The following is a 230,686-nucleotide window of genomic DNA, read 5'->3' on the forward strand; positions in this document are numbered from 1 at the left end:
AACTAAATACCTATACGCAACCTATGATTGAGCTGGATTAAGCTGTTTACTCAACACAATATTATGATCATTATCATTTTGTCTATGTATATGTGGTTGTCACTACATAAATTAAGCACCTGCATCCTTTTGATACAAGTGCTTAAACACGTGTGATTGATTATTAGAGATAAGGTCAGTATCTAAATTTATAAAAATGACCAAAGATACTTCAAAGACTTGATTAATAATCAATCACATTTTCTATTTTTTTATTTTTTCTCTTATACGATTCATCAATTGAAAAATAAAGTATTTCGGCTTGTTAATCGGTTTATAGAAGTCTCCAATCAGTTCTTCTATTTGAACATTAAAACCTCGTTTGAAGCGATAAACACCATAGTCTTCGCTTTCTTCTGTAAAGTTACCTGACAAACCATAAAAATTATAACGTTCATAACCGTGCTCAAAACAGTAATTGATCATATGCCAATGCATAGCATAAGGACCCATAAAGTGATTGTACTTTTCGCTAGATCCACCTGAAAAATAATTGATTTCATACGCATTGGCAAAGAAAATACCTGATGCAAGATTTAAAACTGAACCATCTGTCTTTCTCAATTCACTCACTTTAAGCATTTCTTGTTGATCATGATCAATTTGCTTATCTAACTCCGCAATTTTCTTCAATTGTTTGTCTGATTTATTTTCTTTTGCCATCATTTGGTCACGTCTCGTTTCTTTATCATTCAAACTTTCTTGAAGAGACGTCAAATAGTGATCTAAATCGATATAAGCTAAAGGCATAAGCGCTTTATCACCATAATGTTGGAAAAAGTTTCTAAAATACGCATCGGTTTTAGAAGCAAATCCTGTGCGTGCTTCAGTTTCTCGATATAACTCCAAAAACAAGTCCATTTCGTCTTTACCAAGAAAACGCACTTGCACACCAAAATTGTTTGCCTTATTAATGTTACGTTTACGTTGGCTATCAAAGGTTTTCTTTAGACTTTGGGGTGTATGTTCTTTTAAGTCTAATACCCCCATCCATCTGACTTGGCTGGTTGAATCGTATTTTGTCGTAAAGCCATGATGAATATATCCATGTGATTTCAACAGCTGTACAAGTTTATCTCCAATTTCATTTTTCTTAATGATATGAATATCTTTGTCGTAAATATTATACAACCAATATGGATCTAACTTGACATATAAACATTTATTTTTCACCAAATACGCATCTAGCGCTTTTAAGTAAAAATCAACTAATCCTAAATCATTGTAATCCATAACAGGACCACGATTTGAATAATAGACATAACTTCCCATTGTTGGTATTTTAGAAAATAAACTTGCTGCAATGACATGATTATTATCATCTTTTACACCTAATAAAACAACTTGAAAACCATCTTCTTCACGGGTTGTAATGTTTTCTTTAACTTGGAAATAATGACTCTCTAATGTGGGGTCTTGAACAAATTGATCATATTCTTCAACTGTTAACTCTGTAAATCTCATAACTCGTAATTCCCCTTCTCTCTTTACTATAACTTCTGCTTTAATGCCTTGATTTTTGTATATAGTTTATACGCGGGTTTGTTCACAGGCAAGATAAAATCACCAATATACTCAATGACATCTGCATTATAACCTTTTTTAAATTTAACAACACCTGCATCTTCTGCATTTTCTGTAAAATCTCCACTAATACCATAAAAATTGTAGCGCGAGATATTTTGATCTATTGCATAATTAATCATTTCCCACTGTACAGCATAGCTCCCTGCAAAATGTCTATATTGGTTTGCTGTGCCACCTGCGTAATAAACAACTTCAAAAGGATTAATAATAAAGAAACCAGCAGATATCGGCAATGTCTCTCCATGCTGTTTATGAAGTGTTTGCGCCTCGTCTAACTTCGATTGATTTGCCTCTAATTGCTGTTCTAAATTCTGCTTTTTATTCAATGCTTTTTTATTATCAGGACGTTTTTCTATTTCTTTTTCAGCTTTATGAATTTCTTTCTTATAACTTTCTTCTTCTCGTTTTAACTCTTCAATATATGTTTGAAAATCGATATATGCCAGTGGTACAAGAACGCGATCTTTATAATGTCGCATACGGTTATAATAGAAGTTGTCTTCTCGATCAACAAAATCTTTCGTTTCTGAAGTATCTTCCATAAAACTTCTAAAGATAGGCAGTTCTTCTTCTTCCAAAAATCTTACTTTAACACCATTTTTATGTACTTTCTTTGTATTACGTTTACGCAAATTATCCATATTTTTCAATACGTCTTGTGCTGTTTTATCTTTCAAATCTAATACAGAGTGAAAACGGATTTGGCGAACCGTATCAAATCCTGTTGTGAACCCTTCATGTGTATAACCGAGTGCTGCAAATTTATCAAATAACCAATCGGTAGGATACGCTTCTAATATATCTCCATCATGGTTTCGTTTAGCAATTGGTAAATAAGGATCTACTCGTAAATAAAGGGCTTTATGTTGCTTAACATAGTCTCCTAAGGCTTTAAAGAAAAAATGTACGAGTTCTTTATGGTCATAATCCATAACAGGTCCACGATTCGTATAAAAATACTTAAATACTTTCATCACTGGAACCGCTGTTAAAAGACATGCCGCTAATACATTATTGTTATTGTCTTTAACGCCGACAAGATGTGTTTCCACACCTTCCGCAATTTTCAGCTCATAATTGCCCACCATTTGTGTAAAATGGCTATACGGCATTGTATCTGTAAATGCATCAAACTCTGCCGTTGTTAAGTTCGTAAATTTCATATAACTACTCCTACTTCTTTATTCAATATTCATTCCCTATGATTGATTGTAAATTAAACATACGCGTTATGCCATATCAATCAAGTAAAGTTAAAACAAAAGATACATCTTTGCTCGTTTAGATATTTATCTTATTCCTTATTCGTTTTAACAAAACATTTTGTCATACTTGGCCTTACTTTTAACAGTTTCTATTCATGCTTATTGATTCTACACATTTATTATAAATCCATACCTAATCGTATTAGGCAATGTATGCCTTGTTGGTCAAACTATATTTTAACGCATTGGGACTATTTTAGCCAACAACACGATACATTTCCTACTAGAAATATGATAAAAAGAATTGTGCTTGCTTTTAAAACATAACTATTGCAATAAGTCGCTTTAAAATGTTAAAATGTCTGAAAATTAATACAACGAGGTGAGAAGATGAGGCATGTTTTCTTCGTAGGTTTAGGTCTCATTGGAGGAAGTTTAGCGAGTAATCTAAAATATTTTCACTCTGATGTAACAGTCAGCGCCTATGATTCAGACGATCAACAACTTGAACGTGCAAAATCTATTGGTATTATTGATATACCGATTCAACACTTTGAGGAAGGTGTATCGCAAGCCGATATTATTATTTTTGCTACCCCTGTTCAAACAACTGTAAATTACTTAAAAATGTTACCTAACCTCAACACGAAATCGGGACTCATTGTTACAGATACTGGTAGTACAAAATCTACAATTCAAGCATATGAATCTACTTTATTAAAACATGGTATTCACTTGATTGGTGGACATCCAATGGCAGGAAGTCATAAGTCAGGTGTTTTAAATTCTAAAAAACATCTATTTGAAAATGCCTACTATATTCTCGTACATGACCTTCCTGAAAATAGCCAAGCTTATCATCAAATTGTCCAACTACTTAGATCAACACAAGCTCAGTTGATTAAGATGACTGCCAAAGAACACGATTATGTAACGGGTATTGTAAGTCACACACCTCATATTGTAGCTTCTAGTTTAGTTTCATTAAATGCACATTATGCTCCTGAAAATCCACTTGTACAAGAACTTGCTGCTGGTGGTTTTAGAGATATTACACGTATCGCGAGCAGTAACCCAGAAATGTGGCGGGATATTACCATAGAGAATAAAACACATATTCTAACAATTATGAAACAGTTTCAAGCACAGCTCACTGATGTCATTACACTATTAGAGTCAGATGATGCGTCATCTCTTTTTAACTTTTTTGAGTACGCCAAATCGTATCGTGATGCTTTACCTATACGCAGTCAAGGTGCAATGAATAGCACATATGACCTGTACGTCGACATTCCAGATAAAGCGGGAACCATTTCACAAATTACTGATATTTTAAGTACACACCATATTTCAATACGCAATTTAAGAATTTTAGAGTTACGCGAAGATATTTACGGTGCACTGCGTATTAGCTTTAAAAATGCTAAAGATAGAGATTTAGGACAGCAAGCACTTACTGATTTTGATACATATATCGAGTAACTTTTTCCGTCTCACTCAACCATAGCTAAAGCGGTACACTCAAGTCAGAATATCTGATGTGTACCGCTTCCACATATTGCTTAATGTATATAAGGAATAACTGCTTCAACCTCTTCATCAATGCCTAAATCAATATAGACATGTGTATTCAAAATGATCTGACTGGCTTCTGACTTAAAATCCCATTGTTTAGGTTTAAATTTAAACAAGATTTTCTTTTGTTCACCGACATCAATAGTAAATGTATCATCAATAACAAAATGATCAATTTCACGTGTTAATCTTGTAAACTCACTCGTTTCGTCATTATTCTCATATTTTTCAAGTAACTTCAACTCAATATGTGTTACTTTTTGATCACTTTGCCCTGCTTTCAACTTAATATAGCCAGTAATTGCATCATCTACCGTATATTTTTGTTGATCAAGATGAATCAGTACCTTCATACCGTTAATTCCTAATGATGTTAAGACATTATCAAACCCCATACGATAACCTCCATCTTGTATATTCTCTAATCACCTCTATCATACGTGTTTTTAATCATTCTACGCAACCATTAATTAAAAATGATATAATGAAAAAAACGTATCATTTTAGAAAGGGGCAATAACTATGCCAATCGTAACAGTCAAATTATTAGAAGGTCGTACGGATGATCAGCTTAAAAACTTAGTTCAAGAAATAACAAATGCCGTTGAAAAAACGACCGACGCTAAGCGTGATGCAATCTCTGTTGTCATTGAAGAGATGAAACCTAATCATTTTGGTGTAGGCGGTACACGTAAGTCAGATCAATAAACATTGCATTAAAAAAGCCATCCCACAATAAAAATATTGTGAGATGGCCTTTTTCAGGTACACATCTATTCTTCATTCAAAAAATGTTCAATACGTTTTTTGTTTTCTTCTTTATCAATACCAAGTGCCGAACCACCATCATTTGTAACAATGTTTTCATAGCTTCCTTTTACAGGAACACTTAATGTCTTGATATCTTTATCGCCTCGAATAATAAAGCTCATACCTGTTTGAAAAATGGTTGAATCTGACATATTCGTACTTACATAACCACGCATAATACCTGCAAGTTTAGGTGTTTTAATTATTGATGATGGCTGCGTGAGTTGTTGTTTCAATGCTGATATCACCTGTTGCTGACGACGAACACGTCCAAAATCCCCTTCTTCATCATTTCGAAATCTTGCGTAGCCGAGTAACTCTTTACCATTTAAACGATGATGCCCCTTTTTTAAAGATACACCAATTTTTTCTGACATATCTTTCTCAACATCAATCGGAATACCTTCTGGTTCTAACTCATCTATCATTGCCTCAAAGCCTTTAAAATCTAATGTCGCATAATACTCAACATCAATATTGAGATTCTCCTTTAATGTCTTACGCAACAACTCCGCACCACCTAATGAATAAGCGGCATTAATTTTATAACTATTATACCCCGGAATATCTGCATAAATATCACGCATCACAGAAATGATTTTCATATCTTTTTTTATGTAGTCATACTGTGCCACCATAATAGAATCTGTTCTCGATACACCGCCATCTTCTAAATCTGCACCTAAGATTAAAACAGTAGCTTTACCATCATTTTTAGATGCACCTTCAAACTTATGTATTTTAGGCGTTTGCGCATGTTTTTTAGCGAGTTCTAAACCAGAATGATAACTCCTGATGCTATAAATGATCGGGACAATAAATACAAGTATCAACGCTAAAATAACAAAGGGCACCTTGCGTATACGCCTCTTCTTAGTGCGCTGCAACTTTTGACCTGATTGACTGGAGCTATTCGTATCAAAATTATTTTCCGTCATGTTACCAACCTTATACTTTCAAAATTAGATTGCTATGTACTATAATAAACACATATTAACGGTATAGAAATTTGATTTAAAAAGCAAGTGAAAACCATTAAAATAACAAAAGAAATATATATGAAATGGGTGATAAAATGAATATTAATACAGCTTATTTTGCCGGTGGGTGCTTTTGGTGTATGACAAAACCTTTCGATGAGCAAGAAGGTATCGAAAAAGTAACTTCAGGTTATATGGGAGGACATACACACAATCCAAGCTATGAAGAAGTAAAAACCGGTGAAACAGGGCATTACGAAATTGTAAAAATAGAATATGATGTCGCACTCTTTTCGTATCATAAACTTTTAGAAATTTTCTTTTCAGTTATTGATCCTACTGATTTTGAAGGTCAGTTTCAAGATCGTGGCACACAATATCGCACAGCTATTTTTTATACGAATGATGATCAAAAACAAGTGGCTGAATCCTATATTGAGTCCCTGAAGCACACGTTAAACCATGACAAAGCAATCGCAACTCAAGTCTTACCTGCTTCAACCTTTTACGAAGCAGAAACGTATCATCAAGATTTTTATAAAAAACAACCTGAACGTTTTCAACAGCAGGAAGACGAGCGTACAGCTTACGCACAATCACATCATATTAATATCTCTCATCATTAGACATATAATAAAGAGACGACTGAGTTTTCTATCCATCTCAGTCGTCTCTTTTATAAAATACCTGCTCTATATACGTTATCCTCATTATCTTAATTCTAACTTTTTTTGCGTATTGTACGCGTCACTTTTAATAAGCATTCCCAAACTGTTTGTGAACGATGATAAATCAAATAACGCGATTCCCATTGAGGATTAAATTTATTTTTATATTGACGTAATCCTTGAAAGCTATATAAACCATTAAAATGTTCATAAAAACGACCTGCAAACTTCTCTTTCATATGACTATACGGTACACGCCCTACATTAGAAAGTGTCGCCATTCCCATATTAAAGTATTGATATCCTTCTGATTGTGACCATAAAATCATATGTAAATACAGTGCATCCATAAATGGCAATTCTAATGTTTTATCCCAACGAATTAAATCAATAGACATCGCTTTTTCAAAGTCGACAGGCATTAATGTACAAAATGCATCGATACGACCTTCTTTGTTTTTCATAACACCTACTGCTGCCGAGTTTACATAAGAACGATTAAATCTTCCAACAGAGAAATAAAATTCTGTCTGCTTGTCTAACCATATATCACTAATCTTTCTTAGCCTTGCATAGTCTGCTTCAGGTAGTGGTGTCTCTAGTATTTCAAATGTATAGCCCAATGATTCAAACTTGTTCAACGTCGCTCGAAAACCACGTCTTTTTTTGCCAGCAGTTGTAAAGTTTTGTACATCAATCAGTGCTTCCTCTCCTAACTTGAAAAACTGATTACCGAACTCATGATAAAGTGAAAGATGTGATTCTGACACTTGATAAAACATCACATCACCACCAAGATATGTCGCATGTGTATAAAACTCCGTTAACAATTCACGGTACGCACTGCTTTTACCAATAGGATCACCTAATACAATAAATGAACCTTTTGTATGACGATACATTAAGAATGCTGTTTGATCCTGATTGACATAAACATTTTTATCACCACTGTATAGCAAATGACTTAAAAAGTGCCCACCATATTTATGTAGTATTTCTTGTGCTACACGTATATCATTAGAGGCATTAGGTCTCCGATAACGCCATTCAAAAAAGTTAATCATCAATACAGCTAATAATGTCATACCTATAAATGATATCCAAAAAGCGGAGCGTAACAAGAAAATATCCACTTTAGGTGTTTCAACATCTAAAAACCTTAAAAAACCTTTAACTAAAAATTGATTACAATATAAAGTAATTACAATAACAATTGCCATATATACCAGTGACTTCAATCTTACAGGCCTTTTCAGCACCATCGCTTTATTGTATGCAAAAACCAAAGCACCTATCAGTAATAAAGCTAATACTAATGTCATTGAGATACCATAAACATAAGCATTAGATGTAATCAAAATCGCTAGCGCTACAATCGCAAATAATATTGCACGTTTGCTGCGTAACATAATTCCCTTCAAATTCAAAAATAAAATCAGTCCTGCGCTCACATTTAAGAGATAAAGTATAATAAATAACACATGATGTGATGTTTCTGTGGCATCAAAAATAATGCCAAAGTTGTTAACTAAAGAAACAAGGCTCACAATTAACACTAATACGCTTAATACAAAGGATGGCGCAAATGGAATGGCATCTTTTTGAAATGACATCAAAAAAGACGAAAGCTCTTTTGCAGGTTGAAAATATCTAGATTCAGATACATATTTTTTAGTCACAGCACCAAATTCAAAAACTGTTAAAACCAATGCAATAAATAATGGGAAGAAATAATAAGCAAAGCGATAAAGTAATAACGCTAGTACGATTTTTTCTTCTGACACACCCATATATTTAAAACCAAGTAGCACAAGTAAATCAAATGCGCCAAAGCCTCCCGGTATAAATGACACTAAACCTGAAATTGCAGCAACAATAAAAATACTTAATACAACTGGAAAAGAGACCGATGCACCGACTAACTGCATCGCAAAATAGAGTACCACAGTTGCCAATACCCACTCTACACTAGAAATCAACGTAAAGCTTGTCCCTAACCAACGCGCTTTTTTATCAACAGGCCATATCCATGAAACAATGAGAAAAATAGGCAATAATAATGCAACGCCATACAGAAAAATAGTAAACCATATCGACGTTCGATTTAAAAAACTCACATCTAAAATGTGTGTGACAATGAGTATTGATAAAAAACTCAACCCTGTAAGCATAGACGTGAGCATGTAAGAAATAAAGTGTACCAGTTTCTTGCTGCGTTCTGTATATTGGCGATAAAACCATAAACGTACACTTGCACCAATAAACCCACCAAAACCAATAATATTATTAAAAGCATTGATGATATATCCCATTCTTAACGCTTTAAATTTTGATATTTCTAAGCGAAAGCGTGTCGCTAAAATCACATCATACAGTGACAACAGAATCATTGCACTGCCACCCAATAAAAATAAACCGATCAATTCAAAACTATTAATACGATTAAACAATAAAAATGCCTTTTTAAAATCAACATGTGATAATTCTTTGACAAGAACAACACTAACAACACTGACCAATACAACGGCAAATATTATTTTTAAATACCTTACCACAAGACGTCTATTCAATGTCATGAGATTACTCCTTTTTATCAATATATGATGCAGTTATGTATACTTTCTTTTTGCATAATTAAAGAGTGAGACAGAAATCTTGATATACCTACGAGATTTCATCCTCCCACTCTGTTCGTTTTTAAATACTCCCTCTACTCTAATGCATCTTTATCCTCATTAATTTCATAGGGGCCGGATTCATTAGCATAGTATTTATTGTAGCGTCTTTTAAACAATAAAAATATATGGGATACTAAAACTTTAATAATAGCGTATGTTGGTATCCCTAAAATAACACCAACAATGCCTAATAAATTACCTGCACATAACAATACAAAAATAATAGTCAAAGGATGAATACGCATCGTTTTCCCCATAATATTTGGTGAAATAAAATGACCTTCAATAAACTGTACAGCTGTCCATACGATAATTAATTTAATCAACATAAATGGAGATGTAATCAATGAAATAATAATGGCTGGAGAAATCGCTATCGTAGGTCCAAGATAAGGAACTACGCTTGTAACAGCAGCAATACTAGCTAAAACTAAGGCATAATCTAGTCCAATAATGGAATAACCTATAAAGAGTAAAACACCAATACAAAACGATACGATAATTTGTCCTTGAATATAAGAACCAACTTGTTCACTCATTTTATCCAATAAATCATGAACATCTTTACGAAACTTAGGAGGTACGATTTTATTGGAATAATCTTTAAAACGATGACCATCTTTTAACATAAAAAATAATACAAATGGAACTGTTACAATCACTACCGTCACATTCACAACAGCTTCAGCAAAGACGCGTAATTTATCACTCAATCCATCAGTAAAAGATGGGATTTTTTCTTGCAAATTGTATAATGCTTTTTCAATATCACTATAATAATCAGATAAAAATGGGATGTGCATCATATTATTAGAGAACTCTGTTAGTTTATTAATATATGATGGAAAGTTATGCATTAATCGGTCTAATTGATATGACACAATCGGAATCAGTAAATTAACTGCCAGCGTGATTAAACCTATAATCCCTAAAAAAAGTAGCGTAATCCCCCATACACGTTTAATATTATGACGTTCTAATACATTAATAATCGGGTTGAATAAATAATACAATATAAGTGCAACAATAATAGGCGCTGCAATTGTATTAAAAATAATAATAAATGGTTGGAAGATATAGGACACCCGATCAAATATAAAAATCACAATTCCGATAAGAATAAAGACACTCAATGCAAACAATAAGTCTCTACCACCGAAAAACTTCATAAAACGACTCTCATGAATACGAATGCTTTTATCTCCCTTTTGATTGTTCGTCTTTTGTTCTGACATGACTTTCACCAAACCTTTTAAAGATACTTATAGTTAGTTTATACTTTTTCAGTTAAAAATCAAACTGGTAACCTATTTTATAATTTCAAAATATAGAAACATCCTTTTGATATATCATAGGCGTCGTTAAGAATAAAAAGCGAGGTAAGTGGTTCCCCACATTACCTCGCTAGCTCACGCTTATTTTGTTTCAAAAAGTTGTTCACCTGCTGAAATATTAGATTGTGTTGTAAAATCTAAGTTCGTCACATCAGATTGTGTCACAATGATAGGTGTTATCTCACTTTTAGCATGTGTTTTAATATATTCCAAATCAAAAGTCATCAGTAAGTCGCCTTTTTGTATATTTTGACCTTCTTCTACATGAACATCAAAGCATTGACCTTCTAATTTTACAGTATCTAAGCCCACATGGATTAATAATTCTAAACCATTTTCAGATGTAAGGCCTATCGCATGTTTCGTTGGGAAAACCATTTGTACACGACCATTAAATGGTGCATAAACTTTGCCTTCCGTAGGGCGAATGGCAATACCATCACCCATCATTTTTTCACTAAACACTTGGTCTGGTACATGGCTCAATTGAATAACTTCACCTTGAATTGGTGCTGAAACAACTTGTTGGCGACTTGTTTTTTCTTCTTCTGTTGTCGCAACAGTTGCAGTGTCTTCATCATCTAATTTAACTTGAGATTCAACAACTTGCCCATTCATAATCTGTTGCATTTCATGTTTGATTTGATCAGACTTCGGACCGAAGATAGCTTGCATATTATTGCCTACTTCTAAAACACCTGACGCTCCAAGGTTTTTCAAACGTGCTACGTCTACTTGTGCTTTATCATTCACTTCAACACGCAAACGTGTAATACATGCATCTAAATGCTTAATATTCTCTTTTCCACCCATTGCTTCTAGCACTGCATATGGTAATTCTCCAGCTGCTGTTGTTTGGACTGATGCTTGCTCATCCTCACGTCCCGGTGTTTTATAATTCATTTTTTTAATTAAGAAGCGGAATAAGAAATAGTAGATGACTGCATAAACAAGTCCAACTGGAATAACGAGCCACCACTGCGTTTGATTCGGTAAAATACCTAATAATACAAAGTCAATAAAACCACCTGAGAATGTATAACCAAGATGCACATCTAACAAGTATAATGTTAAGAATGCTAAACCATCAAGCACCGCATGAATAAAGAACAATAATGGTGCTACGAATAAAAATGCAAATTCTAATGGCTCAGTAATACCTGTTAAAAATGATGTTAATGCTGCTGAACCCATTAAACCGGCAACTACTTTTTTATTTTCTGGCTTAGCAGAATGATAAATCGCTAGTGCTGCAGCCGGTAAACCAAACATCATAACAGGGAACTCACCTTGCATAAATTTCCCAGCTGTTAACTGACTTCCTTCACGAATTTGTTCAATAAAGATACGTTGGTCACCACGAATAATTTCACCCGCTGCATTCGTAAATGAACCAAACTCAAACCAGAATGGCGCATGGAAAATATGGTGTAAACCAAATGGAATTAATAAACGCTTAATAAAACCAAATAAAAACACTGCTAACCCTGTATTTGTATCAAGTAATCCTTCACTGAATGCATTCAAACCACTTTGAATCGTAGGCCAAATCCATGCCATTGGAAATGCCAAAAGAAATGATGTTGTTGCCATCATAATCGGTACAAAACGCTTACCTGCAAAAAACCCTAAATACGATGGTAAGTTAATATTGTAAAACTTATTATAACACCAAGCGGCAAGTACCCCTATAATAATACCACCAAACACACCTGTCTGAAGTGTTGGAATCCCCATAACACTTGCATAGCCATTTGCTGGGTCTCCAAGTTGTTCTGGCGTCACATGTAAAAAGGCACCCATCGTTTTGTTAATAACAAGATAACCTACAAGTGCAGCAATTGCAGCTACACCGTCGCCTCCTGCTAGGCCGATAGCAACCCCCATCGCGAAGATGATAGGTAAGTTATCGAATATCACACCGCCGGCACTTTCCATCATTTCTGCGATGTTTTGTACACCACCATTTTGTAAGAATGGTAAATACTCTTGTAATGTTTCTCCTTGCATAGCTGTACCGATTGCTAACAACAAACCGGCAGCTGGCAAGATTGCAACAGGTAACATTAATGCTTTACCAATTCGTTGCAATTGACCAAAAAGTTTTTTCCTCACTACTTAAACCTCCAATTCAATTAGACTCAAACACAAAAAGCATGAGTAAGAGAATTGTGAAAATATATTTCACAACTCTATTTACTCATGCCTAATCTCACTTAGTAACACGTTAGTATGATTTATGACTGCTGAGATGCTATAACAAGTTGTTGAATATGCATTGTTAAATATGCAACCTCTGCTTCGTATACCTCAACATCCATATGCGATTGAATCATTTTTATTATTTTAACAGCTATATTGTAACATAGTGGATATTGCGCTTTCAATAACTTTTCGAAATTTAATTCGATCGTTGTGCGTTCCCCTTTTTTTAATCTTTCTAATAAAAAATGCATATGTCTTATGAATCTCTGATATTGAAGCGATGTAACAGAAACAGAGATTTCTCGGTCGTGTTCTATTAATCGAACCGCATTATTAATCAACTGTGCCGCTTGTTTTGTATTTTCTACTGTAACATTTTCAAGTTGTGAAGCAATGTGTAGCGCAATAAAACCTACTTCATCTTCAGGAAAGTCAACATTAAGTTGTAAGTTTAATCTTGTAACAACACGTTTAGCAATTTGATATGCTTCGGGATAACTATATTTTGTTTCACTTAAAAATGGATTTGTGATGAGCTGTTTGTTTTTTACACGCTTTAATGCAAAAATAAGATGATCTGTTAGTGATACAATAAAAGATTCATTTTTACTCATATTAAAATGCTCTAAAATGAAGTGAACAGACTCTATAACAACACGCAATACTTCCTCATCTATCTGATCAAGCAACATAATATAATGATTTTGCTCTGATTTATTTTGAAGTTTAAATACTTTTTCAATTGTATCTGGATCTTTGATGAACATACCCGGTTTTTTGTTGAAGCCCAATCCTTTACCAATTATGACAACTTCACTTTGACGATGTATACAGATTAACACATTGTTATTGAGGACCTTTGTTATCTTATATGTCTCCATGCTATCTTCCTCTCTTACTATTCATGTCAAATTATATATATTCCGATACATATTGAAAAGGCTTTACCACATAATACTCATTTTATAACAGGAGTCCAAAAAAAAGAAACCCCTCCAAAATAGTAAATCTTTATCTTGCTTAACCTAAAAAACTGGATATTGAGTTTTTAATGACTCAACATCCAGCTTATATTTACTCATTAGAACTTATCGTATGGTTTTGTTTTTTTCAAATCTTGTCCCCAACATTCAATACCGAACAAATTGATTTCCAATTCTTCCGGTCTAAAAATTGGACGTTTGCCTGCTTTACGTTGACGCTGATAATCTCTCATAACTGCAAAAGCAACATTAGATAACGCAATAATTGCTATAATGTTTACAATTGCCATAAGACCCATGAAGACATCTGCTGTACTCCATACTGTCTCTGTTTTGACAACTGCACCAAAGAAAACAAGAATAACAACTAAACAACGAAAAATAAATAATACGACCTTATTTCTCGATAAAAACTCCATATTCGACTGACCATAATAATAGTTACCTACTAATGATGAAAACGCGAACAACGTAATCGCAATTGTTAAGAAAATACCACCCGCACTACCTAAATGCTCGTTTAGTGCAGATTGTGTTACTGCAACACCTTGCTTTGCATCTTCACCGAACTCTAAGCCTGTATACAGTAAAATCATAATTGCTGTTGCTGTACATACTAAAATCGTATCAAAAAATACGCCTAATGCTTGGATAAGTCCTTGCTTTACAGGATGTGATACAGCTGCTGTTGCTGCAGCATTAGGTGCAGAACCCATACCTGCCTCATTCGAGAAGAGACCTCGCTTGATTCCTTGTAATACTGCGAATCCAACAGCGCCACCTGCTGCTTGATCAATACCAAATGCACTCTTAATAATTGTTGAAATCATTGGGATAATTTGATCATAGTTAATTAATAAAATAACGAATACCATAGCAACATAAATAATTGCCATAAACGGTACAATAACTGATGATAACTTTGCAATACTGCGCACACCACCAAAAATAACAATCGCTGTAATCACCGCTAATACTATTCCTGTTACTACTGGGCTGATACTATACTGTGTCTGTAAAGATTCAGCAATTGTATTAGACTGCACAGTATTAAACACAAAAGCAAAAGTAATCGTAATTAATACTGCAAATACAACACCTAACCAACGTTGATTAAGTCCCTTCGTAATATAATATGCTGGTCCACCACGGAACCCACCTGCTTCGTCTGGCACTTTATATACTTGTGCAAGTGTTGACTCGATAAAAGCACTGGCTGCACCCACAATTGCGATAACCCACATCCAAAACACGGCACCCGGACCACCAAGAACAATCGCCGTAGCCACACCTGCGATATTTCCTGTTCCTACGCGAGAGCCTGCACTAATCGCAAAAGCTTGAAATGGGGAAATCCCTTTCTTACCCGAGTCTAATGTTTCTGGCTTTTCTGTTAAAGCTCTGAACATTTCCGGTAACCATCTAATTTGGACAAACTTTGAACTAATCGTGAAGAAAACACCTGCTGTTAAAAGTAAACCAATCAAGTATTGTGACCATATTAAATCATTACCTACTTGAATAAATGTCTTAAACCAATCAGGAATTAAACTATCAAAATCTCTCAAATTAATCACTCTTTACTATTAGATTTTCAAATGTCAAAATAAACACAACTAGTAACAGTTTATCATCAATAGTTAGAAGTGACTATCAATTTTTTTATTGTCGATATAAAAATAAACCTTGAATATTACCAAATGTAGCCGTATCAACGACAAAAGTACCATTTGTATATTGCTCAGACAAATGAATTTTGTTAATTTGCCCATGATATGTGTCTTGATCCGATATCAATTGATAATTTGTATCTTCTGGACGGCATATACGTGCTGCAATAATACGATGCGGTTGTCTTTTTAATTCTTTTAATAATGTAATACCTCGTTGCGCTCTTTTGGCAACTTGTAAAACATCAAAATGGATACGTTTTAAAGCCCCTCGCTGTGTTGCTATCAAGATGCTATCATCTTTGCCTATTAAATCAAGCATCACAACATAATCTTCATCTTTAAGGTTAATCGCCTTAACACCACTCGTTCTCAAACCTGTTATTGGCAATTCAGTTAATGGATAGGTCAATGACATACCTTTATGCGTTAACAGCGTAATATATTTCTCTATATCTGCTGTATTCATTTGAATTGCTGCAATGACCTCATCTTGTTCTTTTACTTTCATCGCAACAAGCGGTTTCATATGTCGTGCTGTTTTATAGCTTGATAACGTACTCATCTTAACCATGCCATAACGTGTTGCTGTAATGACCACTTCTTGTTCATCATTAAATTGAGATACTGCATAAAAGTCTATAACTATTTCATCTTCATCAATCGGCACAATTTGAGACATATGCTGTCCTAATTCTTTCCATTTAATGTCTGGCAATTTATGCACTGGAACAGATAGATAGCGTCCTTTATTCGTAAATAATAATGCCGTATCTTGTGTATTCACTTCTAATAGTTTCAAAACATTATCTTTTTCTTTTAAACCCATTTCGTCTTTTCCAGAAGCATTAAAACTACGAAGTGACGTACGTTTAATATAGCCTTCTCGCGTCAGACTCATCATCACAACCTCACTCGGTACAATCACTTCTTTATCGATTTTGATTTCTTCGATTTGTGCTTCAATGATGGACAAACGTGGCGCCTTAAACTGCTTTTTAATCTCTGTCAATTCATCTTTAATGACTTCTAATAATGCATCATGATCTTCTAAAATATGTTGAAGTGTTTGGATTTTTTGAGCTAATGCATCATGTTCTTCTTGTAAAGCGACAATATCTGTATTAGTTAAACGATAGAGTTGCAACATTACAATCGCTTCTGCCTGTTCTTCTGTAAATCCAAATGTATCGACTAAATTTTCTTTAGCATCTCGTTTATTTTTAGATTCACGTATCAATGCAATAACCTCATCCAAAACAGATAAAGCCTTCATCAAACCTTCCACAATATGCATACGTGATTCAGCATGCTTTAAATCATAGCGTGTTCGACGTGATACAACGTCAATTTGATGATTTAAGTAGCTATCAATAATCGCTTTAAGTCCCATTAACTTAGGTCTACCTTCACTAATAGCAACCATATTAAAGTTATACGCTACTTGTAAATCCGTGTTTTTGTACAGATAGTTAAGAATTGATGTCGCATTTATATCTTTTTTTAATTCGATTGTGATACGTAAACCACTGCGATCTGTTTCATCACGAACTTCAACAATACCTTCTACTTTTTTATCAGCACGTAACTCATCAATTTTTTTGACAAGTGCGCCTTTATTCACTTCATATGGGATTTCTGTCACAACAATTTGCTGACGACCGTTGCGCAATGTTTCTACATCACTCTTAGCACGAACCATCACTTTACCTTTACCTGTCTCATATGCCTTTTGGATACCATCGATTCCTTGAACAATACCACCTGTCGGAAAATCAGGACCTTTGACATACTTCATCAATTGCTTAACTGTCATATCTGGACGATCAATCAGTTTTAAAGTTGCAGTAATGACCTCTGCTAGGTTATGGGGAGGAATATCTGTTGCATAACCCGCTGAGATACCAGTAGAACCATTGACCAATAGATTAGGAAAACGTGCCGGCAACACCATAGGTTCCATTTGTGTATCATCATAGTTAGGTACAAAGTCAACCGTTTCTTTATTTAAATCTCGTAATAACTGTTCTGACAATTGACTTAACTTCGCCTCAGTATAACGCATTGCAGCAGGTGGATCATTGTCAATGCTTCCGTTGTTCCCATGCATTTCTACTAATACATGACGTAATTTCCAATCTTGACTTAGACGCACCATAGCATCATAGACAGACGTATCACCATGTGGATGAAGATGACCGATCACATCCCCAACCGTTTTAGCACTTTTACGGAAGTTTTTATCATATGTGTTACCACTTGAAAACATTGAATACAGAATGCGTCTTTGAACTGGTTTTAATCCGTCTCGAACATCTGGCAATGCACGTTCTTGAATAATATATTTACTATAACGTCCAAATCGATCTCCAATAACGTCTTCTAGAGGTAAACTTTGAATTACTTCAGCCATTACGCATCCTCCCTATCTATTTCATCTTGAGCTAGTATTTGAACTTCATCATTTTCTAAAATACTTTGATCTTCTTGCATGCCAAATTGTACATGGCGTTCAATCCAGTCACGTCGAGGTGCAACTTTATCACCCATTAACGTCGATACACGTTTAGATGAGCGTACCTCATCATCAATTTGAACTTGAATAAGCGTTCGTGTTTCCGGGTTCATTGTTGTTTCCCATAATTGCTCGGGATTCATTTCACCGAGACCTTTATAACGTTGTAACATAAAGCCTTTTCCAAGCTCTTTTTGTAATTTTTCTAACTCTTCATCAGTCCACGCATAAGCTACTTTTTTGCTTTTGCCTTTCCCTTTTTCTAACTTATAAAGTGGTGGCAAAGCAATATAAACATGACCCTCACGAACGAGTGGTCTCATATATTTGAAAAAGAAGGTTAATAGTAATACTTGGATGTGTGCACCATCTGTATCTGCATCTGTCATAATGATAATACGATTATAATTGCTATCTTCTAAGTTAAAATCACTGCCTACACCTGCACCAATTGTATGAATAATTGTATTGATTTCTTCATTTTTAAAAATATCTTCTAATTTAGCTTTTTCTGTGTTGATAACCTTACCACGTAAAGGTAAAATGGCTTGAAATTTACGATCTCGACCTAGCTTAGCTGAACCACCTGCAGAGTCCCCCTCTACTAAATACAGCTCATTTTTCTTTGTATTTTTACTTTGTGCTGGTGTTAACTTACCAGATAACAAAGTTTCTTTTCGACGATTTTTTTTACCTGAGCGTGCATCTTCACGTGCCTTACGTGCCGCTTCACGTGCTTGCTGTGCTTTAATCGCCTTTTTCACTAATGTTTTTGAAAGCTGTCCTTTTTCTTCTAAGTAAAAAGGAAGTTTTTCAGCAACAATTGCATCAACTGCACTTCTCGCCTCAGGTGTTCCTAATTTTGATTTGGTTTGCCCTTCAAACTGTAAAAGGTGTTCTGGAATGCGTACAGAGATAATCGCAGTTAAACCTTCACGAATATCATTACCTTCAATGTTTTTGTCTTTAGGTTTTAATTCACCAATACGTCTGGAATATTCATTGAAAATACGTGTCATTGCTGTTTTAAAACCAACTTCATGCGTACCTCCATCTTTTGTACGAACATTGTTAACAAAGCTTAAAATACCTTCTGAGTATTGATCATTATATTGAAAAGCAACGTCTACTTCGATGTCGTTAGCAATTCCTTGAAAAAGTGCAACATCGTGTAACACTTCTTTTCCTTCATTAACATAGCTTACAAAAGCTTTTATCCCCTCTTCATAATGATACGTTTCTTGACGCGCTTTGCCTGAACGCTTATCTTCCATTGTAATTTTTAAGCCTTGTAATAGAAAAGCAGACTCTTGTAAACGTTCACTTAATGTATCAAAATTAAAAGATGTTGTGTTTTTGAAGATTTCCGGATCTGGCTTAAATGTAACCGTCGTTCCAGTTTTCTTTGTCTTCCCTTTTTTCACAAGCTGTGTTTGTGGTATGCCACCATGAGCGAACTGCTGTTCAAAAATTACACCGTCACGATGAATTTCCACTGTTAACCATTCACTAAGTGCATTCACAACAGATGCACCTACACCATGTAAACCGCCTGATGTTTTATAGCCACCCTGTCCAAATTTACCACCCGCATGTAGCACTGTAAAAATCACTTCAACTGTGGGCTTTCCTAATTTATGCATTCCAGTTGGCATACCTCGTCCATTATCTGCAATCGTAATACTTTCATCAGTATTAATAGTAACTTTAATTTCATCACCATAGCCATTTAAAATTTCATCAACTGAATTATCGACAACTTCATATACCAGATGATGCAACCCACGTTTATCAGTAGATCCAATATACATACCTGGTCTTTTTCGTACTGCTTCTAATCCTTCTAATACTTGAATCGCATCATCCGAATAATTGTTTATTTTCTTCGCTGACACACAATTCCCCTCCTACAAACATACGTTCGTTCTTTCGACTATACAATAGCTATTCTTATATAAATTCATTAAAAATGCAAGCAACAATTAAAAGTATACCGTATTACACGCCTTTTATGTGTTCTGTTATAATACTGTTGTAAGCGTTAACTTATTTGAGTTGATACATTTTTATTCAAATAAGAAAAACACGCACTTCTCTCTCTATTTTTGACATCTCATATAGAAAACACATGACGCACAGTAAATTTATGTTAAAATAGGAGCAGGTACTAAAAGGATGTGAAAACCTATGGCACTATGCCTATTATTTATTGCTAGCTATTTAATCGGTGCGATTCCGAGTGGTTATTTAATTGGTAAATTATTTTTTAAAAAAGACATTAGAAATTACGGAAGTGGTAATACGGGCGCAACGAATAGTTTTCGTGTACTTGGTAAGCCTGCTGGTTTTGCAGTAACGTTTTTTGATATTTTCAAGGGATTCATTGTTGTGTTCTTTCCAATATGGTTCAATGTTGACATTCATGGATTAATTATCGGTATTTTTGCGATCATCGGTCATGTCTATCCTGTTTATTTGAAGTTTCGTGGTGGTAAAGCCGTTGCGACCAGTGCAGGTGTTCTACTTGGCGTTAATCCCATTCTGTTCCTCATCTTAATCATTATTTTCTTTGTTATACTTTACTTAACAAAATATGTTTCATTGTCTAGTATTATTGCAGCGATATGCTGTTTTATAGGCGCATTCATATTACATGATTTTATTCTAGTACTTGTTAGCTTTGTTGTAGCAGCCTTACTGATTTACAGACACTTAAGCAATATTAAACGCATTATCAAAGGTACAGAACCTAAAATCAAATGGATGTAAACAAGTCAGTTGATTTTGAGCAAAAACACTCTACAATGTAAAGTACACACTTTAAAATTAAGGAGGTTCACTGAATATGAGCTTAGAGTTAACACCTGAAGCAGTACAGTGGTTTAAACAAGAACTCTCACTACCTGAAACCGGAAAAATCCTTCGCTTCTTTGTACGCTATGGTGGTGAATTCCAATTAAAACAGGGATTCAGCCCTGCTTTTAACGTTGATTTCCTTGAAGATATTAATGATATTGGTTTTGAAACAACAGTTGATGATTTACATATTGTTATTGCAGAAAAAGATATTTGGTATTTTGAAGACCATCAATTAACGATCGATATCGATGGAGATGATATTCTTTATCGTGCAGAAATCAAAACATCATAAAATTTTTAGAACCCAATCAAAAAGCAATATGCTTAATGATTGGGTTCTTTGACTTCGCGTGTTTCTCCAGATTTATTGCATTCATCAATATGGCGATATACATCATACCAATTTGGAAATGCTTTATCTAAGCGCACTGGTTTGCCGCTATCTTTTGTAATCAATACATTATCAGTATAACCAGTTGTAACCAACGTACCTTGTGTATTATAAATTTCATATTCATAACGTGAACGTAAGCGCGAAAATCGAGATACCCACGTTTTAATGGTTACCTTTTCAGGATAACCTACACTTTTTTTATATTGGATATTCAACTCTGTTACTGGCGACACTACACCCTGTTGCTCCATTTCCATATAATCCAAACCTAGTTTACGAATGTAGTCAGTGCGTGCTACTTCAAACCATGTTGCATAATTACCATGATACACAACACCCATCTGATCTGTTTCTTGATAACGCACTTCTATTTCTGTTAATGCATATAACATACATGTTGACCTCTTTCCCGAATCTTAATGTACAATATATTTTAACATAAAGTGACTTTGACACATAAATAAAGACTTTAGCTTAAACCTTTGTTATCTAAGTAGTGCTTAAGAATATATTTTGTCCTATATCATACAAAATGAGCGTAATAAAGATAACCTTATCACACTCATTTCATTATGAATCAACTATGCTAATTTTTTACGTAAAACAAGCTGTAAGATACCACCGTGACGATAGTAATCAATCTCTACATTTGAATCAAAACGCGCAATCGCTTCAAATGTCACTTCTGTACCATCTTCTTTTGTTGCTGTAACTTTGACCAATTGTCCCGGTTGCACACTTTCATCAATATCTACTGCAATTGTTTCCTTACCATCTAATCCAAGTGTATCAGCAGACTCACCATCTTTAAATTGTAATGGTAACACACCCATCATCACTAAGTTAGAGCGATGAATACGTTCATAACTTTGTGCGATAACTGTTTTAACACCTAATAAGTTTGTACCTTTTGCTGCCCAGTCACGAGAAGATCCCATACCATAATCATTACCCGCTAAGACGACAAGACCTGTACCGTCTTCTTTATATTTCATAGCAGCATCAAAGATTGGCATCACTTCATTTGTTGGCCAATACGTTGTAAAGCCTCCCTCTGTACCCGGTGCTAATTGGTTTTTAATACGAATATTGGCAAATGTACCTCTTACCATCACTTCATGATTACCACGACGTGAACCGTATGAGTTAAAATCACGCGGAGAGACGCCATTATCTAACAAATATTTACCTGCTGGTGTATCTTTACCGATTGCACCTGCTGGGGAAATATGATCTGTTGTTACAGAATCTCCGAATTTACCCATAACACGTAAAGATGTTAACGGTTGAATTGTACCCGGTTCTTTAGATAAACCTTGGAAGAATGTTGGGTTTTGAATGTATGTTGAACTTGAATCAAAATCATACAAAGGTTGATTTGTTGTATCAATTTGATTCCATAGTTCATTGTTTTCATATACATTTTTATATTCTTCTTTAAAGAGTTCCGGTGTTACAACACTATCTACTGTATCTGACACTTCTTGAATAGATGGCCAAATATCTTTAAGAAATACGTCATTGCCCTCTTTATCTTGACCTAGTGCCTCGTTTTGTAAATCAATATTCACAGTTCCCGCTAAAGCATATGCTACAACAAGTGGTGGTGATGCGAGATAATTCGCTTTTACTAATGGATGAATACGCCCTTCAAAATTACGGTTACCTGACAATACAGATGTCACAAGTAAATCTTCTTTTGCAACAGCTGTTTCTATTTCTTCTAACAATGGACCAGAGTTACCGATACATGTTGTACAACCATAACCTACTAAGTTGAAACCAAGTTGATCTAAATATTCTTGTAATCCTGCATCACGTAAATAACCTGTTACAACTTTTGACCCCGGTGCCAACGATGTTTTAACGTATTCTGGAACTTTTAGACCTTTTTCAACCGCTTTTTTGGCTAACAATCCTGCCCCTAGCATAACATAAGGGTTTGATGTATTTGTACAAGACGTAATTGCTGCAATCGCAATATCACCTGTTGTCATTTCTGTTGTGCGACCATCTTTAAATGTAATTGTCGCTTTTTTATCAAACTCAGTTGAATCAAAACCATGACCTTGGTTGCCGGCTGGTGCTGTTACTGATTTTTGGAAAGCATCTTTCATATCACTCAAGAAAATAAGATCTTGTGGACGTTTTGGACCTGACAACGACGCTTCAACAGTCGATAAATCTAAGTCTACAATATCCGTGTAATTCGGTTCTTCACTTACATCGTAGAATAAGTGATTCACTTTTAAATATTGTTCAACTGTATCAATATGCTCATCTGAGCGACCTGTTAAACGTAAATACTTCAATGTTTCATCGTCAACCGGGAAGAAACCACAAGTTGCACCGTATTCTGGTGCCATATTTGCAATTGTTGCACGATCCGCTAATGGTAATTTATCAACACCCGGTCCAAAGAATTCAACAAATTTACCAACAACACCTTTTTGACGCAATAGTTCTGTAACACGTAGTGCTAAATCAGTAGCCGTTGCACCTTGTGGTAATTCATTTGTTAAACGCACACCAATAACCTCTGGGATTGGGAAGTATGATGGTTGACCAAGCATACCAGCCTCTGCTTCGATACCGCCGACACCCCATCCTAATACGCCTAGACCGTTAATCATTGTCGTATGTGAATCCGTACCCACTAATGTATCAGGAAATGCAACTTGTTCTCCATTGTCTTCACGTACATGTACAACATTAGCAAGATATTCTAAGTTAACTTGGTGTACGATACCTGTTGCTGGTGGTACTGCATTATAGTTTTGGAACGCTTTTGTTGCCCAGTTTAAAAACTGATAACGCTCATAGTTACGTTCGAACTCCAACTTCATATTGCGTTCTACCGCTTCAGGATTTGCATAGCTATCTACTTGTACTGAATGGTCAATAACTAAGTCTACAGGTACTTCTGGATTAATTTTTGATAAATCTCCACCCACATCATTCATTGCCTTACGTAAGGATGCTAAATCCACAACTGCTGGTACACCTGTAAAGTCTTGTAAGATAACACGTGAAGGCTTGAAAGGGACTTCACCTTTAGTATTTTCTTTACCGAATGTCGCTAAGGATTTAATATGATCTTCTGTAATAACAAAGCCGTCTTCTTGACGCAATACAGACTCTAATAATACACGTATAGAATATGGTAAGCGACTAATTTCAGTTAAACCATTATTTTCTAATGATTTTAAATCATAGTATGTGACATCTTTTCCATTCACTTGAAATGACTTTTTTGCTTGTTCTTTTAAATTTGCAGTCATCTAAATATCCCCCTTGAATTTTTATATGCCGTTTATTTAATTGTATTATTAACTTCTAATGAAAACAACTAGATAGACACTGATTTCGCTCGTTTAGAGTTTTGTCTTTTTAATTAGATATTATAACTTTTAATTATCTATATATCTTTTAGTTATAAGTATACGTTATTAATTGAGAATGATTTTCAATAAATGTCTATTAAAAAGCGATTAAGACTTTTCTATGTGTCTTAATCGCTTTTAACAAGAGCTATACTCATATTATATTATTATTTCTCTTTATCTCTTAAATCTTTGCGTTTTGAAATTAATTCATCTTCATAATCTTGCTGAGATTGTGCGACATATTCTTTCAAACGATGTTTATTAGGTGTAAGTGTTAAGCCAAGGAACTTACGCTCTTTATTCGCATCTTTATAGAAACTGATCATCATCAAGATGACAACAATAGAGAAAGGTAGCGCACTGATAATCGCCGCACTTTGTAGCGCATTCAGTCCTGCATCACCATCGCCGCCACCTGATAACAATAAGACAAACGCAATCAATGATTGTGCTACACCCCATGTTACTTTAACAAATGAACTTGGGTTTAATGAACCATTGGTTGTTTGCATACCTAATACAAACGTCGCAGAGTCTGCTGATGTAATAAAGAATGATGCAATAAGTAATAACGCAATAATAGATAAAACCATGCCCATTGGTAAGTGGTTAAACACACCGAATAGTTGTGTTTCTACCGACATATCAAAAATTTCTTTATGTTTTTTAGCTGTTTCAATACCTAATACACCGAATACACTAAACCATAAGAAACTTACAATAACTGGTACAAGTAATACACCAGAAATAAATTCGCGAATTGAACGTCCTTTAGATACACGTGCAATAAATACACCTACGAACGGACTCCAACTCAACCACCAACCCCAATAGTATAATGTCCAATCTGACATCCATTGGCTCTTCTGTGGATTGGTTGCGGCAGTATCAAAACTACTAAATAAGAACGAATCCAACAAACTACCTGTTGAACTTGTAAACATATTTAAAATAAGAATGGTAGGACCTGCAATTAAGGCTGCAAGCATTAACAATGTTCCTAAACCAATATTTAAGTTACTTAAATATTGAATACCTTTATTGAGTCCTGACCATGCACTCATAATGAATAATACTGTTACAACAACGATAATAATAGCTTGAGTTACAATATTATTAGGTATACCGAAAAGGTAATTTAGCCCACCTGCGATTTGTAATGCACCCATACCAAGTGATACTGCTACACCAATAACCGTAGCAAATACAGCTAATACATCAATTAATGTACCAATAATACCGTCTACATAATCTCCCAAAATAGGTCTTAATGTTTTAGACAATAAGCCGGGTTCACCTTTTCTAAATTGTGCATACGCTAATGCCAATGCAACGACACCATATACCGCCCATGCATGGAAACCCCAATGGAAAAATGTTGAACGTAAAGATTCAGTGAAAGCTTTTGTAGTCATCGGATCAGCATTAGGCGGTGCTGCAAAATGAGATAATGGCTCAGCTGCACCATAGAATACCAATCCAATACCCATTCCTGCACTAAATAACATCGCAAACCATGAAACTGTATTGAATTCCGGTTTATCATTAGGACGTCCCAACTTTAACTTTCCAATTGGGCTAAAAATCAAGAAAATACAGAAAAACACGATAATTGTAGTTAAGATTAAATAGTACCATCCTAATGTATCTGTAATCCATAGTTTTATATCATTCGCAACTTCACCAAATTGCGTTGGAATAAATACACCTATTAGCACAATCGCAAATACAATGATCGAGCTAATTAAAAAAACAGGTGAAAACTTCTTACCATTTGGTTCTGGATTTGAAGCATTCATAAATTAACATACTCCCTTTCATTATTAAATTTTAACAATCAAGTCCTTTTAATTTATATACCCTCTTTTCATGAGGTTTAAAATTAAAAACTATAACCATAACATATACCATAACAAAACAATCGATTATAATCAACGTAGTGTAAAATGGAAATAATATATTTTCAAAAAGTGTATTGTTTTAATTGTAATTTGATGTATAATATTTTTTGTTAATTTTAGTAATAAATAGAGAGGAGTTAACAAAAAATGTTTAAAGAATTTAAAGAGTTTGCACTAAAAGGAAATGTACTCGACTTAGCTGTTGCCGTAGTTATGGGGGCAGCATTCAATAAAATTGTAACATCTTTAGTTGAAAACATTATCATGCCTTTAATCGGTCTATTATTTGGTGAAATCGACTTTGCTAAAAACTGGTCACTATACGGCATTAAGTATGGTATCTTTATTCAGTCTATTATTGATTTTATCATTATTGCATTTGCATTATTTATCTTTGTTAAAATTGCAAACACTGTTGTGAAACCGAAAGAAGAAGAGGAAGAAATTGAAGAAAACACTGTTCTTTTAACTGAAATTCGCGACTTATTACGCAACAAATAAACATAAATATGATAGAAGCGTACATACTTTCCTTATAAACAGAAGAAAGTATGTACGCTTTTTATATTACTCTTTAAACTGCATTCGTGTTGTACTTTGATCATTATTCGATATAACTTCTAAAATAACAGGAATTCTATCTTTCAATTCTGTCACATGGGATATCATCCCCACCAATCTTCCACTCGATTGCAACTGAATAAGTGTTTCCAATGCTGTTTCTAAAGTTTCTTGATCTAATGTACCAAAACCTTCATCAATAAACATAGCATCTAAAGAAATACCCCCTTGCTCATTTTGAACAATTTCACACAATCCAAGTGCTAGGGCTAAAGAAGCTTGGAATGTTTCTCCCCCTGACAAAGAGTTAATGGGTCGTGTTTGATTGGCATAGTAATCAAACACATCTATATCTAAGCCACTAAATCCTTTACCAGTTATGTCTTCTTTTCTTACAAGTTGATAACGATGACCTGTCATTGCTTGTAAACGTCGATTAGCACACTCTAATATTTGATCCAGATAATAGGTTAGTACATAGTTTTCTAAAGTGAGTTTTTTATGATTATGACCACTAACAACTTCTGATAAAGTCACTAATTCACTTTGCGTCTCTAATGTATTTTGTAAATATTGAATTTGTAACTGAACCTCTTCAATATATTGTTTATTTTCTCTTACCTTCAATTCCACTTGGTTATATACTTTTACACTTTCATTGTACATTTCTTCACATTCATCATACTTGTCATTTAATTGTTTTATATCTTTGACTTCTATTAACTTTAGATGTTCTTGTACCTCTTTGATTTTCTCTCTATTTAATTTTACATGATCAAAGTAAGCATCAACCTTCTGTTTAATTTGTTCTGTTTGATGTGCCATTTCTTTTAATCGAATCAGTTCTTTTTCATCTTCCAATTGCAACTTTTGAAGCTCATAATCTAAATCTTGTGCTGCTTGTATTATGCTATCTTTTGATTGTTCAATATGTGTACGAAGCATTTCCAATTGCTGTTGAATACGTGTTCTCATCAAAATATTGCGCTGCATGTCTTCATTATTTTGGCTCACTTTAAAATCAAACTGTTCTTGAGCTTTCAATTGTATTTCATAATTTTCTACAAATAATGCAATGTCTGTATAGCCCGTCTTCGTATATAATTCTTCAATAGCTGTTCGATTTGCTAATTGCTGTTGTGTTTTTATCTCCTGCTCTTGCTCAAACTTCATCACTTCTTTTTGAATTTCAATCAAGCGTTGATTTTCTGTGTCTAACCACTTATTGCACTCACGTATTTGATTCAGTGCTGCTTCTTTAGAATGTAACAGTTTTAATTTTTCACTCAGTTCCTCTGCATCAAATGTTACTGAAGATACATTTTGATAAACTTCTTTATAATGTTTCAATGATGTTTCCTTACGAACTTTCAAAAGACGATATTCATTGATTTGTTGTTCTAATTTTTTATTTTCCGTTTGATAGATTTTTAATTCATCAATAGAACGTGCTTCTACATCCTCTTTATGAACGACTTGATTACACACTGGGCATGGACTCCCAACTGTCAGATGATCGCGCAAACTCTGAACGGCTTGTTCATGATTTAAGATTGCATGATCATGTGCGGTCATCTTATATTGCTGTTGAATATTTTTAGCTATATGCTCATCAATCGCTATAATTTCCTGATGTAACTGACTTATTTTCTCCTGAAGATCTTCTGCATTTTGAACTTGCTCTCTATTATGCTCAAGTTGTTCCACTTCACGCTTTAAGCTTTGACATATATCTATAAGTGTCCTTTCTTGAGTCATATCTACTACCTTACCTGAAATACGTTGTTTCAATTGCTCATACTCTATATTTTTTTCTTTTAATTGTTGATTAATTCTCACAAGTTGTTCATCAATATGTTGAATATTTTTTTGTTTTTCTTTATATAAATCAGCGTTTTGATAGTAGTAATAAGTATTTTGAATAAATATTTTTTGTTTTTCTATCTTTTCATTTTCTTGTACTAGCACTTTTTTATTTTGTTCTAATACTTTATGTTCAGCTAAAAGTTGATTCATATCTTGCTTTGTACGCTCTATTTGCTGTTGTTTATCCTCTAATTGTTCACGCTCTAAAGTTAAATCTTCATATAATTTGATTGCGAGTTTACTCTCTGTAATCCGTTTCAACTGCTGCTCGAGTATTTCCATCTCTTCATTTTTCATGTTTAACTCTGCTTTAACTTGAACAAGGTGACGCTGTTTTTCTTCCAACTCTATTCTCTGTTGTTGCTTTTCTTTTTCAAATTTAATTTCTTGTAAACTTTGATATATTTTTTGTTTTTCATCGTTGAGTTGCTTAACTTTTGTATTACCTATTTCAATATATTGAGATGCTACTTCCAACAATTGCTTATACTGTTGTGGTTCTAATGCTTGATAAGTCATCAGCTCTCGCACATCAAACGTCGCTAGCTTTTGCCATGTACTTTTTATTTTAATATGCTGTTTTTCTATTTCTGTTTTAATATTTTTCGTTTTATCATAGAGCTGTAAACGCAATTTCTCATATATTCCTGTACTAAATAATGTTCTTAAAATAGGTTGTTTGTCCGAAGTTTTAGACATAAGAAATTTTTTAAATTCACCTTGAGGCAAAATAAAAAGTTGTCTAAACTGATCATGCTTTAACTTTATAATATCCAACAAGAATTTATCACCATCTCTTGTTGTCCCTTCTTTTAAAATATAGCGTCCTTCTTCATAATGATACACCTCTAAAGTTGACTGGGTTTCTCCTTTATTTCCTAGCTTTTGGTAAGGGGCTGTTCGGATCACTTTATAACGTTGAGTGCCTATCTCAAATTCAAAAGTAACTTTCAGTGGTGACTGTGCATCTGCAAAATGGCTACGCAAATATTTCACTTCTCTTTTTTCGGTAGAAGCCCTACCGTACAATGCATATACAATACCATCAAAAATCATTGTCTTCCCTGATCCTGTCTTGCCACTAATTAAAAAAAGCTGATTTGACTGAATTTGAGCAAAGTCAATTTCTTCATTTAAAAAGGGACCAAAATTTTCCAACTGTAAACGAATGGGTTTCATTATTCTTCCTCCCCTTGCTCATTAAGTAGTGTTTCAATATATGCTTTTTGAATATGAGTAAGTGGCATATCAGTGTGCGCTTGGTAAAAACTTTGAATAATTTCTATTGGCTGAGATGTTTTAATATGCATATTCTGCTTGGGTATATCTTGAATCATAAATTTTTCAGGCGTTAATGCTAATGTATTGGGATAAAGTTGTTTAAGTTTTTGCATGGGTTCAGTCACATGTCCAATATTACTTAATTTAAAATGAAAATAACTTGTATTACTTTTATGTTCAAAATCTCCATTAATAATATCTTCATAATCCCCTTCAACAACTTCTAATTCGTGTTTAGGTCTTAGAGGTTTGAAGTATTGGTTAAAACCTCCATCCTTTGTAATCTCAACAACACGATAACCTTTGGCTTGTTTAGTTTCCGAAAAAGAATATTGTAGTAACGAACCACTATAAATAATACGTTCGTAATTTAGCGCAAATGGCTGATGGATATGTCCTAATAATACACAATCAAACATCTCTAAAAATTGAGGAGATACGCCTTCTATTGTACCTACTGTAATATCACGCTCTGAATCACTTTTAGGTGTACCGTTCAAAGTGAAATGCCCTACTAACACATTCTGTTTATGATGGTCCATCTTATCGGCTATACGATTCACAAAAATTTTCACAGCATCTTCATAAGTTTCAAAATCATCTTCTAAAAAATTACGAGCTTCTGATACAGTGAAAAACGGTAAAGTATAAAATGCAATATTTTCAAATTCTAAAGGTGTAAAAAAAGCATCTAATGTTGTACGAACAAATAATTGCGTACTATGAAACCATGATGCACCATAACCTAAACGTTCTCGACTATCATGATTACCATTAATAATAATGATTGGAATTCTCATATTCAAATTAAGTTGTTGTATAATGTTCTCCATCAATCCCACTGCTTGTTTACTAGGATAAGCTGTATCATAAATATCTCCTGCAATCACAATGATGTCCGGATTTTCTTGCTTCATTTCTTCTACAAATTGATTTAATATCCAACTCTGATCTTCTAAAAAACTATGACCATTCAGACGTTTTCCTAAATGCCAATCTGCTGTATGTATAATTTTCATTTCATCACCTCAGCCTGTTTATTCGCTAATGTTATATATTTTCATCCTCGAAAATACAAGTAAAAAGAGTAGTCCACATGCTTCTTCTCATGTGCAAACTACTCTTTGATACTATTCAAACTTATCTTGCATGCCTTTATAATCGTTGTACGATTTGTCTTTTTAAGTAGTTATATCTCAATAACATTGCTACTCTCCATGGTAATAGCATACTAAAAGCTAACAAGAAAAACATTCCCGCTAACTCACCAGCATCAATCGAACTCCCTAAAAATACTTTTAATATCGTTCTTACAATTAATAATGAGACTAATACAATAGGAAAGACTTTAGACTTTTTTAAATAGATATGTACGCCCTTAACTTCAAAATGTGAGGTTAACATTAAAACGGTCGAAAAAATAACACCTAACACGATCGACTCTATGATTTCAGTATGCGTAAGCCTAAAATATGGGACAACGTACATCAGTGCGCCTGTCGACATAAAAACAGGTGGTAAAATGATTTTTTTTGCATTAACTGGATATTGTTGTGCCTTCATACGCACTACAATAACAATTGCCCCCATCACAAAGGCAACAATAATAGAAAATATTAAATAAATCACTCTATTTCCTCCTCAAATCTTTCAAAGGCACATAAAATTGTATATTTACTGTGGAAGTGAGAGAGAAAGCCCATTTTTGCCAAAAGCTTTCGTAGTTTTTCCTAGACAAGAGTGACTCAAAGTAAAAAGTTTACTAAAACATATTGTCACTTCAAGCACATACTGTCATTTACAGATGTTATCTCCCTTATTTAGGACACTTTTCACGATGTCCTAGCACCTTATTCAATATCAAAACATAACTCTATTAAAATACAAATAATAACAAAAATCAAGAAAGTAGTGCATAGTAATAGTATAGAATGCTTATTGCAACCTCATAGACTTATATCACTTATTCATTCTTTTATGATTGAAATATGTATAAAGGCTGATGACTACCGGTTACCCTAGTAGTCATCAGCCTTTATACAATCTTATTTTGTTTTTTTCATTTGTTCTTGTTGATTCTTATTCATCATCGTCATCATTTGGTTAATTTTTTTCTGTGACGGTTTTTGACCCATTTGCATCATCATCATGCGTAACATTTCTTCATTAATAGGTGGGTTCTTTTTTAAATAATCCATCATATATTTACGTGCCAAGAAGAATCCACCGACAAGACCGATGATAAGTGCAACTACGATTAATAATATCGCTAACCATGTAGCCATCGTTTCACCCACTTTCCTTATCCTCTAGCATTTTACTAAAAATAAGCACGCTTTTCAAGACAATTCAGCTTAGAGCAAGATAGAAACCTTAATTTATAGTATGACGTTAAAATAGAGTGAGACAGAATTCTCAATCTCACTCCATTTTATAATATCTACATTCTAAGTTTCATATATTACATCTGTTCAATCTTAGCTAACACATTTTCTTTAGTAAAGCCGTATTTCTCAACAACTAAGTCTCCAGGTGCACTTGCACCGAAACGATCGATACCAATTACAAGACCATTCATACCTACATATTTATGCCAACCTAATGTAGCGCCCATCTCAGCAGCCACACGTTTTGTGACTTGTGGTAATAAAATTTCATCTTTATACGCTTGAGATTGTTGTTCAAAAGCATTCCAGTTTGGCATTGATACAACACGCACACCTTTACCACGTTGTGCCAAATCTTTTGCAACTTCAACTAATAAACTAACTTCTGAGCCTGTAGCTAATAGGATATATTCCGGTGCTGTTTCTGTTTCATACACAACATAAGCACCTTTGCGTACCCCTTCTTCGACCTCATCTTCAGTAACGTCTAGCACTGGCAGTCCTTGTCTTGTTAAAACTAGAGCCGTTGGTGTGTTTTGGGATTCAACTGCTACTTTCCAAGCAACACGCGTTTCATTGCCATCAGCTGGTCGAATAACATTTAAGTTTGGAATTGCACGTAAGCCCGCTAATTGTTCAATCGGCTCGTGTGTCGGACCGTCTTCACCTACTGCAATTGAATCATGTGTAAAGATAAATGTTGAGCCAAGTCCCATTAGCGATGACAAACGCATTGCTGGTTTAACATAATCACTGAATACAAAGAATGTTGCCGCATACGGATGCAAACCACCATGTGCTGCCATACCATTTACCGCTGCTGCCATTGCAAACTCACGCACACCAAACCATACATTTCTACCACTACCATCTTCAGCAGAAAAATCATTCTCCGCTTTAACATTTGATTTGTTAGATGATGCTAAGTCTGCAGAACCTCCAAACAACGAAGGAACAGCTGCACTCAATGATTGAATAACTTCGCCCGAATCCGCACGTGTCGCCGCATTATGACCGACTTCAAACTTAGGTAATGCTTCAGCGTAGCGACTCGGTAGCTTCCCATCTAAAATTGTTTTAAATTCTCTAGCTAATTCTGGATATTTAGCGGCATAAGTAGCAAAGTTTGTTTCCCATTCTTTTTCATGTGCATCGGCACGTGTAATCATCGTTTCTTTAAAACGTTCATAAACTACCTCATCAACATGGAATCGTTGAGTTGCATCTAGTCCATAATTTTCAAACGTTAACGTGCGTTCATCACTGCCTAAAGGTGCACCATGTGATGTATGGCTATCTGACTTGTTAGGTGATCCATAACCAATAATTGTCTTAACTTCAATAATTGTTGGCCCATTTTGTTCTTTTGCAGTTTGAATCGCTTTATCGATAGCTTCCAAATCATTACCATCTTTCACTAAAATATGGTTCCATCCATAAGATTCAAAACGTTGCTTAATATTTTCAGAAAATGATTTATTTGTTCTACCATCTAATGAAATGTCATTTGAGTCATAAAGTGTAATCAACTTATCTAGTTTTAAATGACCTGCTAATGAAGCTGCCTCATGAGAGATACCTTCCATTAAATCACCGTCAGAAGCTAGTACATATGTGTGATGATCTACAATTGAAATATCTTTATTATATTTAGCGGCTAAATGTTTTTCTGCCATAGCCATACCTACTGCCATAGCAAAACCTTGACCTAGCGGACCTGTTGTAATCTCTACACCTTTCGTATGTTTATATTCTGGATGTCCCGGTGTTTTAGAATCCCATTGTCTAAATTGTTTTAGTTCTTCTAACTCCAGTCCTCCCGAAACATGGAGTAAACTGTATAATAAAGCTGACCCATGACCTGCTGATAAAACAAATCGATCTCTATTGAAATACGCATTTGCATTTGGGTTAAAATTCAAGTGACGTGTCCATAAAGTATATGCCATTGGAGCAGCTCCCATAGGTAGACCGGGGTGTCCAGAGTTCGCTTGCTCAATCGCATCAATACTTAAAGCACGCAATGTATTAACTGCTAAACTGTCTTTTTTATCAAACATAAAACGACTTCCTTTCTTTTCTGTTCATAATAACATTATACCTGAAAGACACGTTGAAAGCCTAGAAAATCAACATATCTTCATCTTTAATCAATGAATAATCTGTGACACTTACTTGCGCAAATGATTTTGCTTTTGTATAGACTTTAGTTTTTCAGGCGTCACATCATTACCTTCTGGATCAATCACTTTTGTATGTTCGATTTGAGATTTAAAGCTCTTACGAAATGTTTCCAAATACTCACTTCTCAATCGTGATTGTTCTTTCGCTTCATGTTCATCTAATCCTTGCTCCTTTTTCTTTCTTGCAAGGGCGTTAATACGATCCAATTTATCTTGGCTTAACATATCAGTTACCTCCGTCAATTTCTTTACAAAAATATATCAGAAATATCATGAAAAACCAAACACTTCTACTTAGGTATATGCCACTTGTAACCCTATATATGTCATTATGCAACATCATTTTGTACTATTTTCTTAATGTAATTGCAAACACACTTTGTTCCCTGTTCATATCTTTTTCTTTAATTATTTGATTATTATCTTGTAGTGAATGGTCAGTCATCTCGTACGTTTGTTCTGATTGTTCATTTTGACTTGCCAGTATAAAAAAAGTCAAGAACACCAACACTGAAGCTATAAATACAATTAAAAATAAATGTAAATCTGATAGTTTATGCTGTAACATCATTTCGACACTCCTAGAACATTTGTTTGTATAAGCAATTTAACAGAACTAATGTTCTCTGTCAACAAAAAGCGAACAAATGTTTGTTGGCGTTCGTGTAATATGATATAATGAGTTTAAATAATTTGAAGGAGTGCCTAGATAATGAGAGAGTTAACTAAAAGACAAACAGAAATATTTGAATATATTAAACATATTGTACAAACAAAAGGTTATCCACCAAGTGTACGTGAAATTGGAGAAGCAGTAGGACTTGCCTCAAGCTCAACAGTTCACGGACACCTTTCGCGCTTAGAAGAAAAAGGGTATATTCGCCGAGATCCTACAAAGCCACGAGCAATTGAAATTGTTAGTGAATTGATGGGAGACGCTATCAATATGGAATCTACCATTTTTGTACCCGTTATTGGGAAAGTAACTGCTGGCGTACCAATCACAGCAATCGAAAATGTCGAAGAATATTATCCGCTCCCCGAACACTTCACATCTACACATAATGGACAAATTTTTATACTAAATGTTGTTGGAGATAGTATGATTGAAGCAGGAATATTAGATGGAGACAAAGTGATTGTTAGAAGCCAATCCATTGCAGAAAATGGAGATATTATTGTGGCCATGACTGATGAAGACGAAGCAACTGTAAAACGTTTTTATAAAGAAAAAAATCATTATCGCTTACAACCTGAGAATAGTGCTTTAAGCCCTATTTATTTAGATCAAGTAACTGTATTGGGAAAAGTGATTGGTCTTTTTAGAGAAATGTAGCCTACAAATTTTCTTTACTCATCTATTATAATAGGTATTCTACAACAGTAAGTAACTTGTTATATATAGCAAGTTGATTATTCATTTTTAGATATAATAAACTTCTTCAATATAAAAGAAGCAGGACAGAAAGTTTTCTGTCCTGCTTCAGTCACTTATTAATATACAATACTAATATATTGATTAATCTCTATCTCCATTAAAGATTGAATTTCTAACGATAACATAATCCACTTTTCTAAGGGCATCTACATCTTTACCACCCGCATATGAAATCGCACTTTGTAAATCTTCTTCCATTTCTGTAAGTGTATCTTGTAATTTACCTTTATGTGCAACAAACATCTTTTTGCCTTCCACGTTTTTACGTTCACCTTTTTGATATTCAGATGCACTGCCAAAGTATTCTTTATACTTTTTGCCATCCATCTCAACTGTTTCACCCGGTGATTCTTCATGTGCTGCAAAAAGTGAACCAATCATTACCATTGATGCACCAAAGCGTACAGATTTTGCAATATCTCCATGTGTTCTAATTCCACCATCTGCAATAATAGGCTTACGTGCTGCTTTACTACACAGGTTTACCGCCGCTAATTGCCAACCACCTGTACCAAATCCAGTTTTAATTTTTGTAATACACACACGTCCAGGTCCAATACCTACTTTTGTTGCATCTGCACCTGCATTTTCAAGTTCACGTACGCCTTCTGGTGTGCCCACATTTCCAGCAATAACAAAAGTTTCTGGCAGATGCTTTTTAATATGTTGAATCATATCAATAACCTGATCTGAATGACCATGCGCAATATCAATTGTGATATATTCTGGTTTTAAACCCAATGCCTCAATCTCTTTAACAAATTCAAATTCTGGTGCTTTAACACCCACAGAAATAGATGCAAACAAGCCTTTTTCGTTCATTCGCTGTATAAATGGAATACGTGCTGCTTCGTCAAAACGATGCATAATATAAAAATAATCATTTTTAGCAAACCATTCTGCTAATGTTTCATTCATGACTGTTTGCATATTTGCAGGAACTACTGGTAATTTAAAACGTCGTGGCCCAAATTGAATTGATGTATCAATCTCAGAGCGACTTTTCACAATACTTTTATTTGGTATTAATTGGATATCTTCATAATCAAAAATTTTCATGTATTAAAACCCCTCATCTATTTTATCCATAAGCTAATATACTATCATTAAGTAATAAAGTAAACAAAGGGAGAGCAAATTCAATTACCAACTTGATTTTTTTACACCTGGAATTTGACCTTTATGTGCATGTTCACGAAATGCGATACGAGACATCTCAAACTTTCTTAACACGCCTCTTGGTCTACCTGTTACTTTACATCTTCTTGTTAAACGTGTTGGCGATGAATCGCGCGGGAGTTTACGCAATGCTTCGTAATCCCCTTTTGCTTTTAATTCTCTACGCAAATCAGCATATTGTGCAACAAGTTTGGCACGTTTTTCTTCTTTTACTATTTTAGATTTTTTTGCCATTTTTTCAATCCACCTCTATAAATCGTAATTATTACGTTTTAAATCTTAGCATATTTTATTTTACCAATGCAAGATAAAAATTTCTGGTAATATATAAAAAGTCATGATAGAATATTAAATCGTAAAGGTTCCAATTTGATAATTAAGGAGGTTTAGTTATGCGTATTAATGTAACTTTAGCTTGTACTGAATGTGGCGATCGTAATTATATTACAACCAAAAACAAACGTACGAACCCTGAACGTATTGAAATGATGAAATATTGCCCAAGATTAAATAAGCATACATTGCATAGAGAAACAAAATAATCAGTACACAATATACTAATTTAAAAATACGACAAAAGAGAAAGACGTTGAACAGCTTATAATATGTTCAACGTCTTTCTCTTTTGCTTTTTAATTCATCTACTTGATACCTTCTAAGATATCCTCTAAGTCATTTAACATACCTAGTGCTTTTGCTACACCTGTTCCATAAGCTGGATCAGCTTGGTAACAATGACGAATATGACGATGTTTCACTTCATCAGTCGTTCCATCCATTTCATTGGCTGTATTTTCAAAAATACGTTGTTGTTGTTCAGGAGATTGTAAACGAAATAGTTTGCCCGGTTGTTCGAAATAGTTATCATCATCTTCTCTAAAGTTATACTCATATGCCGCACCTTCTAAAGCCAAAGGTTGACGTTTGTATTCTGGTTGATCTTGATGTGCACCATAACTATTAGGATAATAATGTGTTTGTGCGCCCTGATTGCCATCTAAAAATCTCATTTGACCATCACGACTAAACGGACAAATATTTTCTACGCCTACGCCTTTTGGTTGGTTAACAGGAATTTGCCAATGATTAACTCCTAAGCGATAACGCTGTGCATCACCATATGAGAAAAGTCGCCCTTGCAACATTTTATCTGGTGAAAAATCAATGCCCGGTATAATATTTGTTGGTGCAAACGCTGCTTGTTCAACATCCATAAAGTAGTTCTCTGGGTTTTTATTTAATTCAAACTCACCTACTTCAATAAGAGGATATTCATCTTTAAACCATACTTTTGTTAAATCAAACGGATTGTCTTTATGATTTTTTGCTTGTTCTTCTGTCATAACTTGGATGTACATTTTCCATTTAGGGAAGTTGCCTTCTTCAATAGCTTCAAATAAATCTTTTTGTGATGATTCACGGTCTTTTGCTATAACTTGTTCTGCTTCTTCAGGCGTAAAGTTTTCAATACCTTGTTGTGTTCTGAAATGGAATTTCACCCAAACACGTTCATTGTTGTCATTAATCATTGCATACGTGTGTGAACCGAAACCATGCATATGGCGATAACCTTTAGGGATACCGCGATCTGACATTAAAATTGTAACTTGATGTAGTGCCTCTGGTAAAGAAGTCCAGAAGTCCCAATTGTTTTGAGCACTACGCATATTTGTTTTAGGGTCTCTCTTTACTGCGTGATTTAAGCTTGCAAACAATTTAGGGTCTCTAAAGAAAAATACGGGTGTATTGTTACCAACAAGATCCCAATTTCCTTCTTCTGTATAAAATTTTAACGCAAATCCACGAATATCACGTTCAGCATCTGCAGCACCTCTTTCACCTGCAACTGTTGAAAAACGCGCAAACATTTCTGTCTTTTTACCAACTTCTGAGAAGATTTTTGCACGCGTATAACGTGTAATATCATTAGTTACTGTGAATGTTCCAAATGCGCCTGAGCCTTTAGCATGCATACGTCTTTCTGGAATTACCTCACGGTCAAAGTGCGCCATTTGCTCCAAGAAATACCAATCCTGCATTAATAGTGGACCACGTGGACCAGCTGTCATAGAGTTTTCTCTATCACCAACCGGATGACCAAATAGACCTGTAAGTTTAGAAGCATCTTTTTGACTCATTTTATAAACCCTCTTTCTTAATTAAAATAATTCTAAATTACTTTACTATTTCATTATAACCTATCTCTCATGCAAAGTATATCTTTTATGATCTAAATTTGAATTTTCGAAAAATTAACATTTTAAGGCTTTAAAGTTATAAATTCTTATTGAATATCAGAGAGATAGCAAGTACAATAGATAGAAATCTTTATTTATATTGAGGAGCAGATGTTTATGGAAGAAAAAACTTTAAATCGCGGGCTTCAAGCTCGGCATATTACTATGATTGCTATTGGAGGCGCTATTGGTACGGGGTTATTTGTCGCAACAGGTGGTGTTATTGCACAAGCTGGTCCTGGGGGGGCAATTGTAGCGTATTTACTTATTGGCATTATGCTTTATTTTTTAATGGCATCCATTGGTGAAATGGCAACATTTTATCCTGTATCCGGTTCGTTTAGCAGTTATTCTACACGTTTTGTTGACCCATCTTTAGGTTTTACAATGGGCTGGTTATACTGGATGATTTGGTCTCTTGTAACAAGTGTTGATGTCATCGTTGCATCTAATGTTTTAGGCTATTGGGATATCTTCCATTTCTTCTCGCCTCTCATTTGGAGCATTATTTTCTTAACAATTATTTTCTTACTTAATGTATTTACAGTAAAAGCATTTGGTGAAGCTGAATTTTGGCTATCGCTTGTCAAAGTTATTACCATTATTGTTTTTATTATTTTAGGTATCTTAATGATTTTTGGTATTTTAGGTGGTAAATACTATGGATTTGAAAATTATACTGTTGGTGACGCGCCATTTGTTGGCGGACTTTCTGGCTTTTTAAGTGTGCTATTAATTGCAGGCTTCTCTGTCGGAGGGACTGAAGTCATTGCTGTTGCAGCTGGTGAATCAGATAATCCAAGAAAATCAATGCCACGTGCCATTAAACAAGTATTTTGGCGTATATTATTATTCTATGTATTATCTATTGCTGTTATTTCTGGGATTCTTGCATACACAGACCCAACATTATTAAATGAAGGCGGCTCTATTACACAAAGTCCATTTACTATTGTTTTTGACAAAGTGGGTATCGCATTTGCAGCTTCAGTTATTAATGCTGTTATTTTAACGGCACTACTCTCAGCCGCAAACTCAGGTATTTTTACAACAAGTCGTATGCTATTTTCACTGAGCAGACAAGGTCAAGCACCTCAGTTTTTAAGTGTTATCAATCGTCAAACAAAGTTACCACTTAATGCATTACTTACAACATTTGTCTTTATTGCATCAGTCACAACTTATGCAAACTTCAATCCTGATAGTGTTATTGGTTTATTAAATATTATCGGTGCATTAATTACATTTGTTTGGGCATCCAGTGTTCTTGCACAAGTACGCTTAAGACGTGCCATTAAAGTACAACAAAAAGATGTTAATCAGCTATTACCTTATAAAGCTCCATTTTTTCCATTAGGTCCAATATTAGTATTTGCAACATTATTATTTTTAATTTTTGGTAGTTCAGCTGAAGCTTTAATTCATTTAGATTTTACAAAGCTCGCACAAAATTTTCTACCTATTATTACATTATTTGTAATTTACTTCGTTCATAAGTTGATTCATAAAACAAAGATCATCCCTCTCAACGAAATTGATTTAAGTGAACATGAATCTTATAAATCATAATGAACGCAATCATAATAAAGAACAAGAAACCTATTGAGATAGGCGATCTTGTTCTTTAATTTTTATTAGGCATTATTTTAATCAATTTGAAAAATAAGGTATAATTAACTTAAAGAAAATAAAGTTATATTATGTATTGGGGGTTTTTAACATGGTTGGACAGACAAACCTTTTTGATGATGTCATCAAAACAGATGAACGTTTTGTCATTGTTGTACAATCGTTAGAAAATAAACAAGGTCAGCTACTCAAACGTACATTAAGAGAATATAGCAGCTTGACGCATGAACAAATGGAAAATCTTTATCAGCATTTAAAAGAGCTTTACTCCGAAGCCCCATTTGAACAAAATCAATCCTCTTTTTCTATTACGATATATACCAATTTAGATTATGCAGCTGATCATATATATGCACACATCAAACGCCATCGTGGTCATAAAGAATGGACACATACAGCGAAATAGACACACATAAGTATGTACCTCTATCTACGCTAGACAATTATAGAGTGAGAGGATACACTTTTAGCCATCTATCCTCTCCTATTTGTTGTGACATATCTTTAATTATTTTTCAATCAATTGTTCTAGTGCATATGGAATTCCTTCTTCATCATTGCTTTTGGTCACAATATCAGCTATTTCCTTAACACTTTCTCTCGCATTCCCCATTGCAACACCGATACCCACTGTCTCTAACATATCAATATCATTCGTACTATCTCCAAATGCAATCATATTGTCAGTAGATAAATCTAATTGCTCTGCTAATTTTTGAATTGCTTTGCCTTTTGATACACCTTTACTTATAAATTCAAGAAAAAATGGTTTACTGATCGTCATATCAATATCGTTATCAAATTGGCCTTTCTGTATTTCAAAAATATGGCTAACCTTTTCAGGATGATCCACTCCCATTACTTTAGGAACATCAGATTTTACATGTCTTTTAATATCCTCTACTTGAATCATGGGCATTCCTGTCAACTCGGATTCTACCCCCATATACTCATTTGTACCCTCACATACAATTTGGTTTTCGTAATACGTTAAAATAAGCATATCATGTTGTCTACAAAAATCGACGATACGTTCGAATGCCGCTTTAGATATACTTTGACGTGCTACAACTTGTTCTGTGGCTAAATTAATGGTTTGACCACCATTGTAACTCATAATAAAACTGCCATACTTATCCAATTGTAACTGTTTTGCGATTTTCAACATACCGAATGTTGGTCTCCCCGAAGCCAGTGCAAGTTTGTATCCAGCTTCTTGTACCTTTAATAAATAATCTCTCGTCATATCCGAGACCTTATTTTGAGAAGTTAGCAACGTATCATCCATATCAAACAAAATTAAATCTGGTTTCATTTTTCTACTCCTTTCCTTTCCATCTTACAATAAGTTATCGTTTAATACACAACGTTTTGTCAAAATAAACTGATATTACTTTGTAACTATACAAAAAAGCAGGAGCGAAACTTTAATATTTAGAAAAGTCTCGTCGTCCTACTTTTGTTGATTCTATTAGTATTTATAAAAAACTTCAGTTTCTACACCGACCGTATTTACCGTTGCTAGTTCCGAATGACAGTTTGGAAATTGTTGACGTAATGCGCGTACAAGTGAACCACTTTTTTCTTTTTTAACCATAGTCATAATCGTTGGACCTGCACCAGACATAACAGTAGCATAGGCTTCATATTCGTGTGCAGTTTGTTTAATTTCTGTAAAATGTTCAATCAAATGCTGGCGATAAGGCTCATGCAATCCATCTTGTTCCATCATTTTTCCAGCTAATTCATAATTATGTTGAATCAAGGCGCTAATCATTGTATTACTAATCGCACTATATTTTACAGCATCTTTGTGATTCAAATACTCGGGTAAAGCTTGGCGTGCCTTTTTCGTTTCTAACTCATATTGTGGAATCGTTAAAATAAAGTCAACATCAGGAATATCAATATGTGCAACATCTGTAATATTTGTTTCTGAATTATGATATCCCACAACAAGTCCACCATAAATTGTAGGTGCAACATTATCTGGATGCCCTTCAATTTCCGTTGCTAACTGTAATAATTCATATTTAGAGAGCTCAATATCACCAAAGTAGTTCGCAATGTAGAGTGCAGCAACTAAAGCAGAAGCAGATGAACCCAATCCACGTGCCAACGGAATTTCACTATACATTTTCACTTCTAGCATAGGAAGTGTAACATCATATTTATTCGCAACATACTGTGCAATTTTATAAATGTAGTTCGTTTCATCCTCTGGTAATCCTTGCAAGTGTGGCCCTTCGTGACGAAACTTCCATTGTTTTGCACGTATAGGTTGTGCATCGATATATAAGAATTTGTTAAGTGCCATGCCAATGGAGTCGAAACCACAACCTAAGTTTGCTGTTGATGCTGGTACTTTAAGACTGAATTTGTTTTTGATCATTTTAACGCATCCTTAATATATTGAATAATATGTTCCTTATCATTAGGTAGTGCTTGAATTGGATTTTCAAGCAGACCAATCGCAGTATCTGGGTCTTTTAAACCGTTTCCTGTTAATACAGCTACCACTTTTTGTCCTTGTTTAAGTTTGCCCTGTCTATGCAATTTAATCAAACCTGCAATTGAAGCATTACTTGCCGGTTCACTAAAAATCCCTTCTTTAGAAGTCATCAGTTGATATGCTTCCAAAATTTCTTCATCTGTTACTGAATCGATCAGTCCATGTGATGATTCAATTGCATCAACAGCTTTATCCCAACTTGCTGGATTACCGATACGAATCGCTGTTGCAATTGTTTCAGGATTTTTAACCACCTTATTTTGAACAATTGGTGACGCCCCCTCAGCCTGAAAACCAAACATTTTCGGCAGACCTGCCCCTTGTTTATCATGATATTCTTTGAAGCCTTTCCAATACGCTGTAATATTCCCCGCATTACCTACTGGAATTGCTAACACATCTGGTGCATGTCCATCAAGTTGCTCTACAACTTCAAAAGATGCTGTTTTTTGTCCTTCAATACGGTAAGGGTTCACAGAGTTCACTAATTCAATCTCACCATCTTGTGCAATTTCTTTTACGATTTCTAATGCTTCATCAAAATTACCTTCAATAGATACGATTTGTGCACCATACATCACTGCTTGTGATAGTTTTCCCAATGCAATCTTACCTTCTGGAATAACAACGATTGCTTTTAGTCCTGCTCTAGCTGCATATGCTGCTGCAGATGCCGATGTATTTCCAGTTGATGCACAAATGACCATCTTACGGCCTAATTCTTTTGCCTTCGTTACAGCCATAACCATACCACGATCTTTAAAAGAACCCGTAGGATTTGCACCTTCATATTTGACGTACAACTCAATACCTAGCATTTTAGAAATCGTATCACAATAGATTAAAGGTGTCTGTCCTTCATTTAATGATACATCTGGTGTTTGATCATCTACTGGTAAAAACGATTGATACTCTTTTACAAGACCTTTCCATAACTTCATATTTCATCAAACTCCTTCAACCGGATATATTTTTTCAACTCGATAACCTTCTAATGCATCAATTGAAGCTGTTGGCTTATCATCTAAACCAATAACAATAACTGCATATTGCTGGTTATTTATTTTTACAAATTGTAATGTTTTGTGAAATGGTAAACAACCTTTAATGTCAGATTCAAATTGTTTTTCTGATACAACTGGAGCTGTTACAACAAAGTAATAACTTTCTTTTTCTTTAATGAGTTCTGGCTCATTTGTATCCATCATTTCTTTTGTTGCTTCTGTTGTCAATTCAAAATGTGGTGGCAACGTGTGTAAATTAGACTCAAATTGTAAAGACACATTCAATAAATCACTCACCACAGCTGAACCTGTTGCCAAACTTCCTGCACCTTTACCATAGAACATCGTTTCACCGACAGCATCACCAATAACATAAATCGCATTATACTCATTTTCAACAGCTGCTAGTTGATGTGACTGTGCAATCAATGTTGGTTTAACAGATGCTTGCACTTCTCCATTAGTATATGTTCCTTTACCAATCAACTTGATTTTATATCCTAATTGTCGTGCTGCATGGATATCATCTGTTGTCACTCTACTAATACCTTCTGTTACAACGTCATCAAGTTTAATCACCTGATTAAATGACAAATAAGATGTAATCACAACTTTGCGTGCTGCATCTATACCTTCAACATCATCAGTAGGATCCGCCTCAGCAAATCCCAAATCTTGAGCTTCTTGGAGTGCTGATTCATATGATGCACCTTCTTCAGACATTTTTGTCAAAATAAAATTAGATGTTCCATTAAAAATACCCATAAATTTACTGATATTATTGGCATTTAAACCATTATTAATTGCATTGACAATAGGTATCCCACCAGCAACACTTGCTTCATATTTTAGGGCAACACCATTTTCTTGTGCCAAATCCTCTAAAACGCGTAGATGTACTGCTAACAAATCTTTATTAGCTGTAATCACATGTTTTTTTTGAGTCAATGCTGCTTTCAACCAGTCCACAGTTGGCTCAATGCCACCCATTACTTCTACTACTATATCTACATCTTCATCATTTAAAATATCATTTACATCTTCAGTTAAATGATATTGTGAAATATTAAGTGGACGTTTTTTGGTTTTATCTCTAACAAGAATATGTTTAATTTGAATATCTTTTTGGATAGTATCTTTAATCTGTTTATGGTTTTCTTCGATAATTTTAACCACACCAGAACCAACAGTACCGAGTCCTAGTAATGCAACATTGAGCTGTTTCATGAAATAATCCCTCCGCTTAATTTTCTGAAATTTACAAATTATATATTGAAATATACTTAAATATGGTTTAGTATAAGTTCATTCACAAAGTTTGTAAAGTTCTAAAAATTTAAAAAACACATATCTATCATACCATTGTTACGTTCAAAACTAAATAGATAATCCAATACGAATGAAAGGTTGTATCCATTTATGAAAGTATCAAAATTTGGCGGTAGTTCTGTTGCTACTGCAGAACAAATCAAAAAAGTTTTAAATATTATTAATAGTGATGACGATAGACGTATTATCATTGTATCAGCACCCGGTAAACGTCACTCTAAAGACACTAAAACAACAGACCTTTTAATCAGACTCTATGAGAAAGTCACAAATAACTTGGATTATCAATCAAAAAAACAAGAGGTACTTGATCGATACCAAGATATTATTGATGATCTTGAACTGAAAACAAATCTTTTAGAGGAGATTAATCAAACATTAGAACACTACATCACTTCTCTTAAAAACGAACCAGAGCGCTTACTCGATGCATTGAAGTCCTCTGGAGAAAACTTTAATGCTCAACTTATTGCAGCATACAATAATGAACAAGGTATTCCTACACGTTATTTGTCACCTAAAGCAGCTGGTATTATTGTTACAGATGAACCGGAAAATGCTCAAATTCTCCAATCTAGCTATGATAAGATTAAACAATTAAGACAATATAATGAAAAAATTATTATTCCAGGCTTCTTTGGCTACTCTGAATCTGATTACATCGTCACTTTTCCTCGTGGTGGCTCAGATATTACAGGGGCTATTGTGGCACGTGGCGTAAAAGCAGATTTGTACGAAAACTTTACTGATGTGTCTGGTATTTACCGCGCTAATCCTACTGTTATCTCATCACCTGAGATTATTAGTGAAATTACATACCGTGAAATGCGTGAATTATCTTACGCAGGGTTTGGTGTTTTTCATGACGAGGCTTTACAACCGCTTTATCGCTATCGCATTCCGGTAGTCATTAAAAATACAAATCGCCCTGAAGATCCGGGAACTTACATCGTTCATGATCGTGAAATTAATCGTCAAAGAGTTGTTACAGGAATTAGCTGTGATAAAGGGTTTACAAGTATCAACATCAAAAAATATTTAATGAATAGACAGGTAGGCTTTACTGTTAAAATACTTAAAATACTTTCTGACAATAATATTTCTTTCGATCATATGCCTTCTGGCATTGACAACATCAGTATTATCATGCGTACCTCTCAAATCACAGGCAAAGAACAACAGGTATTAAACGCAATTCGTTCAGAGTGCCAGGTAGATGAGTTGAGTGTTGAACATGACCTTGCAATTTTAATGATTGTCGGAGAAGGTATGAGTGCACTTGTAGGAACAGCCAATAAAATAACAGATGCACTTGCCCAAGCCCATATTAATTTAAAAATGATCAATCAAGGTTCATCCGAAATTTCAATGATGTTTGGTATTTCGAATAAAGATGCTGAAGCTGCTGTCAAAGCATGCTACACAAATTGTTATCTTCAATAATAATGTTCAAAACCATCATATCGTATAAGATCTATTCTTATAATGATATGATGGTTTTTTATTTCCTTAATCACATATTTCAATATTTAACATCTCATATCCCCAAATTCTGATCTCCCTTTTCAAACACTTCAAAATTTCTCGATTTAATATATTTATATAGCTTTGTTTTTATATTTTTTTACATATCATATTTATTTTTAAAAACTTTTAGGTGTTAGTGAGTAACATTTTAAAAGTTTGTGTATTTTTTAATCATATATGTCTTTCTTTTAGTAATATTGAAAGTTTTGCTTTTAAAAGTATAAAAAATTTAATATAATATGTTGTATAGTACATCATATGCGTATAGGGAGTGAAAAAATGACTAAGGATTACTCAATGGATTCTGAACAGATTTTTTATTACGAATCCTATCGAAAAAAAATTATTAGTGAAGTCAAAAAACAATATGGACTCAAACTAAATGACATTTTATTTTTATACCATTTAAAATCAGCAAATAGCCATCGTATTTCACTTCATAAAGTTAAACAAACAATAGATTTTAGTTTGATGGAAGTACATAAATCATTAACTGCACTGACTGAAATGGGTATTATTGGTAAAGAACGTTCAACTGAAGATGAACGTAAAGTTTATATTACATTTACTGATGAACAATACGATAAAATGATAGATTTACTAAACAATTTTGATCAAATTCAAAAAAACATACTATCATAATATATTGTAATTAAATTATGTAGGCGATTTCAATGATGCATAATAAGTTATATAGATGATCCCTCAAATTAAAAAGTGTTTGTACATCACGAAATATTCGTTCAGTACAAACACTTTTTAGCGTTCCCAGATATTTAATTGTTTCTTTTGCGCCTCTTTTTGTGCTTGTTCAATCAAAATTCGATATTTATCGTTTGGTGGATAAAATTTTGCTCGTGCCAAGCCTTCTTTCGCTAACATCACATTGAACATATCGTCTCCAAGCCAAACATACGCTAAAGTTCGTCCATATCGATCTGTTTTTTCACGATCATATTCTAACGTCACTTGTTGATGAGTCAAATGTTTCTTAGTGTAGTTGGATGCAGCTTTTCCATAGGGTTGTACTGGCGTGTTGGGCTTCACTGTTTCTGGTGTATCTACTCCAATCAATCGAACACGTTCATCTTCTTGTCCAGGTTTACTCACAATAATTGTATCACCATCAATAACACGTTTCACCGTATAAGTATCTTCTTTGTCTGGATGATTGGAGTTTGCAAATGGACCCGATTGATTTAAATATTGAACACCTAGTACGATAATAGCTACAATCGCCACTATAACTACTGACAATATCTTTTTCATAACTTCACCTTCAGTCTCATATTCGGACTAATCATAGTAAATTTTTAATCATTGGTCAAGTTACAATTTGTTACATATAGCTAGAACAATACACTCATTTATCAACAAATAATGCTATAATGTCATATGGGAGTGACATACATGAAAACTTTAAAAAATAACTATCTATCGTTAATTATTATTATATTTGCCATTATTCTTAGTTTTGTACTACAATATGCTTTCAACCTACCACTTATTGCAGGTGCCTTTATTGGCGTTCTTTTAGGAATACTTTGTGGCTTTATTTTACAATGGATACGTGGTAAAAACGAAAAAAATAATAAAACAGATGCCTCTTAATCTTAAATAAAAAGGACGATGTCGCTAATCAGAAGTGAATTAGAAAATCTTAATGATTACAAGATTTTACTTCCTCATCCTGATATGTGACTCGTCCTTTTTATTATCTTTTTTTGCGGTTCAATACTCTCACAATCATTGCAGCTGTTGGAAAAAGCATTGCAATAAGCAGAACATAATATGTTGTTACAATAAAGTTCTCCATTGATACTGGCACAACTAAACCTACTAAGTTAATAATAATCAAAATAATGATATTTATAAACAAGTTAGCGATTAAATGAGAAAGTTTTGATATACCTTTATAATCAAAGGTACGCAACCAATATTGGGCATACATGATTTGCTCTCCTCTACATTTTTATTTCAATATATCTATTTTGTTGTCTTCATAAAAGATATTATTGTAATAAAAGTTTATGTTGGAGGCTCCTGCAAGTCAAGTGTTTTTAGAATGAAGTCATAAAAGTAATATCATAGTACATCAATCTCCATAATATCAAAACAAGTGTGTCATGATTCGAATCACAACACACTTGTTTTATACCATCATCACACTATTTTTTATAATTCACCAAATTTTACAACGTCACGAGCAATCATAACTTCTTCGTTTGTTGGAATAACCAATACTTTAACTGGTGAATGTGGATAGTTCAATTCTGCTTCTTTACCACGTAATCCTTCATTTTTGCGTGGATCCCAATATACACCCATAAATTCTAGACCTTCTAAAACGCGTGCACGCACAACATCAGAGTTCTCACCAACACCTGCTGTAAAGATGATAACATCTACACCGTGCATACGTGATGCGTAAGTTCCCATATATTTATGAATACGTGAAGCAAATACTTCTAATGCAAGTTTTGCACGTTCATCGCCTTCACTTGCAGCTTGTTCAATATCACGTAAATCAGAAGACTCACCTGTAATACCTAATAAACCAGATTCCTTATTAAATACATTGATAACTTCTTCAGCAGTTTTACCTGTTTTTTCCATAATGAATGGAATAAGTGCAGGATCTACATTACCTGAACGTGTTCCCATTGTGACACCTGCTAATGGTGTGAAGCCCATTGATGTATCAACAGATTCTCCACCATCAATTGCAGTAATAGATGCACCGTTTCCAATGTGACAAGAAATCATGCGTAATTCTTCAATAGGTTTTCCTAATAGCTCTGCTGCACGTTGTGATACATATTTATGACTTGTACCATGGAAACCATATTTACGAACACCATAATCTTTGTAGTAGTTATATGGCAAGCTATATAAATATGCTGATTCTGGCATTGTTTGATGGAATGAAGTATCAAATACTACTACGTGTGGAATATTAGGAAGTAGTTTTCTAAACGCATTGATTCCCATTAAGTTTGCTGGGTTATGCAATGGTGCTAGATCTGCTAACGCTTCAATATCTTTAACCACTTGATCTGTCACTAGTGCTGATTCTGGGAATGTTTCTCCGCCATGAACTACACGGTGACCTGTACCATCGATATCATTAATATCATTGATGACACCATGTTTTTGTAAACTTTCTAACATAATATTAACTGCTTCTTCATGGTCTTTAATATCTCTAACATCTTTAATTTTTTCACCATTAACTTCAATTGTAAAAATCGAATCTTTTAATCCAATACGCTCAATTAAACCTTTTGTAATGAGATTTTCTTCTGGCATTTCAATCAATTGAAACTTTAGTGATGAACTACCAGCATTAATCGCCAAAATTAACTTTGACATAAGAATGTCCTCCAGTATATTTAAATTTATCCACATCTATTTAACCATTAATACAGTTCTAATTCAAGAGTATTACAGGTTATTTTTAATGATTTTTAGAACGCCACTCTTGTAATTCGCCAAGGAAATTTTGAAACATTTGCGGGTTTTTAAAATCTGGGATATTTGCTAATAAAACTTCAACAGGTTTAGTCATACCCTGCTGTTTACGTTGTAATATTAAAATAGATTTTTGTGCCTTTTCATTTTTAAATAAATTTTTTGGTAAATTTAAAAAAGCTTGCATCTCGGCTTCTGTTGCAATGAAATTTTCTAACTGTTTCACATGTTCTCCCTCAAACAAATGGGTTGGAACAACAAGAAATGCATAGCCGGAAGGTTTTAATGCTGCAATAGCTTGCTCGATAAATAAATAATGCGCATAACTATGCCCCTCTTCAAATCCCAAACGCATCATCTGACTTCTTTCATCAATGGGATAATAACCAATTGGCAGATCACCAACAACAACATCTGCATCTTCAAATGGTAGTGGCATAATTACATCTTGTGGATATACATCAAACGGTATTTCTAAAAAGTTGGCAAGATGTACACTTAACCTTGATAAAACAGGATCTACCTCTACTAAATGATGCATTACGGATGTCTCTTTTAATGTGTCATGAATTGTTGCACTAAGGTGACCTGATCCACTTCCCAAATCTGCAATATGCATTTCCTTAGCGTTTTCTTCAAATTTAGAAATTAAAAAACCAACAACAAGTCCAATTGTATCCGGCGTAATTTGGTGATTGGCTTGCACTTCTTCTTTTTGTAATTGACTTAAATAAGCAAACTGAAAGGCTTTTCGTCTATCCTGAAATGTTGCTTGCTCCAGTAATTCACGGTTTGATGTATATAATTGTTCCATAGCAAGCCCTAAGTTTTCAATAAAACTTTGTCCATTTTGTGCGTTTAATATTTTTGTTTGGTCATCAAGTTGTTGGAATATCTTTTCCATAATGGAAGATGTTTGTGTCATAGGTTTCGTCCTTTCAAAATTCTCACTTATTTCTAATATTAGCATATTAAAAAATAGAAGTTGAAACAAGACTCATGATTATCTTGTTTCAACTTCTTGATTGATTTATGCATTTTGATATGCTTCTAATGCAGCAGTAAAGTCTGGAAAATCTGTACCTTCTGAAACAATCTCTTTGTAAACAACTTTATTGTTTTTATCTAGTACAAAGACTGCGCGAGCTAATAACATTAAACCATCCATTAACACACCATAATTTTTGGCAAATGAACGGCTTTGGTAGTCACTCAGCGTTATCACATTATCAAGACCATTGCTTGCACACCATCTTTTTTGTGCAAATGGCAAGTCTGCTGATATCGTCAATACATAACCTTCTTCATTGCTTGCTTCTTCATTAAACTTACGCGTTTGTTGATCGCATACGCCCGTATCAATTGAAGGAACTACACTGATTAATTTCTTCTTACCTTCATAGTTTGATAAAGAAACAGTTTGCAATGCATTATCGACAACTGTAAAATCTGGTGCTTGATCCCCTACACTAACGTCTTGTCCTAACAGTTGAACTGGCTCTTGTTTAAATGTAATTTGTGCCAATTGAATTCCTCCTTATTTATCTCTCGCTTCACTATTATATCGATTTGATGATGTTTTCGCACGCATTTGGTTTCTGCTCGCTTTAATTTGTTGAATATATTTTTGCTTAACAACAACCGTATCTGCGAAATAGTCATGTACCCCTATATGTTTGGGCGTGAAAATAATTGCTAAATAAGGGATTCCTATCATGATATTAGAAATGATACGACCTATCCATTCTCTCATCAAAATATCTGGCCATTGCAGTTGATCTATGTCTTTAGTATAAACTTTAATGCCTAAAATCATTTTGCCGAGGGTTTGCTGAAAGTAGCGTGTCATCATTATAAAATATAAAAAATAAATTACTGCACTCAACATATGATTGACACTAAAATAATCAATCCATAGTTGCCATTCATCTATACCTGTCAATGCATAAATCGGTTTTAAAATAATCTGTGTGGCAGCCCATAATACGATTAAATCAATAATATAACTAAAAAATCGGCGCCCAAAGCCAGCATAAAAGAAAGCATCTAACTCGTACTGATTAATCATAGTTCCTTGTTGTTCGTTCGGTGTATGATGTTTGATTCTTGTAGGATTAAAGTTGTTTGAATCATTCCATTCTGTCATATGAACACCTACCCTTCATATTTATACATTGGTCTTGTTTGTGATTCATTGTTTAAAATAGATTTTACTTGTTCGATATCCGCACGTAAGCCTTTAAAAAAACTATTAAAACCATAAAGCGCACTCAACCCACCAGCTGATTCATCAAATGTAATAACCTGTGGATTTTTTGTCTTAATTGCTTTTTTCAAGTCACGCATTGCGGCATCTTTATAACCGATCTTATCAACTAAACCATTGCTTTTGGCTTGTTGTGCACTATAAATACGTCCATCTGCTAATCTTCTCACTTTAGATTCTGACATATCACGTCCATCTACAATCACTTTGATAAATTGATCATAACTATCTTTGTTAATAGATTGTAGAATATCACGTTCTTCTTGTGTCATTTCTTTTGACGGGCTCATAATATCTTTATGTTCTCCTGATTTAATCGTATTTGTTTTTACACCTAGACGATTTAAAAGCTCTGAATAGTCTATGGATTCGGAAATCACACCAATTGAGCCAGTTAGTGTTTGAGGTCCTGCATAAATTTTGTCCGCAGGCGCTGAAATATAGTAGCCCCCTGAAGCAGCTAAAGTTTCCATTTGAACGTATATTGTCTTACCTGACTTTTTAACTTCTTTTAACTTTTGATAAAATTCATCACTTTCATATGTACTTCCACCGGGACTGTTAACCGTCAATAATACGCCTTTAATGCTTTTATCCCGTTTAATCGTATCTAATTGTTTCAATGCTGCTTGATGGTCATAACCACTACTTCCAAATAAACCTCCACTACCCATATCAATAATTTCACCATTCACTGCAATTTGTGCAATTTGTTTAGATGTATCACCTTCTTCAATGACTGTACTCGGTGCGTCCTTCATTATCGAAAAACTTGGACTGAATAACGATGAAGCAAGTGTTGTTACTGTACTTACCAAAATACCACTCAAAACGATAACAATCGCTAATATAATTGCTACAATTCTTTTGGACATTATTTATTCTCCCCTTTCTCTATGTCATTATCATAACAAAATCATTGCTCAATTAAATAATCAAATTATAAATCCCACGAAAAAAAATCGCTATATGCCTCAATGATTCAGCATATAACGACTTATTATTTATTCTATTTTACAGTAGCATACTTTGCAAATAGTCAAATACATTTTTAATTATAAGAATAAACGTCACAATAATAAATAATACTTTAACATAACCTACACCATATTTGAGTGCAAACCATGCCCCTGTATATGAACCCGCAACCATACTCAAAGCCATAGTTAAGCCATAAACATAATCAACATGCCCAAGGTATATAAATAAAGTTAAAGCACCAATATTTGATGCAAAATTTAGAACTTTGGCATTTCCGGCAGCGCTTAAAAAGTCAAAGCCCACAAAGAGAAAAGCAAACATGAGAAAAGACCCTGTACCTCCACCGAGAAACCCATCATAAAAAGCAATCAGTAGTAATACAGCGATAAATGCAATAAACTTAACGATAGAAAGCTTTTGATATGTACGAATGTGACCCCAATCTTTTTTTACTAGAGTATATATAAGGACACCGCTTAATATAATAATCACTAAAGGTTTAAGTAGTTCAGCAGGTAAATAAACAGCAAGTATCGCTCCACATACAGCTACTAAAAAAGAAAAAGGGAAAACTTTTGCTACAAAACCTAAATCTACTTTACCCGATCTCAAAAAACGTACTGCACTTGTAAAAGATCCAAATGCACTTGCGAGTTTATTGGTACCAAGTGCTGTTGCGGGTGGCATACCTATCGCAAGTAGTGCAGGTATAGATATTAATCCCCCACCTCCAACAACAGCATCAATAAAGGCAGCTAAAAAGCCTAATGAAATAACCACAAATATTAATGACCCATCCCATTCCATCAACATGTGAACATCCCCTTTTTAATGATATTGTTTATAACAAATCATCATGCCATATCTCTTTTTCTTCTTGATGTGCATTATAATTTTTATCAATAACTAAAGTTTCAATATTAGCCACTGCATCATTTAACATTTCCTCAAAATCAAAACCTGATTCATACTTTAAAACTTTATCATATTGTGGCTCTGTTACCGGATGTTTAGGTGTAAAAATCGTACAGCAATCTTCAAATGGCTGAATAGATGTTTCAAATGTACCAATGGCTTTAGCTTTTATCACAATTTCTTCTTTATCCAATGACAATAACGGACGTAAAATCGGTGTTGATGTCACGGCGTTTATTGCATACATGCTTTTTAAAGTTTGACTTGCAACTTGACCTAAGTTTTCTCCATTTACAATAGCATCTGCGCCTACTTGATGTGCGACTTTGTCAGCGATACGCAACATCATACGACGTGTTGATGTCATTGTATAACGCTCATGAACGACTTTATGAATCTGTTTTTGCACTTCTGTAAACGGTACAATATGAAGTTTAATTGCACCAACACGTTCTGCCATAATACGTGTCAATTCAATCACTTTTTGTTTTGCTTTTTCACTTGTAAAGGGTGGACTATGAAAATGAATGGCTTCTATAGTCACGCCTCGACGCATTACTTCCATACCTGCAACTGGAGAATCAATACCTCCTGATAACATCAGTAATGTCTTGCCACCTGTACCTACCGGTAATCCTCCGATAGCTTGTATAACACGATCATACATATAAACTGCATCTAAACGTACTTCAACCATAATTTGATGCATAGGTTTTCGAACATCTACATGCAAACCTGTCGTATTTTTTAAAATCTCTCCACCTACCATGCGTTGAATGGCAAATGTTTCATATTCAAATTGTTTATCGCTTCGTTTCACTTCGATTTTAAAGCTATCTCCTGATGTATAACTTTTTGCGAATTGAACAGCATATTGATAAATGGCATCCATTGTTTTATCAATTTTTAACACTGGACTGATCGAATGAACACCGTATACCTTTGAAATACGTGTCATCATCTCTTCTACATCCGCATGTGGCTCAAGCTGAATATACATACGATCACGATTGGCTTTTACTTCATAACCTTGCAAAGGCATTAATGCACGTTTTACATTAGAACGCAATTGATTAACAAATGTTTTTCTGTTTCCTCCTTTTAGTGTAAGCTCTCCATAACGTACAAGAATATGATCATATATCATTTATTGTAACAACTCCTTCACTTGTTCATACACTTTTTCGAACGCTTCACCAAACCCTGCTATATCTTCTTTCGTTGTATAGCGATCAAATGATAAGCGGATACTTCCTAAAATTCGAGATACCTCTATACCCATGGCTTCCAGTACTTCATTCACTTTAGCTTGTTTTGAAGAACACGCGCTTGTCGTTGAAACCATCACACCTTGCTTTGAGAATGCATTGACAAGCACTTCGCCACGAACGCCTGGAAATGCAATGTTTAGAATATGCGGTGAGGATGAATCTGGCGAGTTGATATATACGCCCTCATACGAATTCACAATATCACGTATCTGTTTATTAATGTCTGTTAACTGTTTCATCAACTCAAAACGATAATCCTCTGCTAAGCGTATCGCCTTAGCACATGATACATCCATAGGTACATTGACTGTCCCACTACGCAAATTATACTCTTGACCGCCCCCATGTATCGTCGGTTGAACATTGTGCATATTTTTCAAAATAAGCAACCCTTGCCCTTTTAATCCATTAAACTTATGGCCGCTTAAAGCCATACTATCTACAGATTGAGTCATCAATGGATATTTCCCTAATGCTTGAACAGCATCAACATGAAAGTGAATTTTAGGATAATCTTTCAATAATTTAGCAATATCTTCGATGGGTTGAACTTGTCCCATAATATTATTGACATGCATACACGTTACCAATATGACATCGGAAGATAGTAATGTTTTTAAGTGGTTTAAATCGATTTTACCCTCTGCTGTAATATTGACATATTTAATGATAAATCCCTCTGTTTCAAGAGAACGTAAAACTTCTAAAACAGATGGGTGTTCTAATACGGAGGTAATTAAAGTACGACCAAAATGCTTCTTTTGATACGCTACGCCCTTTAAAGCGATATTATTTGATTCAGTGGCGCCACTCGTAAATATAATTGTCTCTTCATCAAGATGTAGTACTCTTTTAATTTGGTCACGTGCTTGCTGTAATAAACGTGCTGCTTCCTGTCCTTTGTCATGGGGGCTATTAGGATTAAAATAAAACTGTTGGTTGACTTTCATATAACTTTCTAATACTGAAGCATCCGGTTTTGTCGTTGCTGCATTGTCAAAGTAAAGCATATTGCTAAGACTCCTTCACAAAATAATCATTATCTCATTGTACTATATCTCATATCAAAATGAATAGGTAAATGATTAAAACAACATTTAAAAAACGCTCCTAATACATGTTTGCATTAAGAGCGTTTTAAATTAAGATTGTTGTGCCATAACTTCTCGTTCAATATGTTGACTGATGCCCGGTTCCACACGCTCAAGTGCTTGTTCTGAAATCTCACTTGAACGTTTATAGCGATTGTTTTTAAAGAGACGTTCTGCTTCGTTTAAACTCTTATCAAGTTCGTGGTTATCTTTACGATATCTATTGCCATACTGGATTAACTTTTCAGCATATACCGCATTAATCAAAACATCATTAGCCTCGTCTTCGAATTTATTCATTTGTAAAACAACTTTATTCACTTTATCTTTCAGTTGCTGAACATTAATAGGTCTTTCACTAAATCGTTTGTTGACTTCTCTCACTTCGTAGTCAATTTCATTTTTTAAAATAATAAAGCGTTCTGGTACGCTAGTTAAGTTAGATGCAAGTAAACGTCGATAGATTTCTTCTTTTTTACTTTGAACACGTAAAATATGTTCTTCCGCTTCTGCTTCATCTTCTCTTAGTGAAATGAGATGATTCTGCAGTTTTTCTTGCTTATCATTAATGACTTCAACATGATCTTCAATATATTTCAAGTTATCTTGTACTTCACTATAACGCACTGCAGATTTTGACATTTCTAATAAAATTTCATCATACACTGCAATAAGATTTTGAATTTCATTTTCAAACTGGCGTACATTTTGAATATCACTTTCGTTAATATAATAATTTTCTCTCACATATTCAATCTCAGTTTGTAGTGTATAGTTCATATCTTTGGCATGAAATAGATCAGTTGTAATACGCTCTTTGGATTCTTCTACCGCATTTTTAGAGGTCACTTCATGTTCAATCAAGTCATACATTTCATCTAACTGGCGATTAATCTCCTCTAACTTATCATTTGCTGCGTCAAGTTCTAAACGACTAATCATCGGTTCTACAAAACTTAATTCTGTTTTCAAAGTTTGTAATGTACTGTCTACCTTAACATGATCTAAGTCATAGCCTTCAACTTTTAAATCACGCACACCATATTTTAAATCTTGGAATTGACCCGGTAACTCTTTTTGAGATTCACGAATCAATTCTGGTATTTCTGCCATATCTTGTTGTAAATAATGAATATCATCATTTAAGTTTTTCACTTGTGTATGTGCTTCTTGATAATTCCCTGCATCTTTCAGCTCCTGATAACGCTCAATTTCAGGTTCAAATGTTTCGATTTCTTGCTCAAGCGGTGCCGCAGCTTCACCGAATTGATGACGATTTGCAAGGACATCTCTTTTTAATTTACGATGTGCCTCTTTAACTTTTTCAAACAAGCCATCACTCTCTTCGTGTACTTTACACACCTCATCTGCTTGGTGAATTAATGTTTTATGTTTCGCTTCATATTCATCCATTAAACCATGTGCATCATCAATCTCTGTCTGTGCTTGAGAAAACTTAAACTTATCCAGTGTCACTTCAGCCTCGTGTATTTTTTCATCTACCGGTGCAAGGTAATCGTTCGTTGCTTCTGTCCATGCTTGACGAAGGGCTTCATATTGTGTTTTTGTTTCTCCTGATAAGTTTAATTGTTTTAACTTTTCTAAGCTCTCATCATACGACAACTTATTAAGTTCTGTTCGGCGCGTTTCAGCAGTTTGAATTATTGTTCTCTTATTGGAACGCATATAAAATAGAATACTGATACCAATTAAAATAATGACGATAATTGCTAGTATGATATACAATAACATGTCCACTCTTCTCCTCCTAAATCCATAAAACCATTATAACGTAATTTATCATGGCATTAAATCGAAATTGTAAAAAAATCAATAGTTCCTCTATTTTTATTGTAGAAATATCAGAAGATTGCACGAAAGTAATGGACACGCTATAATATTTTAAAAATTTAAGTTAAAGTGAGTGAATAATATGACAGTCAAATCAACTGACTACGCTTTATTAGCACGACAACTCGATGCATTGTTGACAGATGAAACAGATTTAATTGCAAATTTGAGTAATACATCTGCATTATTAAATGAAAACCTTTCAAATATTAATTGGGTAGGATTCTACCTCATTAAAAATGAAGCTTTAATTCTTGGTCCATTCCAAGGTAAACCTGCCTGCGTCCATATTGAAATAGGTCGAGGTGTCTGTGGAACAGCGGTTCAAAAAAATGAAATCCAACGTGTAGCGGATGTCCATGCTTTTCCCGGACATATTGCATGTGATGCAGCGAGTCAGTCTGAAATTGTAATTCCATTCCATAAAAATGGACAAATTATAGGTGTATTAGATATTGACGCACCTACTACAAATCGTTTTTCAGAATCTGATGAAAAAGGGTTAAAATCTATTGTTGATGTTTTAGAGCAACACTTGTAAAACTTTTATGTGTTGACATTTCTCACTAAACTGTTACAATGTTCTTTGTGTGAATAAACGAAAATAGCAGTTAAATATTGATAGGCGCTATGGTGTTCCCAAAGTGGGCGTGCCGTGTAACCAGAGCTATGAGGCGAGGACACATAAAACACTATATCCTATTCGAGCATTTAACACTCTTTTTTGTTTTTTCATAACAACAAAAAAGAAAAAGGAGGAGTCTTCTATGGCTCGATTCAGAGGTTCTAGCTGGAAAAAATCTCGTCGTTTAGGTATTTCATTATCAGGTACTGGTAAAGAATTAGACAAACGACCTTATGCACCAGGACAACACGGTCCTACACAACGTAAAAAATTATCAGAGTATGGTTTACAACTACGCGAAAAACAAAAACTTCGCTATTTATATGGTATGACTGAACGTCAATTCCATAACACATTTAAAATTGCTGGTAAGCAAGGTGGGGTTCATGGTGAGAACTTCATGATCTTACTTGCAAGCCGTTTAGACGCTGTTGTATATGCTTTAGGTTTAGCACGTACACGTCGTCAAGCACGTCAATTAGTAAACCATGGTCATATCTTAGTTGATGGTAAACGTGTTGACATTCCATCTTATACTTTAAAACCAGGTCAAGAGATTGCTGTGCGTGAAAAATCACAAAAATTAGCAATCATTGCTGAATCAGTTGAAATCAACAACTTTGTACCTGATTACTTAGAATTTGATGCAGACAACTTAAAAGGTTCATTCGTTCGTTTACCTGAACGCAGCGAATTACCTGCTGAAATCAATGAACAATTAATCGTTGAGTATTACTCACGTTAAGACTTTTTCATTGCGATCAAAACCCGAGTTTGGATTATGCCTACTCGGGTTTTTTGCTATTATTTTAACCAAACATTCATTCCACTACTCTCTCCCCTTTAAATTCATCATAAACTTTCCTATACTAGAAACAACTTAAACGTAAAGGGGAATCCGTAATAATGAATATTTTTACCGAACAACAAGTCACTTCTGCATATACTATGACAGATGCCATTCAAGATATTGAAAAACTTTTTAACAATATGGATGAGGTTCATCACGCCCCCCGTACTGTAATTCCAACTGGAAAAGGTGCAAAATCCATGCTTTATATGCCATGTATTCATCTTGGAAAACAACTTGGTATTATCAAAATTACAAGTATTACACCCGATAATCCACAATATAATCGTCCAACAACACAAGCCAACATTATTGTTACAGATTTACAAACTGGCGAGCATGTCGCAAGTATTGATGGTAGTTATTTGACACGTTTACGCACGGGAGCATTGAGTGGTATCGCATCTAAATATTTAAGCCGAACAAATGCACAAACACTCGGTATGATTGGTACTGGTGGTATGGCTTATGAACAACTTTTAGGCAATATTGAAGTGCGTCCTATTCATACTGTACTCCTTTATAACCGTACATTAGATAAAGCAAAAGCTTTTCGTAAGCGCATTTTATCAGTACTTCCAAATTTGAATGTTGAAGTCATGACTGACGTTAAAGCATTAGTCAAACGTTCTGATATTATTAATTGCCAAACTCAGTCACTTACGCCTGTATTTGAATCAAGTGATGTAAAACTTGGCACACACATTAATGGTATTGGATCCTATCGTCCAGAAATGAAGGAGTTGGATTATCACCTTTTTCCAAAAGCATCACAAATTATTTTTGATGATATTCATGGTGTTAAAGAAGAGGCTGGAGAGTTTATTGAAGCACATAAAAAAGGGATCTTTTCGTTTGATGATATTGATGGCGACTTACAAAAAGTTTCTTTAGCGGGGAACGTGATACGTCAAGAAGATGATATTACTATTTTCAAATGCGTAGGTGCTGCTCACTTTGATTTAGCTGTGGCCTTAGGCGCTTACGAAAAGTTAATATAATACTACCATCTCTAAACAAAATAAGAGTTGGACAGAAAACGCATTTTTGTCCAAACTTTCGTAGCCCCACTCCAACAAAGGTGTCTAAAGTCAAAAAGGGTAATTCCTCTTTGACTTTAGACACTTATTGTCATTATGATGTCAAAATGATAAAGCCGAATTACTTTAATATTTTTATTATAATTTAAAAATTTCATTAGGTATATCTGTAATCACACCATCTACACCGAGCTGAATGAGTTTTTTAGCAGTCTGTATATCATTTACAGTATAAGGCATCACTTTTAAATGATGTTCATGTGCACGTTGAATAAACTTACGATTAACTAATTGATAATTGGGATTGACGTAGTCCGCATACTGTGCAATTTCGTGAAATAAAGGCTGTTTTAGCCAATATTTCCGTTTGCTGATTAACACGCCGAGATGTATATATGGTATTTCTTGATGTAATGCTTTAATAAATGATTGGTCAAAAGACTGAACAATTATTCGATTGTTTGGGAATGGATGGTATTTTATCTTTTGTATCAATGTTTCTTTTATACCTGCATAAATTTTAGGTTTTTTCACTTCTATTAACAAGGTTTTAGAGTAATTTTTACATAATGTTAATATTTCATCAAAAGTCATAATAGAAATACCCAATGTATAATCTAATTGATTAGCAAATTGAAATGATCGAAGCTGATCTAATGTAAGATCTTTAATAGCCCCTTTTCCATTAGATGTACGGTCAATCGTATCATCATGAATGCCTACAAGTACACCATCTTTTGTCATATGTAAGTCAATCTCTAACATATCAATATGCTGACTTAATGCAGCTTGATACGCTAATTTTGTATTTTCTGGATAACGACGTGAGAGACCTCGATGTGCAATAATCTGAAATCCTTTATGTGGTCTTGCCAGTTTCATAATGTTTCTTCCTTTCATTTTTCTTGCTCATTCACTACACTTAAGTTAAACATATCATAGATTGGAGTGAATTGCTTTGATACAACATCATTTTCCTGTCACAGTCAAATGGCAAGGTGGACGAGATAGTGTTGGACACTTAGATGGTGACACTATTCACCATGATGTTTCTATCCCTGACACTCTTGGTGGCACAGGAGTCGGTACAAATCCTGATGAGCTTCTTGTCAGTGCTGCTGCAAGCTGTATGACTATCTCCCTCGCTGCAACACTTGAACGTGCAAAATTTAATCCCCTTCAAATTAATATGCAATCTTCCGGCGAAGCAGAACTACATAATGGAAAATTTAGAATGTGCAATATTAACCATATCGCTGTTATTACGTTAGCAGATGAAATAGAACGTCAAAAATTACAACAACGTATGGATCGCCTTCTCATGGTTGCTGACAAAAATTGTATGGTCTCTAATAGCTTAAGAGGTAATGTTTCAATTAATATCAATGCTATACTACAAGTTGAAACAATAGATTAAACTTACATCTATAATAGAAATGTGCAAATCTTAATATTTTGTGCATTTCCATCTGTTTATTTATCTGAAAATTTGATAAAATGAGAAAATAGTTAAAGGAGGTTGCTTATGTATACACATCATTCATTATTACTTACACCCGGACCTACACCGATACCGCTACAAATTCAAACAGCAATGAACTTGCCCATGGTCGGACATCGTTCAGCTGAGTTTGAACGTATTGCAGCAAAAGCCTTTTCTACTCTTAAAACTGTATTTGGTACATCGAATGACGTCATTATTCTAACTTCTAGTGGTACAAGTGCTTTGGAAGCAAGTATGCGTAATCTTTTAAACTTTGACGATCATTTTGTTGTAATTGTCTCAGGTGCTTTTGGTAACCGCTACAAGCAAATTGCTGAAACGTATTATAAAAATATTCATGTTTTTAATGTGGAATGGGGACAAAGCTTTAATACTGCTGATGTCTTACAGTTTATTCAATCTATCAATCATCCTATTACCGCTGTTTTCACACAGTACTGTGAAACATCTACGGCTGTCCTACATCCTGTCGCCGAACTGGGCCGTGCTTTAAAAACATTTGATGATAATATCTTTTTCGTTGTTGATGGCGTGAGTTGTATTGGTGCCGTAGACGTCGATATGTCGCGCGATAATATAGATGTTTTAGTATCTGGAAGCCAAAAAGCTCTGATGTTGCCACCCGGCTTAGCATTCGTTGCATACAATGATCGTGCCTATACCCGTTTCAATGAGATTAATAGTCCATCTTTTTATTTGAATCTTTCTAAGCATCGAATGTCGCTCGAAAAACATACCACACCTTTCACGCCCAATGTACCAGCTTTTCGTGGCATTGTCGCTTATGGTGATATGATTGATGAAGAAGGCTTTCAAAACGTTATTCACCGTCATTACATCATTAGAGATGCTGTACGTCATGCCCTTCGCTCATTAGAGTTAGAACTATTAGTATCTGACGCATCAGCCTCTCCTACCGTTACTGCTTTTGTACCAAGAAACACCGATGAAGTACAACATATTAAAAATACATTATCAAAAGTCTTTAACATTACTATCGCAGGGGGACAAGGTCAACTCAAAGGACATATCTTACGTGTAGGACATATGGGTTTTATTTCACCTTTCGACTTATTGCCTTTTATTGCAAGTCTTGAAATTATTTTAACGAACTATCGCAATCAATCATATATTGGCAAAGGGACTACCACATTTATGGAGGTTATACACAATGAATTATAAAATACTCGTTGCAGATCCTATTTCTAAAGATGGGCTTCATCAACTCTATCAAGACGAAGCGTTTGAAGTCATCCATAATACGGGACTTTCTGAACAAGAATTAATTCGTATTATCGATGACTTTGATGCTCTAATCGTACGTAGTCAAACAACAGTTACAGCTGATATCTTACGTGCTGCGACAAAACTTAAAGTTGTTGCACGTGCAGGTGTGGGTGTAGATAATATTGATATTGATACAGCAACAAAAGAAGGGATTGTTGTCATTAATGCCCCTGATGGTAATACAATATCAGCAACAGAACATTCTGTCGCAATGATTCTCAGTATGGCACGAAATATTCCACAAGCTCATGCTTCTTTATCTCACGGTACATGGGATCGACAATCTTTTCGTGGAACAGAATTGTATCATAAAACGCTCGGTGTCATTGGAACCGGACGTATTGGTATCGGTGTAGCCAAACGTCTACAAAGCTTTGGTATGGACGTACTGGCATATGATCCATATCTAACAGAGGCACAAGCGAAAGAATTAGACTTTACACGTGCAACAGTTGAAGAGATTGCAGAAGCGGCTGACTTTGTAACAGTCCATACACCATTAACTGAAAAGACGAAAGGAATGATTGATAGCGATTTCTTTGACCGTGCAAAACCTAATCTTCGTATCATTAATGTAGCTAGAGGTGGCATTATTGATGAACAAGCTTTGATCACTGCTCTCAACGAAGAGAAAATTGCGGGTGCTGCACTTGATGTTTTTGTTAATGAACCCGCAAATCATACACCGATTACACAGCATCCTAAAATCATTGTGACACCACATCTTGGTGCTTCTACAATCGAAGCACAAGAAAAAGTAGCGATCTCTGTTGCGGAAGAAATTATAGACATTCTTAAACATCAAAATGTCAAACACGCTGTCAATGCACCAAGTGTCATCTTTAGTGAAGATGACGAACTCCAACCCTTTGTTAACTTAGCACAAATTACTGGTGAGGTAGGGATTCAACTCTTACCTAAAGCACCTCGTGAACTCAAAATCACATACGCCGGAGATCTTGCGCTGGATGATACAAGTTTGATTACACGTACACTGGTAAAAGGCGTATTACAACAAGATATGGGAGATCATGTCAATTTGATTAATGCGCTCGTCTTATTGAATGAACAAAATGTAACTTATACTATTGAAAAATCAAAAAAGAAAAAAGGGTTTAGCAACTATATTGAGATAGAACTAATCAATAAAGGAGATCGTGTTAAGATTGGTGCAACTGTCCTAAACGGCTTTGGTCCACGTATCGTACGCATTAATGACTATCCTGTTGACTTTAAGCCTGAACAATATCAACTTGTTATTAATCATACTGATCAACCGGGTATCGTAGGTCGTACCGGACAACTTCTCGGTCAACACGGTGTCAATATTGCTTCTATGCATTTAGGTCGTAAACAAATCGGAGGTAAAGCAATGATGATTTTATCTATTGATCATCCTATCGATGAAAATGTACGACAAGCCCTCTTAAATATTGATGGCTTTAGACGTGCTATACAAGTAACCTTAAATCCTGAACATCTGATCCAGAACTATTAGATATCAATCATTAAAAAGGAGTGAAATAGAAAACTGATACGAATACAGTTTCCATTTCACTCCTCTCTTTTTATTTTATAATAGATGTGTACGTACACCTAATACATCATCCACTAAAATATCTGCGCCATGTGTTTGTAATTCTTCTGCTGCTTCTTTCCCTTTTAATCCGGTCAAAGTACCGATAAAATGTGCATCAATTTTTTGGGCACTCAGTAAATCTGCTAATGAGTCTCCTACAACCGTCACTTCATTTCGATTGACTCTTTTAATTTGGTTAATTGCGTAGTCTTGATAGTTTTCTTTTACATTACCATTGTATGCAGCAATATAGCTAAATGGATTGGGTTTGCCTAAAGGTTTAAGATCGGGATAGCGTCGTTCTACCTCAATGACTTCACTTGCTGAAACAATATGACTTTCATCAAAATATGAAAGTAATCCAAGGGCTTCAAACGGAATTAATGTTTCAACACGTGTACGTCCTGTCGCAATAGCTAACATATACCCTGCCTCTTTCAAATCCTTCAATAATGTCTTTATATGCTCAACAGGTGCTAAAGCGACTTCATTATAAATATATCCTTGCTTATATGTCGTTTTTGCAATCTTTTGTTCAACTTGTTCATATAATTCTGTACCTAAATACCATTCTTGAAATAATTCTTGTGCAAGTTGCCATAGCGGACTATTAATATCAAATAATGCAGTTTGTTGTGTATTAAGTTTTACAGATGCATAATCTTTAAGACTTTGATAAATTTGTTCTTTCCCTTTTTCAATATGATTTAAAAAATCTAAAGGCTGCGCATAATCAATTTGCTTATACACTAATTTGTTACGTACATCTTTCAATGATGAATGAGAAAATAAATCAGGATTTAAAAAAGCAGCTTTATCTTCGTCTGACAATGATTGAAGCAAATCAATTAAATGTACTGAAAAAACAATAAAAAGCATATCCCAATTTGAATTAATCCCCAAAGATTTAAGGCGATTTAAAATCATGTCATTTTCAAATAAAGTTCTGCGTATCTCCATAATTTGTGAATCTTTTAACTGGGCTAAATCTATACTTGGTTTCAAATTTAAATAGTGTTCATCATATAATAATTCATATACCGTCAATGCAGATACATCGAAACATCTGGCTTCATCTAAAAAAACACCATCTACATCAAATAATACTGCTTTTGTCATGATCATCCCTCTTCCTGAATATTCAGATAAATTAATTATAACATGCTTTTTCTATGACTAAAATAAAAAGAGAGAGGGCAGAAACCTCTATTGCTCCACTGCCCTACTTTCTCATTATTTCTCATTTACATATGTATTTAATTCTTGTTGCAGTTGTTTCGTACGTTCACTGATTTGTTTCGTAATATACTCCACTTTTTCTTGGCGTTTTAGCCCCTCTGGAAAAACAGTTGTATCAATCGGTTCTCCAAATTTAATATAAGCTTTTCCTGTTAACATGCCTAAAAGTTTTGTAGGTCCTACATATGCTGCTGGTAGAATAGGTTTCTTTGCCAACATTGCAATTGTTGCAGCACCTCGTTTTAGTGGTACTTCTTCAGTTGTACGACGTCCAGACGGAAAAATTCCTACTGTTTTATTTGAATTGAGTAATTTAACAGGAACTTTTAATGTACTCGGTCCGGGATTTTCACGATTTACTGGAAAAGCATTTAAAGACGATAAAAATTGACCGAATAACTTATTTTGAAAAAGTTCTTGCTTAGCCATAAAGTGAATTTGATTAGGTAGTAATGCCACGCCTAGTAACACAATCTCATTATAACTTTCGTGATTACACGTTACGAGATAGTCTTGTGTTTTGGGCTTGTTTTCTTGTCCTAATACTTCTAAATTTTTAAGTCGTTTCGCTATAATAAAGTCAAGAATTGACCCTATTAATTTGTATAACATGATGACACCTACTTTTTCTATAAAATTAACTCTTTAAATTCTATCACTTCCCTTTCATTTCAACAAGCATATCCATTCTACTACTCAAGACGGATAGTGTGTTACTAGCAAATTTGTATTAAAAGACGCATAATATATTTAAAGGAGGAATAAAATGAATAAAAATGATTTTGAACATGCATCTGATTTTGATTCGGATGTACATACAACAAACAGACACAAAAATGTTCATAACAAATCACCTTGGCTACGCATTATTATCATTGCTATCATTGCTGGTCTTATTGGTGGAATGCTTGCGCTTGCTATCTTTGGTGGTTATTCCAAACTAACAAACTCTAATGGATCATCCGGTGCAGATGTTAATGTCTCTAAACAAAGCAAAGGTGGGAATCTATTAGATAATCAATCCACATCTTATAAAAGTGTTAATGCAATGATACAAGATAAAGCCCCTTCCATTGTAGGTGTCATTAACGAACAAAAAGCTGAAAGTTTAGCAGATTTATTACAGGGCAAATCAACAGAGTCAGAAACTTCTGGTATTGGTTCGGGCGTCATTTATCAACGCACCCAAAACGAAGCTTTTATCGTAACTAATAATCATGTTATTGAAGGTGCTTCTTCCATTAAAGTACAACTTCACAACTCTAAGCAAGTCAATGCTCAACTCGTCGGTACAGATGCATTGACAGATATCGCTGTTTTAAAAATAAAAAATAGAGATGATATTAAAGCGATTAACTTTGCCGATTCATCAAAAGTAAAAACCGGTGATAGTGTTTTTGCAATGGGTAACCCATTAGGTCTTGAATTTTCTAATACAGTAACCTCAGGTATTATTTCAGCAAGTGAACGTACTATCGACGCAGAAACACCCGCAGGTACAAATAAAGTTACTGTACTTCAAACAGACGCTGCAATTAATCCCGGTAATTCAGGTGGTGCACTCGTTGATATTAATGGGAACTTAGTCGGTATTAACTCAATGAAAATATCTGCACCACAAGTCGAAGGTATCGGCTTTGCAATCCCAAGTAACGAAGTCAAACTCGTCATTGAACAACTTGTGAAAAACGGAGAAGTCAAACGCCCCTCTATTGGCATTGGAATGATTAATGTTGCTGATATTCCCGCTTCGTACCAACGCAAATTAAAAGTAGACCAAGGCGTCTATGTTGCCGAAGTACAGCGTAGACAAATAAACTTAAAAAAAGGCGATATCATTACAAAAATAGAAGGTCAAAAAGTTGAAAACGATTCTGATTTACGTTCATATCTCTATAAAAATAAAAAACCTGGTGATCAAGTCACATTTACCATTTTACGTGATGGTCAATCTCAAAAAGTGAATGTTTCTCTCATTGAATCCAGCTCATAATATAAGTAAAAGCCCACTAGACATTATCAGCTAGTGGGCTTTTACTTCATGTTTCGATTGTTTTATTGATAATTCACCATAAAGTATTTTTTCTTACCTCTACGGATAATCGTAAATGTATTGTCATACTTATCTTCATCTGACAACATATATTGTAAATCTTTTTGGCGTTTACCATTAATATAAATTGCACCATTTTGTATATCTTCACGAGCTTGTCGCTTTGACGATGAGATCTTTGTTTCGACCAATGCCTCAACAATGTTCGTTGTAGAAGCAGATAACGTAACTTGTGGCACGTCTTTAAAACCCGCTTTGATCTCTTGTGTAGATAAAGCTGTTAAATCACCACTAAATAATGCTTGTGAAATACGCTGTGCTTCTGCTAGAGCTTCCTCCCCATGAATAAAAGCTGTGACATTTTCTGCTAATGCTTTTTGTGCTTTGCGTAAGTGGGGCTCTGATTGCACAGATGCTTCTAATGCTGCAATATCTTCTTTTGACAAAAATGTAAAATACTTCAAAAACTTGATAACATCTTCATCACTTGTATTAATCCAAAATTGATAAAATTCATATGGACTTGTCTTATCACGATCTAACCATACTGCACCTGATTCAGATTTACCAAACTTTTTACCGTCTGCCTTAGTAACAAGTGGGATCGTTAATCCATATACATCATCTGTTCCATACATACGACGCATTAACTCAATACCACTCGTAATGTTTCCCCATTGGTCTGAGCCACCTATTTGTATTTTACAACCCAACTCACGATTCAAATGCCCAAAGTCAATTGCCTGTAAAATAGTATATGTAAACTCTGTATACGAAATACCATGCTCAAGACGTGATTGAATTGAGTCTTTACCTAACATATAGTTTACACCGACGTGTTTACCAAAGTCGCGTAAAAATTCAATCAAACTAATCTGACCTAACCAATCCCTGTTGTTGACTAAAATGGGGCCATTCTCCATATTAAAGTCGAATAACATCTCCATTTGTTTTTGAATACCACGGACATTTTGTTCAACTTGTGCTTCAGTTTGTAATACACGCTCTTCAGATTTTCCAGATGGATCACCAATCATCCCTGTTCCGCCACCTACAAGCACGATTGGACGGTGACCTGCCTCTTGAAAACGGCGTAGTGTTAAATAAGGTAATAAATGACCAATATGTAAACTATCTGCTGTTGGATCTGCACCGCAATAAATTTTAACAGATTCTTTATTTAATAATTCTTCAATTGCGACTTCATCTGTTTGTTGATAAATAAGACCTCTCCATTTTAACTCTTCAATTAATGCATTCGTCATATTTCTAACCTCCTTTGAAATTTGTGCATAAAAAAACACCTCTTACATAATTGTAAGGGCGCAATGATTGACTGCACGGTACCACCATACTCTGTTTCTCTTGTAATGATACGTTCACTACCTAACGTTGGAATATACGTACGAGGTGTATTCACACATCTTGATACGTTAGTTTGCACCACCCACTAACTCTCTATCGGCTGTATCTACAAAAGCTACTTGTCCTCTATTCCAATTAAAATATGCATTTGCTACTATTATAGTAGTTCTATGTGGGATGTCAACCTAAAAACAATGACAATTAACGTAAAAATAAGTGCTGTGCTATACTGTTGTTATTGGAGGTGAACACTGTGGATGAGTCACAACAAACACAACATCGTCTTACATCTTTTTTATACCAATATGATTTATATATTTCTCGGATTAAACATATTTTGCTATCACTTGTTGCTTTTGCTATTTTGAGCTTTTTATTTCTTTTAGGTATCGCGTTAGGCTATTTTTTTAGTATTGTATCCGAATCACAAACGGTCGATGATACAAAGCTAATTGAACAAGCAACAAACCTCCCAGAAATGGAAACCGTTTCATCTACAAATATAGATTTATTAGCACTGTATAACGCACCTGAACCCACACTTATCGCTGGACCTTCAGAAGTGTCACCATATGTTACCTCTGCACTTATGGCTGCTGAAGATGCACAATTTTATGAGCATAATGGTATCTTACCTAAAGCATTACTACGCGCAATGTATCAGGATATTTTTGACCGTCAATTTGCTACTGGTGGAAGTACCATTACACAGCAACTTATTAAAAACCAAATATTAACAAATGAACGCACATATCAACGTAAAGCAAAAGAAGTTATGTATGCCATGCGTATTGAAAAATTACTAACTAAAGATGAAATCTTATTTACATATCTTAATCGTGTACCTTTTGGCTTAGATACAAATGGACAACATATTACAGGAATCACATCTGCTTCTTACGGTATCTTCGGCAAAGCACCACACGCACTTAATCTTGCAGAATCAGCTTATTTGACAGGCTTACTTCAGAGTCCTTACTTTTATACCCCCTTTCATAAAGAGGGTCAATTAAAATCTGCTCAAGATATCGAGCCATCCATTCATCGCCAGCGCTATGTATTGAAGCGAATGCGTGTTGAACAGATGATCTCAGAGACAGAATACCGAGAAGCTTTGGCCTATGATGTTAAAAATCACTTTTCACCTTAAAAAGGCTGTCCATCTTCTGTGGTGGATAGATCATTAAAAGTACCTCGTTTTATTTTTATGATCATTTCATATGCGTAGAAAGAGCTAGGCATGTTGAAGCGTACAATCTTGTTAGGATGTGCGCTTTTTGTATACCAAAAAGGTGAGACAGCATATGCCGTCCCACCACAAAAGATTTTATAGCCTTATCCCAATAAGGTTGTCAAAAGTGAAAAAGCTTGTTAAAACACTTTTCACTTCTGGCATCTACTGCCCTTATAATTATCAACGCGTTAATCTAGAGTATTTTTTCTATATCCTAGCACCTATTCACTAAAAATAGCGAGGATTAAAAATGCTTAATTTACACATTAGAATAAACCAATAGCATGACCATCTTCTGTAACGTCCATATTTAAAGCGGCTGGTTTTTTCGGTAAACCTGGCATTGTCATAATTGCACCTGTCAAAGCAACAATAAATCCTGCCCCTGTTTTCGCTTCTAATTCACGAATTGTAATTTCAAAATCCGTTGGTGCACCCAGTTGTGTTTGATCGTCAGAGAAAGAGTATTGTGTTTTTGCCATACAAATTGGATAATTATCCCAGCCATTGTCTTTAAACTGTTTTAATTGTTTTTGTGCTTTTGAAGAAAATGTTACTTTTGAACCGCCATAAATTTCTTTGACAATTGTTTCAATTTTTTCTTCTAATGGTAACTCTAAGTCATATAAACGTTTAAATGTTTGTGGCTGCTCGATTACTTCTAATACTTTTTCAGCTAAATCTACACCACCAGCGCCACCTTTTTCCCAAACTTCTGTTAATGACAAGCGTACGTCATTATCTTCAGCCCACTGTTGAACTGCTTTGAATTCAGCATCTGTATCATGAATAAATGCATTTAATGCAATGATAGGTTCAACACCGAACTTACGGATATTGTTAACGTGACGTTCTAAGTTTGCAATACCCGCTTTCACTGCTTCTACATTTTCTTCTTTCAAATTATCTTTTTTTACACCACCATGCATTTTAAGCGCACGGATTGTTGCCACTAATACGACTGCATCTGGTTCAAAATCAGCTTTACGCGCTTTAATGTCAATAAACTTCTCAGCACCTAAGTCAGATCCAAAGCCAGCTTCTGTAACAACGATATCTGCTAAATCACGTGCTGTTTCTGTTGCAATAATTGAATTACAGCCATGCGCAATATTCGCAAAAGGTCCTCCATGAATAAGTGCTGGTGTACCTTCTATCGTCTGTACAAGGTTCGGTTTAATCGCATCTTTTAAAATCATGGCTAATGCGCCTTCTACACCCAAGTCTTTTACCGTAACTGGTTGACGGTCACGTGTGTAACCAATCGTAATTTTAGCGATGCTTGCTTTTAGATCCGTAATATCTGTACTCAAACATAAAATAGCCATAATCTCAGATGCTACTGTAATGTTAAAACCATCTTCACGAGGTACACCTTGTGTCGGTCCACCTAAACCTACAACAACATGACGTAATGCTCGATCATTCATGTCTAATACACGTTTCCACTCAATACGTCTCTGATCAATCCCAAGTTCATTACCTTGATGAATGTGATTATCGATAAATGCGGATAATGCATTATTTGCTGTTGTAATTGCATGGAAATCGCCATTAAAATGCAAATTGATATCTTCCATAGGTAATACTTGTGCATATCCACCACCAGTTGCACCGCCTTTAATACCAAATGTTGGTCCTAGTGCAGGCTCACGCAATGCAACCATAACATTCTGTTTAATATGTTGAAATGCATCTGCTAAACCGACTGTTACTGTTGATTTACCCTCACCCGCTGGTGTAGGACTCATCGCAGTAACGAGGACGACCTTACCTTTTTCGCCCTTTGTCTGGATTTTAGAAATATCAATTTTAGCTTTGTAATGACCATATTGCTCTAAAGCATCTTCTGAAATTCCTGCTTTATCAGCAATTTCCTTAATTGGTTTTAATGTTGCTTGATTTGCAATTTCTAAATCTGATAAATGACTCACACTATTCAACCCCTTAATTTATTTTATGTAATCGCATACATCTTGATGTAAAAGCATATCTACCCATTATAATAGCGAACTCATCTCTGAATGTCGAACAAAACCAGCTTATTTCTACATTAAATCGTCACTCTCTACAACTATTCAACATTAATGACATTTTCATATATTTTTACACATTATAAAGAGCAACCTAGGTCATATTTACAAGTTTGACAACTGTGCATATCCAACTTTTCAGCTGTTTCATGATCTATGCAATACGCTTATTTTTCCTAGATTACTCTCTATTCAATCACAATATTGTTTATTGTTTTGTTGTACCTCTATAACGAATGGTATGTGGTAAAATGACATTCGGTTCTGCGATTTCTTCTTTATTCATATATTTTGTCAATAAACGCATCCCTACTGCACCAATATCATACAGTGGTTGAATAACACTTGACAACTGCGGACGCACCATTTCAACAAGACGTGTATTATTGAAACTTACAACTTGAATATCATCAGGCACACGTAAACCATGATCTAATGCACCGTGTACAACACCGATAGCTTGTTCATCACTAATAGAAAGCACGGCATCGGGTTGATATTCATGGATTGCTTCAAATGCACGTAAACCATCTTGATATGTTTCATTCCCAACATATACTAAATGCTCATCAACAGATAAACCATGTTTTTGTAATGTATTTTCAAGTCCTTGAGCTACTTCTTCTTGGGCTACTTTAGAATATCCGCCACCGATATATGCAAACTTTTTAGCTCCAGACGCAATCAGTTTTTCTGTGACTTGTTCACTTGCTTGTACAAAATCAATATTAACAGACGCAACATCATCTTCTTTGCCATTTGTACCTGAAACAACAACCGGAACAGAAGATCTACTAATCTGCTCTTTTATTTCGTCAGTAATTGTACCCCCTAAAAAGATAATGCCATCTACTTGCTTGCTTAAAAGATTATTAAAAATTTCTTTTTCTTTATTTGGATCATCATCAGAGTTTGAAATAATTGTATGATATTTATACATTGTTGCAATATCTTCAATACCACGGGCAAGCTCTGAATAATAAATATTAGATATATCTGGAATAATGACACCTACCGTCGTTGTACGCTTGCTTGCTAAACCTCGAGCAACGGCATTCGGTCGATAATTTAATCGCTTAATTACCTCATTTACTTTATCTCTCGTTGCGGGTTTCACATTAGGATTACCATTCACAACACGTGAGACCGTCGCCATTGAAACACGCGCTTCACGTGCAACATCATAAATCGTAACAGTCATTTTATTTTTACCTCCTTGGAAACGCTTCCTATATTCTTATTATCAGTTTTCATACCATTTTCAAAGTGTACCACAATTCACTTACTGATAAAATCTAAAACGCTTTCTTGTCATTTTTTTGTCATTTTTAATGATTAAAATGAATAAACCATTCATATAAAAATAATGATAACTTTTATAAATTAACTTACACTTAAAATAGACTGAGACATGAATGCCTCAGTCTATTCATAGCGTGATTATATTATATAGTATATCACTCAAGCAGAGTAGCTCAGTACAAAAAATTACGTGCACTTGAAAGCTAAAAACTACTGTTGATCTTTATAAGATTATTTTAATTTGTGTTGATTATATAATTCTGATAGTGGTTTGATTTCATTGTAAAAAGCATCAAACTCTGTTAAATCCATTTGTTGACCACTGTCACTCAATGCCACAGATGGTTCCGGATGCACTTCAGCCATAACGCCATCAGCACCAATTGCTAATGCAGCTTTTGCAGAAGGTAACATAATATCTTTACGTCCTGTACTATGTGTGACATCAACAAGAACTGGTAAATGTGTCCCTTGTTTTAAAATTGGAACAGCAGAAATATCTAATGTATTACGCGTTGCTTTTTCATATGTTCGAATGCCTCGTTCACATAAAATGATATTTTGATTACCTTGTGATGCAATATATTCTGCTGCATAGATAAATTCCTCAATAGTTGCGGAAAGTCCTCGTTTTAACAAAATCGGTTTATTAGTGCGCCCTGCTTCTTTTAATAACTCAAAGTTTTGCATATTTCTTGCACCAATTTGGAAAACATCTAAATACTGATCAGCAACTTCAAAATGATTAGGATGTACAATCTCACTTACTACATTTAAATCATATTTATCTTTTATGCATTTTAATATTTTAAGTCCTTCTTCTCCTAAACCTTGGAAATCATATGGTGATGTTCTTGGCTTAAATGCACCGCCACGAATAAACTTTTCACCTTTATTATGTAAATCTTTTGCCACCGCTTCAACTTGCTCATAAGACTCTACTGAGCATGGTCCAAAAACAAATGATTTTTGCCCTTGTCCGATAATACCACCATTATCAAAATGAACAATGGTATCTTCTGGTTTTAATTTACGTGAAACATATAAATGTTTCTCATTATCTGATTTTTGTAAATCTGTTGAGGCTTTAAAAATCTCTTTGAACAACTGCTTAATAACATTATCATTAAATGGTCCTTGATTTTTATCAATTAATGTATTCAACATTTCTTTTTCACGTTGTGGATCATAAATCACCGTGCTTTGTTTACGCTTTTCTTCACCGATTTTTTGAGCTAAATGCCCACGCTTAGATAATAAATCCAATATTTGATCATTAATATCTTCAATTTCTTTTCTGTATTGTTCTAATTTATTTGTCATATTTTCACCCCAACACTTTCTTATATGCTTTAAAGCGATAAAATAGCTTGTTTGATAATATGTATCTTAACAGTTATAAAATACATTTGCAACCTTTGAAACTCAATATTACTAAATTTTTAGAAAATTAAAGCGTTTTACGTTTCGATAGCCATACGAGACGCGTTTAATTAACTTGATTTTATTGTTGATTGAATGATAAGTAGGTATTTTTTATGAAATTGAATGACACACTAAAATTCATCTATTGATATGTATTGGGGTAAGCGAAATGACAGGTTAAAAATCAATGATTACGCTGTTTGTATACCAAAAACATGACTTCAATCTATTAAAAATAGAGCAACTCAACATCTTTAGATCATTGAAGATGTCAAGCTACTCTATAAGTAAAACAAAAAGTGCATTTTTGCAAAGTTTTTTATAAAAATGCCAAACAAATGTGACTGGAAGTGAAAAAAGTTTATTCAAGCACTTTTCCACTTCAGAAATAGGACTTTTGTATCTTTTTATTTGTTAAATGTATGCTTATCGACTTTATTATCTGTTTTTTGAGCCTTTTCTAATGATGGATTGGGTTTCTCATGTGTAATAACACCTTGATCAAACCATGAATTATGATGTGATTGTGTTTTTTGTTGAGCTGCCAATTCCTGCTTTTCTTCTTTTGGTGTTGCTGTTCCACCTACTGCCATGGCTTGGCGCATTGCTGCTAATGATGACGCTGCTGCTTCTTTTTTCTCTTCTTTTTTTGGTGCTACCACCTTTTCATCTACTGCCATAGCTTGGCGCATTGCTGCTAATGATGACACTGCTGCTTCTTTTTTCTCTTCTTTTTTTGGTGCTACCACCTTTTCATCTACTGCCATAGCTGGGCGCATTGCCGCTAGTGATGACGCTGCTACTTCTTTTTTCTCTTCTCTATTTGTTCTGACAGGTGCAGCTAATCTATCAGATTCTACTTCTTTTTGAATAGATCGACGTTGTGCCTCTAATTCCAAAGCGGTTGGCTGTTTGTTTTTCTGTTCTTGTTGGTTATCTCGTTTTTCTTCTTTAATTTTTTTAGCCTTTTGTTTAACTTCTTCAGCTTTACGTATTGCTTCTTCACGTAATTGTTGTGATTGTGCATGAATATGTGGTATTTTTTCATTTTGAATAATATTCACTTTCTGTTCCACAAAAGGTTTTAGTACTAAACCTATTGCACTGCCGATCATTGCACCTGTAAAGAAACCTACTGCAAAATCCATACCACGTTCATTTGCTAAATCTGTATCTTTATACGCTTCCAAACCTTTTTCATATAAGTCACGATTATAACTTTTCATAGACGTTCCTCCTAAAATAAAAGCACTTAAATAAAGTAAAAACCTCATTTAAGTGCGTTGTTTTATGTTTCACTCGGAGTGGGATATTATCAATAATCCAAATTTTTGTTATCCCAGCTCTCATATAATAGTAAAATAACTGACTATTATACAGCCGATGTCTACTATTTATTTGTAAAGTGTTGTAGCATCTACAATTATACGATTAGTTCTTGTTTGCTACATGACTTCTACGATCTTTTCTATTTTGCCATTTATCAGCGATTTCCATCGCTACGTTAGACCATTGCACAACTTGAGAGATTTTGTCTTCATTTTGTGAAATATTGTGAGTAATAGAATGCGTAACACGTTCTACTGAACCATTAAGTGTTTGTACTGAATCCCCGATACCTTTAACCGCATCTACTACTGAATTTAAGCGATTTGTTTTATCTTGAATATCTTCAGTTAAACGATTAGCTTTGTGTAATAAATCCGTGGACTCACGTGTAATACCTTGAATCTGCCCTTCAACACCATCAAGTGTTTTAGCAACATGATCCAAATTCTTTTTAACAGATACTAAAACTGCAACAATTCCGATAGCTAAAATTAAAAATGCGATAGCAGCAATAATCCCTGCGATTGGTAAAATCCATTCCATTCGTAAACGCCTCCTAATGACATTTAATTATGTTATTTATTTTATATAATTACCCAACCTTGTCAAGGTCAAACATTAAAACTTAGGGTCCACCCCTATATGTTTCATATATGCTTTTAATACCTTTTGAATATCTCCTGCCCCCATAAACAATAATACCGAATTATGGTGCTGTGCAAGCTGAGAAACATCAGATTCCGAGATAAGCTTTCCTTGATTTACTAAATTTAATAAATCTTGAATACTTAACTCGCCTTGATCTTCTCTAATAGATCCAAAGATGTCACATAAATATGTGTGATCTGCAAGGTTAAGCACTTCCGCAAACTCTTGTAAAAATGCTTTTGTTCTTGAGAATGTGTGCGGTTGGAATATCGCAATCACTTCTTTATTTGGATATTTTTTTCGTGCTGTTTCAATTGTAGCACTAATTTCCCTCGGATGGTGTGCATAATCATCAACTAATACTTGATTATGTACAAAAGTTTCATTGAATCTTCTTTTAACGCCACCAAATGTCACAAGTGCTTCTTTAATATTTTCTACATTTAACTGTTCTAAGTATGCAATGGTTAAGACAGCTAAAGCATTTAAAATCGTGTGATCACCATATTGTGGTGATACAAAATGATCATAAAACTCACCTTTAACATAAACATCAAAAGCTGTACCATGATCTGTGATTTTAATGTTTTGAGCATAAACATCCATGGAATCATCAAAACCATAGTAATAGACTGGCACGTCAACTTGAATCGATTTAACGTGCGGATCATCACCCCATGCAATCAATGCTTTTTTTACATTGCTTGCCATACCTTGAAAGGCATCAATAACATCATTGACATCTTTAAAGTAGTCCGGATGATCAAAATCAATGTTGGTAATAATAGCATAATCTGGTGAATAGCTTAAAAAATGACGGCGATACTCACACGCTTCAAATGCAAAATATTCACTTTGAGGTAATCCAAGCCCTGTCCCATCACCTATTAAAAATGATGTTTTCTTATCTCCATTCATCACATGCGAGAGTAAACCAGTTGTTGATGTTTTTCCGTGGGCTCCCGTAACAGCTACCGATGTATATTGGTTTGCTACCTCACTTAAGAAATCGTGATAACGTATAACTTTTAAACCCAACTCATGTGCACGAGCGATTTCTTCATGTGTGTCATCAAAGGCGTTACCCTGTATCACAGTTAAACCCTCTTTAATATTGTTAGCATCAAAGGGTAAAATCGTAATCCCTTTATTTTTCAATGCGATTTCCGTAAATACATATTGATCGATATCTGATCCTTGCACATCATAGCCTAAATCATAAATAATTTGAGCCAATGAACTCATACCAGAGCCTTTGATACCGACAAAATGGTATTTCGTCATGACAGACCGCTCCTTTCTCTTTTTATAGTTCACTTAACTCTGCTTCTGTAAGATAAACATCTCTCGGTTTTGAACCATTTGCACCTGAAATATAGCCAAGCTGTTCGAGTTGATCAATGATTCTTGCAGCTCGATTATATCCAATTTGAAAATGGCGTTGAATCAATGATGTCGAAATACTTTGTTCCCGAATCATAAAATGACATACTTCATAAAAAAGTTCATCTTTTGCAGGTGTTTCTGTTTTCTTTAATAATTCTTGCTCTTTAAATAAATATTCTGGTTCACGTTGTGCTTTGATAAAATCAACAACGTGATCAATTTCATCATCTGATACAAACGTACCTTGAACACGAATAGGTTTATTCATACCACCACCAAGATATAGCATATCACCATAACCAAGCAAGCGTTCTGCACCACCACTATCTAATATCGTACGTGAATCTACACTTGATGATACCATAAACGCAATTCGTGTAGGAATATTCGCCTTGATTAAACCTGTGATGACATTAACAGATGGTCGTTGCGTTGCTACTAGCATATGAATACCACAAGCACGTGCCTTTTGTGCAAGACGTGCAATCGATTGTTCAACATCTTGCGGTGCCATCATCATTAAATCTGCTAGCTCATCAATAACAATTACAATTTTAGGAATACGTTGTTCATAACTCACTTTTTTATTGAATGCTGTAATATTTCTCACATGAGTTTGCGCAAAAAGTTTATAGCGTCGCTCCATCTCATCAACAGCCCATTTCAAACTTTGCGTCGCTGCTTTTACATCTGTAATGACTGGTGCAACTAAATGTGGTAAATCATTGTACGGCGCCAACTCTACCATCTTAGGATCGATTAACAATAACTTTAGTTCTTCCGGATGATTACGATAAAGCAATGAGATTAAAATACTATTAATGGATACTGATTTACCCGAACCTGTTGCACCCGCTATTAAAGCATGTGGTGTTTTCGCAATATCCATCAATAACGGTTCATTGTTAATACGATTTCCCATTGCAACAGTTAGCTTAGACGATGCATTTTTAAAAGCAGGCGTGTCTATAATAGAGCGTAAATTTACTTTTGTCGGCTGTTGATTAGGCACTTCAATACCTACCAAACTTGTCCCCGGAATAGGAGCTTCAATACGAATATCTTTTGCTGCTAATGCCATTTTAATATCGTCTTGTAACGCGGTGATACGTGAAACTTTCACACCTTTTTCAACAGACAACTCAAATCTGGTCACACTTGGACCTTCGATAACATTAACAACTTCAGCTGGTACATTAAAATAATAAAACGCATCATTTAATTCTTGTTTTTTTTCTTCGATCCATGCGTCATCTCTCTTATGTACTTCTGGCTCATCTAATAAATCAACACTTGGCAAGTGTAGGCTCGGTCCACGTCTAATCCCTTTTTCTGTGATAGAGGCTTCTGTTTGCTGCTGTGTCTGCTCTTCTGTTGCTACTAGTTCTGGGCTTGTCACAATTTCAGATCCTCGTGCCTGCGTTTGTGCTTCTACATTTGAGGGCTGATACTGTGCTTCCTGTATATCCCTTTGATTATTTGCACGCCGCTGTTGACGTTCAAGATGACGTTTCTTATCTGATGGTGTCATTACAACATTAAAAGGTCTAGTACCTAATCGAGAGGCTTTCAATGCTGATGATGGTGTATGTTTATCTTTGGAAACTGTATCTATAGGTTCATTGACATTCTGAGCTGATTGTAACGCTTGTTGATCCGAGTTCGTTGACTCTGTTTGCTGTTCATCTGAGATATTCGTGTCATTTAACATCATTTCTTTTGTATGATTTGATGTTACAGTCGGCTTTAGTACTGGGCGCTCGACAACTGTACCTTTCTCATGTTGATCTGTCTCTTGTAAACCTTCTACATTAGAACGATTAGAGTTATCGCTATTTTCTTCGGCATCTAATGGCACTTGTTCACTATAATCACTAGTTTGTACTGCTAATTGCTCATCAGATGATGTTTTAGATGTTATTTCCCCGATATCACTCTTGTGTAGTTCATCTTCGGTAGAACGATATGTGGCTTCCTCAGTATCATTTGCATCATTCGTATATTGAGCTAAGTCGACTTCTTCATACTGATAATCATCAGTCACAGCTTCTTGTAATTGTTCATTCGAAGGAGATGTATCTTGTTCTGAATAAGATGATTCAACTTGCTGTTCTTCATGATATGTATCTCCTAACAACTGTTTAGCTTGTTCAGCATACATCTTATCTATTGCTTGTTGAATTGTATTGTTCCCTTCTGTACGTGCCGTATCACGCTTTTGTTGCAAAGCCGCTTTAAAACGTTTTTTTTGTAAAACTTTCTTCTCCCGCTCTCTGCGTATTTCTTCAACAATTTGAGATGCATAAATGTTTTCGATGTTAATTGTATTATCTTTTTTTGAGTAATTAGGTGTCTCTTGACGTTTCTGCTTCGATTGTTGTAAAGGTGTTTCAGCTGATGATATCTCATGTTTGTCACGCTTTGATGTGAACGCTTGTGAACGTGTAGGACTATTCAATCCACTATTTGGTATTTCACGACGCGCTTTCGTACCAAATATAGCTGAAGGTACTTCTGATGCTTTAAAGTCTGCTTTATGATATGTAGGTTTCACATCATCAAAAGTTGGACGGGACTGTTCTCGTTCACCTGTCGCACGATAAATCGGTGTTTGGTAACGATGATATGACTGAGAAGACAGCTGCCTATCACGCTTTTCATATGCAGATGATGTTTCATTATTTTTTTCTTTAACATGTACATTGTTTCGATGTCGTCTTTGACTTCGATTTAATGTATATGATGGACGTACTTCTTTATAATCATTTTTACTATCCGTGTCAGTTGTTACAACGCCCTGCTTACCATGTACATCTACTTTGTCACTTTCATCATGCATATCGATAGGAAAACGAAACTTCCCTCGCGGCCGTTGATAAACATCATGTGACTGCGGTATTAAGCTGTTTGCCGGTTTAATATCTGATTGATGATGTGAACGCTTGTGTGATAAACGGCGTGTCGATTTATCATTGTCATCTTCGCCAAATAATTTATCAAACCAGTTCATTGACCTACATCCTTCCTTTATGCTTCAAAAAATGGTTGACCTACTTCATAAGTTTCCTCTAATACCATAATTCCTTTTTCTTGTGGGGCATTAGGCAAATCAAGCTCTTTCATTGAACATACCATACCACTTGATGGTACACCACGTAACTCAGCATCTTTGATCATCATTCCACTTGGCATAACTGCACCTACTTTAGCAACTACTACCTTTTGTCCTTGCTCAATATTAGGTGCACCACATACAATCTGTAATACTTCTTTTCCAACATCAATTTGACAAATACTTAATTTATCAGCATTTGGATGCTTTTCTTTTTGTTGTACGTAACCTACGACAAACTTAGGAGATAAATCAACATCGATTGTATATGTCATTCCCACTTCATGGATCATGTTTTGAATAGCTGTTACATCATTATCCGTTACTTTAATATGTCCATTCCCTTGAATTTCAAAATGCTTAGATACGTTAAATAAGTTAAAACCGACGACTTTATCCTCTTTTTTTATCGCAACAACATCATCCGCTCTTTCATATTCAAACGGCCCCTCGACCATTTCTAATTGTACAAAAGCAACATCTCCAACACCAATCGGATTGTAAAATAAATTCATGATTCTTTTTACTCCTTATCTTTTTTTATTTGATCATGCATCGTACTTAAATGTTGTACGACATTAGGTTCTTGCTTTGATTTTTGTTTATTATTCTTCCCTAAAATAAAAATAGGCTCAAAATGCCCTTCTTTGTAACTGAATGATAATGATGTAATAGGTACAAGACCATTTGTAAAAAAAGACATCGTCATATGTGCCATCACATCATAACCTGTTTGATTGCGTATATCTGCAATAACTAAGACATCTTGATGTGGCACAGCAACAAGCATTTCTCCTTGACAACGTGTTTCAAAGTCTTTTAACAACTGAGTATTTAAGATTCGACTCGCATCATAGCCATCATTCGAATTAATAAAATAAAATAAATTGCCCTTGACTTCATCTGTTTTATAAGACACATCTAACTTACGCACATTAAACAGTGCCATTTCTTTAATTTGTTGATGTGTCAACTTTAATTTTTGCATAAGTTGTTCATCAATTAAGCGATAAGATTTCCCTAAGTCTAATGCATAGTAAATACGCGTTTCAGCTGTGTGATCATCCATTACAAATTGATGTCCTTCTGAAGTTTGTTTATGAAAACTCGTCGCACGAATAACTGGCAAAATACGCACATCATTCAATGATTTCATAGACTCATCTTGCATCTGAGCAATTGTTTCTTCTACATAATACATAATCTCATCAACAATTTGCTGCTGTCCTTTATTATATTTTGCAACTATTGGAGATAGTTTAACAGTTAGCCCTTTTTGATTATCTGTTCTATAAATTCTTAATGATTCTTCATCACGGTTAAATTGAAAACTAACATCTAAATCTTTTAAACGTGACTTTAATAAATCTCTCATTTTAAAGACATTCATTTTTTCACTCCTAATTTCATGCCTTATATTAGTTTACAATAAATATCCCTTTAGGACTAGGAAAAATGCACGTCCTAAAGGGTAAAATATTAAGGATAGGGCAGCCAACCTTAATCTCTCATAAAGGCTTTGCCTGTTCATCCTATATACTTATATTAAGAGTATAGCTATCTCTCATACTAGACTCATCATTTTTAAAATTGGCTTAAAAATGTATCAATTTGTTCAATAGTTTTACGTTCTTTACCAATATATTCGCCTACTTGTTGACCGTTTTTAAAAACTAAAAAACTTGGAATCCCCATAATATTATGTGCAATAGCAAGATCAATGAATTCATCTCTATCTATTGTAACAAAGTTAAACGTGTCATATTTCTTTTCAAGACTAGGCAAACCCGGTTCAATCACACGACAATCAGGACACCAGTTTGCTGTAAATAAAAAAATCGTTTGTTCTTGTGTTAATGTATGAAATTGTTTCTCACTTTCAAGTTGTATCATTATTAAATGACTTCCTTTCTTAATGCTTTTATGATTATATTTCGTATTGCAATTTTGAGATTGTCTGTTCATCCAGTGCTAGAATCGATTGTTCCAGCCAAGTCCTTGCAGCGTAATAATCACGTATATCAAATACAGCATCACTACTATGAATATAACGTGCACATACACCAATAACTGCTGTTGGCACACCAATGCCTGATTGATGAATCACACCACCATCTGTGCCACCTGGTGAAATATAGTGTTGATACATGATATTATGCTGTTCTGCAATATCAATTAAAAACTTTTTAAAAGAAGGTTTTAATAGCATAGTTCCATCTTTGATACGCAACAACGCACCTTCCCCTAGTACACCCGACAAGCCTTGACGTCCTTTCATATCATTAGCAGGTGAACAATCGACAACTAATGCGACATCCGGTTCAATCAACTGTGCAGCTGCTCTTGCACCACGTAATCCCACTTCTTCTTGAACATTTGCACCAATATAAAGATCAAAATCCAATTCAACATCTTTTAATTGTTCAAGCAGTTCAATCCCTATCACACAACCATACCTATTATCCCATGCTTTAGTCGCAAAACGATATTCAGAAAGTTGTATGAGTTCTGTGCCTGGAACAATCGGATCCCCAATATTTACACCACGTGCTATCACTTCTTCACGACAGCATGCACCGATATCCAATAATAAATCTTCAATCTTCGGTGTGCCTTCCTGACCCGTTCTGAAATGCTTAGGGATATTCGCAACAACACCCATCAATTCTTCATCATCTTGTGTTAAAATTTTAAGACGTTGTCCTTGCCAGATATCATTGGCGACACCACCCAAAGCTGTAAATTTAATAAAACCTTGTTCTGTTACTTCAGTAATCATAAAACCAATTTCATCCATATGTGCAGCTACCATAACACGTCTTGCATTAGGGTTCTTGCTCTTTTTCACACCATAAAAGCCACCCATTCGATCATCTACAAATCCATCAACATAAGGTGTCATTGCCCGTTTCATATAATCACGAATACGATGTTCAAAGTTAGGCGCTCCATGCATTTCAGTTAGGTGTTTGATTAAATCTATTGTCTTGTTTGTCATATTTTCACACTCCTCTAATTGTCATTATGTTCTCACTTTAGTATATTATGATAGCTATGGTAAACTAAACTTATGTTTTGATGGGGGCGATATCATTGAAAAATATAAATAAAAATTGGCCATTAGTTATCCCTATTGCGATTGGTGTCGCAATGACTGGAAGTTACTTTTATATGCTAAACAAAAACAAGCAAAACTATTATCCTGCCGATAAAGTCATTGATTCAGTAAAAGCATACTTCAAAAATGTAACGGGTTCTTACATTGTTTATGAGCCAACAACTTATCGAAAGTTCGGTATTGAATATGAAGTTTATAAAGGAGGCATCACCGCGATACGCAATAATGAAGTTTATCATTACACTTTTATAGCGGATGCCTATGATGGTCAAGTGATCGATATTATAGAAATTTAGTAACAGAATAACGTATCCTAAGGAGCTAAAATCAAACAGATCTTTTGCTGTTGATGATTAGCTCCCTTTACTTTATCTATCTTAATAAATTGGACGTTTTATTGCCTCTGCTATTGTTTTTTCATCATCCTTAAACTTCACAGCTAAATAATGAACGTCATGATAAAATAGAAACCAATAGTTTTGAGCAATATAGTAACGTGTGAGACGTTCTTTGGCACGAATAGACTGCATCGGATAATCATCATACGCGCTTACCCATAGAGGATTGACATGTGCAGCAGTCGATAATATATCTGCCATATGAACTGCTTTTTCTCCTTCGCTTTCAACTTCAATAATGACATGTCCAAAACTATGACCACCCGTATGGCGCATCGTGATACCCGGATAAGGTGTGATATGATCTTCAAAAAAAATCGTACGTCTTTCGTAATCCCCTCTATTTTGTGGCCAATATGTTGCCTTACTTCTTATATTAGGGCTTATGAATTCATGCCATTCATCTTGTTGGATATAGTGTTGTGCGTTAGGGTAAACGTCGCTACCATCAGCATCTTTCAAGCCCGTCGCATGATCAAAATGCATATGTGTCATCAATACTAGATCAATATCTTCTGGTGTTAAATTAAACTGTGCTAAACTTTCAACAATTGTCGCCTCTTGTCCTACACCATAATTACGTTTTTGCTTTTCCGTCAAATGTCCTGTACCAATACCTGCATCAATTACAATATTACAATCACCCGTACGAATTAAAATAGGGTGTGTCGTTAACGGAACTTGATTTTTCTCATTCGACGGATATTTCTTTGACCATAATGGTTTGGGTACTACTCCAAATATTGCACCACCATCCATTTGTACATTACCACCATTAAGCGTATCAATTTGGAATTTACCAAGTTGCATCCCATTTTCCCCCTTTATCCTATTCATAAATGATCTTAGCTTTCTATATTGTCATATACTTTCATGTACAGTTCAAACAAAAAGAATGGCGTTTTTTATATCTTGTTATCACATTAAAATTACCTCACACAAATAAAAGGCTAAGACAACGATATGCCTTAACCCTAACTCTTTTTAGTATTTGTATGAAATTTTGCTTCCATCCGATAAATACGTGATCCTTTTTCAGCGAATTTATGTTCATATTCAGTTGGTATATTATCACCTTCATCTTCTTCATGTAGGTTCAAATTAATTTTTGTGAAATACATACCATACTGAGACATACTTTCTAAACTATATGCAAAAAGACCTCGATTATCTGTCTTAAAATGTATATCTCCATCAGTTGCTAAAATGTACTCGTAAATATTTAAAAACGTATGATAAGTTAAACGCCTTTTAGTATGCCGTGTTTTAGGCCAAGGGTCAGAGAAGTTCAAATAGATACGTGCAACTTCATGTGGTAAAAAATAATCCGTTAATACGACTGCATCATTGCATAATAATTTTATATTGGATAACTGTTGCGCTCTCACTTTATCTAACACACGAACCATTACATTTTTATCACGCTCAATCGCAATATAATTAATATGTGGATGACGTGCTGCCAATGTCGTAATAAATTGTCCCATACCTGACCCTACTTCAATATGAATCGGATGGTCGTTATCGAACCATTGAGAGACCGATTGTGCATGTTGACAATCGATATCGACAATATCTGGATACTCTCGTAAATAATCTTCCGCCCATGGCTTATGCCGCATTCTCATCGCTCATAACTCCTTATATAAATAAATTACTGTTCATCACATCATTTAAAAATGCCAACCATGTATTCATGTCTTTAAAGCGTTTATGCTCTTCGCTCCATTGAATCATACCGATTGCTTGGATAACTGTATACCATTTCATACGTTTCTTTAGATCTAATGTTTCTTTCACACCATATGTTTCAAACCATGATGTCCACTGATGTTCAGGAACATAGTTGTAAAGCAGCATACCGATATCAATTGCCAAATCAGCAATCATCGCACCTTCCCAGTCCACAAGAAAAAGTTCATCTGTATCAGATAGTAACCAGTTGTTATGATTCACATCTCCGTGTACAACAGTATAAAAACGTGGATCTAATTCCGGTAGATGATCCTCTAAATACATTAATGCTTTTCTTACAACATGATGTGTCAATACTTCTCGAGACAGTGAGGCATTAATTTTGTTCAACATGATATCAGGCGTAATAGGTGTCATTTCCATACGCTTTAACATTGTCAGTAGTGGCTTGGAGTGATGGATTTTTTTTAATAGGTGAGCAACGCGATCTTGCGCCATCTCATATGCTGATAACTCTCGTCCATTTTTCCAATGTTGTGCAGTGACCACTTCACCTGTTTCAATTCGTTTCGTCCATACCAGCTTCGGTACAATACCTTCAGCCGACAATGCAGCAATAAATGGATTAGAATTACGTTTTAAAAATAGTTTTTGTCCATCTTGCTCTGCCATATATGCTTCACCAGAGGCACCGCCTGCTGAATCTAATGTCCATCCCAACTGATAAAACTGCTCCACAATATGTTCACCTCACTTTCGTAATGAGAAAAGGGAGTGGAGCCGACACCTCCCAAATAATGAGGGAATCATTGTCGCTCCACCCCGGCTAATAGTGATATTGAATAAGTATTAAGCGTACACTTTTCAATAAAAAAACCATTGCCAATAGCCTATTTAAGGCTGAGATATTTCTATGATGTCTCAGCCTCTTATTCTCGTTGCTATGTCGATTCTTAATTTTCACGTTCTGTTTTAACACTCATTAATTAGTTTATAGTCATTAGCAACTTTTTTCAACCAAAAATGAAACACAAAATGTGACTTTTTACTTACACATTTATAAGAATACATAACAAAGTAAATTTATCTATTTATTCTGTCGATTCAATCTAAAAAACCGAAGTAAACTTTGACAAAATTGTCTTTTTACCTCGGTTTTTATGATTAAGATAAATCATATAATAGAACAGAATTGGATCTAGTTGTCCACCTTTAACAACGCATACAATTCACTTCATATCACTTCAAGTTCTAATCAAATTTATTCGTGTGAGTGAGATTCAATATAACGATCAAAACCTTTTTGTAACTTTCTTGTAACTGGTCCAACTTGACCATCTTTAACAACTTGACCATCGATTTTCACAACAGGCATCACTTCTGCAGATGTACTCGAGATAATGACTTCATCTGCATTTTTTAAAAATTCAACACTGAAAGGTTCTTCGTGGAAAGTAATACCTTCATCATCACAAATCCATTGAATCACACGTCTTGTAATGCCATTCAAAATTAAATGATTTGCAGGATGTGTATGTACAATACCATCTTTAATCGCATAAACATTACTTGAGGCGCCTTCTGTTACTATACCATTACGATGTTGAATTGCTTCTTCAGCATTATATTTTGTCGCATACTCTTTGGCTAGAACATTGCCAAGTAAATTTAAACTTTTAATATCGCAGCGCAACCAACGAATGTCTTCTGTCGTCATAACTGTTACACCGTCTTCTAATGCTTTATATGGACGGTCATATGCTTTAACAAATGCTGTCAAAACAGGTTCAACAGACGGTGTCGGGAACGCATGATCTCTAGGTGCTACACCTCTTGTCACTTGCATATAGACCCCACCGTCTGTTACACCATTTGCCTCAGCTAAGAGACGAACACTTTTGGTTAAAGATTCGACAGTGTAGTCAACGTCTAGTCCAATCTCTCCTGCACTTCTTAGCAAACGTTCAAAATGCTCTTGTGCTGTAAAAAGTTTATTATCATACAAGCGAACATATTCATAAATACCATCACCAAAATTATACCCTCTATCATTGAATGCGACTTTAGCCTCTTTTTCATCCACCAACACATCATTGATTAAAACTTTTGTCATCCTCATCCCTCCACACAAATTGAATAAATTGCTTCTAAATAAATACTTGTTGCATTAAATAATTGTTTTTTTGTAATGTATTCATTCTTTTGATGCATCAAATCTTCAGAGTCATCAAACATCGCTCCAAATGCCACTCCTTTTGCAAGATTACGTGCATATGTTCCTCCACCAATTGTATATGAAGGCGACATATCTCCAGTTTGATTGCGATATGCTTCCAATAATTTTTGAACGAATGGTTCATCTGGGTTTACATAATGTGGTACTTGGACTTTGCCTACATCCAATCCAAAACCTTGCTCATGAATTACCACCTTAAACTGTTGAATTGCATGTTCAAAGTCAAAACCGTCAGGGTAGCGTAAATTAACACCAAATATTCCGCCTTTATCACGGTCATACTTTAAAATACCAATATTTGTTGTTAAATCCCCCATTTGTTCAGTATGGTACTGCATACCTATTTTTTCACCAAAATGAGAATCAAACAAATATCTTTCGCTAAACGCAACCCAATCTTTGGCTTTTTGGTTTAAATTTAATGTCGATAAGAAATGTATCAAGTATAACCCAGCATTTACCCCAATTGATGGATCCATACCATGTACTGCCTTACCATATACAGTGAGTTTTAATATACCACTATCTACTTCATGATGTCCTTCAAGTGAATGCTCAGACAAAAATGTATCAAATTGTTGGATTGTATTGGTCATATTTTCTTTTACCAACAAATCTGCTGTTGCAGTATCAGGGACCATATTATAGCGCTCTCCCGATATGAAATGATGTAATTCGATTTCAGGCTCATCATTATCATGTACATCTACTTGCTGATAAATATCAAAAGTTGTAATTCCTTTCTCACCGTGAATAAGCGGAAACTCTGCATCAGGTGCAATGCCTATTGTCGGCATTTCTTCCGTTTCAAAGTAACGATCAGTACATTTCCAATCCGATTCTTCATCTGTGCCGATAATAATATGAATTCTTTTTTTCCAATCAACCTTCATATCATTTAAAATTTTCACAGCATAATACGCAGCAATTGTTGGTCCCTTATCATCCAAAGTACCACGAGCAATAATGCGATCTTCTGTTACGACTGGTTCAAACGGCGGTGTGTCCCAATCATCTCCAGCAGGTACTACATCAACATGACCTAAGATACCAAATAAATCTTCACCTTGACCTACCTCAATACGTCCAGCTAAATGATCCGTATCAAATGTTTGGAATCCATCTCTTTTAGCCAATGCGTACATATAATCCAAGGCTTCTCTCGGTCCCGGCCCTAATGGGGCATCTTTCGTAGCTTCGGCATCATTGCGTACAGATTGAATGGCTAATAACCCTTTCAAATCGTCAATGATTTGATTTTCATATTCCTTTACTTTCTCTCTCCACATGCGGATCAACTTCTTTCTAACTTGATATGCTTTCTATTTTACATGATTTATAAACCAAACAACAGTATGAACCTATTCTATTTTAAATTTTCTGACAACATTGCTACTTAAATCTTTAAATGTACGAGTTAAATATAAAACTAAAAAGGATTAGAAAAGATGGATAGCCTCAATAAAGTATAAAACACAAAACAGAGCTGAGAGAAAACGTGTGGATTTCATCTCAGCTCTGTATGATTCATAAAGAAATTCTTTTTTAGTACGATTTCATTTAAATTTTATAATTCAATGTCACCCTACTTTTGCTGTTGCTTTAATAGATTGATGGTTTCATCATTTAAATTTTGAGTCACATCTCCTCCACCTTCAGCAACAAAATCTGACTCTTTTGTATGTTCAGCAGATACATTATCTTTCTGTAACAGCTGTTCTTTTTTTTCATTTAAGAATGCTTTAGGATTTTGCTTTACATTCTCAACATAGCCCTTGGGATTTTCTTTTACTTTGTTGATTTCATCCGTGGCTACTGAACCCAGCTGTGACGCTTTATCTTGAGCAAATCGTTTGTATTCTTCTGGATTGTCTTTGTAGTCATTATATACCTTTTTTAACTTGTCACGTCTTTCTTTGTTAGATAATGCTACCGCTGCTGCTGCACCACCGATACCGATAACAGCTCTTAGTAATTTACTAGACTTTGCCATTGTTATCACCTCTATTTTAATATTAATTCAAAGTTACCCTTTTTCATCTAAGTTAAACCTGATTGAATTCTTTTTATTGATCAAACAATGCAATCTCCTCAGAAGTTAACTTGCGATAATCTCCAAGTGCTAGCTGTTCATCAAGTTGCAAACTACCGATTGATACACGCTTTAGATAGATGACTTCATTGTCTATTGCATGAAACATTCTCTTGACTTGATGATACTTTCCCTCATGAATTGTAACATACCCAAAATTTTCTGGTGTTGCAATAGTCAATTGTGCAGGTTTCAACAAACCTTCTGATAAATGAATACCTGCTTTAAATTGTTCGATATCTGACTCACGTATCGCTTTAGCTGCTTCAACGTAATAACATTTTGGAACGTGTTTCTTTGGACTCATCACTCGGTGGTTAAACTGCCCATCGTTCGTAATGAGGAGTAACCCTTCTGTATCTTTGTCTAAACGTCCAACAGGAAATAAATCTAAATGCTGATATGTTGTAATTAAGTCAATTACTGTCTGATATTGCTCATCTTCTGTTGCAGAAATGACTCCTGCTGGTTTATTGAGCATCAAATATACATACGGTTCGTAGTGAATCATTTTACCCGATACACACACACGATCTTGTTCACCATCAATGTGCGTCTTAGGACTTTTTATGATTGTATCATTTATAGTAACATGACCTTTCTTCAATAATGTTTTAACTTCAGTGCGTGTGCCGACACCCATTTGTGCTAAAAACTTATCAATGCGCATTAAAGAAAACCAAACCTTCCACGTATTTTATTAGGAATACCTCCTAAAAATTTATCTGCAAGACGTGTTTTCATTGTAATCACACCATATATTACAACACCCACTATCGCACCTATTACCGTAATAATCAATGCACCTACTTGGCTTACTGGTGAAATAAAGAGATGTAATAAAAAGTATACGCCTTCTACACCAATCATCATAATAAAACCATAAATTAAAATCTGACCCACATCAATCATCGTATCCGTTAACTTAAAGCCGGCATATTTTTTCAGAATAAATAAGCTACACGCAATTGCAAATAAAAGTGCAATAGCTGTACTTAAAATAGCACCAGCTGTATGGAATATAACAATCAATGGATGGTTTAACACGAGCTTAATAATAACAGCACCTAAAATTACAAATACTGTTAATTTTTGCTTATCAATTCCTTGCAGCATTGAAGCAATAACACTTAATAATGAAATCAATATTGCGACTGGTGCGTAAATAAAGAGTAAGCGACTGCCATCAAGACTAAATTCATAAAAAACGGTGTACAACGGTACAGCAAGTGCCATAATCCCCATACTTGCTGGAACTGTAATAAACATTAATACACCTAATGCAGTTTGAATCTGCTTATGCATCTCTTTATAATTACCCTCTTCATAGGTTTTCGTAATGAACGGAATTAAACTAATCGCAAAGCCTGCTGCTAGTGATGTTGGAATCATCACAATTTTATTCGTCGTCATGTTCAAAATTGTAAAAAACATATCTTGCATATGATGTGATACGCCTGCTACATCTAGCGCGTTATTATGTGTCAGTTGATCAACAATCATAAATAATGGGTAATTTAAACTGACAATAACAAAAGGTATACTATATGAAATAATTTCCTTATACATTTGTGTATACGACACATCGATACCTGTATGGTCTGAGTCTACCATGGCATGAATACCTTTACGACGTTTTATCCAATACCACCATAAAGTCAAAATACCTACCACTGCTCCAATCGCTGCACCGAATGTTGCAATACCATTCGCAAGCAGCATAGAACCATGAAATACATTTAAAACGAGATAACTCCCGACTAAAATAAAAATAATTCTTGCAACCTGTTCAGTTACTTCTGACACAGCTGTAGGTCCCATCGATTTGTAACCTTGGAACACGCCACGCCATGTTGCCAATACGGGAATAAAGATCACAACAAAACTAATCGTACGGATAATATTAGTAATTTGATCTACCGTCCACCCCGCATTTTGATCTGTATTATTGGCTATTGTAATCGATGCAATCATTGGTGATAGTGCATAGAGTACAATGAAACCTAATACCCCTGTAATACTCATTACAATAAAACTAGATTTATACAACTTTTGACTAACACGATATGCTCCCATTGCATTGTACTTTGCAACATATTTTGAAGCTGCTAATGGGACCCCTGCCGTTGCAACTGCAATGGCAATATTATAAGGGCCATATGCGTAGTTGAATGGTGCAAGATTGTCTGCCCCACCAATAATGCGATAAAACGGAATAATGTATAAAATCCCTAAAATTTTAGTGATTAAGATACTTAAAGTTAATAAAAACGTCCCCCGTACCAATTCCTTATTTTCACTCATAAATTCATCTACCTACTTTTGCAGTTTTTGAAACACTCATTATAGCATACCAATATAATTATACACATAAACTAATTATGATAAAATCAATATATTATGAACTAAAGGAGAAATTCATATATGTATCAAACTATCATCGTCGGTGGCGGACCGAGTGGTATTATGGCTGCTATATCTGCCAGTCAAAACAATCAACGTGTACTACTCATAGAAAAGAAAAAAGGGCTTGGACGGAAACTAAAAATATCTGGAGGTGGACGATGTAATGTCACAAATAACCTCCCCCATGATGAAGTAATTCGTCACATCCCAGGCAACGGGAAGTTTTTATACAGCCCATTTACATTATTCGATAACCAAGCAATCATTAAGTTCTTTGAAAGTCGTGGTCTTCAGCTTAAAGAGGAAGATCACGGCCGTATGTTTCCAATAACAGATCAATCACAAGATGTCTTAAATGTTCTTATTGATGAGATGAATAAACATCATGTTGAAATTCTTGAAGAAAGCCCCGTTGTAAATATCACAAAAAAAGAACAACTCTATGAAGTTACACTAAGTGATCATCGCGTATTTAATGCAGCTACCGTTATTATTGCAACAGGGGGTACAAGTGTTCCACACACAGGTTCAACAGGTGATGGATATCATTTTGCACGTGCATTGGGGCATACCATTACAGAACTTTTTCCAACCGAAGTTCCAATTCGTTCTCACGCACCCTTTATCCGTGAACAAACATTAAAAGGATTAAGTTTAAAAAATGTCGCTTTGTCAGTTCTCAAAAAAAATGGTAAAAAAAGAGTGACACATCAAATGGATATGATTTTCACACATTTCGGTATTAGTGGACCTGCTGCTTTACGTTGTAGTCAATTTGTTTATAAAGAACAAAAACAGCAGAAACGCCAAGATATTTTTATGCAACTTGATGCTTTTCCTGATATAAATGAAGAACAGCTCAAACAAAAAATAACGCAATTATTAAAAACACAACCTGATAAAATCATTAAAAATGCACTCAAAGGCTTAATCGAAACACGTTACCTACACTTCATATTAGAACAAGCACATATTGATCCAGAGACAACCTTTCATCATATCAGTACGCAACAAATTATAGATCTCACTCATCAATTCAAAACTTTTACATTTTCAGTAAATGGAACGCTCCCCCTAGATAAAGCATTTGTTACAGGAGGCGGCATATCTATTAAAGAAATCGTACCGACAACGATGGAATCAAAGTTAAGTGAAGGTCTTTTCTTATGTGGTGAAGTGCTAGATATTCATGGTTACACAGGAGGCTATAACATCACGAGCGCTTTCGTTACAGGTTATGTCGCTGGACATTATGCTGGAACCTATATTTCCGAACAAAGATTTAAATAAATACGCTCTTTACTTAAAAAGCGATCAACATTCACGAATAATGAATGTTGATCGCTTGAATATTTAAATACTATCGTGTGTTAAACCACCATCGCCCCATGCATTCATGCCACCTTCAACATTGACTGCATCAATGCCATTTTCTGTTAAATAGTCAACCACTCTAGCACTACGTACGCCACCTGCACAAACAATATAATATGTTTTGTCTGCATCAAATGATTTCAGATGTTGCGTAATTTCTTGCATCGGAATATGTTTCGTATTTGGAATCATGCCCATTGCAACTTCATGATCTTCTCTAACATCAATAATGTGTATAGGCTCGTTACTTAATAATTTAGTTTTGAGTTCATCCACTGTAATCTCTTTCATCATCTCTCTCCTTTTATTTTGCAACAATATTAACAAGTTTTTGTGGTACTGCAATGACTTTCTTAATCTCTTTACCTTCAATATTAGCCTTGATTGTTTCTTCTGCGAGTGCAAGAGTTTCCATTTCTTCTTTGGATGTATCTTTAGGCATTTCAATTTTGGCACGAACTTTACCATTAACTTGCACGACAATCTCAACTGTATCTGCTTGTAGCATCGCTTCATCATACGTTGGCCATGGTTGATACGTTATCGTTTCTTCATAACCTAATATTGACCAGAGCTCTTCACCAATATGTGGTGCGATTGGTGCAATCATCTTCACAAAACCTTCTACATAAGCGCGATTAATTGTATCTGCTTTATAGCAATCATTAATGAAGACCATCAACTGACTAATAGCTGTGTTAAAGTTTAATGACTCATAATCATGCGTCACCTTTTTCACTGTTTGATGATACACTTGTACTAATGATGTTGTCTCCTCATCTACTACCTTGTTAGACAATGTACCTTCTTCAGTTACAAATAAGCGCCAGATACGATCTAAGAAACGGCGAGCACCATCTAACCCCGTTTCACTCCAAGCAATAGAAGCATCCAATGGTCCCATAAACATTTCATATAGGCGTAATGTATCCGCACCATGTGATGCAACAATTTCATCAGGATTAACTACATTTCCTTTTGATTTACTCATTTTTTCATTACCTTCACCAAGAATCATACCTTGATTAAACAGTTTTTGGAATGGTTCTTTTGTTGGAACCACACCTAAGTCATACAATACTTTGTGCCAGAAACGTGCGTATAATAAATGAAGTACGGCATGTTCAACACCACCAATATAGAGATCAACTGGGAGCCAATGCTTAAGTTTCTCTGGATCAGCCAACATTTGATCATTTTTAGGATCAATATAGCGCAGATAGTACCAGCAACTTCCTGCCCACTGTGGCATTGTGTTTGTTTCTCTACGCCCTCTCATTCCTGTTTCTGGATCAACTACGTTAACAAATTCATCACTGTTTGCTAAAGGAGATTCTCCTGTACCAGAGGGTTTGATTTGATCCATCTTTGGTAGCAACAATGGTAACTCAGATTCAGGTACAGTTGTCATCGAACCATCTTCCCAATGTATGATTGGAATAGGTTCTCCCCAATAACGTTGACGACTAAAGAGCCAGTCTCTCAATTTATAATTCACTTTTCGTTCGCCGGCACCTTTTGCTTCTAAAAGTGTGATTGCTTTTTCAATTGCTTCTTCATTATTCAAACCATTCAGTTCACCTGAGTTGATATGTAAACCATCACCTGTGTAGCATGGTACATCTTCACTATGCTCAATCACTGTGACAATATCTAGATCAAATGTTTGAGCAAATTCATAGTCACGTTCATCATGTCCCGGAACTGCCATCACAGCACCTGTACCATATGAGGCAAGAACATAGTCTGCAATCCAAATAGGTACTTGCTTACCAGATAATGGATGGATTGCATAAGCACCTGTAAAGACACCCGTTTTTTCTTTTGCAAGATCCGTACGTTCTAAATCTGACTTTTTAGCTGCTTCTTGTTGATATACTCTAATTTTTTCTACTTGTTCAGCCGTTGTAATCTCATCAACTAACGGATGCTCAGGACTTAAAACTAAAAACGTTGCACCATAAATCGTATCTGGACGTGTCGTAAATACTTCAATCGTCTCTTTTGATGTTTCTAAGTTAAATACTACTTTGGCTCCCTCTGAACGACCAATCCAGTTACGTTGCATATCCTTAATAGACTCTGGCCAATCTAAGTCTTCTAAATCTTCTAATAAACGATCCGCATATTCTGTAATTTTAAGTACCCATTGTTTCATTGGTCGTCGTACAACTGGATGACCCCCACGTTCAGAAACACCATCTACAACTTCTTCGTTTGACAGTACCGTACCTAGTGCCTCACACCAGTTAACGGGAATTTCATCAATGTATGCTAATCCTTTTTTATAAAGCTGAATAAAAATCCACTGTGTCCACTTATAGTATTCTGGGTCAGTTGTACTTATTTCTCTATCCCAATCATAACTAAAACCAAGCTCTTGAATTTGACGTTTAAATGTTTGAATATTTTTTTTCGTAAATTCTGCAGGATCATTGCCTGTATCCAACGCATATTGCTCTGCCGGTAACCCAAAAGCATCCCACCCCATTGGATGTAACACGTTATAACCTTGCATACGCTTATATCTTGAAATAATATCTGTCGCTGTATAACCTTCAGGATGACCAACGTGTAAGCCAGCACCTGATGGATATGGGAACATATCTAATGCATAAAATTTCTTTTGTCCTAAATGATCCTCAGCTTTAAATGTTTTATTGTTTAACCAATATTTTTGCCACTTCTTCTCAATTTGTTGATGATTATAGTTCACTGTATACTACCTCCTAAAAATAGAAAAACACCTCAAACTACTGCGCTATCATAAGGGACGACAAGTCATTGCCGCGGTACCACCCTTGTTCACATATGTGCACTTCATTGTAATAGTTGAGATGTTCTGTATTATTATTTGTCATTATCGGCAAGTTCACCTAATTGCTGACGTTAGTTTACACCACCACTAACTCTCTTTAGACGCTGATTAAGTTACTACTCCATATCAAGAGAACCACTATTGTCTCTATCAGTTATTTCATCATAATCTATCTTATTCAATTTAACGCTCAGTTGCAAGTATTATCTTTGTACCCTTAGGCGTTAAAACGTTGTATGTCCATTCCTCTATCGAATACTGTCAAAAACACTGCTGCCAATATGAGCAAGCCAATCATTGATAAAAACATGACTTGCATATTAAAATAATCTACAAGAACGCCACCAATCAATGGTCCAAATGCTTTGCCTACTGTTGAAGCCGCGTTAACAATACCTTGATACACACCATCACGTCCCTTAGGTGCAAGGTTATTCGCAATAGTCGGTACTGCTGGCCATACAAACATTTCTGCAAAAGTCATAATAACCATGCCAACAACAAAGATAGAGAAAGATGTTGCAAAGCTTGTCACATAAAACGAAATAATAAAAACGGCTATACCAAAATAAAGTTGCTTTTTTAACTGCCCTTTTAAAAGGTGAACAATAGGTATGATGAGCGGTTGACCTACTAAAATAAGGACACCATTTAATGTCCATAATAAGCTATACTGTGTCATCGAAATACCGATATCCTGTGTAAAGGAAGCAATTGTCGTTTGCCACTGTACATAAGCAATCCAGCAAAGTGCAAACATCACACAAAGTAAAATGAGTGCAGTAAAATGCTTTTTATTTTGAATGTGTGCCATCCCTTCAAGCGTTTCTTGGTGTTTCACCGTCGCACGATAATCCACCTTAAAGCGAAAAAGGGCTATAAAGAAAAAGAAAACATACATGAACAAATTTGCAATAAAGATATAGTTAAAGCTCAATTCAGCAACAACACCACCTAATGCTGCGCCAACTGCAACACCAATATTTTGTGCTAAATAAATGGCATTGAATGTCTGCCTCCCACCTTGTGGCCATATTGCACCAGCCATTGCATAAATTGCAGGGATAATCATACCCCCACCAAAGCCAAGCATGACTAACCATATCGCATACCAAGGCCAACCATGAAAGAAGTTCAAAAGTCCTGTTGCAATTAAGCTGCATATTGTACCAAGCATAATTGTGCGATAACCACCAAGTCTATCAAATAATGTCCCACCCAATAAATTGCCAGCAATCATACCAAATGAATTAATCATAAGCACAACCCCAGCTGTACTTAATGATTTGCCTAATACATCATTCATATAAATTGTATTGAGTGGCCATAAAAAACTTGCTCCTGTAATATTAATAGCCATTCCAATAACAAGCCACCATATTGTCACAGGCATTCGCATTATTATCCCTTCTCTCTTTATCTTTCGATGTTCACTATCTAATATAACACGTCGTTCTAAAAATATGATAAAATTTTGAAATACATTGTGTTAAGAAAGGACGATTATAAAATGGGCTTAGTTTTTCCATTTGCTTTTGAAAATAAGCGTTATCACACGCTTAATTATCATTTAAAAAATAAATTTGGCCAGAAAATATTCAAAGTTGCTTTGGATGGAGGATTTGATTGTCCTAATAGAGATGGTACTGTAGCACATGGAGGATGTACGTTTTGTTCAGCAGCAGGCAGTGGAGACTTTGCTGGAAATCGTGCTGACTCGATTCCCAAGCAGTTTCAAGACATCAAATCACGTATGCATGAAAAATGGCATGAAGGCCAATATATCGCGTACTTTCAAGCATTTACTAATACACACGCACCTGTTGAAGTATTGCGTGAAAAATTTGAAGCGGCATTACAAGAAGAAGGCGTTGTAGGGTTGTCTATTGGTACGCGTCCAGACTGTTTACCCGATGATGTTGTCCAATACCTTGCCGAATTGAATGAACGTACATATTTATGGGTCGAATTAGGCTTACAAACGATTCATCAGTCTACATCGGATTTAATCAATCGTGCACACGATATGTCTGTCTACTATGAGGGTATTGCTAAATTACGTCGACATAATATTAACGTATGTAGTCATATTATTAATGGTTTACCCGGTGAAAACTATGAGATGATGATGGAAACTGCCAAAGCTGTCGCAGCAATGGACGTACAAGGTATTAAAATCCATCTCCTACATTTACTTAAAGGAACACCCATGGTTAAACAATATGAAAAAGGACTATTACAATTTATGTCAAAAGAGGATTATATTCAATTAGTGTGTGATCAGCTTGAAGTCTTGCCACCTGAAATGATTGTTCACCGCATTACAGGAGATGGTCCAATCGATTTAATGGTCGGTCCAATGTGGAGTGTCAATAAATGGGAAGTGTTAAATGATATTGATGCTGAACTCGAACGTCGCAACACAGTTCAAGGCAGTCGTTATTGTTCCGAGGTGCAATTATGATTATCGAGCGGATTTTACCCTTTGCTAAGACGATGATGACTACACATGTTCACACAAATAGTACAGTCATTGACGCGACTTGCGGCAATGGATTAGATACTACTTTTTTAGCACAACTCGTTCCTAACGGGCACGTTTATGCTTGTGATATTCAAAGTCAAGCCATAGTAACAACGCGTCAACGCACAGCACAATACAGTAATGTTTCAATCATTCAAACAGGTCATGAAAAAATTATAGATTATATTCAACCTACACATTTACAGTCTTTAGATGGTGCCATGTTTAACTTAGGTTATTTGCCAAAAGGTGATAAATCTATTGTGACACGTCCAGAAACAACTATTGTAGCGATAGAACAGATTTTAAAACATCTCCGTCCTAAAGGCATTATTGTATTAGCTGTATATCCAGGTCATGAAGAAGGCAGAATTGAAAGTGAACATGTTAAACAGTATGTACAACAAATCGATCAGCAGCAGGCACATGTTCTTCAATACTCATTTATTAATCAACAAAATCACCCACCATATATTATTGCGATAGAAAAAAGAGGCTAAAATAACAAAATTCATATATCATGACATAAAAGCACTTGATATCCTTATATTTGACGGTATTTTAAATAATAAAGATATCAGTGCTTTTGTGTACTAAAAAATGGGACGGTCAACACCATCCCACCATAACCCATTTTATTCGCTTTTAACTATTCAAACCCTACATCCATGACGCTATTTTATTTGCACAAGTTCATAATTTGTGCAAAACGTTGATTGAGTTTGGCTTGTTGCACTTTAATTTCAGATGCAATCATTGCAACAAGTTCACGTTGTACTTCTGTCATATTTTGATTGTAAGAAATCATTACTGTACGTTCATCATCAACTGGGCGTTCCTTATATATCCACTGCTTATTCACTAGATGATTATATGTCCTCGAGCGCTTATAAGACTTAATCTTGACATATTCATCCATTTTTTTAAGTGTCATTGCCCCTTTTTCCCATAAAGTTAATAAAATCAAAAGTTCCTCTTTACTTAATTCAAATTTCTTGGAGACTGCATCAAAGATATACTCTATATCTTCTTGTAAAGCATACAATCCCTTAATATCATTTAATTGATCTGCTGTGCTATCTGTCATTTAAGATCCCCCATCTGTTAAACTGATCATCACTTGATACCATACCCACTCAAAGATATTTTAATCATAAATCGTACAAATTATATCCGATTTCTTTATATATATACTAAAATCGTAATAGTCTATAAAATGATCTGCCATCAAATCTATGAGATACTTGTAATAGAATCGCATTTTTTAGATTATAAGCACCTCTATTTAATTAACGATAATAAAAAAGTGAGACAAGAATCATCAGATTCTCGTCTCACTCTATTTATGTGTATTGATATAAGCATTTGGCAATATATTATTCGAATAAGTGACTAATTGAATCTTGCATATTTTTAAGAACATTAACAGAGTTTTCAAATTTAGCAGTTTCTTCTTCGTTTAATGGTGTTTCAATAATTCGTACAGCACCTTCTGCATTAATAACAGTTGGAACACCTGTGTATACACCGTCAAAACCATATTCACCTTCTAAATAGCTAGATACTGTTAATACCACGTTTTGATTGCGTAATATTGCTTTTGAAATATGCATCAATCCCATAGCTACACCATAGTATGTTGCACCTTTAGCTTTGATAATATCATACGCTGCATCACGTGTATTAACATAAATATCTTCAATGAGATGTTCTTTTTCTGGATTTTCTTTTAAAATATCATATAACGGTCTTCCAGCAATTGTTGCACTTGACCATACAGGTACTTCAGAATCGCCATGCTCACCAATAATATTTGCATGTACACTTGATGGTGCTACATCAAATTCTTCACTTAATAAGTGTTTAAAACGTGCTGTATCTAAAATCGTACCTGAACCGATAACTTTATGTTTTGGTAAACCTGAGTATTTTAATGTAACATATGTCAAAATATCAACAGGATTTGCGGCAATTAAGAAAATGCCATCAAAGCCACTATCCATAATCGATGTTACGATGCCTTTATAAATTTTAGCATTTTTCTCGACAAGGTCTAAACGTGTCTCTCCGACTTTTTGAGGTGCACCTGCACAAATTACAACTAAGTCAGCATCTCCACAGTCTTCATATTTTCCAGCTTTTACTTTAACAGGAGACATTGCATAAGGCGCACCATGATTTAAATCAAGTACATCTCCAAGTACTTTGTCTTCATTAATATCGATAATAACAAGTTCATCTGCAATGCCTTGACTTACCATTGTAAACGCATAACTTGCACCAACTGCTCCATTACCTACTAATACAACTTTATTACCTTTGTTCGACATAAAGATTCTCTCCAATCTATCTACTTCAATATTATACATCTTCATTGTGAAGTATTTCACATTTATAATTTAACATGCTTTTATTATAAGTTCAAGCATAATTGTAGAGATTAAGATATTTTATTTATATATAACATCACTTTAATAATATTTTTAAAAATATATGGTAGTTTTGCTCTCGATATTTTATTGTGGCGTATTTTCATCTTCTACTACAAAACCAATAGAATGCACACGATTATTTAAAAAGCTCAAAATATAACGCATCACCGCTTCTCTTTCCACTTCATTATGAATTTCATGTGCTAAACCTTGCCACGCTTTGACATAGAGCTCATCATAATTGCGAACTGTTGTCAGTTGACGTGTTACATGAATATCTGTAATTTTATCTTCTGTTCCATACATCAAACAGAGTGGCACTTCTTTCATATTTTCAATATTTTGCGTTGTTTCTTTCATTTTGCGAATAATCGTTTGATACCAATGATAACTTACTTTTTTAATCATCAATGCATCATTGCGTGTTTCTTCCTGAACTTCTTCATTTGTTGTTAAATCTTCAACCTCAAAGCCTAGGTCAAACTTAGCTGTTTTAGACATATCTCCAATATTAGATGACAATATATTCTTACGCGTTTGCATATTATTTTTAAATGCTAAAAGTGGAGAAATTAATACAAGTCCTTCGATTGCCAAGTCTACTTTTTCAAGTAAATGGGTTGCAATTAAACCGCCTAGTCCAACTCCTATAACGAAAATGGGAAGATGGTACTCTTCAGCAATTTTCAGCCATTCTAACACTGATTCATGATATTCCTCAAAATATTCAATTTGTCCTTTGTTCATACGTGAAGTTTGACCTTGTCCGGGTAAATCTCCCATGATGACATGATAACCATTACGTCTGAGATGTGTAATAACATAGGCATAACGCCCTGTATGTTCAAGCATATTGTGAACAATCACAACGATACCTTTTGCTTCATTTACTGTTTCCCATTTCCACATAATACCTTACCTTTCTTATTTAACACTGTTTATCCTTATTATATCGTGACCCCTTCTACAATTGCTAATAAAATAAAAAGTTCTTTGAATATTGATTGTATAGCTCAAAATGAACATTACACGAAAAATTATTATTAATGTACTTAGTAAACGTTTCTTCATCATTCATCTTTTCACAAAATATACCATACGCATAAAAATACATTTTGTTTCTTTTCTGTTTTTCAACCCGAATGAAGTATTTAATCTTATTTTTTGTAAATATTTATATTAAAAACGTTTTCCTCCCCTTAATGTTCGTGATACACTGTAAATAATCAGTAAACAATGTAAATGGGAGGAATAGAAATGGGCTTAGTTAAAAACTTTTTTATTGCTTTATCGAATAATGCGTTTTTAAATTCATCAGCTAAAAAGTTAGGGCCTTCTTTAGGGGCAAACAAAGTGGTCGCAGGTAACTCAATCGAGGATGTTGTTAAAACTATTCAACGTCTAAATAAAAAAAACATTGCTGCAACTGTTGATAATTTAGGGGAATTTGTCAATACAAAACAAGAAGCGATTGCAGCTAAAAATGATATCTTAAAAATTATGTCTGCGATTCATGAACATCATTTAGATGCGCATGTTTCTATTAAACTCAGCCAGCTCGGTGCAGAATTTGACCAACAACTTGCTTATGACAATGTTCATGAAATCGTACAAAAGGCAGCAGAATATAATCAAATGCACATCAATTTTGATACCGAAAAATATGATAGTCTGTCAGATATTACACATACACTAGATCAATTGAAGTCTGAATTTTCAAATGTTGGAACAGTTATTCAAGCTTACTTGTTTAAAGCTGACGAATTGATTGATAAATATCCTGATTTACGTCTTCGTTTGGTAAAAGGGGCTTATAAAGAATCACCTTATATCGCTTATCAATCCAAAGAAGAAATCGATACAAATTACATCCGTTTAATCGAAAAGCGTTTATTAAATGCTAAAAACTTTACATCTATTGCAACACATGATCACAATATTATTAACCATGTTAAAGCATTTGCTAAAACACATCATATTGATAAATCTCAATTCGAGTTCCAAATGTTATATGGTTTTCGTTCAGAATTAGCGGAATCTATTGCTAAAGAAGGTTATCACTTTACAATCTATGTTCCATACGGTGATGATTGGTTCGGTTACTTTATGAGACGTCTTGCTGAACGTCCGCAAAACTTAATTCTTGCTGTTAAGGAGTTTGTTAAACCAAAATCATTAGCAGTGATAGGTGCTGCCGGTGTCATCATCGCTCTTCTAAGTAAAATTTGTACGAAGCATAAATAATTGCAATACAACTACATACTTTTTTGTAGCTATATATTTATATGACATCAAAAACAAGTAGCCCTCACTCTATTCGAATGAGGGCTACTTGTTTTTGAATATCACTATATATAGAAGATGGAACCCTCTTCTTAAATGATAAAGAGGACACCTTTTTTTCGCATACTAGAAATTTTTGTATCTCTTTTCTGTTAACCGAGCGCTTTCATTAAATTTGCCATTTCAATTGCACCTACTGCAACTTCAGCGCCTTTATTTCCAGCTTTTGTACCAGCTCTTTCAATTGCTTGTTCAATATTTTCAGTTGTCAGCACACCAAATATAACAGGTACGCCTGTATCATCACTTACTTTAGCAATTCCCTTAGCAGCTTCGTTACATACATAGTCATAATGCGATGTTGCGCCGCGAATGACACATCCTAATGTAATAATCGCATCATAGTTATCTGACTGTGCCATTTTTTTCGCAACAATAGGTAATTCAAATGCACCAGGTACATACGCAATATCAATATCTGTCTCAGCTACTTGATGACGTTGCAATGCGTCCATAGCACCATCTACTAAACGACCTGTAATAAAATCATTAAAACGGCTTACTACAATTCCGATTTTTAGTCCTTGTCCTACGAGTTGTCCTTCAAATTTCATATTCATTTCCTCCCATTAAATAAGATGTCTCATTTTATTCTTTTTCACTTGCATATACTCATAATTATGTGGGTTCAATTCAGTCACTAATGGAATACGTGTGGTCATCGTAATACCATAATGCGCTAATCCTTCAAATTTTTCCGGATTATTTGTTAGTAAATTTACAGTTTGAATACCAAAATACTTTAAAATTTGTGCGGCATTGTCATAATCACGCATATCCGGCTTAAAACCTAATGCTTCATTCGCTGAAACAGTATTATAACCTCGCTCTATCAATTCATATGCTTTTAATTTATTCATCAGGCCAATACCACGACCTTCTTGTGGTAAATAAATAATCATTCCACCATTATCTTGAATATATGACATAGCAGCTTCTAATTGTTCTCCACAATCACAACGCGCACTATGGAAAATATCTCCTGTTGCACAAGCAGAATGGATGCGTACATTCATTTGCTCGTGAATATCGCCTTTTACAATTGCTAATAATTCTGATCTATCAATATCCGAAGTAAAACCATACATATCAAAATCACCGTAACGTGTCGGTAATTTCACCTTAGCTTCTTCGGTAATTAATGTTTCATTCGTTTTAATATATGCAACCAATGCTTCAATGGTAATCATGCATAGATTATGCTTCTCTTTAAATAATTGTAATTTTTCACCTTTTGCCATTGTGCCGTCTTCATTCATAATTTCACAAATGACTCCTGCTGGTCGAGCATTTGTCAATTTCGCCAAATCTACTGCAGCTTCTGTATGACCACGACGTCCCAGCACACCATGTGGATTTGCGATCAACGGGAACATATGACCCGGCTGGTTAAATGTGTGCGATGACATATTAGGATCGATCAAAGCACGTGCTGTTTTGGTACGTTCAATTGCACTAATACCTGTTGTTGATGTCACATGATCAATGCTCACTGTAAAAGCTGTGGCATGTGGATCTGTATTATGGTGTACCATTGCGTCAATACCTGCTTGCTGTGCAATGCTGTGATCAATTGGGCAACAAATCAAGCCTCTTCCGTATTTCGCCATAAAGTTAATCGTATCATCATTCATCCATTCGGTTATCGCAAGTAAGTCTCCTTCATTTTCTCTATCTTCATCATCACAAACGATAATCATCTCACCATTTTTTAATGCTTGTAATGCTCGTTCTATCGAATCAAACATCGTTGAAACGCCTCCTTGAAAAGTTAAAATCCTGCACGTAACAAGTCCTCTACTGTTATCCCCTCTTGCTGTGTGACAATATTTTCAACATACTTGAATAACATGTCTGTTTCTAAATGCACTGGATCTCCTTGTTGCTTGTGTGCTAATATTGTGGCTTTACGTGTTTCAGGGATTAAATGAATATCAAAGGTGGTTATCCCTTTATGAAAAACAGTCAAACTCACACCATCAACTGCAATAGCACCTTGAGGAATCAACTGTGACATGATTTTAGGAGGGGCTTTAATCGTATAAACCCATTCATTTTGCGAAGTTTTAATGTTTAATATTGTTCCTTTATCATCCACATGGCCTTGAACAAAGTGTCCTCCCAGACGACCCGTTGCTAAAAGCGCACGCTCTAAATTCACATGAGTACCTGTTTTAAGTTGTCCTAAATACGTCTTATTTTCAGTACCTAATATGACTTGTACAGTAAATGAATGATCATCAAAACTTACAACTGTTAAACATGTTCCATTCACACTAATAGAGTCACCAATATGCATATCACTCAATATTTTTTTACATTGGATGGTTAATTCAGTAGTGGGATTGCGTTTCTTTATCGTTTGAATTGTACCTATTTCTTCAACGATACCTGTAAACATGATGTCACTTCCTCTTCATCAGTAATTTCATGTCAGTATCTATCCTTTCTGAATGTACAATTTCAAAGTTCATCAATTGATCAAGGGGTGTCGTCCAATCTGTTTGATAATATTGATATTTTCCTTGACCACCTATGATTTTCGGGGCTAAATATAGGATGAAGTTTGTAGTATAATGTGAAGCTAAAAATTGTGAAGTTAGCCGTGGACCTGCCTCAACAAGTACGCGACCAAAGCCTTTTTTGTATAAATCTTGTAATACTGTACCTACTTCAGTATCAGGCATATGTACCACGTGAACGTGCGCATATGGTGCTACTAAATTTGGATTAGATGTGTAAATATATACTGGTGCAAGATGATCATGAAATAGTGTAGCCTCCCAATTCACTTGACCCGAATCCGTTAAAATAGCACGTGCAGGTTGACGCCCATCAAATGAACGTACTGTCAAACTCGGATTATCTGTTGACAACGTACCATTTCCAGTCAAAATAACATCATGCATATGACGCAAACGGAAAACATCTGATTTGACTGCTTTAGACGTAATCCACTGGCTTTCTCGATCATCTGTTGCTTGTTTACCATCGATACTTGCACTGACTTTTACGGTTACAATAGGGACTGCTTCTGTTTTACTCTCAAAGAAAGGCTCATATAACCGTAATGCACGTGAGTGAGGTACATACGCTACATCTATGCCTGCACGTGTCATCATCTCATGACCCGTTGAATGTAATGTAATATCTTTTGCCGCATAGACGACCTTAGCCACTCCGGTATCAATAATACGTTGTGCACAAGGCGGTGTCGCACCATAATGTGAACACGGTTCAAGTGAAACATACATCGTTGCACCGTTTACCTGTTCTGCTCCAGCCATATCAATAGCTTGTATCTCGGCATGTTTATCACCTTTTTTTAAGTGTGCACCTATACCAATAATATGACCTTCTTTTACAATAACAGCACCAACAGGCGGATTAACACCTGTTTGACCTTCTACCATTTCTGCGAGTTGCACAGCATAATCTATATAGTTATTCATATCATCACCTCAAATCTATCAACAAAAAACCACTCGCTTTATAAAGTTCGAGTGGTCGGATGTATTCATATCATCTATTATTCTAAATAGACGCTTTTCAGCAATTTTCCCATCAACAAATAAGCCATACATATCCTTTTTATGATGTACTGTATTGCAATGGTTGATTGATGATTCTTCCTCCCATCCAGACTTTAACTGTCGGCTCCAGATTCTCACTGGATCAGCCGTAGTCAACATTACTGTCCACTACGGGTCGCAGGCTTTACTTACTGCCGGTTGGGATTTTCACCCTGCCCCGAAAGAATATCACTATGAAATTGTTTGAGATTCAAGATACAAGAAAAAGTATGCGTCATTCAATAATATACGATACTTTTCTCATTAAGAATAACGCATTTATACTGTAAAAACAATGCATTTGCAATATAGCCCTATCAATCACTTATATTATTTATAATATATGGGCTCAAAAGGTCCCATCATTGTTGCTCTAAAATCTGTTGTTCTTCATAAACTTCATACAAATGTTTAACAGATTTGACTGCTTGTTGAACAATCATCGTGACACCGTTGCGCTCAAAATTCACACCATTAGTTATCTGACCCATTGCACGCATATTCGGTACCGTACCATAGAGCGGACTGATTACTTCATTCGTAGCAGGTACAATCTGAATACCACCAATAGGATGGGCTTGAATAATTTGTCTATCCGCAAGATCTAACAATAAAGAATCATCACTATCAAGCTCTTCTAATCTTTTTTTGGGTCCCGTTGCATTGATAACGACATCAACATCTCGTTGTGGTGTTGTGTCATCAAACTCTAAATGATAACGCCCCTCTTTATGATACACATTATTCAAATGACTATTAATTGTTAAACGACCGGTACTTAATGCATCGAGAATCAGTTGAGCTGTATCTTGTGGCATAGGGTTTGTATTTTCTTTCATATAAACATGATAGGTTGTCAGGTATGTTTTCTGATCTTCACGACTCAAACTATTCCAAATCCAATCCATATTATCTTTAATTGCCATCAACACACTTTGCAATGCACCTACTGATTGCGCATGAACTAAGTCATAATTTAAATCTGTCACAATGTCTCCAGTACGACGAGCAAGCAAAGTTTCTAATGGAATGTGTAATTCTCGACATTCTAAACGAAAAAGTTCGATGACTTTTTCAAGTGGAACAACACCCATATACATGCGTTTCATATAATCAAAGTTTTCCATCGTAATATGTTTGAGCTTCACATCAATCATATCCCCTCGGACACTTGGCATCTTGCCACTACGACTTGCTATTGTAAGTGGTTGCTCATGGTGATTGAGTACAAAACGTATCACGTCTAAACTTGCAAGTCCTGTCCCAATCACTGCAATTGATGCATTTTCCGAAACATGATCTAATGTTTGACAAGCTGGATAAGGTGACTGAATGTAGTTAGGTTTACCTTTTAAACGATAGGGGTCATTATAGGACATTGTACCGATAGTCAAAAAGACATAATCATACTTGTCACACTTTGTAATATCTTCTTCTGTGCATACAATCATTTTTTTAGGAATAAGTACATCTTCTTCCTCTTCTATCGTTAAATGTTTGACCTCTTTAGGGATAACATGGATGTTGTCATATTGTTCAATAAAATACGCTAAGTAACTTTTCATATAGCGTCCAAATACGAAACGAGGTAAGTATTTTGTGTTGCCATAATCAAATTCGTTTTGTGCTTCATACCACTCTCGAAATTCTAATGTATGATCAATATTGAGTGATAACATATCCGTTGGCACGTTGAGTAATAAGTCATCGCTATCATCTTGAAACGGCTTACCTTGCCCCATGTTTTCTTGATTATCATAAATATCGACAGTTAACGACTGAAAAGCTTCATGCTTCACCAACTGTCTTAATACACTAACACCTGCAGTCCCCATACCGATAATTGCTACTTTCACTTTTCATCACCTTCATTACATTAATATCGTTGTTTATTTACCCATCTCTATTAAATTTATTACATTTAATTTCAACAAATTCGTGACATCCATCACTACATATCATGTTATACTGTGAATATATTAAGGGGGATTGATGTCATGAAACGTATCGCTAAAGTACTTATTTCTGTTGTTATTCTCTTTTTTGCGCTTAGTCATAAAAATAAAGCACAGTAATGCAAGTTTTGCATTACTGTGCTTTATTTTTATACTCTATAAGGTCGGTATATTTTAGTAGTTATGACCATCTTTATGTTTTTCATCATCTTTGTAAACATACCAATTAAAATACTTACCTTCTGTTTTAATATCTCTATAAAAGTCTGCGATAATCGTCGCATTACTTTTCGCCCAATTGATGTCTGTTGCATATTGATGTTCACCCGGATCTTTTGGATTCCAGCGCATACTATACAATGTATTTTGGTCTGGATGAGATAGATAGTGATCGTGAATAAACTTTGCACCACCATTAATGGCCTTTTCTGGAGTGTCCCAACCTTTTTTCTTAGCATATTTTGCACCTGTTTGAATGGGATCCTCATCAAGTGCACCCACACCATAAAAGTTATAGTATTTTTTTCCGTCAATTTCAACACCATTAGATAATTCTGACATAACAGAACCTGTTTCCAATAACGCATGTGAAATTAAATAGACTTCATTAACGTGTTGCTCTTTTGCCGCTTTTAAAAAGTCATCTGTATGATTCAATAATGTTGGATAATCATACAACATACGTTTAATTCTGTTTTTATCAATACCTTGATACTTTGATAAATCTAAAAACTGATACTTTTGACGTTTATCATCCATAAATACAGAGCTATCCATTGCATTTCTAATTTCTGAATCAGATGCATCTCGCCAATTCGTATGATCTTTATTAGAAACTTGTTGACTCGTATAATTATCAATTTGCTTTTTTGCTGCTGCATTGAGTGTTACATCTAATTTTTCAACAGATTCTACTTGATTGACAGATTCAAAAAAAATCTGATCTTTAATCATATTAAAAAAGATGACACCTGCACAAACAGTTAGAATGAACAGTCCAACGATGGCAATCATCGAACTTTTATTGTGCTGCTTCATAAACACACCTCTTCAGAATATTATTATTTCTGATTTTCTACGCTTGAGTACAAATTTTACCACCATCTCTCACTTTGTACAATTCGATTCAACGCTTGTCACACATTCATAAATAAACAGTAATATAGGTGTAACCTTTAGCCATCAAAAAATAAACATACAAAGTACTTTAAAATCAATCGGTAATTCTTCTATTAGAGTTTGTAACATTACTCTTGTCTATAATCCATCATAATAAAGCTGACAGCTTGTGAACGATTTTTATAATAATAAGGCGTTAAATTGACCTTACCTTCCATTTCTCCATCGCGGTACATCATTTCTTTTTCTATATTGTTGATCATTATAAACTGTGCACGTCCTCGAATTTTATCCAAGTCATGATTACGTGCAAAAAAATGTTCTAAATTTAAATGTTCATAATCCATACCTTCTCCATCTCCCCTGCTCAAATTTCCACAAAAAATGTTCAATGTATTCCACTTTGACATTATTTTATCTTTATTTTAACTTACATTCGTGTATATCACAGACAATTAAACTTAAAATATCACACATTTATTGATGCGACAATCCTCAAACTATGTTACAAGTAAGTTGACCGGTCAACTTATAATTGAAAGGAGCACATATTTATGGACTTCAATAAAGTGTATGCTAACTATTATAAACTTATCCACTTTTTACTACACCGTAATCGCATCTGTTATAATTATGATGAGTATTTTCAGCTTTTGCTTATTAAGATGTGGCTATTATCACAACAATATGATACCTCTTATTCAATACCTTTACACCAATTCCTCATATACCGACTCAAGTTTTATCTGATTGATTTAATACGCAAGAATACTTGTCTTCCCGAACATTATACAATCGATCTTATTGATACATCACACCTGTTTATTTACAATGATGATTTACTATTGTCTATTCAGGAATGGATCTTATTGTTACCGTTTACTCACCGTCAATGGTTTGATTTATATCTTCAAGGCTATACACAAAAGGAGATAGCAGCAAAGATCAATCGCTCTACAACTTCAATTAAAAAATATAAAAAAGAGACACTTGCTGCCCTCTATCAATCCCATTTTGCAGAAGATTAGGAGGACTGCACATGTCACACTATTTACACGGCGCTTTTGAATCTCTTATGTACATCAAAAGTTCTAATAAGCCTAATTACCGTTTTGATATTCATTGTACAACACATCATTATTCTATTCATTTGACCCTATCAGATATTTTACAACATATTTTAAATGCACATCACAAACATCTAAAAACACAGCAGCAATACGCTTATGAATTGCTCAACACCTATCATCTTGTTCCCATTTATGTCACATCTCAACTTGTACTTTGCCCACTTCAATCTCGGCGTGCATCACTCCAATATTACATCAATATGAGCCAAGTCGTTGGTATGTCTTCACAAAATACAGATACCATTATCTTTTTCCCACATAATGAAAGCTTGATTGTGCCCTATCCTTTTTTATTTTGTGTAAAAAAGTGGAAATCCGCTCAAACACTTATACATTTAATGGAAAACTAGTGAACTTTATTCAATTTGTAATCAATTAATCGCTTTGTAAAATAAGCATTTGTGCGTTTCATCATCCATAATGCTAAGAACATAAGTACAATACCACCTAGTAATGCAGCTATAACAACTATAGTAGATAACATCACTTGTGGCTGTAAAAAGTAATTAACAGCACTTAAACTTAGCAACATCCCCGTAATAAATAATCCTAATAAAATAATGTTACTCATCAATAAACCAAATAAACTTACAAATAAATGCCGTGTATCGACGACGCGAGATTTAAATACATGATTTTGTAAATAATGTGTTACAAAACGTCCAGGGGTTTTAAATGTCTTTTGGAGTTCATCAAAAGTATCATTCGTCAAAATAGACTGTAAATGCATTTTTTCACGTTTATTCAAATACCATAACTGTTTTTCCACTTTATACTTAAAAACTTTCTTTTCCATACAGCGCTCCTTTATTTATATTTCATATTAAAAGGGCTAAAAAATCACTCTAGCCCTTGTCACCAATCACGATACTTTATTCATCTATTATAATATACTTAGTCCTGATGATTGAATGTCTTTCGCAAAACCTTTAACTGTATCAACGGACAACGCATTAATATCACGACCAATGTTTGATACTTTTTTCACAACATCTGCGGGACACGTAATAATATCTGCTCCAATTTCATCTGCTTGAATAACATTAAATAATTCACGGCAGCTTGCCCATAGTAATTGTACACCTTTTTTACTATGTGTAACTTGGACAGCCTCTTTCATTAAAGGTAATGGATCCACACCCGTATCAGCAATACGCCCTGCAAATACTGAAACATATGTCTCAACACCTTCAGTTACTGCATTTGTAATGGCTTGAACTTGCTCAATCGTATACACAGCTGTGACATTGAGTTTTACACCTTGTGCTGATAGCTTTTCAATCAATGGTAGCATAGATTCACCTTTCGTATTAACAATTGGAATTTTCACGAAAATATTTTCTCCAAACTGTTCAATAATTTGTGCCTCTTTTTCCATTGTTTCCATATCATCTCCAAAGACTTCAAAAGAGATCGATGCATCAGGAATCGCTCGAACAACCTCTTGTGCAAATACTTTATAATCTTTTACACCTGCTTTTGCCATCAAACTTGGATTTGTTGTAAAACCATCCACTTCTTTATTTTGATATGCTTTTTTCATTTGTTCGATGTCTGCTCCATCAGCAAACACTTTAACTTGTAATCCAGCCATAACAATAGCCTCCTCGTTGTATGTATTCTATTTAAAGTTATAACATTTTTAGTCAACTAAAGGCTATTTAAAAGCTTGCTGTTTATATAAAACATAGTACAGTATTTCTTATCTCCTCAAAAATGTGCTATGATTACTATCGATAATTAAAGGAGGCTTCTATCATGTCAAAGTCGAAAAAGTATTTTTATTTATCTCTACTCCTCATACTTTTAAGCTTTTATTTCAACACAAAAAATACATTTCTAAATCATCAATTAGGTTCTATTATTAACATCATTATATTTTGTAGTGTTGTCAATGCAGTTATTTTAATTATTGCGACAATATTTGCTGATAAAGCTATTAAACATTTGCCTGAAAAATACAGCTGGATTCATCCTGCTGCTAAGTTGCTTCCATTACTTCTATTAATTGTAATAAGTTTGCATATTATCGCCTCTCTCTTTACATTTGGTATTTTATAATGATATCCCTTTCGATTTGGAGGAAAACGATGCCCTATTTCACCATCTTTATCGGTGGAAGTATAGGTGCAATATTGCGTTATATTTTTTCATTACTCCCTACTTGGTATGAGCTACCTGTTGGGACATTAATTGCAAACTTTGTAGGAGCATATTATATGGGGTATCTCTTCGCTCGACGTATCCCCTTATTTGACCGACTCCCTTGTCTTAAAAAAGCGATCACTACGGGTCTATTAGGTGCCCTTACAACCTTTTCTACATTTCAATATGAGTTGCTCTATCTTTTCACATCTGGTTCATGGCTTACCTTTATATGCTATGCTGTATTCAGCTATTTAGGGGGACTTACTTTCTGTTATATCGGTTATCGCTTAGGAGGACAATAAGCTATGATATTATTATGGATTGCTATTGGTGGTGGATTAGGTGCTGTTATACGTGCTGTAATTGCAAATGTATTACAACCTTTTCACTTTCCATACGCTACTTTAATCGTAAATCTATTAGGCAGTGGAAGTATTGGCTTTTTGAGTGGCTTATTCATGATTCATTCATCACTTCATAACTTTATGATTATCGGCTTTTTAGGTGGGTTTACGACTTTTTCCACATTACAACTTGAGCTATTACAGATGATTCTAAATAAACAATGGTTTCTTTTTTATAGTTACACATGCTTACAATACGTGCTATGCTTTATCTTTTGTTATATAGGTACCCTGTTCTAACAGACAAGAATCCCTTATATGCCGAATAAACTCGGACATATAAGGGATTCATTTAATTGAATGACTCTATTTCTTCCATAATTGCTTGCAACTCATTAACATCATATTGAATACGACCATGAAAAACATATTTATTAAAAAACTCATTAAGTTGCTCAGGTCCTACAAGTACTTTTGTCGTACTTTGCGGTCCGTGATTAGAAATTGTAATATCACCATCATGCTTAGGATTGAAATATAAAATTGGTGTAGGCATATATTTATTACCAAGCTGACGCTGCAATTGTGTCGCTAATTTTTCAAGATTTTCGATATGTGCTGTATAGTCAATGATAGATAGACTATGTTGATCACTATCCGCTTCATCTAATACAAGCGTTTGTGGTCTTTTCGCATCTAAATCTAAAGTTTTAAATACTTTTTGCATCATTGGATTCTCATCAAATGATGCGCCGCTTATACCTTGATAAACATGACCTTTTAACATTTGTGAATCAATAATGTATAGACCTGTTCGTGTTAAAACGAGATGACTCATACGTGTAACCTCTTCTAAATCATGAACTGGCATAAAAATGTTTGCCATAATGTGCATATCTTCAGGTCTAATACGCTTTTCTTTTACTAAGCGTTCACGAATACCTAACAATCTCATATCGGTCACGTATTCACTACTATTTTTAGAGAATACTTTAAGTGCATCAATTTCTCTATTTTTTGAAGACACCATTGTTTCGTAATCTTCTTTATGCTTTGTTTCGACTTTTTTCTTTTCAATGCGTACTTTTTCAAGTGCTTCTTGATGCGACTGTGTTAACTTTTCTTCTTTCGCTTGATATTGTTCTTTATATTTTTGTTTTGCCTTTTTCTTACTTTTCAATGCAACTAAAAACAATATAAAACATAGCAGCGCAACCCCTATCGCAACGCATAAGCCAATTTCCATTGGACCAAACTGTGTCATTTTACAAAAACCTTCCTTTATCAAACTTTTATAAACTTAACACTATCATAAGACATAAGAAGTGATGATTCCAAATTTAAAGATAAGATACAGACAAAACTTTGCTATCTTCAAGCCCTTCTATCTATTTGTCCTTATCTCTTACTGTCAACCTCTTGCCAATCATGAGAGTCTAAGACTGATGTGCTGCAACAGCTTCCTTTAGTACATCTATTTTATCTGTATTTTCCCATGGTAATGCAACATCTGTACGTCCAAAATGACCATAAGCAGCTGTCTGCTTATAAATTGGACGTTGTAAGTCTAACATCTTAATAATACCTGCTGGACGTAAATCAAAATGTTCACGCACTGCTTGAATAAGGATTGCTTCAGATACTTTACCTGTACCAAATGTATCGATTGCAATGGATACTGGCTGTGCAACACCAATCGCATAAGCAAGTTGAACTTCACATTTTTCTGCAAAACCTGCTGCAACAATATTTTTAGCCACGTAACGTGCAGCATAAGCAGCTGAGCGATCTACTTTTGTAGGATCTTTACCTGAGAATGCACCACCACCATGACGTGCATAGCCTCCATAAGTATCTACAATAATCTTGCGTCCTGTCAGACCTGCATCTCCTTGAGGTCCACCAATAACAAAACGCCCTGTCGGATTAATGAAAAACTTTGTATCGTCATCCAGCAATTGCGTATCAACAATTGGATAAATAACATGCTCTTTAATATCACGTTGAATTTTATCAAGTTCGACTTCTTCATGATGCTGTGTAGAGATAACGATAGTATCAATACGCTTAGGATGATCTTGTTCATCATATTCCACAGTAACTTGTACTTTACCATCGGGACGTAAGTAATCTAAAGTACCATCTTTACGCACATCTGTTAAACGTTTAGATAATTGATGTGATAAATCAATAGGAAGTGGCATATAGGACGCTGTTTCGTTCGTTGCATAGCCGAACATTAAACCTTGATCTCCTGCTCCAATATTTAACACTTCATCACTATTTGCATCTCGATATTCTAAAGCACGGTCTACACCTTGCGCAATATCTGGAGACTGTTCATCAATGGCAGTAAGTACAGACATCGTTTTATAATCGTAACCATATTTTGCACGTGTATATCCAATTTGTTTCACTGTCTCTCGCACAACTTTAGGAATATCAACATAAGTAGAAGTAGAAATTTCTCCAGCAATCAATGCCATTCCTGTGGTTACTGTTGTCTCACAAGCAACACGAGCATGCTGATCTCCTTTTAAAATTTCATCTAATATAGCATCCGAAATCTGATCTGCAATTTTATCCGGATGACCCTCAGTAACAGACTCTGAAGTGAATAACCTTTTGTTATAAGTCATAATATGCTCCTTTAAAAATAGATTACGAACACTCTCTTTATCTGAGCTCAAATAAAAAGAGCCTTTCACAACTACTACACATAGAGTGAAGGCTCAACGTCCATTCGCTCTTATCGTTCAGACATAGACGTCTGCAAACGGTTTGGCACCTTTCTTCGTCAAAAGAGGTTGCTGGGTTTCATTGGGTCCATGTCCCTCCACCACTCAGGATAAGAGAATCCGTTGTTCCTATATTACCTAAATTTAATGTTTGTGTCAATTTACAAACGATAATCTCTTTCACTTCATATTTTATAACAATGAAATAGTATGACTTATTTATGATAAGGTGCTATACGGTAAAATTTTTAATAATGATATACTCACAACACCCTATAAATACTTTTAAAATGACTCTCTATCTATTTATATCATTTATATTCTAACATCATATAATGACTTATAATAATATGTAATAAAAGTAGGTTTTTCCTATATTTTTTCTGATTTTTTATGGGGATTCTAACATGAATATGTTATACTTTTTAATTGTAAAGGCTTACATTAAATTAATGAATTAACAATTTGGAGGGATTCATCATGTCATTTGATACAAGCGCACTGAATGCATTAATTGACAAACCTACATCACACTTTCAACTTACTAAAACTGAACTTTATAACAAAATCTTAAAACGCGATGAAGCAGAACTTACACAGCTTGGAGCAATCAACGCAAAAACTGGAGAATATACGGGGCGTTCTCCTAAAGATAAATTTATCGTCGATAATCCGCAAGTTAAAGATGATATTGATTGGGGTTCAGTCAATCAACCCATCTCAGAAGATAAATTTTTAAACTTATATCATCAAGTGCTTGAATATTTAGATGCCAAAGAAGAAGTCTTTGTATTCAATGGCTATGCAGGTAGTGATAAAGACTCTCAACTTAAACTAACAGTTGTCAATGAGTTGGCATGGCACAATCTATTTGCACAAAATATGTTTATTCGACCAAGCTCAAAAGAAGAAGCTTCAAAAATCAAAGCCGACTTTACAATCATTTCTGCACCAACATTTAAGGCTGATCCTGAAAAAGATGGTACACGTTCAGAAACTTTTATCATTGTATCGTTCAAACATAAAACAGTTTTAATCGGTGGTACAGAATACGCAGGTGAAATGAAGAAATCCATATTCTCTGTGATGAATTACCTCTTACCAAAACGCAATATTATGAGTATGCATTGTTCCGCTAATGTAGGACGTAAAGGGGATGTCGCATTATTCTTTGGTTTATCTGGTACAGGTAAAACGACCTTATCAGCTGACCCTGACCGTAAGCTCATCGGTGACGACGAACACGGTTGGAATGAAAATGGTGTCTTTAATATTGAAGGCGGCTGTTATGCAAAAGCAATCAATCTATCAGCAGAAAAAGAGCCTCAAATTTTCGATGCAATTCGTTACGGTACAGTATTAGAAAACTTAGCTGTTGATGAACATGGCTACATTGACTTTGATGACAATAAATATACTGAGAACACACGTGCTGCTTACCCAATTGATCATATTGATAATATTGTTGTACCTTCAAAAGCATCACATCCAAATACAATCATTTTCTTAACAGCAGATGCATTCGGTGTGTTGCCACCTATCTCTAAATTAAGTAAAGATCAAGCGATGTATCACTTCTTGAGTGGTTTTACATCTAAACTTGCTGGTACTGAACGTGGTATCACCGAGCCACAACCTTCATTTTCTACATGTTTCGGTGCACCATTCCTACCATTAAATGCTAAAGTCTACGCAGACTTACTTGGTGAATTAATCGATAAGCATGAAGTAGATGTTTATCTCGTTAATACTGGCTGGACTGGTGGTGTATATGGTACGGGCAATCGTATCGAATTAAAATATACACGTAAAATGGTAAATAGTGCCATTAGCGGTGCATTAAAAAATGCAACATTTGAAGAAGATGACATTTTTGGTTTAAGTATTCCAACAGAAATTGAAGGCGTTCCTACAACAATCTTGCAACCTAAAAATGCATGGAGCAATAAAGCTGCTTACGATCAACAAGCAAAGGATTTAATTGATCGCTTCCGTGATAACTTCAAAAAGTTTGGTGAAGCTACACAACAATTACAACAAACAGGTGGCTTTAAAGGCTAGCTAATAAAAAAGAGATGTATGCAATTAAATTTGCATCGCATCTCTTTTTTTATCATTTTCAACACTATCCATCCATTGATTAATATATTGCAAAACATCATCCATTGCATATGGTCTTGGTACGTGACCTTCTAACATTTGATAATATGTATCATAGTATGCATGTACCGTTTTTAAATATTCCTCTAAATGATACGCTTGATGTATATTTACTTGTTTATCTCGCCCTCCATGTATAATTAATATAGGCGGTGATTGTGCATGAATATAGCGCAATGCTTCCCTCTGTTCATACGCTATCGGATGTTTCTTAGGGTGACCGATCATTCGCCTTAACATTCCTCTCAGATCACTACGTTCCTCATACATCAACCGAATATCTGTTACACCACCCCAAATAATATAGCTATCTGCTTGCACTTTTTGAAATGTTAGTAACCCCTGAATTCCACCACGAGAAAAACCAATCAAATGTACAGATGCCTCAGGATACATATTTTTTAATATTTTCACAGCACGAATCACATCTAACAAATCTGCACCTGCAAACTCATCATGTCCTTCACTTCCGTTGTTTCCTCTGTAATAAGGAGCAAACACTAGTGTCCTATCATGGACAAATTGCAATAAACGTCCCAAACGCACACGTCCTACTTGTCCTTTACCTCCACGTAAATAAACTACAATACGCTGAACAGATTGAAAAGGTGTAACCATCAATCCACGTACAATAAGTTCATTCACATTATATTGTACCTCTTCAACATAATGTGTCCGTAAATCCGCTGGCATACGCTTTGTATTAATAAAAACCAAGCTCAGTCATCCTTTCCACACATTGCAATACTGCTGGATCATCTAATAACACACTACGTTGATCCACAGGAATATCTTCTATATTACGAACGAATACTGGACCTTTTGTTTCCAAGTAGTCTGATTTAACTTCAATATGATCTACAATGACTACATATACATCCTTCGTAAATGGTACAGGTTTCGCATCAACTGTATATTGAGCAATAAAGTAAGCCATCTCTATTTGTGCGCCCGTTTCTTCGAATAATTCTCTACGCAGTGCAACTTCACTCGTTTCTCCAGCTTCACACTTCCCCCCGGGAAACTCTATGCCACGCTCGCAGTGCTGTGTTAGTACGAGCTGATTTTGATATATTGGCAATGCTAATACGTGCTGCCCGTTTCGTATATCCTGTTCTGCACGAAAGGTGAGGCTCACTTTTTGATTGGCAGTATCTAAATACTCCACAACATCTTCTCCCTTCATTTTATGATACAATGACTTTACTTACTCAATAAGGAGTGTGCAATATGAAGTCATTATTTATCAAATGTATTCGATTTTACCAGCGCTTTATTTCACCACTTACCCCTCCATCTTGTCGCTTTTATCCAACATGTTCGAATTATGCTATTGAGGCAATTCAAATATATGGTATATTCAAAGGGAGCTGGCTTAGTCTTAAACGTATTTTAAAATGTCATCCTTTTCATAAGGGAGGATTTGATCCGGTTCCATTAAAACACAACAAACCCCCTCGTCATTAATTGAGTCGTTCCGTATTGACAATAGGGGGTTCAAAATATAACTTATCCCCCTCTAGCCAACCTGTATTGTCTACAATATCCTCTATAAAGTAATAACCTGTTGGTGTGATATCTCCAGCATAATCACCTTTTTGACTCAATAATGCTGTAAAATACCGACTCAAACCACATTCATACATCCCACCAATAACGACTGAAACATCATATGCTCGTAATAGATCTATCAACTCTAAAGCACGATCAATCCCACCTAAACGAAACGGTTTGACAATAACAACACGAATATCATACCGGCTTAAAGCCTCTAAAATCGTCTGCTGATCTGTTGCGTGCTCATCGATTGCAATAGACGGCATCTTTTCCGAATATTCATACTGATCAAGACTCTCGAATGGTTCTTCGATATATGCCAAATTATAGTGTTTCAGTGCCTCAAGTAAGCCTTTATCTTTCGTACTCAGTGTTTGATTTGCATCAGTAGATATCGGGATATGAGGATACATTGTAGTTAACATCTTAACTTGTTCAACGATGTTGGCATTCCATTTAATTTTAATACGCCCTGCTCGATCTAAGCGCATCAATCGATGTTCCATATCACCATTAATTGTCAAAGTCATCGGAATATCAAATGTCGGTAATTGATGAAACATTTGATACATTGCCATAACCATTGTTGCTCGTGCTGCTGGTGTTTCATTCAAATCATCCAATAACTCCTGTGCCGCCTTAAAATTAGCTATCTCTCTTCCTCTAATCTTTTCAAACCACTGGCTCAACACGTGTTTGACCGTATCAATTGTTTCAAAGTGATACCAATCTGTCTCAAAGGCATTACATTCCCCAAACCACTCTTTACCCTTTTCATCAACAGTACCAATAAATAATGTTTCACGCTTTTCCATTATGACTTTAGGCGTTTGTATTTTATGTTTGAAAACAGGAGCATAATGGTAAAAGTGTAACTCTAATAACTTCATTGCTAATCTCCATTCAACAACTGTCTTTTTAACTTACCTGTACTTGTATAAGGTAGCTTCGTCACATATTGTATATCTACTGGTAATTTATACTTTGCGAGACGCTCGCTTAAAAACTCCCAAATATCTTCAATACATTCTTGTGCTACTAAATACAAAAATGGGCGCTGTCCCCAATATTCATCATAAATCCCTACACACATCGCATCGATAACTGCTGGATGTTGTTTGGCAATCCGCTCAATTTCATTTGGATAAATATTTTCACCACCGCTGATTATCAAATCTTTACGTCTATCATGAATCACAACATATCCTTGATGATCGATGCTTGCGATATCTCCAGTTTTAAAATACCCCTCTGCATCAAAACATCCTGGTACATCACTGGGATATAAATAACCATTCATCACGTTATCCCCTCTTACACACAACTCTCCGTGACCTTGTGCATTCGGTGCTATAACTTTCAATTGATTATGCTGACTCACACGTCCGACTGTTTCAGGATGTGATGCTAACATATTCGGATGTGCTGTTAAAAACTGTGAACAAGTCTCTGTCATACCAAATGAATTATATATTGGTAAGTGATATGATAAAGCCTGCTCAACAAACTTTTTCTCTAATTTTGCACCACCAAGTAATACTTTTTCCAAATGATATGGCTTTGTCAAACCTGCATACATCAGACGTTGTAACGTAAGTGGAACTAAAGAAATATGTGTGATATGTTGTTGCTGTAACGCATTAAGCACGCGCACTTCATCAAACTTATCCATTAAAAATAAAGTAAAACCATATAATACGCTACGAATAACAATACTCAATCCAGAAATATGATAAATGGGTAAAACGACTAACCAGCGGGAGGTTTTATCAAATCCTAAACTGACTTTGCAACTTTCAGCACTAGCACGATGGTTTTTAAATGTTTGCGGTACTGCCTTTTGAGATCCTGTTGTCCCAGAAGTAAACATAATCGAAGCAATATCAGTCTCATGAAATGTAGTAGAAGGTATAAGCCGATGCACAAATGGTATGTCATCACATGTTATACAAGTTAGATGGGTCATTTGTATTTGATGACATCTCAATCGATAACGCTCTGTTACAACAACTGTCCGAACATGGATGGATTGCATTTGTGCACGTATCTCTTCATCTGTTAAACGATTATTAATCAATGCTATCTCAATGCCATATAGCCATGCACCATGTATCAGTGCTAATGCTTCTACTGAATTATCAACCAGTAATCCTATTCGTCGGTCTTTAAGCGCCTTTAAACGTGTGCCATAATTTTGGGCAAGTACATACAACTGTTGAAATGTTAAACGTCGTGATGCTGTTTCTATCGCGATTGCTTCCGGTTGTTGTTGTACTTGTTTTACCAGCCAATGTTCCATGCTGATACCTCCTCATAAATACTCAATTCTTATTATAGCTATATTTAGTAGCAAATGCATTGTTAGCGTTTTAACCTTTAATATAAAAGTACTTTTAATGGTGTTTATCTGCATAACGATAAAGACCGGAAATCGAATAAAAATCTTAATGACTACAAAGATTTTATGATCCGATTCCGGTCATGCGCCTATATTTAATAAATTATAAACTCAAGTATCTATCCCAAAATTTAATGTGTTTCTCCCATAACGAATCGTGCGTCTGTATCTCTTTCACCGATACTTTTAATAGCTGCTTCTAAGCCTACCGTTATCGTTTCGATAGACATTGCAGGCATATTTGTTTTATCAACAACTTGTTCTGGAATAAACGGCACGTGAATAAAACCATATTTTAAATCTGGGTATAATTTATCTGCTAAATAACCAAGTTGATATAAGATATGATTACAAACAAAGGTTCCTGCTGTATTAGATAACCTTGCAGGAATTCCACTTTTTTTAATGGCTGCTGTCATATGCTTTACAGGTAATGTTGAAAAGTATGCAGGTGCGCCATCTTGCTGTATCGGTTCATCAATAGGTTGATTTCCTTCATTATCAGCAATTCTCGCATCATCTAAATTAATTCCTACACGTTCTGGTGTGATCTCAAATCTCCCACCAGCCTGTCCAACCGCTAATACGGCATCATAATGTTGTTTTTTCAGTTGCTCCGCAATAACATCTTTTGACTTATGAAACACAGTCGGTATTTCGAGTGTTGTAATCGTATGCTCTCCGATCTTTCCAGGTAAACGTTTCACTGCTTCAAGTGCTGGATTCACCTTTTCTCCACCAAATGGATCGAATGCTGTAACTAAAATATTCATCACATGCCCTCCTTTTAAAATGCCCATACATACATCAATACAATGTGTACCCCAATTAATATCAATGCAACAGGTGCTTGTGCTTTAATAACCGAAAACTCACTTTTCATTTCTAATAGTGCAACAGGTAATGTATTAAAGTTTGCTGCCATAGGTGTCAATAACGTTCCACAAAAACCACCTGTCATTGCCAGTGCTCCCGCAATGACTGGATCTCCACCTTGTGCAATGACAAAAGGTATACCAATACTTGCTGTAATCACTGTAAACGCTGCAAATGCATTCCCCATTAACATCGTGAATAATACCATACCCAAAATATATGCAGTAGCTCCAATAAAGTGGTTATTATGTGGTAAAAATGATGAAATACCATTTGATATCACATCTCCAACGCCACTAACTGTAAATAATACACCTAATGCAGTTAAAAATTGAGGTAAAATACCCACCGTTCCTACTTGCTGTGTTAAACGGTCACTATCATATAAGATATATTTCATTTTAGGTTTAATTAAGAAATATGCAAAAATCACACCTACAACAGAGGCAACTCCTAATCCAATCGCTCCGCCAAATGGTGTCCAGTTCGATACGATAACTGCGACAACCGCCAGAACAATTGCGGGTAAAAAGAGTTTATTACCATATTTTTGTGCACCTTGCTCTCCTTCATTTTCAGTTACATCAACAATATTAATAATTTGAACTTGTTTGAACAAAGTGAGTACACCCATCCCTAAAATACACGCACCTGTTATAGCTTTAGGTATATACGGTCCAATCATAAAAGTTAACGCAAGTAAAAACCAAAATAATGCCGTGCCATATTTTTTAGGGTTTCCTGGAGCTTTTAATACACGTAGCGCCGTATACAACAGCTGTAATCCAATTAAAATATAGAAAAACTCAAGAATTTGATTTAACGTTTGTTCATTCATTATGATCCACCTGCCTATTGCTATATTTACGTTCTAAATATCTATCAAAATATATATTTTTAAGTGTGACGATCACTAAAGTTATTAGCGCAATAGGTACAGAAGCAAGCACCAAGCTAATAGCAGAAACTTCAATATTTAATGATTTGAACGTCCCCACCATTAATAAAATACCAGCTGATCCTACAAATAAATTTTGACCAAAAAAGTTCCCATAATTTTCCATTGCAGATGTTTCCGCCTTAATCTTCTCAACATCTTTTGAATCAACCTCTTCGTCACTCAAGTTAAAACGTGTTTTCAAAGCACCTTGTACCATTGGATTAATCAGTGGTCTGACAAACTGAGGATGTCCTCCAATTCTTATAGATGCTATACCTGCAATCTCTCTGATAAATAAATAAACCGTCATTAAACGCCCACTCGTAATTTCTTTTATATTCGTAATAAGCCGAGTTGCTTGTTTCTTCAAACCAAACCTTTCAATAAGTCCCACCATAGGTAATGTCAAAATAAAAAGTGTAACCAATCGATTCTCAATAAAAGCATCACCTAAAACTTCTAATAATTCGATAAAATTCATACCCGACACAAGACCTGTAACAACAGCTGCCGTCAAAATAACCGCAATGGTATCCACTTTAAACATAAAACCTAAAATAATAATGATAATACCTATTAACTTAATCCATTCCATAAAATCTCCCTCCCTTTTTGAATATGTTATAAAAATTTTTATTTTAGTTCAATATGTTTTTTAAATATTTTGAAAAATAAAATGAAAATAATGTTTTTTATAGCCTCCTTGTATATGACTAGAGCGGTCTAAATAGCATCTCTATTGATGTCAGTTCGCTCATTTGTATTATGTGCATATAATATAAGTGAGATAATCAATATGATGGATCATAATAATTACAAACAACGCAAATCTATTTAAACATAAAGCTCTGATAGAGTTTTTGATTTTTGTTTGAATAATTCATTAGGCAACATACGTTACATTCTATTAGACACACACATTGCTCATTTTTGTTACACGAAGGTGTATCAATATATTACATTTGATGGAAATGAAATTTGGTTCTGTTAAAGCATTTTCGGAAGATATAGGGTTAGCTTATACAACAGTTCGTTCTATATTAGAAAGAGGCGTTTTCAATGCTAAAGTTGAAAATGTACTTAAAATCTGCAAAGGGTTAAATATCAAACTAGAACAGATACTTGATTTTGAACAACCTGAACAAGACACTTTAGCTGCTCATCTTGAAGGAGATTACACACAAGAAGAACTTGACGAAATTTTAGAATATACCGAATTCGTCAAACAAAAACACAGAAAACAATAAAGGAGCAATACATATGACTATGTATGAAAAGTTAATAATTGATAATAGTCATATACCTATTAGTGATGAATTTAGTCTGAAAGGTGGCTTTAAAGGCATTTACGCTAATGGTGCTATTTTGATAGATAAAGATATGACTAGCTACCATAAACATGAAGTCTTAGCTGAAGAAATCGCACATTATCGAATTACTCATGGTAATATACTGGATCAGTCAAACATGCTAAATAGGAAATTCGAATTAAAAGCTAGACGTCTTGCTAATGAAACATTGATTACATTGCAAGGTTTAATTGAGGCTTTTAAATACGGTGTTCAAAATCTTCATGAAATGGCGATTTATTTTGAAGTTTCTAAGAGCTTTATTAAAGAAACCTTAGAACATTATAAAATGAAATACGGTTTACAGATTAAACATGGCGATTATCTAATCAGATTTGAGCCATTAACAATATATAAAGATATATAACTGATTAAATCGCTTCATGCGTTTAATAAATAAATTTAGGGAGGTTGAGTATGGAGGATTTAAGACCAATGATAAGTAACATATCATTCTATATTAAAGATGAAAAAGAAAATGAAAAAGAAAATAAAAAAGAAAATAAAAAAGTCATAAAAGATTTTAGTGAGCTAGAGTTCAACACCCCTTTATACTTTGACTTTACTTTAAGCGGAATTAATGAAATACCCAAACATAAAAAAACGTATATTACTATTTTATATTATGATAAAGTCCAAACATCTCATGGGCTTCCATTTGTTCCAGAATACCAACTCAATGAAATTTGGCAAGAGACCATCATAAATAATTCATCAAAATACATTGAAGTTAACTGATTTATCTTTTGCGTATGGTTTAAGAAATTATGAATTTAGTGAAAATTATCAAAACCTTAAAATCATCTATACTGCTCATCAAATAGATTTTCAAAATATCAATTCAAAAGAACTTCTAAGTTTAATGAAACATAAGAATAAACACGACTTATTTCATACTAAGGTGTCAATGATACCTAGAGTTAAGGGGTATCAAAATGAGTGAATTGAAACCTTTATCAGGCAATAAAACTTTGTATGAATTAATCACTGATAATAAAACTGTTAAATATGAAAGTTATTGGCAAGGTAGTTTTATAATAAGTGATTAGTGCGATTATATATAGGAAGGATGTTGAGGGATGGAGAATTTAAGCAAACAATTAGTCGATAAAAGTATTGAATCTTTTATTTTAGGGTTAGAAATATATAATAAACCTACTATTAAATATAGAATCGAAGGATTTTCGTTTTTTATTTGTAATGCATGGGAATTAATGTTAAAAGCAGAATTATTGAATCGTGGAGAAAATATTTATTACGAAGACCACCCTAATAGAACCATTAGTTTAAGTAACGCTATCAAATTAATCTATCCAGATTGTAATACTCGAATTAGATTGAATTTAGAGAAAATTGTGGATTTAAGAAATATTAGCACTCATTTTATTACTCAAGAATACGAGGTCAAGTATGCTCCTTTATTCCAGGCATGTGTAATGAATTTTATTAATGAGACTATGAGATTCCATAACAAAGATGTTTCTGAAAATATTTCTCAAAATTTTTTAACTATTTCTGCTAGTTATGAACCGTTATCTAATGAGCAAATTAAATTGAAATACCCACCTGAAATTGCAGAGAAATTAATTAAAGAATCCAATGATATAGATGTATTAAGTAAGGAATATAATTCCGATAAATTTTCAATTGGTATTAAGCAAAATCTATACATTACAAAAAAGACAGAAGATGCTGATTTCATGGTAGCTGTTCACAAAGGGTCAGATATTAAAGTCGATTTTGTTAAAGAATATAAAGACCCATCAGATACACATAAATACTCGTTTAACAATGTAATAACAGCAGTGAATGAAAGACTCAAAAAGAAAAATATAAATATGACATATCCTAAGGGTTTCAATCAATTTGTGTTAAATTTAATAATTGATTTTTACGATATCAAAAACGAAGAAAAATATGCATATAAGCACAAAATAGGAAAACAAAAATCCTTCACTTATTCCCAACAATTTATTGAATTTATCGTTAATGAAATAAGAAAGAATCCAACAAAATTTGTGGATAGTTTAAGAAATAAAAAAAGATAACCCCAGGCACATAGGAATGCTCAGTGCAAATGCACCTACCCCATTTTGGGACCCAGCGTTAATCCTTCTCGAGTTATCTTGCTTTTATTATAAGTCATATTGTAGTGTAATTCAATAAAAATATATAAGGTAGTTCGCCTGCCCTATATATTTTTTAAACACAACAGAACATACGTTCTTAAAGGAGTGAGGAGAATGAGTGTTAAAAAATACAATGGTAACAAATGGTATTATGATTTCGGCTATGAAGGAAAGCGATATAAAAAGAAAGGCTTTAAAACGAAAAGAGAAGCGACTGAAGCTGAAACAATTGCTAAAAACAAACTAATGCAAGGTATCGTTATTAACAACAAAAGTTCTTTTATCGACTATTATGAACAATGGATTGAGGTCAACAAAAAGAATGTAATTACAGATAAAGCATATCAGACGTATGTTAATGCTATTAATCAGTTTAAAAAATTTTTAGCAACTGAAAATCTAGACGACATTACATTAAACAACTTCTCGACTATTTTGTATCGTAAATTTATCAAATGGTATGGCGCTAATCACGCCACCGAATCGGTCAAAAAGATACACAATTGTCTCAAAGCATCTTTAACAGACGCAATACAAGAAGGTCTTATATATAAAGACCCCACATACAAGGCAGTGGTTAAAGGAAAAAAGCCAAGCCAACCAGAAGAAACCAAGTTTATGAATATAGAGGACTACAAAAAATTGAAAGCATATGTAGCAAGTACCCCTATTCAATCATACCTTTTCATCTACATTTTAGTTATTACCGGAGGACGTTTTGGGGAAGTTCAAAAATTAACAACTGATGATATTGACTACTTAAAAAATACGATTCATTTAAGAGGTACGAAAACAGAAACATCTGATCGTATAGTTGACATTCCACCTGAAGATATGAAAACATTACGAACAACATTGTCAGAAATGCCAATCAATATGAATAAACAAATATTTAACACTGGTTACTCCCTGATAACAAACAATGCTGTTACGAAAGTCCTTCAAAAATTTTGTTTAGAAAACCGACTTGGTAAACTTACATTGCATTCGATTAGACACACACACTGTTCTTATTTATTACACGGTGGCGTTTCAATTTACTATATATCAAAACGTCTTGGTCACTCTACTATTAAAACTACATTAGATGTTTATTCACACCTACTTGATGAAACTAATAAAATCGAGACCCAAAAGGCTCTAAAGCTAATAAAATCAATGTAGGGGACGTGATATTATTTCTCGGGGACGTTTTTCTATTTTTCCAGCATTTTGGGGACGTTCCATTCAAAATACCAAATTTAACGAAAACTAACAAAAGACAACAAAAAGCCGTCATATCAACGTTTATAGTCACGAGATACAACGGCAGAACAACGAAATATAAGCAAATAACGGAAGATAGCGGATTCGAACCGCTGAGACGCTTGTGGCGCCTACACACTTTCCAGGCGTGCTCCTTCGGCCAACTCGGACAATCTTCCAAAATATAAAAAATCAGAAGCGATATTTCACTTCTGATTCTATGACCCCTACGGGACTCGAACCCGTGTTACCGCCGTGAAAGGGCGGTGTCTTAACCGCTTGACCAAGGGGCCATGGCTCCACAGGTAGGACTCGAACCTACGACCGATCGGTTAACAGCCGATAGCTCTACCACTGAGCTACTGTGGAATAATAAAAAATGGAGCGGGTGATGGGAATCGAACCCACAACATCAGCTTGGAAGGCTGAGGTTTTGCCATTAAACTACACCCGCATTACAACGATATGGGCGGCTGATGGGAATCGAACCCACGAATGTCGGAACCACAATCCGATGCGTTAACCACTTCGCCACAACCGCCGTAATTTTAGAAGTGGTTCAGGACGGAATCGAACCGCCGACACAAGGATTTTCAGTCCTTTGCTCTACCGACTGAGCTACTGAACCATAATAATGGCGGTCCCGACGGGAATCGAACCCGCGATCTCCTGCGTGACAGGCAGGCGTGTTAAACCGCTCCACTACGGGACCACTTAAAATATTGCGGGAGGCGGATTTGAACCACCGACCTTCGGGTTATGAGCCCGACGAGCTACCGAACTGCTCCATCCCGCGGCAATATTATTTTCTAATCACTTACTTATTAATAATACCAATTCGCACTATAAATGTCAATATCTTTTTTTGATTTATTTTGGTCTGAACACTTGTAAATATAAATTCAAAAATCAATAAATCATTAAGACTTTTCCAGTATATCTACCTCTATTCAAAAGGTCAATACACACACGCTTAATATTTTGTGTAAATTAAAACACTTTATAGTATATAGTTATTTAAAGTGTTTTAAATACTGAATAAAGCGTAGAATAGAAAGCAAATCTTTCATATCCCACGCCAATAAAAGTAGCTAAAAATAAAAAATTGTTAAAAAATATTTCATTTTAGATACCTACTGATTGAATGGTCATTATTAAGCTTTTACCTTTGTTTCACCAAAGTAGTTTAACCTCTTAAATATTTAAATATCGAGTAGTGTCTTTTTAATCGAAATGATGAACAATTTTATTTTTTAGATACAGAAATGCATCATAGCCATCTGTTTTACAAAAATGACCGCCCTTATCTTTTTCATACAGTTTACAATTTAATTTTTCACATACAATCCGAGAAGCTTCAATAGGCACAACATAATCATCTTTTGCTGCAATACCAAACATATGTAATATTTTCTTTTGTAAATACTCATAATCTATTTCCCATTTAAAAAATGAATCTAAGACCTTTTGAGTTGGTAATAAAGGGGCATCTTCTGGTAAATTGCCAACAAAACCTGATACCATTGCAAGTCCCCCTACTTCTGATACATCTAAGTCATCAATAAATTTTAAAGTTGTGATGACACCTAGACTGTGGGCAACAAAGATAGTCTCTTTATTAACATCTGTTATGTTTTCTTTCATGTATGCTAACCACTCATCACCATCTGGACAATCTGTATTTGGTAAATCTAAAGTAATAACTTGATGTCCTTCAATTTCTAAAGTTTTTTTCAACCATGGGAACCAATGATCCTGACTATTCGCTTGGTAACCATGTATAATATAAACTTTTGTCATAAATAGGACTCCTCTCTCATATTCTTATCATACCACACTATTTATTCGTAAATCATTGAATAATTTTCGAAATTTTCAAAAATGATACGCTGTTTAAAGCTCTAAATTTCCCCTTTATATAAATAGAAAAAGCAGCCCAATGGAAAATTCCATAAGACTGCATTGTTACGTTATATAATGCCCATATCACTTAACTTAACACCTATATCATTATAAACGTGGAATTAAGTTATCCACTGCTTGTTTTGCTTGTTTAATACAATCTGGTAATCCAACTGCTTCAAATGGTGCCCCTGTAACTTGTAAATGTGGATAGTTTGATAAAATATGTTGTTGAATTTGCTTAATTTTTTCAATATGTCCGACATGGTACTGTGGACTTGCATAAGGCATTTTATTAACGATTGTAAATTCTGGTTCTCCCTTGAATGTCATCATTTGTTTTAAATCTCGTTGAGCAATTTCAACGAGCGCCTCATCAGTCTGTTCGTTAACGATATTATCGCCCTGTTTACCAATGTATGCACGAATTAGAACTTTGCCCTCTGGTGCTGTATGTGGCCATTTTTTAGAAGTCCACGTACATGCTGTAATATCTGTATGACTTGTTCGTGCAATAACAAATCCTGTTCCATTGTGGATATTCTCAATATTTTGTTCATCATAAGCAAATACAATCGTCGCCACAGAAGATGCCTCTAAACAATCAAAGTAGTCAAACATTGGATCATTACTAAACCATTGGCGAAACACTTGATGTGGTGTCGCTACGATGACACCGTCGTAATACACTTGTTTTTCCTCATTTAACACCACATGATAGCCTTTTTGCATCGCTTTTAAGTCGACTACTTTTGTATTGTAATGAATCGTTACATCATGTTTGAGAAGCCATTTTTCAAGGTGCATAATAAAATCATATAGCCCTCGCTTAAATTGTTTAAATTGTCCTTGAGGTCCTTGAATATGCGCTTCTTTTTGCAAACGTGCTTTACGAATTTTTTGCATTCCTTTAATAATACTACCGTGCTCTTCTTCTAATAATTTAAAGTTAGGAAATGTACTCATTAAGCTTAACTCATCAATATCTGTACCATAAATACCACTTAACAATGGCTCGATTAAGTTTTCTAATAATTCATCTCCCAATCGTTCACGGAAAAAATGCCCCACCGACATATCACCTTCTGGCATTTCCAAAGGTTTCATCGTCAAATCTTTCAATGCACGTAGTTTGCCTTTCATAGAGATAAGCTGTGTTGTCATAAATGGCTTAAAATCAGTTGGAATACCTAAGATCGCACCACCAGGAATGGGATAAAGTTGATTGTCTGCAAAAATATAAGATTGTCCTGTTTCATTCGTTACAATATCATCATCTGTCAATCCAATATCTTTAGCAACTTCTGTCATAATGGTTTTGCGTCCAAGATATGATTCCGGACCTAACTCTATCACATAACCCTCTCTATATGCTGTTTTAATTTTTCCTCCCGGGACATTCGAAGCTTCATAAACTGTAACATCAAGATTAGGATATGCCTTTTTGATAAAATATGCACTCGTTAATCCTGTAATACCCGCACCTATTATTGCCACACTTGTCATTTTACTCACGCTTTCTTATACACTGTTGTTATTTCTTCTACGATTGCATCAATAAACAAAGGATGTGTGTCAGGCATTGGTGGACGATGATATGCAGCGCCAACCTCATCACACACAACTTTACATTCATAGTCATTATCATATAATACTTCTAAATGTTCAGCCACAAAACCTACTGGTGTATATATAAAGTGCTTAAAGTTACCCTTCTCAGCAAGTTCACGTGTTAAATCTTGTACATCTGGACCAATCCATGGTGTACCTGTATTGCCTGCCGATTGCCATCCCACCGTTACTTGTCGTAATGATGTATGTTCTACGATACTTCTTGCTGTTTCAGAAATTTGTGATGGATAAGGATCATTAGAATCAAGCACTGGCTTCATTGGCAAACTGTGTGCTGATACGATAAGCATTGTCTTGTCGTACTCAGATTTTGGAATATGATTAAGCACTTCAGTAATACGCATCGACCAATATTCAATAAATTTGGGTTGTTTGTAATAATGATTAACGTGGTGCAACACAATATTCAACTCATCTGCTTTTTGCTTTGCACGCTTATTATATGAACCAATTGAAAACTGTGAGTAATGCGGTGCTAACACAACTGTAACAGCTTCAGTGATACCATCTTTATGCATCTCTTCTATTGCATCTTCAATAAATGGGTGAATATGTTTAAGTCCAATATACAATTTAAACTCTACATCTTGATAATAAGCACTATGATTTAATCTATCTACCAATGCTTCAGCTTGACGTTCTGTTGTTCCTGCAAGTGGAGAAAGCCCACCTATTGCCTCATAGCGTCTTACCAAGTCATCCAACGCTTCTCGACTCGGTTTACGTCCACCTCTAATATCTGTATAGTATGGCTCAATATCACTTTTCTTATATGGCGTCCCATAAGCCATGACTAATAAACCTACTTTAGTTGTCATCTTTCATCCGTCCTTTATATATGCGTATTCAATATGCCATCACTTATGAGCAGTGTAGTCATGCACAAACTGAGCTACACGACCCAACACTTCTGGCTTTACTTCTGGGAATACACCATGTCCTAAATTAAATATATGTCCCCCACTATGTGCTTTTCCTTGATCTAAAATAGGCTTCAAGCGTGCTTCTATGACTTCCCATGGTGCAAGTAATATACTTGGGTCAAGATTACCTTGAAGTGTTTTTGTTACCCCTTGATGACTTGCCTCTTGTATAGATGTTCGCCAATCCAATCCTAGTACATCAATCGGCAATTGTTGCCAAGATTGAATAAGATGACTTGCCCCTACACCAAATAAAATAACAGGAATACCCAAAGCTTTAATTCCTGATACCATTTTTTCCATACAAGGTTTAATAAAATAGTCATAATCTGCTTGATTAAGTGCACCTACCCATGAATCAAAAATCTGAATAAGTTGTGCTCCCGCTTCAACTTGACCTTTAACATATGTAATAGACATATCAGCAAGTGTATCCATCAATTTAAACCATGTTGCTTCATCACTATACATCATCGCTTTTGTTTTATTGTAGTTTTTAGATGGACCTCCTTCTATCATATAACTTGCTAATGTAAAAGGTGCCCCCGTAAAACCAATGAGTGGTACATTAAGTTGTTCTTTCGTTAACAGTTGAATTGTATCGAGCACATAAGGTACATCTCGTTTAGGATCAATTTTCCCCAATGCCATCACATCTGAATACTGGCGAATTGGGTTTGAAATCACTGGGCCAATGCCTGACTTTATGTCTACATCTACCCCAATTGCTTTTAACGGTGTCATAATATCTTTATATAAAACAGCTGCATCCGTGTTGTATTGATCTACTGGTAATTTCGTCACATAGGCACATAACTCTGGCTGATGTGTAATATCAAATAAGGAGTACTGTTCTTTCAGCTTCCTATATTCTGGCTGTGAACGACCTGCCTGACGCATAAACCAAACCGGTGTATGTGCGACAGACTGCCCCTTTATCGCTCGTAACATCGTATCATTAAACGTATTATTCATTTGGTCCTCCTTAAATACAATCATTCTTTCCAAATATAGCATATCCACATTAAAGAACGCTGTGAAAAATACCATTGTCACAAAAAAGTTAAATGTTGTATAGCAATAAAATCATACATCATAAAGTATATCATGCCTCCCAATAAATATTCTAAAGATGGTAACACTTTTTAATTTATGGGTATAATAAGGATATACAATTTTCTTTTTTATAGATATCACATTAACAAACAAGGAGTCGTGTATTATGAACTTTTATATCACTTATGGTACTTTTGATTTCTTACGTCAGATTCAACAGCAACATCAAGATCGCCATATGCTTATTTTTTCTGGTGATGATCAATCCATTATTATAGATGAAACAAATCAAGAAACACGCTTTCAACAGCCTAATAGTTATCGCGTATTGACAAGTGTCGGAACGATTGACGAGGCTCATTTTCAAATATTGATTACAATACCTACAACAGAAGATCATCAATATCAGCTCGAAAAACAACTTGAAAACTACGTACCGAAAGTCGATCAGTTTGAAGGCTTTTGTAGTTATAGACTGTTAAAACCTAAAAACCATAATATTTATAAAGTATTACTCGGATTTACATCTCGACCACATTATGAAGATTATAAAAAGTCATCAGCTTTTCGTAAATATTTATCTTACGAAGCTACTAAACCTTTAGCCGGTGCATCCAACGTACATGCGAACTATCTTGAAAAATACTTCTATCCAGTAACTGATGAAATCTAAAAAAGTCCTTACAATAAGCAGACCTAATAATACTGCTTATTGTAAGGACTTTTGACTTAATCGTGTATTCGAATTTTACAATTATGGTTACACGTCATCTATCCTTTAATCTCTTAATAACGTTTCACGATATTTTAGTTTTTTTATTGTATGTTTAATTGTTAGCAATCCAACAATAAAGAAAAATACAATCAAATAACCATAATGAATAGCAATAAATAAATAAATTACACTTAAAAATGTCGCTATAATCATCACTGTTGTATATAAAAATTGACGATACCCTTCAATAACCATAGATTCAGCAACAGGCCATACTTGAGGCCATAAGCCATAGGACTCTTGTGTATAAAATTGAGACATTTGTAATATCGTAATATAAATTGTTAAACAACCGATTAATAGGCTAATAATGGGGTGATTAAGCCATAGCATCAAAAGTATACCTATCACAATCAAGCGCAATGTTAAATGAAATGCATCTTTCCCTCGTAAAAAGTTGCGCTTAAATAAATAGGGATACATTTTTTGAGCGTTGAATTTTCGAGGTGTTGTTAACAAAATATCTAAGTATCTTCTACGTACTGCACCTTCTTGAATACCTTTGACATCTGTAAACATATTTACAAATTTATAATAATTTACTTTATGTTGATGTGCTTGCTTAATAAGAAAATCCCAAGGAAACCTTTGATGTGCTGTCATTTTTTTCAACAATGCATACAAGCAAGCCAATGCGATAATACTCCCAAAACTGGCCTTACTTTGCGCGCTTAGCATCACATAGTAACCCGATAAGCTTAAAATAAACATCACAATATGAAATGACCAATTTTCTAGGCCAAATAAAAACCATTGCCATCTTAGCATTAACCCTAGTAAAGGAAAGAGTAGTGCCATAATACTAGCAATAACAAAAACACCAATATCATTCGGATGAACTGCACGCCATAAAGGATAAGCAATTACAAGTAGTAGCACTTGTAACGGTAATCGTGAGTAATAGCTGACCCAAATACTTTGTTTGATATAATTGTGCATTTGACGTTCAAAAGGCAATAAAAATAAACCATCTGCATCTTCTAAAAGTGTTTTCAGTGGGAAGATTGAACTCATCGATAGTGTCATTGCAATTAATAATGCATAGTTAATATCTTCAGGAACATTACGCAACCACTGACCGTAACCAAGGATGAAAGCGCCTATCAAAATAGTTAAAAACACTATAAAATGACCATTAAATATAAACTTATTATAATACTGCTTTTCTTTTATTTGAGTACGATGCCTTTGTATAAAGAGCTGTTTCGCAGTCATCATAAGCGCTCTGCTCCTTGTGTTACACGAATATAAATATCATCTAGCGTAGCATCAGGCATATTCATTTGTTGGCGCAGTGCTTTGAGATTTCCCATTACAACAATCTCACCTTGATCTAAAATAATAAATCGATCACAGTATCGCTCTGCCGTAGCTAAAATATGTGTACTCATTAATACCGTACGCCCTTCTTCCTTTTTAGCTGCCATTAAATCTAACATCGCTTGTATACCTAAAGGATCAAGTCCTAAAAATGGCTCATCAATGATATATAAGTCAGGGTCAACAATAAAAGCACAAATAATCATTACTTTCTGTTTCATCCCCTTAGAAAAATGGCTCGGAAAAACATCAAGCTGCTCTTCTAAACGAAAAGTTTTGAGTAAAGGCATAGCTCGTGACATTGCGGTCTCCTGTGGTATATCATAGGCCATCGCCGTCATATCGATATGTTCTTTTAAGGTCAATGTATCATATATGACTGGTGATTCTGGAATGTATGACAAATGCTTACGATATGTATCTATATCTTCTTTTATATTAATGCCAGAAATCACCATTTCTCCTTCTGTTGGTGTTAATAAACCTAGCATATGCTTAATCGTCGTACTCTTACCAGCACCATTTAAACCAATCAAACCTACAATTTCACCGGAATGTAATTCAAAGTTAAGGTTTTGGATAACAGGTTTTCTACCGTAACCACCTGTCAGATTTTTCACTTGTACAGTCATATTAGCTGCACCTCCATAAACATTATTGTACCAAATAAATATACTTTTATGCCATTTAATCACTAGTCATTATTTAGTTACACGTGAATAAACCACATGCTATAATGTAACTAAATAATGAATAGGGGGTTAAAACTATGAGTGAAACTATTTTTTCGAAGATTATTAGTGGAGAAATCCCAAGTTACAAAGTTTATGAGAATGATTATGTTTATGCATTTTTGGATATTTCCCAAGTATCAAAAGGACATACATTACTTATCCCTAAAAAAGCATCGCCAAATATTTTCGAAATTGATACCGAGACAATGCAACATATCGGTGAAGCATTGCCTATCGTGGCTAATGCTATTAAAGATGCTTTCAACCCAGACGGTCTAAATATTATTCAAAATAATGGAGAATATGCATCACAGTCTGTTTTTCATATCCATTTTCATCTTATTCCACGTTATAAAGACGATATTGATGGTTTTGGCTATCAATGGACTACACATGAACAAGAAGTTGATGATACACAAAAAGCTAAAATTGCTCAGCAAATCGCTTCACATATTCAATGAACAATGAAATATACACACATACCTTAAACAAACTAGGGTATACATGACATATAACGATAAAATTAGGAGGCATTTATAATTATGAAAGCTATTCGCATTTCATTAGGTCTAGCAGCTGGACTTGCTACTGGTTTAAGTGTAGCTTTATTAAATCGTAATACGAATGACACATCTGTACACACTACATCTTCTGAAAATACATCTGATATTACACAAGAATTAGATATAATTAAACAACAAATTAATAACATTATGAATTACGCTGTAACAGCTAAAAATGAAGGCGCTCAATTGAGTCGCTCAATAAGTCATGATCTCAAATCTTCTATTGGAACATTTAAAGCTGACATCAACCCAAATGTGCAAAGATTACAAAAATATATAGAAAATTTACAGAACCGTGGCGAAGAACTTACAAATTTTCCAACAAAAAAGTAACTTTTTAATGCACAAATTAAAAATATTTGATATTTTTAATGAGGAAAGTAAAATAATCAGATATACTTAAAGTAAGCATGATACACTTTGTATCATGCTTTTATATAGTTGAAAGGAGCTAGTTGCCATGACCGACAAACAACAACAAATTGAGAGTATGTTATACACACATAGAGCTGCTATGCTTTCAAAAGTCATCTGGAAAAATGCAGAAAATGACTGGCAAGCTTGGCTAAAAAAATCAGGCATTACAATGAATGAACATTTAATTCTTATGACAATTTATGCCTTCAAAAAAGTAACGATTTCTGATATATCTCGCTACGGTGTAATGCATGTATCAACTGCTTATAATTTTGCAAAACGTCTTGAAACACAAGGTCTATTAAAATTAGAAAAAGATACCCATGATAAACGTAATACCTTCATCATCTTAACTGACGAAGGGCATGAACTTGTAGAGCATATTTTTGAACAATATGATATGGCAGACAATAGTATTTATCAAGCTGCTCAACAATTTTATGATGAAATGTTTCACCTTCCAAGCTTTAGTGATGCACATTATTTAGTATCACATCTTCAAGGTAAAGGTTTTTTAGAAGGTATTAATAAAAGTCATGATCATTTACGACAAAATTTACTTGACGTTGATTAAATTGACATAGATAATACGGTATATCAATCATTTAAAAGGAGTATCTTAATGTTAAATTGTTCTAAATCAATCGATATTCACTCTAGATTTGGTATTCCGCGTATCGCATTTATTAGTTTTGTGACAGTAGTCATTACTTTTTTTATTAGTTTTGAGCTCTTCCATTACTATTCAAATGTTCCTTTTACTGACGAAAAGTTTTTAATGTTTATTTGTTTAATGTTCAGTTTATATCCTATTCATAAGCTGATTCATGTTATGATGTTATTACCTTATTATCGTCATTTAAAAACATATAAATTGATGCGTAAAAGTTGGATTCCTTTGTACAATGTCTTTTTAGATAAACCCGTACGCAAATATTATTTTTGTATCTGCTTAGTCATGCCTTTTATGATTATCACATTAATTTGTATAGGTATTGCTTGTACATTTCCACATTATGGTCATTATTTTATGTTTTTATTAGCCTTAAATGCTGGATTTTCTGTTATGGATTTCCTCTATTTAAAAGTGATTATTTTTTCAAAGCAAGGTCAATTGGTTGAAGAACATATCAATGGCTTTGTACTACTTAAACAAAATAGTATATCTGATGTCGAATTAGAAAATGAAGATCGGCAATCTCAATTTACAAACCATAGATCAATCCCCTACCCTGACAATAATGACTAGATTGAAAGAAGCAATGTGTTGCTATTTCAATCTAGTCATTGTTTATATAAAACCGCTCACACCCTCAATCTCTCTATTAAAACAAACCAAAATTAGCTATATTTCCCATTTTTTATCACAATTGTATTCCCTTTTTCGTCAATATAACATTATCATCCGCTCATACATTAGTCGTAGTTAATAGTTCTTTCGTTGGTTCACTTCTGTGATTATGGTATATTATTTGTGTTACTTTTATGTAAAGGAGAAAACGATATGAAGAAAGGTTTACAAAAGTTAATCATTCCTGTTACTGCAACAACGCTTATTTTAAGTGCTTGTGGCAACAATGCACCATCATCTAAAGATGAAACGCTTATTTCTTCTAAAGCTGGTGATGTTAAAGTAGAAGATGTTATGAAAGATATTGGAAATAGCCAAATTGCAAGCAGTTCTTTTAAAATTTTACTAGGCAATATTTTAGAGGATAAGTATGGTGATAAAGTAGACGATAAAAAAATCAATAAAGAAATTGATAGTCAAATCGAAAAATATGGTGGCAAAGAACAATTTGAAAGTCTATTGAAACAACAGAACATTACAATGGATGAATATAAAGAACAACGAAAATTAATAGAGTACCAAAAACAACTATTAAATGAAAAAGTCAAAATTTCAGATAAAGAACTAAAAAAACAAACTAAAAAAGCTTCTCATATTTTAATTAAAGTTAAAGAAGATGACGACGATAAAGAGGGTCTATCAGATAAAGAAGCAAAAAAGAAAATAGAATCTATTAAAAAGCAACTTGATAAAAACCCTAAAGACTTCGATAAAATAGCGAAAAAAGAATCTATGGATTCAAACAGTAAACAAGGTGGCAGTTTAGGATATGTCGTTAAAGGTCAAATGGTTGAACCTTTCGAAAAAGCACTCTTCAAATTAAAAGAAGGTGAAATTTCAGATATTGTCAAAACAGATTACGGCTATCATATTATTCGTGCCGATCAATCTACAAACTTTAATAAAGAAAAGTCAAAATTAAAATCCAAAGTTATTCAAAATAAACTACAAAAAGATCCAAAAATTTTAACAGATGCTTACAAAGAATTACTCGACGAATATAAAGTAGACTATAAAGATCGAGACATTAAAAAAGCAATTGAAGACTCTATACTTAATCCAGAAGCACTTCAAAAACAAGCATCACAAAGCGAACAAGGATTAGGGGTTTAATCTTTCTAAAAAACAGTGATTCCACTTTTGTCATAACTAGGCTATTCCAAGAGTTGTTATATTTTAAATCACAATATTTGTATCCCCCACTACAAAAAACTGGCAAAATCACTAACACTGTGATTTTGCCAGTTTTATAGTTAATCTAATTTTTCTGGTTTATAGAAGCGTCTATTTTCTAAACCTTTAATTTTAGCAGTCATTGTTCCTTTTTCTGTTGTTTTAAAAGCCTTATCAAACATATTCATACGTGCATCTATATTATCAATAAAATGTAAAATTTCAGCTTCTTTCACTTGTGGTACTTTCGGTGAGCCATATTCAAGCTTTCCATGATGTGCCAATATCAGATGACGTAATAATAAAACCTCTTCTCCTTCAATATCCAATTGTCTCGCAGCCTCAGCAATTTCATCACTTGCAATAGAAATATGACCTAATAAATTCCCTTCCAATGTATAAGACGTAGCAATAGGTCCTGATAATTCTACAACTTTGCCAATATCATGTAAAATAATGCCACTGTATAATAAGCTCCGATTAATGCTTGGGTAAACTTGACATAATGCTTTTGCTACTTCAAGCATCGTAACAACATGATAACTCAATCCACCTACAAAGTTATGATGCATTGAGCTTGCTGCAGGATATGTGAGAAAGTCCGCTTCATATTTGTTCAATAAATGACGTGTGACACGTTGTAAATTTGCATTTTCAATTTCAAAAATATAATCACGTAAGACCGTTTTAATTTCATCAGGTGTCATCGGTGCACTATCAATAAAATCACGTGTTTGCAGACCATCTGCCTCTGTCGCAACGCGGTATTGTGTCATTTTCAGCTGACGGTTATTACGATAATTAATAACATCACCTTTAACATGAATAATTAATTCCGGCTTTAACACCTCAATATCTTCTTTAGTGACTGTCCAAAATTTTGCTTCGATTTCACCGCTCTGATCTTGTAATTTCAAAGTCATATAATCTTTACCTTGATTAGTGACCCCTTGTGTTGCTTGATGGATCAGAAAAAAATGATTCACTTTATCTCCTGGCTTTAACGTTTCTACATGTCTCATAGTTCAACGCCTTTCTTTCTATTTCTCGAGTTTGCTTAACGTCACAGTTTGCTTAGCAGGTAATGTTCCGTCTTGGTTACATGTAAAGTATAGCACTTGATAAGTATTTGGCAATGTACGTAAGAAAGACATCATACGTTTTTTACGTACCTCATCAAAATGTACAAATGCATCATCAATAATAATTGGCAATGAATAATAAGGCTTTAATACTTTGATCAAGCTAATACGCAAAGCAAAATAAAGTAGCTCTTTTGTTGATTGACTCAATTCAACCGGATGATACATTTGACCATCTTTATGGCGTACCATTACTTCTTCATTCTCATAAGTGACTTTCACATATTGACCCTCTGTTAGTGTTGCATAAATATCTGTCGCTTCATGAACAACTTGTGGTAATCTTTTATCTTTAATCTGCTTAATATGTGCATCAACAAGTGTCTCTAAATAACTCAGCGCCGCCCAATCTTCTGCTAGACTGTTGAGTTGGTTACGTTTAAGTTGATATTGATGTTTTAAATGTCTTAACGTATCATCCGTTTCCATATGGTTGATTTGTGCAGTTAAATCACTCACTTCACTCTGTAAAGTAAGATAACGATCATTGTAATCATCTATTTGCTCTTCAAGCTTATCGTATTCTCCTTCTAACTGTATTGCTGTTTTTTCACTCAATTGAGAGCTTTTCTCGTAACCATAATCTTGATTTTCTAAAAAGTGTGTTAAATCATTAAAACGTGAAAGTGCTTGTTGATAACTTTGGTAACGATCGTGATGCTTGTAATAACTTTCTTCATCTATCGCTCCAATCGTATTAAATAGCTTTTGAATTGTACTTTGTTTTTCGGATATACGCTGCTCTAATTGTTTGATTTCATTACTGATTAACTCGAACTGTTCTCGATTTTGTTCGTATCTCATAGTATCTGTTTGTGCATGCTTTATCCACTCACGTACATCGTGGAAGAGTGATACGCGATTAAATACTGAAAAATGTACACCTACAGATTGCTCTGCATTATTATAAAAAGTTGCTATTTGTGCATTTAATTGTTCTTGTTGTGTTCTCAACTTCTTCTGTTCATCATGATATGTTTTAATTTGTTGTATCGTTTGAATAGCATCTAACAATAAATCATCTGACATTTTATCGGAAAGATATAAGCTTTTACGAATATCTACTATTTGATTATTCACTTGTTCATAATTATTTTGTGACGTTTCTAGTTGTTTTTGAATATGTGTATATTTTTTCTCAGATATTGCAAGATTTTGCTCACGTTGTACAATTTTATCTCTAAGTTGATATTGATCCGACAATTCAAAATTCAAATCATATGTCTGTTCCAAGTTTTCTACTTCATTTTCTAATTGTGTAATTTCTTCTGCGAATCTTTCATTATAGCCTAATTCTTTGTCTTTAATTGAAAACATACCTATTAGACATATCAATGTCAATACAGCAAATACACTACCAAAGATAAGGTCTGGTATTAAAAAGGCATAAATAGCTAAAGCAACAGTAATTAATGCGATACACCCCATAGATACACGTAAAATATTTTGACGTTTTACTTTTTCTTGTTTTTCCGCTTCAAAGGATGACTTCATTTTTTCAAATAATTGACGTTTTTCATTCAATTCTAGCATACGTTTTTCATATATTTTTTTCTTTTCGAATGTGTCATCTGTTACAAGTTTAGATTTAAGGTCTTTCAACTCATCTTCATAAGACTGACGTTCAATGCTATATTCATCCTGCATTGCTTGATATCGTTCCATACTCTGGGCATATTCACGCTTTTTCTTTAAAGCATCACTTGTAAAGGTTTTTTGAACCTCTGAAGTATCTATATCAAGGTGAACCGTATCCCAACCAATATTGGATTTGAGACCTTCTATTTCTTGTTGATTATTTTCAATATCTCGAGAAACTTGCTTTAACTCACGCTCTTGTTGCTTAATATATTCTTCTTGTTTGGCAATGTTATTCATCGCTTGCATGATTTGTGGTTCCGGAACAAAAAGCTTATCATTTTCATATTGCAATTGTTTACGCTTCTCATCGCGCAGTCCTCTATCGCGTTCCAGTTGATTCAATTGTTGCTTAGCTATTTCATATCGGTCAATTCCTTGTTCTGGAAAAGTGAGGGGTTCAATATTCAGATCCGCCTCTAATGCTTTCCATTCTTGGACCTGTTCATGTATCGCCACTTCTTTTTGTTTTTCTTCAAAAAACTGTGTTAAATAGTCTAGATTACCTTTCACTGTCGCCAAACGGTTTGCAGTCTTTTCTCTCGTTTCGACTAAGCGATTGTAAGTTTCAAGTTGTGCCGCATTTTCTCGAACTTCTAGCTCCAATTCTTTTAATGTTGAGATACGTTGATTAATTTCTGGTTGATGACCTGATTTTTTATACAACGTTTGCTTCTTTTTATGGATTAAATCACGCATACCGATAAACTCTGTTGAACCAAGTGCACCTGCTTGCATTAAAAAGTTTTGTAATTGCGTTTCAGACATATGCTTATGAATATCTTGCAACCCTAGCACGTTGAATGAAAAAATATCTTGGTATGTACGCTTATTGATATAATTTAAATGCTGCTGTAACCATGCTTCGTCTTTAATTGCACCATTAGGCATATATACCTTTACATCACCTTGTGCACGCCCTTTGACACGTTCAACCTCTACTTCTGTGTTATCATCTAAAACCAAAGTGATACGACCACCATATTGATTACCCATACGCGGTTCTAATCGGGGTTCACTCTCTTTCTTTGTTGGAAAACCAAATAAAATAGAATGAATAAATGCTTGTAGCGTAGACTTTCCCGCTTCATTTTCACCAAAAATTTGTGTGATATGTGTATTAAAAGTGACTTTACGTTCTACAAACTGTCCATAACCATAAATTTCAACAGCCTTTATTTTCATCATTTATCACCTCTTTTTAACTCAGCCTTAATCATTGACTCTGCACGTTCAATAAGTGCTTTACGATCATGTTGTAAGTAATGATCAAGATATTTAGATGCTTTAGGATTCATATATAAGTCACTTAGTGCCTGTTCATACAACGTGTCATCTTCAAGCAATTCTGAATCAAATTCATTAAAAATAGATGTTTCTTCAATATTTGGATAATAGATATCGAGTGTATCGATTAAAATAAAGTATTGCTCATTTTCCTCATAGTCTAAAATCATGGCTTTCACTTGCTCAAGTACTTGTGAATCAATACGTTCATCACCTAAAACATTCAGCTGTAAACGATAAAAAGCACGTCCTAAACCACGTACACTTTTTTTGAAGTTTTGAATTAAATCATACAATTGTTGTTGACCAATGTCCTCTGTTTCTAACACTGCTGTTTCAAAGCGAATAAATTGTGTCGGGACAAAACGTGTCTTAAGTGCCACATGATCTCCCTCAACAATTAAACATCCTTTTTCACCTTGTTCTTTAAAATGACGCCCTTGAATATTACCGGGATAATGTATTTCTGGTAAATCACTCAACTGTTGACGCTTATGTATATGACCTAAAGCCCAATAATGATAAAGCTTTGTATTTAAATCTTCTAATCGAAACTCTGTGTAACGATGAGCAGTTTGAGATTTACTATACGTACCATGCAATATTCCAATATGAACAATATTACGGTCTACATTAGTCGGATAATCATCTATTTTATTTTCATAACTTGCTGATGCTTCGTAACTAAAACCATGTAAATGTACAGTATCACCTGTTTTAGTAATCGCTTGATATGTTTCAACATCCTTTGAAAATACAGTTACATTTTGTGGCCAATCTGATGTAATACGTTCTGATAGTGGATCATGGTTACCATGAATAATATATACAAAAATTTGTTCTTTTTCTAAACGTTTAAATTCTTCTTTTAAAAACACTTCAGCTTTTAATGTACGATTACGCTGATCAAATAAGTCACCGCTAATAATCATAAAATCTACCGTTTCGCGTAATGCAACGTCTACAATTTTTTTAAAACTTTCATACGCACTATTTTCAACATCACGTAAAATATTGGGGCTTAAATGTTGCTTGGATACAAACGGACTATCTAAATGTAAGTCTGCACAATGTAAAAATTTAACCATCCACATCGTCTCCTTTTACAATTGTTAATTCAAAAACAAACTAAAATTTTGACCCATTGATAAAAACATCATCCATTATCAAAAAGTTTGTAGGTATTCATTTTAAATTTTATCAATGATTGTCACTGATTTATACAACATATTATATAGACTCGTAAAATCTCTACACTTCTAATATATAATGATTCTTCTTATTCTAGCATAATTCATCTCTATATGACGTTGCTTTGTTATTTTTTATAAAAATGATGTTAAAACAGGACTGAGACAGAGTAAAAATCGTCCTAATCCAGTACGTAAATATCTATAAGTGGCAATTGAATAACGACACTCTAAAAAATGCTCCCTTCGTAGTATCGCTAGTTACAATACCTTGAAGGGAGCATGATCACACATTAAAAACCAGTGCCTATATGATTAGTCTTGATAAATTTCATCTAAAGGTTTTACAATGATTTGGTTGATTTCTTGGAAGACTTGGCTCATTTTTTGCTCAGCATCCATTAATTCAGAAATATTGCTGTCTTTTTCAATTTCTTGAGCTTGCTCTTGAGCTTTTTTAATTTCTTCTTCTGTTACTTGTTCACCTTGCATTTGTTTTTGTTGGAAATTTAATTGTGTTTCACGAAATTCATCAAATAATTTTTTTGAGTCTGCATTTTCGTTGACTTTAGCATAAGCCTCTTTAATTGCATTGTACTCATCACTTTCACGTAATGCTTGCTCTAATTTGTTTGCGTAATCATATAAATTTACTGCCATTATTATCGCTCCTTAATAATCAAATGTTGAAGATGAGCATGTCCACTCAACTTCTTTCCTTGCTTACGATACCATAATTTAACACATTATACAAAGATTGCAATAAGACCTTGGAAAAATCCGATTAATCCTCCTAAAATAAAGCCAAGTAGCATAATTAATTTTAATTCTTTATTCGCAATTTCAAAAATAAGGCGTTCGATATAATCTAATTCAAAACGATTAATTTGCTCCTCAATTAAACCTCGAATATTTACTCGACGCATAATAGAAGACAATCGACTGGCAAGCGTTGTCAAAATGAGAGATGTTATTTTATCAATACCCCTATCATCTAACTGCTTAAACAGACGAGGTGCAAGATGACTAAGTGGCTGATGTACTCGCTTTGAAAGGTCTAATTGTAAAACAGCATAATTTGTTACACGTTCTTTCAAATGCTCAAATTGTTCTGCTGAAATGAGCGTTTCTAGTCGCATCATCTTCATCTGTTCATATTCTCTTTTAATTTGTGTTGCTAAAATATATTGTGCTTTAGGATGCTTCGTTAAACGAATGAGTTCCTTTTGAATTCGCTCAGCAATTGCTTCATTCGTCATAAACATTTGAAGCATGGACAATATTTTTCCTTTTTCTGCAAAAAAAGTCTCTAACATTTCACAAATATCTCTATAACCTTTATCAGAATTTAGATAATCACGCGCTTTCATTAATAAAATATCATCTAGCTCTGCTACTTTCTTATCCAAAACACGTATAACTTCATGTGGCACTACTTCATTTAAAGTTTGTTGCTGATGTCTATCATATTTCTGTTGCAGTTGTTTATCCACAAAAGTAGACACCCAAACATTACCTCGCGATGCGACATCTATATTTAGATAGTCCGCTAAAGTTTGTAACGTCATATCATCGCGTTTTAATTGTTCTACTTGTTGAGCAACAGTTTGTCGTATTGTTTGTCTCATTTCAGGTGCATTCAGCTTTTCACGTATTAAAGACTCTGTTAATAAATGATCTTCAACGACTTGTCCAATTTTAACAGCTATTTCTCCTCGTCTTTTCGGTATTAATCCGGGTGTAAAGGGGATACGCCGTCCGAAAATATAATATGCTTTGAATGGATGGAATAACATTTTAACTGCAATCATATTCGTTACTCCACCAATAATTGCTCCAATAATCATCATAAATAGAATGACCCAAATTGCTTGCATAAAAATCCGCCTCTCAACATTTTAGTCTTCAAAATATTATTCCACAATTTCTAGCCTTTAACCAAAATTTTGTTTATATATTCTGGAACCCCACTGATATGCCATAAAATGTGTCACGCTTTATTGTACAATATCGAATAAAAATAAAAAGATGAGACAAAAACCTTGTAAAAGCAACAAGATTTGAATGTCTCACCTTAGTTATTCATCATTCCACTATAAATCATTTACAGTGATCCTATTTTTATTGTAGCTCAATTTATTTATGTACCATTCTATCACTTATGCACGAACAAGGTCTTCTTTTATATTACGTTGAAAATAAGTTTCTGCTTCTCTTAGCTTAGGTGTTGCAAAAATCGGTTGTTTATTGCCATCTAATATACGATACAACTCACTAACTTTATTAGATTGTAAAATATAGTCACCTTTAGAATCAATAGTTTCCCAATAAATATCTGTAATTGTTGAATATTTTGGATATGCTGCTTGATTACGAGATACAGTTTGTACGATCTCCAATGGATCACAACCGAACGTACTGTTCAATACTTCAGAATCTCTAAAAAGTGCGCAAATCGAAACACATGTTGTCCAGTTAGGTAATACGCGCTCTTTTTCAATTTGTACTAATGTTTTCTTTGAAAGTCCAATTGTTTGTGCCATTGTATCTTGAGTATAACCAGCTTCAATACGGACCATTTTGAATTTTGCTTGAATTAAATCTGTAAAACTTTGTCTATCCATTTATTCTTACGACCTTTCTTAAATGATATTTTTATCCGCACACAAGAAATTGCAAATCTACACATTTCTTGAAACACAAATTACATATTAATACATAATTCTATAATTGAAAAGAGTCATTTTCGTTTATTTTATAAAACTTTAATAGGCGAAATAGTATGAAAAATCGAAACATACAATTTGTATCACTTCCAAGTACTCTATATTGTCTTTATCCTTTTTTAGAGTTTTAATACACTATTGATTATTGTAGCATATCTTATATGCAGTGTCTTATTTTTTGAGTACGTTATGTGCCATACCGCCACAAAAAGTGAAGAACCTAAAAAAGCAATGAAAATCGTTGCATCACAACGTTCTCAATTGCTTTTATTCATATATTTTTATTCTACGTGCATTTCACCTTTTAACTTTCTACCTTCACGCTCAGACAATATTAACGCACATGCTGCATCACCTGTAATATTAACTGCTGTACGTGACATATCAAGTAATCTATCAATTCCTAAAATAATGCCAATTGCCGCCGGATTCAAGTCAACAGCTGTTAATACCATTGCTAACATGATTAGGCCAACACCCGGTACACCTGCTGTTCCTACCGATGCGATAACAGCAATAACAACAACAGTAATCAATTGTAAAACTGTCAATTCAGCACCCATTAGCTGTGCAATAAATATCGTTGCAACCCCTTGCATAATGGCTGTACCATCCATATTAATTGTTGCACCTAGTGGCTGTACAAAAGATGCTATTTCAGGTCTGACACCCATTCGCTTTGTGCATTCCATAGATACGGGTAATGCTGCATTAGAGCTGGAACCACCAAAACCAACTGTAATCGCTGGAAAAAATCCTTTGAAAAATTCAATTGGACTACGCCCTGCTAAAAACTTAACAGCACCCCCATATACTATAAAGAAGTGAATCAATAATGCAACAAGTACAACAATAAAATACAGACCTAGTTGTCGCATTGCGCCAAATCCTGCACCAGTAAATGCGTGTGCTACAAGTCCAAATGTTCCTATTGGTGCAAAAACATTCATAATCATCGAAATAATATACATCAGTACTTCATTAAACTGATCAAAAAACTTGTGTACAACTCTTGCCTTTTCACCAACCATCATAATACCAATACCTATAAAAATCGCAAAAGTAATAATTTGCAACATATTACCTTCTGTCATTGCTTGAACTGCATTTTTAGGAAAGAAATTGATAAGTGTCTGATCAAATGTTTGATTAACGGGTGATGCTTCTTCTTTCTTCTGACTATCTATTTCTTTTTGATAAGTTGTGACCTCCTCACTCTTCAATAAATCAGAATGGCCTTCTCCAGGTTTAACTAATAAGGCCAAACACATCGCCAATGTAATCGCTAATGCTGTTGTCGTCAAAAAGAAAAACAATGTTTTTAGTCCTATACCACCGAGCAGCTTGGGATCCCCAACGCCTATAACACCTAAAACAATTGATACAAATACAACAGGCACAACAAGCATAAAGATTAAATTAAGAAAGATCTGACCTATCACATTAAAGATATACTGATCTGTAAATGTTACAAATTTTGACCCTTCATAAAAGTTAAAAATAGACCCTATCGCAATACCCAGCACCAATGCAATAATTATTTTAACTGTTAACCCTTTAAATTTCATTTTTTCATCCCCTTTTTACACGTTGAATACAAAATAAACCGCTTTTCATACGTAAAAGTTTGATTATTTTGCCTCATCCCAAAATGAATAACTCAATCACTATTTGTTATCTTTTTCTTGTTAATGATTAGCCATATGTAGGACACTACTTAAATTATAGTCAGAAAATTAGGAAAATTGAAATACGTATATTTATCTTTGATATTCTGACATATCAAGTCTAAATAATTACTCAATATATATTCATGATACCTTTTAATTCCACGTATTTTTTTGACATATTACTTGTTTTATTTGACTTAACTATGTTAAAAATCATCATAATCCAATATTTAATACAAGGAGATTGCACTTTTAACAATAATGACGTATATCAAAAATTTTAATAGAAGTTCTTATTTATTTGACGAATACTTTGTTCCATGAACATTGAATTTTAAGTCAAGTTATTATTTCTTTAAAAATTATAATGGAATACTCAATAACTCTTAATATTCTGGTATAATTATGTTTTAGTTTCAATATACATATAGTCAGTAAGTTCTATTAAAATCCTTAATTTATTGAATAATAAAATCGTGTCATGCTTTAAATTCTTAAATTGGAGTGCATATATATGCAATTAGATTATAAAATTACACAGGCTAAAAAAGGGGCTTGGCTTAGTATTATTACATATACTTTTCTTACTTTACTTAAAGTCTTTTATGGTTGGATTGCAGAAAGTAGAGGTTTAATGGCTGATGGTATAAATAATGCAACAGATGTCATCAGTTCGATTGCCATTCTTATTGCACTTCATATCTCGATGAAACCTGTTGATAAAAACCATCCTTACGGTCATTATCGTTCGGAATTCATCGCGGCACTTATTGCTTCTTTTATTATGTTTGCAGTGAGTATACAAGTTATTATTACTGGCGTACAACATTTTTATCAAGGGGAATTTCAACAACCTAGTGAGTCTGCTGTTATTGTTGGGCTCATTTCAAGTGTAGTCATGTTAGCCGTTTTTATTTATAATCGTCAACTCTCTCAAAAAGTCAAAAGTAGCGCACTTAAAGCTGCTAGTTATGATAATTTGTCAGATGCTCTTGTCTCTTTAGGGACTGTCATTGGTATTGTAGGCGTATACTTAGGTGTACCTATGTTAGATACACTCGCAGCAATTGTCATTGGTTTACTCATTATGAAAACAAGTATCGATATTTTTAAAGAAACAGCTATTACACTAACAGATGGCTATGATGAAGAAGAACTTAACCTTATTTATCAATTAATCTCTCCTATTAAAGGTATTCAAGAAATTAGAGATATTAAAGCCCGTAGTCATGGTATGATTTCATTTATTGATGTTACTATTGCTGTTTATCCTTATTTAACTGTTGTTGAAAGTCATGAGATTTCAGACTGTGTGGAAACCGTCTTACAACATCAACTTGGAGAGGTTGAAACCATTGTCCATATCGAACCTTATCTCTCCCGTTGATTTTCCAACAATCCTATATAGTAAAGGTGACGAGAAGTAAAAAAGTTCATCAAAACGTATTTTCACTTCTCGTCACCTTTACTATGGTAGAACTACAAAAGTTTCCTATTCTCTATTTTTAAATAAGATGATTCGTCATTGCATAAAGTGCAGCTTGTGTGCGATCCGTTACTTCTAGCTTTGCGAATATATGGCTGACATGTGTTTTAATGGTTTTTTCTGATACAAATAATGCCTCTGCTATTTCTTTATTCGTCTTCCCCTTCGCCATTTCTTTCAATACTTCCGTTTCACGTTTGGATAGTTTGTTGAGCATATGAGGCTTATTATTAACCGTCTCCATAACTTGTTGTGCTTCTTGATGGATCACCCGTTCTCCTGCTATCACACGTTGAATTGAGTAGATGAGGGCTTCAGGTTCAACATCTTTCATCTCATAACCATCTGCCCCCTCATTCATCGCTGACAAAACATGTTCTTCATCAACATAACTGGTTAATACAAGAATTTTTATATAAGGGTATGTTGCCTTTAATCGCCGAATCAATGTAATACCATTCATCTCAGGCATAACAAGGTCTACTAATATCAACTCTGGTTGCACATCTTTCGTCTCTAATGACTCTAGCAAAGCGTAACCACTATTAAAACTTCCTACAACCTCAATAGACTCCCGTGTTGAAAGCAAAAACTCTAACCCTTGTCTTACAATATAATGATCATCTACTAAAGCGATTTTAGTCATCGATTTCTCCTTTCTATTCTAATGTTTATATGGAACTTCAATATGCAGTACCGTACCTTTATCTGTTTGTAATACGATCTGACCTTTTAACATTTTTACACGCTGTTTGATATTTGCAATGCCATGATGGGTACGTTCATCAATATAATCAATATTAAATCCCGGTCCCTTGTCACTAATCGTCATTTCAAATTTTTCATTGTCTTGTGCGAGCTCAACAAACACTTTATTCGTACCTGCATGCTTTTTCGTATTATTCATGGCCTCTTGAATAATGCGATAGATATTCGTTTCAATTTTATTTTCAAGATCAATTAACCCAAAAACGGAAACATCAATTTCAATATCAATTAGTGTCGCATATTGTTTTAATGCATGTATTAATCCTTTCTCTAAGCCTACTGGTTTTAATTGCCAAATCAATGCACGCATTTCATTCACTGCATTTTGGCTTGTCATCTCTATTTGAGAAAATGCTCGCTTTGATACATCATCTTGTGCCATTTGCCCTGCTGCATGCGCTGTTAATTTTAAAGAAAATAACATTTGGTTGACTGAATCATGCAAGTCACGTGCTAAACGATTACGTTCATTAATACGTGCGGCTTCTTTTTCTTGATCTGTTAAATCGATACGCTTAATCGCTGAACCAATTTGTAACGCTACAGATTCCAGCAATTCTAAGTCTTCATCACTATAATGTGTTGTATGTGGCGTCGCAACGTTTAACAAACCAAATTGTTCTGATCCTGAGCGCAATGGAACGGTAGCATGATGCGTAATATCTTCCGTCTCTTCAGCGAACTCATGGCTTGCAAGATTAATACGTGAACAACTTATGATATTAGAAGCCTTTGTTAATTTTTTATTGTGATAAGATTGAACACACCAACACGTTCCTTCAACCATATACTTACAATGATGATTCGTTAATGCTTTAGGTAAAGCGCGATGTGCCGATAATGTATGTGCTCCATCTTCATCTATAAAGAAAACCCACCCTGTTGAAAAGTCGCTCCCTTCTATTAAATAATCTAATGCACCATCTAACATAGACTGAAGCTCCGTCTCCTCATTCAAAAATTCAGCGATTTCTTTGAGTAATGCCAATCGTGTCGGTTTTTCCATTTACTCATCTCCTATGTCTCTATCATCTTGTATTATACATCTTCACCTCTAACGTGAAAAACATCTCGATCAGTCACGGATACTTGATTTTATGTTATGATAGAGGCATTAAGGAGGTCATTATGAAAATTATCGTTCCTCAATCATTTGACAACATGACGATTCGAACAATGTTTCAATCGTTAAAATTACCAAAAAAAGAAATGCACCAATTAAATATGTCTAAAACAATCACTGTTAATGGAGAATCTGCACATTTTAATACAACAATACATACTGGGGATCAACTTGTGCTACCTTCATCAGAAGCTAAAAGCCAATATTTACCAAGTTATCGCTATGCTAATATTGTTTATGAAGATGATGATTTAGCAATTGTTTTGAAACCTAAAGGCGTAAAAACACATCCAAATGATTTAAAAGAAAGTAATACCTTAATGAATCATATTATTTATACACTGAATTGCCCTTATGTTGAGCCTATCCACCGCTTAGATCAAGAAACAGTAGGATTACTTATCGTTGCTAAAAATCCTCTCGTAAAAAAGATACTTGATCGCATGTTAGAAGATAATCAAATCCATCGTATTTACCGTGCACAAGTTAAAAGTCTATTACCTATCAAACCGCAGACGATTGATATGCCTATTGGTAAAGATAAATTTCATCCCAACAAACGCCGTGTTTCTCCAACAGGACAAAGAGCTATAACACACATTATAGAATCTGAAATGATTAAAGAGGGTGTTTGTCAATTATATGTAAAGTTAGATACAGGACGAACACATCAAATTCGTGTACACTTAGCAGCCATTGGTCATCCCGTATTGGGTGATCCCTTATACAGTGATTCGACATTACGACAGCTTAAACTTGAAAGTTATCGTATTACATTTATTCATCCTTTTACACAACAAGAAATTTCTGTCTCATTGGATGATGTTGTGTAATAAATCAAAAAGTTCACTATGATTGTAACATCATTAGTGAACTTTTTGATTTACCTTTTCAATTTTTTACGAAATCGACTCATCCAACTAGAAGATGGGCGAACAGGTTGTCCTGTTTCTACCATATTTTCTTTTTTTAATTGAATTCCATACGTCATCGCTTCATTCATTAAATACTCTTGAGCGTTTAATGGTTCTAAATTATTTTCAACATAATGATAAACACCATAACGATCTTGATAGCGTGCTTTTTGGTTGTCTGAAAGTTGTAAATTCATATAATCGACTAAACGCTGTGCAATCTGCTTATTTAAAATAGGGAATAAAATCTCTACACGCTTAATCATATTACGTGTCATCATATCAGCAGATGATAAATAAATACGTTCATCCCCATTGTTATAGAAATAATAAATACGCGAATGTTCTAATAAACGTCCTACAATACTGATAACTTCAATATTTTCACTCACTCCAGGAATTCCCGGTTTCAAACAACAAATACCTCGAATGATTAACTGTATTTTAACGCCTGCTTGTGATGCTTCAAACAGCTTTTTAATCAATGCTTTATCAGTTAATGAATTCATTTTCATCATCATCTTACCATTGCCATATTTTTTATGACTTTCAATTTCTTCGTCGATCCGCTCAATAAATAAATCACGAATTTCATACGGTGCCACAATCAATTCTTGATAATCTGGCTTAATAGAATAGCCACTCAAATAGTTAAAGAAACTCATCGCATCTTGTGCAATTTGTTTATTTGTCGTAATGATTCCCATATCTGTATACAATTTAGCAGTCTTATCGTTATAGTTCCCCGTTCCTAGATGAACAAACGGTACAAGTTGACCATTCATACGTTTAACAACTAACGTAATCTTGCTATGCGTCTTTAGATGTGTCATTCCATACATCACATGACACCCTGCCTCTTCAAGCATACGTGCCCAATGTACATTATTCTCTTCATCAAATCGTGCCTTGAGTTCAACAAGAACTGTAACTTGCTTGCCGTTTTCAGCAGCATTTTTAAGTGCTTCTATAATAGGAGAGTCGCTACTTACACGATATAATGTTTGTTTGATTGCCATTGTATTTGGATCTTCTGCCGCTTCTGTAATAAAATCAACAATTGGATCAAAAGATTCATAAGGATGATGAAAAAATATATCTCGTTTTAATGCTAAATCATATACATTATTGTCTCCTAATGACTGTGGCATTTGAGGTGTATAACGCGAATATTTCAAATCTCTCAGTTTATTAGAGAGATGTCCTACAAGCTCAAATACCATCGTTAAATCAAGTGGACCATCTGTATAATATACGTCTTCATGACCTAACTCTAGTGTCTCAATGAGCCAGTCCATATTCATATTATGCTGACCACGATTATCAATTTCTAAACGGACTGCTGCACCACTTTTACGCTCTTTCAAAAAACGCTCTATCTCAATTAATAAATCTTCTGCACCATCTTCATGAATCGTCAAATCTGCATTGCGCGTAATTCTAAATGTGTATGTGCTAACAATCTCATACCCTCTAAATAAATACCCCATAAAATACGTAATAATATCTTCAATTAAAATGATATATTGTTTGTTTCCTTCATTAATGGTAGTGAAACGATCTAACAATGTTGGGATCTGTACAATCGCTGAATTAATCTCATTTCCTGTATCAATATCTACAAAAATATTTAATGTTTTATTATTTAACTTTGGAAATGGACGATATGCATCAATGCCTAGTGGTGTTAGTGTCGGTAAAATTTCATCTAAAAAGATGGTTTCTAGTCGCTCTATTAATGTTTCATTCAAAGCATCTGGCTTCACTAAAAATACATCATATGCTTTGAGTTCTTCAATGAGTTCATTGAATCGGTGATATTGGAATGAGACATTTTGTCGGTTTTTTCTTTCTATTGCTTCAAGCTGTTCAGATGGCGTTAGTTGAGATTTATTTTCTGGCTTGTCATATCCCATTTTGACTTGGTCTTTTAATCCAGCAACACGTACCATAAAAAATTCATCTAAGTTAGAACTTCCTATTGCAATAAAATTAAGCCGCTCTAATAATGGATTATTGTTATCACACGCTTCCTGTAACACACGGTAGTTAAAATCTAACCAACTTACCTCTCTATTATTATAAAAATTTGAATTATTAAGATCTATTTTCAACTTATCATTTGTCACATTCATCATCCACCTTATTCTAAGCGCTTGACTACAAGAATCAACTACCTAAGTATGCGAAACAGTCATTTAGAAGATAATGATTACTATTCCATTATTGGATGAACACGTAATAATCATTATCGATAGGAGATAATATAGTGATTACCACTTCTCATCTCCTATCAATGCTTCTTTGACTTTTTATCCAATAGTGATAGAACGATACATCTCATCTTATGCGCTTATCATACATATTTTCCAACTCAGTATTACTATACGAAACTACGCATTTATAAATTGAATATTAAGTTTGTCTTTCAACACTTTTTCCATATGCTTTTTCTGACGATTAGATTGATATATTTCAGCGATAGGATCACCTTCATAATATATCTCCAAGGTGTAATCCTGCTTGTTTTCTTGAAGTTTAATGGTATGAATAGGATTCGTGTTGGAAATATTTAAAGCATTTACAAACTTAACGATACCGCCTAAAGCTTGAATGTCACTCAGTTCGCTTTCCGAAAACCACTTTGTCTCATCACTATATACTTTAAGCATCGTTTTATTTTTAAAGCTCGTTAATAATGCTAAACGAACACGTTCTTTATGTGACAAACCATTAATACTTGAATTTGCAATGATATAGTAAGTATGTTGAGAGCTTGCATCTGAATCAATAAACTTACCTAAATAATAAAGATATGCTGCTTGTAAAAAATGTTCTTTTAGTACATCATCAATATTTAACTTCCCTAACGCTGTCAATTGTTCAAATAACGAACGTGCTAACTTCTGACGTTGCATGGCACCAGTTGATTCAATTTTATACTCATTTGCCAAATGTTTAAGCGCGTCCACCTGAACATTTTCTTTTTTGAACTCTCCATGATGTAACTTAGCAATCTGATTCATAATAAATCCTTCACGAATTCCTTTACGCGAAAATGCAAAAGCTTTTGCGCCAATCATATCATATAGGACATTAAACACTGTAACAGCTGGCATAATGATATCGACACGATCACGACTCAAACCGTCAAGATTGATAAGTGCTTCTCGCGAATTCTTTTTCAAAGTTTCATACACTTCTGCTACATTTTCTGATGTCATTGTGTAGCCATGTACACCTGCGATAGGATAATGATGTAATGCTTGATGAATACGTGCACAGTTACGTGCAGAGCCTCCAATTCCAATAAGCATCACTTTCTTATTGGCTAACCACTCAATCTGACTAAACTCTCGCTTTAAAAATTTTTCCATTTTTTTTAATGCATCTTTATCATTGTGTGCTTTACCATCAAAAAACATACGCGTTAATGTTACAACACCAAATGGAAAACTAATTGCTTCTTTAATCTTTTTATTTTTAAAATAGGTTAACTCAGTTGAACCACCACCAATATCAACTGTAATACCATCTTTAATATTGGTTGTATGTGTTACAGCATATGATCCATAAAACGCCTCATCTTCTTCAGGAATCAATTCAATATCAATCCCTACCTCTTGTCTTACGCGTGTCATAATCATATCACGATTGCTAGACTGACGAATTGCAGCAGTAGCAATCGGATATAAATGCTCAACTTGAAAAGATTCCGCTACTTTTTTAAAACTGTGTAATGCTGTAACTAATACGTCTATCCCTTCATCGCTCATCTTTTTATTATCATCTAAATACTGACTCAAACGTGCTGGTGTTTTAATATTTTGTATTTCATTCAACCCTGTTTCATGATCAAATTGAAAAATAACTAGACGAATCGTGTTTGAACCAATGTCTATTAAACCATTACGCTCCATTCCTATATGCTGCCTCCTACTTATTTGGGGTGAACCATGTCTGCTGGACGAATCCATTCTTCAAACTGTGCTTCAGTTAAATGTCCAGAAGCAATGGCTGCCTCTTTTAATGTTAAGCCTTCTTTGTGTGCTTTTTTAGCAATAAATGCAGCATTTTCATAACCAATATGTGGGTTTAATGCTGTTACAAGCATCAATGACTGATTTAAGTAGTTATCAATATGTGCTTCAATTGGTTCAATACCTACTGCACAATTATCATTGAATGTATTCATACCATCTGTCAATAAATATATAGATTGTAATGTATTGTGTAAAATAACAGGCTTAAATACATTTAATTCGAAGTTACCTTGTGAGCTTGAAATACCTACAACGGTGTCATTTCCCATGACTTGTACAGCTACCATTGTTAACATTTCACATTGTGTAGGATTGACTTTCCCCGGCATAATAGATGATCCCGGCTCATTTTCTGGGATTGAAATTTCTGCTAAACCTGCACGTGGTCCAGAAGCTAACCATCTGATATCATTAGCAATTTTCATTAAGTCCCCTGCTAATGCTTTTAAACTGCCATGTAATTGTACAACTTCATCATGTGCTGTTAACGCGTGAAACTTATTTGGAGATGACACAAATGGATAACCGGTATGGTTTGCAATGTTTTGTGCAACTTTTGTACCAAATTCCGGATGTGCATTAATCCCAGTTCCTACTGCTGTACCACCGATAGCAAGATTTAAAATATGCTTTTTAGAATCTGTAATCAACTGTTCACAAACATCTAACATATAACGCCAACCACTAATTTCTTGTCCTAAAGTAATCGGTGTTGCATCTTGTAAATGTGTTCGCCCAATTTTAATAATTGCTTTATACGCTTGTTCTTTTTCATAAAATGTTTCGCGCAAACCTTTCAATGCTGGCACTAACTTTTGTTCAATTTCATGATAGAGTGCGACATGCATTGCTGTTGGAAATGTATCATTTGAGCTTTGTGACTTGTTAACATCATCATTGGGATGAATTTTGTCATCATAACCTTGTTCGGCTAAATATTTATTAGCTACAAAACTTACAACTTCATTCACATTCATGTTACTTTGTGTACCACTTCCTGTTTGCCAAACAACTAGTGGAAAATGTTCATCTAACTCTCCAGCTAAAATACGATCACATGCATATACAATTGCTTCTTTTTTAGCATCACTTAACTTACCTAATTCATGATTAGCAATTGCTGCTGCACGTTTTAATTGTGCAAATCCGTATACCACTTCGATCGGCATTTTTTCTTTACCTACTGGGAAATTTTGCTTACTACGTTGTGTTTGTGCGCCCCAATATTTATCTGCGGGTACCTCTATTTCTCCAAACGTATCGTGTTCAATTCTTATAGACATATTACTCGTCCCCTTTATGTTTATAATTATAATCTTCACTTAAATTATAGCATTAAACGAAATATTCATTCAATTACATCCCATATTTATCCACTAAAAAAATCCATACTTTTATGGTTGAATACACGATTAAAAAAGCACGTATTTTAAAGATAACTTTCTACCTTTAAAACACGCGCTTCCTATCTATGTTTGACATTATTGCTCTTGATAACGATACTTGACCGCCTGTACGACTGCAATCGCTGATAAAATGTATAAGATTGTACCGACTACCACTGACAAGGGGCTCATACGAATAATAAATGCCCATATACCATCTAATGTTGCATAAAAATGATCTAAATATACGTATAATCCCATTGTAATTGCAATACAACAAATCACACTAATTATCACTCCTTTTTGATTGCTACGTATAAACGTTTCAGGAGTAACAGACTGATCCACCAAACCATCTGATAATTTCATTTGTAGTTGTACAACCTTAAATAATACCGGTAGATATAATGTCCCTAAAGCTAGCGGAAAACCTTTGATAGATATAAAATTAACAACTGTTGAAATAACTAGTAACGGTATCCAATATTTATAAAGTTTCATATATGTCACCTTAATTTTAATAGTAAATTCTTAGTTATTTTACCATATGAAACTCACAATAACATTGACAAATTTATATCTATTTATAGACATATTTAACACATTAATCTATTCGTCATTCATTTTCTTAGGACAATGTTGCCTATGTCCTAGTACATTATTATGAATTGAATAATGCACAAAAAAGACAGCACATCATTTTAGTAAACGCGCTATCTTTCGAATATCAGATTGAATCATACATAGATTCGATATTAATCATGGGTGTTTGGTTTAATCTCTTTATGCGATTGGTCATATTTTTCTTCGTCATTTGCTTCTGAGATTTGTTCCATCTCTTTTCCAAGCTCTACAACATCATCAAAGCTTTCTACCATTTCATTGTCATGTTCTTTTTTCTCTAACATGATCATACGCCTCCTCTTGTGTTAGGCATAAAGTTGTGTGAAATATTCCCTAACATCTTTTGGTAATCCTTGTGCAGCTGCTTCATCCAATACAACATTAACCATACGATGTTCTTTTAGTGCTGATGGTATAAAAGTTGTGCTGCCATTCTCTTCATACAATTTACGCACTACATCTGCTTTTTTGCTACCTGTAATCACTAAAATAATTTCACGTGCCGGTAATACACTCTCTTTCATTGGAAGACCTATTTCACCTTGTTGATTAATCGAAATCACTTGAAGCGTTAATTTTCCTTTGTTATTTTTAGTCTTTGCATGACGACTAATAAATGCCTCTACGTCATTGTCTTCAGAAACTTCATGTATTTGTTTTTCAGGCACACCTAATTTTTTATAATAAGATGCTTGTTTATCATAATCTAAAATATGAATTTGACTAAAATCTACTGCATTCGCTTCTACATTTTTTTGTAATGTTTCTAAAACAGGTGCTAATTCGTGTGACAAATGAACCCCCGCAATTGTTGTAGGATTATTGTTGAATTGTTTTCTCAAAATATCTGCTGCAAATGTTGCTGCAGTTTCTTGATCTTTAAAAATCTTAAAATTCATTGCCATCGTTGTCCACTCCTCAATTATCATTACTTATTGTCAATATTATTTACTACATACCCTGCTTTGATCGTTTTTAAAACATTGATATTACGATCTAATATAACAATATCTGCTTGTTTACCTTCTTTTAGACTACCTTTTTGGTCTAAAATATTTAATGCTTTAGCTTGATTATAACTTGTAACACGCCATAAATCTTCTAATGACTGTTGTGTAAAGTTCATTAAGTTGCGCAAACCATCATTCATCTTTAAAATACTTCCGGCTAACGTACCATTAACCAAACGTGCTTCCTTACCTTTCACTATAACATTCTGACCACCTAGATCATATTCACCATCTTGCAAACCTTTTGCTCGCATTGCATCGGTAATTAAATAAAAACGCGCATTCCCTTTCATTTGATATGCAACTTGAACTGCTGCTGGATGTGCATGAATACCATCTGCAATGAGCTCAGTATGTAAAAACGGATTCGTCCAAGCAGCTCCAAAAACTCCTGGCTCTCGGTGCATAAATGGTGTACCTGCATTATACAAATGTGTCACATGTTTTGCACCATGAGCTACTGCTTCATTCACTTCATCAAATGTAGCGACCGTATGTCCTATCGAAAAAATAATCGAGTTACTCAGTTTTGCTAATGTTTCTGATGCTCCCTCTACTTCAGGTGCATATGTTATCACTTTAATAAGCCCCTCAGCGTGCTTTTGAAATGCTGAAATTTTACTCACAGATGGTCGTTCAACATAGTCTGGGTTCTGAGCGCCTACCTTGTATTCTGAAATAAAAGGTCCTTCTAAATGTACACCTAATATTTCAGCACCATGTTTATCATCACCACATTGTATATCATTAACGTACATTGCAATCGATGCTAAAGCTTTGTTAATAGCATCTGTTGATTGTGTCATTGTTGTCGCTAAATAGCTTGTTGTTCCCTCACTCAATAAATTTTGGGATAAAACCTCTAATCCTTCAACAGAAGCATCCATAATATCATGACCATAACCACCATGGATATGAAGATCTATAAATCCAGGTAAGATATGCTGTCCTGTCGCATCTACTACATCCAAGTCACCTGTGTATGGTGTATGACTGATTTGGTGAATCTTACCTTCTTTCACAATAATATGCCCATTTTGAATGACACCATCTTCTGTGTAAATTGTGCCACCTTGTATTACAAAAATCTTTGCCACTAAAACCCCTTCTTTGCTTTTCTATTGTAAATCAGGATAATCTTGTTGACGCAACGCTTCATAAATTAATATGGCTGCTGTATTGGATAAATTAAGTGCTCTTACATTACTATTCATTGGAATGCGCAGTGCCGTATTTTCGTATTTATCTTTAACCCAGCTTGGTAAACCTGTTGTTTCTTTACCAAAAATAAAATAATGATTGGTTTTACGATTCGAAAAATCTTGTGATGTATGATTTTTCGAGCCGAACTTAGTTAATAAATAATATTCACCCTCTGTCTGTTCGAAAAAATCCTCTATACTATCATAATATGTAATATCAACAAACTTCCAATAATCTAGCCCAGCACGTTTTAACATTTTATCATCTGTACTAAAGCCTAAAGGTCGAATCAAATGTAATTTAGTATCTGTTGCCGCACAAGTACGTGCGATATTTCCAGTATTGGCTGGAATTTCAGGTTGATATAATACCACGTGAATACTCATATTTATGGTCTCCTCGTTTCTAATCCCTTTTTCATTTCGATTTGTACTTCTTCTAATTCTGTATCATAATGTGACATAATGTAAGTTTCTGCATCTTCCCCTAGTATTTGACCAATAGCCCAAAATGCAGTTGCACGTATCATAGGTCTTGGATCTGTTTCAGCGACATCCTTCAGTTCAGGTATTGCTGTCTCCTCTTTAAAATGTGCAAGTGCCAATATTGCATTCCGTTGTATTGGCTTTTTACCACGCCATGCACCAGCAAGATGACCATATGTTTCTTTAAACTGTTTATTACTCATCTTCAACAATGGAATAAGACGTGGCTTTAAAATATCTGGTTCGAGTACAATATCATCATGTTCTGTATTAATGCCTCTATTTCTTGGACAAACTTGTTGACATGTATCACAACCATAAAGGCGATTACCAATTTTATATCGATATTGATCAGGCATATAGCCTTTCGTTTGTGTTAAAAAACTTATACACTTTTGACTGTTTAGCTGTCCATTACCAATAAGCGCACCAGTTGGACAACGATCTATACAAAGTGTACAATCGCCACAACTATCTATAATTGGATCATCTGGTGGAAATGGAATACTGACGAGCATTTCCCCTAAATATGTCCAAGTCCCAAGGTCTGGATTAATAACAAAACCATTGCGACCGACATAACCCAGTCCAGCTCGTTCTGCTACTGCTCGATCAGACAGTACGCCTGTATCAACCATAGATAACGTTTCTACATCGGGTACTTTTTCTTGAATATAAGCAGCCAGTGCATCTAATCTTTTACGCATAATACTATGATAATCTTGCCCCCATGATGCACGCGCAAAAATGCCTCTACGTTCTCCACGCTTACTTTTAGGTGCATCTTTTAAACGATTGGGGTATCCAACTGCAATTGCAATAATCGAACGTGCTGTCGGCATGGATAATTTAGGTTCTGTACGCAAATGAATATCTGATGGCTCAAAACCTGATGCATAGCCTTTTGCATGATAATCTACTAATTTTTGCTTTAACTCATCAAATGGATCTGCAGTTGTAAATCCAATGCTATCGATACCAATCGTATGTGCATAAGCAATGATGTCCTGTTTCAACTGTAAGATATCCATAGTTGTCACCTCGCAAAAAGTTCCTTTATCATTTTAACATATTTTATATATTAGGCGATGAACAAGTTTATAATACGCAATCAAATTAAAAAAACTCAAGTATCTCATAATAAAATTGAGGTACTTGAGACGATCATCCTATATAAACTAGAGTACACGGCTTAAAAAGTTTTGTGTACGCTTATGCTGTGGATTGTCAAATATATTATGTGGTGTATCATCTTCTACAACAACACCATCTGCCATAAATACGACACGGTCGCTGACATTTTTAGCAAAGCCCATTTCATGCGTCACAACAACCATTGTCATACCTTCTTTGGCTAAATCCATCATAACATTCAACACTTCTCCGACTACTTCTGGATCTAGTGCCGAAGTAGGTTCATCAAACAGCAAAACACTGGGATTCATTGCAAGGGCACGTGCAATAGCAACCCTTTGCTTTTGTCCACCAGACAATTGATTAGGATATGCATCTGCACGATCTTTAAGACCCACTTTATCCAATAACTCTAAAGCTTGCTTTGTAAGTGTCTCTTTATCTCCTTTATTCAACATTAATGGGGCTAAAATAATATTATCTATCACTTTTTTATGTGGAAATAAATTAAAATGTTGGAAGACCATGCCCATATTTTGTCTTAACTCATCTACTTTTGTTCCTTTATCTGTTAGATCATTACCTTCGAAAATAACACTACCTTTTGTTGGGGTTTCTAGTAAATTCATACAGCGTAACAATGTACTTTTGCCACTACCTGAAGGACCGATAATCGCAACAACTTCACCTTTAGCTATTTCTAAATTGATTCCTGTTAATACTTCATGATTACCAAAAGATTTGTGTAAATTATCTATTTTAATCACTGACACTCAATCTCCCTTCAAAGAAATTCATCAAGCGTGACAACGAGAACGTAAGTACAAAATACAATACTGCCGCAATTAACAACGGTGTAAATGGATCAAATGACGCCCCCTGTACAACCTGAGAATTAAACATAATTTCGCTGACACCAATAACTGACACAATGGATGATTCTTTAATCACAGTGACAAATTCATTTCCCAGTGCTGGTAATATTTTTTTAACTGCTTGAGGCATAATAACTGTTTTCATCGTTTGACTATAATTTAATCCTAAACTTCTTGCTGCTTCCATCTGTCCTTTGTCTACTGCATTGATACCTGCACGAATAATTTCTGCAATATATGCAGAGCAGTTAATCACCAAGGCAATAGCCCCACAAATAAATGCAGATATATCAAGACCTAACACAGCTGTTGTTCCAAAATAAACCAAGAACACTTGAACAAGTAATGGTGTACCTCTCAAAAACTCGATATATGCTGATGCAAACCATCTAAGTGGCTGAATTGAACTGATTTTCATCAATGCAAATAATGCACCTAATACAGCACCTAACACAACACCTATAATAGAAATTATAATTGTATTTTTAAGTCCAGTTACAAAAAACGTACCGTACTTAGAGAAAAAGCTACCATCTTCTTTCATAGCTTGAGCGGCTTTATCTTCAAATTTGTCAATTAAGTTATTTTCTTTCACATCTGTAATAGATTCATTGATACGCGCTAGTAATTCAGGTGATTCTTTAGGTACTGCAACAGCTGTTTGTTTTTCAGAATCTGCAAATGAAACATCTGACAGTGCGAGGTCATGATTTTGTTTTAAATAAGCATTTGCTACAGCACTATCAAGTACAACACCATCAATTTTATTACTCTTTAATGATAAAATAACTTCTGGTACACGTGTTAACGATAAAACATCTGCATCCTGAATTTCAGTTTGCGCTAATTCTTCTTGTGTAGTCTGCTTTTGTGCACCAATTCGTTTTCCTGCTAGATCTTCTAAAGTTTTATATTTATCCTTATCTTTTTTTCTAACGATAACAGTTTGTTTAACCGTCATATAACTATCAGAAAAATCCACTTCTTTTTTACGTTCTGCAGTCGGTGTCATACCAGAGATAATCATGTCTATTTTACCTGTCTTTAATGCACCTAATAAACTGTCAAACTGCATATTGACTATTTTAAGTTTCACACCGTGATCATCTGCAATTTTTTTCGCCAATTCTATGTCTATTCCCGCATATTCACGCTTACCATTAACAGTTCTTTCAAACTCCATTGGTGCATAGTCAGCAGACAATCCTACTCTTAATTCACCACGTTGTTCAATCTTATCCCAATGTTTATCTTCAGCTGCATGAACATCAGTGTTCAATGGAACAATAGAACATAAAATAACTAACGCAATGATGATACAGCCTAACTTTTGTATATATTTCATCACATGACCTCCCTCTTATAATATTCATTATTATACATATAGTTGAAATTTTATGCAATAAGATTTTAAAAATATAAGATGATATTATAGGAAAAACACCCATAATACCATCTCATGTTCATAAAAGCATTCTATTGTTTTGGTAACTCAAAACGATAAATATCATCAGAATATCCTGGCAGTACACGTTTACAAACCTGATGTACAACAAATGCCAACGTAAACGGTACTACAAAATATCCAAAGAAGAGCAACAATGCATTCATCGTTGGATCTCCATCCATACGATTAAATGCATTAATAGGGCCTACCAGACCAGTATATCCAAAACCTGCTGACATAGGTGTTCCTTTAATGCCAATTAAATATGTAATAACACCTGCAATTGCACCATTTATCGCCAATGGAACCATAATAATAGGATGTTTTAAGTAAACTGGAATCATCATCTTAGCTGCACCTATTAATAGCACAATATTAACACCTGCTTTATTCACCGATAAAGAGCCAAAGAGGAACGTCACGCATGCTGCAACAATTCCCATATTACCTGCACCACTACCAAGACCACTTAAAGTGATAGCAGTCGCAATCGCTACAAGAGAAATCGGTGTTACCATCAATAATGCAAATGCCATAGCGATAAGGATACTCATTAATAATGGGTTCAACTCTGTAAACGAATGAATAAGTGAGCCTAATGTCTGTGTCACTTTTCTAACATACGGCAAAATAAGCAATCCAACAAAACCAGAGGTTACAGGTATGAAAACAGGTAAAATAATCATTTCAAGTGAACCAAAGCGTCCTCTTAACAACATAAATAATGCACATGCAAAACTAACGATAATAATAACATTAATAATATCGCCTATACCTTGTAACATAATCATGCCATTTTCAATCACAATAACACCTGAACCTAGCATAGCTGATGTTCCTACAAATACACTACCTGGTCCAGAAAACTTAAACATATGTGCAGCCAAAGTACCAATAATAAAAGCCATAAACGATTGAATAACAATAACAAGTTGATAAATCAGTTCAAGTGTTTCATTTCCTTCTTTAAAAAATTTTAATAATTCACCTAGCAATGCATTGGGTAATAATGCAATAACCACCCCTGCTCCTACTGCATTTAATATATGAGTGAAAAACTGTTTATAATTCGTTTTAACCTTCCCCACTTTAATATCCTCCTATTTTTAATATGTATATCATAATATAAAATAGATAGTGCTACAATAAAACTTCAATAATTTTCTGATTAATTAAAGTAACTCTATAAGGCTCATAATAAAAACGCTTTATCTATTATAAAACCATTGACGTTTACTAAACTACATATTATAATGTGAACATGTGGTTTTGAGATGGATATATTTCATCTGATAAAATCTTGCCGATGTGGCGGAATTGGCAGACGCGCGGGACTCAAAATCCCGTGTCCATTAGGACGTGTCGGTTCGACCCCGACCATCGGTATAATTAAAAGATGGACTAGATTGCTCGTCTAGTCCATCTTTTGATATACAAAAACTTACATTTTGGTTCTTCAACTTTTGTGGTGGGATGGCATATGCTGTCTCACCTTTTTTAGTATACAAAAAGCGCATATGTCTCTATAATTTTAACTCCCTAAACCCAAATTAAAAGACACATGATGCGCCTATGTGTAATGATATATTAAAAAAAGACAAAAATTATACAAGTGGTAGATGTTGCAGTGTGAAGTCAACTTCTCACAGTCATTTATAGCATACTTTTGATCACAAGAATGAGGGATACATTTATAACCATGGTAAGTGTATGTCTCGATATAATGATGGTTAAAGTCTCAAGAATCCCATGTTTACTTTAACCTAGCGAAACAACATTATAAATATCCGTTGTGAAAAGCCTTGCATAATGAGCCGAAGTGAGAAATCCAGAAACGATGGTACTTAAAAAGCGTACAACTCCATCAAGAGTGTACGCTTAGACATGCCTAGCTATTTCTGCGTATATAAATTAATAATAAAAATACCGTCCATATTATATGTTAACAAAAACATATAATGGTTCGGCTTTAAAATACAATATGGAGCGGAAGATAGGACTCACACCTATACCTCTTTCCGGGAAGGAAAGTATTCTGAAATTGAACTACTCCCGCATAATAATATAATATGGAGCGGAAAACAGGACTTACACCTGTACCTCTTTCCAGGAAGGAAAGTATTCTAAAATTAAAATATTCCCGCATAATTTTAACAATGGAGGCGGCAACCGGATTTGAACCGGTGAATAGGGGTTTTGCAGACCCCGGCCTTACCACTTGGCTATGCCGCCAAAAGGAACTGGGCTAGCTGGATTCGAACCAGCGAGTGACGGAGTCAAAGTCCGTTGCCTTACCGCTTGGCTATAGCCCATTAATACTATTGATAAGGGCGGCTGATGGGAATCGAACCCACGAATGTCGGAACCACAATCCGATGCGTTAACCACTTCGCCACAGCCGCCATGGCAGGGGCAGTAGGAATCGAACCCACATCAAAGGTTTTGGAGACCTCTATTCTACCGTTGAACTATGCCCCTATTTTATAAGATGGTGGAGGGGGGCAGATTCGAACTGCCGAACCCGAAGGAGCGGATTTACAGTCCGCCGCGTTTAGCCACTTCGCTACCCCTCCATACAGATGGTGCCGGCCAGAGGACTTGAACCCCCAACCTACTGATTACAAGTCAGTTGCTCTACCAATTGAGCTAGGCCGGCAAAAATAAAAATGGTGGTTCAGGACGGAATCGAACCGCCGACACAAGGATTTTCAGTCCTTTGCTCTACCGACTGAGCTACTGAACCATAATAATGGCGGTCCCGACGGGAATCGAACCCGCGATCTCCTGCGTGACAGGCAGGCGTGTTAAACCGCTCCACTACGGGACCACTTAAAATATTGCGGGAGGCGGATTTGAACCACCGACCTTCGGGTTATGAGCCCGACGAGCTACCGAACTGCTCCATCCCGCGACAATAGAAATTAAATACAATGGCGGAGGAAGAGGGATTCGAACCCCCGCGAGCCGTTAAGCCCCTGTCGGTTTTCAAGACCGATCCCTTCAGCCAGACTTGGGTATTCCTCCATAATTATATGGACCTTGCAGGACTCGAACCTGCGACCGAACGGTTATGAGCCGTTAGCTCTAACCAACTGAGCTAAAGGTCCTAATAATAATTTCTATCAACTAATAATTAGTGGCGGCGGAGGGGATCGAACCCCCGACCTCACGGGTATGAACCGTACGCTCTAGCCAGCTGAGCTACGCCGCCATATATAGTTGTATTAAGTTTAAAATGGTGGAGACTAGCGGGATCGAACCGCTGACCTCCTGCGTGCAAAGCAGGCGCTCTCCCAGCTGAGCTAAGCCCCCATATGTTGATTTGTTTAGAAGTCGGGAAGACAGGATTTGAACCTGCGACCCCTTGGTCCCAAACCAAGTGCTCTACCAAGCTGAGCTACTTCCCGAAAAAATATGTAGCGCGCCCGATAGGAGTCGAACCCATAACCTCTTGATCCGTAGTCAAACGCTCTATCCAGTTGAGCTACGGGCGCATATTTCAGATGGTGCCGAGGACCGGAATCGAACCGGTACGGTAATCACTTACCGCAGGATTTTAAGTCCTGTGCGTCTGCCAGTTCCGCCACCCCGGCAAAATAATGGAGCAGAAGACGGGATTCGAACCCGCGACCCCAACCTTGGCAAGGTTGTATTCTACCGCTGAACTACTTCTGCATAATATGCGGGTGAAGGGAGTCGAACCCCCACGCCGTAAGGCGCTAGATCCTAAGTCTAGTGCGTCTGCCAATTCCGCCACACCCGCGTATGAATGGTGAGCCATAGAGGATTCGAACCTCTGACCCTCTGATTAAAAGTCAGATGCTCTACCAACTGAGCTAATGGCTCTTATTAAGATGGTGCCGGCCAGAGGACTTGAACCCCCAACCTACTGATTACAAGTCAGTTGCTCTACCAATTGAGCTAGGCCGGCGAATAAATGGTGGAGAATGACGGGTTCGAACCGCCGACCCTCTGCTTGTAAGGCAGATGCTCTCCCAGCTGAGCTAATTCTCCATTAAATAAAACCTGGCACCGTCCTACTCTTGCGGAACGTAAGTCCGACTACCATCGGCGCTAAAGAGCTTAACTACTGTGTTCGGCATGGGAACAGGTGTGACCTCTTTGCCATAGGCACCAGATAAAAGAATGTTATACATTCAAAACTAGATTGTAAGTATAAAAGTTTCACAAGAGAAACCGAAAGAATAAAAATTGATTAAGTCTTCGATCGATTAGTATTCGTCAGCTCCACGTATCACTACGCTTCCACCTCGAACCTATTGACCTCATCATCTTTGAGGGATCTTATAACCGAAGTTGGGAAATCTCATCTCGAGGGGGGCTTCATGCTTAGATGCTTTCAGCACTTATCCCGTCCATACATAGCTACCCAGCTATGCCGCTGGCGCGACAACTGGTACACCAGAGGTATGTCCATCCCGGTCCTCTCGTACTAAGGACAGCGCCTCTCAAATTTCCTACGCCCACGACGGATAGGGACCGAACTGTCTCACGACGTTCTGAACCCAGCTCGCGTACCGCTTTAATGGGCGAACAGCCCAACCCTTGGGACCGACTACAGCCCCAGGATGCGATGAGCCGACATCGAGGTGCCAAACCTCCCCGTCGATGTGAACTCTTGGGGGAGATAAGCCTGTTATCCCCGGGGTAGCTTTTATCCGTTGAGCGATGGCCCTTCCATGCGGAACCACCGGATCACTAAGTCCGTCTTTCGACCCTGCTCGACTTGTAGGTCTCGCAGTCAAGCTCCCTTATGCCTTTACACTCTATGAATGATTTCCAACCATTCTGAGGGAACCTTTGAGCGCCTCCGTTACACTTTAGGAGGCGACCGCCCCAGTCAAACTGCCCGCCTGACACTGTCTCCCAGCACGATAAGTGCTGCGGGTTAGAAATCCAATACAATTAGGGTAGTATCCCACCAATGCCTCCACGTAAGCTAGCGCTCACGCTTCTAAGGCTCCTACCTATCCTGTACAAACTGTACCGAATTTCAATATCAGGCTACAGTAAAGCTCCACGGGGTCTTTCCGTCCTGTCGCGGGTAACCGGCATCTTCACCGGTACTATGATTTCACCGAGTCTCTCGTTGAGACAGTGCCCAAATCGTTACGCCTTTCGTGCGGGTCGGAACTTACCCGACAAGGAATTTCGCTACCTTAGGACCGTTATAGTTACGGCCGCCGTTTACTGGGGCTTCGATTCGTAGCTTCGCAGAAGCTAACCACTCCTCTTAACCTTCCAGCACCGGGCAGGCGTCAGCCCCTATACGTCACCTTACGGTTTAGCAGAGACCTGTGTTTTTGATAAACAGTCGCTTGGGCCTATTCACTGCGGCTCTTCAGAGCGTGAACCCTAAAGAGCACCCCTTCTCCCGAAGTTACGGGGTCATTTTGCCGAGTTCCTTAACGAGAGTTCGCTCGCTCACCTTAGAATTCTCATCTTGACTACCTGTGTCGGTTTGCGGTACGGGCACCTACTTTCTAGCTAGAGGCTTTTCTCGGCAGTGTGAAATCAACGACTCGAGAAAACGTGTTTTCTCTCCCCATCACAGCTCAGTCTTTATGAGTGCCGGATTTGCCTAACACTCAACCTCACTGCTTGGACGTGCACTCCAACAGCACGCTTCGCCTATCCTACTGCGTCCCCCCATCGCTTAAAACGAAATTAGGTGGTACAGGAATATCAACCTGTTATCCATCGCCTACGCCTGTCGGCCTCAGCTTAGGACCCGACTAACCCAGAGCGGACGAGCCTTCCTCTGGAAACCTTAGTCAATCGGTGGACGGGATTCTCACCCGTCTTTCGCTACTCACACCGGCATTCTCACTTCTAAGCGCTCCACATGTCCTTGCGATCATGCTTCAACGCCCTTAGAACGCTCTCCTACCATTGTCCAAAGGACAATCCACAGCTTCGGTAATATGTTTAGCCCCGGTACATTTTCGGCGCAGTGTCACTCGACTAGTGAGCTATTACGCACTCTTTAAATGATGGCTGCTTCTAAGCCAACATCCTAGTTGTCTGGGCAACGCCACATCCTTTTCCACTTAACATATATTTTGGGACCTTAGCTGGTGGTCTGGGCTGTTTCCCTTTCGAATATGGACCTTATCACCCACATTCTGACTCCCAAGTTAAATTATTTGGCATTCGGAGTTTGTCTGAATTCGGTAACCCGAGAGGGGCCCCTCGTCCAAACAGTGCTCTACCTCCAATAATCATCACTTGAGGCTAGCCCTAAAGCTATTTCGGAGAGAACCAGCTATCTCCAAGTTCGATTGGAATTTCTCCGCTACCCTCAGTTCATCCGCTCACTTTTCAACGTAAGTCGGTTCGGTCCTCCATTCAGTGTTACCTGAACTTCAACCTGACCAAGGGTAGATCACCTGGTTTCGGGTCTACGACCAAATACTCATTCGCCCTATTCAGACTCGCTTTCGCTGCGGCTCCACATTTTCTGCTTAACCTTGCATCAGATCGTAACTCGCCGGTTCATTCTACAAAAGGCACGCCATCACCCATTAACGGGCTCTGACTACTTGTAAGCACACGGTTTCAAGTTCTCTTTCACTCCCCTTCCGGGGTACTTTTCACCTTTCCCTCACGGTACTGGTTCACTATCGGTCACTAGAGAGTATTTAGCCTTAGGAGATGGTCCTCCCAGATTCCGACGGAATTTCACGTGCTCCGTCGTACTCAGGATCCACTCAAGAGTGTCTATGTTTTCGACTACAGGATTATTACCTTCTTTGATTAACCTTTCCAGGTTATTCGTCTAACATAGCCATTTGTAACTCCGTATAGAGTGTCCTACAACCCCAACAAGCAAGCTTGTTGGTTTGGGCTTTTCCCGTTTCGCTCGCCGCTACTCAGGGAATCGATTTTTCTTTCTCTTCCTCCGGGTACTAAGATGTTTCAGTTCTCCGGGTCTACCTTCTCACATGCTATGTATTCACATGTGGATAACACGACATAACTCGTGCTGGGTTCCCCCATTCGGAAATCTCTGGATCAAAGCTTACTTACAGCTCCCCAAAGCATATCGTCGTTAGTAACGTCCTTCATCGGCTTCTAGTGCCAAGGTATTCACCGTGCGCCCTTAATAACTTAATCTTATTGTGATATTGGCAAGTCCAATGACCTGTCAATCACCAGTTATTAATTATGTGAGTCGTCTATTGACGACTAGCGATAATTTAGTTTCAAGCTTTCGCTATTCACTCGGTTTTGCTTGGTAAAATCATTTATACTTACTTATCTAGTTTTCAATGTACAATTTAAATGGTGGAGACTAGCGGGATCGAACCGCTGACCTCCTGCGTGCAAAGCAGGCGCTCTCCCAGCTGAGCTAAGCCCCCATAAATACTCTATATGCTTTTAATGGTGGGCCTAAGTGGACTCGAACCACCGACCTCACGCTTATCAGGCGTGCGCTCTAACCAGCTGAGCTATAGGCCCATTTTATATTGAATCCTCAAATATGAGCATTCAAAACTGAATACAATATGTCACGTTAATCCGCTATCATCATCTGAGATGATGTTCCGTATATATCCTTAGAAAGGAGGTGATCCAGCCGCACCTTCCGATACGGCTACCTTGTTACGACTTCACCCCAATCATTTGTCCCACCTTCGACGGCTAGCTCCAAAAGGTTACTCCACCGGCTTCGGGTGTTACAAACTCTCGTGGTGTGACGGGCGGTGTGTACAAGACCCGGGAACGTATTCACCGTAGCATGCTGATCTACGATTACTAGCGATTCCAGCTTCATGTAGTCGAGTTGCAGACTACAATCCGAACTGAGAACATCTTTATGGGATTTGCTTGACCTCGCGGTTTCGCTGCCCTTTGTAATGTCCATTGTAGCACGTGTGTAGCCCAAATCATAAGGGGCATGATGATTTGACGTCATCCCCACCTTCCTCCGGTTTGTCACCGGCAGTCAACTTAGAGTGCCCAACTTAATGATGGCAACTAAGCTTAAGGGTTGCGCTCGTTGCGGGACTTAACCCAACATCTCACGACACGAGCTGACGACAACCATGCACCACCTGTCACTTTGTCCTCCGAAGAGGAAAACACTATCTCTAGTGCGGTCAAAGGATGTCAAGATTTGGTAAGGTTCTTCGCGTTGCTTCGAATTAAACCACATGCTCCACCGCTTGTGCGGGTCCCCGTCAATTCCTTTGAGTTTCAGTCTTGCGACCGTACTCCCCAGGCGGAGTGCTTAATGCGTTAGCTGCAGCACTAAGGGGCGGAAACCCCCTAACACTTAGCACTCATCGTTTACGGCGTGGACTACCAGGGTATCTAATCCTGTTTGATCCCCACGCTTTCGCACATCAGCGTCAGTTGCAGACCAGAAAGCCGCCTTCGCCACTGGTGTTCCTCCATATCTCTGCGCATTTCACCGCTACACATGGAATTCCACTTTCCTCTTCTGCACTCAAGTTTTCCAGTTTCCAATGACCCTCCACGGTTGAGCCGTGGGCTTTCACATCAGACTTAAAAAACCGCCTACGCGCGCTTTACGCCCAATAATTCCGGATAACGCTTGCCACCTACGTATTACCGCGGCTGCTGGCACGTAGTTAGCCGTGGCTTTCTGATTAGGTACCGTCAAGACGTGCACAGTTACTTACACGTTTGTTCTTCCCTAATAACAGAGCTTTACGATCCGAAGACCTTCATCACTCACGCGGCGTTGCTCCGTCAGGCTTTCGCCCATTGCGGAAGATTCCCTACTGCTGCCTCCCGTAGGAGTCTGGACCGTGTCTCAGTTCCAGTGTGGCCGATCACCCTCTCAGGTCGGCTACGTATCGTCGCCTTGGTGAGCCGTTACCTCACCAACTAGCTAATACGGCGCGGGTCCATCTATAAGTGACAGCAAGACCGTCTTTCACTGTTGAACCATGCGGTTCAACATGTTATCCGGCATTAGCCCCGGTTTCCCGGAGTTATTCCAGTCTTATAGGTAGGTTACCCACGTGTTACTCACCCGTCCGCCGCTAACATCAGAGGTGCAAGCACCTCATCTGTTCGCTCGACTTGCATGTATTAGGCACGCCGCCAGCGTTCATCCTGAGCCAGGATCAAACTCTCCATAAAAGAAGTAAGCTTGATATAGCTCGTTTGATTGTTTAAGTCAATCACTCTCGAAAGTACTATCGTTAGTACTCAATTTATCGGAATTAACGTTGACATATTGTCATTCAGTTTTCAATGTTCATTTTTGCTGTTACGATTAATTATTTTACTGAAGTGTTTTATGTTTGTCAACACTTTTTGTAAATTATTTTAAATCGTTTTAAAACTCGTTTGTTGCAATATTTGCAACACGATTTATGATATATCGTTCAAAAGAAATATTCAAGTGTTAATTTTACACTTTCGAAATTCAATCAAAAAGCAAATTAATTTCTTAAATTAAGCTTTTCTTTTGACGACTGCTTCATAATATCAAGGTATACAGAAAAGGTCAACAATATTTCTACATTATTTTATATCAAAATTACCAAACTAAAGAAAAGAAACACATTTAGAGTTATATTAATAAATCATTATCTCTAAATATTACCGTGATAAATTCAATACTATAATATTGATATTGTCCTTATACTAACACCTTCTCGCTAATATTACATATTGAATTGTGAAAAATATTCCATTTTAATATAGTAACTTAAGCTGATATGAATGTATTTCAACGCTTCTTCTATCATCATGACAGCCTCTTAAATATAATTACTTTATATCATTCACAAAAACACCTCCTACTCAAAAAGCAAGAGGTGTTCTATATTATTTTTTATTTTGTTCTAATTGTTGACATGCTTCACATATACCATAGATTTCCATACGATGATGTGAGACTTCAAAATTAGTAACATGTTGTGCTAACTGTTCTACTTCACTTAGTAGTGGGTAATGAAAATCAACAATCTTTCCACAGTTCTCACATATGACATGGTAATGGTTATGCGTATCAAAATCAAAACGGCTTGATGCATCACCATATGTTAATTCTTTGACAATCCCTATTTTTTTGAAGACTTTAAGGTTATTATATATTGTTGCCACGCTGATATTAGGAAAGTCAGGTGATAGCGATTGATAAATTTCGTCAGCAGTCGGATGAGTTTCTACCTTAATCAGGAAATTAAGAATTGCTTGCCTTTGTGGTGTAATTCGAACACCTGCTTTTCTTAATGACGCAATAGAATCCTGCAATTGATGTTCGTGATGGTGTGTTTCTAATTCCGTAGTCATAATTCTCACCCGTCTTTCTAATTAATAATAATTATTACTTAACAATAATATAATTCTTTTTATAAGTTATTGTCAATGATTATACTAATATCCCTTTGTTAAATCGACTTCGTTCTCAATTAAAGCATCGCAATTGAGAAAGCTATTCAAGTTCTTTATTAATATTTTCGTTGCTTTCATTTTATTTTGGCTACCATTGCCTGTAATATGACTTGTTAGAAAAACATTTTCTATTTTATACAAAGGTGAATCTGGTGTTAATGGTTCTTCCTCAAATACATCTAAATATGCTGCTCTAATCCACTTTTCTTTCATCGCTTTTACGAGTATGTTGGTCTCAGTGATAGTCCCTCGACCAATATTAATAAATAAACTATGTTCATTCATCGCTTTGAAGTCATAAGCCGTTAATAAATGATAAGTTTCACTCGTTTCCGGTAAGACATTCACTATAATATCCGCTTCTTTATAAAGATGCTTTCTCTCGGATAGAGGATATGTTTTATCAAAATGTTCAACAGAATGTCCTGAGGTATTTAAACCTATTGTTTTCATTCCGAATACTTTAGCAATTTGAGCAGCACGTTGTGGTATAACGCCTGTTCCTAAAAAAAGTATTGTTGCATCGTTTAATGACTGCGTTAACCTTTTAGAATTATATTGCCGCTCTTGTTGTTCTTTATAGACTTCCTTCATCGCTTTATAATCATCCAGAATATATGCAAAAATCCACTCACTAAGCTGCTGTGCATGAACACCTTTTGCATTAGTTAAACGAATACCACGCTCTCTTAACTTTTTGAGTGGCAAACTATTTACGCCTGTTGCATACCAAGCTATCCATTTCAGGTTCACCGCATCATCAATAAATTGTTCATCAACTACTTGATGATATGAAATGAGAACATCCATTTTTCGTTGTATTTCCTTTGGTAACTCGGCTGGATGTTTATAAAATTTAAAGTCAACATTCGGAAATTGCTCACATAATTTATCCTCTTCCTCTTTTAACCTCATAAGACTTACAACAAGCATCGCCCTATCCCTCCAATATTGCTTTGAGTTTTGCCATCTGCTCTTTTACTTTTACTTTCTCAATGACATCCAGTACATCTCCATTTTCATCTAAAATAAATGTTGTTCTTACAATACCCATAGAAGTTTTGCCAAATGACTTTTTCAGTTGATACACACCAACCGCCTCTGACAATTTATATGCTTCATCCACTAATAAGTCAAAGTTTAAGTTATGTTTTTTTATAAAGTTTTGATGTTTACGCTGTGAGTCTCCACTAATCCCATACACACTTACTTTAAGATTATTAAAATAAGCTAAATTATCACGAAAGTCACAAGCCTCTGTTGTACATGTTGGTGTATTGTCTCTAGAATAAAAATATAAAATCGTCTTTTGTCCCTTCAATGAAGCTTTTGTAATCACTTTACCATCTTGATTTGTCAATTCAAAATCTGGAAATTGCTCCCCTTTTTGTAACATATATATACCCCTCTCTCTTGATTTCAATACCATTATAATACGATAATAGGAGAGAATATTAAACAGAAAGAGGCTGAAAGATAATGAACTTCAAAAACAGTGAACGATTACAACTTCAATCTAATGACTATATTCTTGGTGGTGTGAACTCTCCATCACGTTCATACAAAGCAGTAGGTGGCGGTGCACCTGTTGTTATGAAATCAGGTAAGGGTGCTTATCTATATGATGTAGATGGCAATCAATACATCGACTATTTACAAGCATATGGCCCTATTATTACTGGTCATGCACATCCACATATTACAAAAGCAATTCAAGAACAGGCTGCACAAGGTGTTTTATATGGAACACCTACTGAATTAGAAATTGAATTCGCAAAAAAACTACGCACAGCTATTCCATCTCTCGAAAAAATGCGTTTTGTCAACTCAGGTACTGAAGCTGTTATGACAACGATTCGTGTCGCACGCGCATATACAAATCGTAATAAAATTATTAAGTTTGCTGGCTGCTATCACGGACATTCTGACTTAGTACTTGTTGCTGCTGGAAGCGGCCCTTCTCAACTCGGTTCTCCTGACTCAGCTGGTGTACCTCAAAGTGTCGCACAAGAAGTCATTACCGTTCCATTTAATGACATCGAAGCCTTTAAAGAAGCTATGGCACATTGGGGGGAACAAGTAGCCGGTGTACTCGTTGAACCTATTGTTGGGAACTTTGGTATGGTAGAACCTATGCCTGGTTTCTTAGAACAAGTGAATGATATTACACACGAACATGGTGGTCTTGTAATTTATGATGAAGTTATTACAGCTTTTCGTTTTCACTATGGTGCAGCTCAAGACCTACTAGGTGTTTATCCTGATCTCACTGCATTCGGTAAAATTGTAGGTGGTGGATTACCTATTGGTGGCTACGGGGGTCGCCAAGATATTATGGAGCAAGTCGCCCCTCTTGGTCCTGCTTACCAAGCCGGTACAATGGCTGGTAATCCACTATCAATGAAAGCGGGTATCGCACTATTAGAAGTGCTTGAACAAGATGGTGTTTATGAAGAATTAGATCGTTTAGGTCAAAAGTTAGAAGAAGGATTACAAAGCTCTATTGATAAATATCATATTAAAGCAACTATTAATCGCGTTAAAGGCGCACTCACTGTTTATTTTACAGATGAAAAAGTAACGCACTATGAACAAGCTGATCAATCAGACGGAGAACAATTTGCACGCTTTTTCAAATTAATGCTACATCAAGGTATCAATCTTGCACCTTCTAAATATGAAGCATGGTTTTTAACAACAGAACATACAGACGAAGATATTGATCAGACATTAGCAGCAGCTGACTTGGCTTTCAAACAACTCGCACAATCAAACTAAAAATTGACCTGAATTGAGGTAGATTAAATATATTTAAACTTATACGATCCAACTCACTTAAGGTTGGATCGTATATTCAGAGGAGGAATGTTTATTGAAACTGGGTGCTAGAATTTTAAAAACAGGGATCGCTATTATACTTGCGGTTTCTGTGGCTGCACTATTACCTTCTGATGCCGGTATGATCACCGTGGCTGGTATTGCAGCCGTTGTGGCAATGCAACCTAGTGTTTATCGTACTTTCAAAACAATTGTTGACCAATTTCGAGGAGGAATGTTTATTGAAACTGGGTGCTAGAATTTTAAAAACAGGGATCGCTATTATACTTGCGGTTTCTGTGGCTGCACTATTACCTTCTGATGCCGGTATGATCACCGTGGCTGGTATTGCAGCCGTTGTGGCAATGCAACCTAGTGTTTATCGTACTTTCAAAACAATTGTTGACCAATTTCGAGGAGGAATGTTTATTGAAACTGGGTGCTAGAATTTTAAAAACAGGGATCGCTATTATACTTGCGGTTTCTGTGGCTGCACTATTACCTTCTGATGCCGGTATGATCACCGTGGCTGGTATTGCAGCCGTTGTGGCAATGCAACCTAGTGTTTATCGTACTTTCAAAACAATTGTTGACCAATTTCAAGGAAATATCATTGGCGCATTACTTGCGATGATCATGGTCACAATATTTGGCAATAACATTATCATTATGGGTGTCACAGTTATTCTACTTATTGCGCTTTTATATAAAATGAATATTGCACACGTCGCAACACTTGCCACAGTAACAGCGCTCATTATTATGGGCCAACATGATGGTTCTTTTTATATTTCAGCATTTTATCGTTTCACACTCGTGATGATAGGTGTTATAAGTTCTTTCATCGTTAACTTAACATTCTTGCCACCAAAATTTGAAACAAAAATTTATTATAATTCACTCAATATTTCAACTGATATTTTCAAGTGGTTTAACCTTGTACTTAATGATGCAACAGAATTCAATCATGTAAAAAATGATCTTGAACTATTGCGTCAACGTATTGTTAATTTAGAACAATTACTCGAATATTACAAAGAAGAACGCTTATTAACTAAAAAACAAATGCATGCGCTTACTCGCAAAAAAATTCTTTTCAAAGAAATTGTTCTAGCAACACGAGATGCCTATGATGTCTTAAAACGTATGAATCGATACCAAAATGACATGCTTCATTTAAGTGATACCTTACTTCTTCAAGTTAAATTAGAAATAGATGAACTTACACAGTTTCATGAACAAATTTTAATCAGTATTACGAAAAAAGCAAAGTTCAATCTTCCAGAAGCTAAGGCACAAATCGCAAACCCTCTAAAGCGAGATATTATAGAAGTGTTTCAAGACGAAGTTTCACAGCACAATGTAGAGAGAACTTACTCATATCGTAATGTTATGCATGTGATTTCTTCATTAGAAGAGTATCGTTATAATTTAGAACATCTCAATCGTTTGAGTATTAGCTATTTTAAATATCATGCAAACGATCCCGATATTGATATTGTTGAAGAAGACTTTGATTTATAATGGCTGTCCATCTTCTGTGGTGGATAGATCATTAAAAGTACTTAGTTTGATTTTATTATAATTTTATATACGTAGAAATAGCTAGGTGTATCTAAGGAACTGGATGCCTATGTCCCAACCCCTCGTTAATTGTTGATTGAATGACACACTTAAATTCATCTATTGATATGTATTGGGGTAAGCGAAATGACAGGTTAAAAATCAATGATTACGCTGTTTGTATACCAAAAAAGGTGAAACAGCATATGCCATACCACTACAAAAGGTGAAGAGCCTTTATAATTTACTAAAAACCCCATTTAATGCTACTTTGTGATTGATGCATAGCATTAAATGGGGCTTTTTATTATAGATTTTGAATATTATACAAGCGCTGATAAGCACCTTGGCGTGACATCAGTGCTTCATGTGTGCCACTTTCAACGATATGACCATTTTCAATAACGACAATACGATCTGCATGCGTAATCGTAGATAAACGATGTGCAACGATAAGCGTTGTACGATCATGACTTAAAGTCTCAAGTGCTTCTTGAATAATAGCTTCACTCTCTAAGTCCAATGCGCTTGTCGCTTCGTCCAATATTAAAATAGGTGGATCATTTAAGAAAATACGTGCAATAGAGAGACGCTGTTTTTGACCTCCAGAAAGCTTAACCCCTCTTTCTCCTACTTCTGTATCATATCCTTGAGGAAGTGCCATAATAAAGTCATGTGCATTTGCCATTTTAGCAGCTGCTATCACTTCATCAAATGTTGCATCGGGACGACCTAATAAAATATTTTCTTTTACTGTATCAGAAAACAATATATTATCTTGCTGTACCATTCCAATTTGACGACGTAAGCTCCCTATATCAAATGCTTGGATTGGATGATTATCGATTGTAATCTCCCCTGCTGTCACATCATAAAAACGTGGAATAAGGTTAATTAGCGTTGACTTACCGCCTCCACTCATACCAACAAATGCTACTGTTTCACCATGATGAATATCAAGTGTAATATCTTTTAATACATCTCGTTCGTCCTCGTTGTAACGAAAAGCAACGTTATGAATACCAATATTACCATGCTGTATCTTATAAGGCTGTGCATGAGGTAGGTTTTTAATATCATAGGGTTCATCAAACAATTGAAAAACACGATCCATCGAAGCAAAACTTTGTGTTAATGTTGTAAATGATGATACAAGACGACGCAACGGTCCATATAGTTGCTCAAGATAACTTACAAAAGCTGCTAACGTTCCAACCGTTACATCTCCAGAAATGGCTAAATAAGCACCGTAACCGATAACGATCAACGGTCCGATATCTGTTACTGTATTAATAGCTGAAAATGAATAGGCATTCCAACGTGTATGACGAAACGCTTTATTTAAAAAGTTCGTATTACGTTTATCAAAGTTTTTTGCTTCGTTCTCTTCAATCGCAAAACTTTTAATTACTGCCATTCCATTGACACGTTCATGTAAAAAGCCTTGTGTCTCTGCCAATTTTTGAGAACGTTGACGTGTGAGCTCTCTCAGACGACCAAAAAAGAAATATACTGTCAAAATATAAAATGGTAATACAATAATAGCTGCAACTGTTAAATGAACGTCTAAAAAGAACATAACAGATAACGCGATAATAATTGTAATACAATCTAACCAAATATTCATTAATCCCGTCATTATAAAGTCTTTTGTTTGTTCTACATCATTAATGACACGAGAAATGACCTCCCCAGCTTTGTTATTTGCATAAAATCGGGAGCTCAAAGCTTGTAGGTGGTCATACAATTTTTTTCGAATATCATATAATATTTTATTGCTTGTCCATTGTGCCATGTACTGTCTTAAAAACTCAATAGGTGGACGAACAACAACAAAGATAAATGCTGCAATTCCCATTGCAATCATCAAATGTGTATATTTATCCGTCACACTTAATGCACCATTGTTAATGACATCATCAATAACATATTTAATTAACAATGGAATAAGTAATGGAATACCGAATTTTAATATACCTACAATAATAGTACCAAAAATCAGCCATTTATATGGTTTAACAAATGCAAGGTACCTTTTAATCATCTTTCGAAAACCTCCTAAATATTGTGTGACTGTTCCAAGGATGAGACATTTTGTAAAATTACAACATCCTCTGCAATGATTCGGGCTCCATCATTAGTATCAATTGTGCCATTAATTAAACATACTGATGGGAGCAAGATAATCACTATGTCTCCTCTAAGCGCAGACATGTCATTTACCCCGCTCCCTCATTATTCAAACTATCTATTTTTAATTTGGCGAAAACGATTACGCCATACTTTGATAAAATCTGGTGCGAATGGCCCCTTTTTATGTTCTATCCATTGTTGTAAAATATCAACATTAGCACGCAATACTGTATCAATATCTTTAGGATAATTCATTTGTTGCATATGTTGTTCATACTCATCTTCATCCAACAAATGATATTTACCATTTGGGTATACCTTAATATCCAAATCATAATCAATATACTTTAATGCCTCTTCATCACAAACAAACGGTGAAGATAAGTTGCAGTAATAATAAACGCCATCTTCTCGAAACATACAGATAACATTGAACCAATACTCCGAATGAAAATAAACAATTGCCGGCTCACGTGTCACCCAAGTACGTCCATCGCTTTCTGTAACAAGTGTGTGATCATTACCACCAATTACGACATCTGCCGTTCCTTTTAAAATTGTCGTCTCAGACCATACACGATGAATTGTACCATCATGTTTGTAAGATTGAATTTTAATCGTTGTCCCTTCTTTTGGGATGCATGCTTTAACCACTTGTCACATCACCTCATTCTCAGCTCATCATACGCTCATTTTTATGTTGTCATTATAGCACACAACATCATCATATTTAATCAATTCGCTTTACTGCATCACTTCATATATTTTAGTCATAGGTACTGGAAACGTATACAACCTTTTATCTTCGGGCGTTATCCATCTACGTGTTTCAGTGAGCATCTTATCACTATCTGATATTATTTTCGCATGATGTACAGTCATATTCCACGTTATATGTGTAAACTGATGTTTAAGTTGATAGATATCCTTTTCTACTATTGTAATTGCATCTCCAAATTCTTCCTCTAACTTCCTATCCACTATATCCTCTTCATATACTGGAAATTGCCACATTCCATTTAATAATTTTGTTTTACGTTGCTCAATTAGAATATCTCCATTTTGATTTTCAATATATAATACAATTAATTTATATTGTTTTTTCTTCAATTTTTTTGTTTTAATTGGACGTTCATACACTGTCCCCTTATCAAATGATTCACAATGATGTTGTACTGGGCACAATAAACACATTGGTGCTTTAGGCGTACAGACAAGTGCTCCCAACTCCATCATCGCTTGATTAAATGTTCCAGAATGTTGCTGAACGTAGGGTTCCAAAGCATGTTCATAGGCCTTTCGTGTTTTTTGAAGTGCTGTGTCTTGTATATCATCATTCAAACGAGACCACACTCTAAAAACATTGCCATCTACGGTTGCTAAAGGCAAATCAAAAGCAATACTCATTACTGCTGCCTGTGTGTAAGGTCCAACCCCTTTTAATGCAGCAAATTGTTCTGGATTAGGTGGAATCTCTCCATTATATCGAGTAACAACTTCTTGAGCTGCTGCATGAAAATTTCGCGCACGACTATAATACCCTAGCCCCTCCCACAACTTAAGGACATGCGCTTCATCTGCATATGCCAATGCTTCAATCGTTGGAAAATGTTTAATAAAACGCTCATAATAACTTCTCACTGTATCAACTTGTGTCTGTTGTAACATGACTTCACTTACCCATATATAATAAGGATTAGACGTTTCACGCCATGGCATACTTCGCTGGTTCACCTTAAACCAAGCAACTAAATCTTCTTTAAATGTGTCTTCAAAATACATGAATTAACTCCTTATCTTTATCTTAAATAGTTTAGTTCATCCACATTATCACGTATAATTATAGTAAGAACGATTGAAATGAGTGAGATATATGGATACGGCAACACATATTGCAATGGGGATTGGCTTAACTGCACTCGCAACAACTGATCCCACACTAGCAAATCATTTTACCGCAACAGCTACTATTGTTATCGCTGGTTCTTTAATTCCCGATATAGATACTGTACTAAAATTAAAAAATAACGCAACCTATATTGCAAACCATAGAGGGATTACACATTCTATCCCTTTCACATTACTATGGCCTCTATTACTAACATTGCTTGTATACGTCTTTTCCATAGGGATACCTCCTCTACACATCTGGTTATGGGCACAATTAGCAGTTGCATTACACGTATTTGTCGATATTTTCAATTCATATGGCACACAAGCTTTAAGACCTATTACCAATAAATGGATTCAACTTAGTGTCATTAATACGTTTGATCCCGTGATATTCGCTTTATTACTATTAGGTATCATCATCTGGTCTTTAGGTGCACACCCGTACACTGCTTTTATGCCTATTTTAATGATACTCATTGGTTATTATATTCTACGTTTTAAAATGCAAGCTTGGTTAAAAAAACAGGCGCTGAGTCAGATCCAACATTTAGGAACTCCTATTAAAACATTTATTGCACCAACCATTCGCTTTATGCAGTGGCGCATTGCTATCCAAACGGATACATATGACTATGTGGGGCGTAGCTATGGACGAAATATCGTATTTAGTGATAAAGTAAAGCGTCAATCATTGCCTGACATAGATATACTGAAACCGGTACGCAACGATCCAAATGTTCGAGCTTTTTTAAACTTTTCATCTATTTATCGTTGGCATATTGAACATATTGATAATGAAACAACAGAGCTTCGATTAATTGATTTACGTTATTTAAAAAATGGTCACTATCAATTTGTCGCCATCGTTCATTTAGATAAGGATATGATTGTAAAACACTCTTATACCGGTTGGGTGTTTAGTGAAAGTAAGCTTATGAAAAAACTATATGCACATTAGCACTTTAACATGAAAAATCCCGAAACGTCTTTAAGCTGCGTTTCGGGATTTTGAATACAATTCAAAGATTATTTGATACGTGTTTTTACTTTAGACTTAGGGCGAGCCTCTTTATTTACCTTGTGTATATGTTCATTAGGTCTTAACTGTGTTACATAATCTCTTAGTGCAAAACTAAACACAATCATTAAGCCCATAAAACATAAAAAGTAAAGATGATACCCTATATGATTTAAAGCACCGTATCCGATGATTACAGATTGCTGCATACCATTAACTAAATAATAAAACGGATTGAGCATGAATATATGCGCTATAACACTTTCTGTGTTCTCAGGAATATAAAAGATAGGAGTTGCTATAAGCAACACACCTGAAATAGTCAAAAACAAAACATCTAACTTTGGATATAAAATATAGATTAAACCAAGTAAAAATGACAATGTAACGATAAAGAATAAGCTCATTATAATATAAAAGAGAATACCTACCATTGTAGCGTCTGTATTAACTGATTTAAAAAAGAGCATCAGGATGACGAGCAACAACAAGATGATGCTATATAAAGTTCCAGACAATACAACACGTAAAAAGGGACTGCTATCAAAATGACGTGTGACATAATAGTCTCTCGGAAAAAAACGATAGCTGCTATATATTGCAATCCAAATTACCGCAAATGTTATAGCACCTATTAAGCGGTAATCAATCATCACTTGTATCGCATCTAATGTTCCCATCAACTTAAAAAGTAAAGCATCTAACACAATAAATAGTGCACCAATAAGAAACGTTAACATTGCCCAGCGCTTGTGCATCTTAATTCGATAAAGACCATAGCGAAAAAAGCGAGGAATCTCATGAAAAAAGCGTATTATATTTTCTATCAATATACCTCACCTACAATTCTATAAAAATCCATTTATGTGTACTAAAATCTGCTATATAATAACCTGCTTCTGTTTTAGCAATCCACATATCATCTTTAACATTAAATGTTTCGCGTAACTTTTTCTCTTTCACAATCGGAAATGTATATCCTATTAATTTATTCTGATCATCAAACAACATTTCAATAGGTTGCTCTAAAACAGGCTCAACAAATCTGTTTTCTTTATCTTTCTCTGCTACAAGTGTTTCATTGACTGTCTTATGTGACTTATGCAACTGGCTATTAAAATAATCAACATAATGAATATAATTTTGCTTCATATACGGTGCGAGTTCATCTCGTTCTATTTGATTATAGAGGGCAGCAGGATTAAAATAATGAAACTTTTCTTTCGCACCAGTATATAATTTACCATTCATTTCTATGCGATATTTACGCTTATTTTCTCCAGTAATTGTCACAACAGTATGCTGCGGAATATGTATTTCTTTGCCACTATGATGCAATGATTTCAAAGTTGCTGACCCTGATGTCAACACACCGTACGCTAATTTATCTGTAAAGCTTGTTTCTGAATGCTTAGAAATGGCATTTTGCGATGCTGATTCTGCAATGTCAAGTTTTCCTAAATTATTAAAAATCAATACACTAGATAATAACATTCCAACTAAAAACACAGCTGTCCATGTCCAAATTCTCGCTAAAAATACAGGTGGCTTAGCATGATGATAACGTTCAATACGTTTGAAATTATAAGTCAATTCTGGCATTCTTGTACGATTTCGTTTCCAATCTTCATCAAAATGTCGTTGCTCTTCTTCGGTTTTCAATGTTGCTCTATCTTGTTCATGGCGCTCAAAAGAAGGAATGACTTGCTTGACGAATCCTTCTTTACGCAATTGGCCATGTGAAATCCAAACAGCATAGTTGCTCACGGCCTTCACTTTAGTCACATCATTATCGATTGTAATCCATGTGTACCCTTTATTCACGTATTCTGCTACCATATTTTGAGCTTTATCAAAAAAATCCTCATCTAAATAAGACAAAATATGGCTCAAAATAACAATCTCTGCTTGTGATGAACGTGCTAAACTAAATAATAGTTGTGCATACTGCTCATCCGTTAAGTCTTTGACCAAATCGTGTTTGTTATCTGCCAAATGTGCATATTTTATCACTTGAATCACTTTATGTTTAGGAACATCCACTTCATAAAGTTGTATAACATCATTAACATAATCGAGAACTGGTACATGCTCTACATTTTTTTGATTCATATTCGCATAAAATAATGTAGCTTTTCTCACTACACGTCCTTTGTCTGGTAAAACTGTACCTGCAAGTATCTCACCTACTAACGATTTAGATGATGCTGCTTCTCCAATAATACCAAGGGCTTCTCCTTGATAAATATGCAATGTGATATTATTAAGTTCGATGTCTTCAGGCTGATAACTAAAAGGTTTGAGCACATTTTGCTTTTTTTGATTGCGATAATAGTGTGTGACATTGATCATCTTTAATACAATTGCATTACTCATCTATGTCACCCCTTCTATAATTTTAATAAAGAGAGTGGTATCCCCTCTTCTGATTGAATACTATTAACACGATACCCCCATGCAAAAATACCTTTGAGACGCTCGACTTTAAAATATTGCTCTGATTCATCTCGTAAAAGGTACATCTTTCCTATTTCGATCGTTTCCGGGTCTATCAAATAACTTTCTGCAATAATAACTTTGTTTTGGTACACATCATATTCATTCATAATACCATTCATTTCAGCTTTACGCATTTTTTCTTTGTAAGTTTGTATCTCATGCAAAATTTCTTGTCTTGTCATCTCACTTAGTCTTTTTTTATTCATTTTCTATACCACTTTCTACTAGTTTTTGTTGAATATCATCATATGTATAACCTTTTCTCATCAATACCTCAACAAGCCTTGCTCGCAATTGTCGTCCTTCATATTTATTATGATATTTATTAAAAAATTTCTCTAAATCTCGTTGTAATAAGCTATCTATTATTTCAGGTTCTGGTTCAAAATTTAACGTTTCAACGACATGCATAATGACATCTAAAGTGTATCCTTTATTCATGAGAGCCTGTTGCACTTGTTGACGTACTTTAACAGCTGGTCCCTTTTTTTGACGTAGGATTTTCTCTGCTAATGCATATATCTTTTCTATAGGCTGTTCATCTATGTAACAAGCGACCCCTCGCTCTATTAGCTCTTTTTCAATACCAGCTTGTTGTAACTTTTTGCGAAATATTTCTGGTCCTTTATCTGTCGTGCGTATCATTGTGTTCTTTAAACTTTCCATATAGTCAACATGGTCAATTAACTTTAAACGCTCACAATATTCCAAGGCTTGTTCGATAATGGTATCAGGATATTCTTTTTTTATGAGATGCTGACGTATTTCATGGCGTGTTCGCTTACGATAAGACAAATAATGAATAGCTTGATTAATGGCTTGTTGTTGAAATTCACGTGCTTCAATCTCTCCCAAACGTTCTCTATTCACTTCGTCTCCTTTCTTTAAGTTGAAGTGAACAAGTGTATCAATGGAAACCCCTATTGCAAATACATCATCAATATATATATTAAACCGCTCGTTATTATTTTTCTGAACTTCAATTTTAGAAATTTGTGGCATAATATCCCCTCTCTCAATACCGTTCCCTTTACACCTCTGTATTATATGCCGTTCAAAACCTTTAATCTACTGATTTACTTTATGATATATCACAATATAAAAAGAAAAAAGCGAGACAGAAACCTTAATGATTTCAAAGGATTTCGTTTTCTCGCTTCCACATTGCATTTACTCTGTGCCAAGTTGTTGTAATGCTTCTGTATATTGTGCTTCCGTAATATAATTTTGTTGTTTCATCTTCTCTAGTGTCATCTTTGTTCGATTGATAAAAGATGCCGACATATCATTCACATTATAAACAGATGGTGCATTGATCTTACTCGCTAAAATGGCACTTTGCAATACAGAAATTTGTGGTAAGTTCGTATTGTTTGTATTTGTTGTAACACCAAAATAATAATTTGCAGCTGACTCAATTGTATAGCTATTATCTCCAAAATAGATATTATTCATATAATAACTTAAAATTTTTTCTTTCTCGTACTCATCTTCTACACGCCATGCTACGAACATTTCTTTCAGCTTACGTGTAATGGTTTGTTGATTATCATAATAATAATTCTTTACCAGTTGCTGTGTAATCGTACTCCCACCTTGCAAACGATCTGGATCTTTAATCGAAGTAAAAATAGCGCGTATACTTCCTTTAAAATCTACTCCATGATGTTTATAAAAGCGCCTGTCTTCAACAGCAATAAAAGCACCTTTCGTATATTCTGGTATAGCACGTGCATCAACATATGTTGCTTTTTGTTCAATTTGTGATAAGTTTGAAACATCTGCTCTCTGAGCTAACGCAAACATTAAACCAACAAATAGTACAAGACATACACCTACAACAAGCAACAAAGTTCTAAAAATACGTCGTGGTTTTCTTTTATGTGGCGGTGTACCAACTGGACGATAATACGTATTATAATGTGGTTCATTCGGCATTTGTTTTCGTTGAGCACGTTTTATTCGGTCAGCCCTTTTCATTCATCATGACCTACTTTCTCTAATCTTCTTACAATTGAGTTTATCAAGTCTTATATATTTAATCTATACCTTTCATTAAAAATCAGTCCCTAGCACGAGGGTATCTCATGATAATTATGAGTAAATAATTATAGAGAGACTACATAATCAATGAACAGTTCTCAAAGTATGACAATAAGCTAAATTTACACTACCTTTTCTATATCGTCGTATAATAGAGGGGGAGGCATTAAATTGTACTGAGTATGCATCCTTACCAAATACTATATAAACTTGAAAAGCTCAGATGAACTTTTAATAAACCTTTTTTCAATGTTTCAAAGTGATGTATTAGCTTGTTAACACATACTATTTTTATTACAACTTATATCATTTTAGAAAGGAGCTTCATACATTATGAAGTTTTTAAACCTTACAGAAGAAGAATTCACACGATTTGTCGATGAACACCACAGTCACTATACGCAATCTATTAAGCGTTACAAAGCATCTGATCAATCACATCTTGTCGGTGTTAAAAACGATAATGGTGAAGTGATCGCTGCATGTTTGATTAGTGCTTATCGTTCTCTCAAAATATTTAAATATTTCTATACTGAACGTGGACCTGTTATGGATTTTCAAAATACAGCACTCGTCCATTTTTTCTTCAAACATCTCACTCAATATTTGAAACAACACCGTGGTCTTTACTTGCGCGTAGATCCTTATGTTATCGAATCTATTCGCTCTGCTGATGGAGAAATTATAAAAACACAAGATAATCGCGCTTGGCAAGATACACTTGCACAACTCGGATATCAACACCAAGGCTACCCTATCGGCTACTCTAAAATCAGTCAAATCCGCTGGTTATCCGTATTGAACTTGCAAGATAAGTCTCCTGAACAATTACTAAAAGAAATGGACTATCAAACACGACGAAATATCAAAAAAACTTATGAAATGGGCGTTAAAGTCAAAACACTCTCCATAGAAGAGACGGAACGCTTTTATAAGTTAAATCAAATGGCAGAAGAAAAACATAACTTCAAGTTCAGAGACTTGGATTACTTTAAACGCCTTCAACGTACTTATGGTGATCATATCGTATTAAAATTAGCGTATATTGATTTACAAGATTATATACAAGAATTACATGATAAACATAACACGTTGCAAAAACAATATGCTGAAGTCGAAATAAAACTTGCAGAAAATCCTAACTCAAAGAAAACTAAGACTAAGGCGCATCAACTACAACAACAACTGACCAGCACACAGCGCAAAATCGAACAAACAAAAGCATTGATCGCTTCTGATGGACATATACTAGACTTGGCTGCTGCTGTCTTTATTTTTAATCATCATGAAGTTTACTATTTATCAAGTGGCTCTAATCCAAAGTACAATGCCTATATGGGTGCTTATCGTTTACAATGGGATATGATTAACTTTGCAAAAGAACATAACATTGAACGATACAACTTTTACGGTATTACAGGAGATTTTAGCGAAACTGCTGAAGATTTCGGTGTACAACAATTTAAAAAAGGATTTAATGCACACGTAGAAGAATATGTTGGGGATTATATTAAACCATTACGCCCCTTCCTATACCGTTTTGTACGTTAATCAATAAAATAAGACTCGCGCATAAGGAAAAATCGTCCTAAATCAATAACAAAGATGACTAGAAGTGTAAATATTTGTACTTCTAGTCATCTTTGTTTGAATGGGGTTAAGAAAGCTTTTCAAAAATAAACTTTCTATCCCGTTCTTTTATTTATTAGCCTTTTAACTGATTACCGATTTCGCGATTGAAGTCATCTAAATCATCAGGTGTACGACTTGTGACAATGTTATTGTCTACTACGACAGCTTCATCTACTACTGTTGCACCTGCATTCGACAAATCTTTATGAACATTGCGTACTGCTGTTAGTGTACGTCCTTTTAACGCATCTGTATCAATTAAAATTTGTGGTCCATGACAAATTGCAAATATAGGTTTATCTTCAGCTACAAAGTAAGAAGCAAATTGACCATATCGGCCTTCTGCATCCCCTCTTAAATGATCTGGTGAAAAACCACCAGGCAGTAATAGAGCGTCATAATTTTCAGGACGTGCTTCAGCAATACTGATATCCACAGTAGCTTCCACACCGTGCTTTCCTGTCAAAGTTGCACCTTGCGTATGACCGATAATCACAGTTTCATAACCTGCTGCTTGGACTGCTTCAGCTGGACTTGTTAGCTCAATATCCTCAAATTCATCCGCAAGTAATACTGCTACTTTTTTTGTCATAATGATTCACCTTTCTTTTTAAAATGTTACTTATCATTTATCCTGAGCGTATCATGTCTAAACATCATTCTCAAATTTTTAATATACTTAACAACTAACGGCGTAGTTCACTCACCTTTGCTTCAAGTTGATCCAACAAGGCAATCCATTCGTCAATATCTGCAACTTCAACTTCATCGGGGTTCACGTGTGACATATCCTCAATAAATTGTGATAACCTTTCTTTGACCTGATTGATTGTTTGTGGCTCTTTCATAGTTCGTTGTTCTCCTTTATAATAGTTTGTTGTAGTCAATATCCATCTTATGTATAAGTTATGGAAACAATCGTAAGCTTAAAAATTGTTTTAAAGCTTCTTTTATAAAAATAAGCAGTAACTCTATAAAACATACAGCTGAATCCAAATCGAGCTAACTTTGAAGTGGTAACATAATAAAAATTTTAGAGCTATACGCTTCTACCTGTTTCCTATACATATATGCGTATATTATCATATCAAATACACTTACAATTTAAAATGAGGAGTTTTTAACGTGTTAATGACTAACAAACAACCCATTACGATTGCCAATGATCCATGGGAACCTTATCGCGACATCGAACAACACGGTCAACGTGTACTTAGTAATGTTGAGTTTACAACAACCAATTTATGTAATATGCGTTGTAGTCATTGTGCGGTAGGCTATACATTACAATTAAGTGATCCAGATACGCTACCTATGCCTTTAATTTTGAAACGGCTGGATGAAATTCCGACATTGCGTACTATTTCTATCACTGGTGGCGAACCCATGTTTTCTAAAAAATCTATTCGCAATGTTGTAAAGCCTCTACTACATTATGCATATAAACGTGGTATTTATGTTCAAATGAATTCTAATTTGACACTACCATTAGAACGCTATTTAGATATTGCTGAATATATTGACGTACTCCATATTTCTCATAACTGGGGAACTATCGATACGTTTACTGAAGTCGGCTTTGGTGCTATGGAGCAAAAACCACCATTAAAAGCACGTATCAAACTGTTCGAACAAATGCTTAATAATGCACGCGCATTGAGTGAACAAGGCATGTTTGTCTCTGCTGAAACAATGCTCAATCAACAAACACAGCCTTATCTTGAAAAAATTCATAATGAAGTCGTTGATACAATGAAATGTCAACGTCATGAGATTCATCCAATGTACCCTGCCGATTTTGCCAGTCAATTAGAAGTCCTTTCGCTAGCAGAAATGAAACAAGCAATTCATCATTTATTAGATATTCGAAACCCTAATGTATGGATGCTATTCGGTACGCTTCCTATTTTTCCTTGTTTACAAGATGACAACGACGCAGTGTTACGTCAACGCTTATTAGACGCACCTAACGTATCTTTGCGTAACGATCCAGATGGACGCAGTCGTTTAAACGTCAATGTATTTACAGGGAACGTCATTGTCACTGATTTTGGTGACGAAACGGGAACATTAGCAAATATCAAACAAGATACATTAACTGATGTTTTTTCAAAATGGCTGACTTCTTCACTGTCGCAATCTATTAACTGTCATTGTCCACATTTTGAATGTCTAGGACCTAACATACTCGTTAAAAATATGTATTATCCCAACGAAAACTTCAATCATCTCGAACAAATAATGCACAATAGCAAATCATTGCATACATGAAGTTAAGAGAATATATTCATGCCCAAGTAGACCATAATCAAATCTTGACATTATCTGTTTTGGGGTATAAAAAATAGAGGAAACGGACTGAAAGCTCATTTTTACAAAAAGCTTTCGTAGTCTCGCTTCCTCTTTTATTTTTATGGCTTTAATGCTGCTGGTCATTAATCTCTGATAAAAACTGAATTGTTCTTTTACTTTCTTCACGACGTTCTTTGCGTCTTTTTACACGTGCTTCTGCCGTTTCATGGAACCAGCGCTCAATATCATTTTCCGGATATACTTCAGCCACTGGTGTTGGTTTCCCTGACTCATCTAATGCAACAAATGTCAAAAAGCTTAAAGCTGCAAGTTGATGTTTACCTGTATATATATCTTCTATCATGATTTGTACACATACTTCCATAGATGATGTTCCAGAATATGACACCATGGCAATATAAGTGATGATATCACCATTTTTAATCGGTAATAAAAAGTCCACTGAATCTGTTGAAGCAGTTACTACTGTATTATTTGCATGTTTCATGGCACAAATTGCAGCAATTTCATCGATATTTGCCATTAATGTCCCACCAAACAATGTACCTAAATGGTTTGTGTCTTGTGGAAACACCTGACGCGATTTGTATGTTTTCGAGTCTTGCATTGATTTCTTATTATGCTCTGTCATTGTTTTAACCTCATCTATTATTAGTTTGCCCAGTTTCCATTCTTAAATATAGGCTCTTCTTGACCTTCAGCAGTAATACCATATATATTCAAATCACTGCTACCAATCATAAAATCAACATGTGTTAACGAATCATTTAATCCATGTTCAGCAAGCGTTTGATCATCCATCTCTGTGCCACCCTTTATATTAAATGCATAGGCGGAACCAAGCGCAATGTGGCACGATGCATTTTCATCAAATAATGTATTGTAAAAAATAGTGTTACGATTTGAAATGGGTGAATCATCTGGAACAAGTGCCACTTCACCTAATCGACGTGCTCCTTCGTCCGTTTGTAACAATGTACGCAATACGTCTTCACCTTGTTTGGCTTCAAAATCAACCACTACCCCTGCTTCAAATGTAAGTTTGAAACCATCAATAATTGTGCCATTATAACTCAACGGCAACGTATTAGAAACATACCCATCGACTTGATGACTATGTGGCGCTGTAAATACTTCCTCTGTCGGTATGTTTGCTACAAAGGCTTGTCCCTCTGGTGTGTAACTTGTTGGCTCTTCCCAAATATGGTTCTTAGGTAAACCCATACGTAAATCTGTACCTTTGGACACAAAATGTAACGCTTGATACGCTTTATCATTCAACCAAGCAGCCCGTTCTTTGAGTTGTTGCGTATGTACTTCCCAATTTTTAATCGGATCATTACCATCAATGCGCACAATAGCTAAAATGTCTTCTAAAAAGCAATCAAATGCTTCTTGTGGTGATACATCTGGATATACTCTTTTCGCCCATTCAATGGAAGGATAACATGCAACTAGCCAAGGAAATGTATTTTTTTGTGACTCAACCATATAAGGTTTAAATGCTTTTCCATAACTGAATTGTTTGGCACTTAACTTTTCTGCAGAAATACCATTCAGTAAGTCCGGATCTTCGGTAATCAATGCTAAATTACTTGCTCCACGATGTGCATAATCCATGCGTTCTTCAACATCATACGCTTTTACATCGCTCTCAAAAAATGGAAGAGATTCATACTCATAAGCATAGCGTACTAACTGTGGGTCAGAATACTTCACACGTACATCTGATGCGCCTGCTTCATAAGCTTCTTTGACTATACGTCTTGTGAAATCAACAGCATCTACAGTCGTTCGAATAAAGACCGGTTGATCAGGTTGTACGTTCATTCCAACACGTACAAGCAAGCGTGCATATTGCTGTAACTTTTCTTCTAAAGTCATATCTTAATCACTCCTCTGTCTTTCTGCTTATGATTGGCGTAATGCACCGAGTGCCTCAGTGATGCCCGTCATTTCATGCGGTGTAAATGTCTCTTTAGATGTTACAAAGTCATAAATATCCTCAATATCTTCACGATGTTCATCCGAATATTTATCTGGATCAATTAAACCTGGATTCACTAAATTTAAACGATCTCGAATTTCTTCTATCATTGTTGCAATATCTTTTGTCATGTCTTTCACACCCTTTCCTCACAATATTTTAACAAAGTCACTTTATTTTGGAAAATTTTTACAAGAATCACTTTAGAATTGTTTTGAAAAAGGATAAAATGGGCATATAAACTAAGATACGGAGGATATCAATATGACAACAGTTGCATTTGTTTGTCTTGGCAATATTTGTCGCTCTCCGATGGCTGAAGCGATTATGCGCCAACGTCTTAAAGACCGTAAAATCACTCATATTAGTGTCACGTCAAGAGGTACTGGCGAATGGAATTTAGGACAGTCACCACATCAAGGTACACAAGAAATTTTAAATGCACATGAGATTCCTTTTGATGGAATCATTAGTGAATTGTTTACACCTGAAGATGACTTTGATTATATTGTTGCAATGGATCAAAGCAATGTGGATAATATAAAACGTATCAACCCAAATTTAACAGGTCAGCTTTTTAAGTTACTTGAATTTAGTGATATGGAAGAGACTGACGTACCAGATCCATACTATACAAATAACTTTGAAGGCGTATATGACATGATACAATCATCATGTGATTACTTAATAGACTTTATCTTAAAGGACAGAAAGGGGTAACTCCATATGAACAACAAACTTTTACCAGGTATTTTAATTGGTGCGACAATAGGTGGCGCCGTAGCATTGATTGACTCTAAAACACGTCAATCTGTGAAAACATCCGTTCACAACATTAAAACAGGTCAACGTTCTCAACAACCTTCAAAAATAACAAATCTCGTTGACGAGCTAATGTACTGGAAAGATACACTCGAAGAAATTCGCCGTAATAATCCTGAATTAGAACGTTCGTTACTTGATGCTAAAGATACACTTGTTGCACGTAAAAACAATAAACAACTTGGAAATAAATAAAAGTATTGATATGACCATCAACTCTATCAATATCTATATTTCTTTTATTTATAAGTGCATATTTAGAGAGATAGAAAACTTTAAATTCTAACCTCTCATCATTACAAATCTTTGTACAGGGGTGGGTGGTGAAATCTTATATAATAGTTATGAGATTTCCTCCCACTCCTCTCTCTATGTTAGTATGTTGAGGCACTAAGATATGTCATTATTGTGACTTAACCTCTTTTGACTATAAACTTAAGGAGCAAAAATATGTCGGAAAAACAACATTCATCTGAAAGCATTGTAGAAAAAATTAAAGATAAAATACATCATGATGAAACATCTGATGACACAGAAAACAATCCCAATCGTAAAGGTGATGCCAATGGAGAGATTGAAGCAGAACATCATTATGTAAAGCCTCAGCCTTTTCAATCTAAGGAAGCACCTAAAGATAATGAAACATTTTTTGTCTCACGTATCAATAAACCCGTGAAATACACAGACAGACCCAACTTCTTAAAGTATTTAATTTATCGTATTGGTAAAGATGACGCTTCGGGACTTGCAGCTCAACTTGCTTATTATTTTATGTTATCGCTCTTCCCTATGCTTATCTTTATTTTGTCGCTCGTACCACTATTCAACATCGATCGAGATACATTTATTCAACAAATTTCAGACAATGCACCTGCTGATGCAGCGTCTATTATTACAAGTATCATTGACGATATTATGGGGAATGCTAACAGTGGTATTTTGTCAGTCGGTTTGATTTTAACATTATGGACTGCTTCAAATGGTATGACAGCACTTATGAATGCCTTTAATGTTGCTTACGATGTAGAAGACAGTCGAAATTTCATTGTATCTAAACTATTATCTGTATTTTTCACTTTAGCTCTAGGTATTACGTTACCGCTTACCCTTGTCCTCTTTACATTTGGACAACAGATCGGTAACTTACTTTTTGGACCATTGGGCTTAGACGAACAAATAAGATGGATATTCAGTTTAGTACGCACTGCCTTACCTGTCATTGCAATTTTAGTTGTATTTACTGTTCTATACACTGCCGCACCAAATGTCAAAATCAAACTAAAATCTGTCTTACCAGGTGCATTATTCGCAACAGTAGTTTGGGTGCTCGGTACACTTGCTTTTGGTTACTATGTTTCAAACTTTGGAAACTACTCTAAAACGTATGGGAGTATTGGAGGCGTTATTGTTTTAATGCTATGGCTCTACATTACAGGTTTTATTTTAATTATTGGTGCAGAGATTAATGCAATCATACATCAGCGCAAAGTGATTAAAGGCAAGACACCAGAAGAACAGACGTACGATGAGTTAGAAGACGAACAAGACCTTGCCACAGCATATAATAACTATGGTAAAACAAATACGTCCCCTGAAAACATAAGTGTAGATCAACGAACAACTAAAGAACATACACACTATAATGCACCACCAAAGGCAACACGTGATAATGATGGGTACTCACGTAAAATCAAAACGACACGCGAAGACTAGTCTATTTCATTTATTTTGACCAAGATAGAGTGAGCATAAGGAACGTATCAAATAGATAAGCCGCATAATAGCGTGATAATCACTGACTCGATTAAAATAGACTTATACCGATTATTCTTGTTATTGTTGGAAGCGATAAAACGTTTTAATAGGCAAAGCTAGGTTCATAAACATCATGATATAACAACATTTAGGAGGAATCACTATGACATTACTAGAAGATATTCTATCTTACAATCAAACATTTGTTTCAAATAAGGAATATGAAAAATATGCAACAAGTAAAATGCCTTCTAAGCGTGCTGTTCTACTGACTTGTATGGATACGCGTTTACAAGATTTATCATCAAAAGCACTGGGTTTTAATAATGGTGATCTTAAAGTCGTTAAAAATGCTGGAGCTACAATCAGCCATCCTTATGGTTCAACAATGCGTAGTTTACTTGTAGGGATTTATGCACTAGGTGCAGAAGAAATTATTGTAATGGGTCATAAAGATTGTGGTATGGGAAATATCAATGCAGACGATGTGATCTCAACAATGAAGCAACGTGGTATTAGCGACCAAACGCTTAATGTGCTTGAGCATTCTGGTATTGATGTTCCAAGTTTTCTTGGTGGATTTGATGATGTCTATGAAAATGTACGACAAAATATCAAAATGATCAATACACATCCTTTATTTGATCAGCATGTACCTGTTCATGGTCTTGTTATTGATCCTTATACTGGCGCACTAGAACTTGTCCATGATGGTTATACAACTGTGAGTAAGTAGTAAAAGGCAGTACATCTCGATAGAAAATGATATCGAGATTGTACTGCCTTTTGTTCTATTCTATTAAACCATGTTGAAATGCATAAATGACAGCTTGTGTCCTATCTTGAACTTCCAACTTACTTAAAATATTACTTACATGTGTTTTAACGGTTTTGATTGTAATATGAGAAGCACTTGCAATCTCTTGATTAGAATAACCTTTAGCAATTAAAAGTAGAATCTCCATTTCTCTTTCGGTTAACATCTCATATAACTCCGCTCGCTGTTTCATACGGTTACGCATTTTCACAAGTACTTCCGCTTCAAACACAGATTCACCTAAACTTGTTTTACGAATCGCTTTAGCAATATCACTTGCACTGGTTGTTTTCAAAATATAACTATCTACACCTGCATCCAATGCACGATAGACTTCTTTATCTTCTATGTAACTTGTTAACATTACAACTTTAATATGTGGTAATGCTTTTTTTATTTGTGTCGTTGCTTCTACACCGTCCATATCAGTCATGACCAAATCCATCAAAATAACATCTGGATGTAATTCATGTGCCTTCTCAATCGCCTCTCTTCCAGAACTCCCTTCGCCTACTACTTCAATATCAACTTGAGTAGATAAATAGCTAGAAATACCAATTCGAACCATTTCATGATCATCTACAAATAATACTTTAATCGTCATAATGTCCCTCCTTATCTAAAGGTGCCTTTACTTCAATACGTGTGCCAGAGTCAGGTAGTGATACGATATGAAAAGTGGCACCAATTTCTGTGGCCCGCTCTCTCATATTTTTCAAACCATAACTCTGTTCTATCTTATCATCTACATTAAAACCTACACCGTCATCTTGAATACGCAATAATAAATACCCTTCTCTATTTAATAATTCTACACTGACTTGTGTACCATTAGCATGTCTCAACGTATTTGAAATGGCTTCTTGTGTGATACGGAATAAATGATCTTCAATCCCTTTGGGCACTTCGAATGCATCAATTTCATATATGACTTTCATCGGCACTTTACGTTGGAGATCTGTAACCAATGATTCAATCCCTTCACCTAGTGTCCTATCATTTAAACCAATCGGTCTCAAATGCAATAATAACGCACGCATTTCTAATTGAGAATCTTGAATCATCTTCTCCAATGTCGGTATTTGCTGATTCAAAGGTGCTTCTAACTTGGTTTCTTTAATTGCAGATAACATCATACTTGCCGCAAATAACTGTTGAGATACACTATCATGTAACTCTCGTGCCAAACGTTGACGTTCATCTTCAATAATTTTTTTCACTTTCAAATCATTCATATTATATTGTTCATTTGTTAAATTTTGTGTTTTGATACGAAGTTTATGCAGCTCTTGATTTAATGGTACTAGTGTTTGATATAAAGCAATGGTTTCATGGTATAGTTCGATTTGGTGATCATTAATACCTACCGTCTCACCTTCGATAGCACGTTCAATTTGCTCTTGTAACCAATCATATTGTTGATTAATTTTATAAGCAATTACACTTCCTACAAGAATACACAAAAAAACGACAAGTAAATTAATAAACAAAAATACAGGCACACCAAAAATTTGCTTATAAAACATCCCTTGAAAGAAAATAATATTAACAAAAACTTTATCTATAAAGAAAAAAGCTGTAAACATCGCATAAACAAGTATTAACATCGCGCCAATTGTACGAAAATAGTGATTCATCGAAAAATCACCTCAACATCGCCAATCAAAGTAGAAACAAAGATATTCACAGTGTAACTCTCTTTTTTCTGTTCTGTGTGTAATTTAATATTTGTATTCTCCATTTTGACGCGTTGCTTATCCATTATTGTAGTACCATAAAATGCTGCTACATTGAGATTAACATTATAGTTAAGTGGTACAACAACTTGAATTTTTCCTATCAAATGTCTAATCACAACATTGTTTTGCGCTTTTAAATTAGCTGCCTTTACCATATCAACATGTATATCACCGATGCCATGTTGAATTTGTAAGTCTTCCCACTTGTAGACATAAATCGGTGTTTTTTGTTCTCCAAGCCACTTTTGTTTGATAAAAGATTCGTGTTCCTTTACCTCATCTCCAAAAACAACTTCAAGTGGACGTCGTTTATATTTAATATAACGAAAAGCAATAATAATCATAAAAATAAATAAAATAACAAGTGTATATTTATTAGACAGTAAAGTAAAGGTAATCATCAAGGCCCCTAACCAAAAGCATAATAAGCCTCGTACTTTATGAAAGTATATATAACCAACATACATCAAAATACTGCCTAACAATAATACAAATAAAAAGCCAATCTTCTCAAAAAAGATATAATAAAAATTAGCGATTATCATTAGCGCAGTAAAAAGTATGAGTAGCTCAGTCGAAATATATTTTTGCGTCATATTGCCACCTTTCTAGTATGCATTGACTAAAGATCTCAATAAGTTGCATTCACACTTCGTATACTTTTTATCTTCACCAAGTTGTGAATAATAATTCTCTAATTGGGCATACTCATTTTCTATTTTATTTAATTCTTCTTTTAAAGATGTCATCGCAACATCGTACAAGTTAGAAGCCTGATCGATGTGTCGTTCATCCATTAAGTTTATATATTTATTTTCTAACTCTATCATTCTTCTGTCAATAATCAACTGTGCTTGTGTTTTTTTGTATTGAATATAACGCATTGTATCATCAATAGTCTGAAGTTTCACATCTAATGTCATAAGATATTGCGAAAGACCTTGTTGGTAACATTGTTTAAGAAAACGTTCAATATAAATTTTTATTAATTGTATCATAATCGTATCACCTCAAATGTTAATACCATTATAAAAAAATTCCACAACCTCAGTAATAGGCTGCGGAACCATTTTGCTTTAAGACTTAAGACTGAACTTTATTCAGCACCATCTAATTGAGTTGTTAAAACAGGTCCTTCTTTAGTCACAATAACAGTATGTTCAATCTGAGCAACATAGCTTTTATCTGATGTTTCAAATGCCCACTCATTCTTTCCTTCTGTTACAAAGGTAGCATTAGAAGAAATAAATGGTTCTACGGCTAGTACCATACCTTCTTTAAGCAATGTCTTTTCTTGTGGATCAAAGTAGTTCATGATATGTGCTGGTGCTTCATGTAAAGATTGACCTACACCATGACCTGTTAAGTTTTTAATCACTTTTAAATTATTTTTGCGTGCAGTTGCATGAACCGCTTTCCCGATTTGGCTTAATTTACTACCGACTTTAATTTTAGTCATTGCTGCTTCAAAAGCTTCTTTTGCCACTTCACACACTTGTTGTTTCACATGTTCATCTGTTTCCCCTACTACAAACGAAATACCTGTATCTGCATAATATCCATTTTTCAAAGCTGACACATCAATATTCACAAGGTCACCTTCACGAATCACACGCTGACTTGGAATGCCATGTGCGACCTCTTCATTAACACTAATACATGTTTGCCCAGGAAAGTTCTCATCGTGAATAGGCGCAGACAAAGCCCCCTCTTGTTCAAACATTTCTTTTGCAATATGATCTAATTCTTTGGTTGTAATACCTGGCTGTGTGGCAGCTTGCATTGCATCTCTGACTTTTGCACATATTGCACCTATTTCTAACAATGCTTTATATTCTTCATCCGTTTTAACTATCATTCTAATCCCGTTCCTTTTTTAAATTTTATACCATGCTTATTATAACAAATATTTTTTGATATACTAGAAGTAAGTACAAAACAGGAGCTATGATCATGAAAGTCAAATGGTATAAAAATCTTGTTGGCGCTCGAACGCTTAAAACAGGGCTTGCCACTTTTTTAACTGCATTATTCTGTCTCTCGCTTAACCTCAATCCTATATTTGCAATTTTATCAGCGGTAGTCACAATTGAACCTACTGTCAAAGCCTCTATTCGAAAAGGCTATAAACGTCTTCCAGCAACAGTTATGGGAGCCTTTATTGCCGTTGTCTGTACTTACATTTTTGGCGATGACTCCGCTTTTGCTTATGGATTAACTGCAACACTCACCATTGTTCTTTGTATTCGATTTAAGCTGCATCCCGGTATTTTAGTTGCGACATTAACAGCTTTAGCTATGATTCCTGATATTCATGACAATTATATGTTTAACTTTTTTTCGCGCTTATTAACAGCCATTATCGGACTTGTTACAGCTGGATTAGTCAACTTTATTATTTTACCACCTAAATACTACGATCAAATTGAAAACCTAATTGAAACATCTGAACGTCAGATTTACTTTCTATTTGATGAACGCATGAAAGAACTACTCATTGGTCACTTTCAATCTAAAAAAAGTGATGCGCTTGTTGAACAACTCCACACGCTCAATACAAGAATTGAAGAGTTGCTAGGTTATCAAAGAGATGAACTCAAATATCACAATGCAAAACATCGCTCTGATGAGTGGATCAGACTTCGCAAGTTAACCAATCGCGCACATGAAAATCGTCTATTACTTACACACTTATCCAATATTATCTATTTACCGCAAGATGCTATGATGTTATTTGATGATAAAGAAAAATTAGCTATCATTACTATTTCACAACGTATCGATCAGATTTTCAAATGTGGCACGTTCAAACCCGAACGTAAAGCTGCATCAACTTTAAAAAATTCTGTTAAAGGATTAGATGAATTCGATATAAATCAAATTAAAAGCCATACCATTTATGAAATATTATTAATTTATCGTATTTTATTATTGCGTTATCACGGAAAAATAAAGAAATAAGCACAATATACTAAAGGCTGGCTGACTGAAAATTTTTCTTTCAGTCAGTTTTTTAAATGCATATATTCTCATTACTTTGAAATTCTGTCCGAACATCTAAAATACCCTTTATGAGTATATTTTATCATTGACAAAAACTTATATCTAAATAAAATTAAGTTGTAAATGTTATCTATTTTCTTGCGCACTTTAACATTTATAACGAATATATTCGTTCAGTCATCAGAGTATTAAACGTTGAATATTCTGAATATTACGAAAGGGGTTGTGTGATGAAAAAACACTATATTTTAGTTCCTACGCTCACTTTAAGCATCCTAGGTATTGGTATCACAGGTGTCGCAAATGCAAATGTTTCTATGATTAATGACCATTTAGAAAATGTTGATAACTATAATGGTCTCATTCAATCAGAAACAAACGACGATAGTTCAGATATAGAGGTCAGATCAGTCAAATCAGGTAAAAAAGCTGGTGGCTTCTGGATTAGAGGTATACGCCAACAAGAGGTCATTTCAAAATATAAACATTACAAAAAATTTGGAAAAGGAACGGCTATTAATGGAAACGGTGATGTAGGTACACCAGGCTGGAAAAAACCAGGCATATTTTCTAACGGAAAAGTTAAAAAAACACGTACTGGAAATCAAACTTACTACGACTATAAATAAGTTATCCCATCGATACAAATTGTTCCTTTTTAATCCTCTCAGCACTTTATGTATTCTCAATTAAAAACAAGAAATTTTACAGGGGGATACAAATATGTACGCCCCCTATTCTTCTGAAAAGAGGTCACGATGAAAAAAATTTTACTCGTTCTCGCTATTAGTATTTCACTCGTTTTTACCTTTATTGTCATTGACTATGCTAAATCTCTTTCATTTTATTACACAGTAGAGAAAGACAAACAAAAAATAGAATTATTATTTGATGATAAAGTACGACCTCATACAAAAAAAGTTTTGCCTTATTTCGAATACTTATCAAAAAAATATAATGTTTCTATTACACGTGCAACTCATTTCAGCGACAACAAAGTTATAATTCATACAACTGATCAAAATTTAAAACAACAAGCTGACTCGCATAAGAATTTACACTTATTTGATCATCAATATAGAATAAAAGTTTATAACCTAAAAAATAGCCATTTATATGATGGAGGGATCTACTTTTTATCTGGGGATGATAGAAATATTCAAAAAGTCATTTCTTTAATCAACAAAAATGTTGGAGTAGTAGAAAAACAAAATAATAGTTTTAATTATTATTTAGAAATTGATAGCTTTAGTCTTATTGTTTCCTTATTACTTATATTTATCTTTTTTACAGTATTTCTTCATTATTTACAAATGCAAAAAGAAAATTGTAAGTTACTATATGACTTAGGCTATTCTAAAAAGAAGTTATTTTTCTTTTTAATAGCAAACTTTAAAACCCATATATATTTATATATTTTTTCTACATTAATTATCAGTTTCTTCACTTATACATATATTTATAATGATCTTTATTTTTTCTATGCGATTATCATTACACTATGCGTCAATATTGCCTTTATTATTTTATGCCTATTTTTAATCTTTATTACTGTAATACATTATGTTAGACAATACGAAAAAAACTTGAAACAGCCAAACGTATTTTTGACAATGTATACTTATATACTTCTAGCTATTGTAGCTATTATTTTTTTATCACTTTCAACTCAAAATCTTATTGAAAACTATAAATCATATAAACATCAACAGGAGAGTATGAAATATTGGGATATTACAAAACATACGTATAAAACAATGCTATTTGATCGCGGACAAGTCAAAGATTTAGAACTATCAAAAGCAGTAAGTAAACGATTTAAAAAACATTACAACAGCTCTTATAATCATGGATTTTTAATTGATGCAGAAAATTTTGAAGTTTCAGAAGGGATCCCCCCTACTTATGTACTCAATGAGAAAGAAAATGCGGATATAGAGCCTGATTGTAAAACAATTACAATTGATAAAGCCTACTTGAAAAGACATAAAATAATGAATACACATCAACAAAATGTATTAGATCAAATGATTGATCAAGATAACACTCAAAATATTCTTGTTCCTATCAAATTTAAAAAATATGCACGTAAAATAGAATATAATTTTAAAGATCACTTTACTTTTAAAAAGGCAATATTTAGTTATAAAGGGAAAGCTGATAATCATTTACATATCCATATTATATGGGTGGACAATCGTACAGAATATTTTACTTATCATTCTGATATTGGTGGAAAACGTCATACCATTAAAGCGCCCATTGCTATTGTAGAAACAGGAAATACTGATGCATTAAATTTTGAGACTTATCATTCTAAAAAATATGCTTTTGAAAGTCATTTAGATGATCCGTATGAAACCATTAAAGAAGGCCTTCAAAAGTATGATGTTGAAGCTTATATTCCATGTATTGAATCTATATATAATACCAAAATAGATCACATCCATAAGTTACAAACAAATATATATAAATACAGCACACTCGCTTTATTAACAGGTTTTACTTTTATTATGATGATCTTTACGTTTATTCGTCTGTATTTCACCGCTTATGCTTACAATATTTTTATTCGACGTCATCTAGGATACAGTTATTTTCTCATTCATCGCAATATCCTTATATTTTTATTATGCCTTAATGTTTTAATGACTGTTTTTCTTTTATTACAGTACCACTTTATTTCTTATTTAGTTGTCTCGAGTGTACTCACATTTGAGATAATAGTGTCGTATTACTCATTTATTGCATTAAATAAAGAAAATGTGAACCATGTGTTAAAGGGGAAGAAAAATGATTGAATTAACAAATATTTGCAAATCATTCGGTACTAAGACACTTATTCAAAATTTTAATTATACAATTGCACAAGGAGATTTCGTTATCATCAAGGGGGCAAGTGGTAAAGGAAAATCAACATTACTCAATATAATCGGTTTACTGGAGTCGCCTGAGCAAGGCACAATTAAATTTAATGGCAAAGTGATTCACAAAGAACAAGATAAATTATTGCTCAAAAGAGAAAGTATTGCTTATATTTATCAAAATTATGGTTTACTCGATCATGACACCATTCTAAAAAACTTATCTTTACCTTTAAACATTTCTAAAAAAGAGACGTCTCGTATGAAAGATGCATTAAATCAAGTGGGACTTTCCTCACTTGATTTAAAAACCAAAATATATACATGTAGCGGTGGCGAACAACAGCGAATTGCGATAGCGAGAGCCATTTTAAAATCTCCAGCCCTTATTATTGCAGATGAACCTACAGGCAACTTAGACATCGATAATGGAATAAAAATCATCAATCTATTTAAACAATTTAATCGTCAGGGCATTACCATCGTTATGGCAACACATGACCCCTCTTTTTTTAATATCGGTAATAAACTGATTAATATGGATAACTTGTAATTCATGTACAAAAATATTGGATAGCTAAAATTTTAGCTATCCAATATTTTTAATGATTATTCTTTTTTGCACGTTCAATTAAAACCTTTTTAGCTGCTTCCTCTTCTATACTATCAATGTTTTTAGGTTCAAATGGAATGCCTTTACGCTCTGCAGCAACTGCTAATAAATAATCTGTCATTTCGTGATTCTTAGGCAGCACTGGACCATGCAAATATGTGCCGAGTAAATTTTTATAATGTAAGCCTTCTTGTCGATCCGTATCATTATTGCCATAGCCGTGTGTGACATGCCCTAATGTAGGATAGGAATGGTGTGTACGACCACCATGATTTTCAAAACCAACAATTGTACCAAACTGCTCACTCTCAATCACAATATCCCCTGTTAAGCGATCTGTTTGTGACTCAGTGTAAAAATCTAAAATATGCAGACCTTCTAATACTTTACCGTCTGGTGTAATATATTTCTCGCCTAAAAACTGATAGCCTCCACACACAACAAGACCTGGAAGTCCGGACTCAATAGCTTCTTTCAGTTGTTCTTTGATTTTAGTTAACTCTTTTGTTGCAAGTGCTTGTTCTCTGTCACTACCGCCACCAATAAAGAAAATATCTGCATTATTCAAATCAATACCGTCTACTTCATTAACATCTACAACATTCAACGTAATATTACGCTGCTTTGCACGATATTTCAGTGCCATAATATTACCAATGTCGCTATACAAGTTGAGTTTATCCGGCATAAAATGAAATACTGTTAACTCATACATGTCTGTGTCCCTCCTTAAACGAGCGTGTCAACTGATCCAACATTGGAGAGAGTGACGTATAGTTTGGAATGGCCACTGTAAAACTCGCATAATCCATCGTCAGTGCAGTTGCCTTATGAATATCTCGTTCTACAATAATAGGCACGTCAACCTCTGCTAACTTTAAACGCAACTGCAGTTCTTCAGCACGGCTTCCTGTTACGATAATAGCTTCGATATCTTGATGTCTTAACTTCTCAAAATCCGCATCATAAATCCATGATGTATCTCTACCATCAGCTGGAAAATCATTCAAGCTTAATAAATATACTTTACGCATATCTAACTGATCCCCCATTGCCATCGATGCATTCATACCTGCTGGATTTTTTGCAAGATTAATCAATGCTTTTTTATGTTGATATTCAAAATACTGCATACGACCATTATCTGATGTATATGTTTCAAACCCTTTTTGTATCGATTGATTATTTAACCCCAGCTCTCTTAATACAGCATACGCAGCAAGTGCATTATACGCGTTAAAATCTCCTGCTATTTTCATTGCAAATGCAGTATCATTAACAGTCATTTGGATAAAAGGATTCACTTCAAATGCTGATATTGAATATTGTGGCGTATGACGTTTAAATCCACATTGACAACGATAATGTCCTAATTGATTATAGTGAATATAATCATACACTAACAATTGACCACAATTGGGGCAATAACGGCTTTCATTCATTGAAGATTGTTCAAATGTATGCGCTTGTTTATCCATACCATAATATATGACGTTATCACTCGCAATTTGTAAGCGACTCACAAACGGATCATCTGCATTGAGTATGAGTTGAATCCCTTTACCACTAATGGCTGATAAAATATTATTAACCATAATATCAATCTCACCAAAACGATCCATTTGGTCTCTAAAAAAGTTTGTAAATACCATTTTAGTTGGTGTCATCTCTGTCAGAACGCGTGGAATTGAACCCTCATCAATCTCAATCACCGCAATTTTAGTGTCAGGTTTAGATTGTACAATAAATGCTGATGTTATACCTGCTGCCATATTCGCGCCTTCATTGTTATGGATAATAGAAATTTTATTTTGTTTTAATGTATGTCCAATCAAGTTAGACGTTGTTGTTTTTCCATTTGTTCCACTTACAAAAACGATTTCGTCCACTTTGGCTGCCAATGTTCTTAATATATTTGTATCAATTTTTCTGGCTACTTGTCCGGGCAAATCCGTACCTTTTCTTCCTGTTGCACGACTCGCCTTTCTTGCAAGTTTTGCCAGTGTTATTGCTGTCCATTGTTTCATTCCATTCTCCTCCATTTTACCTCTTGTATTATAACATGCAGTGCTTATTTATAAAATTAAAACTCACAAATCATTTATCCATTGCATTTGTACAATATAAATGTGTAAACTAGCATTAAGAACTGTTGGGAGGGAATATTATGTTAGATAAACAATTATTAGATGCACTGAATGACCAAATGAACCATGAATTTTTTGCTGCACATGCCTATATGGCGATGGCTGCTTATTGTGATTATAACTCTTATGATGGTTTTGCTAACTTCTATATTGAACAAGCAAAAGAAGAACGTTTTCATGGTCAAAAAATTTATGATTATATCAATGACCGTGGTGAAAAAGCTATATTCCAATCTTTAGATGCACCTAAAGTGGACTTCGATTCAATACTACAAACATTTGAAGATGGTTTAAAACAAGAACAAGATGTTACAAGAAGATTTTATAACTTATCAGAAATTGCAAATGAAAAGAAAGACTATGCAACAATTTCGTTTTTAAATTGGTTTTTAGATGAACAAGTTGAGGAAGAATCGATGTTTGAACGCCATATCGATTATTTAAACCGTATTGGTGATGATGCAAATACATTATATCTATACGAAAAAGAACTTGCAGCACGTACTTTTAATGAAGAAGCATAAGATTTGTCGTTTGTAATAGATGATAGACTACATGTACATTATTAAATGTTCATGCAGTCCTATCATCTTATTTCGTATTAAAGGAGTTTATGAGAGATGCCAGAAAATGCATTTATTGCCCTTGATTTTGAAACAGCTAACTTTAAGCACACAAGCATTTGTTCAGTTGGTATGGTTAAAATTCTTGATCATCAGCTGACAGAAACTTTTTATACACTGGTGAATCCTAATGACTTTTTTTCATCACGCCATATTGCAGTGCATGGTATTCAACCTGAAGATGTTTCTCATGCGCCATACTTTAGTGATGTTTTTCCATATATGTTGGATTTTATCGGAGAATTACCTGTTGTAGCACATAATGCTGCCTTTGATATGTCTGTACTTCATGCTAGTTTAAAAGCTGCACAAATCCCAACACCTCAAATCACTTATTTTTGTTCATGTCAGTTATCTCGTCGTACTGTACACTCTCAACGTTACGGACTTAAGCATATGATGCAATATTACAACTTGGATTTTCATGGTCATCATGATGCACTGAATGATGCCAAAGCATGTGCTATGATTACTTATCGTCTCCTACAAAACTATTCTGACTTGGCATCTGTTATAAACTTATATGGTAAACAATTACAAGATAAAGATATATTATAAAAAATCATAAATGGTCAAATTTCTAAATTGAGCATCTTGTAAACTCCCCACAGCAATACCAATAAGGCGTATTGCACATTCTGGATCTTTGACGTCACTATATAAATCGTATGCAACTTGATAAATGTCTGATGCATCTCTTACAGGTGTATTTAGACTTTGCTGTTTTGTATGCGTTTCAAACTCAATGGTTTTTATCTTTACCGTCACTGTGCGTCCTGCTTTTTGTATTTTTTCAAGACGCTCTGCAATGTTATCACACAACATTTCCATTTTGCGCAAAATTTCTTCGTCATCATTCGTGTCTACTGAAAATGTTCGTTCTGCCCCTACACTTTTTCGAATACGCTCAGCCTTCACTTCTCGGTCATCTTTCCCACGAACTCGATCATATAACTGTTGTCCACGCTTGCCAAACAAATAAATTAATTCTTGTGCACTTTTTTTATATAAATCTCGTCCTGTAAATATATTATTGTCATGCATTTTTTCTTCAGATACGCGACCTACGCCAGGAAAACGCCCTATATCCAAATCCATTAAAATATCATGCACATTTTGATGCGTGATAACAGTCATACCATTAGGTTTATGCATACCACTTGCTAATTTCGCCAAAAATTTATTATATGAAACACCTGCACTTGATGTGAGTTTCGTTTCTTCCCAAATATCTCGACGTATCATCTGCGCAATTTGTGATGCTGAACGGTTGGGTTTTACAATATGTGTAATATCTAAATATGCTTCATCCAAAGATAAGGGCTCTACAATCTTAGTATAATTTTTAAAGATTTTCATAATTTGTTGAGAAACTGATCGATACACTTCAAAACGAGGCGTTAGATAAAAACCATTAGGACAAAGTTGATGTGCACGCACCATAGGCATGGCTGAATGAACACCAAACTGACGTGCTTCATAAGAGGCTGTTGCTACAACACCCCGACCACTAGCTTTTCCTCCTACGATAACCGGCTTACCTTTTAACTTAGGATGATCTCTCACTTCTACTTGTGCAAAAAAATAATCCATATCAATATGAATAATACGTCGTTCTCTCACATATCACACCCCCAAAAATCAATACTACTGTACGAGATTTTCTATATATTCATGATAACTCATCACTTATATCCTTCACTCTATCTTTCGTATCCATTCCTTTAATATTGACTTAACTACAATCATTTTATTGTAATATCAGTTGTATTTGTAAAAACTTGCTTAGAATACATACTTAGTCATGATATACCCTATAAATTACGACAAACAATGGTCAACAACATACCTAAGCAGAAATATTAATCATAAATATCTATCCTAACAATATGATAAACAGTGATTTAAAAATTTAAATATCTTAATTATATAAAATGATGAGATATTAAAGAAATAAATACATATTTTCTTCAATAAAGTCCTATATCTTTTTTAAATTATTATACAAGTTTCTCTACTTCATTAAGTGTTAAAAGTTAAAAAATCGAGAACCTCTTTATTAAGAGATTCCCGATTTAATTTAAGGTTTATTAATAAGATGCTACAAATTAATCTTCACGACGATTACGTCTTGTGATACCTAATCCAGCAAGCAGTGCTAGAACACCAAATGTTGTTGTCAATGGCGCATTGTTATGACCTGTTTCTGGTAATGCTTTTTCTATTGCTTTATTCGCCATTTTCTCTTCTTTTGCTACCTTTTTATCCATAGCTTTAGATTGTTGTTCCATTGCTTCTGGTTGTTGTGGCATACCTGGTTGTCCTGGCATTTCTGGTTGTTCTGGCATTTCCGGTTGCTCTGGCATTTCCGGTTGCTCTGGCATTTCCGGTTGCTCTGGCATTTCCGGTTGCTCTGGCATTTCCGGTTGCTCTGGCATTTCCGGTTGCTCTGGCATTTCCGGTTGCTCTGGCATTTCCGGTTGCTCTGGCATTTCCGGTTGCTCTGGCATTTCTGGTGTGTTTGGCACATATGGAATATATGTGTCTTTCTCTGGATCTTTCGGTGTCGGTGGAATATATCCTTTACTTGGATCCTTTGGATCTACTGGTTTCAACGGTTCTTTCGTATCCGGATCTACTGGTGTATATCCTGGTACGTCTGGTACCACTGGTGTACCTGTTTCAGGATTTGTTGGTTCTTGTGGAATTTCTCCATCTGGATTTGTTGGGTCAAATGGATATGGATTTTTCGGACGTTCTCCATTTGGTAACTCTGGAATCCAGTTCGCTACTTTTTGGTAAACGTACGTAATCTCTGTTGTTCCTTCTACAACTTTTCCTGTTTCTTCTCCTTTTGTCTTAGATGGTACTAATACATATCTTGTACCGTCTTTCAACGTAATTGTTTCTGGTTTTGTTGTTTCTCCATCTGGATTTTGAGCATCAGTTGTATCATACTCTGTTCCAACTTCTGACTCTGGTGTATCCACGCGATCTTTCGCAATCGTTTCTCCATTTGTATTTTCATAATGAACGATAACGTCACCTTGTTTTGGTGCTTCTGGTGTCTCTGGTGTGTTTGGCACATATGGAATATATGTGTCTTTCTCTGGATCTTTCGGTGTCGGTGGAATATATCCTTTACTTGGATCCTTTGGATCTACTGGTTTCAATGGTTCTTTCGTATCCGGATCTACTGGTGTATATCCTGGTACGTCTGGTACCACTGGTGTACCTGTTTCAGGATTTGTTGGCTCTTGTGGAATTTCTCCATCTGGATTTGTTGGGTCAAATGGATATGGATTTTTCGGACGTTCTCCATTTGGTAACTCTGGAATCCAGTTCGCTACTTTTTGGTAAACGTACGTAATCTCTGTTGTTCCTTCTACAACTTTTCCTGTTTCTTCTCCTTTTGTCTTAGATGGTACTAATACATATCTTGTACCGTCTTTCAACGTAATTGTTTCTGGTTTTGTTGTTTCTCCATCTGGATTTTGAGCATCAGTTGTATCATACTCTGTTCCAACTTCTGACTCTGGTGTATCCACGCGATCTTTCGCAATCGTTTCTCCATTTGTATTTTCATAATGAACGATAACGTCACCTTGTTTTGGTGCTTCTGGTGTCTCTGGTGTGTTTGGCACATATGGAATATATGTGTCTTTCTCTGGATCTTTCGGTGTCGGTGGAATATATCCTTTACTTGGATCCTTTGGATCTACTGGTTTCAATGGTTCTTTCGTATCCGGATCTACTGGTGTATATCCTGGTACGTCTGGTACCACTGGTGTACCTGTTTCAGGATTTGTTGGCTCTTGTGGAATTTCTCCATCTGGATTTGTTGGGTCAAATGGATATGGATTTTTCGGACGTTCTCCATTTGGTAACTCTGGAATCCAGTTCGCTACTTTTTGGTAAACGTACGTAATCTCTGTTGTTCCTTCTACAACTTTTCCTGTTTCTTCTCCTTTTGTCTTAGATGGTACTAATACATATCTTGTACCGTCTTTCAACGTAATTGTTTCTGGTTTTGTTGTTTCTCCATCTGGATTTTGAGCATCAGTTGTATCATACTCTGTTCCAACTTCTGACTCTGGTGTATCCACGCGATCTTTCGCAATCGTTTCTCCATTTGTATTTTCATAATGAACGATAACGTCACCTTGTTTTGGTGCTTCTGGTGTCTCTGGTGTGTTTGGCACATATGGAATATATGTGTCTTTCTCTGGATCTTTCGGTGTCGGTGGAATATATCCTTTACTTGGATCCTTTGGATCTACTGGTTTCAATGGTTCTTTCGTATCCGGATCTACTGGTGTATATCCTGGTACGTCTGGTACCACTGGTGTACCTGTTTCAGGATTTGTTGGCTCTTGTGGAATTTCTCCATCTGGATTTGTTGGGTCAAATGGATATGGATTTTTCGGACGTTCTCCATTTGGTAACTCTGGAATCCAGTTCGCTACTTTTTGGTAAACGTACGTAATCTCTGTTGTTCCTTCTACAACTTTTCCTGTTTCTTCTCCTTTTGTCTTAGATGGTACTAATACATATCTTGTACCGTCTTTCAACGTAATTGTTTCTGGTTTTGTTGTTTCTCCATCTGGATTTTGAGCATCAGTTGTATCATACTCTGTTCCAACTTCTGACTCTGGTGTATCCACGCGATCTTTCGCAATCGTTTCTCCATTTGTATTTTCATAATGAACGATAACGTCACCTTGTTTTGGTGCTTCTGGTGTCTCTGGTGTGTTTGGCACATATGGAATATATGTGTCTTTCTCTGGATCTTTCGGTGTCGGTGGAATATATCCTTTACTTGGATCCTTTGGATCTACTGGTTTCAATGGTTCTTTCGTATCCGGATCTACTGGTGTATATCCTGGTACGTCTGGTACCACTGGTGTACCTGTTTCAGGATTTGTTGGCTCTTGTGGAATTTCTCCATCTGGATTTGTTGGGTCAAATGGATATGGATTTTTCGGACGTTCTCCATTTGGTAACTCTGGAATCCAGTTCGCTACTTTTTGGTAAACGTACGTAATCTCTGTTGTTCCTTCTACAACTTTTCCTGTTTCTTCTCCTTTTGTCTTAGATGGTACTAATACATATCTTGTACCGTCTTTCAACGTAATTGTTTCTGGTTTTGTTGTTTCTCCATCTGGATTTTGAGCATCAGTTGTATCATACTCTGTTCCAACTTCTGACTCTGGTGTATCCACGCGATCTTTCGCAATCGTTTCTCCATTTGTATTTTCATAATGAACGATAACGTCACCTTGTTTTGGTGCTTCTGGTGTCTCTGGTGTGTTTGGCACATATGGAATATATGTGTCTTTCTCTGGATCTTTCGGTGTCGGTGGAATATATCCTTTACTTGGATCCTTTGGATCTACTGGTTTCAATGGTTCTTTCGTATCCGGATCTACTGGTGTATATCCTGGTACGTCTGGTACCACTGGTGTACCTGTTTCAGGATTTGTTGGCTCTTGTGGAATTTCTCCATCTGGATTTGTTGGGTCAAATGGATATGGATTTTTCGGACGTTCTCCATTTGGTAACTCTGGAATCCAGTTCGCTACTTTTTGGTAAACGTACGTAATCTCTGTTGTTCCTTCTACAACTTTTCCTGTTTCTTCTCCTTTTGTCTTAGATGGTACTAATACATATCTTGTACCGTCTTTCAACGTAATTGTTTCTGGTTTTGTTGTTTCTCCATCTGGATTTTGAGCATCAGTTGTATCATACTCTGTTCCAACTTCTGACTCTGGTGTATCCACGCGATCTTTCGCAATCGTTTCTCCATTTGTATTTTCATAATGAACGATAACGTCACCTTGTTTTGGTGCTTCTGGTGTCTCTGGTGTGTTTGGCACATATGGAATATATGTGTCTTTCTCTGGATCTTTCGGTGTCGGTGGAATATATCCTTTACTTGGATCCTTTGGATCTACTGGTTTCAATGGTTCTTTCGTATCCGGATCTACTGGTGTATATCCTGGTACGTCTGGTACCACTGGTGTACCTGTTTCAGGATTTGTTGGTTCTTGTGGAATTTCTCCATCTGGATTTGTTGGGTCAAATGGATATGGATTTTTCGGACGTTCTCCATTTGGTAACTCTGGAATCCAGTTCGCTACTTTTTGGTAAACGTACGTAATCTCTGTTGTTCCTTCTACAACTTTTCCTGTTTCTTCTCCTTTTGTCTTAGATGGTACTAATACATATCTTGTACCGTCTTTCAACGTAATTGTTTCTGGTTTTGTTGTTTCTCCATCTGGATTTTGAGCATCAGTTGTATCATACTCTGTTCCAACTTCTGACTCTGGTGTATCCACGCGATCTTTCGCAATCGTTTCTCCATTTGTATTTTCATAATGAACGATAACGTCACCTTGTTTTGGTGCTTCTGGTGTCGGTGTTTCAACTTTCTTATACACATACGTGATTTCTGTTGTTCCTTCTACGACTTTACCTTGTTCTTTTCCTTTTGTTAGAACCGGTACAATTTCGTAAGCTACACCATCTTTTGTGATTGTTGTTGGTTTATTGTCATCACTTGTATCGTATTCTGTTCCTGTTGATGTTTCTGGTGTGTCTACGACATCTTCTTTCAATGTGTTACCTTCTATGTCGATGTAATGTACGATGACATCACCTTTCACTTCTTTGTACACATATGTGATTTCTGTCTCGCCTTCTACAACTTTACCTTGTTCATCACCTTGTGTTTTTTCTGGTACACGTTTATACGTTTTACCATCTTCTGTTGTAATCGTTTCTGGACGGTTATCCGTTGTATCATAAGGTTCATCCACTGGTGTTTGTGGTGTATCGACTACTGGATCTTTGATCACATTTCCATCTTCGTCTGTATATCTAACAACGACTGTTCCTTCTGGTGTCGGTGTTTCAACTTTCTTATACACATACGTGATTTCTGTTGTTCCTTCTACGACTTTACCTTGTTCTTTTCCTTTTGTTAGAACCGGTACAATTTCGTAAGCTACACCATCTTTTGTGATTGTTGTTGGTTTATTGTCATCACTTGTATCGTATTCTGTTCCTGTTGATGTTTCTGGTGTGTCTACGACATCTTCTTTCAATGTGTTACCTTCTGTGTCGATGTAATGTACGATGACATCACCTTTCACTTCTTTGTACACATATGTGATTTCTGTCTCGCCTTCTACAACTTTACCTTGTTCATCACCTTGTGTTTTTTCTGGTACACGTTTATACGTTTTACCATCTTCTGTTGTAATCGTTTCTGGACGGTTATCCGTTGTATCATAAGGTTCATCCACTGGTGTTTGTGGTGTATCGACTACCGGATCTTTGATCACATTTCCATCTTCGTCTGTATATCTAACAACGACTGTTCCTTCTGGTGTCGGTGTTTCAACTTTCTTATACACATACGTGATTTCTGTTGTTCCTTCTACGACTTTACCTTGTTCTTTTCCTTTTGTTAGAACTGGTACAATCTCGTAAGCTACACCATCTTTTGTGATTGTTTCTAGTTTGTTGTCATCAGTTGTATCATACTCTGTTCCTGTTGATGTTTCTGGTGTGTCTACGACATCTTCTTTCAATGTGTTACCTTCTGTGTCGATGTAATGTACGATGACATCACCTTTCACTTCTTTGTACACATATGTGATTTCTGTCTCGCCTTCTACAACCTTACCTTGTTCATCACCTTGTGTTTTTTCTGGTACACGTTTATACGTTTTACCATCTTCTGTTGTAATCGTTTCTGGACGATTATCCGTTGTATCGTAAGGTGTATCAACTGGTGACTTTTCTGTATCTACGATTGGATCTTTAATCACATTTCCATTTTCATCTTCATAGTTAACAACAACTGTTCCTTTGACTTCTTCGTAAACATATGTGACTTCTTTTTGACCTTCAACGACCTTACCAGTTGGTGTTGTACCATTTTCATCTTCAGCAGCTACAACATCACGTTTTGTTGTATTGAGAAGGTTATTATCATCGCCTACCGTACCGACGTTGTACGTGCCTGCTGGTACAAGTTTATATTTTTTACCATTAGCAGTAATCGTTTCTGGACGATTATCTTCTACCGTATTATAGGCCTCATCAATGTTTCCTTCTTCAACATCTTTAACTTGAGGACTAATCACATTTCCATCTGTATCTACATAATTAACAACTACTGATCCCTTAACGGCTTCATAAACATAAGTTACATAATGTGTACCTTGTGTAACTGTACCAATAGGGTCTACACCATTTTGACTTGTTGAACCAATAACACCGTCAATGTTTGAATCTGTTAAGTTATTAGCATCACCGACTGTACCTACATTGTATGTGCCTGCTGGTACAAGTTTATATGTGACACCGTCTTTAACAATTGTAGCAGGACGATTATCTTCCACTGTATTATAGTCAGTATCGATTGATACATCGGTTACATCTGGTACTTCTGTACTTAACTCATTACCATCTGTATCTACATATTTAACAATAACTGTCCCTTTACCAATTTGTTCAGGGTTTGATGGTATGACTTCTCCGACAGCATACGCAGAATAGTCAGCAACTCTTTTTTCTCCAAGCATAGCTCCTGTATAACCATCATTAGCTTCATGGACAAATGAACCATCTAAGCTAGATGCCGTTACTGTCGCTTCAAACTTTGGTCGACGTTCAATTTGATCGGTATTTGGGTTTAGCTGCTCTGTGTATTCAATGTCATGAGAATTCATCTTAACAACAAGTTGTGAATACTTACCATCTTGTTGATCTTTAAGTGGGTTGTTTCCTGCCCAAGTAATCCAGCCTGGTTTACTGAAATCGCCATAGAAAGACAATTTAGCCGTACGACCGTCATCACTGATTTCATCTACCATAGCATACATACCATCTGGTGTTACATAAGCTGTCTTATCATTAGAATTAGCATATTTATTTTCTGTATTATTCTCATTCCAGCCACTGTTATAAGGACCTTCATTATTATCATAAGCTGAATAAATGATCGGAATACGTTCACCAATACGAATTTTATCTTTTAAGAATGTATAACCATTCGTACCTGTACCTGAAGTAATTTGGATTTTAAAGCCATCTTTATAACCGCCGACTTGAATACCCATACGAACAGTTCCATCAGCTTCTTTTGGAATATCACGAACAAAAGCAACTTCTTCTGGATTTTTATTCTGCGGATTATAGTCTACTGGTGTCGCATTGACGCTGAGATAGCGATGTGTGCCTGGATTATTCTCATGTTGTGCATATCCCCAAACGGTTTGATCCCATGCTGGACGATTAAATTCTTTAGAATGTTCTTCTACACCATTCACCCATACTTTATGAAATGCTGAACGTGCTTCGGTAGCATTAAATGAAGTTTGAGCAGTTTTCATTGTATAACCTAATTGGACATCTTTTAAATTTTCTGCTGCCTCAGTAAAAGTCACCTTATAAAGTACTTTAGAAGTGACGCCAGTTTCTGCAGAAATTTCTTTACGGCTAGGATCTAAAGAATCAGCTGCTTTAAAATAATCACTTTCGTATGCAATACGTTCAACCGTTGCTGCAATTTTGTCGGTATCCTTAATATAAAAATGTTTAGGCATTTCGCTCGCTGGTTCTTGTGTTTCTACATAGAAAGTGTCTCCCTTATGAACTGTTTGCCCTTCAAATGACATATCAACTTTGGCTTCACCGTTATCATTTGTTTGATTGTATAATGTTGTCGTACCTTCAAACGCCCAAGGATTTGAACTCACTGTTACTTTTGTTGGCGTAATTGTTGGAGGATCAGGAAAATCTGTTACCGGTGTATTTTGACCTGTCGGTGCAATCGTCTGATCTGTTGCTACTGCATCTGCTGATGACAATGTTGCTGCACGGAAAGCTGAATATTGTGGAATAGGCTGACCTTCTTGAGGAAAGGCTTCTGCACGACTTGGCGGTTCAGGATATGATGATGTATCAACTGATTCTGTTGATGTCGTTTCTGTTGATGTCATTTCTTTTGTTGCGATATTTTCTTCAGAAGCGACTTCTGTTGGTGTTGCTTCTTTTGCTGCTATATTCTCATCAGAAGTAGGTTCTGCTGTTTCTTTTGTTTCATTTACCTCTGTTGGTTCTGCTGTTTTTTCTATTTCAGTTGTTTCTTTTGCTGTTGACTCATCAGTCGTTTCTGTTGGCGACGTAGTTTCATCTGTCACTGATTCAGGTGACTCTACTGCCTCTTCTTTTAATTCAGTATTTTGTACTGTTTCATCTGTTGGTGTTGCTTCACTAGCACTCTCTTCTGATGCAACTGTTTCATCATTTGTGACCGGTTCCAAATTATCGGTTGAACCCTCACTTGATTGACTGTCAACTGGTGTACTTGTATCTTCTGGTGCTACATCAGTATCTTGTGCTACTGCTTCTGTATCTGTCGCTGTTTTTTCACTTGCAGATGCCGAACCAGCCCCCATAATAAGTGCTGTTCCTAAAAGTGCTGAACATACACCAATTGAAAATTTACGGATTGAGAAACGGTGTTTTTGTTTAAATAACATAAATGTCCTCCTTTTTAGTTAAGAATAATAGATTAATTCATGAACGATGGCTTAATGCTTGTTCTTTTTAATTTATTATTTTTTAGACATATATTATTACATCTAAATTCACAGTAATAATACCTATATTTTTTATAAAAATCAACACTAATTATTTATTATTTTTAGTAATTAAGAAGCCCTCAACACTCTTTTTCACAACCATTGAAAACATAAATTATATTTCACGCCTCTGTATATAAAATTTAATTTATAAATATAATATTTTCATATAATAAAGGGTATTGTTTCATATTACACCGGGAATTTTTTTGAATTCCTCTTAAAATAATATGAATTTAAATAAACTTTTATGTTGCCTGCTATTTAATTCATACTATTATCATCATGATTATACTTAGCAGTTTCATATCTAATTTTATTTTGTGAAAGATAACTATACTAATAAAAAGTTTAATTATTTTTGTTATTACAAAGTTATAATTGTAGATTTTCATTATTGTATTTTTTTATTTTGTGTCAGAATTTCAAATTTTTAAGAAATCAGTATTAAGAAATGATCATCATTAACTTCGTTGAAAGTAGTTTCTATTTTTAAAATCTACCTTTCAATAACCTGCCCAAAATAAAAGGAACGAGACAGAAAGCTCATTTTATAAAAAGCTTTCATTATCTCGTTCCTGAAAAGGTGTCTTAAGAATAAAACGATTTGTTGAAGTTATTTTCAGCTCTATTTATCCACTGATTTAGAGCCACTTTTACCACATTATTAAAGCGCATAACATATTGTGAGATTGTGCTTTTAGTATTGTAATATCACAAGTCTAAGAGTTTATCCTTATCTTCTATGATAATTTTTTTCCCTATACGTTGGATATAGCCTTCATTTTCCAAATATTTAAATTTTCGAGAAAGTGTTTCTGGTGTCGTACCTAAGTATAAGGCAATATCTTTCATTGTTATAGGCAAATCTAATTCATTTTTTTCTCTACCTTCTAATAAATCTAAGAGGTATGCTGCAAGACGATCCTCTATACGTTCCATAGATAATAGTTGCACTTGTCTTTCCATTTTAGCCATTTTTTTCGCACTGAATTCAAACAGCTTAAGCGCTATTCGAGGATTTGTTAATAGCACTTGGTTAAAGGCTGTTTTACTCAAACTACAAATTTCAGTTTTTTCAAGTGCTTGACCGAAAAGTTCTTCATTTTTTATACCGAACAGCTGATTTTCTCCTTCGTAATCCCCTAATTCTACAATACGAAAAAGTTGTTCTTTACCGTTTGAAGATAACTGATATACTTTCATACGCCCTCTAGCAACAATCACTAATTTATCATCTCCGGGCTGAAAAATAATGTCGTTCTTCTTATACGTGTGATGTGTTGCCAGTTTGTTAATTTCAATTTGTTCTTCTTTTGAAAGGTCATAAAATAATGGAACAAGTGTTACACATAAATGGTTCATTGCAGCAACACCTCCTTATTTTGAATTTATTCTTGAGCCAGTGTATCAAAGTGTTTTAACATTTGATACGTTTGTGTCATTGTTTCACAGGCATCATTAGGAATCATGTACTGATTTGTAAGACGACGTAATTCTAAAAACGCATTGGATAAATCCCAATTATTATGTTGTGCTTTATCTTGAATGCTTTTATAGATTTTACGTACTTCAAAAACTTCTGGATGATTTTTTCCGTGTGCTTTCGTAATGGCTTGGGTATATAATTCTAATGTATCATGATTTGATTCAAAATAGTCTTTTAACATGCTTTGCTCTCCTTGTCTATCTTTCTGAAGTTTTTAATACATCATACCCTACTGACTCTACTGCATGAGTAATCTCATCAATATTTGTTCGTTTTGTATCAAATTGAACTTTAGCTTTACTTGCGTTGAAAAGTACTTTAACCGTATCTTCATCAACACCATATACTTGTTTTATAGCACTTTCGATCTTATGCATACATGTTGGACATGCCAATGTTTCGAGTTGTAAAGTGGCTTTGTGCATCATTTTAACAATCTCCCTTCTTTTGATTAACTCCAGTATAATATAATGTTTGCTATAAAAAATTGATCTCTATCAAGATGCTTTATTCTTATTTATATTTTAAAAGTCGCATTGCATTTAAAATGACGATTAGAATACTGAATTCATGTATGAACATACCTACTGCCATATTTACCCATGAGCTTAAAAGTAGACTTGCCAGTAGAAATACGACAACTAACAGTGCTATGGCAATATTTTCAATCATATTACGACGTATCGCTTTTGCTAATCGCATTGCATATGTAATATGTTTGAAGTCGGAATGCATCAATACTACATTAGACGTTTCAATAGCTATATCCGTACCGCCTCCCATCGCAATACCAGTATGTGCTAAAGCAAGTGAGGGACTATCATTAATACCGTCCCCAATAAAAGTGACGATGTTATTATTTTTTTGATATTTTCTTACATATTCTGCTTTGTCTTCTGGTAATAATTGACCATAAGCTTCTGTAAGCTCTAACTTTTTCGCAACTAAATCGACTGTTCCTTGATTATCACCAGATAAAAGTACTAAGTTTCTAATACCCATTTTTTTAAGCTTTTCTAAATTTTCTCTCACACCTCCGCGGATTTGATCACGAATACCTAGAATAAGTACCAGCTCTCTATCAATCGCAGTAAGCACGATGGAGTTGCCTTCAGATTCCATATCCTCTAAATCTTCTTGCATTTGATGTGTTAAAGTTACACCATATTGATTCATCAAATAAAGGTTCCCTACTAGTACTTGATGATTTTTAATTTGTGCTACAATGCCACCACCTTGAATCACTTCTGTTGCCTCTATTTTTTCCGTTGTTGTATGGGGATAATAATTTACAATTGCTTTTGCTAATGGATGATCTGATTCTTTTTCAACACTGACTAACAAACTATCAATATATTCCTTTTTATTCCTGTAATAAATCGTATTTGATACTTGAGGATTGCCATAAGTTAATGTTCCTGTTTTATCAAAAATCATAGTATTGGTCTGACTAAAACGCGTAATAACGTCACTTCCTTTAAATAAAATGCCATGACGTGCAGCGTTACCAATGCCCGATACATTGGATACAGGCACACCGATTACAAGTGCACCGGGACAGCCTAATACTAAAATCGTAACTGCTAATTCAATATTATGCGTGAATATCCAAATCATTATCGCAAATATAAGTACACCGGGTGTATAATATTTAGAAAATCGATCAACCAAACGTTCTGCTTGTGACTTTGAATCTTGTGCTTCTTCTACAAGTTCAATAATTTTTCCAAATGTCGTATCTTCTCCTACTTTTTCTGTTCGTAAGTGTATCGTACCATTTTCAAGTATTGTTCCTGCAAAAACCGAACTGTTTAAAGATTTAACTACTGGAATGGATTCCCCTGTGATACTTGATTCATTGACAGTCCCTTTCCCGAATATCACTTGACCATCTACTGGAATTTTGCTCCCTGTTTTTACTAAAAGAATATCTCCTTCATTAATATCATCAACACTAACTTCTTCAAATTCGCCTGTTTTTACTTGACGATAAGCTGTGTCTGGTACCATTTCGACAAGGCTTTTAATAGCTGAACGTGTTTTCGCCAAAGTTCGTTGTTCTAAAAAAGCACCAAATAAAAAAAGAAATGAGACAATGGCAGACTCTTCAAATGCTCTGATCACAAAAGCACCTATAATCGCTAGTGTGACAAGTAAATCAATACTAATCACTTTAACCTTGAGTGCTTGGTACGCTTGGATAACAATAGGAAAGCCACCTATTAATGAAGCTACTAATAATAAATATGTTGCATACACTTCACTACCTATAATCCATTTTGTTATAAAAGCCAAAATGATAAGAAGTCCTGTCATTGCTATAATCCCATTACGATAACGCTTTAACCCTCTTTGCATAAAGTCAACCTCCTTCGATTGACCTTAGTATAGTTGACGTTTGACGCTTCATCATTGATTTATATCAAGTTTCTTTAAAAGCTTACAAAAATATAAAAACTGCAAATACAATGGTTCTCCCACCATCATTGCAGTTTTAAAACTTCACTTATTGTTATTTAAAAGAAAATATCTTTAGTTCTTTTTATGATATTACATTATTCTTTTTACCTACCATTCTCAATAATCTCATCTAAATTTTTAACTCATCCAATCGTTCTTGTCCCACCTTCAACATCTCTTCCTCTACCTTACTCCATTTTCCAAAGAGGCACTCTTGTAGAACATCGGTTGCGGAATCTTCATCAGTTTCAGAGTCATAAATACAAGCCCTATCTCTTTGATAAATCTGAATCTGATCAAAGCATTTATCGTTTTCTAACTCCCTTAGGTTATCTACCAAGCTCCCTACAATACCATCATGATGTTCTTTTGAGGTTGCTCTAGCTTGACTCGAATTTACCGAATAGACTTCTTCATAGCGAATTAGGGTGCTGAGGTAGGACAATTCAGGCTTAGTTGCCATCAAGACTAATGAGACTTGGTAGCCACTTGATTTTAATAGCTGTTCAGTTTTTCTTGGGACTTC

Annotated in this window: 205 protein-coding genes, 33 tRNA genes, 3 rRNA genes, 3 pseudogenes and 2 riboswitches (1 of these 246 running past the window's edge); of the genes and pseudogenes, 65 read left to right on the forward strand and 179 right to left on the reverse strand. The window is 35.1% G+C overall.

The genetic code is table 11. The features are described from left to right. Positions 1 to 243: 243 nt before the first annotated feature. Both FGL66_RS05545 and FGL66_RS05550 read right to left on the reverse strand, forming a co-directional pair. Positions 244 to 1,503, reverse strand: a complete 1,260-nt coding sequence (locus tag FGL66_RS05545; RefSeq protein ID WP_180808886.1) for an aminoacyltransferase — start codon at positions 1,501 to 1,503, stop codon at positions 244 to 246. 26 nt (positions 1,504 to 1,529) lie between these two features. After that, on the reverse strand, positions 1,530 to 2,789 hold the full coding sequence (locus tag FGL66_RS05550; RefSeq protein ID WP_180808888.1) for an aminoacyltransferase: 1,260 nt from the start codon (positions 2,787 to 2,789) through the stop codon (positions 1,530 to 1,532). Positions 2,790 to 3,221: 432 nt separating this feature from the next. Here FGL66_RS05550 and FGL66_RS05555 point away from each other — a divergent pair, with 432 nt between their 5' ends. After that, positions 3,222 to 4,313, forward strand: coding sequence for a prephenate dehydrogenase (locus FGL66_RS05555; protein WP_180808889.1), 1,092 nt, complete (start codon positions 3,222 to 3,224; stop codon positions 4,311 to 4,313). Between the two features lie 80 nt (positions 4,314 to 4,393). Here FGL66_RS05555 and FGL66_RS05560 read toward each other — a convergent pair whose 3' ends face one another. Beyond that, positions 4,394 to 4,801, reverse strand: coding sequence for a sporulation protein (locus FGL66_RS05560; RefSeq protein ID WP_180808891.1), 408 nt, complete (start codon positions 4,799 to 4,801; stop codon positions 4,394 to 4,396). Positions 4,802 to 4,928: 127 nt separating this feature from the next. On the opposite strand from FGL66_RS05560, the gene thmT reads away from it, so the two are divergent. Beyond that, complete coding sequence (gene thmT / locus FGL66_RS05565) at positions 4,929 to 5,114, forward strand: 2-hydroxymuconate tautomerase (RefSeq protein WP_180808892.1); 186 nt, start codon at positions 4,929 to 4,931, stop codon at positions 5,112 to 5,114. A 65-nt stretch (positions 5,115 to 5,179) separates the two neighbouring features. Here thmT and FGL66_RS05570 read toward each other — a convergent pair whose 3' ends face one another. Further along, the gene (locus FGL66_RS05570; protein WP_180808894.1) at positions 5,180 to 6,154 is read right to left on the reverse strand and encodes an LCP family protein; all 975 of its coding nucleotides are present in this window, start codon (positions 6,152 to 6,154) and stop codon (positions 5,180 to 5,182) included. Positions 6,155 to 6,291: 137 nt separating this feature from the next. On the opposite strand from FGL66_RS05570, the gene msrA reads away from it, so the two are divergent. After that, positions 6,292 to 6,822, forward strand: coding sequence for a peptide-methionine (S)-S-oxide reductase MsrA (gene msrA / locus FGL66_RS05575; protein ID WP_180808896.1), 531 nt, complete (start codon positions 6,292 to 6,294; stop codon positions 6,820 to 6,822). 95 nt (positions 6,823 to 6,917) lie between these two features. On the opposite strand, the gene mprF is transcribed toward msrA, so the two are convergent. The 7 genes from mprF to parE form a co-directional block, all read right to left on the reverse strand. Beyond that, positions 6,918 to 9,440 (reverse strand): bifunctional lysylphosphatidylglycerol flippase/synthetase MprF, encoded by a 2,523-nt coding sequence (mprF, locus tag FGL66_RS05580; protein ID WP_258007256.1) that lies wholly within the window; start codon positions 9,438 to 9,440, stop codon positions 6,918 to 6,920. 134 nt (positions 9,441 to 9,574) lie between these two features. After that, a complete protein-coding gene (locus FGL66_RS05585; RefSeq protein ID WP_180808898.1) occupies positions 9,575 to 10,777 on the reverse strand; it encodes an AI-2E family transporter in 1,203 nt (400 codons plus the stop codon). 180 nt (positions 10,778 to 10,957) lie between these two features. Further along, complete coding sequence (ptsG, locus tag FGL66_RS05590; RefSeq protein ID WP_180808900.1) at positions 10,958 to 12,991, reverse strand: glucose-specific PTS transporter subunit IIBC; 2,034 nt, start codon at positions 12,989 to 12,991, stop codon at positions 10,958 to 10,960. Between the two features lie 122 nt (positions 12,992 to 13,113). Then, complete coding sequence (gene glcT / locus FGL66_RS05595) at positions 13,114 to 13,962, reverse strand: glucose PTS transporter transcription antiterminator GlcT (RefSeq protein ID WP_180808901.1); 849 nt, start codon at positions 13,960 to 13,962, stop codon at positions 13,114 to 13,116. Positions 13,963 to 14,162: 200 nt separating this feature from the next. After that, positions 14,163 to 15,632, reverse strand: a complete 1,470-nt coding sequence (gene alsT, locus FGL66_RS05600) for a glutamine transporter AlsT (RefSeq protein ID WP_180808902.1) — start codon at positions 15,630 to 15,632, stop codon at positions 14,163 to 14,165. Positions 15,633 to 15,726: 94 nt separating this feature from the next. Beyond that, positions 15,727 to 18,147, reverse strand: a complete 2,421-nt coding sequence (parC, locus tag FGL66_RS05605; RefSeq protein WP_180808903.1) for a DNA topoisomerase IV subunit A — start codon at positions 18,145 to 18,147, stop codon at positions 15,727 to 15,729. Beyond that, positions 18,147 to 20,144: a DNA topoisomerase IV subunit B gene (parE, locus tag FGL66_RS05610; RefSeq protein WP_180808904.1), complete on the reverse strand. Its 1,998-nt coding sequence runs from the start codon at positions 20,142 to 20,144 to the stop codon at positions 18,147 to 18,149. The genes parC and parE overlap by 1 nt, the downstream gene beginning before the upstream one ends. Before the next feature lie 292 nt (positions 20,145 to 20,436). Between parE and plsY the strand changes: the two genes are divergently transcribed. Beyond that, positions 20,437 to 21,018: a glycerol-3-phosphate 1-O-acyltransferase PlsY gene (gene plsY / locus FGL66_RS05615; protein WP_180808905.1), complete on the forward strand. Its 582-nt coding sequence runs from the start codon at positions 20,437 to 20,439 to the stop codon at positions 21,016 to 21,018. Positions 21,019 to 21,094: 76 nt separating this feature from the next. Further along, on the forward strand, positions 21,095 to 21,400 hold the full coding sequence (locus tag FGL66_RS05620) for a HesB/YadR/YfhF family protein (RefSeq protein ID WP_180808906.1): 306 nt from the start codon (positions 21,095 to 21,097) through the stop codon (positions 21,398 to 21,400). 32 nt (positions 21,401 to 21,432) lie between these two features. Here FGL66_RS05620 and menI read toward each other — a convergent pair whose 3' ends face one another. The 3 genes from menI to FGL66_RS05635 form a co-directional block, all read right to left on the reverse strand. Next, the gene (gene menI / locus FGL66_RS05625; RefSeq protein ID WP_180808907.1) at positions 21,433 to 21,894 is read right to left on the reverse strand and encodes a 1,4-dihydroxy-2-naphthoyl-CoA hydrolase MenI; all 462 of its coding nucleotides are present in this window, start codon (positions 21,892 to 21,894) and stop codon (positions 21,433 to 21,435) included. Between the two features lie 189 nt (positions 21,895 to 22,083). Then, positions 22,084 to 24,783, reverse strand: coding sequence for an aconitate hydratase AcnA (acnA, locus tag FGL66_RS05630; protein ID WP_180808908.1), 2,700 nt, complete (start codon positions 24,781 to 24,783; stop codon positions 22,084 to 22,086). Between the two features lie 269 nt (positions 24,784 to 25,052). Further along, positions 25,053 to 26,687, reverse strand: coding sequence for a BCCT family transporter (locus tag FGL66_RS05635; protein ID WP_180808909.1), 1,635 nt, complete (start codon positions 26,685 to 26,687; stop codon positions 25,053 to 25,055). A gap of 249 nt (positions 26,688 to 26,936) precedes the next feature. Here FGL66_RS05635 and mscL point away from each other — a divergent pair, with 249 nt between their 5' ends. After that, positions 26,937 to 27,290, forward strand: coding sequence for a large conductance mechanosensitive channel protein MscL (gene mscL, locus FGL66_RS05640; RefSeq protein ID WP_180808910.1), 354 nt, complete (start codon positions 26,937 to 26,939; stop codon positions 27,288 to 27,290). Positions 27,291 to 27,356: 66 nt separating this feature from the next. On the opposite strand, the gene FGL66_RS05645 is transcribed toward mscL, so the two are convergent. The 7 genes from FGL66_RS05645 to sosA form a co-directional block, all read right to left on the reverse strand. Further along, entirely contained in the window at positions 27,357 to 30,395 is a 3,039-nt protein-coding gene (locus FGL66_RS05645) for an AAA family ATPase (protein ID WP_180808911.1), read from the reverse strand. Then, positions 30,395 to 31,516 carry an exonuclease subunit SbcD gene (sbcD, locus tag FGL66_RS05650; RefSeq protein ID WP_180808912.1) on the reverse strand — a complete coding sequence of 374 codons (1,122 nt, stop codon included), beginning with the start codon at positions 31,514 to 31,516 and terminating at the stop codon, positions 30,395 to 30,397. Before sbcD ends, FGL66_RS05645 begins: the two co-directional genes overlap by 1 nt. Positions 31,517 to 31,652: 136 nt before the next feature. Beyond that, positions 31,653 to 32,126 (reverse strand): CcdC family protein, encoded by a 474-nt coding sequence (locus FGL66_RS05655; protein ID WP_180808913.1) that lies wholly within the window; start codon positions 32,124 to 32,126, stop codon positions 31,653 to 31,655. A gap of 416 nt (positions 32,127 to 32,542) precedes the next feature. Then, positions 32,543 to 32,782, reverse strand: a complete 240-nt coding sequence (locus FGL66_RS05660; protein ID WP_308413113.1) for a YneF family protein — start codon at positions 32,780 to 32,782, stop codon at positions 32,543 to 32,545. Positions 32,783 to 32,958: 176 nt separating this feature from the next. Further along, the gene (tkt, locus tag FGL66_RS05665) at positions 32,959 to 34,944 is read right to left on the reverse strand and encodes a transketolase (protein ID WP_180808915.1); all 1,986 of its coding nucleotides are present in this window, start codon (positions 34,942 to 34,944) and stop codon (positions 32,959 to 32,961) included. 111 nt (positions 34,945 to 35,055) lie between these two features. Next, a complete protein-coding gene (locus tag FGL66_RS05670) occupies positions 35,056 to 35,292 on the reverse strand; it encodes a DUF896 domain-containing protein (protein WP_180808916.1) in 237 nt (78 codons plus the stop codon). A gap of 124 nt (positions 35,293 to 35,416) precedes the next feature. Further along, on the reverse strand, positions 35,417 to 35,638 hold the full coding sequence (sosA, locus tag FGL66_RS05675; protein WP_258007257.1) for a DNA damage-induced cell division inhibitor SosA: 222 nt from the start codon (positions 35,636 to 35,638) through the stop codon (positions 35,417 to 35,419). A 141-nt stretch (positions 35,639 to 35,779) separates the two neighbouring features. On the opposite strand from sosA, the gene lexA reads away from it, so the two are divergent. Next, on the forward strand, positions 35,780 to 36,403 hold the full coding sequence (gene lexA / locus FGL66_RS05680) for a transcriptional repressor LexA (RefSeq protein ID WP_180808917.1): 624 nt from the start codon (positions 35,780 to 35,782) through the stop codon (positions 36,401 to 36,403). 183 nt (positions 36,404 to 36,586) lie between these two features. On the opposite strand, the gene guaC is transcribed toward lexA, so the two are convergent. Then, complete coding sequence (guaC, locus tag FGL66_RS05685; protein ID WP_180808918.1) at positions 36,587 to 37,564, reverse strand: GMP reductase; 978 nt, start codon at positions 37,562 to 37,564, stop codon at positions 36,587 to 36,589. Between the two features lie 84 nt (positions 37,565 to 37,648). Continuing rightward, positions 37,649 to 37,918 (reverse strand): 30S ribosomal protein S14, encoded by a 270-nt coding sequence (gene rpsN, locus FGL66_RS05690; RefSeq protein WP_180808919.1) that lies wholly within the window; start codon positions 37,916 to 37,918, stop codon positions 37,649 to 37,651. Positions 37,919 to 38,076: 158 nt separating this feature from the next. Between rpsN and rpmG the strand changes: the two genes are divergently transcribed. Further along, positions 38,077 to 38,226, forward strand: coding sequence for a 50S ribosomal protein L33 (gene rpmG / locus FGL66_RS05695; protein ID WP_044361700.1), 150 nt, complete (start codon positions 38,077 to 38,079; stop codon positions 38,224 to 38,226). Positions 38,227 to 38,325: 99 nt separating this feature from the next. Here the strand turns inward: rpmG and FGL66_RS05700 are convergent, their stop codons facing one another. Next, entirely contained in the window at positions 38,326 to 39,822 is a 1,497-nt protein-coding gene (locus FGL66_RS05700) for a catalase (RefSeq protein ID WP_180808920.1), read from the reverse strand. Between the two features lie 216 nt (positions 39,823 to 40,038). Here FGL66_RS05700 and FGL66_RS05705 point away from each other — a divergent pair, with 216 nt between their 5' ends. Together FGL66_RS05705 and FGL66_RS05710 are read left to right on the forward strand one after the other, a co-directional pair. Next, entirely contained in the window at positions 40,039 to 41,490 is a 1,452-nt protein-coding gene (locus tag FGL66_RS05705; RefSeq protein ID WP_180808921.1) for an amino acid permease, read from the forward strand. A gap of 151 nt (positions 41,491 to 41,641) precedes the next feature. Next, positions 41,642 to 41,956 carry a hypothetical protein gene (locus tag FGL66_RS05710; RefSeq protein ID WP_180808922.1) on the forward strand — a complete coding sequence of 105 codons (315 nt, stop codon included), beginning with the start codon at positions 41,642 to 41,644 and terminating at the stop codon, positions 41,954 to 41,956. A gap of 102 nt (positions 41,957 to 42,058) precedes the next feature. Here the strand turns inward: FGL66_RS05710 and FGL66_RS05715 are convergent, their stop codons facing one another. The 4 genes from FGL66_RS05715 to FGL66_RS05730 form a co-directional block, all read right to left on the reverse strand. Then, positions 42,059 to 42,865, reverse strand: a complete 807-nt coding sequence (locus tag FGL66_RS05715) for a Cof-type HAD-IIB family hydrolase (protein ID WP_180808923.1) — start codon at positions 42,863 to 42,865, stop codon at positions 42,059 to 42,061. A 156-nt stretch (positions 42,866 to 43,021) separates the two neighbouring features. Beyond that, positions 43,022 to 43,939, reverse strand: coding sequence for a homoserine kinase (gene thrB, locus FGL66_RS05720; RefSeq protein ID WP_374757682.1), 918 nt, complete (start codon positions 43,937 to 43,939; stop codon positions 43,022 to 43,024). Next, entirely contained in the window at positions 43,939 to 45,003 is a 1,065-nt protein-coding gene (gene thrC / locus FGL66_RS05725; RefSeq protein WP_180808925.1) for a threonine synthase, read from the reverse strand. Before thrC ends, thrB begins: the two co-directional genes overlap by 1 nt. A gap of 6 nt (positions 45,004 to 45,009) precedes the next feature. Beyond that, positions 45,010 to 46,293 (reverse strand): homoserine dehydrogenase, encoded by a 1,284-nt coding sequence (locus FGL66_RS05730; RefSeq protein ID WP_180808926.1) that lies wholly within the window; start codon positions 46,291 to 46,293, stop codon positions 45,010 to 45,012. Positions 46,294 to 46,485: 192 nt separating this feature from the next. Here FGL66_RS05730 and FGL66_RS05735 point away from each other — a divergent pair, with 192 nt between their 5' ends. Both FGL66_RS05735 and FGL66_RS05740 read left to right on the forward strand, forming a co-directional pair. Further along, the gene (locus FGL66_RS05735; protein WP_180808927.1) at positions 46,486 to 47,838 is read left to right on the forward strand and encodes an aspartate kinase; all 1,353 of its coding nucleotides are present in this window, start codon (positions 46,486 to 46,488) and stop codon (positions 47,836 to 47,838) included. Between the two features lie 363 nt (positions 47,839 to 48,201). Then, entirely contained in the window at positions 48,202 to 48,564 is a 363-nt protein-coding gene (locus FGL66_RS05740; RefSeq protein WP_180808928.1) for a transcriptional regulator, SarA/Rot family, read from the forward strand. A gap of 117 nt (positions 48,565 to 48,681) precedes the next feature. Here FGL66_RS05740 and nucI read toward each other — a convergent pair whose 3' ends face one another. Then, positions 48,682 to 49,191: a thermonuclease NucI gene (gene nucI, locus FGL66_RS05745; RefSeq protein WP_180808929.1), complete on the reverse strand. Its 510-nt coding sequence runs from the start codon at positions 49,189 to 49,191 to the stop codon at positions 48,682 to 48,684. 141 nt (positions 49,192 to 49,332) lie between these two features. On the opposite strand from nucI, the gene FGL66_RS05750 reads away from it, so the two are divergent. After that, entirely contained in the window at positions 49,333 to 49,533 is a 201-nt protein-coding gene (locus FGL66_RS05750; RefSeq protein WP_180808930.1) for a hypothetical protein, read from the forward strand. Between the two features lie 103 nt (positions 49,534 to 49,636). Here the strand turns inward: FGL66_RS05750 and FGL66_RS05755 are convergent, their stop codons facing one another. The 10 genes from FGL66_RS05755 to ezrA all read right to left on the reverse strand — a co-directional run bounded on the left by FGL66_RS05755 (position 49,637) and on the right by ezrA (position 59,669). Continuing rightward, positions 49,637 to 49,873: a hypothetical protein gene (locus tag FGL66_RS05755; protein ID WP_180808931.1), complete on the reverse strand. Its 237-nt coding sequence runs from the start codon at positions 49,871 to 49,873 to the stop codon at positions 49,637 to 49,639. Between the two features lie 224 nt (positions 49,874 to 50,097). Further along, positions 50,098 to 51,294: an acetate kinase gene (locus tag FGL66_RS05760; protein ID WP_180808932.1), complete on the reverse strand. Its 1,197-nt coding sequence runs from the start codon at positions 51,292 to 51,294 to the stop codon at positions 50,098 to 50,100. 85 nt (positions 51,295 to 51,379) lie between these two features. Further along, positions 51,380 to 52,318, reverse strand: coding sequence for a class I SAM-dependent methyltransferase (locus tag FGL66_RS05765; protein WP_180808933.1), 939 nt, complete (start codon positions 52,316 to 52,318; stop codon positions 51,380 to 51,382). 105 nt (positions 52,319 to 52,423) lie between these two features. Beyond that, on the reverse strand, positions 52,424 to 52,918 hold the full coding sequence (gene tpx, locus FGL66_RS05770; protein ID WP_180808934.1) for a thiol peroxidase: 495 nt from the start codon (positions 52,916 to 52,918) through the stop codon (positions 52,424 to 52,426). A gap of 12 nt (positions 52,919 to 52,930) precedes the next feature. Then, positions 52,931 to 53,539 carry an RDD family protein gene (locus FGL66_RS05775; protein ID WP_180808935.1) on the reverse strand — a complete coding sequence of 203 codons (609 nt, stop codon included), beginning with the start codon at positions 53,537 to 53,539 and terminating at the stop codon, positions 52,931 to 52,933. A gap of 8 nt (positions 53,540 to 53,547) precedes the next feature. After that, positions 53,548 to 54,534 (reverse strand): signal peptide peptidase SppA, encoded by a 987-nt coding sequence (gene sppA, locus FGL66_RS05780; RefSeq protein ID WP_180808936.1) that lies wholly within the window; start codon positions 54,532 to 54,534, stop codon positions 53,548 to 53,550. Between the two features lie 139 nt (positions 54,535 to 54,673). After that, complete coding sequence (locus tag FGL66_RS05785; protein ID WP_180808937.1) at positions 54,674 to 55,453, reverse strand: TSUP family transporter; 780 nt, start codon at positions 55,451 to 55,453, stop codon at positions 54,674 to 54,676. A 28-nt stretch (positions 55,454 to 55,481) separates the two neighbouring features. Next, positions 55,482 to 56,702: a tRNA uracil 4-sulfurtransferase ThiI gene (gene thiI / locus FGL66_RS05790; protein WP_180808938.1), complete on the reverse strand. Its 1,221-nt coding sequence runs from the start codon at positions 56,700 to 56,702 to the stop codon at positions 55,482 to 55,484. After that, positions 56,703 to 57,836 carry a cysteine desulfurase family protein gene (locus tag FGL66_RS05795; protein ID WP_180808939.1) on the reverse strand — a complete coding sequence of 378 codons (1,134 nt, stop codon included), beginning with the start codon at positions 57,834 to 57,836 and terminating at the stop codon, positions 56,703 to 56,705. It lies immediately after the preceding gene. A gap of 132 nt (positions 57,837 to 57,968) precedes the next feature. After that, complete coding sequence (gene ezrA / locus FGL66_RS05800) at positions 57,969 to 59,669, reverse strand: septation ring formation regulator EzrA (protein ID WP_180808940.1); 1,701 nt, start codon at positions 59,667 to 59,669, stop codon at positions 57,969 to 57,971. Positions 59,670 to 59,850: 181 nt separating this feature from the next. On the opposite strand from ezrA, the gene FGL66_RS05805 reads away from it, so the two are divergent. The 3 genes from FGL66_RS05805 (at position 59,851) to FGL66_RS05815 (ending at position 62,244) form a co-directional block, all read left to right on the forward strand. Further along, on the forward strand, positions 59,851 to 60,309 hold the full coding sequence (locus tag FGL66_RS05805; RefSeq protein WP_180808941.1) for a free L-methionine (R)-S-oxide reductase MsrC: 459 nt from the start codon (positions 59,851 to 59,853) through the stop codon (positions 60,307 to 60,309). 226 nt (positions 60,310 to 60,535) lie between these two features. Beyond that, positions 60,536 to 61,138 carry a 30S ribosomal protein S4 gene (gene rpsD, locus FGL66_RS05810; protein WP_180808942.1) on the forward strand — a complete coding sequence of 201 codons (603 nt, stop codon included), beginning with the start codon at positions 60,536 to 60,538 and terminating at the stop codon, positions 61,136 to 61,138. Between the two features lie 161 nt (positions 61,139 to 61,299). Beyond that, a complete protein-coding gene (locus FGL66_RS05815; RefSeq protein WP_180808943.1) occupies positions 61,300 to 62,244 on the forward strand; it encodes an ornithine cyclodeaminase family protein in 945 nt (314 codons plus the stop codon). Between the two features lie 177 nt (positions 62,245 to 62,421). On the opposite strand, the gene FGL66_RS05820 is transcribed toward FGL66_RS05815, so the two are convergent. Further along, entirely contained in the window at positions 62,422 to 63,165 is a 744-nt protein-coding gene (locus tag FGL66_RS05820) for a glycerophosphodiester phosphodiesterase (RefSeq protein ID WP_180808944.1), read from the reverse strand. Between the two features lie 76 nt (positions 63,166 to 63,241). Between FGL66_RS05820 and FGL66_RS05825 the strand changes: the two genes are divergently transcribed. The 3 genes from FGL66_RS05825 to serA all read left to right on the forward strand — a co-directional run bounded on the left by FGL66_RS05825 (position 63,242) and on the right by serA (position 66,572). Next, positions 63,242 to 63,700, forward strand: a complete 459-nt coding sequence (locus tag FGL66_RS05825; RefSeq protein WP_180808945.1) for an SACOL1771 family peroxiredoxin — start codon at positions 63,242 to 63,244, stop codon at positions 63,698 to 63,700. A 108-nt stretch (positions 63,701 to 63,808) separates the two neighbouring features. Next, on the forward strand, positions 63,809 to 64,969 hold the full coding sequence (locus tag FGL66_RS05830) for a pyridoxal-phosphate-dependent aminotransferase family protein (protein WP_180808946.1): 1,161 nt from the start codon (positions 63,809 to 63,811) through the stop codon (positions 64,967 to 64,969). After that, on the forward strand, positions 64,959 to 66,572 hold the full coding sequence (gene serA / locus FGL66_RS05835) for a phosphoglycerate dehydrogenase (protein WP_180808947.1): 1,614 nt from the start codon (positions 64,959 to 64,961) through the stop codon (positions 66,570 to 66,572). Before FGL66_RS05830 ends, serA begins: the two co-directional genes overlap by 11 nt. 75 nt (positions 66,573 to 66,647) lie before the next feature. Here the strand turns inward: serA and FGL66_RS05840 are convergent, their stop codons facing one another. Both FGL66_RS05840 and FGL66_RS05845 read right to left on the reverse strand, forming a co-directional pair. Beyond that, complete coding sequence (locus FGL66_RS05840) at positions 66,648 to 67,772, reverse strand: HAD family hydrolase (protein WP_180808948.1); 1,125 nt, start codon at positions 67,770 to 67,772, stop codon at positions 66,648 to 66,650. Positions 67,773 to 67,886: 114 nt separating this feature from the next. Next, entirely contained in the window at positions 67,887 to 68,504 is a 618-nt protein-coding gene (locus FGL66_RS05845) for a lysophospholipid acyltransferase family protein (protein ID WP_180808949.1), read from the reverse strand. 154 nt (positions 68,505 to 68,658) lie between these two features. Here FGL66_RS05845 and FGL66_RS05850 point away from each other — a divergent pair, with 154 nt between their 5' ends. Further along, positions 68,659 to 69,885, forward strand: coding sequence for a S1C family serine protease (locus FGL66_RS05850; RefSeq protein WP_180808950.1), 1,227 nt, complete (start codon positions 68,659 to 68,661; stop codon positions 69,883 to 69,885). A 62-nt stretch (positions 69,886 to 69,947) separates the two neighbouring features. Here the strand turns inward: FGL66_RS05850 and tyrS are convergent, their stop codons facing one another. Further along, on the reverse strand, positions 69,948 to 71,210 hold the full coding sequence (gene tyrS, locus FGL66_RS05855; RefSeq protein WP_180808951.1) for a tyrosine--tRNA ligase: 1,263 nt from the start codon (positions 71,208 to 71,210) through the stop codon (positions 69,948 to 69,950). A 344-nt stretch (positions 71,211 to 71,554) separates the two neighbouring features. Here tyrS and FGL66_RS05860 point away from each other — a divergent pair, with 344 nt between their 5' ends. Continuing rightward, positions 71,555 to 72,460 (forward strand): transglycosylase domain-containing protein, encoded by a 906-nt coding sequence (locus FGL66_RS05860; protein ID WP_374757656.1) that lies wholly within the window; start codon positions 71,555 to 71,557, stop codon positions 72,458 to 72,460. Positions 72,461 to 72,810: 350 nt separating this feature from the next. Here FGL66_RS05860 and FGL66_RS05865 read toward each other — a convergent pair whose 3' ends face one another. From FGL66_RS05865 to FGL66_RS05920, 12 genes are all read right to left on the reverse strand, one after another. Then, positions 72,811 to 74,478 (reverse strand): formate--tetrahydrofolate ligase, encoded by a 1,668-nt coding sequence (locus tag FGL66_RS05865; RefSeq protein WP_180808953.1) that lies wholly within the window; start codon positions 74,476 to 74,478, stop codon positions 72,811 to 72,813. A gap of 307 nt (positions 74,479 to 74,785) precedes the next feature. Further along, on the reverse strand, positions 74,786 to 75,778 hold the full coding sequence (gene ccpA, locus FGL66_RS05870) for a catabolite control protein A (protein ID WP_180808954.1): 993 nt from the start codon (positions 75,776 to 75,778) through the stop codon (positions 74,786 to 74,788). A gap of 332 nt (positions 75,779 to 76,110) precedes the next feature. Next, positions 76,111 to 77,202, reverse strand: coding sequence for a bifunctional 3-deoxy-7-phosphoheptulonate synthase/chorismate mutase (locus tag FGL66_RS05875; RefSeq protein WP_180808955.1), 1,092 nt, complete (start codon positions 77,200 to 77,202; stop codon positions 76,111 to 76,113). Between the two features lie 111 nt (positions 77,203 to 77,313). After that, a complete protein-coding gene (locus tag FGL66_RS09960; protein ID WP_180810487.1) occupies positions 77,314 to 77,412 on the reverse strand; it encodes a transposase in 99 nt (32 codons plus the stop codon). A gap of 299 nt (positions 77,413 to 77,711) precedes the next feature. Beyond that, entirely contained in the window at positions 77,712 to 78,530 is an 819-nt protein-coding gene (locus FGL66_RS05885; RefSeq protein WP_180808956.1) for a hypothetical protein, read from the reverse strand. Between the two features lie 205 nt (positions 78,531 to 78,735). Further along, complete coding sequence (locus tag FGL66_RS05890; RefSeq protein ID WP_180808957.1) at positions 78,736 to 79,176, reverse strand: DUF948 domain-containing protein; 441 nt, start codon at positions 79,174 to 79,176, stop codon at positions 78,736 to 78,738. Positions 79,177 to 79,251: 75 nt separating this feature from the next. Continuing rightward, positions 79,252 to 80,565 carry a UDP-N-acetylmuramate--L-alanine ligase gene (gene murC / locus FGL66_RS05895; protein WP_180808958.1) on the reverse strand — a complete coding sequence of 438 codons (1,314 nt, stop codon included), beginning with the start codon at positions 80,563 to 80,565 and terminating at the stop codon, positions 79,252 to 79,254. Between the two features lie 22 nt (positions 80,566 to 80,587). After that, positions 80,588 to 83,677 carry a DNA translocase FtsK gene (locus FGL66_RS05900; RefSeq protein ID WP_180808959.1) on the reverse strand — a complete coding sequence of 1,030 codons (3,090 nt, stop codon included), beginning with the start codon at positions 83,675 to 83,677 and terminating at the stop codon, positions 80,588 to 80,590. A gap of 17 nt (positions 83,678 to 83,694) precedes the next feature. Then, positions 83,695 to 84,294, reverse strand: a complete 600-nt coding sequence (ytpR, locus tag FGL66_RS05905; protein WP_180808960.1) for a YtpR family tRNA-binding protein — start codon at positions 84,292 to 84,294, stop codon at positions 83,695 to 83,697. A gap of 8 nt (positions 84,295 to 84,302) precedes the next feature. Then, positions 84,303 to 85,169 carry a DUF1444 domain-containing protein gene (locus FGL66_RS05910; protein ID WP_180808961.1) on the reverse strand — a complete coding sequence of 289 codons (867 nt, stop codon included), beginning with the start codon at positions 85,167 to 85,169 and terminating at the stop codon, positions 84,303 to 84,305. Between the two features lie 194 nt (positions 85,170 to 85,363). After that, a complete protein-coding gene (locus tag FGL66_RS05915; RefSeq protein ID WP_258007258.1) occupies positions 85,364 to 85,672 on the reverse strand; it encodes a thioredoxin family protein in 309 nt (102 codons plus the stop codon). A 34-nt stretch (positions 85,673 to 85,706) separates the two neighbouring features. Beyond that, positions 85,707 to 86,777, reverse strand: a complete 1,071-nt coding sequence (locus FGL66_RS05920) for a M42 family metallopeptidase (RefSeq protein ID WP_180808963.1) — start codon at positions 86,775 to 86,777, stop codon at positions 85,707 to 85,709. A gap of 95 nt (positions 86,778 to 86,872) precedes the next feature. Here FGL66_RS05920 and FGL66_RS05925 point away from each other — a divergent pair, with 95 nt between their 5' ends. Continuing rightward, a complete protein-coding gene (locus FGL66_RS05925) occupies positions 86,873 to 87,193 on the forward strand; it encodes a hypothetical protein (RefSeq protein ID WP_258007259.1) in 321 nt (106 codons plus the stop codon). An 81-nt stretch (positions 87,194 to 87,274) separates the two neighbouring features. Here the strand turns inward: FGL66_RS05925 and FGL66_RS05930 are convergent, their stop codons facing one another. The 8 genes from FGL66_RS05930 to FGL66_RS05965 all read right to left on the reverse strand — a co-directional run bounded on the left by FGL66_RS05930 (position 87,275) and on the right by FGL66_RS05965 (position 95,622). Next, the gene (locus FGL66_RS05930; RefSeq protein ID WP_180808965.1) at positions 87,275 to 88,105 is read right to left on the reverse strand and encodes a YtnP family quorum-quenching lactonase; all 831 of its coding nucleotides are present in this window, start codon (positions 88,103 to 88,105) and stop codon (positions 87,275 to 87,277) included. 164 nt (positions 88,106 to 88,269) lie between these two features. After that, positions 88,270 to 88,923: a tRNA (guanosine(46)-N7)-methyltransferase TrmB gene (trmB, locus tag FGL66_RS05935; RefSeq protein WP_180808966.1), complete on the reverse strand. Its 654-nt coding sequence runs from the start codon at positions 88,921 to 88,923 to the stop codon at positions 88,270 to 88,272. 13 nt (positions 88,924 to 88,936) lie between these two features. Further along, on the reverse strand, positions 88,937 to 89,728 hold the full coding sequence (locus FGL66_RS05940) for a phosphotransferase family protein (RefSeq protein WP_180808967.1): 792 nt from the start codon (positions 89,726 to 89,728) through the stop codon (positions 88,937 to 88,939). A 523-nt stretch (positions 89,729 to 90,251) separates the two neighbouring features. Beyond that, the gene (gene dat, locus FGL66_RS05945) at positions 90,252 to 91,103 is read right to left on the reverse strand and encodes a D-amino-acid transaminase (RefSeq protein WP_180808968.1); all 852 of its coding nucleotides are present in this window, start codon (positions 91,101 to 91,103) and stop codon (positions 90,252 to 90,254) included. 2 nt (positions 91,104 to 91,105) lie between these two features. Next, positions 91,106 to 92,515, reverse strand: coding sequence for a dipeptidase PepV (pepV, locus tag FGL66_RS05950; protein WP_180808969.1), 1,410 nt, complete (start codon positions 92,513 to 92,515; stop codon positions 91,106 to 91,108). Between the two features lie 296 nt (positions 92,516 to 92,811). Then, a complete protein-coding gene (locus tag FGL66_RS05955) occupies positions 92,812 to 93,219 on the reverse strand; it encodes a YtxH domain-containing protein (protein WP_180808970.1) in 408 nt (135 codons plus the stop codon). Between the two features lie 73 nt (positions 93,220 to 93,292). After that, positions 93,293 to 93,988, reverse strand: coding sequence for a pseudouridine synthase (locus FGL66_RS05960; protein WP_180808971.1), 696 nt, complete (start codon positions 93,986 to 93,988; stop codon positions 93,293 to 93,295). Then, positions 93,988 to 95,622 (reverse strand): putative polysaccharide biosynthesis protein, encoded by a 1,635-nt coding sequence (locus tag FGL66_RS05965; protein WP_180808972.1) that lies wholly within the window; start codon positions 95,620 to 95,622, stop codon positions 93,988 to 93,990. Before FGL66_RS05965 ends, FGL66_RS05960 begins: the two co-directional genes overlap by 1 nt. Before the next feature lie 120 nt (positions 95,623 to 95,742). Here FGL66_RS05965 and FGL66_RS05970 point away from each other — a divergent pair, with 120 nt between their 5' ends. Then, a complete protein-coding gene (locus FGL66_RS05970) occupies positions 95,743 to 97,014 on the forward strand; it encodes a BaiN/RdsA family NAD(P)/FAD-dependent oxidoreductase (protein WP_180808973.1) in 1,272 nt (423 codons plus the stop codon). Positions 97,015 to 97,077: 63 nt separating this feature from the next. Here FGL66_RS05970 and FGL66_RS05975 read toward each other — a convergent pair whose 3' ends face one another. The 3 genes from FGL66_RS05975 to FGL66_RS05985 form a co-directional block, all read right to left on the reverse strand. Continuing rightward, positions 97,078 to 97,389 carry a rhodanese-like domain-containing protein gene (locus tag FGL66_RS05975; protein WP_180808974.1) on the reverse strand — a complete coding sequence of 104 codons (312 nt, stop codon included), beginning with the start codon at positions 97,387 to 97,389 and terminating at the stop codon, positions 97,078 to 97,080. A gap of 13 nt (positions 97,390 to 97,402) precedes the next feature. Further along, on the reverse strand, positions 97,403 to 99,814 hold the full coding sequence (gene leuS, locus FGL66_RS05980) for a leucine--tRNA ligase (RefSeq protein ID WP_180808975.1): 2,412 nt from the start codon (positions 99,812 to 99,814) through the stop codon (positions 97,403 to 97,405). A 319-nt stretch (positions 99,815 to 100,133) separates the two neighbouring features. Further along, positions 100,134 to 101,315, reverse strand: a complete 1,182-nt coding sequence (locus tag FGL66_RS05985) for an MDR family MFS transporter (RefSeq protein WP_180808976.1) — start codon at positions 101,313 to 101,315, stop codon at positions 100,134 to 100,136. 111 nt (positions 101,316 to 101,426) lie between these two features. Between FGL66_RS05985 and mnmL the strand changes: the two genes are divergently transcribed. Together mnmL and mnmM are read left to right on the forward strand one after the other, a co-directional pair. After that, positions 101,427 to 102,380, forward strand: a complete 954-nt coding sequence (gene mnmL / locus FGL66_RS05990) for a tRNA modification radical SAM protein MnmL/YtqA (protein WP_180808977.1) — start codon at positions 101,427 to 101,429, stop codon at positions 102,378 to 102,380. Beyond that, a complete protein-coding gene (gene mnmM, locus FGL66_RS05995) occupies positions 102,377 to 102,940 on the forward strand; it encodes a tRNA 5-(aminomethyl)-2-thiouridylate-methyltransferase MnmM (RefSeq protein WP_180808978.1) in 564 nt (187 codons plus the stop codon). Before mnmL ends, mnmM begins: the two co-directional genes overlap by 4 nt. A 179-nt stretch (positions 102,941 to 103,119) precedes the next feature. Here the strand turns inward: mnmM and FGL66_RS06000 are convergent, their stop codons facing one another. From FGL66_RS06000 to FGL66_RS06010, 3 genes are all read right to left on the reverse strand, one after another. Then, positions 103,120 to 103,527, reverse strand: coding sequence for a transcriptional regulator, SarA/Rot family (locus FGL66_RS06000; protein WP_180808979.1), 408 nt, complete (start codon positions 103,525 to 103,527; stop codon positions 103,120 to 103,122). Positions 103,528 to 103,816: 289 nt separating this feature from the next. Next, entirely contained in the window at positions 103,817 to 104,770 is a 954-nt protein-coding gene (locus FGL66_RS06005) for an L-lactate dehydrogenase (RefSeq protein WP_180808980.1), read from the reverse strand. Positions 104,771 to 104,956: 186 nt separating this feature from the next. Next, positions 104,957 to 105,781 (reverse strand): alpha/beta hydrolase, encoded by an 825-nt coding sequence (locus FGL66_RS06010; RefSeq protein WP_180808981.1) that lies wholly within the window; start codon positions 105,779 to 105,781, stop codon positions 104,957 to 104,959. Positions 105,782 to 106,129: 348 nt separating this feature from the next. On the opposite strand from FGL66_RS06010, the gene FGL66_RS06015 reads away from it, so the two are divergent. Next, a complete protein-coding gene (locus FGL66_RS06015; protein ID WP_180808982.1) occupies positions 106,130 to 107,116 on the forward strand; it encodes a proline dehydrogenase family protein in 987 nt (328 codons plus the stop codon). 191 nt (positions 107,117 to 107,307) lie between these two features. On the opposite strand, the gene ribH is transcribed toward FGL66_RS06015, so the two are convergent. The 7 genes from ribH to FGL66_RS06050 all read right to left on the reverse strand — a co-directional run bounded on the left by ribH (position 107,308) and on the right by FGL66_RS06050 (position 114,208). Beyond that, the gene (gene ribH / locus FGL66_RS06020; protein WP_180808983.1) at positions 107,308 to 107,769 is read right to left on the reverse strand and encodes a 6,7-dimethyl-8-ribityllumazine synthase; all 462 of its coding nucleotides are present in this window, start codon (positions 107,767 to 107,769) and stop codon (positions 107,308 to 107,310) included. A 15-nt stretch (positions 107,770 to 107,784) separates the two neighbouring features. Then, positions 107,785 to 108,963: a GTP cyclohydrolase II gene (gene ribA, locus FGL66_RS06025; RefSeq protein WP_180808984.1), complete on the reverse strand. Its 1,179-nt coding sequence runs from the start codon at positions 108,961 to 108,963 to the stop codon at positions 107,785 to 107,787. 23 nt (positions 108,964 to 108,986) lie between these two features. After that, positions 108,987 to 109,616, reverse strand: a complete 630-nt coding sequence (locus tag FGL66_RS06030; protein ID WP_180808985.1) for a riboflavin synthase — start codon at positions 109,614 to 109,616, stop codon at positions 108,987 to 108,989. Positions 109,617 to 109,620: 4 nt separating this feature from the next. Then, positions 109,621 to 110,667 (reverse strand): bifunctional diaminohydroxyphosphoribosylaminopyrimidine deaminase/5-amino-6-(5-phosphoribosylamino)uracil reductase RibD, encoded by a 1,047-nt coding sequence (ribD, locus tag FGL66_RS06035; RefSeq protein ID WP_180808986.1) that lies wholly within the window; start codon positions 110,665 to 110,667, stop codon positions 109,621 to 109,623. 171 nt (positions 110,668 to 110,838) lie between these two features. Then, positions 110,839 to 110,977, reverse strand: a riboswitch (FMN riboswitch). A 172-nt stretch (positions 110,978 to 111,149) separates the two neighbouring features. Then, positions 111,150 to 112,643, reverse strand: a complete 1,494-nt coding sequence (locus tag FGL66_RS06040; protein WP_180808987.1) for an FAD/NAD(P)-binding protein — start codon at positions 112,641 to 112,643, stop codon at positions 111,150 to 111,152. 273 nt (positions 112,644 to 112,916) lie between these two features. Further along, positions 112,917 to 113,780, reverse strand: coding sequence for a peptidoglycan release complex glucosaminidase SagB (sagB, locus tag FGL66_RS06045; protein WP_180808988.1), 864 nt, complete (start codon positions 113,778 to 113,780; stop codon positions 112,917 to 112,919). A gap of 209 nt (positions 113,781 to 113,989) precedes the next feature. Beyond that, on the reverse strand, positions 113,990 to 114,208 hold the full coding sequence (locus FGL66_RS06050; protein ID WP_180808989.1) for a hypothetical protein: 219 nt from the start codon (positions 114,206 to 114,208) through the stop codon (positions 113,990 to 113,992). Positions 114,209 to 114,415: 207 nt separating this feature from the next. On the opposite strand from FGL66_RS06050, the gene FGL66_RS06055 reads away from it, so the two are divergent. Beyond that, positions 114,416 to 114,889 (forward strand): sigma-70 family RNA polymerase sigma factor, encoded by a 474-nt coding sequence (locus FGL66_RS06055; protein ID WP_180808990.1) that lies wholly within the window; start codon positions 114,416 to 114,418, stop codon positions 114,887 to 114,889. Between the two features lie 11 nt (positions 114,890 to 114,900). Further along, positions 114,901 to 115,341: a competence protein ComK gene (locus tag FGL66_RS06060; RefSeq protein WP_180808991.1), complete on the forward strand. Its 441-nt coding sequence runs from the start codon at positions 114,901 to 114,903 to the stop codon at positions 115,339 to 115,341. Here the strand turns inward: FGL66_RS06060 and FGL66_RS06065 are convergent. After that, complete coding sequence (locus FGL66_RS06065) at positions 115,338 to 115,787, reverse strand: hypothetical protein (protein WP_180808992.1); 450 nt, start codon at positions 115,785 to 115,787, stop codon at positions 115,338 to 115,340. The genes FGL66_RS06060 and FGL66_RS06065 overlap by 4 nt on opposite strands. An 87-nt stretch (positions 115,788 to 115,874) precedes the next feature. Next, the gene (locus tag FGL66_RS06070) at positions 115,875 to 116,585 is read right to left on the reverse strand and encodes a transaldolase (RefSeq protein ID WP_180808993.1); all 711 of its coding nucleotides are present in this window, start codon (positions 116,583 to 116,585) and stop codon (positions 115,875 to 115,877) included. Positions 116,586 to 116,749: 164 nt separating this feature from the next. Between FGL66_RS06070 and FGL66_RS06075 the strand changes: the two genes are divergently transcribed. The 3 genes from FGL66_RS06075 to FGL66_RS06085 are packed head-to-tail and all read left to right on the forward strand — an operon-like array spanning position 116,750 to position 117,783. Then, the gene (locus tag FGL66_RS06075) at positions 116,750 to 117,052 is read left to right on the forward strand and encodes a hypothetical protein (protein ID WP_180808994.1); all 303 of its coding nucleotides are present in this window, start codon (positions 116,750 to 116,752) and stop codon (positions 117,050 to 117,052) included. A gap of 29 nt (positions 117,053 to 117,081) precedes the next feature. Beyond that, entirely contained in the window at positions 117,082 to 117,441 is a 360-nt protein-coding gene (gene crcB, locus FGL66_RS06080; protein ID WP_180808995.1) for a fluoride efflux transporter CrcB, read from the forward strand. A 3-nt stretch (positions 117,442 to 117,444) separates the two neighbouring features. Then, a complete protein-coding gene (locus tag FGL66_RS06085; RefSeq protein WP_180808996.1) occupies positions 117,445 to 117,783 on the forward strand; it encodes a fluoride efflux transporter FluC in 339 nt (112 codons plus the stop codon). Between the two features lie 52 nt (positions 117,784 to 117,835). On the opposite strand, the gene FGL66_RS06090 is transcribed toward FGL66_RS06085, so the two are convergent. Further along, positions 117,836 to 118,747: a hypothetical protein gene (locus tag FGL66_RS06090; RefSeq protein WP_180808997.1), complete on the reverse strand. Its 912-nt coding sequence runs from the start codon at positions 118,745 to 118,747 to the stop codon at positions 117,836 to 117,838. A 172-nt stretch (positions 118,748 to 118,919) separates the two neighbouring features. After that, positions 118,920 to 120,122: a methionine adenosyltransferase gene (metK, locus tag FGL66_RS06095; protein WP_180808998.1), complete on the reverse strand. Its 1,203-nt coding sequence runs from the start codon at positions 120,120 to 120,122 to the stop codon at positions 118,920 to 118,922. Positions 120,123 to 120,229: 107 nt separating this feature from the next. Next, positions 120,230 to 120,338: riboswitch (SAM riboswitch) on the reverse strand. A 363-nt stretch (positions 120,339 to 120,701) separates the two neighbouring features. On the opposite strand from metK, the gene pckA reads away from it, so the two are divergent. Continuing rightward, entirely contained in the window at positions 120,702 to 122,282 is a 1,581-nt protein-coding gene (gene pckA / locus FGL66_RS06100) for a phosphoenolpyruvate carboxykinase (ATP) (RefSeq protein WP_180808999.1), read from the forward strand. 24 nt (positions 122,283 to 122,306) lie between these two features. Here pckA and FGL66_RS06105 read toward each other — a convergent pair whose 3' ends face one another. Then, a complete protein-coding gene (locus tag FGL66_RS06105) occupies positions 122,307 to 123,098 on the reverse strand; it encodes an alpha/beta hydrolase family protein (RefSeq protein ID WP_180809000.1) in 792 nt (263 codons plus the stop codon). Next, positions 123,085 to 123,549 (reverse strand): RNA deprotection pyrophosphohydrolase, encoded by a 465-nt coding sequence (ytkD, locus tag FGL66_RS06110; RefSeq protein WP_180809001.1) that lies wholly within the window; start codon positions 123,547 to 123,549, stop codon positions 123,085 to 123,087. The genes FGL66_RS06105 and ytkD overlap by 14 nt, the downstream gene beginning before the upstream one ends. A gap of 62 nt (positions 123,550 to 123,611) precedes the next feature. On the opposite strand from ytkD, the gene yidD reads away from it, so the two are divergent. Further along, complete coding sequence (yidD, locus tag FGL66_RS06115) at positions 123,612 to 123,848, forward strand: membrane protein insertion efficiency factor YidD (RefSeq protein WP_180809002.1); 237 nt, start codon at positions 123,612 to 123,614, stop codon at positions 123,846 to 123,848. On the opposite strand, the gene menC is transcribed toward yidD, so the two are convergent. The 5 genes from menC to FGL66_RS06140 form a co-directional block, all read right to left on the reverse strand. Next, complete coding sequence (menC, locus tag FGL66_RS06120) at positions 123,845 to 124,828, reverse strand: o-succinylbenzoate synthase (protein ID WP_180809003.1); 984 nt, start codon at positions 124,826 to 124,828, stop codon at positions 123,845 to 123,847. The two genes, yidD and menC, sit on opposite strands and share 4 nt — an antisense overlap. Before the next feature lie 2 nt (positions 124,829 to 124,830). Next, positions 124,831 to 126,237: an o-succinylbenzoate--CoA ligase gene (gene menE / locus FGL66_RS06125; protein WP_180809004.1), complete on the reverse strand. Its 1,407-nt coding sequence runs from the start codon at positions 126,235 to 126,237 to the stop codon at positions 124,831 to 124,833. Between the two features lie 230 nt (positions 126,238 to 126,467). Beyond that, positions 126,468 to 127,109: a pyroglutamyl-peptidase I gene (gene pcp, locus FGL66_RS06130; RefSeq protein ID WP_180809005.1), complete on the reverse strand. Its 642-nt coding sequence runs from the start codon at positions 127,107 to 127,109 to the stop codon at positions 126,468 to 126,470. Positions 127,110 to 127,123: 14 nt separating this feature from the next. After that, the gene (locus tag FGL66_RS06135; RefSeq protein WP_180809006.1) at positions 127,124 to 128,050 is read right to left on the reverse strand and encodes a DUF979 domain-containing protein; all 927 of its coding nucleotides are present in this window, start codon (positions 128,048 to 128,050) and stop codon (positions 127,124 to 127,126) included. Then, on the reverse strand, positions 128,043 to 128,747 hold the full coding sequence (locus FGL66_RS06140) for a DUF969 domain-containing protein (RefSeq protein ID WP_180809007.1): 705 nt from the start codon (positions 128,745 to 128,747) through the stop codon (positions 128,043 to 128,045). Before FGL66_RS06140 ends, FGL66_RS06135 begins: the two co-directional genes overlap by 8 nt. Before the next feature lie 270 nt (positions 128,748 to 129,017). On the opposite strand from FGL66_RS06140, the pseudogene FGL66_RS09790 reads away from it, so the two are divergent. The 6 genes and pseudogenes from FGL66_RS09790 to FGL66_RS06165 form a co-directional block, all read left to right on the forward strand. Next, positions 129,018 to 129,112, forward strand: a pseudogene (locus FGL66_RS09790) (site-specific integrase); the annotation flags it as partial. A 5-nt stretch (positions 129,113 to 129,117) separates the two neighbouring features. Then, positions 129,118 to 129,306, forward strand: a pseudogene (locus FGL66_RS09875) (helix-turn-helix domain-containing protein); the annotation flags it as partial. 106 nt (positions 129,307 to 129,412) lie between these two features. Beyond that, positions 129,413 to 129,868 (forward strand): ImmA/IrrE family metallo-endopeptidase, encoded by a 456-nt coding sequence (locus FGL66_RS06150; RefSeq protein ID WP_180809009.1) that lies wholly within the window; start codon positions 129,413 to 129,415, stop codon positions 129,866 to 129,868. Between the two features lie 50 nt (positions 129,869 to 129,918). After that, a complete protein-coding gene (locus FGL66_RS09795; RefSeq protein WP_258007260.1) occupies positions 129,919 to 130,239 on the forward strand; it encodes a hypothetical protein in 321 nt (106 codons plus the stop codon). A gap of 341 nt (positions 130,240 to 130,580) precedes the next feature. Then, a complete protein-coding gene (locus FGL66_RS06160) occupies positions 130,581 to 131,549 on the forward strand; it encodes a DUF3644 domain-containing protein (RefSeq protein ID WP_180809010.1) in 969 nt (322 codons plus the stop codon). 195 nt (positions 131,550 to 131,744) lie between these two features. After that, positions 131,745 to 132,794 (forward strand): site-specific integrase, encoded by a 1,050-nt coding sequence (locus FGL66_RS06165; protein ID WP_180809011.1) that lies wholly within the window; start codon positions 131,745 to 131,747, stop codon positions 132,792 to 132,794. A gap of 171 nt (positions 132,795 to 132,965) precedes the next feature. On the opposite strand, the gene FGL66_RS06170 is transcribed toward FGL66_RS06165, so the two are convergent. The 12 genes from FGL66_RS06170 to hemE all read right to left on the reverse strand — a co-directional run bounded on the left by FGL66_RS06170 (position 132,966) and on the right by hemE (position 138,307). Then, positions 132,966 to 133,054 (reverse strand) — tRNA-Ser (locus tag FGL66_RS06170). A 42-nt stretch (positions 133,055 to 133,096) separates the two neighbouring features. Beyond that, positions 133,097 to 133,168 (reverse strand) — tRNA-Glu (locus tag FGL66_RS06175). Between the two features lies 1 nt (position 133,169). Continuing rightward, positions 133,170 to 133,244, reverse strand: a tRNA-Asn gene (locus FGL66_RS06180). Between the two features lie 11 nt (positions 133,245 to 133,255). Further along, positions 133,256 to 133,329: transfer RNA gene (locus tag FGL66_RS06185), tRNA-Gly, on the reverse strand. A gap of 14 nt (positions 133,330 to 133,343) precedes the next feature. Further along, positions 133,344 to 133,416, reverse strand: a tRNA-His gene (locus FGL66_RS06190). Between the two features lie 14 nt (positions 133,417 to 133,430). Then, positions 133,431 to 133,503: transfer RNA gene (locus tag FGL66_RS06195), tRNA-Phe, on the reverse strand. Positions 133,504 to 133,510: 7 nt separating this feature from the next. Further along, positions 133,511 to 133,587: transfer RNA gene (locus FGL66_RS06200), tRNA-Asp, on the reverse strand. A 10-nt stretch (positions 133,588 to 133,597) separates the two neighbouring features. Continuing rightward, positions 133,598 to 133,671, reverse strand: a tRNA-Met gene (locus FGL66_RS06205). Between the two features lie 428 nt (positions 133,672 to 134,099). Continuing rightward, positions 134,100 to 134,675: an RBBP9/YdeN family alpha/beta hydrolase gene (locus FGL66_RS06210; protein ID WP_180809012.1), complete on the reverse strand. Its 576-nt coding sequence runs from the start codon at positions 134,673 to 134,675 to the stop codon at positions 134,100 to 134,102. Positions 134,676 to 134,885: 210 nt separating this feature from the next. Then, the gene (gene hemY, locus FGL66_RS06215; RefSeq protein WP_180809013.1) at positions 134,886 to 136,283 is read right to left on the reverse strand and encodes a protoporphyrinogen oxidase; all 1,398 of its coding nucleotides are present in this window, start codon (positions 136,281 to 136,283) and stop codon (positions 134,886 to 134,888) included. Between the two features lie 5 nt (positions 136,284 to 136,288). Beyond that, positions 136,289 to 137,227, reverse strand: coding sequence for a ferrochelatase (gene hemH / locus FGL66_RS06220; RefSeq protein ID WP_180809014.1), 939 nt, complete (start codon positions 137,225 to 137,227; stop codon positions 136,289 to 136,291). A 39-nt stretch (positions 137,228 to 137,266) separates the two neighbouring features. Then, positions 137,267 to 138,307 carry a uroporphyrinogen decarboxylase gene (gene hemE / locus FGL66_RS06225; RefSeq protein ID WP_180809015.1) on the reverse strand — a complete coding sequence of 347 codons (1,041 nt, stop codon included), beginning with the start codon at positions 138,305 to 138,307 and terminating at the stop codon, positions 137,267 to 137,269. Between the two features lie 247 nt (positions 138,308 to 138,554). Between hemE and FGL66_RS06230 the strand changes: the two genes are divergently transcribed. Next, a complete protein-coding gene (locus tag FGL66_RS06230; protein ID WP_180809016.1) occupies positions 138,555 to 139,061 on the forward strand; it encodes an antibiotic biosynthesis monooxygenase family protein in 507 nt (168 codons plus the stop codon). Positions 139,062 to 139,166: 105 nt separating this feature from the next. On the opposite strand, the gene ecsB is transcribed toward FGL66_RS06230, so the two are convergent. Both ecsB and ecsA read right to left on the reverse strand, forming a co-directional pair. Continuing rightward, a complete protein-coding gene (gene ecsB / locus FGL66_RS06235; protein ID WP_180809017.1) occupies positions 139,167 to 140,381 on the reverse strand; it encodes an ABC transporter permease EcsB in 1,215 nt (404 codons plus the stop codon). Further along, positions 140,378 to 141,115 carry an ABC transporter ATP-binding protein EcsA gene (gene ecsA, locus FGL66_RS06240; RefSeq protein WP_180809018.1) on the reverse strand — a complete coding sequence of 246 codons (738 nt, stop codon included), beginning with the start codon at positions 141,113 to 141,115 and terminating at the stop codon, positions 140,378 to 140,380. Before ecsA ends, ecsB begins: the two co-directional genes overlap by 4 nt. A 137-nt stretch (positions 141,116 to 141,252) precedes the next feature. Here ecsA and FGL66_RS06245 point away from each other — a divergent pair, with 137 nt between their 5' ends. From FGL66_RS06245 to FGL66_RS06265, 5 genes are all read left to right on the forward strand, one after another. Next, entirely contained in the window at positions 141,253 to 141,678 is a 426-nt protein-coding gene (locus FGL66_RS06245) for an HIT family protein (RefSeq protein WP_180809019.1), read from the forward strand. Positions 141,679 to 141,759: 81 nt separating this feature from the next. Then, a complete protein-coding gene (locus tag FGL66_RS06250) occupies positions 141,760 to 142,116 on the forward strand; it encodes a YtxH domain-containing protein (RefSeq protein ID WP_180809020.1) in 357 nt (118 codons plus the stop codon). A gap of 127 nt (positions 142,117 to 142,243) precedes the next feature. Continuing rightward, positions 142,244 to 142,774 (forward strand): HTH-type transcriptional regulator Hpr, encoded by a 531-nt coding sequence (locus FGL66_RS06255; protein ID WP_180809021.1) that lies wholly within the window; start codon positions 142,244 to 142,246, stop codon positions 142,772 to 142,774. Positions 142,775 to 142,822: 48 nt separating this feature from the next. Beyond that, positions 142,823 to 143,449, forward strand: coding sequence for a DUF3267 domain-containing protein (locus FGL66_RS06260; RefSeq protein WP_180809022.1), 627 nt, complete (start codon positions 142,823 to 142,825; stop codon positions 143,447 to 143,449). Between the two features lie 255 nt (positions 143,450 to 143,704). Then, entirely contained in the window at positions 143,705 to 144,664 is a 960-nt protein-coding gene (locus FGL66_RS06265) for a peptidylprolyl isomerase (RefSeq protein ID WP_180809023.1), read from the forward strand. Between the two features lie 140 nt (positions 144,665 to 144,804). Here FGL66_RS06265 and yhaM read toward each other — a convergent pair whose 3' ends face one another. The 7 genes from yhaM to FGL66_RS06300 all read right to left on the reverse strand — a co-directional run bounded on the left by yhaM (position 144,805) and on the right by FGL66_RS06300 (position 154,275). Beyond that, positions 144,805 to 145,746 carry a 3'-5' exoribonuclease YhaM gene (gene yhaM, locus FGL66_RS06270; RefSeq protein WP_180809024.1) on the reverse strand — a complete coding sequence of 314 codons (942 nt, stop codon included), beginning with the start codon at positions 145,744 to 145,746 and terminating at the stop codon, positions 144,805 to 144,807. Positions 145,747 to 145,764: 18 nt separating this feature from the next. Continuing rightward, positions 145,765 to 148,689, reverse strand: coding sequence for an ATP-binding protein (locus tag FGL66_RS06275; RefSeq protein ID WP_180810488.1), 2,925 nt, complete (start codon positions 148,687 to 148,689; stop codon positions 145,765 to 145,767). Then, positions 148,689 to 149,879, reverse strand: coding sequence for a metallophosphoesterase family protein (locus tag FGL66_RS06280; RefSeq protein ID WP_180809025.1), 1,191 nt, complete (start codon positions 149,877 to 149,879; stop codon positions 148,689 to 148,691). Before FGL66_RS06280 ends, FGL66_RS06275 begins: the two co-directional genes overlap by 1 nt. A gap of 417 nt (positions 149,880 to 150,296) precedes the next feature. Next, entirely contained in the window at positions 150,297 to 150,641 is a 345-nt protein-coding gene (locus FGL66_RS06285) for a YlbF/YmcA family competence regulator (protein WP_180809026.1), read from the reverse strand. An 86-nt stretch (positions 150,642 to 150,727) separates the two neighbouring features. Then, complete coding sequence (locus tag FGL66_RS06290; protein WP_180809027.1) at positions 150,728 to 151,858, reverse strand: DUF445 domain-containing protein; 1,131 nt, start codon at positions 151,856 to 151,858, stop codon at positions 150,728 to 150,730. A 282-nt stretch (positions 151,859 to 152,140) separates the two neighbouring features. Beyond that, entirely contained in the window at positions 152,141 to 152,605 is a 465-nt protein-coding gene (gene xdrA / locus FGL66_RS06295; protein ID WP_180809028.1) for an XRE family transcriptional regulator XdrA, read from the reverse strand. Between the two features lie 383 nt (positions 152,606 to 152,988). Beyond that, positions 152,989 to 154,275, reverse strand: a complete 1,287-nt coding sequence (locus FGL66_RS06300) for a dicarboxylate/amino acid:cation symporter (protein WP_180809029.1) — start codon at positions 154,273 to 154,275, stop codon at positions 152,989 to 152,991. A gap of 616 nt (positions 154,276 to 154,891) precedes the next feature. Here FGL66_RS06300 and FGL66_RS06305 point away from each other — a divergent pair. Continuing rightward, positions 154,892 to 155,764: a cation diffusion facilitator family transporter gene (locus FGL66_RS06305; RefSeq protein ID WP_180809030.1), complete on the forward strand. Its 873-nt coding sequence runs from the start codon at positions 154,892 to 154,894 to the stop codon at positions 155,762 to 155,764. A gap of 118 nt (positions 155,765 to 155,882) precedes the next feature. On the opposite strand, the gene FGL66_RS06310 is transcribed toward FGL66_RS06305, so the two are convergent. Then, positions 155,883 to 156,509 carry a LuxR C-terminal-related transcriptional regulator gene (locus FGL66_RS06310; protein WP_180809031.1) on the reverse strand — a complete coding sequence of 209 codons (627 nt, stop codon included), beginning with the start codon at positions 156,507 to 156,509 and terminating at the stop codon, positions 155,883 to 155,885. A gap of 18 nt (positions 156,510 to 156,527) precedes the next feature. After that, the gene (locus tag FGL66_RS06315) at positions 156,528 to 157,637 is read right to left on the reverse strand and encodes a GAF domain-containing sensor histidine kinase (protein WP_180809032.1); all 1,110 of its coding nucleotides are present in this window, start codon (positions 157,635 to 157,637) and stop codon (positions 156,528 to 156,530) included. A 122-nt stretch (positions 157,638 to 157,759) separates the two neighbouring features. Between FGL66_RS06315 and FGL66_RS06320 the strand changes: the two genes are divergently transcribed. Continuing rightward, a complete protein-coding gene (locus FGL66_RS06320) occupies positions 157,760 to 158,587 on the forward strand; it encodes an RluA family pseudouridine synthase (protein WP_180809033.1) in 828 nt (275 codons plus the stop codon). 50 nt (positions 158,588 to 158,637) lie between these two features. Here FGL66_RS06320 and FGL66_RS06325 read toward each other — a convergent pair whose 3' ends face one another. From FGL66_RS06325 to FGL66_RS06380, 12 genes are all read right to left on the reverse strand, one after another. Then, positions 158,638 to 160,803: an RNA degradosome polyphosphate kinase gene (locus tag FGL66_RS06325; RefSeq protein WP_180810489.1), complete on the reverse strand. Its 2,166-nt coding sequence runs from the start codon at positions 160,801 to 160,803 to the stop codon at positions 158,638 to 158,640. 258 nt (positions 160,804 to 161,061) lie between these two features. Further along, entirely contained in the window at positions 161,062 to 162,588 is a 1,527-nt protein-coding gene (ppx, locus tag FGL66_RS06330; protein WP_180809034.1) for an exopolyphosphatase, read from the reverse strand. 20 nt (positions 162,589 to 162,608) lie between these two features. After that, positions 162,609 to 163,994 (reverse strand): class II fumarate hydratase, encoded by a 1,386-nt coding sequence (fumC, locus tag FGL66_RS06335; protein ID WP_180809035.1) that lies wholly within the window; start codon positions 163,992 to 163,994, stop codon positions 162,609 to 162,611. Positions 163,995 to 164,192: 198 nt separating this feature from the next. Beyond that, the gene (locus tag FGL66_RS06340; RefSeq protein WP_180809036.1) at positions 164,193 to 164,597 is read right to left on the reverse strand and encodes a hypothetical protein; all 405 of its coding nucleotides are present in this window, start codon (positions 164,595 to 164,597) and stop codon (positions 164,193 to 164,195) included. A 254-nt stretch (positions 164,598 to 164,851) separates the two neighbouring features. Beyond that, positions 164,852 to 165,004 (reverse strand): SAS053 family DNA gyrase inhibitor, encoded by a 153-nt coding sequence (locus tag FGL66_RS06345; protein ID WP_180810518.1) that lies wholly within the window; start codon positions 165,002 to 165,004, stop codon positions 164,852 to 164,854. Between the two features lie 21 nt (positions 165,005 to 165,025). After that, positions 165,026 to 165,625: a 6-phosphogluconolactonase gene (locus tag FGL66_RS06350; protein WP_180809037.1), complete on the reverse strand. Its 600-nt coding sequence runs from the start codon at positions 165,623 to 165,625 to the stop codon at positions 165,026 to 165,028. A gap of 23 nt (positions 165,626 to 165,648) precedes the next feature. Then, positions 165,649 to 166,827 (reverse strand): N-acetylglucosamine-6-phosphate deacetylase, encoded by a 1,179-nt coding sequence (nagA, locus tag FGL66_RS06355; RefSeq protein WP_180809038.1) that lies wholly within the window; start codon positions 166,825 to 166,827, stop codon positions 165,649 to 165,651. A 21-nt stretch (positions 166,828 to 166,848) separates the two neighbouring features. Then, positions 166,849 to 167,319, reverse strand: a complete 471-nt coding sequence (gene trmL, locus FGL66_RS06360; protein ID WP_180809039.1) for a tRNA (uridine(34)/cytosine(34)/5-carboxymethylaminomethyluridine(34)-2'-O)-methyltransferase TrmL — start codon at positions 167,317 to 167,319, stop codon at positions 166,849 to 166,851. Between the two features lie 2 nt (positions 167,320 to 167,321). After that, the gene (gene queG / locus FGL66_RS06365) at positions 167,322 to 168,449 is read right to left on the reverse strand and encodes a tRNA epoxyqueuosine(34) reductase QueG (protein WP_180810490.1); all 1,128 of its coding nucleotides are present in this window, start codon (positions 168,447 to 168,449) and stop codon (positions 167,322 to 167,324) included. A gap of 147 nt (positions 168,450 to 168,596) precedes the next feature. Further along, a complete protein-coding gene (locus FGL66_RS06370) occupies positions 168,597 to 169,319 on the reverse strand; it encodes an amino acid ABC transporter ATP-binding protein (protein ID WP_180809040.1) in 723 nt (240 codons plus the stop codon). Continuing rightward, complete coding sequence (locus FGL66_RS06375; protein ID WP_180809041.1) at positions 169,312 to 170,772, reverse strand: ABC transporter substrate-binding protein/permease; 1,461 nt, start codon at positions 170,770 to 170,772, stop codon at positions 169,312 to 169,314. Before FGL66_RS06375 ends, FGL66_RS06370 begins: the two co-directional genes overlap by 8 nt. 131 nt (positions 170,773 to 170,903) lie before the next feature. Continuing rightward, positions 170,904 to 171,962, reverse strand: coding sequence for a PTS sugar transporter subunit IIC (locus tag FGL66_RS06380; RefSeq protein ID WP_180809042.1), 1,059 nt, complete (start codon positions 171,960 to 171,962; stop codon positions 170,904 to 170,906). 214 nt (positions 171,963 to 172,176) lie between these two features. On the opposite strand from FGL66_RS06380, the gene FGL66_RS06385 reads away from it, so the two are divergent. Next, a tRNA-Leu gene (locus tag FGL66_RS06385) sits at positions 172,177 to 172,260 on the forward strand. A gap of 596 nt (positions 172,261 to 172,856) precedes the next feature. Here the strand turns inward: FGL66_RS06385 and FGL66_RS06390 are convergent. The 30 genes from FGL66_RS06390 to FGL66_RS06535 all read right to left on the reverse strand — a co-directional run bounded on the left by FGL66_RS06390 (position 172,857) and on the right by FGL66_RS06535 (position 182,668). Continuing rightward, a tRNA-Gly gene (locus tag FGL66_RS06390) sits at positions 172,857 to 172,930 on the reverse strand. A 101-nt stretch (positions 172,931 to 173,031) separates the two neighbouring features. Beyond that, positions 173,032 to 173,106: transfer RNA gene (locus FGL66_RS06395), tRNA-Cys, on the reverse strand. A gap of 8 nt (positions 173,107 to 173,114) precedes the next feature. Next, a tRNA-Gln gene (locus FGL66_RS06400) sits at positions 173,115 to 173,186 on the reverse strand. Between the two features lie 17 nt (positions 173,187 to 173,203). Next, a tRNA-His gene (locus FGL66_RS06405) sits at positions 173,204 to 173,276 on the reverse strand. Positions 173,277 to 173,278: 2 nt separating this feature from the next. Then, positions 173,279 to 173,352 (reverse strand) — tRNA-Trp (locus FGL66_RS06410). An 11-nt stretch (positions 173,353 to 173,363) separates the two neighbouring features. Continuing rightward, a tRNA-Tyr gene (locus FGL66_RS06415) sits at positions 173,364 to 173,447 on the reverse strand. A gap of 7 nt (positions 173,448 to 173,454) precedes the next feature. Beyond that, positions 173,455 to 173,530: transfer RNA gene (locus FGL66_RS06420), tRNA-Thr, on the reverse strand. An 11-nt stretch (positions 173,531 to 173,541) separates the two neighbouring features. Further along, positions 173,542 to 173,617, reverse strand: a tRNA-Phe gene (locus FGL66_RS06425). 7 nt (positions 173,618 to 173,624) lie between these two features. Then, positions 173,625 to 173,701 (reverse strand) — tRNA-Asp (locus FGL66_RS06430). Between the two features lie 10 nt (positions 173,702 to 173,711). After that, positions 173,712 to 173,785 (reverse strand) — tRNA-Met (locus FGL66_RS06435). Positions 173,786 to 173,805: 20 nt separating this feature from the next. Then, positions 173,806 to 173,898 (reverse strand) — tRNA-Ser (locus tag FGL66_RS06440). 9 nt (positions 173,899 to 173,907) lie between these two features. Then, positions 173,908 to 173,981 (reverse strand) — tRNA-Ile (locus tag FGL66_RS06445). 30 nt (positions 173,982 to 174,011) lie between these two features. After that, positions 174,012 to 174,085, reverse strand: a tRNA-Met gene (locus FGL66_RS06450). A gap of 25 nt (positions 174,086 to 174,110) precedes the next feature. Further along, positions 174,111 to 174,186 (reverse strand) — tRNA-Ala (locus FGL66_RS06455). A 21-nt stretch (positions 174,187 to 174,207) separates the two neighbouring features. Beyond that, positions 174,208 to 174,281: transfer RNA gene (locus FGL66_RS06460), tRNA-Pro, on the reverse strand. A 13-nt stretch (positions 174,282 to 174,294) separates the two neighbouring features. Beyond that, positions 174,295 to 174,368, reverse strand: a tRNA-Arg gene (locus FGL66_RS06465). Positions 174,369 to 174,378: 10 nt separating this feature from the next. Continuing rightward, positions 174,379 to 174,467: transfer RNA gene (locus tag FGL66_RS06470), tRNA-Leu, on the reverse strand. 7 nt (positions 174,468 to 174,474) lie between these two features. Then, positions 174,475 to 174,549: transfer RNA gene (locus FGL66_RS06475), tRNA-Gly, on the reverse strand. Between the two features lie 6 nt (positions 174,550 to 174,555). Next, positions 174,556 to 174,637 (reverse strand) — tRNA-Leu (locus FGL66_RS06480). A gap of 7 nt (positions 174,638 to 174,644) precedes the next feature. After that, a tRNA-Lys gene (locus FGL66_RS06485) sits at positions 174,645 to 174,720 on the reverse strand. 9 nt (positions 174,721 to 174,729) lie between these two features. Further along, a tRNA-Thr gene (locus FGL66_RS06490) sits at positions 174,730 to 174,805 on the reverse strand. Between the two features lie 7 nt (positions 174,806 to 174,812). Further along, positions 174,813 to 174,888, reverse strand: a tRNA-Val gene (locus tag FGL66_RS06495). A gap of 10 nt (positions 174,889 to 174,898) precedes the next feature. After that, a 5S ribosomal RNA gene (gene rrf, locus FGL66_RS06500) occupies positions 174,899 to 175,013 on the reverse strand. 73 nt (positions 175,014 to 175,086) lie between these two features. Then, positions 175,087 to 178,011 (reverse strand): 23S ribosomal RNA (locus FGL66_RS06505). Positions 178,012 to 178,180: 169 nt separating this feature from the next. Continuing rightward, positions 178,181 to 178,256: transfer RNA gene (locus FGL66_RS06510), tRNA-Ala, on the reverse strand. Positions 178,257 to 178,279: 23 nt separating this feature from the next. Then, a tRNA-Ile gene (locus tag FGL66_RS06515) sits at positions 178,280 to 178,356 on the reverse strand. 102 nt (positions 178,357 to 178,458) lie between these two features. Continuing rightward, positions 178,459 to 180,009 (reverse strand): 16S ribosomal RNA (locus FGL66_RS06520). Together the 16S, 23S and 5S rRNA genes with 24 tRNA genes alongside form the textbook arrangement of a ribosomal RNA operon. A 693-nt stretch (positions 180,010 to 180,702) precedes the next feature. Continuing rightward, a complete protein-coding gene (perR, locus tag FGL66_RS06525; protein ID WP_180809043.1) occupies positions 180,703 to 181,170 on the reverse strand; it encodes a peroxide-responsive transcriptional repressor PerR in 468 nt (155 codons plus the stop codon). An 84-nt stretch (positions 181,171 to 181,254) separates the two neighbouring features. Next, positions 181,255 to 182,205 (reverse strand): phosphoglycerate dehydrogenase, encoded by a 951-nt coding sequence (locus tag FGL66_RS06530; protein WP_180809044.1) that lies wholly within the window; start codon positions 182,203 to 182,205, stop codon positions 181,255 to 181,257. 4 nt (positions 182,206 to 182,209) lie between these two features. Then, positions 182,210 to 182,668: a peroxiredoxin gene (locus FGL66_RS06535; RefSeq protein WP_180809045.1), complete on the reverse strand. Its 459-nt coding sequence runs from the start codon at positions 182,666 to 182,668 to the stop codon at positions 182,210 to 182,212. A gap of 83 nt (positions 182,669 to 182,751) precedes the next feature. On the opposite strand from FGL66_RS06535, the gene FGL66_RS06540 reads away from it, so the two are divergent. The 4 genes and pseudogenes from FGL66_RS06540 to FGL66_RS06555 all read left to right on the forward strand — a co-directional run bounded on the left by FGL66_RS06540 (position 182,752) and on the right by FGL66_RS06555 (position 185,613). After that, positions 182,752 to 184,050 carry a glutamate-1-semialdehyde 2,1-aminomutase gene (locus FGL66_RS06540; RefSeq protein WP_180809046.1) on the forward strand — a complete coding sequence of 433 codons (1,299 nt, stop codon included), beginning with the start codon at positions 182,752 to 182,754 and terminating at the stop codon, positions 184,048 to 184,050. 94 nt (positions 184,051 to 184,144) lie between these two features. Beyond that, positions 184,145 to 184,327: pseudogene (locus FGL66_RS06545) on the forward strand (aromatic acid exporter family protein); the annotation flags it as partial. Positions 184,328 to 184,331: 4 nt separating this feature from the next. Then, entirely contained in the window at positions 184,332 to 184,535 is a 204-nt protein-coding gene (locus tag FGL66_RS06550; RefSeq protein WP_374757657.1) for an aromatic acid exporter family protein, read from the forward strand. Continuing rightward, the gene (locus tag FGL66_RS06555; RefSeq protein WP_180809047.1) at positions 184,519 to 185,613 is read left to right on the forward strand and encodes an aromatic acid exporter family protein; all 1,095 of its coding nucleotides are present in this window, start codon (positions 184,519 to 184,521) and stop codon (positions 185,611 to 185,613) included. Before FGL66_RS06550 ends, FGL66_RS06555 begins: the two co-directional genes overlap by 17 nt. Positions 185,614 to 185,959: 346 nt before the next feature. On the opposite strand, the gene FGL66_RS06560 is transcribed toward FGL66_RS06555, so the two are convergent. From FGL66_RS06560 to mutY, 3 genes are all read right to left on the reverse strand, one after another. Next, positions 185,960 to 187,696, reverse strand: a complete 1,737-nt coding sequence (locus tag FGL66_RS06560; RefSeq protein ID WP_180809048.1) for an ABC transporter ATP-binding protein — start codon at positions 187,694 to 187,696, stop codon at positions 185,960 to 185,962. Positions 187,697 to 187,896: 200 nt separating this feature from the next. Continuing rightward, on the reverse strand, positions 187,897 to 188,439 hold the full coding sequence (ntdP, locus tag FGL66_RS06565) for a nucleoside tri-diphosphate phosphatase (protein WP_180809049.1): 543 nt from the start codon (positions 188,437 to 188,439) through the stop codon (positions 187,897 to 187,899). Positions 188,440 to 188,529: 90 nt separating this feature from the next. Next, a complete protein-coding gene (gene mutY, locus FGL66_RS06570) occupies positions 188,530 to 189,567 on the reverse strand; it encodes an A/G-specific adenine glycosylase (protein ID WP_180809050.1) in 1,038 nt (345 codons plus the stop codon). 91 nt (positions 189,568 to 189,658) lie between these two features. Here mutY and FGL66_RS06575 point away from each other — a divergent pair, with 91 nt between their 5' ends. Continuing rightward, a complete protein-coding gene (locus FGL66_RS06575) occupies positions 189,659 to 190,636 on the forward strand; it encodes a metal-dependent hydrolase (protein WP_180809051.1) in 978 nt (325 codons plus the stop codon). A 68-nt stretch (positions 190,637 to 190,704) separates the two neighbouring features. Here the strand turns inward: FGL66_RS06575 and FGL66_RS06580 are convergent, their stop codons facing one another. From FGL66_RS06580 to sgtB, 5 genes are all read right to left on the reverse strand, one after another. Further along, a complete protein-coding gene (locus FGL66_RS06580) occupies positions 190,705 to 191,526 on the reverse strand; it encodes a teichoic acid translocation permease (protein ID WP_180809052.1) in 822 nt (273 codons plus the stop codon). 10 nt (positions 191,527 to 191,536) lie between these two features. Continuing rightward, the gene (locus FGL66_RS06585) at positions 191,537 to 193,072 is read right to left on the reverse strand and encodes an ATP-binding cassette domain-containing protein (protein ID WP_180809053.1); all 1,536 of its coding nucleotides are present in this window, start codon (positions 193,070 to 193,072) and stop codon (positions 191,537 to 191,539) included. A gap of 14 nt (positions 193,073 to 193,086) precedes the next feature. Continuing rightward, positions 193,087 to 193,401 (reverse strand): YfhH family protein, encoded by a 315-nt coding sequence (locus FGL66_RS06590; protein ID WP_180809054.1) that lies wholly within the window; start codon positions 193,399 to 193,401, stop codon positions 193,087 to 193,089. Then, positions 193,394 to 194,197 (reverse strand): recombination regulator RecX, encoded by an 804-nt coding sequence (recX, locus tag FGL66_RS06595; RefSeq protein WP_180809055.1) that lies wholly within the window; start codon positions 194,195 to 194,197, stop codon positions 193,394 to 193,396. The genes FGL66_RS06590 and recX overlap by 8 nt, the downstream gene beginning before the upstream one ends. Positions 194,198 to 194,365: 168 nt before the next feature. After that, positions 194,366 to 195,175, reverse strand: coding sequence for a monofunctional peptidoglycan glycosyltransferase SgtB (gene sgtB / locus FGL66_RS06600; RefSeq protein ID WP_180809056.1), 810 nt, complete (start codon positions 195,173 to 195,175; stop codon positions 194,366 to 194,368). A gap of 396 nt (positions 195,176 to 195,571) precedes the next feature. Between sgtB and FGL66_RS06605 the strand changes: the two genes are divergently transcribed. Continuing rightward, positions 195,572 to 196,789 (forward strand): aminoacyltransferase, encoded by a 1,218-nt coding sequence (locus tag FGL66_RS06605; protein WP_180809057.1) that lies wholly within the window; start codon positions 195,572 to 195,574, stop codon positions 196,787 to 196,789. 154 nt (positions 196,790 to 196,943) lie between these two features. Here FGL66_RS06605 and FGL66_RS06610 read toward each other — a convergent pair whose 3' ends face one another. Both FGL66_RS06610 and FGL66_RS06615 read right to left on the reverse strand, forming a co-directional pair. Continuing rightward, a complete protein-coding gene (locus FGL66_RS06610) occupies positions 196,944 to 197,462 on the reverse strand; it encodes a type 1 glutamine amidotransferase domain-containing protein (protein ID WP_180809058.1) in 519 nt (172 codons plus the stop codon). A 94-nt stretch (positions 197,463 to 197,556) separates the two neighbouring features. Then, positions 197,557 to 197,718 carry an SE1561 family protein gene (locus FGL66_RS06615; RefSeq protein ID WP_180809059.1) on the reverse strand — a complete coding sequence of 54 codons (162 nt, stop codon included), beginning with the start codon at positions 197,716 to 197,718 and terminating at the stop codon, positions 197,557 to 197,559. Positions 197,719 to 197,995: 277 nt separating this feature from the next. Between FGL66_RS06615 and yfkAB the strand changes: the two genes are divergently transcribed. Next, a complete protein-coding gene (yfkAB, locus tag FGL66_RS06620; protein WP_180809060.1) occupies positions 197,996 to 199,141 on the forward strand; it encodes a radical SAM/CxCxxxxC motif protein YfkAB in 1,146 nt (381 codons plus the stop codon). Between the two features lie 148 nt (positions 199,142 to 199,289). Here yfkAB and FGL66_RS06625 read toward each other — a convergent pair whose 3' ends face one another. Genes FGL66_RS06625 through FGL66_RS06635 form a run of 3 tightly spaced genes read right to left on the reverse strand, consistent with a single transcriptional unit; the run spans position 199,290 to position 201,301 of the window. Further along, on the reverse strand, positions 199,290 to 199,814 hold the full coding sequence (locus FGL66_RS06625; RefSeq protein ID WP_180809061.1) for an acyl-CoA thioesterase: 525 nt from the start codon (positions 199,812 to 199,814) through the stop codon (positions 199,290 to 199,292). A 20-nt stretch (positions 199,815 to 199,834) separates the two neighbouring features. Then, positions 199,835 to 201,067 (reverse strand): aminopeptidase, encoded by a 1,233-nt coding sequence (locus FGL66_RS06630; RefSeq protein WP_180809062.1) that lies wholly within the window; start codon positions 201,065 to 201,067, stop codon positions 199,835 to 199,837. Positions 201,068 to 201,094: 27 nt separating this feature from the next. After that, the gene (locus FGL66_RS06635) at positions 201,095 to 201,301 is read right to left on the reverse strand and encodes a DUF1128 domain-containing protein (protein WP_180809063.1); all 207 of its coding nucleotides are present in this window, start codon (positions 201,299 to 201,301) and stop codon (positions 201,095 to 201,097) included. 133 nt (positions 201,302 to 201,434) lie between these two features. Here FGL66_RS06635 and FGL66_RS06640 point away from each other — a divergent pair, with 133 nt between their 5' ends. From FGL66_RS06640 to FGL66_RS06655, 4 genes are all read left to right on the forward strand, one after another. Beyond that, entirely contained in the window at positions 201,435 to 201,890 is a 456-nt protein-coding gene (locus FGL66_RS06640; RefSeq protein WP_180809064.1) for a low molecular weight protein-tyrosine-phosphatase, read from the forward strand. A gap of 6 nt (positions 201,891 to 201,896) precedes the next feature. After that, a complete protein-coding gene (locus FGL66_RS06645; protein WP_180809065.1) occupies positions 201,897 to 202,187 on the forward strand; it encodes a YtxH domain-containing protein in 291 nt (96 codons plus the stop codon). Positions 202,188 to 202,442: 255 nt separating this feature from the next. Beyond that, on the forward strand, positions 202,443 to 203,705 hold the full coding sequence (locus tag FGL66_RS06650) for a YihY/virulence factor BrkB family protein (protein ID WP_180809066.1): 1,263 nt from the start codon (positions 202,443 to 202,445) through the stop codon (positions 203,703 to 203,705). A 205-nt stretch (positions 203,706 to 203,910) separates the two neighbouring features. Next, positions 203,911 to 204,483 carry a beta-class carbonic anhydrase gene (locus tag FGL66_RS06655; RefSeq protein ID WP_180809067.1) on the forward strand — a complete coding sequence of 191 codons (573 nt, stop codon included), beginning with the start codon at positions 203,911 to 203,913 and terminating at the stop codon, positions 204,481 to 204,483. Between the two features lie 55 nt (positions 204,484 to 204,538). On the opposite strand, the gene vraR is transcribed toward FGL66_RS06655, so the two are convergent. The 5 genes from vraR to map all read right to left on the reverse strand — a co-directional run bounded on the left by vraR (position 204,539) and on the right by map (position 208,161). Then, positions 204,539 to 205,168, reverse strand: coding sequence for a response regulator transcription factor VraR (gene vraR, locus FGL66_RS06660; RefSeq protein ID WP_180809068.1), 630 nt, complete (start codon positions 205,166 to 205,168; stop codon positions 204,539 to 204,541). Next, positions 205,158 to 206,201 (reverse strand): sensor histidine kinase, encoded by a 1,044-nt coding sequence (locus FGL66_RS06665; RefSeq protein WP_180809069.1) that lies wholly within the window; start codon positions 206,199 to 206,201, stop codon positions 205,158 to 205,160. Before FGL66_RS06665 ends, vraR begins: the two co-directional genes overlap by 11 nt. Beyond that, positions 206,198 to 206,899 carry a cell wall-active antibiotics response protein VraT gene (vraT, locus tag FGL66_RS06670; protein WP_180809070.1) on the reverse strand — a complete coding sequence of 234 codons (702 nt, stop codon included), beginning with the start codon at positions 206,897 to 206,899 and terminating at the stop codon, positions 206,198 to 206,200. The genes FGL66_RS06665 and vraT overlap by 4 nt, the downstream gene beginning before the upstream one ends. Positions 206,900 to 206,911: 12 nt before the next feature. Beyond that, positions 206,912 to 207,301 carry a hypothetical protein gene (locus FGL66_RS06675; RefSeq protein WP_180809071.1) on the reverse strand — a complete coding sequence of 130 codons (390 nt, stop codon included), beginning with the start codon at positions 207,299 to 207,301 and terminating at the stop codon, positions 206,912 to 206,914. 98 nt (positions 207,302 to 207,399) lie between these two features. After that, positions 207,400 to 208,161, reverse strand: coding sequence for a type I methionyl aminopeptidase (map, locus tag FGL66_RS06680; protein ID WP_180809072.1), 762 nt, complete (start codon positions 208,159 to 208,161; stop codon positions 207,400 to 207,402). A 95-nt stretch (positions 208,162 to 208,256) separates the two neighbouring features. On the opposite strand from map, the gene FGL66_RS06685 reads away from it, so the two are divergent. The 4 genes from FGL66_RS06685 to FGL66_RS06700 all read left to right on the forward strand — a co-directional run bounded on the left by FGL66_RS06685 (position 208,257) and on the right by FGL66_RS06700 (position 212,723). Then, positions 208,257 to 209,264 (forward strand): FUSC family protein, encoded by a 1,008-nt coding sequence (locus tag FGL66_RS06685; RefSeq protein WP_180809073.1) that lies wholly within the window; start codon positions 208,257 to 208,259, stop codon positions 209,262 to 209,264. Between the two features lie 272 nt (positions 209,265 to 209,536). After that, entirely contained in the window at positions 209,537 to 209,935 is a 399-nt protein-coding gene (locus FGL66_RS06690) for a lactococcin 972 family bacteriocin (protein WP_180809074.1), read from the forward strand. 129 nt (positions 209,936 to 210,064) lie between these two features. Beyond that, complete coding sequence (locus tag FGL66_RS06695; protein ID WP_180809075.1) at positions 210,065 to 212,107, forward strand: DUF1430 domain-containing protein; 2,043 nt, start codon at positions 210,065 to 210,067, stop codon at positions 212,105 to 212,107. Further along, on the forward strand, positions 212,100 to 212,723 hold the full coding sequence (locus FGL66_RS06700) for an ABC transporter ATP-binding protein (RefSeq protein ID WP_180809076.1): 624 nt from the start codon (positions 212,100 to 212,102) through the stop codon (positions 212,721 to 212,723). The genes FGL66_RS06695 and FGL66_RS06700 overlap by 8 nt, the downstream gene beginning before the upstream one ends. A gap of 49 nt (positions 212,724 to 212,772) precedes the next feature. On the opposite strand, the gene gatD is transcribed toward FGL66_RS06700, so the two are convergent. Both gatD and murT read right to left on the reverse strand, forming a co-directional pair. After that, on the reverse strand, positions 212,773 to 213,498 hold the full coding sequence (gatD, locus tag FGL66_RS06705; protein WP_180809077.1) for a lipid II isoglutaminyl synthase subunit GatD: 726 nt from the start codon (positions 213,496 to 213,498) through the stop codon (positions 212,773 to 212,775). Further along, on the reverse strand, positions 213,491 to 214,810 hold the full coding sequence (murT, locus tag FGL66_RS06710; protein ID WP_180809078.1) for a lipid II isoglutaminyl synthase subunit MurT: 1,320 nt from the start codon (positions 214,808 to 214,810) through the stop codon (positions 213,491 to 213,493). Before murT ends, gatD begins: the two co-directional genes overlap by 8 nt. 140 nt (positions 214,811 to 214,950) lie before the next feature. On the opposite strand from murT, the gene FGL66_RS06715 reads away from it, so the two are divergent. Next, positions 214,951 to 215,454, forward strand: coding sequence for a ferritin (locus FGL66_RS06715; protein ID WP_180809079.1), 504 nt, complete (start codon positions 214,951 to 214,953; stop codon positions 215,452 to 215,454). Positions 215,455 to 215,550: 96 nt separating this feature from the next. Then, complete coding sequence (locus tag FGL66_RS06720) at positions 215,551 to 216,111, forward strand: 3'-5' exonuclease (protein ID WP_180809080.1); 561 nt, start codon at positions 215,551 to 215,553, stop codon at positions 216,109 to 216,111. Here FGL66_RS06720 and dinB read toward each other — a convergent pair. The 7 genes from dinB to FGL66_RS06755 form a co-directional block, all read right to left on the reverse strand. Continuing rightward, complete coding sequence (dinB, locus tag FGL66_RS06725; RefSeq protein ID WP_180809081.1) at positions 216,106 to 217,176, reverse strand: DNA polymerase IV; 1,071 nt, start codon at positions 217,174 to 217,176, stop codon at positions 216,106 to 216,108. The two genes, FGL66_RS06720 and dinB, sit on opposite strands and share 6 nt — an antisense overlap. A 485-nt stretch (positions 217,177 to 217,661) precedes the next feature. Beyond that, on the reverse strand, positions 217,662 to 226,109 hold the full coding sequence (locus FGL66_RS06730; protein WP_180809082.1) for a MucBP domain-containing protein: 8,448 nt from the start codon (positions 226,107 to 226,109) through the stop codon (positions 217,662 to 217,664). An 816-nt stretch (positions 226,110 to 226,925) separates the two neighbouring features. Further along, entirely contained in the window at positions 226,926 to 227,576 is a 651-nt protein-coding gene (locus tag FGL66_RS06735) for a Crp/Fnr family transcriptional regulator (protein WP_180809083.1), read from the reverse strand. Between the two features lie 26 nt (positions 227,577 to 227,602). After that, a complete protein-coding gene (locus tag FGL66_RS06740) occupies positions 227,603 to 227,881 on the reverse strand; it encodes an iron-sulfur cluster repair di-iron protein, ric (RefSeq protein ID WP_180809084.1) in 279 nt (92 codons plus the stop codon). A 16-nt stretch (positions 227,882 to 227,897) separates the two neighbouring features. After that, entirely contained in the window at positions 227,898 to 228,128 is a 231-nt protein-coding gene (locus FGL66_RS06745) for a heavy-metal-associated domain-containing protein (protein ID WP_500862565.1), read from the reverse strand. Positions 228,129 to 228,213: 85 nt separating this feature from the next. Then, a complete protein-coding gene (locus tag FGL66_RS06750) occupies positions 228,214 to 230,058 on the reverse strand; it encodes a heavy metal translocating P-type ATPase (RefSeq protein WP_180809085.1) in 1,845 nt (614 codons plus the stop codon). Positions 230,059 to 230,290: 232 nt separating this feature from the next. Next, a protein-coding gene (locus FGL66_RS06755; RefSeq protein WP_180809086.1) for a zeta toxin family protein crosses the window boundary here: on the reverse strand, positions 230,291 to 230,686 show its 3' portion. The gene runs 363 nt beyond the window's last position; 396 of the gene's 759 nt are visible here — the last part of the coding sequence; the start codon falls outside the window, past its right edge; its stop codon occupies positions 230,291 to 230,293.

The organism is Staphylococcus sp. 17KM0847 (genome assembly GCF_013463155.1).
Lineage (GTDB): Bacteria > Bacillota > Bacilli > Staphylococcales > Staphylococcaceae > Staphylococcus.

What these genes read in the sequence shown, in the direction of transcription:
- FGL66_RS05545 (WP_180808886.1), bottom strand. Translation starts at nt 1,503, where the DNA reads ATGAGATTTACAGAGTTAACAGTTGAAGAATATGATCAATTTGTTCAA.
- FGL66_RS05550 (WP_180808888.1), bottom strand. Translation starts at nt 2,789, where the DNA reads ATGAAATTTACGAACTTAACAACGGCAGAGTTTGATGCATTTACAGAT.
- FGL66_RS05555 (WP_180808889.1), top strand. Translation starts at nt 3,222, where the DNA reads ATGAGGCATGTTTTCTTCGTAGGTTTAGGTCTCATTGGAGGAAGTTTA.
- FGL66_RS05560 (WP_180808891.1), bottom strand. Translation starts at nt 4,801, where the DNA reads ATGGGGTTTGATAATGTCTTAACATCATTAGGAATTAACGGTATGAAG.
- thmT (WP_180808892.1), top strand. Translation starts at nt 4,929, where the DNA reads ATGCCAATCGTAACAGTCAAATTATTAGAAGGTCGTACGGATGATCAG.
- FGL66_RS05570 (WP_180808894.1), bottom strand. Translation starts at nt 6,154, where the DNA reads ATGACGGAAAATAATTTTGATACGAATAGCTCCAGTCAATCAGGTCAA.
- msrA (WP_180808896.1), top strand. Translation starts at nt 6,292, where the DNA reads ATGAATATTAATACAGCTTATTTTGCCGGTGGGTGCTTTTGGTGTATG.
- mprF (WP_258007256.1), bottom strand. Translation starts at nt 9,440, where the DNA reads ATGACATTGAATAGACGTCTTGTGGTAAGGTATTTAAAAATAATATTT.
- FGL66_RS05585 (WP_180808898.1), bottom strand. Translation starts at nt 10,777, where the DNA reads ATGTCAGAACAAAAGACGAACAATCAAAAGGGAGATAAAAGCATTCGT.
- glcT (WP_180808901.1), bottom strand. Translation starts at nt 13,962, where the DNA reads ATGGAGACATATAAGATAACAAAGGTCCTCAATAACAATGTGTTAATC.
- parC (WP_180808903.1), bottom strand. Translation starts at nt 18,147, where the DNA reads ATGGCTGAAGTAATTCAAAGTTTACCTCTAGAAGACGTTATTGGAGAT.
- plsY (WP_180808905.1), top strand. Translation starts at nt 20,437, where the DNA reads ATGGCACTATGCCTATTATTTATTGCTAGCTATTTAATCGGTGCGATT.
- FGL66_RS05620 (WP_180808906.1), top strand. Translation starts at nt 21,095, where the DNA reads ATGAGCTTAGAGTTAACACCTGAAGCAGTACAGTGGTTTAAACAAGAA.
- menI (WP_180808907.1), bottom strand. Translation starts at nt 21,894, where the DNA reads ATGTTATATGCATTAACAGAAATAGAAGTGCGTTATCAAGAAACAGAT.
- acnA (WP_180808908.1), bottom strand. Translation starts at nt 24,783, where the DNA reads ATGACTGCAAATTTAAAAGAACAAGCAAAAAAGTCATTTCAAGTGAAT.
- FGL66_RS05635 (WP_180808909.1), bottom strand. Translation starts at nt 26,687, where the DNA reads ATGAATGCTTCAAATCCAGAACCAAATGGTAAGAAGTTTTCACCTGTT.
- mscL (WP_180808910.1), top strand. Translation starts at nt 26,937, where the DNA reads ATGTTTAAAGAATTTAAAGAGTTTGCACTAAAAGGAAATGTACTCGAC.
- FGL66_RS05645 (WP_180808911.1), bottom strand. Translation starts at nt 30,395, where the DNA reads ATGAAACCCATTCGTTTACAGTTGGAAAATTTTGGTCCCTTTTTAAAT.
- sbcD (WP_180808912.1), bottom strand. Translation starts at nt 31,516, where the DNA reads ATGAAAATTATACATACAGCAGATTGGCATTTAGGAAAACGTCTGAAT.
- FGL66_RS05660 (WP_308413113.1), bottom strand. Translation starts at nt 32,782, where the DNA reads ATGGCTACATGGTTAGCGATATTATTAATCGTAGTTGCACTTATCATC.
- tkt (WP_180808915.1), bottom strand. Translation starts at nt 34,944, where the DNA reads ATGTTTGATAAAAAAGACAGTTTAGCAGTTAATACATTGCGTGCTTTA.
- FGL66_RS05670 (WP_180808916.1), bottom strand. Translation starts at nt 35,292, where the DNA reads ATGTTAAGCCAAGATAAATTGGATCGTATTAACGCCCTTGCAAGAAAG.
- sosA (WP_258007257.1), bottom strand. Translation starts at nt 35,638, where the DNA reads ATGATGTTACAGCATAAACTATCAGATTTACATTTATTTTTAATTGTA.
- lexA (WP_180808917.1), top strand. Translation starts at nt 35,780, where the DNA reads ATGAGAGAGTTAACTAAAAGACAAACAGAAATATTTGAATATATTAAA.
- guaC (WP_180808918.1), bottom strand. Translation starts at nt 37,564, where the DNA reads ATGAAAATTTTTGATTATGAAGATATCCAATTAATACCAAATAAAAGT.
- rpsN (WP_180808919.1), bottom strand. Translation starts at nt 37,918, where the DNA reads ATGGCAAAAAAATCTAAAATAGTAAAAGAAGAAAAACGTGCCAAACTT.
- rpmG (WP_044361700.1), top strand. Translation starts at nt 38,077, where the DNA reads ATGCGTATTAATGTAACTTTAGCTTGTACTGAATGTGGCGATCGTAAT.
- FGL66_RS05700 (WP_180808920.1), bottom strand. Translation starts at nt 39,822, where the DNA reads ATGAGTCAAAAAGATGCTTCTAAACTTACAGGTCTATTTGGTCATCCG.
- FGL66_RS05705 (WP_180808921.1), top strand. Translation starts at nt 40,039, where the DNA reads ATGGAAGAAAAAACTTTAAATCGCGGGCTTCAAGCTCGGCATATTACT.
- FGL66_RS05710 (WP_180808922.1), top strand. Translation starts at nt 41,642, where the DNA reads ATGGTTGGACAGACAAACCTTTTTGATGATGTCATCAAAACAGATGAA.
- FGL66_RS05715 (WP_180808923.1), bottom strand. Translation starts at nt 42,865, where the DNA reads ATGAAACCAGATTTAATTTTGTTTGATATGGATGATACGTTGCTAACT.
- thrC (WP_180808925.1), bottom strand. Translation starts at nt 45,003, where the DNA reads ATGAAGTTATGGAAAGGTCTTGTAAAAGAGTATCAATCGTTTTTACCA.
- FGL66_RS05730 (WP_180808926.1), bottom strand. Translation starts at nt 46,293, where the DNA reads ATGAAACAGCTCAATGTTGCATTACTAGGACTCGGTACTGTTGGTTCT.
- FGL66_RS05735 (WP_180808927.1), top strand. Translation starts at nt 46,486, where the DNA reads ATGAAAGTATCAAAATTTGGCGGTAGTTCTGTTGCTACTGCAGAACAA.
- FGL66_RS05740 (WP_180808928.1), top strand. Translation starts at nt 48,202, where the DNA reads ATGACTAAGGATTACTCAATGGATTCTGAACAGATTTTTTATTACGAA.
- nucI (WP_180808929.1), bottom strand. Translation starts at nt 49,191, where the DNA reads ATGAAAAAGATATTGTCAGTAGTTATAGTGGCGATTGTAGCTATTATC.
- FGL66_RS05750 (WP_180808930.1), top strand. Translation starts at nt 49,333, where the DNA reads ATGAAAACTTTAAAAAATAACTATCTATCGTTAATTATTATTATATTT.
- FGL66_RS05755 (WP_180808931.1), bottom strand. Translation starts at nt 49,873, where the DNA reads ATGTATGCCCAATATTGGTTGCGTACCTTTGATTATAAAGGTATATCA.
- FGL66_RS05760 (WP_180808932.1), bottom strand. Translation starts at nt 51,294, where the DNA reads ATGTCAAAGTTAATTTTGGCGATTAATGCTGGTAGTTCATCACTAAAG.
- FGL66_RS05765 (WP_180808933.1), bottom strand. Translation starts at nt 52,318, where the DNA reads ATGACACAAACATCTTCCATTATGGAAAAGATATTCCAACAACTTGAT.
- FGL66_RS05775 (WP_180808935.1), bottom strand. Translation starts at nt 53,539, where the DNA reads ATGACAGAATGGAATGATTCAAACAACTTTAATCCTACAAGAATCAAA.
- sppA (WP_180808936.1), bottom strand. Translation starts at nt 54,534, where the DNA reads ATGTCCAAAAGAATTGTAGCAATTATATTAGCGATTGTTATCGTTTTG.
- FGL66_RS05785 (WP_180808937.1), bottom strand. Translation starts at nt 55,453, where the DNA reads ATGTTGATGGAATGGGATGGGTCATTAATATTTGTGGTTATTTCATTA.
- thiI (WP_180808938.1), bottom strand. Translation starts at nt 56,702, where the DNA reads ATGATATATGATCATATTCTTGTACGTTATGGAGAGCTTACACTAAAA.
- FGL66_RS05795 (WP_180808939.1), bottom strand. Translation starts at nt 57,836, where the DNA reads ATGCTTTACTTTGACAATGCAGCAACGACAAAACCGGATGCTTCAGTA.
- ezrA (WP_180808940.1), bottom strand. Translation starts at nt 59,669, where the DNA reads ATGTTATTGTATATCATACTAGCAATTATCGTCATTATTTTAATTGGT.
- FGL66_RS05805 (WP_180808941.1), top strand. Translation starts at nt 59,851, where the DNA reads ATGACAGTCAAATCAACTGACTACGCTTTATTAGCACGACAACTCGAT.
- rpsD (WP_180808942.1), top strand. Translation starts at nt 60,536, where the DNA reads ATGGCTCGATTCAGAGGTTCTAGCTGGAAAAAATCTCGTCGTTTAGGT.
- FGL66_RS05815 (WP_180808943.1), top strand. Translation starts at nt 61,300, where the DNA reads ATGAATATTTTTACCGAACAACAAGTCACTTCTGCATATACTATGACA.
- FGL66_RS05820 (WP_180808944.1), bottom strand. Translation starts at nt 63,165, where the DNA reads ATGAAACTGGCAAGACCACATAAAGGATTTCAGATTATTGCACATCGA.
- FGL66_RS05830 (WP_180808946.1), top strand. Translation starts at nt 63,809, where the DNA reads ATGTATACACATCATTCATTATTACTTACACCCGGACCTACACCGATA.
- serA (WP_180808947.1), top strand. Translation starts at nt 64,959, where the DNA reads ATGAATTATAAAATACTCGTTGCAGATCCTATTTCTAAAGATGGGCTT.
- FGL66_RS05840 (WP_180808948.1), bottom strand. Translation starts at nt 67,772, where the DNA reads ATGACAAAAGCAGTATTATTTGATGTAGATGGTGTTTTTTTAGATGAA.
- FGL66_RS05845 (WP_180808949.1), bottom strand. Translation starts at nt 68,504, where the DNA reads ATGTTATACAAATTAATAGGGTCAATTCTTGACTTTATTATAGCGAAA.
- FGL66_RS05850 (WP_180808950.1), top strand. Translation starts at nt 68,659, where the DNA reads ATGAATAAAAATGATTTTGAACATGCATCTGATTTTGATTCGGATGTA.
- tyrS (WP_180808951.1), bottom strand. Translation starts at nt 71,210, where the DNA reads ATGACGAATGCATTAATTGAAGAGTTAAAATGGAGAGGTCTTATTTAT.
- ccpA (WP_180808954.1), bottom strand. Translation starts at nt 75,778, where the DNA reads ATGACTGTTACGATTTATGATGTTGCACGTGAAGCGCGTGTTTCAATG.
- FGL66_RS05875 (WP_180808955.1), bottom strand. Translation starts at nt 77,202, where the DNA reads ATGACAAATAAATTAGAACAATACAGAAAAGAAATTGAAGATATTAAT.
- FGL66_RS05885 (WP_180808956.1), bottom strand. Translation starts at nt 78,530, where the DNA reads ATGAAAAGTTATAATCGTGACTTATATGAAAAAGGTTTGGAAGCGTAT.
- FGL66_RS05890 (WP_180808957.1), bottom strand. Translation starts at nt 79,176, where the DNA reads ATGGAATGGATTTTACCAATCGCAGGGATTATTGCTGCTATCGCATTT.
- murC (WP_180808958.1), bottom strand. Translation starts at nt 80,565, where the DNA reads ATGACGAAATACCATTTTGTCGGTATCAAAGGCTCTGGTATGAGTTCA.
- FGL66_RS05900 (WP_180808959.1), bottom strand. Translation starts at nt 83,677, where the DNA reads ATGAACTGGTTTGATAAATTATTTGGCGAAGATGACAATGATAAATCG.
- ytpR (WP_180808960.1), bottom strand. Translation starts at nt 84,294, where the DNA reads ATGAATTTATTTTACAATCCGATTGGTGTTGGAGATGTTGCTTTTGTA.
- FGL66_RS05910 (WP_180808961.1), bottom strand. Translation starts at nt 85,169, where the DNA reads ATGAATGTCTTTAAAATGAGAGATTTATTAAAGTCACGTTTAAAAGAT.
- FGL66_RS05915 (WP_258007258.1), bottom strand. Translation starts at nt 85,672, where the DNA reads ATGATACAACTTGAAAGTGAGAAACAATTTCATACATTAACACAAGAA.
- FGL66_RS05920 (WP_180808963.1), bottom strand. Translation starts at nt 86,777, where the DNA reads ATGACAAACAAGACAATAGATTTAATCAAACACCTAACTGAAATGCAT.
- FGL66_RS05930 (WP_180808965.1), bottom strand. Translation starts at nt 88,105, where the DNA reads ATGCAACTTGGTAAATTCCAAATTGATACGCTTAATGGTGGTAATGTA.
- trmB (WP_180808966.1), bottom strand. Translation starts at nt 88,923, where the DNA reads ATGAGAATGCGGCATAAGCCATGGGCGGAAGATTATTTACGAGAGTAT.
- dat (WP_180808968.1), bottom strand. Translation starts at nt 91,103, where the DNA reads ATGACAAAAGTTTTAATCAATGATGTGTTGGTGGATGAAAAAGAGGCT.
- pepV (WP_180808969.1), bottom strand. Translation starts at nt 92,515, where the DNA reads ATGTGGAGAGAGAAAGTAAAGGAATATGAAAATCAAATCATTGACGAT.
- FGL66_RS05955 (WP_180808970.1), bottom strand. Translation starts at nt 93,219, where the DNA reads ATGGCAAAGTCTAGTAAATTACTAAGAGCTGTTATCGGTATCGGTGGT.
- FGL66_RS05960 (WP_180808971.1), bottom strand. Translation starts at nt 93,988, where the DNA reads ATGCGCATTGATAAGTTTTTAGCACAAATGGGTGTCGGCACACGCACT.
- FGL66_RS05965 (WP_180808972.1), bottom strand. Translation starts at nt 95,622, where the DNA reads ATGAGTGAAAATAAGGAATTGGTACGGGGGACGTTTTTATTAACTTTA.
- FGL66_RS05970 (WP_180808973.1), top strand. Translation starts at nt 95,743, where the DNA reads ATGTATCAAACTATCATCGTCGGTGGCGGACCGAGTGGTATTATGGCT.
- FGL66_RS05975 (WP_180808974.1), bottom strand. Translation starts at nt 97,389, where the DNA reads ATGAAAGAGATTACAGTGGATGAACTCAAAACTAAATTATTAAGTAAC.
- FGL66_RS05985 (WP_180808976.1), bottom strand. Translation starts at nt 101,315, where the DNA reads ATGCGAATGCCTGTGACAATATGGTGGCTTGTTATTGGAATGGCTATT.
- mnmL (WP_180808977.1), top strand. Translation starts at nt 101,427, where the DNA reads ATGGGCTTAGTTTTTCCATTTGCTTTTGAAAATAAGCGTTATCACACG.
- mnmM (WP_180808978.1), top strand. Translation starts at nt 102,377, where the DNA reads ATGATTATCGAGCGGATTTTACCCTTTGCTAAGACGATGATGACTACA.
- FGL66_RS06000 (WP_180808979.1), bottom strand. Translation starts at nt 103,527, where the DNA reads ATGACAGATAGCACAGCAGATCAATTAAATGATATTAAGGGATTGTAT.
- FGL66_RS06005 (WP_180808980.1), bottom strand. Translation starts at nt 104,770, where the DNA reads ATGTCGAACAAAGGTAATAAAGTTGTATTAGTAGGTAATGGAGCAGTT.
- FGL66_RS06010 (WP_180808981.1), bottom strand. Translation starts at nt 105,781, where the DNA reads ATGTGGAAATGGGAAACAGTAAATGAAGCAAAAGGTATCGTTGTGATT.
- FGL66_RS06015 (WP_180808982.1), top strand. Translation starts at nt 106,130, where the DNA reads ATGGGCTTAGTTAAAAACTTTTTTATTGCTTTATCGAATAATGCGTTT.
- ribH (WP_180808983.1), bottom strand. Translation starts at nt 107,769, where the DNA reads ATGAAATTTGAAGGACAACTCGTAGGACAAGGACTAAAAATCGGAATT.
- ribA (WP_180808984.1), bottom strand. Translation starts at nt 108,963, where the DNA reads ATGTTTGATTCGATAGAACGAGCATTACAAGCATTAAAAAATGGTGAG.
- FGL66_RS06030 (WP_180808985.1), bottom strand. Translation starts at nt 109,616, where the DNA reads ATGTTTACAGGTATCGTTGAAGAAATAGGTACAATTCAAACGATAAAG.
- ribD (WP_180808986.1), bottom strand. Translation starts at nt 110,667, where the DNA reads ATGAATAACTATATAGATTATGCTGTGCAACTCGCAGAAATGGTAGAA.
- sagB (WP_180808988.1), bottom strand. Translation starts at nt 113,780, where the DNA reads ATGAAGCAGCACAATAAAAGTTCGATGATTGCCATCGTTGGACTGTTC.
- FGL66_RS06050 (WP_180808989.1), bottom strand. Translation starts at nt 114,208, where the DNA reads ATGGATTATGAACATTTAAATTTAGAACATTTTTTTGCACGTAATCAT.
- FGL66_RS06055 (WP_180808990.1), top strand. Translation starts at nt 114,416, where the DNA reads ATGGACTTCAATAAAGTGTATGCTAACTATTATAAACTTATCCACTTT.
- FGL66_RS06060 (WP_180808991.1), top strand. Translation starts at nt 114,901, where the DNA reads ATGTCACACTATTTACACGGCGCTTTTGAATCTCTTATGTACATCAAA.
- FGL66_RS06065 (WP_180808992.1), bottom strand. Translation starts at nt 115,787, where the DNA reads ATGGAAAAGAAAGTTTTTAAGTATAAAGTGGAAAAACAGTTATGGTAT.
- FGL66_RS06070 (WP_180808993.1), bottom strand. Translation starts at nt 116,585, where the DNA reads ATGGCTGGATTACAAGTTAAAGTGTTTGCTGATGGAGCAGACATCGAA.
- FGL66_RS06075 (WP_180808994.1), top strand. Translation starts at nt 116,750, where the DNA reads ATGTCAAAGTCGAAAAAGTATTTTTATTTATCTCTACTCCTCATACTT.
- crcB (WP_180808995.1), top strand. Translation starts at nt 117,082, where the DNA reads ATGCCCTATTTCACCATCTTTATCGGTGGAAGTATAGGTGCAATATTG.
- FGL66_RS06085 (WP_180808996.1), top strand. Translation starts at nt 117,445, where the DNA reads ATGATATTATTATGGATTGCTATTGGTGGTGGATTAGGTGCTGTTATA.
- FGL66_RS06090 (WP_180808997.1), bottom strand. Translation starts at nt 118,747, where the DNA reads ATGACACAGTTTGGTCCAATGGAAATTGGCTTATGCGTTGCGATAGGG.
- metK (WP_180808998.1), bottom strand. Translation starts at nt 120,122, where the DNA reads ATGACTTATAACAAAAGGTTATTCACTTCAGAGTCTGTTACTGAGGGT.
- pckA (WP_180808999.1), top strand. Translation starts at nt 120,702, where the DNA reads ATGTCATTTGATACAAGCGCACTGAATGCATTAATTGACAAACCTACA.
- yidD (WP_180809002.1), top strand. Translation starts at nt 123,612, where the DNA reads ATGAAGTCATTATTTATCAAATGTATTCGATTTTACCAGCGCTTTATT.
- menC (WP_180809003.1), bottom strand. Translation starts at nt 124,828, where the DNA reads ATGAAGTTATTAGAGTTACACTTTTACCATTATGCTCCTGTTTTCAAA.
- menE (WP_180809004.1), bottom strand. Translation starts at nt 126,237, where the DNA reads ATGGAACATTGGCTGGTAAAACAAGTACAACAACAACCGGAAGCAATC.
- pcp (WP_180809005.1), bottom strand. Translation starts at nt 127,109, where the DNA reads ATGAATATTTTAGTTACAGCATTCGATCCATTTGGTGGAGAAAAGGTG.
- FGL66_RS06135 (WP_180809006.1), bottom strand. Translation starts at nt 128,050, where the DNA reads ATGAATGAACAAACGTTAAATCAAATTCTTGAGTTTTTCTATATTTTA.
- FGL66_RS06140 (WP_180809007.1), bottom strand. Translation starts at nt 128,747, where the DNA reads ATGGAATGGATTAAGTTAATAGGTATTATCATTATTATTTTAGGTTTT.
- FGL66_RS06150 (WP_180809009.1), top strand. Translation starts at nt 129,413, where the DNA reads ATGACTATGTATGAAAAGTTAATAATTGATAATAGTCATATACCTATT.
- FGL66_RS09795 (WP_258007260.1), top strand. Translation starts at nt 129,919, where the DNA reads ATGGAGGATTTAAGACCAATGATAAGTAACATATCATTCTATATTAAA.
- FGL66_RS06160 (WP_180809010.1), top strand. Translation starts at nt 130,581, where the DNA reads ATGGAGAATTTAAGCAAACAATTAGTCGATAAAAGTATTGAATCTTTT.
- FGL66_RS06165 (WP_180809011.1), top strand. Translation starts at nt 131,745, where the DNA reads ATGAGTGTTAAAAAATACAATGGTAACAAATGGTATTATGATTTCGGC.
- FGL66_RS06210 (WP_180809012.1), bottom strand. Translation starts at nt 134,675, where the DNA reads ATGACAAAAGTTTATATTATACATGGTTACCAAGCGAATAGTCAGGAT.
- hemY (WP_180809013.1), bottom strand. Translation starts at nt 136,283, where the DNA reads ATGACAAGTGTGGCAATAATAGGTGCGGGTATTACAGGATTAACGAGT.
- hemH (WP_180809014.1), bottom strand. Translation starts at nt 137,227, where the DNA reads ATGACAACTAAAGTAGGTTTATTAGTCATGGCTTATGGGACGCCATAT.
- hemE (WP_180809015.1), bottom strand. Translation starts at nt 138,307, where the DNA reads ATGAATAATACGTTTAATGATACGATGTTACGAGCGATAAAGGGGCAG.
- FGL66_RS06230 (WP_180809016.1), top strand. Translation starts at nt 138,555, where the DNA reads ATGAACTTTTATATCACTTATGGTACTTTTGATTTCTTACGTCAGATT.
- ecsB (WP_180809017.1), bottom strand. Translation starts at nt 140,381, where the DNA reads ATGATGACTGCGAAACAGCTCTTTATACAAAGGCATCGTACTCAAATA.
- ecsA (WP_180809018.1), bottom strand. Translation starts at nt 141,115, where the DNA reads ATGACTGTACAAGTGAAAAATCTGACAGGTGGTTACGGTAGAAAACCT.
- FGL66_RS06245 (WP_180809019.1), top strand. Translation starts at nt 141,253, where the DNA reads ATGAGTGAAACTATTTTTTCGAAGATTATTAGTGGAGAAATCCCAAGT.
- FGL66_RS06250 (WP_180809020.1), top strand. Translation starts at nt 141,760, where the DNA reads ATGAAAGCTATTCGCATTTCATTAGGTCTAGCAGCTGGACTTGCTACT.
- FGL66_RS06255 (WP_180809021.1), top strand. Translation starts at nt 142,244, where the DNA reads ATGACCGACAAACAACAACAAATTGAGAGTATGTTATACACACATAGA.
- FGL66_RS06260 (WP_180809022.1), top strand. Translation starts at nt 142,823, where the DNA reads ATGTTAAATTGTTCTAAATCAATCGATATTCACTCTAGATTTGGTATT.
- FGL66_RS06265 (WP_180809023.1), top strand. Translation starts at nt 143,705, where the DNA reads ATGAAGAAAGGTTTACAAAAGTTAATCATTCCTGTTACTGCAACAACG.
- yhaM (WP_180809024.1), bottom strand. Translation starts at nt 145,746, where the DNA reads ATGAGACATGTAGAAACGTTAAAGCCAGGAGATAAAGTGAATCATTTT.
- FGL66_RS06275 (WP_180810488.1), bottom strand. Translation starts at nt 148,689, where the DNA reads ATGAAAATAAAGGCTGTTGAAATTTATGGTTATGGACAGTTTGTAGAA.
- FGL66_RS06280 (WP_180809025.1), bottom strand. Translation starts at nt 149,879, where the DNA reads ATGGTTAAATTTTTACATTGTGCAGACTTACATTTAGATAGTCCGTTT.
- FGL66_RS06285 (WP_180809026.1), bottom strand. Translation starts at nt 150,641, where the DNA reads ATGGCAGTAAATTTATATGATTACGCAAACAAATTAGAGCAAGCATTA.
- FGL66_RS06290 (WP_180809027.1), bottom strand. Translation starts at nt 151,858, where the DNA reads ATGCAAGCAATTTGGGTCATTCTATTTATGATGATTATTGGAGCAATT.
- xdrA (WP_180809028.1), bottom strand. Translation starts at nt 152,605, where the DNA reads ATGGATAGACAAAGTTTTACAGATTTAATTCAAGCAAAATTCAAAATG.
- FGL66_RS06300 (WP_180809029.1), bottom strand. Translation starts at nt 154,275, where the DNA reads ATGAAATTTAAAGGGTTAACAGTTAAAATAATTATTGCATTGGTGCTG.
- FGL66_RS06305 (WP_180809030.1), top strand. Translation starts at nt 154,892, where the DNA reads ATGCAATTAGATTATAAAATTACACAGGCTAAAAAAGGGGCTTGGCTT.
- FGL66_RS06310 (WP_180809031.1), bottom strand. Translation starts at nt 156,509, where the DNA reads ATGACTAAAATCGCTTTAGTAGATGATCATTATATTGTAAGACAAGGG.
- FGL66_RS06315 (WP_180809032.1), bottom strand. Translation starts at nt 157,637, where the DNA reads ATGGAAAAACCGACACGATTGGCATTACTCAAAGAAATCGCTGAATTT.
- FGL66_RS06320 (WP_180809033.1), top strand. Translation starts at nt 157,760, where the DNA reads ATGAAAATTATCGTTCCTCAATCATTTGACAACATGACGATTCGAACA.
- FGL66_RS06325 (WP_180810489.1), bottom strand. Translation starts at nt 160,803, where the DNA reads ATGAATGTGACAAATGATAAGTTGAAAATAGATCTTAATAATTCAAAT.
- ppx (WP_180809034.1), bottom strand. Translation starts at nt 162,588, where the DNA reads ATGGAGCGTAATGGTTTAATAGACATTGGTTCAAACACGATTCGTCTA.
- fumC (WP_180809035.1), bottom strand. Translation starts at nt 163,994, where the DNA reads ATGTCTATAAGAATTGAACACGATACGTTTGGAGAAATAGAGGTACCC.
- FGL66_RS06340 (WP_180809036.1), bottom strand. Translation starts at nt 164,597, where the DNA reads ATGAAACTTTATAAATATTGGATACCGTTACTAGTTATTTCAACAGTT.
- FGL66_RS06345 (WP_180810518.1), bottom strand. Translation starts at nt 165,004, where the DNA reads ATGTTAGAGAAAAAAGAACATGACAATGAAATGGTAGAAAGCTTTGAT.
- FGL66_RS06350 (WP_180809037.1), bottom strand. Translation starts at nt 165,625, where the DNA reads ATGGCAATGAATTTTAAGATTTTTAAAGATCAAGAAACTGCAGCAACA.
- trmL (WP_180809039.1), bottom strand. Translation starts at nt 167,319, where the DNA reads ATGAGTATTCACGTGGTATTATATCAACCTGAAATTCCAGCCAATACT.
- queG (WP_180810490.1), bottom strand. Translation starts at nt 168,449, where the DNA reads ATGGATATCTTACAGTTGAAACAGGACATCATTGCTTATGCACATACG.
- FGL66_RS06375 (WP_180809041.1), bottom strand. Translation starts at nt 170,772, where the DNA reads ATGAAATATATACAAAAGTTAGGCTGTATCATCATTGCGTTAGTTATT.
- perR (WP_180809043.1), bottom strand. Translation starts at nt 181,170, where the DNA reads ATGACTACGGAATTAGAAACACACCATCACGAACATCAATTGCAGGAT.
- FGL66_RS06530 (WP_180809044.1), bottom strand. Translation starts at nt 182,205, where the DNA reads ATGCTTGTTGTAAGTCTTATGAGGTTAAAAGAGGAAGAGGATAAATTA.
- FGL66_RS06535 (WP_180809045.1), bottom strand. Translation starts at nt 182,668, where the DNA reads ATGTTACAAAAAGGGGAGCAATTTCCAGATTTTGAATTGACAAATCAA.
- FGL66_RS06540 (WP_180809046.1), top strand. Translation starts at nt 182,752, where the DNA reads ATGAACTTCAAAAACAGTGAACGATTACAACTTCAATCTAATGACTAT.
- FGL66_RS06560 (WP_180809048.1), bottom strand. Translation starts at nt 187,696, where the DNA reads ATGATTAAAAGGTACCTTGCATTTGTTAAACCATATAAATGGCTGATT.
- mutY (WP_180809050.1), bottom strand. Translation starts at nt 189,567, where the DNA reads ATGTATTTTGAAGACACATTTAAAGAAGATTTAGTTGCTTGGTTTAAG.
- FGL66_RS06575 (WP_180809051.1), top strand. Translation starts at nt 189,659, where the DNA reads ATGGATACGGCAACACATATTGCAATGGGGATTGGCTTAACTGCACTC.
- FGL66_RS06585 (WP_180809053.1), bottom strand. Translation starts at nt 193,072, where the DNA reads ATGAGTAATGCAATTGTATTAAAGATGATCAATGTCACACACTATTAT.
- FGL66_RS06590 (WP_180809054.1), bottom strand. Translation starts at nt 193,401, where the DNA reads ATGAATAAAAAAAGACTAAGTGAGATGACAAGACAAGAAATTTTGCAT.
- recX (WP_180809055.1), bottom strand. Translation starts at nt 194,197, where the DNA reads ATGCCACAAATTTCTAAAATTGAAGTTCAGAAAAATAATAACGAGCGG.
- sgtB (WP_180809056.1), bottom strand. Translation starts at nt 195,175, where the DNA reads ATGAAAAGGGCTGACCGAATAAAACGTGCTCAACGAAAACAAATGCCG.
- FGL66_RS06605 (WP_180809057.1), top strand. Translation starts at nt 195,572, where the DNA reads ATGAAGTTTTTAAACCTTACAGAAGAAGAATTCACACGATTTGTCGAT.
- FGL66_RS06610 (WP_180809058.1), bottom strand. Translation starts at nt 197,462, where the DNA reads ATGACAAAAAAAGTAGCAGTATTACTTGCGGATGAATTTGAGGATATT.
- FGL66_RS06615 (WP_180809059.1), bottom strand. Translation starts at nt 197,718, where the DNA reads ATGAAAGAGCCACAAACAATCAATCAGGTCAAAGAAAGGTTATCACAA.
- FGL66_RS06625 (WP_180809061.1), bottom strand. Translation starts at nt 199,814, where the DNA reads ATGACAGAGCATAATAAGAAATCAATGCAAGACTCGAAAACATACAAA.
- FGL66_RS06630 (WP_180809062.1), bottom strand. Translation starts at nt 201,067, where the DNA reads ATGACTTTAGAAGAAAAGTTACAGCAATATGCACGCTTGCTTGTACGT.
- FGL66_RS06635 (WP_180809063.1), bottom strand. Translation starts at nt 201,301, where the DNA reads ATGACAAAAGATATTGCAACAATGATAGAAGAAATTCGAGATCGTTTA.
- FGL66_RS06640 (WP_180809064.1), top strand. Translation starts at nt 201,435, where the DNA reads ATGACAACAGTTGCATTTGTTTGTCTTGGCAATATTTGTCGCTCTCCG.
- FGL66_RS06645 (WP_180809065.1), top strand. Translation starts at nt 201,897, where the DNA reads ATGAACAACAAACTTTTACCAGGTATTTTAATTGGTGCGACAATAGGT.
- FGL66_RS06650 (WP_180809066.1), top strand. Translation starts at nt 202,443, where the DNA reads ATGTCGGAAAAACAACATTCATCTGAAAGCATTGTAGAAAAAATTAAA.
- FGL66_RS06655 (WP_180809067.1), top strand. Translation starts at nt 203,911, where the DNA reads ATGACATTACTAGAAGATATTCTATCTTACAATCAAACATTTGTTTCA.
- vraR (WP_180809068.1), bottom strand. Translation starts at nt 205,168, where the DNA reads ATGACGATTAAAGTATTATTTGTAGATGATCATGAAATGGTTCGAATT.
- FGL66_RS06665 (WP_180809069.1), bottom strand. Translation starts at nt 206,201, where the DNA reads ATGAATCACTATTTTCGTACAATTGGCGCGATGTTAATACTTGTTTAT.
- vraT (WP_180809070.1), bottom strand. Translation starts at nt 206,899, where the DNA reads ATGACGCAAAAATATATTTCGACTGAGCTACTCATACTTTTTACTGCG.
- FGL66_RS06675 (WP_180809071.1), bottom strand. Translation starts at nt 207,301, where the DNA reads ATGATACAATTAATAAAAATTTATATTGAACGTTTTCTTAAACAATGT.
- map (WP_180809072.1), bottom strand. Translation starts at nt 208,161, where the DNA reads ATGATAGTTAAAACGGATGAAGAATATAAAGCATTGTTAGAAATAGGT.
- FGL66_RS06685 (WP_180809073.1), top strand. Translation starts at nt 208,257, where the DNA reads ATGAAAGTCAAATGGTATAAAAATCTTGTTGGCGCTCGAACGCTTAAA.
- FGL66_RS06690 (WP_180809074.1), top strand. Translation starts at nt 209,537, where the DNA reads ATGAAAAAACACTATATTTTAGTTCCTACGCTCACTTTAAGCATCCTA.
- FGL66_RS06695 (WP_180809075.1), top strand. Translation starts at nt 210,065, where the DNA reads ATGAAAAAAATTTTACTCGTTCTCGCTATTAGTATTTCACTCGTTTTT.
- FGL66_RS06700 (WP_180809076.1), top strand. Translation starts at nt 212,100, where the DNA reads ATGATTGAATTAACAAATATTTGCAAATCATTCGGTACTAAGACACTT.
- gatD (WP_180809077.1), bottom strand. Translation starts at nt 213,498, where the DNA reads ATGTATGAGTTAACAGTATTTCATTTTATGCCGGATAAACTCAACTTG.
- murT (WP_180809078.1), bottom strand. Translation starts at nt 214,810, where the DNA reads ATGAAACAATGGACAGCAATAACACTGGCAAAACTTGCAAGAAAGGCG.
- FGL66_RS06715 (WP_180809079.1), top strand. Translation starts at nt 214,951, where the DNA reads ATGTTAGATAAACAATTATTAGATGCACTGAATGACCAAATGAACCAT.
- FGL66_RS06720 (WP_180809080.1), top strand. Translation starts at nt 215,551, where the DNA reads ATGCCAGAAAATGCATTTATTGCCCTTGATTTTGAAACAGCTAACTTT.
- FGL66_RS06730 (WP_180809082.1), bottom strand. Translation starts at nt 226,109, where the DNA reads ATGTTATTTAAACAAAAACACCGTTTCTCAATCCGTAAATTTTCAATT.
- FGL66_RS06735 (WP_180809083.1), bottom strand. Translation starts at nt 227,576, where the DNA reads ATGAACCATTTATGTGTAACACTTGTTCCATTATTTTATGACCTTTCA.
- FGL66_RS06740 (WP_180809084.1), bottom strand. Translation starts at nt 227,881, where the DNA reads ATGTTAAAAGACTATTTTGAATCAAATCATGATACATTAGAATTATAT.
- FGL66_RS06745 (WP_500862565.1), bottom strand. Translation starts at nt 228,128, where the DNA reads ATGATGCACAAAGCCACTTTACAACTCGAAACATTGGCATGTCCAACA.
- FGL66_RS06750 (WP_180809085.1), bottom strand. Translation starts at nt 230,058, where the DNA reads ATGCAAAGAGGGTTAAAGCGTTATCGTAATGGGATTATAGCAATGACA.